This window comes from Pseudoduganella sp. R-31, from assembly GCF_049913235.1.
In the GTDB taxonomy this organism is placed as follows: domain Bacteria; phylum Pseudomonadota; class Gammaproteobacteria; order Burkholderiales; family Burkholderiaceae_D; genus Rugamonas.
Window position 1 is genome coordinate 396156 of sequence record NZ_CP183986.1, and the last position, 227897, is coordinate 624052.

The window sequence follows — 227897 nt, forward strand, 5'->3', positions numbered from 1 at the left end:
TTTCGCTGCCGGACAACGAGGTAGTCTTGATTGTTGAATTCGAACTCCAATGCACCAATGGCATCAGGGTCCCACATTGGTGCCATGTGCTTCTCAGGTGAACAACCAAGAGTCCAAAAAAGGTTCTTAGTGATGCGAGATTTACCGGTTCCGTTCGTCCCGAATAGAATCGTTTTCGGGTTCGGGAACGTCTGCTTCTTTGCCTTTTGTTCGCTCTCTGATACGAGCCAGAGCGTCTTGAATGTCACGTTGCGGGTCATTTTGCAGCCTCAGATTGCGAATTAGCCGCAGTAGTGAATAGGTTGATGTCGATTCCATTTCGAATAACCATTAAGGTAAGTGCGCGCAAAAGTGATTTAGATATTAAAGGAAATGCTTCTGGATTCGAAGTCACGGCATCATTGGCAACGCGTTCAATGTAACTTCTTAGCTTCTTTTTGTCAGGGCTATTAGAAGCTTTGACGACCTTGTAGCAATCGAGCAGGGTTATCAACTGGTTCCTCGTGAGCGCATCAGTTCTATCGGTCAGAGCCAACAAGACTGCTGCACGTTCGTCTTGCAATTCCTCAACTTCACCGTAGTCGTGTTCAGGGTCTCTACGAAGGAGCTCTATTCCTTCATCGAAAATTTCCGCTATAGATTTCGATGGGTTTGAGAGAAGTGAAAGGGTCGTGATGGCATCACTTCGGGCGATGAGCCGTTTGGAACGTAGTTCTTCAAAGGTCGCAGCGAAGCTGGTATTTGAACCCTTGCTCCTAACATCAGACGCAAGCATTAAGGCCGCAACCACTGGCTGCGGGACTTGAAAAGGTATAAGTTGTCGATGCGCCAAATCACTCAGCTTGCCGCTGATAAATAAATGCTGTTGGCCCAAAGAGAGGTCTGAACGGTGCAAACGGACATCTTGGAGATTAATATCTCCCTCAGTTAACGCGAGTTGGTTTGCCAGTGCCTTAGCAACTATTTTCTTTCCAGCGTCCGATAAGCTCGCCAATTGGTAGTCATGCGAGTTCAGTACCTCGCTTTCCCCATCCTTAATTTTAAAGCTTGAATTTGAAACGAATCTGAGTTTTGTTGGATACCCGTCAAATTCGCGTCTGCGCTTGTACAGTTTCCCCAAGATAGATGGCTGAAAAGTTCCATCCTTAAGTTTCTTACCACGCTTATGCAGCTCGGAAAGCGTCCAAGCCACAGCTTGTTCGTTCGTCTTGACTTGACAAAACTCGACTTTGGTTGGGGTGGAAGGTGAGTCTAGGACAGAAATGTCTTCTTTCACCTCAATCCCCAAAGCAAAATCGGCCGGCTCCTCCAATAACTCCGTTATTAATAGAACGGCGTACCATTCCTGGAATGTGAATCCTTGCGAGGCAATTTGCCCAGAGTTGTCATCATTGACGGTATCTGCAAGCAATGCAGTCAGAGACTTTTGCATTGTTCGCCTCGCATAAAGCCGCGATTTTTGTAGTACAGCGTTGCAGGACTCACTGTCATAGCCGGCTCTTCAAAGATAATTTCTTAATGAAATTGTAAAGGAAGAAATCAATGTTGTGCTGGAAACATTGAGGGGAGGTGGACACAAGTCAGGGATAGGCGTAAGCGAAGGACAAGTGCTCGAGCCTTTCAGTGACAGCTTTTCCCCGTTGTTCAGTGGAATCGCCAAACTATGAGGCGTACATGTCAGTTTCAATTCGGAGATTCATATGCAAGAGACAGCCCAACCTGTTGACCGTGAAACTCTTTATAACGAAGTGTGGCTCGAGCCAGTTACCGTCGTCGCAGAACGCTACGGTCTGTCCGATGTTGGCCTCGCGAAGATTTGTCGTGCTTGGGCCATTCCACTTCCAAGCAGAGGTTACTGGGCGAAAGTCAACGCCGGCCGCATCATGAGGCAAGTTCCTCTCCCGCCTCTTGAACAGCCAATTCGACGCTTTGCCAACTTGGTCAAAATCCATCCAGAGCAGCTCGCCGCTCGAAAGGCCGCGAAAGAAGAACATGCGCGCATTCGCGAAGAGGTGCTCGCAATACCTCTCGAAGAGGCGGCTGCATCACCGGAGCATCCGCTGGTTCGTGCTGCATCCAAACGACTGCGTAAAAGAGATGGCTGGCCAGCCGACACTTTGATTCGCTCGGCACCAAAAGAAGTCCTTAATATCGCTGTTACTCGGTCAGCCCTCGACAGAGCCCTACTGTTCATTGATTCGCTTTTGAAGGCAATGGCCAAGCAGGGATTCGAAGTGGAAATCGACGAAGAGCGGGGCGCATCAATCGTTCGCAGAGTTAAGACTGACACCAAACTGGACTTCACGTTGGTCGAGCATATTCGTCGAACAAGGCATGAAGCAACGCCCGCTGAGGAGCGAGCACAAAAACGCTATTGGGAGCGTTCACGATGGGACGGGAACTCAACCTTCCCGCACATTCCAATGTATGACTACGCGCCCACTGGTTTGCTCACTTTCCAAGTCGGGCGCTGGCCTCAGCGCACATGGAACGACACTCCGAACAGAAGTCTCGAACAACGGCTTGGCGAAGTAGTTGCGGGGATTGTGGTGCTTGCCCAGGAGACGTTCGCCAAAGAACAAGAAGAGATTCGTAGACAAGAGGCTCTTCGTCGAGCCCAGGCACGCTACGAGTTCCTAATGAAACGACGAGCAGCTGAAGCGACGCGTTTCAAATCCTTAGAAAGTGATGCGACCAATTGGGAGCGCGCCGTCAAATTGCGTGCTTTCGCCGATGCTCTTGAGCGAAATGCCTTGGCAGCTGGAATCCTGTCCGAAGAGGCAGCGAATTGGCTTGCCTGGACTCGAGCCAAAGCTGATTGGCTTGACCCTTTTATCCTGGTTTCGGACCCCATACTCGACGCTCCCGAACCTAAGCGACCACTGTACTAGCTTAACGCCTCACCGGCCCTGCAATCGCGGGGCCTCTTCTTTTACACTTAACGGAGAAGTAGGTCGTAAACGGCACAACGGTCGCCTGAGCGACCGTCGCGCGCTGGATTCTCTTAGCCACTCCAGGTGGGACCGTGGCAAAAGCACTGCCAGGGTGGCACTACGTTTTGCGCACCCGCTCAATACGTAGCCTTTAAAGTTGTTGGAAACATTAGGATAGCCGCGTCGAGATGTCAACCGCATTTAAATCGGGGAGCCTGAAGCGCCTAAGACTTCGCGCTCGAAACTCGACTCGCAAGATTTGACGAGTCCTGCCTGGCCCTCCTCATTCTCAACGACAGGCCTGCTGAATTGCTCCAGCAGCGTCATACGGACGTCCTTCTCGGAGAGCCGTTCGGCCATTACCGACCTGACTAGATACATGCGGTCAGGAGAACGAACAAAGAGTCACATATGACCTCTTAAATCAAATATTGACTCGTATCTGACCGTTTTCGATGACGCGTTGGTGTTCGCGTTAGGAGTGCACTATAGTGGTCGAATATGACGTTTAACGAGTTAAGGGTTCAGTTATGACCGATAAACAAAAGACGGCGGCGACGCCCAAACCTTCTCGCCGCCTCACCGAAAGTCCAATGCCCTTACCTGTCGAGCGTGCGTTGGTTGCTGCCGGAGATGACCTTGCGCTGGCCCGCCGACGCCGGGGAATTTCTACGTCGTCCATGGCGGAGCGGACGGGCATCTCAAAAAAGACGCTCTACCGACTGGAATACGGAGACCCCGGAGTGTCTTGGGGCGCTGTGGTTCGGGTCCTGAACATCCTGAACCTCCTCCCCGAGCTCAACAAGGCCCTGAACACCACCAATGATGCGCTCGGTCTGGCGCTCATGAACAAGGCGGTGGCCAAACGCATCCGGGTACGCAAAACCAACTCGGACAGTGGAGCTCTGTAATGGATTCGCGGCAAGCGCCGCCCAATTGCGATTTTCAATACTGAACGGAGCGCTAGCCGACTCAGTTTTCCGAGCTTTCCTGCTTTCCTAAACTCTGTCGCCGACAGCACTATAGAGACTGCGGCACGTGAAGAAGTGTCCTCAGGTCGGCCAGTAACGCCCGAAACAGTCGTGCCATCGAATAATCTTGGCAGTTCGCTGCCCCTTGGACTAGGTACCTACAAGCTCACCTTCACCACCTTTGACGAAGTTTCTAATGTTCAATGCAATCGAAAAGGCACGGGAACATAAGTTGGCACGTAAGCAATGTGTTTCGGACGAAATGCGTGCTGCGGAAATGCGGATAAGAGAGGCGGAGGCCCAGTTCGTTCGTGCGGCCCCATCTGGTCGAGAGGCGGAATGGCGACAATGGCGACGTTCAAGCCCGTCCTTCTCAACATTGCTTTCACGAAGCCAAATGTTCCGGAAGCGAAAGCATCAGATGTCGCGTTGAATTTGCAGGTTTTCAGACATCTCAGCCACGAATCACACAATTTTCAGACATCGTGCCCGCGTTACGGCCGACAATCGGCCGTTTTTCAGTCGTGCGCCGGCCGATACAGTCATGAATTGTTAAGCGTCAAACTGGCAGGCCGGGGAGCCAGGATTGTCTGCCGCCCGCCATGCGATACCAACCAATGCTTACCACTCCGCCGAGCTGTTTGCCGCAGAACTGTCTCTTACGGCCATTTGTAACTCCAGCTGAAGTATCGAGCACCAACTGAGCAGCTGCTTGAAGCTGATTTCTTCGGGGTGATTCTCCAGGTGTGAGATGCGATTTTGGCTCAGCCCGACGCGAATCCCTACTGCAGTTTGAGTTAGCTTGAGCCCTTTACGAGTCGATATGAGCAGTTGGCCAAGCTGTGGAGCGGTAATCAGGATAGGCGTGGATAACCCCGAAATAGCTGAAATTCAGATAAAGGCGCTTGGCGGGCGCCAGGCTGCCACCAAAACCCCTCGATTATGGAGTATTGCAAACGCATCAGAAGTTCTTAGCCACGGCTCAGTTCGATAATTTGGAAGTCGTCTCCCAAAAATGAAAACTTATGGGCGAACAATCCTGCTATTTTCTCATCTGCCGTGGCAAAGAAGAGCTGTCGGTCGGACTTCAATACAACGTTTCGGAGGTAATCAAGAAAGGACAAAGCATTGAGGTCGTCTACGTGTGAAATTGGGTCGTCAAGGAGCATCACCTTGGGCCCATCCTTCACCTGAGCGTTCATTGCCAAAAACATCGACAATGCGTAGGCTGCGCGCTGACCGGTACTTACTTCATTCAGTTGAACAGCCGCACCGGAATCGCGGCGAGTCAATGGAATGTCAGGCGTGGCATTTACACGGTATTCAGCGGGCGTGTGAATGCGGTTGAAAATACTGTCGGCCACAGTGTGAGCTGCCTCCACCACAGCCTCTGTCGCTGAATCTAAAGAATGGTTATCAGCGATGTCTTTGAGCGCCGCAGCGGCATTCTCAAGACGACGGATAGATTCATCGCATTCTTTAATTCGGCTATCGAGGTGAGCCATCTTCTTGCTAATGGCATTCTTTTCCGTGTCTGCCTTAGCCTCTTGTTCCATCAATGAGATTACGTTCTTCGCGCTTAGAACCGAGGCTTCGATTAGGCCACAAAGCCCAGTCAAGCTTGTTGTAGAATCAAGCGCGAGATGAAAACGCAGTTCATTACACATTGCAGCTGCACGTTTTAGTTGTTCATACCGAGTTTCAACCATTTCTACTGCGACAGAATGCGACGGCTGCTCATTCAGCGACAAGATTGCAAGCAGTCGAATTACCTCTGCGTTATGAAGAGATAATTTGTTCTCAGTTTCAGATTTCCTATTCTTCAACTCCTGCAAGTAAGTGTCGACACTTCGCTTAGCCGCTTCAATATCTAGAAAGCTTGAGTCGTTTAGTTGAACGCCATCCAGTGGCAAGAATAGTTTCTCGACCTCCTGGAGCGTCAGTCCTGCCAGGGCATATTCGTTCAGTCGAGTCTGATTTTGTTTTGTGAGAGCAAACAGGTCGTAAGAGCGAACGTATGCGCTTACAGCTTGCGATTGGGCCTCCAGAACAACTAGCGATGTCCCCCCTGGGACGGTCTCTGCAAACTTGAACAGCGAGCTTAACCATTTTCTTACGCTGATGATATCTAATGATTCGCGAGTCAATCTGTCAATTTCGTGTTTAAGGTCCGTCGATGCCAGCTCGGTCGGAATGCTTACATGCTCGCTCATTCGGCGAAGTAACTCGCCAGGCGCAAACTCAGTATTGCAGACTGGGCAGCTTTCATCAGAATGACGATGCTCTACCACTGCCCGGGCCCAGTCGTGGACTTGAGTAATCGCATTTTGCAACTTCGTTTGCATTGATGTTAGGTCTGCATACCCCTTCTTTTTGTTCGATAACTCTTCGTTAATCTTTGCCTCGAGGGCTAAGCATTGCCTGTATGCGTCGTTGACTGATTGTTGTCCATATCTATTTTTCCAGCCTTCTGGTGGCACATCGACAAACACGGCAGTGAATGTCTTCGCGTTCAACGAAAGCTCATCCTTCGCTTCTTGCAAGCTTTTTGTCAGCTTGACAAGGTCCTCCACAGCATCGGGCTGAATTTTTGAAAGTGCTTCTTTTCTCGCAGTTGCAGTGCGATGTTTATGTGCTAAAGATTTCGCAGCTATTTCACTCATTTGAATCTGGGAAATCTCTTCTTTAAGCGCTGGCATTACCATGGCAAAGTCAGCCATCATTTCGCCAATTAGCTTCTCATGAATATCGTTCCCCAGCCACCCCATCTGACGCACAACGGTCAGGTAGGAAGCGAGTTCCGCGAGCCTATCTGCCAGGCCGCCAGCCAACATCTGCGCTTCCTTTGGAATTTCATACCAAGCAATTCCCTCAAGATTCTTCACGAATATCGAGAATGAGGCTGCCGCCTCCCCAGGCGAACTCTCAAGCCTTCTCAAGATTTCCGCATTTGCTTCCTTCTCAATTTTTGCCTTATCCCTGTCGGAACGCCTGTCACGCTCTTCCCCTGCAATTGCCTTCTGCAGTGACTGAATTCGTTTCCACACTTCCGTTGCCTCATGACCGCTGAGTAAGTCGGCCAGCGTCTCTGAGTTATTCTTCTGACCTGGTTTCGAATCACCCTTTATGAGAGAGAGCTCCGCTGCCGCGTCTGTGTTCAAGAAATTGAACCTAGAGAATTGATTTGGCAAATTATTGTTGCGACTCAGGTCATCGCTCCCATACCACATCCTTTGGCGCGTCTTGAAATCAGAAAGGAGTTGAGCTTGAGAAGTCGTAACAACTTCACCCGACTGAAGGCGCCCGGTTACGCTAGCGATGGCCGATGCGCTTGAGCGACGATTTGCACCGCAATACAAGAATTCGAGCCCTTCCATGAACGACGTCTTTCCGGCTCCATTCGGTCCGAAAATTAAGTTGGCCTTCCCTAGTTTTGTAACCTCACCTTGCTTAGGATAGGGTCGAAATTTTCCCAAATTAACGCTTTCAAGTCTGCTCGAAACTAATTGATTGCTCTCCTGTATCCCGGAGGCTCTTCTTGTCCGTACAGTGTTCCTTGCGGAGCCGGTCGAAACTTCGCGCACAATATCGCTTACCGCTCGATTCTCATCCAAGACATCGTCCAGGCCATTGGGGCTGAGTTTTTCACTCCAGACCTGAAGGACATCTGTTGTCTGAACCTCTTCGTTCACTACTGCAACTGCGTCGAGTTCATCCAATACCTGCTCGAGGTCATCTTTAAGTATCACGTACTTTCGCGCGTAACTTCTATCAGCCTCGAGTGCCTTCTTGATTGCGTTAAAACCAGGGGTGCGTGCTTCGTCATCGTTGACGACGAAATAGAGATAGTTGTTCCAACGGAGGTCAGCAGCAGCAGTCTCAGAAAAATACGACTGCCCAAGTACGTCATCGAGGTAGCTGCTCAAATGACCTACTGTCCGCGGCAATCTACTATTTAAGTCAAAGACGTACGCCGCGAAATCCTTTCCGTCTTGCCTCCGGACTCCGCGGTAAATACCGGCGGCGATTTCCGAGACATCTGAAAGCTTATTAGTGATTTTTTCACGCACGGCCTGCATAGTTACGCTTTCCTTTTAGTCGTCCTGGTTTTTGTGGTGAAACGACGGGACCGTGAAGTCAACTGCTGACTGGACTGCAGGAGCTGTAATAGATAGCGCCCGTTCACTTCCAAAATTCTTTGGCCCATTGGCGGTGCTGTAAATGATACAAAGGCGTTGGGCCTTCGATGCCAAATGCTGCTTCAGTCGGTCTTTCTCATCATTTTCCGACAAGGCTTTGTCTGGCTCGGGAGGCGGTCCTGCGAGCGTCTTTCGTGCTCGTTGGTCAATTACATCAAGGACCCTTAGGTCTCCCGGCATGCCTGCATGAATAACCGTAGCGTAAGTCCCGTCTGCAGCTACGACATTCCTGTTCGGTATGTTGCCCGACCAATGAAAGCTGAACCCCTGCCGAAGAAACTCAACTGGTGCTGGCCACTGATACCCCGATGCGCGCAACTCCGCGATAAATTTTACGGCGCCGAGCCTGGTAGACCTGAAGGTCACGGCCTCTTGTGCCGTGTCTTGGGTGATTGTGATTCGCCTCACAATCTCCTGTTCGCAAAGCCTCATCGAGTCAATGTTCGATGGGCGATGCCACTTCGGTTCCGGCCCAAACTCTCCTGCCGACACTGCCATTGCTCTCTCAGCCGTCGCCGGCCCATTTGCGTACAAGGAGAGAACATCCCTCAGGTCCGTTGGCGCCGCAACCGAGTCACCTAACAGTTTTTCAAAGCCATCGTCTGGGAAGTCCTCCGGCTTTGCGGCCTCAAGCCAGTTGGAGGTTGCGGCCGTCCAAACAAAAGTCTTAAGTGCCCTTGGTCCGGTGCGCGTTGACCGTGGCTTCGGAATCCCGTGATGTATGACTTTTGTGGACTGAAGAAGGAAGGCGCGCGGGCGGTAATGGAACTGCAAAGCATGTGCCCGAATCGGATAATGGTTTGTGTAGTACACGCCATGACGATGATTTTCCTTGATACCTTCATCGGACACGTCCATTTCTGGCGGGCGCAAGTACCATGCGGAGCCACCGATATTCTTCCAGTTCATCCCCTCAGTTTCATCACCTTGAAATGAGATTATGTTGTCTGCCCAGTTAAGACATAACACTTCTGTGTCGCCGGCAAACTCAAATAACTCCTGCCTGTACCGCTTGTAAGTAATGTGTCGTGGGCTATTGTTTAACTGAATGTGAAGAAGTAAAAGCCCTTGATAGTATTGTGTAATCAATTCGCGGCTAAACGAAAAGACGTCCGAGCAAATCAACGTCATTAGACGTACCTCATGCGGCGACCTCCCGAATAGATATACATATCTACCGGGAAGCATTCCTGTCGCTTCCGTATTCGCCGGGTCCCCAGACGGGGCAGTCTTATACTGAACCAAGAGTACTAGACGCTCGCCCGTTCCGTCCTCTAACTGCGTCTTGAAAACATAAGTCAATGGGTTCCGGTATTGCTGGGTTGTACGTTCTCTGGTTGAGACGTCATCGTCTAGGACGCTTGCAACAGGGGATAATCGCTCACGATATTCTTGTAGTTTCGTAAGCGACAGACTTTCACAACCCAGAACCCAAAGCTTTCCGGTCTCGGGAACAACACCCGCCTCAATTGACTCAACCAACGCGTCCCAAGGGACACTGTACTCAGGACAAACAACGAGGTCAGGTTGCATTTCGAGGACTCGTTGCAGGAGCAATGAAATCCGCTGCTTTGCTTCATCGGCATTTGAATTGCCAATAAAGCTGTCGGTGACGCGTATTTTCCCCTCAGGTTGCAACGCGAATACCCTGTAAAGCGTATCGTCAGCTTGCAGGGCATTTAGAGCAGGGTGACACAACCCCGCTTTGCGTAGCCTTTCTTCAACTGGAACTACCTCCACCGCGCACCTCCAAAATCAGACTTGCCCTCGTAATGGGAAAATATTAGAAAGCATTCCTAGTGTAACTGGTAGTTGGTGACTTAAAAGCAGTAGCAATGCGGCCCACGCATCACCTTCCATGATTCACGCCTTGCAGCGGGGCTTTCCATTAGGATTTTGCTGGTCAAATTTGAGTCACTACTGCTTAGTCACTCATTTACTATCAAGATGTTCATTCGTTCAACTCGATTCGCAAGTAGGCTATGTTTAGGTTGAACTCACGGTGCAGCCTCTTGATAAATTCATCGGTCACTTCGTCCAATTCTGGCTCACCTACCGCAATGAGCTTGACAGGATTTAAGCCACCTTTTCGATAGCCATACTCGAGTAGCTGCCCCATGGCTTGACGCACTATCTCTGCAGCCGTACCACCCACCTTGATTTCGTACAAGTGAAATTCACCCTCAGAAAGCTTGACGACGGCATCTGCATAGCCTCCCGTTCCAGTCGCACACTCAGTTCCTACATTATCTTTGCCATGCTCTTGTACCAACCGACTATATAAGATGTCCTGTAAGCGATTATGTCTAAGGTCCATCTCTCGTCGAGTCGCGGAGACTTCAGCTGCTGCAGTTGGGGGACGCGTCCTATGGCCTGGTTGAAAGGCCCCGGACGGAATCTGCGCGTCGACTTGCTCTGCAACAAACCAGGGAAACATGTTGCGAATATGTATATCGCTGTCAATTTCCTCAATTCGAGTCATGTGAGCTACCAACGCTTGCGCTCGTTCCGCCCAGTTAGCTGACTTATGAGGGGGCACAAATCCAGTGTGTTCAGCAAACCATTGAATGACCTTGTTTTGGCTGGGCACGTCCACCGTCGTATGATAGAGATTGGGATGTAGCCCAGCAAAAACTCTTGCAATAAGCAGGCGAGGGATAGCCGAGATGTGACCTCCATTTCGCAAAGATTCAAAACGGTCCACGATGCGCTGGAAATTTTCCGCACTGCCATCTTCGTAAACGTCTCTGATAACCTGTACCAAGTCTCCGCGCATCTCGTCAGCGATTTCGAACTTGAGCTGGCCTGACCCCGCATCGGCAATTGCGTTATCTCGAGTTCTCCAGAACGTTTTGAATAGCTCGTCCGAGTCCCCAGCTAACAGCGCCTGTTTGATAAGTTCAGCAGACTCTCGATATCTGGGTAACCAGCCCTCCATAAACTTATTTGACGCTTTGAACCCGCGCCAAAACATCTTGGCTTCTCCATCGAACTTAGGTGGGGTAAGAGCGGCATCGCCAGGACCTGTGGGAATCGACACTCGCGTCGACTGTCTATTTCGGGAGCGGGGATGCACTTCACCATTTAGCCTCGCACGAGCAGCGTGTAGGGCGTCTTCCGAAAATTCATCGGGATATTTAACGATGATTGCTTCGATGGTCATGTCCTGCTGGCCTTCTCCTTCAAGCATATCGAAGCCCGCTGAACGTATGGGGTTTAACGCCAACTGTTCGGCAGTTTGAAGAGGACCATACTTCTTCAGCATCCCGCGAAGGCGCTTGGCTCTATAGTTAGTTCCATCCTTCAAGCGGCTCTGCACTTCCTCGTAGGTGTAAAGAACATCGGCAATCGCTAACTCCGCTGGCGTCGTATACCCCTCTTCTTGGGCTTGCAACTTCTTTGCATATTCCAAGGCTTGAGCTTCTATATCCAATCTTCCAACAACGTGCGCATTCTTAGCTAGTTGGCGAGCCTCCTGCGATGTCTTCACTCGAGTCACTCGTTCGTCCATATTACTTTTCATTCTCCTATCTTTTTTCAATTGCTACGTGACGGAACGACGATGTCAGGGCCAATAGATTGTTATCCGTAGCCCACAATACCGCATACATGCAAGGATATCAATTGACCAGAAATAATACATCTAACCAAAATGCTAATTTTCAGGACCTGGTTATTCACAGAGTTGGAGCAATGTAAGCTCCATTTAAGCGGTTAGATTTTGCCCTTTACAAGCAGTTTCCGGTCATAATAGGCAAAAATCAACCCTTTACTGCTGGCGCAATTTTTTTACAAATAATCCGAATGACACAGTTCAGAACTCCAGAAGAAATTGAAGTCGACTTGGGCAATCACCTGAAGCGGCTCCGAATTCGTAAGAACCTCGAGCAAAAGGCGCTGGCCGCCCAGGCCGGCGTTAGCCTGCGCTCGGTGCGAAATCTCGAACTGGGAAATGGCTCATCGTTGCGCACCTTGGTGCTTATAGTCAAAGCGCTAGGAAGGCAGTCCTGGTTTGACACAATTGCGCCCCTGGCGACTGTCGACCCATTGATGCTGACGCGACAAGCGCAGCCTCGGCAAAGGGCAAGTAAGCCACGGAAGAAAGTGGAGAACCCGACTCTCCCCACTAACGAATAGAAATTCTGATTTGTCCTCACTTTAGTGGCAAATGGGTTAGAGTTGATGGTCCGCCTTCACGCCCCAGAAGGATTCGACGATACCCTCGGCGCTCAACCTCTGCCTCTACGCCTTGAACCTCGTTATGAAATAGGCACTTCTTGCGCTTCTTCTTAATCGATGAGTAAATCCTGGTCATCGTCAATCCAACTTAGCCCGTTATCGATGCCGACGTCGTCGTGTTGGAGAGGTTCAACAGGCTCTTCTTGAGCTTTAACAATCTCGGAAAGCATCGGAGCCGCTTCGATGTCATCGACAAACTGACGCCTACCTATTCCCGAGAATTCCTCTGAAGTCGTCCGGGGCGACGTTGGTGCTGCGTTACGCTCAACATCATTAATCTTCGCTTGTTTCGCCTTTGATACCAATGTAGTTGAGGCACCGCCAGAAGAGCCGTCGGTTAGTCGAATGGGTTTGCGTGAATTACTTTTCGCGCGCGCCAATAGATGATTACGAATTTTATTATCATCCTCAGACGAATCATTGATATCGTCATAGTACTTCTGTGTGAACTCTGTCTGACGCAGCACTCCTAGTTCATTACCGGGAAGCTCCCAGAACAGAACATTTTTTGCACGCGGGACACCGTACGTCGTAATTTCGACCGAAGCACCATTGTTCATTTTTGCGTGTTGACGCGCGAGTCGTTGCAGTTCTGAAGAAGTATATTCACGTTGGTCTATCGTCACGATACCTTCTGGTGCTTTCTTTGTACGTTTAACGCATAGCTTCCTTATGGTGTCCTCGGGCGGCCAATCCCATGCGGCATCACCGCGCCGTCTGCTCTTGTAGTAGCGATAAATCTCCGCTGGGCAGGCAGGAATTTTCTGCTTCAACATGTCTTGTGTTAAGAGGTGCTTAACGTCGAGTGTTTCGTTTCGTGTACTTATCGCTATGAGAAGCTCCTGCATAAACCTTTTGTGGGTTACCGCGCCCGTTTTTGCAAGCTGTCGTCTTTTTCTGTCCTCTTCTATATCTCCAGTGGGAAACGTAGACCCAGGAAGGTAGGCTAATGCCTTTTGAATCGAGCCCATTACGCCTTCTCCATGGCCTTTGGCTTGGCCAGAACCTGGTTCAGCAATCATCGTGGCGTTACGACAGCGCTCTACAATCGCGCTTTGCGCCTTTTTCCCGATACCGGGACCGCGGTCGATAAATATTCTGCTCGCACAGCCGAAGACCATGCCACGCAGATGTGGCACCCCCCAGCGGTGGAGCTCGCGAGTTTTATCTGTACACGCCGAGAAGTAGCAATTGAGATATGCATCGCCATTTTCTGGAACGAAGCTCACATCCCATCCAACAATAGCGCAACTGGCTCTATCAACCGCCAGTACCACCGTCGGCTTTCTCCCTTTAACATCCTTTCCATACAGAACATAGTTGTCTGCCGGCGTGCCATCCATATCCATGACGGGCAACTGGTCGTGCACGATGTCTTGGGCACTGCCCCCCTTACTGCCTGGCCGAAGCCTCTCGTCCCTGTCTCGTAACTCACGATACTTTTTGAGCAGAACACGACCAACTCTCTTCATATGGTCATCGGTGGGGTAGTTCTTACGGTCGAGTTTATAGACTGCGATATTCCCATCCTTATCCCGATTAAACGCGAATCGACTCTCTTGCCAGCGACTAAAGACTTCGGGAAACGCGACATTGTTATCGTAGGCCTCTTTCCTGATAAAGTTCGAGTACTCCGCAAGAAGCTGTTTAGTCAATCTCCTCCGTGGATGCCCTTCCTTTCCGAATAGCTTCTCACTGTCGGTGCGTCTCCCCAGCGTCGCAGGCTTTCCATTTTTGTCTCGCAGATTTCTTCGGCCTACCCCGGGCGCGCCCTTTCTCCAGTCTTGGTCAATCAGCGCGTTCTCATGCCGACCGTAAAACACAAACATCTCAAACCATTTCCTGGCTGCTTTCTCGCAGACGTTGTAGAAGGCTGCCGCATTTTGGATTGAACGGGCATAAATTTTCCGGTCTTCGAAAACCGCGTCACCCCCATGCGTCTCAATGTGCGTAACAACTTGTTTTCGAATGGTCAGCCTTGGAGACTCCGCGGCGGTGCTACTGGTGTCGGCCATTTGCGCCGGTATTCCGTGCTCGGCGACGTGCCTCATCCGCCCTTCGTTAAACGATGCATTCACGAACTCCCTAGGCCACATCAACCTTCTGTTTCCTGTCTTGGGCGGCGGATTGGCCGTGAAAATCTTGGCTTCAAGAGCACCGGTCTTCTCGCGCCGTACAGTGCCGAGCTCTACAACGTGAATGAAAGAGTCACTGATGGCCAGCACTCGGTAAATTAGCTCTCTCCCACGCCCATGAGTTAGAGAAAGATTACTCCACCGGATGATTACCGTATTCTCAGAATCATTCATATTTCGCGCCCTGAACCTCTCGCGCCATCCATTTCCCAATGATGAGCGGCTTATCCAGCAAGAGTTCAAACTCGTGATTCAAAGAGAGATATCCGAGAAAGTTCGCGATGGCGAAAATCCTATAACCTTCGTTCAAGGTCCAGCCGAAACGCTTAGAGGCTCGTCCAATCTTCTGGTCGCAAGTGCCGGTGGTTGGGTCGCTGAGCAGCGCGGTCGCCATATCTATAGCCACCGAGCGATAACTAGCAATGTCATCGACTTCGCGCATGTACTCAAACAACCTGCAATTGTTGATTGCTTCCATGTCCGTAACCGAATGCTGTGTCATCACTTCGTGGGTGCAGCCCCAAAGAGTCACCGAGGCGACTTCACGTTTGTGCCTCTTCTGTACTGCTGGATTTTGAAGAAACTCGTGCGGCTTCGTTGAAACTGCGTGGTAATGAAGACTCGCACGGCCCGGAATCTTCAACGTAAGCAAAAAATCGATTGTCATCAGGGCTCGCTTCGGCATTCGCATGCCCATCTTCCTATATTCCCAATAAAGGCTGCTGTTCCATTCTGGATATTGAGTTCGAATTTCGACGACAAACGGATTCATCTCAAAATGGCTTAGATGGCGGTGTTCCAACGCGGAGTGACAAGGAATCAAACCGCCTCCTTTGAAGCTGAAGTAATTGCCAGGTATCCCTACCTTGCTGTCCTGCGCCTTTTTCCAATGAATAAATGAACCCGCCGCTGGATGCCCGCGGGGGTCAAATTTCGGCAGCTCTGGTGGCCATGAAAGTATCGGGCACCCCGATAAATCAGCCAGATAGAACCCCGTTTCGTTTTCTGGCCGGGGAACGAACTCGACGTATTCCAACTTGCCAGTCCGCCGAATCCGCTCGGCATCTTCGGGTGTGTAGGGAAGAGGTACGGAATAGGGGACTATTTTGCGTTTTGTGCTAACCATTTTTTTGCTCGTGAAAGGCGTGAAGCGAAGCAGTTATCGTTCAAGTCAATGTAGGTCGATTCCGCCCCCAACGGATGGTCCGGTGCCCGCGTTCTCACTTCTTGACAGACCATAGCCATAACGCGCCTCCGACGCTGAGCAGGTGTTTCTGAATACATCTCGAGCATCGTTTGGATTTCTTCACTTTCAAGTGCACGGTTACCTCGTGACTCACATCCGGCGTGCGATATGAGGTAGGTCTTAGTAACCCGTTCCATCGGTTGGGTCTTTATGGAGAGCTCATAGCGCTCAAATATGTGATTCTTGAGTCGAACTACTTCTTGAACGTGTTGGCGTTCGCGGGCAACGCGAATCCGCCGCGCATCCAATGGCGGCAAGATGCTGTCAAACCAGGCTTTATCAGCAAGTCTCAAATAGCGCAACGGGCCATCGCTGCCAGGCAAGTCATACAGTTCTGACCGTTGAAGAGCCGGCGACTCATGTAAGCGCTCGAGGAGCCAGGTTCGAGACTCCATTCTGAGCGAAGAATTCTGCGTAGGCGTTAGCTTTTTAACCCAAGCCTTGTATTCAGCAGGCTCGCGCTTACGTCGCTTTTTGGGCCTAAGTCCAACGTCAATGACGCCGTCAGTTTCGGCAGTCTCCTGATTCGTTTGTAAGGCAGCTTCGAAACCGTCGAAGTCGCCAAAAACCGCGTAAATCGCGGCCAGGTATTGAATCGGATTGCGGATGAGTCCTCCTGACTTAAGCGCGCCCACCATCCGCTTCAAAGTGGTTGTTCCGATGCCTACATGCGTGGCGAATTTGGCGCCTACAGTCTCGTGAAGAAGCTCTTCAAAAAGTGCATATGGACGCCGACCATTCTTGGCTTTTGGCTTGGCGAAGAGCCGTTCCAATAGCGCTGAGACTGTAGCGGACGAAACTTTGGTGGAAACAGTTCCCTGCAAAACCTGCTCAGCCAAAGTTGCAACTCCAACGGCGGCTTCATGCTCCTTGTCTTTCAACTCCGCTATCACCTTCAAGCTGCCGCCACATAAGCAGCGATTAGGCGGAAGCCAGTTTGTTCGGTTACGCCGATGAGCTGCCTCACATGCGTCGCAGAACGTCAGCAACGGACGCTTGTGGGTCGCACATGCAGTGATACCTGGTGTCAGGTGAAGTCGCCGCCAGAATGCATAGCCATTGTCTCTGATGTCGGTCTGTATGCATTCTGGACAAACTGCCATTCTGCTTCTGAACGCACGGCTGGACATACCGACGTGAGCGGCCACGCCCTTCATGGCGGTTCCCACGTAATGCTTTCGCAGCGCTTGGGCATCCTCATCGGAGAGAAACCGCGAGTACAGTGGAAAGCGGGTATGTTTGGATATCACGCCATCGGTATCCGGCAACGCGATTTGGATTTCATTTGTGAGAGAGCTGAGCCCGGACGGAAATGCCCATCCAGGTCTTTCTGTCGACTCCGCCAAGTTTTCAGGTTTCATGAGCGCTCGCACCTGGTTCCGTTCAAATGACTGTCTTACTATGAATCCGGTGATGTCTTCTTCGGGCAGGATGTTCATGATGAACAGCTGCTGGTTCATTCGTGTTGCTGACAACGGCTTCCTCTCTATCGAAAATTCAGGTCCGCTCTTTCTTCAAGGCCTTACGAACTGTCTCAGTGCGCAGGCCCGCTTCTTTTGCAATCAATGAAAACCTTTGAACAGGGCGGCCAATTGACTTCGTGAGCCTGGCTAGCCGCCCGTCCACAAACGCTTCGCGAGACTCTTCGCGCCTTTCGACACTTCCAGTCTCCTCGCAGCGTTTCAACGCATAGAGCGAGACACCGGTGAGGTCTTGCAAGCGGTAGCGAGACATATGCATTCGAATGTGGTCCGCCGCGCTGCAGGCTTTCGTAGCATCAGCCAAAGCCAGATTTAGCTTGCTACTCAACTGAACGGACGGACGGGCTCTAACGCCGGAGCCAGCAGGTAGCGGGGCAGGCAGGTTTTCCTCGAGCCAGTCTTCAGCATTCCTGTTCAAACGCATCCAAAGGTCTGGCTGTAATCGTCTCAATGCGTTTCGGGACGCATTGGGGTGCTCTAAGACCAACAGCCGCCACTTCGTCTTGTCTTCTTCGATGCGCAAAGTTTTGGCCTCGACAGTTGGAAGTGGCATACCCGATTCCACAAGAAGGCGATAGGCCGAAGATGGTGAGATGTTGAACTCTTCTGCGGCCTCATTAGGGTGCATGCCCGCCCTAAGTGCATCTACTATCTCGGACGAAATCTGTGCCGTAATCTTCTTTGGGCGCCAGCTAACCTTGACGCCATAGCGTTTGCAGTACGTACTGAGCAACGGAACGCTTAGCCCCATCGTTTTCGCGGTTGCACGCAAAGTTCGATGCCGGGCCATTGCAGCTTCGATTTCTGCACGTAACGGCACAGTCGTCGAATGTGCGCGCTTCTTAGGATGCGAGGCGCCAAGTGCGGCAGAGACCCCACAAGATGGCGTGGAGCGCGTCTGAACTTCCACAAACCAACGAAACAGAACACACCATTCCGGATGGAGGGCCCTGTCGTCGCGCGTTAGTGAGCGTATGGCGGACTCGACGTGTTTCTTCGACAGACACATCAGACTCAGGCGCTCATCCGCAAATGCCCCATCGAAGAACTTCGTGAACGCATCGACGAACTCACTCAAGTGGAATCGCTCATCGCATCCAATCCAGTCCGCGTCCTTCAACAGCAAGAGTAGGTCGTCTTTGTGATATCCCGATTCAGTAACTGGCGTCTCCATACAATGTTCAATGCGTTTTCCGAGTTCCATGGTCATAATCCGTTGGTAGTTTGAGAGTGTTGATTTGCAGTGCCTGTCGAAGAGAAGCAGGCGACCGCTCTTGCACTGTATTTCGAGCCCGTGATGCGGGCATACGTTAACGAACGGCGCACCAGTTCGCCTATGGATGAAGGTAAAACCGAACTCCTTTTCCTGTTGTTCCGCACACTCTGCACATTGGAGATAACGCGCTTCACTCTCGCTATAGAGCAGAGGTAGTCGGGCGAGTCGCACTGGCCCACGATGCATCTGAATTAAACGTGCTCGCTGCGCTTCAAATCGCGAACGGGGCAATCCGCAGCAGAAGAAGTTGTATTCGGTATGCTTGTCGATGATTGTGTCGATGTCGCCATAGACATGACCGACTTCTTCGTGAAATCTGCCGAGGAAGCTGGGCATTCCATCCAAGCCTGGTTTTCGATGTAGGAGCTGGCGACATGCCATAGCTAATGATTGTGAGCCGCTATAGCTCGACATGCGAATCAAGAATGCATTCACAATTTCACCATCAGGAAATTGGGGAGCCACCAGGAGGTTGTTGTTCACCGGTTCCATGCTCGACGCAGCATTGCCTCGTCCAGCCACTCATGAACTTGTGGCTCGTCAAAATCATGAGTCGACAGGTGGTCGAGATTCTTAATAAACGAGGCTCGTCCTTTCGCAGATGGCGGGACTGTTCGAGCCACAGCTCGGCGGGCACTATTGTGCAGTTGGAGTTTCATATCGAAGATGGCCAGCACTCGCTTTTCTGTGAGCGCTCCCGTATTCAACAGCTCTGGTTTCGTAATCAGCGCAAGATGTAATGCTTCGAATCCTTGGACTAGCCATCCAGGCCGACCATATGCGGCCTGATAGGTCCATGATGGCAATTCATCAGGCATCTGACTCGAATGGGGGTGAAGGCCTTGCCGCCACAACCACGCATTCATTTGCTGCCATACCCCATTCTTAGCCTTGGAGTTTTCAACTCCGTCACGTGGCGGCGACGGTGGCCTAAACGGGTTCATTTGAAGACTCGGCCCATTGAATAGGTTCGAGTTCAGGTTACCCATGTAGCTAGACGAATACATGAATGCACTTGTACCTGAAATGACTACTGGGATGCCGGCAAACTCTCGCAACTTCAGCAAGAATCGAAATATGCGTTCTGTCTTACCATTGACGTCGGAAAAGCCGCCTCCATCAAGCACGAACACGCCAACGTTCATAAGCGTGCATAAGGCAATCGCGACGTTCTCGCCATTGATACCTTCCAGTTCTGCCAGCGCATTGACATTCATGTCGTGCCGACCTACCTCCGCCAATATGCGGTCGCGCATGTCTCGAAGTAGTCCTTCTAACGTACCGCACGTTGGATAGCCCAAGTAGAGAATAGGAACCACCCACATCACTCGCGGAGCAGGGTGGTCACCTTCGACCCGGAAGGGCTTACCCAATAGCTCTACGACTCTCTTTAACATCGCTGTTCTACCCATGAGCGATGGACCGGTCAGCGTAAAGCCAGTCGCTGAAATGGCAGAAAGGCAAGCAGGCAATGGGCGTAGTTTCCCGCCTCTCATGACTCCCGCAGCTGCGTGAAAGTACGTGCGAAACTCTTCTCCGCCAAACTGCTTTGCGCAATACACTTCGCGGACTTTCGCCAACAGCGTCGCGACGAACGTAATCACTTCGAACGTCGGCAGATACGCTCGACCGAAGTTGGCAAGCGCATCGATTTTGGTCTCTAGGTTCGCGTCGCGAAGCGCTGCGTTGTTTGGAACGCCCATCACTTTCAATTTTTCGCGCAGCTCTTCTATCGTCGGAACGCGCATAACTTCGACCATACGAGTACTTCTTAGGTCGCTAACTGCTACCCTATCTTCAAATGGGACGATAGCTTCTCTCGGTGCACCAGAATCGATGGCGTCTAATGTTTGCAGCTCGCTAGGCATGGCCATGTCCCCAGCCAGGTGAGACGTGGCACTCCGCACCCTTGCCGCAGCGTGAGGTGGGCTGGGGAGATTGGTAAGCAGGATATTTGAAATCCACCGTGTTCAAAGAACCGGCGTTTGGGGAAGGCCAGGCATAGGCCCTACGACACCTATAGGCGCAAATAGTAATTTCCATGGTGTTAATCCTAGGATTCCTCGCCCCGCCTAAACCTTTCGGGCAGGGGTTGACATTGCACACCATGCATGAGACCATCCGCGCGTACGTGTTTGGACAGCCATTTCTAATGGCGTGCAACAAATTCGATGGGGAAGTCTCGTTGGCGCGGGACTTCTCCATTTTCATTTTCTGGGCCCGCAAACTGCAGGTATCAGGTTCATTGGCTCTACATTCTCATTCTCCGATGTACTCAATTGAGAAGCGGTGTGACGCTGGGCTTGACAAATGAGCGATTTCAGCTATACCATGCCAATGTGGGCACAGTTTAGTCTACAATTTTATTGCGTAAGTTGCGGAGTGTAACTTGCGACCTTTCTTTTGGCAATACTGCCCAGTTAGCCCGCGCCCTTCACCTCAGCTAATAGCCGTTCACTTCTTGTCGCCGATGCTTCAACTAACAGCGCTGCATCCGCATTGGCAGGGTCCGTACTTCTCAATACAATGAGCCCACGGCCAATTGTCGACTAGCATAAATTTCTTGATGTTCTAGGTCTGTATTGGCCTTTAAATTGTTAGTATTTACTGTGGTTTACAGTAGACGTCTATTCACAAAAATCAAGGAAATTCGTGAGCGAAAACAATGCTCCGTGGGTTGGCTTGGCTGCCCGCGTTGTTCGTGTCGCACTTATGCGAAAGGATGTGGGCTATGCTGAGCTCGCCAAGCGTTTGGCCGCTTTCGGGATTCGTGACGATGAGAAGGGCTTAGCAGCCCGAGTGGCTGTCGGCCGGGTGAGGCTGGAACTATTCCTTCAGATACTTGAAGCCGTAGACTCAGAACTACCGACGATATGGTGCTCTGCCATGGAAAGCGCCCAGCCTTGGGAAACGCGTGCTAAGGAGGTAATCAGGTGCGAACTCAATCAAATACCACCATTTAGTGTAGACGAGCTTGCGAGTCGTTTGGCACAGCTAGGTGCCGGCTTCACGCATAAGACCTTGGTAGCGCACATTTCGTCGGGAAATCTCTCCCTGCCTGATTTCTTGAAATGCTTGGTCATTCTGCGCAGCAGAAGTCTGGATGCGTTTGTTGAGTACAGAGATTTGGTGTCTGCGGCGCATCTGCAGATTGTAACCGTCGACAACGCTGACGGCTGCCGTGCTTAGCATAAAATTTCAGTATCCACTATCGTTTTTGTGGGTTCTTGTTCGGCCTGCGACCAGGCCACACAAATTCGGATATCCGGACTTCAGCGTCATCAAAGCGGAAGAACTCTGGGGGTTGTTTGGCCCCAAATTACGAAGAATTCTGTCACGGTAAATAAATGCGTTCCCACCCTAGCCGCGCTTGGGTTTCTTGAGCTTAGCGCTCTCGAAACCCATGCATTTAAGTAGAGCGAAAGGAACGCTTCTATTTACCGCCCGCACGGCGAGCTGAATATGTCGTGGCGATTATTCGACAGTCACAGATTTCGCCAGATTACGTGGCTTGTCAACGTCGGTACCGCGTGCGAGGGCTGTGTGATAGGCCAGCAGCTGCAGCGCAACCACGTGCAGGATCGGCGACAACTGGCCGTAGTGTTCCGGCAGGCGGATCACGTGCAGGCCGTCGCCTGAGGTGATGCGCGAATCGACGTCGGCGAAGACGTAGAGCTGGCCGCCGCGGGCGCGCACTTCCTGCATGTTCGATTTCAGTTTTTCCAGCAGCGCGTCGTTCGGGGCGATGGTCACCACCGGCATTTCGTCGGTCACCAGCGCCAGCGGGCCGTGTTTCAGTTCACCGGCTGGATAAGCTTCCGCGTGGATGTACGAAATCTCTTTCAGCTTCAGCGCGCCTTCCAGGGCGATCGGGTAGTGCATGCCGCGGCCCAAGAACAGGGCGTTTTCCTTGCGCGCGAATTCTTCGGCCCAGGCGATGATCTGCGGTTCCAGCGCCAGCACGGCGGCAATGGCGGAAGGCAGGTGGCGCATGGCTTTCAGGTGTGCAGATTCCTGTTCTTCGGTCAGCAGGCCATTCACTTGTGCCAGGCTGAGGGTCAGCAGGAACAGGGCGGCGAGCTGGGTGGTGAAGGCTTTGGTCGATGCCACGCCTACTTCAACACCGGCACGGGTGATGTAGGCCAGTTTGCACTCGCGCACCATGGCGCTGGTGGCCACGTTGCAGATGGTCAGGGTGTGCTCCATGCCCAGGCTGCGCGCGTGCTTCAGCGCGGCGATGGTGTCGGCGGTTTCGCCGGACTGGGAGATGGTCACCACCAGGGTCTTAGGATTTGGCACGCTGTCGCGGTAACGGTATTCGGAGGCGATCTCCACGCTGACCGGTACTTTGGCGATCGATTCGATCCAGTACTTGGCGGTCGATCCGGCATAGTAGCTGGTGCCGCAGGCGAGGATCAGCACGCGGTCGATTTCCTTGAAGACCTTGTAGGCGCCGTCGCCGAACAGTTCCGGCATGATGCCGGTCACGCCTTCCAGCGTGTCGCCGACCACGCGTGGCTGCTCGAAGATTTCCTTCTGCATGAAGTGGCGGTATGGACCCAGTTCCGCCGCGCCGGTGTGGGCGTGCACAGTCTTTACTTCGCGCTGCACCTGTTTGCCGTCGACGTCGACGATCCAGACGCGGCCCAGTTGCAGGTCGACCACGTCGCCTTCTTCCAGGTAAATGATCTGGTCGGTGGTGCCGGCCAGCGCCATGGCGTCGGAGGCGACGAAGTTTTCACCCTGGCCGATGCCGACGATCAGCGGCGAGCCCTGGCGCGCGGCGACCACGCGGTGCGGCTCTTCGCGGCAGAACACGGCGATGGCGTAGGCGCCGTGCAGGCGCTTGACGGCGTGCTGCACGGTGTCGAACAGGTCGCCGTTGTACATGTGGTCGACCAGGTGGGCGATCACTTCGGTGTCGGTCTGGCTGGTGAAGACGTAACCCAGGGCGGTCAGTTCGGCGCGCAGTTCGTCGTGGTTTTCAATGATGCCGTTGTGGACCAGGGCGATGCGGGCGGCCGACTCGCTTGGCGAGAAGTGCGGGTGGGCGTTGTGCGAGGCTGGGGCGCCGTGGGTGGCCCAACGCGTGTGGGCAATGCCGGTGAAGCCGTTCAGGCCACCTTCGTCGATCTGCTTTTCGAGGTCGGCCACGCGGGAGGTGCTGCGGGAGCGCTGCAGTTTGCCGTCCAGGTGCAGGGCGACGCCGCACGAGTCGTAGCCGCGGTATTCCAGGCGCTTCAGGCCTTCAACCAGGATGGGGGTGATATTGCGCTGGGCTACAGCGCCGACGATACCGCACATACGCGACCTCATTCTTTAAAAGTTAATGGATGCATGCTAGAGCAGGCACGAAGAAATTTGCTTTCTCATTTCTCTGTACTGTGAAAGAATATTTCTCAGTGCAAGCATGTAGAAATATTCTTTCAAATTATGGACTTTGATGAAATTGATCGTCGCATCCTCAACGCTTTGCAGAAGGATGCCTCCCAAACCAACGCTGAACTGGCTGCCGCGGTGCACGTGTCTGCGCCAACCTGCTTGCGCCGGGTCAAGCATTTGCGTGATTCCGGGGTCATAGAACGGGAGGTTGCCCTGGTTGCCGCGGATAAGGTCGGGGCGCACCTGACGGCGGTTGTGGAAATCTCCCTGGATATCCAGGCCGCTGAGCGGATGACGGAATTCGAGGCGCTGGTGGCGCCGGAACCGGCCATACTCCAGTGCTATCGCGTCTCTCCCGGGCCGGATTTCGTGCTCATCGTGCAGGTGTCGGACATGCCGGCCTACCATGCATTGGCCCACCGTTTGTTCGCCGGGCAGGCCAATGTGCGCAATGTCAAAGCCTACTTTTCCACTTTCCGGAGCAAGTTCGAGACCAGCATTCCGGTCTGAGCCAGTTATCCCGGTTTATACCGGGCTAAGCACAGGCTTATACACATCTTTTTCCACACCACCGCGCCGCTCCGGCGCGGTTATCCAGCGATACGCACCGCATATCCTCGCGTTTTCCGCAGGGTTTCCCACATCCTTATCCACAGTTTTAAGTTATCCGTGGTTGTTAGCCGGTATTCCCCAGGCTTTTCCACAGACGCAGTGCAACCGCGCGCTGTGTGGATAATTTGCGCGTGTCAGCCGCCTCTTATCCAAGGCCTGTCCCATGGTTTTCAGGCGGAATTGCACCGGCTTTTACACATCTTTATCCACAGCGCTAGAATGGGGCATGAACTACCTCGCACATATCTACCTGGCACGCCATAGCGAGGCGGCCATGGTCGGCGCTATGCTGGGCGATTTCGTCAAAGCGAACGGCGGGGATCACTACGCGCCGGAGATCGCGAATGAGATCGCGCTGCACCGATTTATCGACTCTTTCACGGATAGCCACCCGGTAGTGACCGAGGCCAAAAGCTTGTTCACGGAAGGCCGGCGGCGTTATGCGGGCATCGTGCTGGACGTGTTCTACGACCATATCCTGAGCCAGCGCTGGGACGAATACTGCGAGGAGCCGCGCCAGGAACTGATCGAGCGCTTCTACGGCGCCCTGGCGGCGCATGAAGGGCAGTTGCCGGAGCGGCTGCGCGAAATCCTACCCAAGCTGATCAAGCAGGACTGGCTGGGTGCTTATGGGGAGTTCAGCGGGGTCGAGCTGGCGCTGACCCGCATGTCGGACAGGTTAAGCCGGAACGGCCACCTGCTGCGCGAGGGCATCGGGGAAGTGCAGCAGCACTACGAAGCGATCGCCGATGGTTTCGATCGCTTCTTCCCCGAGCTGGTGAAATTTACTTACCAGCGCCGCCGCCAGTTCTCGGTTGCTTAGGTCTTCTTTACCTTCACTGGGCGCTTCCAGCCTTCAACCGTCAACTGTTTAGGGCGCGAGATGGTCAGCTTGCCGGCTGGTGCGTCCTTGGTCAGCGTCGTGCCGGCGCCGATGGTCGCGCCTGCGCCCACGGTTACAGGCGCCACGAGCTGGCTGTCGCTGCCGATGAAGGCGTCGTCTTCGATCACGGTGCGGAACTTGTTCGCGCCATCGTAGTTGCAGGTGATGGTGCCGGCGCCGATGTTCACGCGCGAACCGACGGTAGCATCGCCCACGTAAGCCAGGTGGTTTGCCTTGCTGTGCGCGGCGACCTGGCTGTTCTTGATTTCGACGAAGTTACCCACATGGACGTCTTCACCCAGTTCGGTGCCAGGGCGCAGGCGGGCATAAGGTCCGATCTGGCCCTTGTCGCCGACCACCGCTTCTTCGATATGGGTAAAAGCCTTGATATTGGCGCCGGCGCCGATCTTCGCGTTAATCAGCACGCAGTTCGGACCGATGGTTGCGCCCTCGCCGATTTCGACCTTGCCTTCGAAGACGCAGCCAACGTCGATTGTCACATCGCGGCCACAAGTCAGCTCGCCACGCACGTCGATACGCGCAGGGTCGGCCAGGGTCACGCCTTTGTCCAGCAGGCAGTTGGCGACATTGCGCTGGTAGATGCGTTCCAGTTCGGCCAGTTGGGCCTTGCTGTTCACGCCCAGCACTTCCCACGCTGCGGCAGGGTGGGCCGAGACGACTTGCACGCCTTCTTCCACCGCCATGGCGACGATATCGGTCAGGTAGTACTCGCCTTGCGCGTTTTCGTTTTTCAGCTTGCCCAGCCACTGCTTCAGCTTGGCGGTCGGGATCACCATGATGCCGGAATTGATTTCCTTGATCAGGCGCTCGGCTTCTGTGGCATCCTTCTCTTCAACGATGCGCTGGATCGCTCCGCCCACGCGAACGATGCGGCCCAGGCCGAACGGGTTGTCCTGCACCACGGTCAGGATGCCCAGCTTGTCCTTGCCGGCGGCTTCGGCCAGGCGTTTCAGGGAAGCGGCGGAAGTCAGCGGCACGTCGCCATACAGCACCAGGGTTGGCTGGTCGTCGTCGAGGTGCTCCAGGCCTTGCTGGACAGCGTGGCCGGTGCCGAGTTGCGGTTCCTGCAGGGCGGCCGAGATTTCGGTGCCGGGAACGGCCTTGTGCTTGTCCAGCGAAGCCAGCACCGCTGCGCCGCCGTGCCCGTAAATGACGCACAATTTAGCCGGAGACAGGCTGCGCGCGGTGTCGATGACGTGGGACAACAGAGGCTTGCCGGCTACGGGATGCAAAACTTTTGGCAGCGCCGACTGCATGCGCTTACCCATGCCGGCGGCGAGAATGACGACGTTCATAGACCGTAGTTTTCTTGTGTGAGTTAAAAGATGAAAAAGTTTAACACGTGCATCGTGCTGGCTTTTGCCCTTCTGCTCGCAGCATGCAGCTCCCTGCGGCTGGCTTATAACAACGGCGATACCTTGCTGTACTGGTGGCTCGACGCCTACGTCGATTTCGACAGCGAACAGAAGGCGGAGGTCAAGCAGGATATCGACGAATTTTTCCGCTGGCACCGCAAGACCCAGCTTCAGGACTATGTTCAGTTCCTGCAAAAGGCCCAACGCCAGTTGCGCGGCAACCCGACGCAGGCCGACCTGATGGCCGACTATGTGGATATCCGCGACCGTACCGAGGCGCTGCTGCTGCGCTCTGCCCCCGATATCGCGGAGCTGGCGCTGTCGCTCAAGCCCGAGCAACTCGCCGGCATGGAGAAGAAGTTCACCAAGAACAATGTCAAATTCCACAAGGAGAACATGAAGGGCGATGCCCAGGACCAGAACAAGTTCCGCTTCAAGAAGTCGATGGAACAGTTCGAACTATGGTTCGGTGGTTTCAGCGATGAGCAGGAAGCCATCATCCGCAAGACCTCCGACGCGCGGCCGCTGGATAATGCGCTGTGGCTCGACGAGCGTATCCGGCGCCAGCAGAAGATCATGAACCTGGCGCGCAAGATCATGACCGAGCGGCCGAGCAAGCAAGTGGCCACGCAGTGGGTCGAAGAATTGATCCGCTCGGGCTTTGACCGCTTGGACGCATCTGAACGCAAAGCCTTCTTCGAGAACTATACCCAGTCGACCGTGGAACTTGTCCACACCGTCGTGCGCATCACTACGCCAGAGCAGAAAGCCCACGCGCAAAAGCGCATGGAAGGCTGGATCAAGGACCTGAATACCCTTGCGGCGCAAGTGCATTAAGCCTTGGCGCCCAGACGGCATGAGATAATGCCGGCCATGCAAAAAAAGAAAGTCCCCAACCAGGTCCGCATCATTGGCGGCGACTGGAAGCGCACGCCATTGCCGGTGCTGGAAGCACTAGGCCTCCGCCCAACGCCAGACCGCGTGCGCGAAACCGTCTTCAACTGGATCAACCACCTGCACGATGCCGCCTGGAGCGACACCCAGGTGCTGGACCTGTTTGCCGGCAGCGGCGCCCTCGGTTTCGAGGCCGCCAGCCGCGGCGCGGCCAAGGTCACCATGGTTGACGCCAACAGCGCCGTCGTGCGCCAGCTGGAAGCCAACCGCGAAAAGCTGAAAGCCACCAATATCGCCATTCAGCGCGGCGACGCCTTGGCGACGGCGCAATCGCTGGCCGGCCGCGGCGCCAGATTCGACCTGATTTTCCTCGACCCGCCTTACCAGCAAGGCCTGCTGGAGCGCGCGCTGCCGCTGTGCCGCGCGCTGCTCAAGGACGGCGGCCTGGTTTATGCCGAGGCGGAAGCACCGCTGGCCTTCGACGGCTGGGAAGTGGTGCGTGCCGACAAGGCGGGCATGGTGTACTACCACCTGCTTCAGGCATTGCCTGAAAATGAGGCATAATTCTTCTTTGTCCTAAGCCAAACGCATGGAGTTGCAATGGTTGTAGCAGTTTATCCGGGTACTTTCGACCCGCTGACCCGGGGTCACGAAGACCTGGTGCGCCGCGCATCGGGCCTGTTCGACACACTGATCGTCGGCGTGGCCGATAGCCAGAACAAGCATCCGTTCTTCACGCTTGAAGAACGGCTGGAAATTGCCAACGAAGTGCTGGGCCATTATCCAAACGTCAAAGTCGAGAGCTTTTCCGGCCTGTTGAAAGACTTCGTGCGCGAGCACGATGCACGCGTGATTGTGCGCGGCCTGCGCGCCGTGTCCGACTTCGAGTTTGAATTCCAGATGGCGGGCATGAACCGCTACATGCTGCCGGATGTGGAAACGCTGTTCCTGACCCCATCCGACCAGTACCAGTTCATCTCGGGCACCATCGTGCGCGAGATCGCAGAGCTTGGCGGCGACGTATCCAAGTTTGTTTTCCCGTCCGTCGACCGCTGGCTGCGTAAAAAGATCGCAGCGCGCAAGGGCGAATAAGAGAGTAATGCCATGGCTTTAATGATTACCGACGACTGCATCAATTGCGACGTGTGCGAGCCCGAGTGCCCGAACGACGCGATCTACATGGGTCCGGAGATCTACGAAATTGATCCCAACAAGTGCACCGAATGCGTCGGTCACTTCGATGAACCGCAGTGCCAGCAGGTCTGCCCGGTCTCTTGCATTCCATTTAATCCAGATTGGCGGGAAAGCAAGGAGCAACTGTTGGCAAAATTCGAGAAATTGCAGGCAGATAAGACCTGATGCCTCCCAAAAAGGGTAGCTCTGCGGTATATTGCTACTTGATACAAACGGAGACAAAATGAGTATTACTCGCCGTAAACTTTTACAAACTGCTGCCGCCGCCGCTTTCTTGGCCGCCAGCAGCCTGCCCGCATTTGCCGCCGAAGTAGCGGGTGTCAAATTCCCCGAAACGGTCAGCGTAGCCGGCCATGACCTCAAGCTGAACGGCGCCGGCGTGCGCACCAAGCTGGTGTTCAAGGTCTACGCGGTAGGCTTTTACCTGCAAGAAAAGAAAACCACCGTGCAGGACGTGCTGAGCGTTGGCGGGCCGCGCCGCATTCGCATCGTCGCCATGCGTGACCTGAGCTCGGACGACTTCGGCATGGCCTTCATGAAGGGCCTGAACGACAACGTCAGCCCGGAAGAACGCACCAAGCTGCTGCCTCAGACCAAGGCTTTCGGGGAGATTTTTGCCCAGTTCCCTGGACTGAAGAAGGGCGACGAGCTGATCGTGGACTGGAACCCTTCGACCGGCTCCCAGCCGTTCCTGAACGGGAAGAAGGTCGGGGAAACGCTGCCGGACCAGGCGTTCTTCAACGCCATCATGCGCATCTGGATCGGCAACAAGCCGGTTGATTCTTCGCTGAAACCGAAACTGTTGTCAGGCGCGGAAAAACCAGCCCCAGCACCGGAAACGAACTGATTGCTGCGCTGCGGAAGGCTTACGCGCGGCAGGCCATTGCTCGCAGTTCTGCGACGTGGCTAGGCGAGCCTTCCATCGAATTCAGCATACGCTTGAACATCATGGTGTCGCGCATCAGGCGACGTTGCAAGCGTTCCTCTTTGCTCAACTTTGGCTTAACGACAAGCACGGCAGCGCGGGCGATACCACGCAGCAGCGGCTTGAACACGAATGCCAGCGCCAGCGCCAGGATCACCAGCGGCAGGTACTGTGCAAATTCGATGATGTTAATGTAAGTAGACATGGCTGTTTCTATACCTTTAGAATCTATTGGTACTATAGTGCGCCGCAACATATAACGCCAATTCCGTTTCTCCATAACAATCATTATTGGTGTGAATGACCGATGAGCTTTCTGACCCTGGACCTGAATCTGCTGCGCGTTTTCGACGCGGTAATGACTGAGCAGAACCTGACGCGCGCTGCCGGCCACCTGGCCATGACGCAGCCGGCGGTGTCGAACGCCATCAAGCGCCTGCGCGAAAGCCTGGGCGACGACTTACTGATCCGCACGGCCTATGGCGTAAAGCCGACGCCCAGGGCGGAAGCGCTGTGGCCCCAAGTCCGCAGCGCACTGGCCTCGCTGGAAGCTGCGGTGACGCCGGGCACGTTTGACGTGTCCAAGACCCATGCCACGTTCCGCATGGCGATGGCCGATGCAACGGCCGCGTTCTGGCTGCCTTCCCTGATGCGCTCGATTGAACGCGAAGCGCCAGGCGTGAACATCCGCATGGTACCTTTGACAACGCGGGAGCCGCGGCCGATGCTGCTGCGCGGGGATATCGACCTGGCGGTCGGCTTCTTCCCTGGCGTCGCAGCGCAGTTGATGAGCGAACCGAGCTCACCGATTCGCCATGAACGCCTGTATTCCGGGATTTACGTGGCCGTGATGCGGCGCGGGCACCCGCTGGCCAAGCAAGACCTGACGCTGGATAACTACTGCGGGGCCAACCACCTGCTGGTCAGCTTTTCCGGCCGTGCGCATGGCCTGGTCGACGAAGCGCTGGCGCAGATTCAGCGCGAACGCCGCATCCTGCTGACGGTGAACCAGTTCTTCACCGCTGGCCGCGTGGTGGCCAATAGCGACCTGATCACCGTGTTGCCGAAGCACCTGATCGCCTCCACTGGCATGACAGATGCGCTGATCTACAAAGAGCTGCCATTCCAGCTCCCAGCCGTACACCTGGACATGCTCTGGCACGAACGCGACGCCCGCAGCCCAGCCCACAAATGGCTGCGCAGCCACCTCGAGAGCATGAACTCGGTCGCCCAGAAGACCGCCCCCGGCACCAATCCCAAAAACGACACCTACTAAGCCTACAGCCGGGCTCGTGTCACACCATGGGGTCACACCCCAAGTGTGACACGGCCTCATCGGCTGTTTGGCAGAAAACGGTCGATTGCCCTCGCGACTGTCCGTATTGATACTCCGAAGTGGTTTGCGATTTGCTCGCGCGTGTAGGCGCTGGTTTGAAACGCACGCGCCATGGCTTCGTCGCGGTCTTGGTAAATCGAAGCGAAGGCGATTAAGGATTGAGCATCTTCCGATTGCGGATTGGGACGTTCTTTATGAAAGCGCAGTGGATCGGGTAGATCGATCCCGTTCGCGACGAATTCCTGGTAGGCGGCGACTCTTTGGCTCCGGTCGCCTGATCCAAATTGCGAGAGCAGCCAGCTGGTTTCGAGCCAACCTGGCGCATCGTCAAGGGCGAGATAGTACCGATGACTGCTCCACGGCCAATCGGCGGCATCATGTACGAGTTTTGCCCGTACGGGATTGAGACTGATATAGCGGGCCACTGCGAGCATTTGCTCACTTCTTGCCACGTTGACCGCGTGGAAGCGGCCTTGGATAACGTGGCCGGTTAATCCGTGCCGATGGTTGAAGTGCTGGCAGTATGAGGAATTCAGCTGAAGCATAGCGGCCGACAAATTGGCTTGAACCGTTTCTATCAACAAATGATAGTGGTTCGGCATCAGGCAAAAGGCATATACCTTAAGCTCGTGCTTGTCCACGGTTTCAGACAATGTGTCGAGCCAAATCAGGTGATCGCGCCGGTCATGATAAATGGCAGCACGACGATTCCCACGCGAAGTTACGTGGTAGATCGCTCCAGGAAATACGATGCGTGGGGCGCGGCTCATAACTGCAACGCTAGCATCTGAACATGCCGTGCATGCTGACGAAAATCAAACAGTTGAGCCCGTGTCACACTTGGGGTGTGACCCCAAGGTGTGACACGAAGTGAGCCGTAGTTAGGCGTCGAGGGTCATCAGGCTGGCGTTGCCGCCGGCGGCGGTGGTGTTGACGCATAGGGCGCGTTCGGCAATCAGGCGCCACAGCGGGATGTCGCCTTCTTCCGTCGTGTCGATGACCGATACGATCGCTCCGTCGCGTGCGGCCAGTTCTGGGCGCAACTTGGCGCCGAGGCTGGATTCCACCAGGGCGATCTGGAAGTCGGCTTTTGACATGTCGGCGGCGGCTACTGTCTGGATCACGGCTTTTACGTCTCCTGGCAGGTCTGCCGGCAACGAACCATCTACTATCAGGGCGCGATTGCCGGTCGACAGGGCGGCTGCAATCTGGTTCAGCAGCACGTCGGTGTGCGAGGCGAAGCAGGCGATATTGCCGCGTGGGACGTAGGCCAGCGTATTGCGCTCACCGGTCGGTCCTGGCAGGACCGTCAGGCTGCCCACTGGCGTGGTGCGTGCGTAGCTTTCGATATGCGCTGCGAGGCGGCTCTTGCCTTGTGCCTTGGCCCATGCTGCCAGCGAGTCGATTGCAGGCAGCCCCTGGCGCTCATGGCGCTCTAGCGTGACGGCGCCGCGCAGCAGGCGCTTCAGGTACAGCGGGCCGCCGGCTTTCGGGCCAGTGCCGGATTTGCCTTCGCCGCCGAATGGCTGCACACCCACCACCGCGCCGACGATGTTGCGGTTGACGTAGATGTTGCCTACGTGTGCGCTGGAGGTGATGTAGTCGATCGTTTCGTCGATGCGCGAGTGCACGCCGAGGGTCAGGCCAAAGCCGCTGCCGTTGATTTGCTCGATCACTTTCGGGAGTTCGGAACGCTTGTAGCGGATCACGTGCATCACCGGGCCAAACACTTCCTTGGTCAGCTCGGGCAGGGAGCTGATCTCCAGCACCGTCGGCGGCACGAACGTTCCGGCGTCGGCGCCTGGTACTTCCAGGGAGAAGCTGGCCTTGGCGTGGGCGCGTACTTTTTCGATGTGCGATAGCAGGTTTTGTTGCGCTTCCTTGTCGATCACTGGGCCGATGTCGGTCACCAGGCGGTCTGGCGAGCCGATTCGCAGCTCTTTCATCGCGCCTTTCAGCATCTTGATTGTCTTGTCGGCGATGTCTTCTTGCAGGAACAGCACGCGCAACGCGGAGCAGCGCTGGCCAGCGCTGTCGAAGGCTGACGAAATCGCGTCGCCGACCACTTGTTCCGGCAGCGAGGAGGAGTCGACGATCATCGCATTCTGGCCGCCGGTTTCTGCGATCAGCGGGATGTCCACATTTTCAGCAACCGAGCGCTTGGCCAGGGTACGGTTGATCAGCTGCGCCACTTCGGTGGAGCCGGTGAAGATCACGCCTTTTACGCGGGTGTCGTTGCACAGGCCTGCGCCAACCACTTCGCCGCGGCCTGGCAGGAATTGCAGCGCTGCGCGCGGTACGCCGGCTTCGTGCAGCAGTTCTACTGCGCGTTGCGCGATCAGCGGCGTTTGTTCGGCTGGTTTTGCCAGCACCACATTGCCCGCTGCCAGTGCTGCGGCGGCCTGGCCCGTGAAGATCGCCAGCGGGAAGTTCCATGGGCTGATGCAGGTCACAGGGCCCAGCGCCAGCGTGTTGGTGCTGCCGCGCACTTGCACTGCGTAGTAGCGCAGGAAGTCGACTGCTTCACGCACTTCGGCAATTGCGTTCGGCAGCGATTTGCCGGCTTCGCGCACGGCCAGCGCCATCAGCTCCAGTTTGTGGGTTTCGAACAGGTCGGCGGCACGATCCAGGCAGGCGGCGCGTTGCGATGGTTCGGTGGTTTGCCAATCCATGGCGAATTGGCTGGCTGCGTTCAGGGCGTTGTTGACGTCATCTGCAGTGGCTTCGGTCACCGAACCTACGACGTCGTCCTTGCGGGCTGGGTTGATGACAGGTTGCGCAACCTGGCCAGCAATGGCGTCAACTGCGAGCAGCGGGCCGGCGGTCCAGCTGCGCGGTTGTGCCAGCGCCAGCGAAACTTCGCGCAGCACGTCCTCGTTCGACAGGTCGATACCGGCGGAGTTCTTGCGTTCTGCGCCGAACATGTCCAGCGGGAGTGCGATGCCGTTGTGCGGTACGCCATTCAGTTTGCGTGCGGCTTCGATCGGATTGGTGATCAGGGAGTCAACCGGAATGCTTTCGTCGACGATCTGGTTCACGAACGAGGAGTTGGCGCCGTTTTCCAGTAGGCGGCGTACCAGGTAGGCGAGCAAGGTTTCATGCGAGCCGACCGGTGCGTAAATGCGGCAAGCCTTGTCGAGGTTTTCTGCGCCGACCACCTGGTCGTACAGGGTCTCGCCCATGCCGTGCAGGCATTGGAATTCGTAGCCGTTGATGCCGTCGCGCTTGGCCCAGGTGTAGATCGTGGACAGCGTTTGGGCATTGTGGGTGGCGAATTGCGGGTAGATCACGTCGCTTGCTGCCAGCAGTCGCTGTGCGCAAGCCAGGTACGATACGTCGGTGTAAACCTTGCGCGTATAGACCGGGTAGCCAGGCATGCCATCGACCTGGGCGCGCTTGATCTCAGCATCCCAGTAGGCGCCTTTCACCAGGCGCACCATGAATTTGCGGCCGCTGCGCTTTGCCAGGTCGACCAGGTAGTCGATCACGAATGGGCAGCGCTTCTGGTAGGCCTGCACCACGAAGCCGATGCCGTCGAAGCCTTCCAGTTCAGGATTGAAGGCCATTGCTTCCATCAGGTCCAGGGACAGCTCCAGGCGATCGGCCTCTTCGGCGTCGATATTCAGGCCGATGTTGTAGCCCTTGGCCAGTTTGACCAGGGCGGTGAGGCGCGGCAGCAGTTCGGTCATCACGCGTTCGCGCTGGGCGCGGCTGTAGCGCGGGTGCAGTGCGGACAGCTTGACGGAAATGCCTGGACCATTGCGGATGCCGCGGCCATTCGATGCCTTGCCGATGGCGTGGATCGCCTTTTCGTAAGCGGCGTAGTAATTGGCTGCATCGGCTTCGGTCAGCGCTGCTTCGCCCAGCATGTCGTAAGAATAACGATAGCCGCGGGCTTCGTTGTCCTTGCCGTTCTTGATTGCTTCATCGATCGTCTGGCCGGTGACGAACTGGTTGCCCAGCATGCGCATCGCCAGGTCGACGCCTTTGCGGATCAACGGTTCGCCACCTTTGGCGATCAGGCTGGTGATCGCCGAGCCGAGCCCTTCTTCGCTGGAGGAGCTGACCAGTTTGCCAGTAATCAGCAAGCCCCAGGTCGCTGCATTCACGAACAGGGAAGGCGATTCGCCCAGGTGCTTGCGCCAGTCGCCTTTGGAAATCTTGTCGGCGATCAGGCGGTCTGCAGTTGCGGAGTCAGGAATGCGTAACAGTGCTTCGGCCAGGCACATCAAGGCGATGCCTTCTTCGGACGAGAGCGAGAATTGATGCATCAGCGCATCCACACCGGAGGAACGGGTGCGCTTTTCACGAACAGCGGTTACCAGGCGCTTGGCCAGGGACTGTGCATCTTGTGTAGTTTCCGGGGAACCGACGTTAATTTGCGACAGAAGCCATTGCACGGCAGTTTGCTCGTCGCGGCGGTACGCAGCGGTGATGGCGCTGCGCAGCGGGGTGGGATCGCGCAGGATTTCTGCTTGAAGTGCGGCGAACGGAGTGGTGTTCAGATGCATGAATGTCTCTATTGGCTAGTATGTAAGAAAGCTGGGCGTTGACACAAAAACACGCCCGGCAAACCCTGTTTGCGCGGGCGTGTTGTGCAGTGCAACTAATGATTCGATTGTACGGCGGAATCGCTCGGATTAATTCTGGTAATACTTATTACTAGCAATAGATAGTTTTTGGTGAGAGAATTTGACCGAATAAAATTAATAGTGGGGATGTAATGCTGGACAAGATCAGTAAGAAGATTCTGGCCGAGTTGCAGAACGATGGCCGGATCAGCAATGTGGAACTGGCTGCGCGAGTGAACCTGTCACCTGCCGCTTGCCTTGAGCGGGTGCGAAAGCTGCACGAGGCCGGCTACATCATGGGGTATACGGCGCAGCTGAACCCGCAGTTACTCGATGTTTCGCTGCTGGTGTTCATTGAAGTCGTGCTGGATCGTACTACGCCCGAGGTGTTTGATGCCTTCAAACACAGTGTCCAGCTCATTCCCGAAGTCCTGGAATGCCATATGGTTGCCGGCGGTTTTGACTACCTGGTCAAGGCGCGTGTGAAAGACATGGCGGCTTACCGCGAGTTCCTTGGGAAAACTTTGCTGCAGAAGGGGGTGCGCGAGACCCACACTTATGCGGTGATGGAAGAAGTGAAAAACACTACCAAACTGCCGATCAAGTAAGCGATTTGCAGAAATTCTGGATGACGCCATAGGCGTAGCGAGCGGCGACGGTTTGCACGAAGTGCATGAAATCCGTCGCCGCTTCTTCGTTGGCGTTGTCGGAAATCGTCCTCATGATGGCAAACGGTATTCCCAGTTCGTGGCAAACCTGGGCAACTGCTGCGCCTTCCATTTCCACTGCCAATAGATCAGGCAGTGCGTCTTTCAAGGCTCCCAGATGGGCCCTGTCCTTGATGAATTGATCTCCACTACCGATCAGGCCGCGGTGCACTTGTGCGTTGTTTTGCAGGAATTCGCGTGTAGCCAGGCTGAGTTTCAGGCTCAATTCGCGATCTGTAGGCATGCGTGAAAGCCCGGTCAGCGGTATTTCGAAGCGTGGAAACAGCGGGCTGGCATCAAAGTCATGTTGTGCCAGGGAATCCGCGACGACAACATCTCCAACTTGAACCCCCAGGTCTGCAGAACCGGCAACGCCGGTAAAGATGATGTGGGTAACGTTGAACTTCTCCACAAGTGTTGCAGCAGTCACAGCAGCAGCGACCTTGCCAATTCGCGATAAAACAGCCACAGAATCGATTTTCCAGAGTTTTCCGGCCGTGTACTCACGCTTACCGTGAATGAGCTTGTAGGGGCTCTCCATGGCTTCCAGTAGACCTTGTTGTTCTTCTGCCAAGGCGGAGATGATCCCGAGACGCATGCGCGAGTTTTCCTCTATTTATTTAAAGTTGTATACGAAAGGATAGTAGTAGATAGTAAACGCGACCCTGTCTGTGGATAAAGCTGTTAACATCCACAGAATCAGAAGTTTACGAATTGTAGAACTGGCTGGACAAGAACTGCATGTAAACCGGACGAGTTCTGAACAAATTTTGTGCGTGAACTCAAAAACGGTGTTTACACACATTCGATCCTGTGGATATTCATTGACTTATCAACAGGTGGTGTAGTTTTTCAGCAGAAATTGGCACTCCGAACAGGTATCCCTGGCCGAAATCGCATCCTGCAGCGATCAAAATTTCCAGTTGGGCCTCGTTTTCGACCTTTTCCGCGATGACTTTGATGTCGAGTCTATGGGCCATGGCGACAATTGCCTCGCACAGGAGTTGGTTGTCGCTGAAGCTGGTGTCCAGCTTGAGGAAATCGATCTTGAAACGCTTCAGGAAGTTGAGGGACGAGTAGCCATAGCCAAAATCGTCCAGGGATATCTGGAGATGGGCGTCCCTGAGCGACTCCATGCGATGCACGACTTCGCGGTTCGCTTCCAGTAGCAAGCCTTCGGTTATTTCAATCACCATCGAGCGGGGTGAAAGTGCCTGCTCGCGCAGCAATTCCAACCAATGTTCGACGCCTACTGCTTCGTGGCGGAACTGCCAGGCTGATTTGTTCACGCAAACCTTGAAGTCATTGCCGAAGCTCGCTGCCAGGGCTGCTGCTTCCTGGAAGACCCATTCTCCGATGGCCGCGATGATGCCGGTATTTTCGGCAACGCCGATGAACTCGGCTGGTTTAAGCAAACCGCGCTGGGGATGTTCCCAACGAATGAGCGCTTCCGCCATTTCGATTTTGTTTGTGGCGAGGTGGCGGATTGGCTGGAACAGAAGCCGTAATTCCTTGTTTTTTAAAGCGCTATGCAACTCCTTGGCCAGTTCGATACGCATCTGGCTGGCTTCCTGCATGAAGGGCGCGAAGTAGTTGAAGCGGTTCCGGCCCTGCTGTTTCGCGAGATACATCGCCTGGTCTGCATTTTTGATGAGCACTTCAGCATCGTCGCCATCGTCCGGAAACAGGGATATGCCTACGCTGCCTGAAATATGGGCGATTTCGTGCTTGAGCTGGAAGGACCTGGACAGGCTATGCAGGATTTCCTGCACGATCCTGACTACATCGCCGGGCTCTTTGAGCTCGCTGAGTATGACGGTGAATTCATCTCCTCCAAGGCGGGCTACGGTATCGGTATTGCGTACGCACTCGTGCAGGCGTTCCGCCACTTGTTTGAGCAGGATGTCGCCAAAGTCGTGGCCAAGCGTATCGTTGACGGCTTTGAATCCATCCAGGTCGATGAAGATCAGCGCCATCGGCAGTTGGTCGCGCGCTGCTTTTTTGATCTCCTGGCGCAGGCGGTCATTGAACATACGCCGGTTGGGTAGTCCTGTCAGGTTATCGAAGTTAGCCTGTTTCCAGATCGCTTCCTCGGTGGCCTTTTTCTTCGTAATATCAGTGAACAAGGCGACGTGTCGCAGCGGGTTACCTTTGTCATCGAACACAGTGTTGAAACGCAGCGAAACCAAATAATGGTCGCCATTCTTGTGCTGGTGCCAGATTTCCCCTTCCCAGTAGCCGGTGTGGGTGATGGTTTGCCGCATGCGGCTGTAGAACTTGATGTTCTGGTGGCTGGAAGTCAGTTCGTAAGCAAGATGGCCAATGACTTCTTCGGAGGCGTAGCCGCTGATCTGGGAGAAGGCCGGATTTACGGAAAGAATTCGGCCTTCGGCATCGGTCACCATCATGCCTTCGGAGGCATTTTCGTACATTAGGGTGGCCAGTTTGCTGGATTCTTCGTGACGCTTTCGCTCGCTGATGTCCTCCGCCATGACGAAGAGGCCAATGACATTTCCGTATTCGTCACGATCGGGCACGTAGGTGATGGCGTCGCAGCGCTCCTGGTCTTTACGCTGCATACCGCGTTCGAAATGGACAGTTTCGCCGGCAAAGGCGCGTTCGAGATGTGGTTTGGTTTCGGCGTACAACTCTGGCGGCAAGACTTGCTGCAGTTCTTCACCATTGCCGTAAATTTCAGCAAAGCGCCGGTTCTTGAAGGAGTAATGTTCGTCGCGGTCCATGTACGCGATCACGATTGGCAGATTGTCGGCTATCAGGCGTAAGCGCTGTTCGCTGCTGGCCAGTTTTTTTTCGGTTTCGGTCGATGTTGCGTAGAGGATCCGGTAGCGGCGTTCGCGTTCTTCGGCTGCAGCAAAGGATCGCAAGGCATAGACGATGGCGGCCAGGATCAGCGTGAAGATGAGGAATAGTGCGACGCCGGCAATCAGGAATTGGCGTTGTGAAATCAGAGCAAGGCCGACATTGGAATTTCCGACAGTGACTACCAGGGGAAGGTTCGGCAATTTGCGGTAGCTGGCGATGCGGGATTTTTTGTCGATAGGGCTGACGGTGTTAATTGTGCCAGTTGGATTGCTGCCGAAGGCGCGATAGACATTTGAGTCTCGGATATCTCGGTTAAAGGTTTGGTCAAAAAGTGGTGCGCGAGCCACGATATGTCCATTGGTGTGGAACAGAGTGATTGTCACGTCTTCGCTCAGGCGTGAGTTTTCGAAAGTCTCGGCAAGATTGCTGGCATCCACCGGGGCGACAATCACTCCCAGGAACTTGCCATCAGCGTCTTCAACCCTGCGGCTCAGGAAGAACAGGCGCGACTTTGAGACTTTGCCTATGGTTGGTTCTCCAATAAACAGCCCGTTTCCTGGCTTGAGCTGGGCTTGGAAGTAGTCCCGATCAGCATAGTTCACGCCTTTGACGGCGATATCGCGCGAGCTGGCTGCTGCATAGCCATTCGGATCCAGGAAAGTGATCCAAAAATTGCTTCCGAAGAATGCACCGCGCGAGGAGAGCAAGCTATCGATTGTCTGTGGCGTATACGGGGCGACCTTAATTGCATTCGAAAAGCCTAGCAGGGCAATGTCGGATAGCTGGATTGTGCTGAGTACGTGCGCTTCGATAGCTCGTGCGTAGTGCTGGGTTTGCTTACGGATAGCTTGTTCGCGATCGCTTGCAGAAGATGCGAGTTGCCAGGCGACGACTGCCGTGGCGAGCAGGGCGAGCATCGTCATGGTGACGAGCAATCGCCTGCGAAAGCGTCGATAGGCTTCGGTGGTCGACAAGAGCCCCTCCAGGCGAATTGCATGGAACAACTTGCTTGTTCAGTATAGGTGGAGAGTTTTGTTTACGTTAGATTAGTGTGTATACAAAGTAGTAATGGTTGTTAACAACCCCGACTTTCTGTGGATAAGTGCACCTTGCGGAGAAAAATCAGGGGTTTACGGGCTGTATAAGCAGGCGCGTAAACCTTGCGTGAGTTGCGGACTGTTTTTGGACAATTTTGGGCGGTTTTCGGGAAGTCATGTTTACTCACAAACGATGCCTGTGGATATTCATAGCGTTATCCACAGCTTCGGACCAGGAGAAAGCTTGGAATCTGCGGGCCAGTTTGACTACATCATCGTGGGCGGAGGGACGGCGGGCTGTGTTCTCGCGAATCGCCTCACGCAAAATCCAAAAAACCAGGTGCTATTGATCGAAGCGGGAGGAAAGGACGATTACGTCTGGATTCACATCCCGGTCGGTTACCTTCACTGCATCAATAATCCGCGTACGGACTGGCTGTTTCGCACCGAACCGGATGTGGGCCTGGGCGGCCGCAGCTTGATTTACCCGCGCGGAAAGGTTCTTGGCGGGAGTTCTTCGATCAACGGCATGATCTATATGCGCGGCCAGGCTAACGATTACGACCAGTGGGCCGAGCTATGCGGCGATCCACGCTGGCGCTGGTCGGAAGTTTTGCCTCTATTCCGCAAGAGCGAAGACCATCACGGCGGCGTTTCGGATTTCCACGGCGCCGGCGGCGAATGGCGCGTTGAAAAGCAGCGCTTGCGCTGGGACATTCTCGACGCGTTCCGCGATGCTGCAGAACAGACAGGCATCCCGAAGATAGACGATTTCAACCGCGGTGATAATTTCGGCTGTTCATATTTCGAGGTGAACCAGAAGCGCGGGATTCGCTGGAATACTGCGAAAGCTTTTTTGCGAGCCGCGACCGGACGCCCCAACCTGACGTTGATGACGGGCTGCCACGTTGAAAAACTGGTGCTGGAGGAGGGTGTCTGCAAAGGCGTCATATTCACCGGCGGTGGTACTCGCTGGAACGCGGAGGCGCGTGAAACCCTGCTGGCGGCTGGAGCGATCGGCACGCCGCAGATTCTTCAGCTGTCCGGCATCGGCCCTGCAGACATGCTGGCGCAGGCAGGCGTGCAGCCGGTGCATGATTTGCCCGGCGTCGGAGCCAACCTGCAGGATCACCTGCAGCTGCGCATGGTATTCAAAGTCCAGGGCGCGCGGACATTGAACACCCTGGCTTCAAGCTGGTTGGGCAAGGCACGCATTGGGCTTGAATATGCGCTGTTCCAGAGCGGGCCGATGTCGATGGCGCCTTCGCAGATGGGCGCTTTTGCACGGTCGGGTCCTGAGCAAGCCACGCCTAACCTGGAGTATCACGTGCAGCCGCTCTCGCTGGAGCGCTTTGGCGAACCGCTGCACGACTTCCCTGCTTTCACCGCGAGCGTTTGCAACCTGCGCCCAACCTCGCGCGGCCATGTGCGCATCGCTTCGGCCGACTCATACGCGCCGCCGAAAATTACGCCGATGTACTTGAGTACTGACGAAGACCGGCGCGTGGCCGCGGCTGCGCTGAACCTGACGCGCAAGATCGTTTCCGCGCCTGCGCTGGCGAAATACAGGCCGGAAGAATGCAAACCCGGTGTGCATTTTCGCACCGACGAGGAGTTGGCCGAGGCTGCGGGGTCCATCGGGACCACGATTTTCCACCCGGTCGGCACCTGCAAAATGGGTCGCGCTGACGACGTTTCGGCCGTGGTTGACAGCGAATTGCGGGTTCTCGGCGTGCGCGGCTTGCGCATCGCCGACGCCTCGGTGATGCCCACCATTACTTCCGGTAACACGAATTCCCCGGTAATCATGATTGCGGAAAAGGCAGCGCTTTTGTGTATGATCTAGCAAAACCGGGGAGACGCAATGTCCGACTTCATCTTGGAAACAAAGAGTTTGACCAAGGAGTTCAAGGGATTCACCGCTGTCGCCAACGTGGACCTGCAAGTCCAGCGAGGGCATATCCACGCCTTGATCGGTCCGAACGGCGCCGGCAAGACGACATGCTTCAACCTGCTGACCAAGTTCCTGGTGCCCACCTCGGGCCAGATTCTCTTTAACGGCAAGGACATCACCTCGCACAAGCCGGCGCAGATTGCGCGCATGGGCGTGATTCGTTCCTTCCAGATTTCCGCAGTTTTCCCTCACCTGACCGTGCTCGAGAATGTGCGCATCGGCTTGCAGCGCAAGCTGGGTACGACCTTCCATTTCTGGCGCAGCGAACGCACGCTGGAGCGCTTGAATGGCCGCGCGATGGAATTGCTGGCCGAGGTCGACCTGGCTTCGTTCGCCGATACGCTGACGGTCGACATGCCTTATGGCCGCAAGCGCGCCTTGGAGATCGCCACGACGCTGGCCATGGAGCCCGAACTGATGCTGCTCGACGAACCAACCCAGGGCATGGGCCACGAGGACGTGCACCGCGTTACCGAGTTGATCAAGAAGGTTTCCACCGGGCGCACGATCCTGATGGTTGAACACAATATGAGCGTGGTCTCAGGCATCTGCGACCGCATCTCCGTACTGCAGCGCGGGGCGGTGCTGGCGGAAGGACCGTATGAAGAAGTGTCGAAGAACCCGCAAGTGATGGAAGCCTATATGGGAACCGAAGCATGACGGCCGCGCTGGAGATCAGCCAGCTCCAGGCCTGGTATGGCGAGTCGCACATCCTGCATGACGTGAACCTGAACGTGAACCACGGCGAAGTGGTGACGCTGCTTGGCCGTAACGGCGCCGGCCGCACCACGACGCTGCGGGCCATCATGGGCTTGACCGGGACGCGCAAGGGTTCGATCCGCATCAATGGCCAGGAAGCGATCGGTTTGTCGACGCACAAGATTGCCCACTTGGGAGTCGGCTATTGTCCTGAAGAGCGTGGCATTTTTTCTTCGCTTACCACCGAGGAAAACTTGCTGCTTCCGCCGGCGTTGAAGACCGGGCAGGGCATGCCGGTCGAAGAAATCTACGAGATGTTCCCGAACCTGAAGGAGCGCCGAACGAGCCAGGGCACGCGCTTGTCCGGCGGCGAGCAGCAGATGTTGGCGGTGGCGCGCATCCTGCGCACCGGTGCGCGCCTGCTGCTGCTGGATGAAATCTCGGAAGGGCTGGCGCCCGTTATCGTGCAAGGGCTGGCGCGCATGATCCGCACGCTGAAGGCCAAGGGTTACACGATTGTGATGGTCGAACAGAATTTCCGGTTCGCGGCACCGCTGGCGGATCGGTTTTATGTCATGGAACACGGTCGGATTGTTGAGAGTTTTGCGTCATCGGAATTGGACGCCCGCATGCCGGTATTGACCGAGCTGCTGGGCGTTTGAATATCAAAACTGAAAACGGAGACACTATGAAACGCAACGCCATTGCCTTTGCAGCAGCCCTTTGCGCCTTTGGTAGCGCGCACGCCCAGATTTCCGGCGACACCATCAAGATCGGTTTCATTACCGATATGTCAGGCGTCTACTCAGACATCGACGGGCAGGGCGGCGCCGAAGCGATCAAGATGGCGATTGCCGATGCCGGAGGTGCGATCAACGGCAAGAAGATCGAATTTGTTTTTGCCGACCACCAGAACAAGGCCGATATCGCCGCCTCCAAGGCGCGCGAGTGGTTCGACCAGCAGGGCGTGGACATGCTGGTTGGCGGCACAAATTCCGGCGCCAACCTGGCAATGGCAAAAGTGGCCGCAGACAAGAAGAAGGTCTTCATGGTGGTTGGTGCCGGCTCCTCGCGCCTGACCAATGAAGAATGCACGCCCTACACCGTGCACTACGCCTACGACACGGTGGCGCTGGCGCGTGGTACCGGCAGCACCATGGTCAAGCAGGGCGGCAAGAACTGGTACTTCCTGACCGCCGATTACGCCTTCGGCCACTCGCTGGAGAAGGATACGAGCGAGGTGGTCAACAAGTCGGGCGGCAAAGTGATCGGCAATGTGCGCCACCCCTTCCCTGGGACCGATTTTTCGTCCTTCCTGATGCAGGCTTCGTCCTCGGGAGCCCAGGTGCTTGGCCTGGCGAATGCCGGCGGCGACTTTATCAATTCGGTGAAGGCAGCCAATGAATTCGGCGTGTCGAAGAAGATGAAGATGGCGGGCCTGCTGGTGTTCATCAACGACATCCACTCGCTTGGCCTGAATGCCACCGCCGGCATGTACCTGACCGACGGCTGGTATTGGGACATGAACGACACCACGCGCGCCTGGTCAAAACGCTACTTCGCGAAGATGAAGAAGGAACCGTCGATGCTGCAGGCGGGCGATTATTCTGCCGCATCGCAATACCTGGCTGCGGTGAAGGCCGTGGGCACCGACGATTCGGACAAGGTCATGGCGAAACTAAAATCCACCACCATCAAGGATGTCTTCACCACCCATGGCGTGGTCCGGCCGGACGGCCGCATGGTGCACGATATGTACCTGATGGAAGTGAAGAAGCAGTCGGAGTCCAAGTATCCTTGGGATTATTACAAGGTCGCTGCGACGATTCCTGGCGACCAGGCCTATATGTCGAAGGCCGAATCCAAGTGTGCCCTTTGGAAGTAAGCTAGATGGAGATCTTCGGCCGCCCGCTTCCGATGATGATGTCCCAGCTTTTGCTGGGGCTCGTCAACGGTTCTTTTTACGCCATGCTGTCCCTCGGCCTTGCCGTGATTTTCGGTCTGCTGAATGTGATCAATTTCGCGCACGGCGCCATGTACATGATGGGCGCCTTCCTCGCGTGGATCGGCATGACCTACTTCGGCATGAGCTATTGGAGCGTGCTCGTGTTGGCGCCGTTGATTGTGGGTGTGTTGGGCGTGGTGATCGAAAGGACCATGCTGCGCCGACTGTACAAGCTTGATCACCTTTATGGACTGCTGCTTACGTTCGGCCTCACCCTGCTGATCGAAGGCGGTTTCCGCTCGTTTTACGGGGTCTCAGGGCAGCCGTTCGAAACTCCCGAGGCCCTGCAAGGGGCAACGGACCTCGGCTTCATGGTGATGCCGAATTATCGCGCCTGGGTGGTGCTGGCATCGTTGGTGGTTTGTCTGGCCACCTGGTTCGTGATCGAGAAGACCAAACTGGGTGCCTACCTGCGTGCCGGCACCGAGAACCCGAAGCTGGTGGAAGCGTTCGGGATCAACGTCCCGCTGATGGTGACCCTGACCTACGGCTTTGGGGTCGCTTTGGCGGGCTTTGCAGGCGTTCTGGCGGCTCCAATCCAACAAGTGACACCCTTGATGGGGGCGAACCTGATAATCGTCGTATTCGCCGTTGTAGTGATCGGGGGCATGGGCTCGATTCTTGGCTCCATTGTGACCGGCCTTGGGCTCGGCGTGATCGAAGGACTGACGAAAGTGTTTTATCCCGAATTCGCCAACACGGTCGTATTTTTGGTGATGGTCATCATTTTATTGCTGCGCCCCGCTGGCCTGTTTGGCAAGGACCGTTAAATGAACAAGAAGCTGGGCTATTCCATCGCATTCGTGCTGGCGCTGGGCGCGCCGTTTGTCGGCTATCCCGTGCTGCTGATGAAGCTCTTGTGCTTCGCATTGTTTGCCTGCGCGTTCAATCTGCTGATCGGCTTTACGGGGTTGCTGTCGTTTGGCCATGCAGCCTTCTTCGGGGCGGCGGGTTACTTTGCGGGCAACGCTCTGAAGAATTGGGGGATGTCGTTTGAACTGAGCTTGCTGGTTGGCGTGGTGGCCGGTGCGGTGATCGGGTTGGTCATGGGCGGCCTGGCGATTCGGCGCCAGGGGATTTACTTCTCGATGATTACGTTGGCGTTGGCGCAGATGGTGTATTTCGCGGCGCTGCGCTTTACCGATTTCACTGGTGGTGAAGACGGCCTGCAGGGTATCCCGCGCGGCAAGCTGCTCGGGGTGCTGGACCTGGGCAGCGACCTGACGATGTATTACGTGGTCCTGGGGATTTTCATCGCGGGCTTTGCCCTGATCATGCGGACGGTGCATTCGCCTTTCGGACAGGTGCTGAAGGCGATCAAGGAGAACGAGCCGCGAGCGATCTCACTGGGCTATGACGTGGACAGGTACAAGCTCGTGGCGTTCGTGCTTTCCGGTTCGCTGGCCGCGCTGGCCGGTGCGACCAAGTCGATTGTGTTGGGCTTTGAAACGCTGACCGATGTGCACTGGGCGATGTCAGGCCTGGTGATTTTGATGACCCTTGTCGGCGGCATGGGCACGCTGGTCGGGCCGATCATCGGCGCGATTCTGATCATCGCTTTGGAGAACAAGCTCGGCGACTTCGGCACCATGATGTCCGGAGCCACCGGTATCGAGTGGTTCTCCACCCTTGGCGAAGCGGTCAGCCTGGTGGTCGGCTTTATCTTCGTTGCCTGCGTCCTGTTGTTCCGCAAAGGGATCGTTGGCGAGATCCTTTACCTGCAAGCGAAGAAGCGCAAGGTTTAGTTGGCGGGCTTGAGGCGGGAGCTATCGACCCAGCCGACGGCGACTCTCGCAGCTTTCGGATGCTGGTAGAAAACCAAGGTATAGCGGCCGTGAACGCGGGATGCTTCGAGCCGGTCGCCCGGCACCACGAAAGTGCCGGCGATTTCGCAGCGCTCGTCCGGCGCCGAATGGAATTGCAGTCTTCCGTCGCTTGCCGCGATAAGGGCTGCAAGCAGCCGGCTGCTCTTTTCGTTCGCTTGTTCGTGCTTCGCGAAACACGCTTGGCTTACCGCTGCCAGCTCGTAGATCTTCCCATCCTTCCACGTGACTTGCTTAATTTTCCCCCCGCCGGGTTGGCGCAAATGGACGACAGGATATTGGCCAGCGAAGCTGATTCCTGCGATTTCGGTGCAGGCGCCGAAAGGGGGAGAGACCTGGAGCGGCGCCTTGGATTGAATGCTGAGTAAGCGAAAAGCGGCTGGACATTCGAGGGCTGGCTGCCAGGAGCGGACGAGGGCGAAGTCCTTCGTGGCTTCTGGAATAAGCCGGAGGATTGCTGCCTCATCGGCATCGTCGATGGCGAATGCCTTCTGTCCGTTGTGGAAAACCGCCGGCTTGGTGGCGATATAGCGAACTTCAGTGCGGCCAAAGCGCCCGTCAATTCCATCGCCTGCGGTGGCGGTCCCGGCCATTAGCGAAATTAGAAGTGGAAGGAATGACCGACTGGCCATGTGAAGTGTCTGCGCGTTAAGGAGCGCGGATTATATCGTTGAGGGCCGTGATGTTTCAGAGCGCCAATTTGTATAGTGCGTGGGCGTCGTCGCGTGTGACCGGACGTGGATTGTTGCCGAGCAGGCGGGTTTGCTTCAAGGCCTCGTCGGCCAGCAGGTCGAGGTCGCTGGAGGTGATGCCGACTTGCTGCAGCGTGCGAGGCAGCCCCGTGATGATGGCGAATTGTTGCATTGCAACAGCGAGTGCCTCGGCGCGCGCTGCGGGGCTGCCTTCGGTGTGGGGAACGACAATTGTTGCCAGCTCGGCATATTGCTCGGCGCATGCCTCTGCGTTGAATCGCAGCACATGGGGCAAAACCAGCGAGTTCGATAGCCCATGCGGGACATGGAAGACGCCGCCGATCGGATAGGCTAGGGCGTGGACTGCCGCGACGGGCGCGTTGGCGAAGGCTTGACCAGCCAACATCGCGCCGAGCAGCATGGCCTGGCGGGCGACTAGGTCGTGGCCGTTCTCGCAGGCGCGGATCAGGTGGCGCGACAGCAGGTTCAAGGCCTGGAGGGCCAAGCCATCGGAGAGGGGATTCTTCTTGTGTTTGCTGGTGTAGGCTTCAATGGCGTGAACCATTGCGTCGATACCGGTTGCTGCGGTTACTGCAGAGGGCAAGCCAATGGTGAGCTCGGCATCAAGTATCGCCATATCGGCGAAGAGTTGAGGAGCGACGATGCCCATCTTGCTGGTGGCGTCTGTTGTCACGATGGAGATGTTGGTGACTTCGGAGCCGGTACCGGCAGTCGTCGGGATTTGGACCAAGGGTAGGCGCGTTCCGCGGACATTGCCAATGCCGTAGATTTCTGCGAGTGATTGAGGGCTGTCGGCGAGCACGGCGACCAGCTTGGCGACATCCATTGAGCTCCCTCCGCCGAGACCAATGACGAGTTCGGTCTCGTTCTGACGGGCGAGTTCGAGTGCCTCTTCGATCACGTGTTCGGGTGGATCAGCTACCACGTCCGCAAATTGTTCCACGTGAAACATTGCCGAGCGCAAGCTTGCGATCGGTGCCTCGGCCAGGCCCGTGCGCAGGAAGCCTTGGTCGGTAACGAGCAGCACGCGGCGGAGGTCTGGGAACCGTGCGCGAAGTTCCTTGCCCAAGTCCTTTGTCGCGCCGGGAGCAGACAGGAATACAGGAACGGTCGCGAAGCTGAAAGAGGTGATCAGGTTCATCAAGGAAGCTTACACCAGCCTCGGGCGCCCTGCTGTGTTCCGGCTTACAATATTACGTTTCCGAATCAGTTGGGGCGGGTGATGGTCGAGTATGGTTTGTTGGCTGGGGCTGCGTTCGCGGCAGGTTTTGTGGATGCGGTTGTTGGAGGCGGTGGACTGATCCAGATTCCGGCTCTCTTCTCGGCCATGAGCGGTACTCCGCCAGCAACGCTGTTGGGAACCAATAAGGTTGCCAGCGTATTCGGGACCAGCGCAGCGGCAGTGAACTATGCGCGCCGCACGCAAATCGCCTGGACGACCGTGGCGCCGGCGGCGATCGCGGCTTTCCTGTTTGCCTTCCTCGGAGCCTATACCGTCACCAGGATTCCGCCTGACTTCTTGCGAGGACTGCTGCCATTTGTGCTGTTGGCGGTGGCCGTTTATACCTTCTATCGCAAGGACCTGGGCAGTGTTCACGCTCCGCTGCACACCGGTACCAAGGAGAGGGTGCTGGCGGTGTTGGTCGGTGCGGGGATTGGTTTCTATGACGGCTTCTTTGGCCCAGGCACCGGGAGCTTCCTGGTCTTCCTGTTCGTGCGCAGCTTTGGCTTCGACTTTCTCGGCGCCTCGGCGGCTGCCAAGGTGGTGAACGTGGCGTGTAATGTGGCGGCAATCCTGTTGTTCGGATTCACTGGCCACATCATCTGGCAGCTCGGCTTGATGATGGCGGTGTCCCAGGTGGTTGGCTCTGTGCTGGGTACCAAACTGGCGCTGAAGCATGGGAGTGAGTTTGTGCGCCGTCTGTTCCTGGTTGTAGTGGTGATGTTGATCGTCAAAACCGGCTATGACGCATGGATTAAGTGATAGTGTTTCACGTGAAACAATGTTGAAGAGGGTGCCAAACGGCGCCCTTTTTTGTTTCACGTGAAACATTTCGATCAAAAAAATCCTGCCCAAAAAATTCGCACGGTCGAAAAAACTTTATAATTCAGTTCGATCCCCAGCTTTCCCCCATTTTTACCATGTTATTTCCTACTGAATTCGACGTTATCGTTGTCGGCGGTGGTCACGCCGGTACCGAGGCGGCCCTCGCTTCCGCCCGCATGGGCCAGAAGACTCTCCTGTTGACACACAACATTGAGACGCTGGGTCAGATGTCGTGCAACCCATCCATTGGCGGCATTGGCAAAGGCCACCTCGTCAAAGAGGTCGACGCAATGGGTGGCGCCATGGCCATCGCAACCGATGAGTCGGGCATCCAGTTCCGTATCCTGAATTCATCCAAAGGCCCTGCCGTGCGCGCGACTCGCGCCCAGGCCGACCGTATCCTGTACAAGGCCGCTATCCGCCACCGTCTGGAAAACCAGCCCAACTTGTGGCTGTTCCAGCAGGCGGTAGACGACCTGATGGTGGAGGGGGACCGCGTCGTTGGCGCCGTCACCCAGATTGGCTTGAAGTTCCTGGGCCGTGCTGTCGTGCTGACCGCTGGCACATTCCTGGACGGTAAGATCCACGTCGGCCTGCAGAATTTCTCGGCTGGCCGTGCCGGTGATCCGCCAGCGCTTTCGCTGTCGGCACGCCTGAAAGAATTGAAGCTGCCACAGGGCCGCCTGAAGACCGGTACGCCGCCACGCATCGATGGCCGCAGCATCGACTTTTCGCAAATGACCGAACAGCCGGGCGACCTGGACCCAGTGCCAGTGTTTTCGGTGATGGGCAATGCCTCCATGCACCCGCAACAGTTGCCGTGCTGGGTTACCCATACCAACCAGAAAACCCACGACATTATTCGTGGCGGCCTCGACCGTAGTCCGATGTACACCGGCGTGATCGAGGGCGTTGGCCCGCGTTACTGCCCGTCGATTGAAGACAAGATTCACCGCTTCTCAGCCAAGGAATCGCATCAGATCTTCCTGGAACCGGAAGGCCTGACGACCCACGAGTTCTACCCGAACGGTATCTCGACCAGCCTGCCATTCGATGTGCAAATCGAGCTGGTGCGTTCGATGAAGGGCCTGGAGAACGCGCATATCCTGCGTCCTGGCTATGCCATCGAGTATGACTATTTCGACCCGCGCGGCCTGAAAGCTTCGCTGGAAACCAAGGCGATCAACGGCCTGTTCTTCGCGGGACAGATCAACGGTACCACCGGTTACGAAGAAGCTGCGGCGCAGGGCATGCTGGCCGGGATTAACGCGGCACTGCAAACCAAGGGCGAAGAATCCTGGACTCCAGCCCGTTCGGAAGCCTACCTCGGCGTGCTGGTCGATGACCTGGTGACCCAGGGTGTGCAAGAGCCATACCGCATGTTCACCAGCCGTGCTGAATACCGCCTGAGCCTGCGTGAAGACAACGCTGACATGCGCCTGACAGAAATCGGGCGTAAGCTCGGCGTGGTTGGCGACGCGCAATGGGAAGCATTCGATCGCAAACGCGAGGCCGTTGCGCAGGAACTGGAGCGCCTGAAATCGACCTGGGTCAACCCGCGCATTCTGGCGGCAGCCGAGTCGGAACGCGTGATTGGCCAGGCCATCGAACGCGAATACTCGCTGGCAGACCTGCTGCGCCGTCCGGGTGTCGGCTATGAAAAGCTGATGACCATGACCGGCAATGAAGGCCAGCCGCTGGCTGGTCCCGGCGTCACCGATGAGGCAGTGATGGAGCAGATCGAGATTACCCTGAAGTACTCGGGCTATATCGATCGCCAGTTGCGTGAAGTCGAGCGTCACGAGCACTACGAAAACCTGAAGTTGCCGGAAGGCTTCAACTACGCCGAGATCACGGCGCTGTCGATGGAAGTGCGGCAAAAACTGCAGAAGCATCGTCCGGAAACCCTGGGCCAGGCTTCGCGTATTTCGGGCGTGACTCCGGCGGCGATTTCGCTGCTTCTGGTGCACCTGAAGAAAGCCGGTTACGGCGGCTTTGTCACACTGAAAGACGAGGCGGCTTGATGGCGGTATTTGATCGCGCCGCGTTGGCGCACGTGTTGAAGAATGGCGTCGAAAAGCTGGACCTGGGCCTGAGCGAAGCACAACAGGAAAAACTGCTGGACTACCTGGCCCTGCTGAACAAGTGGAACAAGGTGTACAACCTGACGGCCGTTCGCGACCCGATGGAAATGATGACCCTGCACGTCCTGGATTCGCTGGCAGCAGTGCCGGCATTCACGGATGCGCAGAATGTGCTGGATGTCGGGGCAGGGGGCGGATTGCCGGGCGTAGTGCTGGCGATTGCCAGGCCGGAGATGAAAGTGTCGATGATCGACATCGTCCACAAAAAGACGGCCTTCCTGAATCAGGTCAAAGCAGAGCTGGAGCTTGGCAACGTAACGGTGTACACAAAGAAGGTGCAGGAACTGCAGGTCAAGACGCCCTACGACGTCATCACCTCGCGGGCCTTTGCGGACCTCAGCGATTTTGTGAACTGGTCCGGGCACCTGCTGGCAGAGGGCGGTCGATTCATAGCCCTGAAAGGCACGGCGCCGGCAGAGGAGCGAGAGCGACTGCCAGATCCATGGAAAGTGAACGAGCTACAGCCTTTGCAAGTACCAGGACTGGATGCACAGCGCCACCTGGTTTTCATCGGCAGGGCGTAACTGGCTAAACAGTATAAATAATTTTAATCGTTTATACGAAATAAATAGTATAAACGGTTTATACCGAATAAACGATTTAGACCATATAAGAAAACTCGATGGCCAAAATTTTCTGTGTAGCAAATCAAAAGGGCGGCGTAGGTAAGACTACCACGACTGTGAACCTGGCCGCCGGCCTGGCCAAACTAAATCAACGAGTGTTGCTTGTTGACCTCGACCCTCAGGGTAACGCGACAATGGGCGCGGGGATCAACAAGGCGACGCTCCAAGCTTCCACTTATGAAGTCTTGCTCGGCACGGCCGACGTGGCGACTGCACGCGTGCGTTCGGAAGCGGGCGGCTTTGATGTGTTGCCTGCAAATCGTGAACTGGCCGGCGCCGAAGTCGAGATGGTGCAGCTCGAGAATCGCGAGCGCCGCCTGCGCGACGCACTGGGCCTGGCTGCCAAAGACTATGACTTCATGCTGATCGATTGCCCTCCTGCGCTGTCGATGCTGACTCTGAATGGTTTGTGCGCGGCGCATGGCGTGATCATTCCTATGCAGTGCGAGTACTACGCGCTGGAAGGTTTGTCCGACCTGGTCAACACCATCAAGAAGGTGCACGCCAACCTGAACCCGGACCTGAAGATCATCGGCCTGCTGCGCGTGATGTTTGATCCGCGCATGACGCTGTCGCAGCAAGTCTCGGCCCAGCTCGAGCAGCACTTCGGCGACAAAGTATTCAAGACCATCATTCCGCGCAATGTGCGATTGGCCGAGGCGCCGTCCTACGGCATGCCGGGCGTGACCTTCGACCCGACCTCGAAAGGAGCGCAGGCCTACATCGCCTTCGGCGCAGAGATGGTTAAACGTATCAAGAAAATGTAATCAACGATGGCAACTAAAAAAATGAAAGGCCTCGGCCGCGGCCTCGACGCGCTGCTCGGTGGCGACGAAGATCCGTCCAATCCAACTTCCCATCCGACTCCGTCGGAAATGGCGGTGCAATTCCTGCAAGCCGGTAAATACCAGCCGCGTACACAGATGGACGAGGGCGGCCTGGCGGAACTCGCTTCGTCGATCAAGACCCAGGGCATCATCCAGCCACTATTGGTTCGACCGGTCGGTATCGACAAGGGGACTGGCCATGTCAAATATGAAATCATCGCGGGCGAGCGACGTTTCCGTGCGGCACAACTTGCCGGATTAGAAACTGTGCCGGTCCTGGTGAAGGACGTGGACGACACGACTGCGGCCGCGATGGCCCTGATCGAGAACATCCAGCGCGAAGACCTGAACCCGCTGGAAGAGGCGCAGGGTATCCATCGCCTGATCACCGATTTCAGCTTCACCCATGAACAGGCGGCCCAGGCAGTCGGCCGCTCGCGTTCGGCGGTGTCGAACCTGCTGCGCCTGCTGAACCTGGCGGAACCGGTGCAAACCATGCTGATGGCAGGTGATATCGACATGGGCCATGCCCGTGCGCTGTTGGCTGTCGATGCGGCATCACAAATTGCCCTGGCGAATGTTGTTGTAGCGAAACGACTGTCGGTGCGCGAAACGGAGAAACTTGTCCACAACCACATGGAAGAGGCGAAGTCCAAACCGGCACCGCGTGCGAAGGAAAAGTCGGGCGACATCAAGCGGCTGGAAGAGGAGCTGTCCGATACCCTGGCTACCTCGGTCGTGTTCAAGATGGGCGCCAAGGGGCGTGGCCAGATGATTATCGATTTCGCGGATCTCGATATTCTGGATGGGGTGATTGCCCGTCTGCGCGGCTAAAACCGGCAAACCGGTGTCTGACCCACAGGGTCAGACACCCGACCCGCGACGGCAGCAAACCAGTGTCTGACCCTGTGGGTCAGACACTGTCGTACCGGTTTTGAAAGAGCGCCATGCACCAGAGCTGACAGTTCCCTGTCAGCCTGCTGCGCTATTCTGGCGCGCTATTACCCTGTGAGTAATCGGCATTTGCACGCTTTTTGGGCAGAATTTCTTGTTGTTTGAGTGCCTTTTTGCGATGCACCACGTTTGACCTTGGCAACGTAAACAAACTATAATCCCGTGTCTTTGGGTCTAAAGGAATGGTGGCAAGTGAGTGATTCTTCAAGAAGTATCGCCTGGCCAGTTTTCCGAGTAGTTGCCCTGCAGTTCACCATCGCCGTCCTCTTTTCCGCTACCGTGGCGCTTTTCGCCGGGGTGGAAAAAGGCTGGTCCGCAGCCGTGGGCGGCGGTATGGCAGTGATCGGGAGCCTGATTTACGCGCTGATGGTAGCGCGCGGCACCGATGATGCAAAGAAAGCATTTCGGACGCACTTCCGCGCCGAGATGCTGAAGGTATTTGTAACGGCAGTGCTGTTTATTTGCGCACTGGTGCTGTTTAAGTCAGCCGCCTGGTTATGGCTGATCCTGGGATTCGTAGTGGCAACCCTGGCTTACTGGCTGTCGCTGCTCAAGATTTAATCATTAAAAATTCGGACCTATGACTACTGAACACGCTACGGGCGGTCACGCCGGCCCGGCTAACGCCACCGAGTACATCCAGCACCACCTTTCGCACCTGAATTCCGCTGGTGATGTTGTCTCCCCTAATTCCATCAACCTGGACACCTTCTGGATCTCCCTGATCCTTGGCTTCGTGTTCCTGGGCATGTTCTACATGGCTTCCCGCCGCGCCACCGCTGGCGTGCCAGGCAAGTTGCAGAACCTCGTTGAGTGGGTCATGGAGATGGTCAACGAGACCGTCAACTCCGCATTCCACGCCAAATCCAAAGTTATCGCTCCACTGGCCATTACCATCTTCGTATGGGTCTGGCTGATGAACGCCATGGACTTCCTGCCTGTCGACCTGCTGCCTAAAGTGCTGAGCTGGTTCGGTGTGCACAAGCTGCGCGTTGTGCCTACCGCCGACGTGAACCACACCTTCGGCATGTCGATCGGCGTTCTGCTGTGCATCATCGGCTTCTCGATCAAGGCAAAAGGCGCTGGCGGCTGGACCAAAGAACTGTTCACCGCACCGTTCCACGCTCACGGCACCGTCGGCACCATCATCCTGGCACCGATCAACTTCATCTTCCAGATGCTGGAGCTGTTCGCCAAACCAATTTCCCTGTCGCTGCGACTGTTCGGCAATATGTACGCCGGCGAGCTGATCTTCATCCTGATCGCACTGCTGCCATGGTGGGCACAGTGGCTGCTGGGCGGCCCATGGGCAATCTTCCACATTCTGATTGTTACCCTGCAAGCGTTTGTGTTTATGGCGTTGACGGTTGTGTACCTGGCCCTCGCGGTTGAAAAGCACTAATCAGCAACTTATTCGTAGTATTTGGTTTTAGTTTTTTGGTATTTTCGTTTTTTTTAAATTAGGAGAAATCTAATGCAAGCTCTGATCGCACAAGTACAAAGCATGACCGTTCTGGCCGTAGCAATCATCGTTGGCCTGGGCGCCATCGGCACCGCACTCGGCTTCGCTATCCTGGGCGGCAAGTTCCTGGAAGCTTCGGCACGTCAGCCTGAACTGATGCCACAACTGCAAACCAAACTGTTCGTTATCGCTGGTCTGCTGGACGCGATCTCCATGATCGGCGTTGGTGTTGCTCTGCTGTTCACCTTCAACAACCCATTCCTGACCGCCCTGACCGCCGCTGTTCAGTAATTAACGCTCCAACCGGGGAAACTCTTTCTAGGAGCAAGGTATGAACATCAATATGTCTCTCATCGGTCAGATGATCACCTTCGCGGTGCTCGTCTGGTTCTCGATGAAGTTCGTATTCCCAGCGCTGAACAATGCGCTGGATGAGCGTGCCAAGCGTATTGCAGACGGTCTGGCTGCGGCTGACCAGGGTAAAACTGCCGGCGAGCAGGCACAAAAAGATGCCGCCGCAGTTCTGGCGTCGGCTAAAGCCGATGCTGCCCAGGTAGTCGCAGACGCCGACAAGCGCGCACAACTGGTCGCTGAAGAAATCAAAGCAAACGCACAAGCCGAAGCCGCCCGCATCGTGGCGCAAGCCAAGGCTGAAGCCGAGCAGCAAGTAACCCAGGCCCGCGAAGCGCTGCGTGGTCAAGTGGCTGACCTGGCTGTGAAGGGCGCCGAGCAAATCCTGAAGCGCGAAGTCAACGCGTCGGCTCACGCTGACCTGCTGTCTCGCCTGGCTACCGAGCTCTGATTATGGCAGAGCTCGCAACCGTCGCCCGTCCTTACGCGGAAGCCCTCTTCCGCGTAGCCCAGGCTGGCAACCTCGCGCAGTGGTCCGATCTGGTGTCCGAACTGGCCCAGATCGGTTCGCATGAAGAGGTGCTGGCATATGCCCGCAATCCAAAAGTTCTGGATAGCGATGTCATCGCAGCCATCAAGGCCTTGCTGAAATCGCCGCTCAACGCGGAAGCGAACAACTTCCTCTCGATGCTGATCGAAAACGGTCGTATCGCATTGCTGCCGGAAATCGGCGCCCAGTTCGCGCTGCTGAAGAACGCAGCCGAAGGTGCGGCAGACGCCGAAATCACGAGCGCATTCGACATGAGCGAAGCCCAAGTGGCCGAGCTGATCAAGACGCTGGAAAAGAAATTCAGCCGCAAGCTCAAACCAGTCGTGAAGACCGATCCTTCGTTGATCGGTGGCGTTCGCGTCGTGGTTGGCGACGAAGTGCTGGACACTTCGGTTAACGCCAAGCTGCAGCAGCTGCGTTCCGCGCTGGTCGCCTAACCGGGCCGCCTTTCGCGACAGCTAGAGAGAAAACATTTAGGAGTTAGTATGCAACTCAACCCATCCGAAATCAGCGAGCTGATCAAGAGCCGGATCCAAGGCATTGATGGCGGCGCTGAAGTGCGCAATCAAGGCACCGTAATTTCCGTAGCAGACGGTATCTGCCGCATCCACGGCCTGTCGGACGTGATGCAAGGTGAGATGCTGGAATTCCCAGGCAACACCTTCGGCCTGGCAATGAACCTGGAGCGTGACTCCGTTGGTGCCGTTATTCTGGGCGCCTACGAGCACATCTCCGAAGGCGACACCGTCAAGTGCACCGGCCGTATCCTGGAAGTTCCAATCGGTCCTGAACTGCGTGGCCGCGTTGTTAACGCCCTGGGCCAGCCGATCGACGGCAAAGGTCCTGTTAACACCACCCTGACCTCCCCAATCGAAAAGATCGCTCCAGGCGTTATCGCCCGTGAGTCCGTCGGCCAGCCTATGCAGACCGGCCTGAAGTCGATCGACGCGATGGTGCCAATCGGCCGTGGCCAGCGTGAGCTGATCATTGGCGACCGTCAGACCGGTAAGTCCGCCGTTGCAGTTGATGCCATCATCAACCAAAAAGGCCAAGGCGTTACCTGTATCTACGTTGCTATCGGCCAGAAAGCATCGACCATCAAGAACATCGTGCGTTCCCTGGAACAGCACGGCGCGATGGAGTACACCATTGTTGTGGCCGCTTCCGCTTCGGAATCGGCAGCAATGCAGTACATCTCGGCTTACTCCGGTTGCACCATGGGCGAATACTTCCGCGACCGCGGTGAAGACGCCCTGATCGTGTACGACGACCTGTCCAAGCAAGCAGTTGCTTACCGTCAGATCTCCCTGCTGCTGCGCCGCCCACCTGGCCGCGAAGCATACCCAGGCGACGTGTTCTACCTGCACTCCCGTCTGCTGGAACGCGCTGCTCGCGTGAACGCCGACTACGTCGAAGCCTTCACCAAAGGCGCTGTCAAAGGCAAGACCGGTTCCCTGACCGCACTGCCGATCATCGAAACCCAGGCTGGCGACGTTTCCGCGTTCGTTCCAACCAACGTGATTTCGATTACCGACGGCCAGATCTTCCTGGAAACCTCGCTGTTCAACTCCGGTATCCGTCCTGCGATTAACGCAGGTATCTCGGTGTCCCGCGTTGGTGGCGCTGCCCAGACCAAGGTCATCAAGAACCTGTCCGGCGGTATCCGTACCGACCTGGCACAGTACCGTGAACTGGCTGCGTTCGCGCAGTTCGCTTCCGACCTGGACGAATCGACCCGTAAGCAGCTGGACCGCGGTGCCCGCGTGACCGAACTGCTGAAGCAGGCTCAGTACTCGCCACTGTCGATTTCCCTGATGGGCGCTTCGCTGTTCGCAGTGAACAAGGGCTTCCTGGACGACGTCGCTGTCAAGCGCGTGCTGGCTTTCGAAGCCGAACTGCACTCGTTCCTGAAGACCAAGCACTCCGCTCTGCTGGCCAAGATCGAAGAAACCAAGCAACTGGACAAAGACGGCGAAGCTGCGCTGTCGGCCGCCATTGCCGAGTTCAAGAAATCCTTCGCAAACTAATATTCGGGGGCCCGGCGACGGGCCTCCACGCAAAGGAGAAGGATCATGGCAGTAGGTAAAGAGATACGTGGCAAGATCAAGAGCGTAGAGAATACGAAGAAGATCACCAAGGCGATGGAAATGGTCGCTGCATCGAAAATGCGCAAAGCGCAGGACCGTATGCGCGCCGCCCGTCCCTACAGTGACAAGATTCGTAATATCGCTGCGAACTTGGCTAACGCCAATCCAGAGTACACGCACCCGTTCCTGGCTGAAGCCGGTACGGAAGCCAAGGCTGTGGGCTTTATCATCGTGACGACCGACAAGGGTCTGTGCGGTGGTATGAACACCAACGTTCTGCGTATGGTGACCAACAAGACCCGCGAGCTGGAAGCTGCAGGCAACAAGATTGAAGCAGTCGCAATTGGTAACAAAGGTTTGGGCTTCCTGAACCGCATCGGTGTACCAGTGGTCGCACAAGCTACCCAGATCGGCGATACGCCGCACCTGGAAAAGCTGATCGGCCCAGTGCAAGTGATGCTGGAGAAATTCCAGGAAGGCAAACTGGACGCCGTTTACCTGTGCTACACCAAGTTCATCAACACGATGAAGCAAGAGCCGATGGTCGAGCAGCTGCTGCCGCTGACCGCGGACAAGATGAAGGCCGATGAGCACTCCCACAACTGGGACTACATCTACGAGCCGGACGCTGCTTCCGTGATCGACGAACTGCTCGAGCGCTACATTGAAGCGCTGGTGTACCAGGCCGTTGCAGAAAACCTGGCGTCCGAGCAATCGGCGCGTATGGTGGCGATGAAGTCCGCGTCGGACAACGCCGGCAACGTGATCGGTGAGTTGAAGCTGGTCTACAACAAGACCCGCCAGGCTGCAATTACCAAAGAACTGTCTGAAATCGTCGCCGGTGCGGCAGCGGTTTAAACGAATTTAACTATATTTGAAGGAACGAACATGGCTGATGGCAAAATCGTTCAGTGTATCGGCGCTGTGGTGGACGTTGAGTTCCCACGCAACGCGATGCCTAAGGTTTTTGACGCGCTGAAGATGGAAGGCTCCGAGCTGACCCTGGAAGTGCAACAGCAGTTGGGTGACGGCATTGTCCGTACCATTGCTCTGGGCTCTTCCGACGGTCTGCGTCGCGGCATGACCATCCAGAACACCGGCAAACCAATCATGGTTCCAGTGGGTAAAGCTACCCTGGGCCGTATTATGGACGTGCTGGGCAACCCGATCGACGAATGCGGCCCTGTCTCCCACGAGCAGACTGCTTCGATCCACCGCGTGGCTCCTGCTTACGACGAACTGTCCCCATCCCAAGACCTGCTGGAAACCGGCATCAAGGTGATTGACCTGGTCTGCCCATTCGCTAAGGGTGGTAAGGTTGGTCTGTTCGGCGGTGCAGGTGTGGGCAAGACCGTGAACATGATGGAACTGATCAACAACATCGCTAAAGCGCACTCGGGTCTGTCCGTGTTCGCCGGTGTTGGTGAGCGTACCCGTGAAGGTAACGACTTCTACCACGAAATGGCTGACGCCAAAGTGGTTGACCTGGAAAACCCAGCCAACTCCAAAGTGGCCATGGTTTACGGTCAGATGAACGAACCACCTGGCAACCGTCTGCGCGTGGCGCTGACCGGCCTGACCATCGCTGAATCCTTCCGTGACGAAGGCCGTGACGTTCTGTTCTTCGTGGACAACATCTACCGCTTCACCCTGGCCGGTACCGAAGTTTCCGCACTGCTGGGCCGTATGCCTTCCGCAGTGGGTTACCAGCCTACCCTGGCCGAAGAGATGGGCCGTCTGCAGGAGCGTATTACCTCCACCAAGACCGGTTCGATCACCTCGATCCAGGCCGTCTACGTTCCAGCGGACGACTTGACCGACCCGTCCCCAGCAACCACCTTCGGCCACCTGGACTCGACCGTCGTTCTGTCCCGTGACATCGCTGCACTCGGTATCTACCCTGCAGTTGACCCACTGGATTCGACCTCCCGTCAGCTGGACCCGCTGGTTGTGGGCGAAGAGCACTACAACACCGCACGTGCCGTACAGGGCACCCTGCAGCGCTACAAAGAACTGCGCGACATTATCGCGATTCTGGGTATGGACGAACTGGCTCCAGAAGACAAGCTGGTCGTTGCTCGCGCACGTAAGATGCAGCGTTTCCTGTCCCAGCCGTTCCACGTTGCTGAAGTGTTTACCGGTTCCCCAGGTAAGTACGTTTCGCTGAAAGACACGATCAAGGGCTTCAAGATGATCGCTTCCGGCGAACTGGACCACCTGCCAGAACAGGCCTTCTACATGGTTGGTACCATCGAAGAAGCCATCGAAAAAGCCAAGAAACTGGGCTAATTCGATTGTCGTAGCGGCCTCCTCACCGGGGCCGCTATAGCTACAGAGGATAAACATGGCAAACACTATTCACGTTGATGTGGTTTCGGCCGAAGAGCAGATCTTCTCGGGCGAAGCGACTTTCGTGGCGTTGCCGGGCGAGCAGGGCGAGCTGGGTATCTACCCGAAGCACACCCCGCTGATCACCCGTATCCGTCCAGGCGCGGTGCGCATCCAGGTTCCAGGCCAGGCTGAAGAAGAGTTCGTCTTCGTCGCCGGCGGCCTGCTGGAAGTGCAGCCAAACGCCGTGACGGTCCTGGCTGACACCGCGATCCGTGGTCACGACCTGGATGAAGCCAAAGCTGAAGCTGCCAAGAAACTGGCGGAAGAAAGCCTGGCGAACAAGCAGACCGGCATCGACTACGCGAAAGCACAAGCGGAACTGGCAGCGGCTATCGGCCAGCTGGCAGCAATCGCAAAACTGCGCAAGATCAAGGGCTGATCCCTTCTTCTCGTCGCAATGGAAAGGCAGCCTCGGCTGCCTTTTTGTCTTTCTACAGGCTGCCGGGAATCGGCCAGCCAGAACGGCTCCGCGCGCCATGGCCCTGATTATCAGGTTCGCTGCATCGGACTCTGTATAATCCCTGTCTTAAGCAAAGCCTAACACTGGCGCCTTTTGTAGACGCCCCAATACCGTAAATGATTAGTACAAAGATTAGTACAAAGACATCCCAGCTGCACCGTCTTCTCAGCGTACTCCTAGTGTCTTTCCCCAGCGTGTTGTTGATCTTGCCCGTCGGCCGGCGTTTCAACTTTTACGTGTTGCTATTGTGTGCTGTTGGTGGCCTTGCGCTTGGAGTGAAGCCGGGCGGGAAGTCATTTCGTGACATCTTAAAGAAATATTGGGGTATTCATCTTGCAATGGCGGGCATGCTCATCGCAGTCCTCCTTAATCAAGCTGCACATGGCGCATTCGTGTTCAAGCCTTTTGAAAAAGGGCTGCAACTTGCCGTGTTTCCGCTTTTGCTTTGGGTGTTCCTACTACTATCGAGCGATAAGCTCCGTATTCTTCAGTGGTCTTGGGTAATTGGGGCCCTGCTTTGCTCCATCGCGTTGATCTGGACGACATATGGAGTGAATGGACGCCCTGGCGGCATCATTTCGAACCCGTTCATTCTGTTCTCGAATCTGACGCTGCTGATGGGATGCATGGCTTTGCTTTCCATCGGATGGAATACGCGGGATGAAGTCGCACCGATGGCGATCAAAGTAGTGGCGTGCGTCTTGAGTCTGGTTGCCTCGTATATGTCGGGCACCCGTGGTAGCTGGATCGCAGTTCCCGTCTTCATTCTGATTGCCGTGTCGCTTAAGCAGAGCATGCACGATCGCCGCAAGATCGCTATATCGGTTGTTTCAATGCTGTTGCTTGCCGCGGCGATGGCTTCTTTGCCATACACGAAAACGCGGATCGAACTCGCCTATTCCGAAACCGTGCATTATGCCGAACAGCCGAAAGCCGAAACGTCGATCGGCATCCGCTTGCAACTCTGGCAAGCTTCCTGGAACATGTTCCGGGAGAATCCAGTTTTCGGCGTTGGCACTGCTCCATATGAGGAAACGCTGAGAAAATTGGCAAGGGACAGGGTAATTACGCCGCTAGCGGGAATGCAACTCCACTCTCACAATGACCTTCTGCACTTCATGGCGACGCTGGGAACACCTGGTGCCATTGCCATGCTTGCACTCTATCTTGTACCTGGCCTGTGGTTCAAGAAGTTCTTGCGGAGCGCAGACTCGCAGCAACGCGTAGCGGCCGGCATGGGGCTGGCCACAAGCCTGGCGTTCCTGGCCTTTGGCCTGAGCGAGACCATGTTCTATTCAAACCTGTGCAGCGACTTCTACATCATCAGCGTGGCGGCCCTGTCGGCATTCGTCATCAACAGGCAAGAGGAACTGGAGAAAGCTGTCGCGTCTCCGCTGCCTTCGGAGTTAATTTATGAAAAATGAAGTTGGATGTTTCGTTGTCAATCTTGAGAAAGATGTTGAGAGGCGGGAGAACATCTCACGACAACTCGAAAAAGCCGGCATCCCTTATACGATTTTCAGTGCGGTCTACGGCAAATTTCTAACGCCTGAAGAACTGGCGCAGCACTACGATAAGCGCCGTGCCATTGAGCTGTCGCATGACCTGACGCCTTCCGAGATTGGCTGCGCGCTTAGCCATGTGTTCACTTATCGGAAAATGCTTGAAGAAGGCATGCAGTATGCGCTGGTGCTGGAAGATGACGCGCAACTAAGCGAGGATTTGCCCGCTGTTTTAACAGGGCTGCAACGCGAGTATGCCAGCAGCGAACCGGTCGTTTTCTTGTTGAATCATGTGCGGAAATACAAGAATAGAAAGACCCGGCGCCTCGATGAAAAATACATGGTAGCCGACATTTACGGCACACCGATTCGCGCAAATGGCTATTTCGTTACACGCGCCGCCGCGAAGCAGCTGCTCGACAATCTCTACCCAGTATGGGCAGTGGCCGATGACTGGGCCGTATTCAACCGGGACTTTGTGACAGTCAAAGCGGTTGTGCCTTATTGCGTCGGCCTCTCCGAGCACGCGCAGTTCTCCAATCTCGAGTCCGAAAGACAAGGTGTACAGTTGAAACGGAGCATCGGCTACCACTTACATCAACTCTTCTACCACAAATTTATCAATCAGCTCCTTATCAGACCTTTCCAGCGTGTATCCAAACAGGATGAAACCTGGTGATTATTAAGGCAGCCTCGGCTGCCTTTTGTCTCTTTCAGGCCAGGTTGAACGCCCACTTTAGACACGTGCGCGCGCCTGCGTACGCAACATAGAGGAAATGCCATGACCACGATCTTCATCACCGGCGCAGCTGGCGCCCTCGGCAGCGCAGTTGCGCGGGCATTCGATGCTGCAGGAGCCAACACTGTCCTGATCGGCCGCGAAACAGCGCGCCTGGAAAGCGCTTGTGGTCCTGCCAGCGGACGGCGCATGCTGGCGGTCGCCGACCTGCGCGATGCTGCGTCGGCCGTTGCCGCCGCAAACGCCGCTGTCCAACGCTTCGGCCGTATCGATGTGCTGTGCAATATTGCGGGCGGGTTTGCGATGGGGACGCCCGTGCATGCGACGACGGATGCGCAATGGGACGAGCTGTTCGATCTCAATGTGCGCAGCCTGCGCAATGCGGTCGCGGCGGTGGTGCCCGGCATGCTGGACGGGCTGGGCGGCAAGGTTGTGAACATCGCTTCCGGCTCTGCGCGGCAGGGCATGGCGAATATGGGGGCTTACTGTGCCAGCAAGGACGTTGTAATTCGCCTGACCGAGTCAATGTCGGCCGAGTTGCGTGGTCACGGCATCAACGTCAATTGCGTCCTGCCCGGCACCATCGATACCCCGGACAACCGTGCCGCCATGCCGAATGCCGACCGCAGCAAATGGGTTCCGCCGGAAGCACTGGCCGACGTGATCCTGTACCTGTGCAGCCCGGCTGCGCGCGCTATCCACGGCGTTGCGATTCCATGTACCTGAACCCGGTTTAGCCACAGAACGCATTGGTGTCACGAGATTGAAATCGGGTGCGCGCAGACGGGGTCAATGGCACATGCCGTAGGCTTGCTTGTCCTCGAACCAGCGGTAGGTGAAGGTGCGGGACACGTAGCGCTTGCCGCCAATGAGGACGTCCGGCGGGGTCAGGTCGAAGCGCTTTGGCATCTTGCCCTTGATGATCAGCCGGTAGCGGAACTGGGTATCGTCGCTGGTGCCGACGGCGAACAGCACCAGCGGCACGCCGTTGACGATTTCCACCATCTCGGGTTTGCCGTTGGTCGGGCGCTGGTAGACGCTCAGCACGGTCGCGTTTTCAATCAGCGGACCCTTCGGCTGGCTGACCTGGAAGTGGGCCGTGGCAAAGTGCACCTGGGTCGTGCGCGGCAGCATGTAGTTGACCCCGATTTCCATACCGCCTTCGGCAGCTTGCGGCAGGACGGTGGTGGCCGCCACCGTGATACCACGCGGCAGTTCAAAGGTATCGGCGTCAACCGGCGTGCTGCAATCAGGAGACGTGGCCTGGTACAGCGACGCGGGCGTATAGGTATCGCCGCAGCCGGCGAGGACGAGTAGCAGGGCGAGTGGCGCGGCTTTGCGCATGGTGTGAAACCTCTTGTTTTTAGTCATGACAGTTTACCCGACCGGCTGGCTGAGTGGTGCGCCACCCGCCCAGTCGCGGTGTTAGTCTTGAACTAAAAGTAGCGATGGGAGGCAGCCATGATCCACCATCTCGGTATCGTCGTTTCGGATTTCGTACGCAGCGCGGCGCTCTATGACGCTTGCCTGGCGCCCCTCGGGATTCGGCGTGCGGTGACCGACCTGGACTGGGCCATTTATGCTTCTGCTACCGGCCATCCATTCTTGTGGGTAGGCGCGGAGATTCCCAGCTATTGGAAGAATGGGCATGAACCTTCGCGTAGTCCCATCCATTTGGCGTTTTCCGCGCCGAACCAGGATGCCGTGAACGCCTTCTACCATGCGGCGATAGACCTGGGAGCCGAAGATAACGGCCCACCAGGTCCACGGGTCAGCGATGCAAATTTCTACAGCGCCTTCATTATTGACCTCGACGGCAACAATATCGAGGCCACCGTACAGCTAAGCTAGCTGCGCTTTTGCCGGCTGCGTGCAGCGGCCGACTTCATCAGTGATTTCCATTTCTGCCGTTCAGCAATCCGTTCCAGCGCTGTTTGCTGGTTGCGGCGCACCTCGCGTTGCAGCTTGTGGAAGTTGTGCAGGCGGTCGGGGTCCACATGGCCCAGCACTGCACAGCCGGGTTCGCCCTCGTGCCGGCAATCGCGGAACTGGCAGCCTGCGGCCAGCGATTCAATATCGTCGAAAGCTGACGACAAGGATTCCGGGCTCAGGCTGCGCAAGCCTGGCGTATCGATGATGCAGGCGCCGGAAGGGCAGAAATGCATGGACCGGGCGGTTGTCGTATGCCGGCCGCGATGGTCCGTGCGCCGAACGCCGCCGGTTTCCTGGGTTGCTCCAGCCAGGGCATTGGTCAAGGTTGACTTGCCGGCGCCGGAAGAACCAAGCAGGCAGATGGTTTGTCCGGGGCCTAGCCAGGGATCCAGCTGCGTTATGGATTCCGCGCTGGTGCCGTTCACCAGCAGGAACTGCGTGCGCGGCGGCAGCCGTTCCGTCAGCGCGGCCACCCGGCCATCAATGTCCGCGCAGAGATCCGGTTTGCTGAGGACGATCAGGGGCGTGACTTCGGCGGCCGCGGCGAGCGCCAGATAGCGTTCAATGCGGCGCAAATTGAAGTCGCCGTCCAGGCCCATGACCAGCAAGGCGGTATCGATATTGCTCGCGATGGGAGGTGAATCGGCGCGGGCGAATTGGTTCATTGGGGATAAACGGTGGTTTATCCACACCTCGTTCAAGGAATTGGCCTGCGCGATCACCCAGTCGCCGGCGCAGAGCGCCGTCCCGGCGAGCAGGCGGGGAAGGGCGCGAGCGTGAATTTCGGCCACGCCGTCGTGCAGGCTGATGCGGTCGCGTTGATATTCTGTGATGCGGTACAGGCGGCCGGCAGGTGCCTCGGCCAGGCGCGAAATGATGGTGTTGTTAAGTCCGATGCTGCGTAAAGCTTCGTAGTCGAAGTCGATCATGATGAGCGTTTTCCATGGGTGAACACGGCCAGCCACGCGCGGCGTGGCAAGCAGGATTAGTCTGGAAATGTCGGCGCCCGGCCGGGCGCTCTAGCTCAAACGCTGAAGGTCAGGCAGCCGACAGGAGGGCAAGATCAAACGAACGCATGGCAAAACTCCTGTCAGGTTGGTGGGAAAGCCGCCAGTGTCGCACCGGCGGCGGGGCAAGTCAATGCGGTGGCTCGCGGTCGACGGTGCGGACTTCGGAACACTCGGGCTGCAGTGCTTCCTCGATTACTTCCAGCGCCAGGTGGGGCTGGGCGGCGCCGCACATGAAGATGTCGGCGGCTGCGAAGCCGTTTTCGGGCCAGGTGTGGATCGAAATATGTGACTCCGCCAGCAACACGACGCCGGTTATTCCCAATCCGGTGCCAAAGCTGTGGAAGTGGCTGTGCAGCACCTGTGCGCCGGCTGCGGCTGCGGCGCCGCGCAGCAATTGCTCAATCCTTGTGCAGTCCGCAAGCAGGCCCGGCTCAATGCCGGACATGTCGGCCAGCAGGTGCGTGCCGCTGGGTTGGTGAATGCTCACTTATGGCCTCCGCCGCCGCCACCGCTGCCCCAGCTGCCGGAGCTGGAGGACCAGCTGCTGCCGTGGTAGCCGCCGCCGCTACTCGACGATGGGCCGCTGACAAACTTGATCCAGCTGGTGCCGACACTGAACATGCTCACCACCAGAGCGTAGCCGAAGAATTTATTCATTTTTTCGTTTGATCGTCGATTGCGTCCAGCACCAGGGCCGGCAGGTAGAGCGCAAGGCAGGCAAGGATCGTGACGCCGATGGTGCCGCCGAAATTGAACAGCAGCGGAATGGCGTTCAACGCCAGAATGCCGATGATCCAGTTCTTGGCCGAGCGCGCATATCGGCCTTTGCTGAAATCCTGTGCAACCTCGCCGCTGGCCTTGTCCTCGCCTTTGACGGCATCGCCGAACCAGGCTTTGAGCTGGTCCCAGGCGACCGGGGTTGATCGCGACCAGCCAAGTTCTGTGGGCGTTAGTTCGGCCGCGAGCGTCACCTGCTGGCGCTTGTATTCGTAGACGTGAGTATGGTCGCCTACCGCCACACGCCAGTTGAAGGCGCCGGCCGCGTAAGTCACGACGGAGTTGTAGTCATACAGTTTGCTGTAGCCGGCCTTGTCGAAGTTGACCGTCTGGGCGTCGAGCACGTTTGCTTCTGGCCACTGGTCCATCACATTGGCGCGCGACCAGCCATCGGCAGTTTCGACCAGCCAGGTAAAGCCATTCCGGCTGCCGTACAGCAGGTATTCGGTCCAGCCGCTGCCCTCGTCGTCGGCCCGGCGCATCACGCCGATGACGGTGAAATCCTGGTTGCCCAATTTGCCGGAGGCGCCCAGCGGCAGCGTGAAGTATTCTTTCTCTTGCCGCCGGCCGACGGCGATGACCTCGGCTTTCGGGCTGGCGGCGTCGATCTCGGTCTGGCAGGACTGGCAAACCAGGTTTGCTGTCAGCCCGGGCAGGTATTTGATCTGGCTGCCGCAGTTGGGGCAGTCCAGCGCATCGAGCTTGCCCCGGTAGCGGCCGGCGGTGCGCTTGATTTCGTCTGCATCGCGCAGTAATTGGGCTTGCATGGCTTCCAGCGTGACCGAGACGCCGGTGTACATCAGCGGCGGGCCTTCGTCGGAATAGTCGAGGGTAATGAAATGGCTGCCGCGCCGGAAGTCGGCGACTTTCGCCTGCCAGCCATCGCCCACCTTGAACGGCAGTTCGCCCTGGCCGCCGATGCACTGCGCGGTCCTGACGTCAGCCGACATATAGCGAGCGCCCACCAACTGGTAGGGTTTGCCAGGCTGGATGTCCTCAAAGGCCGGTAGCTGCGCATCGGGTTTGCGCAGGGTGGTCACCGTGTACTGGCCGGACGCGTCGCCCAGCCAGCCGCTGGTGGCGTCGTCGAAAACGATGAACCACTCGTTCCACATGCCCGCGTCGTAACGCAGCTGGATGCGGCCCACGACATTGAAGTTGCGGCCGCCCAGTACGCCGCTGGTGCCGACCTGGATCGGGGAATAGTCCTCCAGCACGGAGGAAATCTTGCCCAGGTCTTTGACCGCGCCGGCTTCCTTCAGTACACGCGTGTTGCAGTACTCGCACACCGCCATGACGGAGGCGTGTGAGCGGAAATTGACCTCTGCGCCGCAGCTAGGGCAGGAAACTGTTTGCATGCGGCCTGGCTTATCCGATCAGTTTCTTGAGCAGTTCAGCCTTGGTGGCGTCGTAGTCGGCTGGCGAGATCAGACCCTTGTCCAGCAGGGCTTTCAGCTTGCCGAGGCGGTCTTCGATCGATTCCTGCGCTGGCGCGGCGGGTGCCGCTGGTGCTGCCGGGGCTTGAACTGGCGCCGCGCCCGGATTCAGCGCCTGGCCCATAGTCTGGCCCATCACCTGGCCGACGGTCAGCCCAGCACCCAGGCCGGCGCCGATGCCTGCCAGGCCGCCTTCGTTGCCGGCAGCCAGCGGGATCGATTGCGCCACCTGGTATTTGGTGAAGCCGGCCATCTTGGCGTCGCTCATGCCGCCCTTCATGCCGGCGGAGATACGCTCGTCCAGCGCGGCTTGCAGTTCTTCCGGCAGGCTGACGCTGGCGACGTTGAATTCATCCAGGCCGATGCCGTAGCGTGCAAACGCGTCGGCCAGGCCGCCTTTGACTTCCTGCGCCATCAGGGCCTGGTTGGCCGCCATGTCGAGGAAGGCGATCTGCGAGGCGCCCAGCGAATTGGCCATGGAGGCCAGCAGGATGCCGCGCAGCTGGTCTTCCACGTCGTCGCGGGTGTAGATGTTGCGGGTGCCGCTCAATTCAGTGAAGAATTTGCGCGGATCGGCCACGCGGTAGGAATACATGCCGAAGGCGCGCACGCGGATCATGTCGAAATCCTTGTCGCGGATCGTGATCGGCTGCGGGGTGCCCCACTTGCGGCCGGTCTGCACGCGGGTGCTGAAGAAATACACATCCGACTTGAACGGGGAGTCGAACAGCTTGTCCCAGTTCTTCAGGTTGGTCAGCAGCGGCAGGTTTTGCGTGGTGAGCTTGTGGGTGCCGGGGCCGAACACGTCGGCAATCTGGCCTTCGTTGACGAATACCGCGACCTGCGATTCACGCACGATCAGCACGCCGCCGTTCTGGATCTCGAAGTCCTGCATCGGGTAGCGCCAGGACAATACGCCTTCCGCGTCCTCGTTCCACTGCAGTACGTCGATAAACTGCTTCTTGATAAAGCTGCCGATACCCATGATGTAACCTCTCAGGAAATGCAGGCGGCATTGATGCCGCCAATGGAAAGCGAAATAGTGCCGAGCAGGCCGCCGAAGGCGCTGTTGTCGGCCTCAATTTGGTCCTGCGCCATTTTCAGGCAGCGTGTCGTGATGGCGTAGCCGAGCGCTTGCACGATCATCGCGCCAAAGGCCCAGGCCAGGAACTGCTGCCAATTGTAGGTATGCAGGATGCTCGATGCGATGGTCATCGAAAAACCCAGCATGGCGCCGCCCAGCGACAGCGCCGCGGCATGGTTGCCCTGCCGGATCAATTTGACTTCGTCATACGGCGTCATCCATGTATAGGCTTTGAAGAAGACTACCAACAACAAGGCGGCCAGCGCCAGGTGGACCAGATAATTTAGGATGGCGTTCACGTCGATCCCCGGTTAAAGTGACATGCTTGTAGCAAAAGAAACATATTAGAACAAAAGCATCCAAATGACCAAAAAGATTCTCATTGTTTCAGTCTTCGTCGTCGCGTCCTGCGGACTTGCCTATGAATTGATCGCTGGCGCACTTTCCAGCTACCTGCTGGGTGATTCGGTGCTGCAGTTCTCCACCATTATCGGCTGTTACCTGTTCGCGATGGGTGTGGGGGCGCATTTTTCCAAGTATGTGAAAGACGAAGACGTGCTGGCCCGCTTCGTCGACATTGAACTGGCGGTGGGCCTGATCGGCGGCTTGTCCGCTGCCGTGCTGTTCATGACGTTTGCCTGGGCGTCGGCGCCGTTCCGCACCTTGTTGTACACCATGGTATTCCTGGTGGGAGCCATGGTGGGCATGGAGATTCCGCTGGTGATGCGCGCCCTGAACTCGCGCCAGACCGAGTTCAGTGAACTGGTGAGCCGCGTGCTGACTTTCGATTACCTCGGCGCGCTGGTGGTGTCGCTGCTGTTTCCGCTGGTGCTGGCGCCGCAGCTTGGGCTGGTGCGCACCGGTTTCCTGTTCGGGATGCTGAACATCGCGGTGGCCCTGTGGACAATTTATGTTTTCCGCACAGAGCTGGCGAACGTGGCCGGCCGTTTGCTGCGCGCCAGTGCCGTGATGCTGGCGCTGGTGATCGGTTTCAGCGGCGCGGACCGGCTGACCGGTTGGGGCGAACATGGGCTGTTTGGCGATGAAATCGTGTATTCGACCAGCACGCCGTACCAGCGCCTGGTAATCACCAAGTGGAAGGATGACCTGCGCCTGTATATCAACGGCAACCTGCAGTTTTCCTCGCGCGACGAGTATCGGTACCACGAAGCGCTTGTGCATCCGGTGATGGGGGCGCTGCCTTGGGCCAAGCGCGTGCTGATCCTGGGCGGCGGCGACGGGCTGGCGCTGCGCGAAGTCCTGCGTTATCCACAGGTCGAACACGTCACCTTGGTGGACCTGGACCCGGCGATGACGGCGGCCTTCACCCAGCGCGATGAACTGGTGGCGCTGAACAAGGGATCTTTCCGCGATAAGCGCGTGACGGTGGTGAATGCCGACGCGGCGATCTGGCTGCAGCAGAACCAGGACATGTTCGATGCAGCGATTGTCGATTTTCCCGATCCTTCCAGTTTCGCGCTGGGCAAGTTGTATTCAGTGCCGTTCTACGGCGTGCTGAAGAAGCATATTGCCGTCAATGGCCTGGTGGTGGTGCAGGCGACCTCGCCGTTCTTCGCGCCGCATGCCTATTGGACGGTGGATGCGACGTTGCGCGACGTGGGCATGCGTACCTGGCCGTATCACCTGTATGTGCCATCTTTTGGCGAATGGGGCTTCATCATGGCTTCGCCGCAGCTTGATTACCGGCCGCCCGAGGCGTACAGCCTGCCGATGCGTTTCCTGAATGCAGAGACCACGAAGGCAATGTTTGCCTTCCCTCCGGACATGAAACCGCTGCCGATGGCGCCGAACCGTCTCAACACACAATCGCTGGTGCATGAATTCGAGCAGGACTGGCGCAGGGTGATTCGCTGATGCTGCGTCGTTCTTTCCTGGCCTGGGCTGCTGCCGGCGGCGTTACCGCTGCGGCCAGCGTGGCTGGATACCTGCGATGGCAGGAGATTACGCCGGTCGTGAATGCGCCTGGGCGCGATGAAGGGCATTTCCTGCGCGACCGCAAGCCTTTGCCTGCACCGTCGCAGTCATTGTCGGCTGATGTGCTGATCCTCGGTTCCGGTGCTGCGGCGTTGACTGCTGCCTGGCAGTTGCGAAAGCAGGGGCATGATGACTTCCTGATGCTGGACGGACCCGAGCCATATGGGAATGCTGCTGGCGGGCGATTCGGCGCGTTGGGGTACCCGACGGGCGCGCATTACCTGCCGCTGCCGACCGAGGAATGCGCCCATGTGCGCGAACTGCTGGCGGACCTGGGCGTGATCCAGCGCGGGGCAACGTCGCGCAAACCTTATTACGACGAGCGCTTTGTGCTGCATGCGCCGGAAGACCGGTTGCTGTTCAATGGCGCCTGGCAGGAGGGCGTCTTGCCGCATGAAGGGGTGCCGGATGCCGAATTGGCCGAGCACAAGCGCTTCTTTGCGCAAGTGGATGCGTTGCGCAGTGCGGTCGGCGAGGATGGAAGACGCAGGTTCACTTTCCCCAGCGAGCATTCGTCGGCGGATGCGGAGGCGGCGCAGCTCGATGCCATGAGCTTTGGCGCCTGGCTTGCCCAGCAAGGCTATCGCGCGCCTTCTTTGCTGTGGTACATGGACTATTGCTGCCGCGATGATTACGGCGCGGGACTTGATGCGGTCTCCGCCTGGGCGGGGCTGCATTATTTCTGCGGCCGCGGCGGCGAAGCGGAGAACGCGGAGCAGGGCGCCTGGCTGACCTGGCCGGAGGGACTACAGGCGCTGGCCAGTGGAATGGAGCGGCTCGCGCGGCCCAAGCGGCTCGCGGGTAGCGCGGTGCGTGTGCGGGTGGACAACGCCAGCGGCGGCACGGGCCAGGGGCGGGGCGTGGAAGTGCTTTGCTTTGCGCTCGAACGCGGTGTGCCGCGCACGTTCACGATCCGCGCGCGCCGCGTCATTTCCGCGATGCCGCTGCATGTCACGGCAAGGGTTGTGGAAAACATGCCGGATGTCCACAAGCAAATTCACGCGCCATGGATGGTGGCGAATTTCCTGATGAAGCGTTTTCCACAGGAGCTGCCGGCGGTACCGCTGTCCTGGGATAACGTGGTGCATGGGACCAAGGGCCTGGGCTACGTGGTCTCGACGCACCAGGACATCCGCGTGGCGCCGCCGGAGAAGACGGTCTTTACCAGCTACGTGGCGCTGGCCGACCGCGATCCGCGCGAGGCACGCAAATGGATGACGGCGGCGAGCGGCGAAGAGTTGCTGGCGCTGGCGAGCGTCGACCTGAGGGCGGCTTACGGCGCACAATTCGAACGTTGCGTGGAGCGCGTGGATATCACTTTGCGCGGCCATGCGATGGCGGTTCCGGTGCCGGGATTCCGCAGCGATGCGGGCCTGAAGGCCTTGCGCGAAATGGATGGCCCGGTATTGTTTGCGCATTCCGACTTGAGCGGCTTCTCCGTGTTCGAAGAAGCGTCCTGGTGGGGCTACCGCGCAGCCCAAAAGGCACTGCGCGGCTAACTGCTGGCTCAGGCGGCCGGGGGCAAGGTGTTGGAGTAGACCGAGACGCCGTCAAGGTCTCGGAGGTCGATTGTGAATGCTTTCGTCTGCGGGTCAATGTTCACTTCACCGAAGAACTGGAAGCCGGCGAAAGGTGAGAGATTGGCTTGCCCGGTGGGCGGCGCTTTCTGGAATTTGACCTGCGGCCCGAAGGTTGCGTCCAGGAGATTGGGGCCGAAAGTACCGGCGTTCAGTGGGCCAGCAACGAATTCCCAGAATGGCGAAAAGTCGGTGAACTGGGCCAGCGCTGGATCGTAGTAGTGGGCGGCGCAGTAATGGACGTCGGCAGTTATCCACACCACGTTCTTGATCGACTTGATGTCGCGCAGCAGGCTGGCCATTTCGATCTCGCGCCCTAGCGGCACGCCATCGTTTCCGTTGGCGATTGCTTCCCAGCGCGCGGTGCCGCTGGCGTCCTTGCCGTCGGGGACTTGCAGGCCGATCGGCATGTCCGCGGCAATCACTTTCCACGTTGCGGTTGATTGTGCGAGCGAATCCTTGAGCCATTTCACCTGGGCCGAGCCAAGGAAGGCGCTTGCATCGCTTTCGACCTCCTGCAGGTTGGTGCTGTTCGGGCCGCGATATGAACGCATGTCGAGGACGAACACGTCGAGCAGCGGGCCGTAGGGGATGCGGCGATAGACGCGTTGCGATTCAGGCTGGTCGCCCCAGCGCATTGGGGCGTATTCCAGAAAGGCCTGCCTGCCTCGGGCGATCAGCGTCTGGATGTTCTTTCCCGTGTAGCGGGTATCGGCGCTCAAGTCTTTCGATGCCGACCAGTTGTTGGTGACTTCGTGGTCATCCCATTGCCAGATCTGCGGGACTTCGGCGTTGAAGCGGCGCATATTCTCGTCCATCATGTTATAGCGATAGCGGCCGCGAAACTCATTGAGCGTTTCGGCGACTTTCGAGACCTCCGGAATCACGAGGTTCTTCCAGGTCCGCCCGTTCTCGGCCTTTACTTCAGCGCTGATTGGCCCGTCGGCGTAGATGTTGTCGCCGCTGTGCACGAAGAAGTCCGGCTGGCGCTTGCGCATGGCTTCGTAGATTTTCATGCCGCCGAATTCGGGATTGATGCCCCAGCCCTGGCCTGCGGTATCACCGCTCCATACGAAACGCACGGGGCGCTTGCCGTCCGGCGCTGGCAGCGTGCGGAAGCTGCCGGTCGCCAGTTCGCTTCCGATTTTCAGGTCGGTGGCGCTGTCGTAGGAGACGCGCAAGAAGATCCTTTCGCCGGAGGGCAGGCCTGTCAACTCAATACGGCTGGTGAAATCGCTCGCTTCCGTGGCCGTCGGGCCAAGGATCTGGCGGGGATTGAGGAAGCCTTCAGTGGTGTCGAACTCTACCCGCATGCGGGCAAGGCGGTCCGAACGCGACCACACGACTGCCCGGCCATCGGCGATGTCGCCAATCTGAAAACCGTACGGCAGCTTGGGTCGCTCGGATTCGGCAGCAATAATGTTCGGTGCTGCAGGAGAGCTGCCGGAGCCGCAACCGGAAAGCCCAAATGCTGCCGTGCCTACCGTGAAAGCTCCCGTGTGGGTCAGGAAGCGCCGGCGGGTATAACCAGGATTCGTCATATTGAAGCCTCATTGATGTTAAACGGTACATCAATGTATTTTCGAAATATGACGGGCAATTGACGAAAGGCCTCTTCGTGATCGAAGAGGCCTTTCGGGAGGAAGCGGGATTACTTGGCGGCGGCTGGAGCTGCAGCCGGTGCAGGCGCCGCGGCCGTGGCCGGGGCCGGGCTCGCCTTCACTTCGGACTTGGTTTCAGCAGGCTTCTCGGCCTTCTTGTGGGTACCCTTGTGCGCAGTCTTCTTTTCGACTTTCGCGTCGGTCTTGGCTTCCACTTTCGCTTCTACCTTGGCTTCTGCTGCTGGAGCAGCTGCCGGTGCCGGAGCGGCCGGAGCAACCGGGGTGGTCGCGAATGCAGCGGTAGCGAACAGGCCGGCGATCAGGGTAGCGATGGTCTTTTTCATGGTGCGAGTCCTTTAAGTCGAATTTGGGGGCTGAGTACTTGGCGGAGATTACTTGGCTGCTGGAGCTGCGGCAGGAGCAGGTGCAGCAGCCGGTGCAGGCGCCGCGGCCGTGGTCGCAGCCGGGCTCGCCTTCACTTCAGACTTGGTTTCAACAGGCTTCTCTGCCTTCTTGTGTGCGGTTTTGTGCACGGATTTCTTTTCGACCTTTGCATCGGTCTTGGCTTCCGCTTTCGCTTCTACCTTGGCTTCAGCTGCAGGCGCCGCTGCTGGCGCTGGAGTGGTTGGAGCAACCGGGGTGGTAGCAAAAGCAGCGGTAGCGAACAGGCCGGCGATCAGGGTAGCGATGGTCTTTTTCATGGTGTGTGTCCTTTTAATGATTAGTGTTTAAGTTCGGTAGCGAGGATTACTTGGCTGCTGGCGCTGCGGCAGGCGCTGGCGCCACGGCGGTGGTCTTGTGCGTGCCTTTATGTTCGGTCTTCTTCTCGACTTTCGCGTCGGTCTTGGCTTCTACCTTGGCCTCAGCCTTGGCGCTGGTGGCTGCGACGGCTGCCGCAGGAGTCGCTGCTGGCGCTGGCGTGGTCGGAGCGGCTGGGGTGGTAGCGAAAGCAGCGGTAGCGAACAGGCCGGCGATCAGGGTAGCAATGGTCTTTTCATGGTGCGTGTCCTTTGAAAGAAATTATGTAAATCGTTTAGCTAGTTAGTTGATTACTTCTTTTCATCGGCAGGTTTCTGAACTTCCTGCTTCACTTCCTGTTTGACTTCGGCTTTGACTTCAGCCTTCACTTCAGCCTTTACTTCCGGGACCGCTGGGGTAGCTGGGGCAGGAGTTTGTTGTGCGAATGCGGCGCTTGCGAACAGACCGGCGATCATGGTGGCGATGACTTTTTTCATTTTTAAATCCTCACTATTAGTTGATCTTGTGTAGCGCACTGTTTCCTGTGTCACTGAGCTGAAAACGGGCTCACTCAGCAGTATGTTGACGGTCATTACAAACCCTTACATTTGTCGCAGATTTACAAAACTTTACGCAGGACTCATAGAGGCGACATGCGTGCTCCCTAAAGTGGCCATACCCACTAACCCTTATTAGGAGATGTCATGAACAAGAAGTACTGGATCGCAATCGCCGCAGTTGTCGCCGCCCTGGGCGGTACCGCCGCCTATGCCGGCGCAGACCATGGAAGCGGCCATGGCCACGGTCGCGGACACAGTCCATGGACGATGGATGCCGCCCAGGCGGATAAGCACATCGAAACCATGGTGGCGCACATCCTGCCCGACGCTACCGAGGCCCAGAAATCACGCCTGACCGAAATTGCCAAGGCCTGCTTCAATGACGTCAAGCCGATCCACCAGCAGTTGCAGGAGGGGCATGAGGCGATGCACAAGCAGTTGGCGCAGCCAGCCATCGACCGCGCTGCGCTGGAAACCCTGCGCGCTGACCACATGAAAAAAATGGACCTGATGTCGCGCCGCGTGCTGGCTGCTGCGATGGATGCTGCCGAAGTCCTCACGCCCGAACAGCGCGCGAAGTTCAACGGCGCCCTGCACATGATGGCGATGAGCCACATGGGGAGCCATTAAGCTATAGTCTCAACCATGTCCCAACCCCTTGTCCTCATCATCGACGACGACCAGCGCCTGGCGGCGATGGTTGAAACTTACCTGGCCCAGAATGGCCTGCGCGTGGAGCATGCCGAAACCGCGCAGGCCGGCCTGGACCGGCTGGCGCAGGCCGATGCAGGCAGCTTTTCCGCCCTGATCCTGGACCTGATGCTGCCCGACGTCGATGGGCTGGAAGTTTGCCGCCGCCTGCGCAACATGCCGCAGCCGATGCGCAGCCTTCCGGTGCTGATGCTGACGGCCAAGGGGGACCCCCTCGATCGCGTCATCGGCCTGGAACTTGGCGCAGACGACTACTTGCCCAAGCCTTTCGAGCCGCGCGAGTTGCTGGCCCGACTGCGGGCGCTGTTGCGCCGCCCGGCGCTGGCTGATGTCGGCGGTGCAGCGGGGCCGGCAGCAGCCGGGCAGCCGGCCGCCGAACCGCCGTTGCGCTTTGGCCGGCTCGAGATCGACCCCGGCGCGCGCATCGTGCGTGTCGACGGCGCCGAGCGGCCGCTTACGGCCTATCAGTTCGACCTCCTGATGGCCTTTGCCCAGCGTGCCGGCCGGGTGCTGTCGCGCGAACAGTTGATCGACGCGCTGAAGGGGGGCGCGCTGGAGCCTTTCGACCGTTCCATTGATGTGCACGTGGGCCGGGTGCGCGCCGCTATTGAGGATGATCCGAAGGCGCCGCGCCGCATCATTACCGTGCGTGGCGCGGGATATGTCTTCGCCAAGGTGCAGGATGCGTAACTTCGGCTCGCGCATGTATGTGCGCATTTATGCGACGCTGCTGGCCTGCATTGTGCTGGCCGTGCTGATGTTCGGCTACATCCACTTCTGGTTCGCGCCGCCGCGCCATATGCCGCGCAATGCCACGATGGCGGTGACGATGCTGCTGTTGATGATCGCGATTGTGATTGCAGCGGGCGCCTATCCCGTCGTGCGCCGCATTACGCGCCGGCTGGAGCAGCTGCAGGGCAGCGTGCAGGCCTGGGGCAGGGGCGACCTGGGCGCGCGCGTGGATGTGCATGGGGCGGACGAGGTAGCCCAGTTGGCCGCCAGTTTCAACGATTCGGCGGCGCGCATCGAGGCACTGGTGGGGGCGCAGAAGTCCCTGTTGGCCAATGCATCTCACGAGCTGCGGTCGCCGCTGGCGCGCATTCGCATGGCGGTGGAGTTGCTGCAGGATTCCGCCAGTCCGGCGATACGCCAGGAGTTGGCGCGCAATATCTCCGAGCTGGACCAACTGATCGACGAGGTCTTGCTCGCGAGCCGGCTGGATGCGGTTCCGCAGGAGCATGCAGCGATCGAAGAAGTGGAGCTTACCGGCATCGTCGCGGAAGAATGCGCACGGGTAGGGGCAGTACTGGATGGCGTAGCCGGAGCAGTGCAGGGCGATGCGACGCTGCTGCGTCGCATGGTGCGCAACCTTCTGGAGAACGCGCGCCGGCATGGCGGCGAGGCTGAGGTGAGCGTGATGCTGGCCAGCGCTGGCGGCGGCACCATGCTTGAAATATGCGACCGCGGGCCGGGCGTGCCGGCGGCTGAGCGCGAGCGGATTTTCGAGCCCTTCTACCGGCTGCCGGGCGCTTCTGAGAAGGCGGGCAGCGTCGGCCTTGGCCTGGCGCTGGTGCGCCAGATCGCCCGCTGCCATGGCGGCGAGGTCGAATGCCTGCCGAACGGCGAGCATGGCGCCTGCTTCCGGGTCACGCTCCCGTCAGACGGTCAGCCATCCGCTTGATGGCGCGCAACTGGCGGCCGCCCTGCACCGAATAGTCCGGATCGTCGTAGCCCCACCAGTCCCAGCATGCTTTCGGATTCGGCATCGGCGTGATTGCCGCCGCTTGCGGGTAGAGCACCACAATGCGGTTGGTGTCGGCCCAGGCGTTGTAGCCCGCGTGGCGCGCGTAAGTATCCTTGAGGGTGCCGATGTCCTGCAAGCAGCCGTGCAGGGCGATGTGCAGCTTGCAGCCGGTGCCACCGGCTTCGCAGCCTGGTGGAATGTAGACATAGCCGGTGTTGGCCATGCCGTGCGTGGTCGGCGCCGGGAGGAATTCGGACTGGTCGAACTCCTGCAGCTTGCCTGCCGGGGCGGCATTGTCGCCGCGTGCTTTCAGCGGGCCGTAGATCCATTGCAGCAGGTTGCCGGCCGCGTCGAAACCGCAGTTGCTGATAAATGGCGCGGCCAGGGCGTCACACCTGTTGCCATAACTGTCGGTCGGCATGGCGTGGCCGGCGGCCAGGTCGCTCTTGAACTGAACCTGTGCGGCGGGGATAAAGGCTGCGTAATATTTGGCCAGGTCGGCCATTGAGGCTGCAGGCACCAGCTTGTCGAGGGTGCCGGAGAACATCCACACGCGGTGCGTGGCCAGCTTCGCAACCGGATCTACCAGGCCCGCTTCGGCGCGCTTGCGGGTCACGGCTGCCAGTTCGGCCACATCGGCGCCTTTGCAGCTGCCGATGGCGTTCATCATGCTGCCTTGCGCGCAGTAGTAGCTGCCACCGGCGATGATGCCCGCGCCAACCACGCTGCCGGAGTAGGCGACCTGGTATTGCACCGCCATGAAGGCGCCCGACGAGAGGCCGGAAATCGACACCTGCTGTGTCTTCATGGCTGGCAGCGGCGCCGGCGCTGCGGTGGCTGCCAGCGCCAACGTGCAGCCGGCAATTGTCATACAATCGGAAATTCGAACGAACCGGAAGAGACTACCCATGCCATCTATCCTCACCAAGTTTGCAGCGCTGTCCGCGCTGAGCCTGAGCGCCGCTGCCGCCTTCGCACAGGCGCCTGCCGCGCAATCTGCAGCCGCAGCAGCCGCCAATGCGCCGGCCGCGAGCTGCCCCGCTATCCTGAAACAGTCCTTCAACCGCCTGCAGGACGATGCGCCGCAGGACCTGTGCCAGTACGCCGGCAAGGTGATCCTGGTCGTCAACACGGCCAGCTATTGCGGCTATACCCCGCAGTACAAAGGACTGGAAGAAGTGTATGCGAAATACGCGGGGAAAGGTCTGGTCGTGCTGGGCTTCCCATCGAATGATTTCGGCAAGCAGGAGCCGGGCAGCAGCAAGGAAATCGCTGACCTCTGCTACAACACCTATGGCGTGAAATTCCCGATGTTCGCCAAGTCGGTGGTGTCGGGCGACGCGCCGAACCCGTTCTACGCGAAGCTGATCAAGGCGACCGGCAAGGCGCCGGCCTGGAACTTCCATAAATACCTGATCGACCGCAAAGGCAATGTGGTCGAGAGCTTCCCGAGCAAGGTCAAGCCGGACGATAAAGCCCTGGTTGAAGCGCTCGAGAAAGCCCTCGCAGGCTGATTACGCGGCGGCGGCTACCGGGGAAGTGGCGAGGGTGAAGCCCTCATCCAGCCAGCCGGTGATCCCGCCCGTCATGATTTTCACCGGGCGGCCCAGCTTGGCCAGCCGGATCGCCGCGCGCGCTGCGCCGTTGCAGTGCGGGCCGGCGCAGTAGGTCACGAAAACGGTCTCCGGCGGGTACTCGGCCAGCTTGGAGCCGATGATCTTGCGGTGCGCCAGGTCCACCGCGCCGGGCACATGGCCGGCAGCATATTTTTCCGTTCCCCGTACGTCGAGCAGCACGAAATCCTGTTGCGCCGTTCCCATTACGCTGTGGACATCCCAGCAATCCGTTTCAAAACGCAGCGAATCTTCAAAGTGGGCGAGGGCCTCGGCGCAAGGGGCGGCGGCGACTTCGGTGACGATGGATGGCATCTTGTCTCTCCTGTGGCGTTGAAAGTGACTCCATTCTCGGCCGCAGCGGCTTAGCGCGGCAGTGGCGCGAATGCCATATTGCGTTAAGATTGCGCCATGAGCGTGAAAAGACACTTGGTCGTGGCGCTGGCCTACGATGGCCTGTGCACCTTTGAATTCGGCTGCACGGTCGAATTGTTTGCCCTGGACCGTCCGGAGCTGGGCGTGGATTGGTACGACTTTGCCGTCTGCTCGGTCGAGCCGGGCCCGATCCGCGCAGCGGGCGGCATCGTGGTGCAGGCGCCTTACGATCCATCGCTGCTGGAACGGGCCGATACCATCGTGATCCCCGGCTGGCGCGACGCCGATGAAGCGCCGCCGGAAGCCCTGCTGGCACAAATCCGTGCCGCCCATGCGCGCGGCGCCCGCCTGTGCACCATCTGCTCGGGCGTATTCATCCTCGCCGCAGCGGGCTTGCTGGACGGCCGCCGCGCTACGACGCATTGGCGCTACGTCGAGCGGCTGGGGCGCCGCTATCCTCGCGTGCACGTGCTGGCGGATGACTTGTATGTCGACGAGGGGCAAATCATTACCTCTGCCGGGTCGGCGGCGGGACTGGACATGCTGCTGCATCTGGTGCGGCGCGATTACGGCGCGCGGGTCGGCAATATGGTGGCGCAGCGTCTGGTGGTGGCGCCGCATCGCGAGGGCGGGCAGGCGCAGTTCCTGCCGCGTCCCATGGCGCACGATGAGCAAGGCAGGTTGTCGCGCCTGATGGACTGGCTGCGCAGCCATCCCGCCGAGCCGCACACGGTGGCCAGCATGGCCGAGCGCGCGGCCATGAGCCCGCGCACCTTGCAGCGCCAGTTCCAGGACGCTACTGGCATGGGGCCGGTCGAATGGCTGGCCCGCGAGCGGGTAGCGATTGCGAAGGATTTGCTGGAGTCGCCGGACATCGCCTTGGCACAGGTAGCCGAGCGGGCAGGTTTCGGCTCGGAAGAGTCGCTGCGCCACCATTTCCGCCGCATCGCCTCAACCACGCCCGGCGCATACCGGCGTGCTTTCCTTGTCACGGCCAATCGTGCGGCATAAGCTGAGGGCTCACTTCACAAGGAGATTCAAATGGCTTATGTCGATGGATTCATTGTGCCGGTTCCCAGCAAGAACATGGATGCGTACCTGGAGATGTCGCGCCAGTGCGCCAAGGTGTGGCGCGAATATGGCGCGATCGAGTATCGCGAGACCGTCGCCGACGATGTGAAAGTAGGCGTTCACACTTCCTTCCCGCAGGCGGTCAAGCTGGAGGACGGCGAAGTAGTGGTGTTCTCGTGGATTATCTATCCCTCGCGCGAAGTGCGCGACTCCTGCAACGAGAAAGTCATGTCGGACCCGCGCATGAAGGACATGATGGATCCCGCCAGGATGCCGTTTGACGGCAAACGGCTGATCTATGGCGGCTTCGAAATGCTAATCGACCTGTAGGCTCGCGCGCATCGCGCCGCGCAGGGAATTGCACACCACGATTTCCTCCGCGGCGAGCAGCATGTCGCGCGTGACGATGCGCTCCTGTGCGCCCCTGGCATCGATGATCACGGCACGCATCACGCCCGGCAGCGTGCCACTGGATAAAGGCGGCGTTATCCACAGGCCATCCATGCGGAGGAATACGTTGCTGCGTCCTCCTTCCGTCAACTCCCCGCGCTCATTGAAGAACAGCTTGTCGAAGGCGCCTTGGGCATCGGCGGCTTTCCACGCCGCGTCATAGTGCTCGCGGATGGTGGACTTATGGCGCAGGAACAGGTCGCCGCTGTCGGTGGCTTCATCAGCCAGCAACACGCTCACGGGCTCCTGCAGCGGCGACAGGGCGCCGGTCTGCACGGCGAAGGCGCCGGCGCTGTTCATTGCGAGCCGCAGCCGGTGCGGCTGGCCGGCGGGCAGGGCCTGGCAGGCCAGCGTGAGGTAGGCTCGGGCGGCAGCTTCATCCCAGGCGAAGCCGAAATAGCGTGCCGATGCCGCAAGGCGTTGCAGGTGGCGCTCCAGATGGCGGGGGCCGGCTTCGCGCGTGGCATGCATGGTTTCGAATAGTTCGAAATCATTTGACAGGCCGGTCAGGAAGCGGGCCTTCAACTGGCATTCGGCGAATTCGTCGTGCGGCTCGCTGTCGTAGACGATGCCGGCGCCGACGCCCATCACGCCTTTGCGGATGCCGTGTTGCTCCGCCTGGAGCGTCAGCGTGCGGATCGGGACGTTCAGGCAGAAATCGCCACCCGGGGCGAACCAGCCGACGGCGCCGGTGTAAATGCCGCGTGGTTCGGGTTCCAGCTCGGCGATGATCTCCATGGTGCGCTTCTTGGGTGCTCCGGTGATGGAGCCGCAAGGATAAAGCGCGCTGAAGATCTCTCCCAGCGTGGCGCCTTCGCGCAGGCGGGCCTGCACGGTGGAGGTCATCTGCAGCACGCTGCTGAAACGCGTGACTTCGAACAGTTTCGGGACCTCGACGCTGCCGGTAGCGGCCACCCGGCCGATATCATTGCGCAGCAGGTCGACGATCATCAGGTTTTCAGCGCGGTTCTTCGGGTCGGCCGCGAGGGCAGCAGCTCGGCGAGCATTTTCCGCTTCGTCGGCAGCAGCGGGGGCGGTGCCCTTCATCGGGCGCGCGGTCAGTGTTTCGCCTTCCTTGCGCACGAAAAGTTCCGGCGACAGCGACAGGACGGCGCGGCCATCGTCAAAGCCGATCAGCGCGCCGTACGGCACCGGCTGGCGGGCACGCAGGCGCTGATACAGCGCAAACAGCGAACCGAAGGCGTCGAAATGCAGGCGATAGGTGTAGTTGACCTGGTAGGTGTCGCCGGCGGCGATGTAAGCGCGGATGCGCTGGATGGCGTCGACAAACTGCGCTTCGCTCACATTGGCGCGGATGCTGGCCACGCCGGCCGGTGTGGTATCGGCTGCGGCCTGGGCGGCCAGCCAGTCTGCGACCTCCGCCTGCGACAGCTCGTCGCAGCGCTCGAACAGCAGTACCTGCGCCAGTGGCGGCGCGTCGTGTGCGGCAGCGCGCGGCTCGACGCCGACGATATGGTGTCCCAACTCGTAGCTGAGCACGGGCACCGCGTGCAAGCCGCGTGCGAGAGCCTGCTCCATGCCGGCCAGCACGCCTGGCCAGCCGGAGAAGTCGCTGCAGGCGAGGGTAGCGTGATGTCCGGTGTAGAGGCGGGATAACCGGCCAGCGCCGGTGGCTGGATCGACGCTAGCGTCGTCCAGCAAAGCAAAGGACAAGCAGTTCAATTCAGCAGCAATGCAATCTGTACGGCGGCGTCTTGCGAAGGATTCGACTTGAAGCCGCTCTTGGCGTATCGGTGCCAACGGCCCAGCACAAAGCTGACCAGCAGCCCGGCGCGGGCGGTGACGTCAGCCTCATGGGCCTGGCCTTCGGCCGCTGCAGCACGCAGCGCCTGTTTCAGTGCCAGTTCCACGCGGTCGTAGAACTGGTTCATACGCTGCTGCAGGCGCTCGTCTTCGTTGACCAGCGCGTCGCCGATCAGCACCCGGGTCATGCCAGGGTTGCTGCTGGCGAAATGCAGCAGCATGCCCAGGATGTCGCGCGCCTGGGCCAGGCCGTCCGCTTGCTTGTCGGCGATCTGGTTGATCAGGCCGAACACGGTGGACTCGATGAATTCGATCAGGCCCTCGAACATCTGGGCCTTGCTGGCGAAATGGCGGTACAGTGCCGCCTCGGAGACATCCAGCTTGCGCGCCAGCGCAGCAGTAGTGATCTTTTCTCCTTTTGGATGCTCCAGCATTTCAGCCAGTGCCTGGAGGATTTGCAGCTTGCGCTGTCCGGGCTGTGTACTTGCCATAGGTTTTGGACCAGTTATTTTAAGTTTCTGACAGATTTTACTTTGACATCAAGCCATGCCGGTTTTTTCCCCGGTTTCAGCAGGTATTGCGTCACCCACACCGTGCGCATGCCCAGCGCATGCGCCGAACGCAGGTTATCCAGCGTGTCTTCGACAAGGATACACCGGCGCGGGTTCAGGCCCTTCCGGCGCATCAGCCGCCGCAGCATGACGCGCGATGGCTTGGGGCGCAACTGGCGATGCACATGCATTGATTCGATGGTGATCTGGTCGCTGAAATGCCGGCCGATGCCCATATGCCCGACCACCTTGCGCGCGTAATCGCGTGGCGCATTGGTCAGCAGGATCTTGCGGCCGGGCAGGCGGCGCAGGAGCTGGCCCAGGCCGCGCTCATAGCGGATCATCGACTCGATTTCCGGCAGGTCGTGCGTCTCGCGCAGGAAGTGGGCCGCGTCCACGCCATGGTGGCGCACCAGTCCAAGCAGGGTGGCGCCGTAGCGCTGCCAGTAAAGGGCGCGGGTGGCGCTGATTTCCTCTGCGCTGGCCGGCGTGTCGCCGTCGCCCAGCACGCGCGCCATGTACGCGTTCATCTTCTCCACCATGGCGGGGAAGATGGCATGCGATGCATTGTGCAGCGTGTTGTCCAGGTCGAACAACCAGACCGGTGCCAAAGGTTTAATATTCACGTTCTACTTGGAGAGACTATGCGACGCACGATTATAGTGATGTTTTGCCTGCTGCTTGGATTGAGCTTTTCGGCCACTGCCGCCCCGCCGGCGCGCGGCGCGCTCTACAAGCTGGAATACGCTGGCCATACATCGTGGCTGTTCGGCACCATCCACGTTGGCCTGCCCGACTTCTACCCGCTGGAGCCGCGCGTCACGCAGGCCATGGAACGCGCCACGGCGGTGGGGCTGGAAGTCGATCCCGCCGCCGATCCGGCCAAGTCGATGGCGGTAATGCGTGAGTACGGCCTGTATGCGCCCGGCACTGGCAGCGCCATGACCGACATCCGCCCCGAATACCGCCCGCGCCTGGAAAGCATGTTGAAGAAGCACGGCATCGCGCCGGAAATGGTGGCGTCGATGAAACCATGGCTGATCGTCATGATGATCACCATCGGCGAATACCGTGCGCTGGGCTACCGTCCGGAGCTGGGCGTCGACCTGCAGCTGGCGCGCACCGCCCACGGCCGCAACCAGCGCGTGGTGGAACTGGAATCGGTCGGCGGCCAGGCCGCGCTGTTCGGCCGCCTGACGCCGCAGGAACAGGCGCGCTTCCTGGAAGACAGCCTGGATACCTTTGAAGACAGCAAGCAGGGCGTGCAGCCGCGCGACCTGGTCGACGCCTGGGCTTCCGCTGATGCCGCCAAATTCGACGCCCTGGCGCGGGAGGTGGAAGAGGACAAGACCTTCTCCGGCAAATTCATGAAAAAGGTGTTGCTGGAAGAGCGCAATCCCGTGCTGGCCGACGGCATCGTGGAAATGATGAAAAAAGAACAGCACAGCTTTGCCGCTATCGGCACTCTGCATCTGGTCGGATCGGGAAACGTTGCGGAACTGCTGCGCCAGCGTGGCGTGAAAGTAGAGCGGATCTACTGAGGAGAATGGTGCCCTTGACGTGGATTGAACACGTGGCCTCTCCCTTACCAAGGGAGTGCTCTACCACTGAGCTACAAGGGCATTCACGTTTTTGGCGGTTGTAGAAAACCGCCAAAAATTTTAGTGAGACCGGATCATAGTGCCAAAAGCCTGTTCGGTCAAGACTTCCAGCAGCAGGCTGTGTTCAATTCGCCCGTCGATGATGTGCACGGTGTTCACGCCGGACTTGGCAGCGTCCAGTGCGGAAGAGATTTTTGGCAGCATGCCGCCCGAAATCGTACCGTCGGCGAACATTTCGTCGATTTCGCGCGCCGACAGGTCGGTCACCAGGTTGCCGTTCTTGTCCTGCACGCCGGCGATGTTGGTCATCATGATCAGCTTTTCAGCTTTCAGGATCTCGGCGATCTTGCCGGCGACAACGTCAGCGTTGATGTTGTAAGCCTGGCCATCTTTACCGAAGCCGATCGGGGAAATAATTGGAATAAAGGCATCATCCTGCAGGGCTTTCACCACGGCCGGGTTGATCGCCTCGATCTCGCCGACGAAGCCGATGTCCAGGAATTCGCCTGGTTTTTCCTTGTCCGGCATGGCCATCTTGCGGGCGCGGATCAGGCCACCGTCCTTGCCGGTCAGGCCCACTGCCTGGCCGCCGTAGTGGTTGATCAGCATGACGATGTCCTGCTGCACTTCGCCGCCCAGCACCCACTCCACCACTTCCATGGTTTCTTCGTCGGTAATACGCATGCCCTGCACGAAGGTGCCTTGCTTGCCGATCTTCTTCAGCGCATTGTCGATCTGCGGACCGCCGCCGTGCACCACCACCGGGTTCATGCCCACCAGTTTCAGCAGGATCAGGTCGCGCGCGAAGCCGTGCTTCAGGCGCTCTTCGGTCATGGCATTGCCACCGTATTTGATAACGATGGTTTTGCCGTGGTAATTACGGATGTACGGCAGCGCCTCGGCCAGGATCTGAGCCTTGACTTGGGGCGTAACGCCGCTCAGGTCAGTGGACATATCCGGGTCGCGGGCAGGCAGGTTGGTCATGGCGGGGGTTCCAGAAAATTAGATTTAAGGTCAATGGTGCGCATTATAGGGCCAATTGAGTTGTAATTTACGGTTTGATCCGCTAGTCTGGCCATCTCCCTTACGCATGATTGCATTGATGATATGAGCACCTGTGAGCGTTGCGGCGTCGAGTTCCACTGCGCCATGGCCGATGCGCCAGCCGGGCAGAAGCCGACTGGCGCGCCGGGCGAGACGCCGTGCTGGTGCACTTTCCTGCCGCTTGCGATTCCGGTTCCCGGGGCCGATGCCGTCGGCTGCTGGTGTCCTGCCTGCCTGCGTGCCCATATCGCCTCCCTGGAAAAACCGACCTGATGTTGCTTCAACCTGACCTGCTCGGCTTTATCGCAGCCTTCTGCACCACTTTCGCTTTTGTACCCCAAGTCCTGCTGGTTTGGCGCCAGCGTCATGCCGACGGCATCTCCACCGGCATGTACCTGATCTTCAGCTTTGGCGTGCTGCTCTGGCTGATTTATGGCCTGCAAACCAATGCCTGGCCAGTGATTATCGCCAACGGCATCACCCTGGTGCTGGCCCTGTGCGTGTTGGCGATGAAACTGCACTTTTCGCGGCGCTGAAGAAGCGCATCATCTCCCGGCTGGCATCCGGCCCGCGCGGGTCGGTGTAGCTGCCTTCCGCGCTACCGCCGGACCAGGCATGGCCGGCGCCGTGGATCACCCAGTGCTCTCCGAGAGGCGAGCCGTCTTCCAGCCAGTGCGCCTTCAGCGTGAAGGCGTGGCCGTCGGGTACCTGGCCTGCCAGCGTGGCCGGACTGGCCTGCTCGCCCAGCGGATGGCTGCGCAAGCCCTGCGCCAGCACTTCCTCGCCATTGGCGGGGTGCACGGTGCGGTCCTGGTCCCCGTGGAACACGATCACCGGCTGGCCCGCCGTCAGGGCCGCCTGCGCGCGGGCCGCGCCGCGCCGCATTGCCAGCAAGGCTGATGGCAGGTCGCGCGCTGCGGCGAAGGGCAGGCCCGAATGCACGCCCACGGCGGCAAACAGGTCCGGATACAGGGTGCCGGCGATGACCGCCATGGCGCCGCCAGCGGACAGGCCGGCGATGTAAACCTCGCTTTGCAGTACCGGATAGCGCGTCATGACGTCGCGCGTCATGGCGGCGATGATGGCGGGTTCGCCCTGGCCACGCTCCTGGTCCAGGGCGCTGAACCAGTTCCAACATCGGGTGTGGTTGGCGTCCGGCGTTTGCGCCGGGTATAGCACCAGGCAGCCGCGTTCTTCGGCCACCGCATTCATTTGCGTGCCGGCGGCAAAATCGTCGGGATCCTGCAAGCAGCCGTGCAGCATCACCAGCAACGGCATGGGCTGGCCTTCGTAACAGGATGGTACGTACAGCTTGTAACTGCGGTTGCCGGCGCGGCAATGGAAATCGCCGCCGATGAATTGCGGCTGGCCGGGGGCGGCACGCCCGAGGCGGTGGCGCGCGAACTGGCCCAGCGCGCGGGAAAACCAATGGCGATCGAGCTTCATATGCACCTCGGAGGCTGGTTGGTCGGTTTGTCTCCTCGCCACTCCTTATTGTTCTGGTGCCCCATCAGTATATGGCCATTCCAGGCACTTTTGCCGCACTGCGGTAAAATGTCGGCCATGAGTACTGAACTGCCGCCAGGCGCGCCGGAACTGGCCACGCCCGTGCCATCACCCTGCATCAGCCTGTGCAAGATGAACCAGGACACTGGTTTTTGCGAAGGTTGCCTGCGCACCATTGACGAGATCGTCGCCTGGTCGCGTGCCGACGACGCATACAAGCGCGCCGTGTGGGCTGAGCTGCGCCGCCGTGAGCAACTGATCGACTTTGACTGACGCAATGAAGCTACACCCATCCATCCACGTTTTCGAACGCGGCTGGCTCTCGTCCAATAATGTCCTGCTGTTGGGCCGCCACGACGCTGCCATGATCGACAGCGGCTATGTCGCGCACAAACAGCAGACGCTCGACCTGGTGCGGCACGCCTTGCACGGCCGCCGCCTGGACCGGCTGTACACGACGCACCTGCATTCCGACCACTGCGGCGGCAATGCTGCGCTGCAGGCGCATTTCGGCTGCGACACCTATATCCCCGAGCCGGAAGCTGAAAAAGTACGTCACTGGGATGAAGACGCGCTCAGTTTCAAGGCAACCGGCCAGCAGTGCGAACGATTTTCCATCGACGGCGTGATTACCGCCGGCGAAACGCTGACGCTAGGCGACCTGGAATGGCAGGTGCTGGGTGCACCGGGACACCACGCCCACTCGGTGATCTTCTATTGCCCGTCCGAGAAGGTGCTGGTATCGGCCGACGCGCTGTGGCAAAACGGTTTCGGCGTGATCTTCCCCGAGCTCGAAGGCGAAGAAGGATTTGCGGAAGCCGCGGCCACGCTGGACGTGATCGCCGGACTGGATGTGAAAGCGGTTATCCCGGGCCACGGTGCGGTGTTCGAGGACGTGGAAGCCGCGCTGGCGCGCGCCCGCCGCCGCCTGGACTTCCTGTCGGCCGACCCCAAGCGTAATGCAGAATACGCGGTCAAGGTTCTGCTCAAATTCCTGTTGCTGGAGCGCCAAAGCATGCCAGTGGCCGACGTGGTGCCGCTGTTCGCCTCGATCCCGTTGATGCAGGCGATCGCCAGCCGCCACCTTGGTATGAGCACCGAACAATTGGCCGCGTGGGCCGTCAAACAACTGGTGCGCGCCTGCAGCGCACGCGTCGAGAACGACATCCTCCTCAACGACGGCTGACTTCGTGTCACACCATGGGGTCACACCCCGAGAGTGACACGGACTCTGCTAAGCAATAGTCGCGTTCGTGTCACACTTAGGGTGTGACCCCAAGGTGTGACACGGGCTCGGCTATACTGGTTGCATGAGCGACCAATCCCCGCGTGTCCAGCATGTCAGGCAGGTTCTGTTATGGCCGTTGCGGCTGATGCCGCCAGATGGGGCCGAGCGCGCGCATGCGCGGCCCTGGGAATTTCTTGGGGCTGACTCGCCGTGGCGCGAGGTCACTTCTGCGCAGGACGCCAGTGCGGCCTTCCAGGAGCGCTACTACACAGAATTCGTCAGCTTCCTGCCCTATGTGCAGCGTTTCCTGTTTGGCGCTGGCCAGCGCCGCATCTTCCGCCGCAAGGATATCGCCAAGGTACGCGTGACCACGCAGGCCGGCGTCGAGCCTCGCGTGCTGGATGTGCACAATCTCTGCCTGCATTTTTTCTTCGACGTCGACATCGTGCTGCTGGTGATGGAGGTCGGCGCCAACGACCTGCCTTTCGACGATGCACAGGATTTGCTGTACCGCTTCGGCCGCGCCTACCCTGCCGGCTGGGATGACGCCGGTAACGCGCTGCATTGCATGCATGGCGTCGAATGGCTCGATGCCCACGGCCGCCTGCTGGTGCGATCCGATGCGCAGGAGCGGCAAGCCTTCATCGACCAGGTAGTGCGCCACCAGGCGCCGCGTATTGCTTCACACTGGCGCTACTTGCTGGAACCGATGGAGCCCGATGCGCCCGGAGCTACGGCGGCGTTGCGCTACCGCCAGGTGGAGTACTACCGCATGCCGATGATGGCCTACCTTGCCGTCGACCGGCCGAGCGAGCTTTCGCCGTCGGACTTTGCGGCCCTGGGCACGATGGCCGGTACTTCGTCCGCTCCTGCCGATGCTCAGCGCACGCAGTCGGACGGTGTCGACCGCCGCTATTTCTATGACCGTTTCTGGTGCAATGGCGGTGCCGCGCCTTACACGCGGTATATCTGCAGCGGTTATGCCCTGGTCGTGGTGGGCGACGCGGCTTCGCAATTCTTCTGCTGCAAGGAGCGCGGCGTGCTGTCGCAGTTCCGGCACCAGCACTTCCTGCTGTTCATGATCGCCCACCTGCAGAAGGCATCCCTGCTGATGTTTTCCGACCGCCTGGCGGAGGCGCTGACGCAATTGCAGGTGACGGATGCCGACAGTGTGCGTTCTTTCAAGCGTCGCATCCGTTACGCCTTCGAGAGCTTCCTGCGATTCACGCACCGCTACTGGTTCACCGAAATCTCGGACCAGCAGCAGATCCGCGCGCTGTTCCGCATGTGCGGCCAGCACCTCGACATCGAGCGTGCTTACGTGGAAGTCAAAACCCGTGTGGCCGACATGAACGGCTACCTGGAAGCGGACAGCCTGCGGCGCCAGGCCAATACCGTTGTGCGCCTGACGGTCGTCACCATCTTCGGCATGATCGGCACCATCACTACCGGCTTCCTTGGCATGAATCTTCTGGCGGAAGCCGATGCGCCAATGTCGCGCCGCGTATGGATTTTCGGCTCGGTGTTCGTCATCACTACCGCGCTCACCGTGTACACGATGGCGAAGTCCAAGCGCCTGTCCGACTTCCTCGATGCGCTGTCCGACGAACGCCTGTCGGTGTGGACCAAGGTAAAGGCCTTGCTCGGGGTGTGGCGTTCTTAAATTGACAATATTTCATGCGCGCTGCAAGATCAGGTTTTACATCGCCTGTGAGCCTTCATGAAGCCAAGCCGTATCGCCACCGCTGTAGCCCTTTGTTTCTCCCTGTCGGGATTTGCCTGCGCCAGCAACGCGCCGATTACGCGCGTGACCCTGTATTCCGGGACCGCCACCGTGGAGCGCCAAGCCCAGGTTGCCCCTGGCATGAAGGAATTGGAGATCACCGGTTTGCCGGCCAATTTCGATGCGCAGACGCTGCGCATCCAGGCTTCCCCGGGCGTGCAGGTCGGCCAGATCGTGACGCGCGACGTGGGACAGGCGGAAGCAGTCAGCCCGCGCGAAGCGGAGCTGGAAGCGAAATTGCAGGCGCTGGAAGACAGCCGTGACCTGCTGAACGTGGAGATTGAGTCGTCCGTGCTGGTGAAAAACTACCTGTCCAAGCTGAATGGTGGCGAGAATACCTCGACCCCGGTCGACGGCAAGTCTCTCGGTGCCGCGGTTGACACGATCAAGCGCGGCGGCCGTGAAGCCTTGGCGCAGATCCAGCGCAGCCAGATCCAGCTGCGCGAGATCGACAAGAAAATAAAGACGGTACAGCGCGAACTGGAGAAGGTGCGTAGCGGGGCGCGCGACCAGCGCAGCATTACCATTGCCGTCGCGGCGCAGCAAGCTGGCAGTGTCCAGCTTTCCTATCAGGTCAATCGTGCGGGCTGGAAGCCGGCTTACCGTGCCTCTCTGAACTCCACGACGTCCACCATCGAACTGGAACGCATGGCGGTAGTTGCGCAGAAGTCCGGCGAGGACTGGAGCAGCGTCGAAATGCGCCTGTCGACCGGCCAGCCGCGTCTTTCGCCGCAGGCGCCCGAGCCTGTGCCGCAGCGCCTGACCTACTATCCGCCAAGGCCGCCGCAGCAGCACAACTATGGTGCTGCGCCGGAAGCTCCGATTGCAGCGGCCCCGGCTCCCGTGATGGTCACTGGCAGCCGCATAGCCCAGGATACTTTCATCCCACCTGTGCTGGAAACGCAGGGCACGTTCGATACGGAATTCGCTGTTCCCAACCGCGTCACCCTGGCATCCGACGGCCGCGAAATCACGCTGGCCCTGTCGACCCTGAAGGTCGCCGCCAAGCAGCGCGTGCGTGTGGTTCCCCGCCAGGAGAAATTCGCCGTGATAACGGCGGAAGCCGAGCGTCCTTCCGGCGTCTGGCTGAACGGGAATATCCAGTTATTCCGCGATGGCGGTTATGTCGGCGCTACCCATTGGAACACCCAAGCGTCGGACAAGCTGGCGCTGTCCTTCGGCCGCGATGACCTGGTGCGCGTCACGGTGGATCGCGCCGACCAGCAGTCGGGCAGCCGCGGATTCCTGTCGCAGCGCGGCGAACAGCAGGTGGCGGACGTGTTCACGATCAGCAGCTTCCACAAGACGCCGGTCGACTTGCTGGTGCTGGAATCGACGCCTGTCAGCGCGTCGGAAGAGATCAAGGTGAAACAGGTGTTCTCGCCGCAGCCTGGGATTGCGGCGTGGGAGCAGCGCCAGGGCGTGGTGGGTTGGGAAAAAACCATGGCGCCAAATGAGACCATGAAGATCAACGTCGGCTACAGCATCACGTATCCGAAAGAGGGTACAGTAGGCGGCATGCAAAATTTCTGAGGCCAACGCCATGACACTACCAGCCGCATTGCAGCACCTGGCCCTGCCAGTCATCGCTTCCCCCATGTTCATCGCCAGTGGCCCTGCGCTGGTGGCAGCCCAGTGCAAGGCGGGTATCGTCGGCTCCTTCCCTGCACTGAATGCGCGGCCGAAGGAATTGCTTGATACCTGGCTGACGGACCTGCAAAAGGAACTGGCCGACTACCAGGCCGCCAACCCCGGCGTGCGCGTGGGCCCGATCGCGGTCAACCAGATCGTCCACCATTCCAACGAACGCCTGGAGCACGATGTGGAAGTATGCGTGCGCCACAAGGTGCCGATCATCATTTCCTCGCTGCGCGCGCCGCCTGTGGAAATGTTGGATGCTATCCACAGCTACGGCGGCATCGTGCTGCATGACGTGATCAATATCCGCCACGCGCAGAAGGCCTTGGAGGCGGGTGTGGATGGCCTGATCCTGGTCGCCAGCGGCGCGGGCGGCCATGCCGGGACGCTGTCGCCGTTTGCGCTGGTGGGCGAAGTGCGGCGCTTCTTCGACGGTCCGCTGGCGCTGTCCGGATCGATCGCGACCGGCGACGCGGTGCTGGCCGCGCAGGCGATGGGGGCGGACTTCGCCTACGTCGGTTCGCGTTTCCTGGCCACGCAGGAGTCGAACGTTACCGAGGACTATCGCGAAGCCATTATCGAATCGTCGGCGGCGGACGTGGTTTACACCAACCTGTTCACAGGCGTGCATGGCAACTACCTGAAAAAGTCCATCGTTGCGGCGGGGCTTGATCCGGAAAACCTGCCGGAATCGGACAAGTCGAAAATGAGCTTCAACAGCGGCACAGCCAAGGCATGGCGCGATATCTGGGGCGCTGGCCAGGGTGTCGGCTTGATGCACGATGTGCCGACTACCGCCGAACTGGTGGAGCGAATGACGGCAGAATACAACGCTGCGCGCGCTCGCCTGCAACTCCGCACGTAATAAATGCGCGCGTTTCGTAATGTTTTGTAAGCGCCCATGACAAGGCGTGAACGCAATCACCGGGCTGCGGCCGCTGTTCTGTAAAGTTTTGTAAGCACTGCCGCAGTTCTTCTGCAAAATCCTCATAAAAATCAATGGTTTGTGAATGGCGTCCGTACGCGAGGGCGTCGCTGGTGTCACATTTTTCACGGTGTTAGCATGAATTTACTGATCGACAGCACCCCGTGGAGAAGCCGCCGTGCCAACCAGCCGTATCCTGCGAGCCGCACTAGTCCTAGCGCTGATTTGCACCAGCGCCGCACGCGCCGGCACCCTGGTACTGGAGAGCTGGCGGGTTGACGACAAGGCCCTGTGGGAAACCGTGCTGCTTCCCGCGTTCGAACGCAAGCACCCGGGTATTTCGGTAAAGTTCTCGCCCACCGCTCCCACCGAGTACGACACCAGCCTGGCCGCCCGCTTAGGCAACGGCACCGCAGGCGATATGCTGGCCTGCCGTCCCTTCGACACCTCGTTGCTGCTGTATCGCCGTGGCTATCTGGAAAAGCTGAACGGCAAGGCAGGGATGGAGAACTTCGCATCTGGTTCGCTGGTCGCCTGGCAGACGGACGATGGCAAGGATACTTTCTGTATGCCGGTCGCCTCCGTGATCCACGGCTTCCTGTACAACAAGAAGATCTTCAGGAAGCTGGGCCTGCAGCCGCCCGCGACGGAAGCGGAATTCTTCAACGTGCTGGATGCCGTTCGCAAGAGCCAGTACGCGCCGCTGGCGCTGGGCACAGCCGACGAATGGTTGTCCAGCCAGACCGTGTTCACCAATATCGGCCCGAATTACTGGGGCGGCGAGCAAGGCAGGCGTGCGCTGATCGCTGGCAAGGCCAAATTCACCGACGCGCCCTTCGTTGCGGCCTTCGAGTTCGAGGCGCGCCTGGCAGCCTACATGCCCAAATCGGCGCCGGTGCAGACTTACCGCGATGCCCAACTGCTGTTCGCCCAGGGCGGCGCCGCAATATATCCGGCCGGCTCGTGGGACATCTCCTATTTCAACCAGTTTCCCGACCTTGAGCTGGGCGTATTCGCGCCACCGGTGCAGCAGGCGGGCGACCGCTGCCAGATTTCCGACCACATGGACATCGGCATCGGCATCAATCGCAAGTCGCGCAACAAGGCTGACGCCTACAAGTTCCTGGCCTGGCTCGGCTCCCAGGAATTTGCGGACCTGTACACCAACCGCGTGATCGGCTTTTTCACGCTATCGAATCACCTGATCGCAGTCCGCGACCCGCTGGCCAAGCAGATGGCCGCCTGGCGCACGACATGCGATTCGAACTTCCGCCTGAACGCGCTGATCATGAACCGCGGCTTGCCGAATATGGAAAGCGAGCTTTGGTCGGTAAACGCGCAGGTCCTGAACGGAAAGCTGGGCGCGCGCGAAGCGGCGGCGCGCATCCAGAACGGTTTTGCGAAGTGGTATCTGCCACAGCAGGAATGATCACACTCCCCCAAGCAGTGTGTTGGCCCCGGCATGGGGAGTATGCCGGGGAATTTTTTGCAGCGCTTTAGAGACGATAAGGAAAAAGAAATGAACGGAGCACCGCTAGGAAGGAAGAAACTACCGCAGTTGATCGCGCTGATGTTCGGCACGCTGGCACTGCATAACGTGCAGGCACAGTCTGCGGAGGGCACCGACACCCTGCAGTCTGTGGAAGTTCGCGGCATTCGCGAAACGCTGAAGCGCAACCTGGCCGAGAAGCGCGATGCGCTGAATGTGGTGGATTCCGTCACGGCGGAGGACCTGGGCAAGTTCCCCGACAAAAACGTGGCCGACTCCCTGCAGCGTATCCCTGGCATCTCGGTCGACCGTACCTGGGGCGAAGGCCGCGATATCTTTGTGCGCGGTACCGACAAGAACCTGAACATGACGCAGTTGAACGGCCAATCGGTGGCATCGGCCTACTGGTGGAAAAACGATGCGCAAAGCCGCGGTTTCAACTACGACATCCTGCCGTCCGAACTGGTGGGCAGCCTCGATGTCTTCAAGAGCCCTTCGGCCGATCTTGATGAAGGCAGCATTGGCGGCCTGGTGATCGTCCGCACGCGCAAGCCGTTGCAATTCAAGAAGCCCTTCACCGCGCAAGCCTCGGCGGAAGCGACCTACAGTGAGCTGCCGAAGAAAACCGACCCGCAGTTTTCCGGCTTGGTGAACTGGGTTAACGAAGCCAAGACCTTCGGCGTGCTGGTTGCCCTGAGCCGCCAGGAGCGCACGATGCGCCGCGACGGCCTGGAAAACTTCACCGACGCGACCAAGTACAACATCGTCGACCAGAATGGCGTGGTTACCCCGAACGCATACGCCTCCTGGGGCGGCGGCACGCCGATCTTCCGCCAGGATCGCGAGCGCACCACCGGCAATATCACCCTGCAACTGCGCCCGACCCCGCAATCCGACATATCGCTGAATTACCTTAATTCCGATATGAAGATGGATAACAGCAACCAGAACTACCTGTGGCAGATCGGCGGCCTGGCTGACGCGAACAACAATATTCGTGTGGATAACCCGCGTTTTATCAACAACTCGGACGGCGGCAAGTCCGTGGTGGGAGGCACCGTGGGCCCGGTGAATGGCGTGTCGTTCGAGCCGATCTACCGCGAAGCTTATGTGAAGTCCAAGGTTCTGGACCTGGAAGGCAGCTACGACGGAGACAACTGGAGGCTCCATGCGCAGACCGGCACGACTTCCGGTTCCGGCGGCAGCAAGCATGACCGCAACTTCTGGTTCACCGGGAACACCCGCGCTACGATCAATATCGCGCCGGACACCTACGAGGTGAAATACCTCGACATGAGCCCACTCGACCCCACCAAGCTGACGCTGCAGAGCGCGCGCGACTGGATTCGCCGCATGGAGAGCAAGGAGAACTACGGTCAGGCCGACCTGACCTTCGACCTGGAAAATCCTTACATCAAGTCGGTGAAGGTAGGCCTGAAGTACCGCGACAACAAGGTGCAGAACCGCCGCACCATCGGTACCGTCGGCCCGGGCAGCGTGGGCTGGATTCCTTACACCCTGGCCGACCTCTCCACCGGCGCGTCGCCGATGATCAGCCAGGAGGCCGCAACGGCGGGCTCACTGACCCAGTTCGCCTGGGTGGACGATGCCCTGGCCGCAAGCAAAGGCTTCGCCATGTACGACAAAGGCATGGTCTACAAGGAGGCGAAGGGCGAGTACTACCGTATCCAGGAGAAGATTTCGGCCGCATACGTGCGCGCCGACTACGCCTTCGATAAATGGCGCGGCGACTTCGGCGTACGACTGGTGCGCACGAAACAGACCTCGGATGCCTACCAGGACCTGGACGGCACCGGCAACTATGTGCTGGGCAGCGTAGGCCGCAGCTACACTGACGCACTGCCGAACATCAACGTGGTGTACGATTTCCGCAAGGACCTGCTGCTACGCGCCGCCGCTTCGCGCGTGATGGCCCGCAACACCTTCAGCGACCTGAGTGCCAGCACGGAGGTCAGTGGCACCACCAATGCCGCCACCGCAGGCAATCCGCTGCTCAAGCCTTACCACGCCAACCAATTCGAGATTGGCGCGGAGTGGTATTTCGCCGATGCGTCGCTGCTGTCGGCAACCGCCTTCGCCAAGCAACTCGATACCTTCATTTACACCTCGACGGCGATGGAGAACGTGGCAGGCGTGCAGCGTCCGGTAACCCGCCCGCACAATGCCGACAATGGCGCAAAGGTCAACGGCCTGGAAATCCAGTGGCAGCAGGCGTTTGGCAGCAGCGGCTTCGGCACTGTGGTCAACTTCACCTACACCGACGCCAAGACCGGCGCGGTGGCGGGCGGGCGCAAGCTGAATGTCATCGGCAATTCGAAGAACCAGATGAATGCCAGCGTGTTCTACGAGAAGAACAGCTACAGCGTGCGCCTGTCGTACAACTACCGCTCCAAGTCCTACGGTGGCCTGGACCAAGGCGGCCAGGACGTGACCAGCGCCTACGGCCAATGGGATGCCACCGCCAACTGGGATATCACCCCTCAGTTGAGCATCTTCGCCAGCGCCGTGAATATCGGCAATGAGCTGATCCGCACCAACACCACCGACGGCTTGCCGGTCGGCGTGTACGAAAACGGCGCGCGCTATAGCGTCGGCCTGCGCGGCAAGTTCTGATCTGCCGCAACGCCCCCTCCTGCCCGGGAGGGGGCTTCTTCATCCTCGCCCTTCGGATTCACATGCACAAAGAACAGACCCTCGAGATGGCCGGCGCACAAGCCGTCCCTGGCGCCGGCAGCGTGGCGGTAGCCATGACTTTCATTGGCCTGATGTTTTTCATCCTTGGCTGCGCGACATGGCTGAACGGATCGCTGATCCCCTTTCTCAAGATCGCCTGCGACCTGAACAACTTCCAGTCGTTATGGGTCACGTTTGCGTTCTACATTGCCTACACCTTAATGGCGCTACCTTCTGCCGTGGTGTTGCGCCGTACTGGCTACCGCACCGGCATGTCGATCGGCCTCGCGGTCATGGCCTTCGGCGCGGTGTTGTTCATCCCGGCCGCGCGCGCGGCCTCTTATCCGCTGTTTCTGCTGGCGCTGTTTACCCTGGCCAGCGGCATGACACTGATGCAGACGGCGATCAACCCTTACATCGTCTGTATCGGCGCACGCGAGAGTGCTGCGACCCGCATCAGCATCATGGGCCTGTTCAACAAGACGGCGGGCGTGCTGGTACCGCTGGCATTCAGCGGAATGATGCTGTCCGACTTCGGCAGCTACTCGGACGCGACGCTGGCCGCCATGAGCGCGCCGGATGCGGCGCTGCTGCGCAGCCAGCTCGCGCAACGGCTGGTGCTGCCGTACGGCTTGATGGCTGTGGGTCTGCTGGCGATGGCTGTTATCGTGCGCCTTGCGCCACTGCGTGAAATTCCTGGGCAGCAGGCCAGTGGCGATGAAGGCACTTCCCGCTGGGGGGTGCTGCAGTTCCCGCAACTGGTTCTGGGTGCGCTGGCGCTGTTCGTCTATGTCGGTGTGGAAGTGATTGCGGGCGATACCATTGGCCTGTACGGACATAGCCTGCATGTGGAGAAATTCGGCATTCTCACTTCCTACACCATGGGCTTCATGGTGGCCGGCTATATCGTCGGCATTGTGGCGATTCCCCGCTGGCTGTCGCAGAAACAGGCGCTTTTGCTGTCCGCGGTGAGCGGGATCGCGTTTTCCTTCTGCGTTATCCAGGGTTCGGCCACTGGCAGCGGCTTGTCGCAAGCCTTGTTGGGCGTATTCGGTGTGCCGGCGGTACCGGACACGGTGATGTTCCTCGCCATGCTGGGCTTCGCCAACGCGCTGGTATGGCCGGCAATCTGGCCGCTGGCGCTGGAAGGCCTGGGGCGCTATACCGCCAGCGGCTCGGCCCTGCTGATCATGGGGATCGCGGGCGGCGCTCTGTTGCCGATGCTGTATGGGCACCTTTCCGACCTCTCAGGTTCGCAGGCTGCATACTGGCTGCTGCTGCCATGCTACGCCCTGATCCTGTTCTATGCCGTAAAAGGACACAAAATGACTTCATGGAGATAGAATTGCCGGATCGTTATCTGCTGGAGTAGTAGGTGCACAAGTCCCACCGGCGTTTGCAGATCGCGCGCCTGGCGCGCCTGCTATCACTTCCCCTGATGCTGATGTCATTGGCCGCCGAGGCGGCGGCGCCTTCCTTGCAGGTGCTGCATTGGTGGACTTCGGCCGGGGAGCGCCACGCCGCCAATGTATTGGCGGCGCGCCTGGGGGATGAAGGCGTCGCCTGGCAGGATGCGGCAATTCCCGGCGGCGCGGGCCTTGGGGCAGGCAAGGTCCTGCGCAGCAGGGTCCTGGCTGGCAATGCACCGGATGCGACGCAGATCATCGGCGTCTCGATCGGCGAGTGGGCGGAACTGGGCCTGCTGCTTGAGCTGGATAGCGTCGCCAACTCCGGCAACTGGAACAAGGCGCTTTTCCCCACTGTGCGCGAGCTGGTTCGTCATCGCGGCCATGTAGTCGCGGCGCCGCTCGGCATTCATCGCATCAATACACTTTTCTACAATCGCAGGCTGCTCGAGCGCCTCAACTTGGCGCCGCCAACGACCTGGCCTGAACTCGAGAAGGCGGTGCACCGGCTGCGTGCCGCCGGCATTGCCCCGCTGGTGCAGAGCAGCGAGCCGTGGCAGGTGGCGACCCTGTTCGAAAACCTGTTGCTATTGACCGGCGGTCCTGAGTATTACCGCGAACTGTTCGTGCGCCAAAGTCCGCAGGCGGCCGTCGACCCGCGCCTGGCGCAGTCTTTGCAGCGACTGCGCAGCATGAAGAGCTGGATGCTCAGTCCGGCCGAAGAGCAGCCGTGGACCGAGGCTGTCAAGCGTTTCTCGCGTGGCGAGGCAGCAATGTTCGTGATGGGTGACTGGGCCAAGGCCGAACTGACTGAGCTGGGCCAGGAGATCGACACCGATTTTTCCTGCATCCCGCTGCCCGGCACGGACAACTATCACCTCTACAGCGTGGACACGCTGGCCATGTTCGTCAACGATTACACCCATCAAGCGGCGCAGGAAAAGCTGGCGAAGGCCGTGATGTCGCCGCTCGCACAACAGCAATACAGCGCTGCCAAGGGTTCGGTGCCGGTACGGCGCGACGCCAACCCGGCTGCGATGGACAGCTGCGCGCGCGCGTCGTGGCGCAGTTTCGCGCGAGGCACGGCTGCACAGGCGCCAAGCCTGGTGCACCGCATGGCGGCCGACGAGGAAAGCCGCGACGCCATCATCGCCGAGGTACATCGCTTCTACATGGATGATGCCGTGGCGCCGGCGGAAACGCAGCGCCGTCTGGCCGGTCTCCTGCGGACTTTGAATTTCCGCTCCCACAAACAGCAAGGAAGCCAACATGCCACGCAAGATACTGATCGTCGATGACGACCAAAAAACCCGGCTGCTGCTCAAGACCTACCTGGAGAAAAACCAGTATGAGGTGATCCTTGCCCACAACGGCGAGAGCTTCCTGGCCGAACTGCATGCACACGCCGAGCAATTGTCGCTGGTGATCCTCGATGTGATGCTGCCCGATACCGATGGCTTCGCGCTGTGCCGCATCGTGCGCCAGCGGTCCAACCTGCCGATCATCATGCTGACCGCCAGTTCCGACGAAACCGACCGCGTGGTAGGACTCGAGCTCGGAGCCGACGATTACATCGCCAAGCCATACAGCCCGCGCGAGCTGCTGGCGCGCATCAAGGCGATCCTGCGCAGGGCTGGCGCCGACCCGGCGCCTACCGTGCGTGCATACCACTTCAACGGCTTTACGCTGGACCTGGCGGAACGCACGGTGGTCGATAGCCAAGGCGTGCCGCTGGCGCTGACGGGACTCGACTTCCAGCTCCTCAAGTATTTCGTAGAACACCCCGGCACGGTGCTGGACCGCAGCGTGCTGTGCGAGGAAACGCGCGGGCGAGATGCCGGGCCGCTCGATCGTTCGCTGGACGTGCAGATCAGCCGCCTGCGCCTGCGCCTCAACGACGATGGCAAGCAACCGATGCTGATCAAGACGGTGCGCGGCGCAGGCTACGTGTTTTCCGCCACGGTGGCCGTAACCCATGCGTAGGCTGTGGCCGCAGTCGCTGCTGGCGCGGCTGTCGCTGGTGATGGTGGCAGGCTTGTTGTTGACGCAAGTGGCAGTGAGCTCGCTGTGGACCATGCAGCTGCGCGACAAGACGCGAGCGGACGTGAAATCGGCCGCGCAATACCTGGGGCAGGGCGCGGCCAGCTCAATCCGCTTTTTCCGCAGCTTGCCGCCAAGCTACCGCAACCTGCTGATCCAGCAATTCCGCGAAATGGGCGGCACGCGCTTCTACGTCGCACTGAACCGCGACGAGGTCGAGGTGCAGCCCATCGCGCCGAATGCGTTGGCGCAGGCGGCGCTCAGCACGCTGGAAACCACGCTGCGCAAGGACCTGGCCGGGGAAAACCCCCTGCGGCTCGACTTCGCCTGGCCCGAGCAGTTGACCGTGTCGCCCGACGGCGTGCGCGTCGGCGAGCTGCCGGAAGCGTGGGTGCGCCACATCCTGCTGCTCAAGCCCGATCCCGCGCCAATCCTGGTCATCCAGACGGAGCTTGAGCCGGGCAACTGGCTGTACCTCGCCACGTTGATGCCCAATCCCTATTTCCTGAACAATAATGATCCCCTGTCCTTGGACAAGCTGGTAGTGCAGGGCGTGTCGCTCGCGGTGCTGCTGCTGCTGTCCTTCCTTGTCGTTCGCTCGATCACGCGCCCGCTGGCTGCGCTGTCCGATGCAGCCGAAGCATTCGGCAAGGACGAACATGCCCCAGCCCTGCCGGAATCCGGCAGCCGGGAATTCGTCAACACAGCGCGTGCTTTCGGCGCCATGCGCGAGCGCATTGCCAAATACATCAGGGACCGCGAACGCCTGTTCATCTCCATCTCGCACGACTTGCGCACGCCAATCACGCGCTTGAAGCTGCGCGCCGAGCTGCTCGATGACGATGCCCTGCGCAACGAATTCGAAGAAGACCTGGATGAACTGGACATGATGGTCAAAGGCGCGCTGCAATGCGTAAAAGACAGCGATATCCACGAAAACCCGACCGAAGTGAAGCTGGACCCCCTGATCCGCCGCCTGGTGCGCAGCGCGCAACTTGCCGGTCACGATGTGGCATACGACGAGAGCGGCATCGCGGTGCGCGGCAAGCCGCTGGCGCTCAAGCGCGCGATTGGCAACCTGCTCGATAACGCCTTGTTTTACGGCGAGCGCGCGCAAATCAGCGTGCGTTCATTGGAAGGCTGGACGGAAATTGCGGTGCGCGACCACGGTCCCGGCGTGCCGGAAGAAGCGATACCCAGCTTGCTGGAGCCTTATGTGCGCCTGTCCCACGGCCGCGAACGCAATGATACGGGCATGGGACTGGGCCTCGGCATCGCCAAGGGAATAGTGGATGGCCATGGCGGCCAGCTAGTGCTGGCCAATCACCCGGACGGCGGCCTGAATGCGGTCATCCGGCTGCCGGCCTGAATTCAGCCTTTGCTCAGGTCTGCCGGATTGAGCGCCCACAGCCCCGGCAAGTTGCGCCAGTAGCCATAGGCATCCATGCCGAAGCCGACCACGAAGCGGTTCGGGATCGTGATGCCGATCAGGTCAGCCTTCACTGGCTTGGACTTGCCGATATCCTTGTCGCAGAAGACGGCGATGATGACTTCCTTGGCGCCCATTTCCAGCAAGCGTTCCTTGACGTGCGCCAGGGTCTCGCCTTCGTCGAGGATATCGTCCAGCACGATCACCGTGCGGCCGGAGACGGTCGGGCGAGGGACTACTTTCCACACCACTTTGCCGCCCTGGTCCTCGTCGCCGTAACGGCTGACGTGGATGTAGTCGAATTCGAGCGGAAAAGTCAGCTGCGGCAGGATGTTGCCGGTGAAGACAACAGCACCGCCCATCACCCCCAGTACCAGGGGAAACTGCTGCTTGGACGGATCGCCGAAACGGTCGTTCAGCGAGTCGGCCATGCGGCTGACTGCCGCCTGTACCGATTCCTTGTCGAAGAGTTCTTCGGCGTTCTTGAGGAGGGCGCGTGCGCGGTCGTGGTGAAAGTCTTGCATGATGTTTCTGAGGCAGGTCAAGAATGGCTCAATTATCCCGCCATTCCGCCGCCTGCCCTAGGAACAGTTGGATTTACGCCACACGCTGCGGCATCTCAACTGTAATCGCGCACATCGTCGATGATCTTGCCGTCATTCGGCAAACTGCCGCGCGGCGCGAAGCGTACTTCGCCGCGCAGTTTGGTGATGTCGCGGATCGTGGCGACGATGTCGCAGGCCTGGGCTTCCAGCGCCGGATCGTCGGTCTCGCAATGCAGCGTCATGACTTCGTCGGCGATCTTTCCCGAAACGACCAGGCGTGCCTTGCCCATGCCGGGATGGCGGCGTGCGATCTCGTGCACTTGCGACGGGTGGACAAACATGGCGCGCACCTTGGTCGTCTGGTCGGCGCGGCCCAGCCAGCCTTTGATGCGGGTGTTGGTACGGCCGCAAGGCGATGGTGCGCTATCCACCAGCACGGCCGACAAGTCGCCGGTGGCGAAGCGGATCAGCGGGTAGTCGGGGTTGAACAAGGTGACGACCACCTCGCCTACTTCGCCCGGCGCTACCGGCTCGCCGGAGCCCGGACGGACGATTTCCAGCAGCACATCCTCGTCCAGCACCATGCCAGGATTGAGCTTGCCGTTGCTGCGCGTTTCGTAAGCGATGCTGCCGATGTCGGCGGAGGCATAGGTGGAAATCACTTCGGGCACGCCATGTTCGGCGAACCACTGGCGCAGCGATTCAGGCAGTGCTTCCGCGCCCATCATCGCGCGCTTCACGCTGCTGATGTCTGCGCCCATTTCGGCGGCCTTCTCGATGATGATCTTCAGGAAGGAGGGGGTGCCGATATAGGTATCCGGCTGCAGTTCCGCCATGGCCTGGACCTGCAACTCAGTCTGGCCCGCGCCGGCGGGGATCACCGTGCAGCCGATGCGCGCGGCGCCGCCTTCCACCATGAAGGCGGCGGGGGTGAAATGATAGGAGAAGCAATTCTGCACCAGGCAGCCGGGACGCACGCCGGTGGCGAACATGGGACGCGAGAAGCGCCACCAGTCGATCGAGCGGCCTTCGGGATCGAAGATGGGGCCGGGGGACATGAAGATGCGTCCCAGCTTACCGGCCGGGGTGCTGTTCAGGCCCCCGAAGGGGCGTTCCTGCGCCTGCAGCCCCTTGAGGTCGGACTTGCGCGTCACAGGCAGTTGCGCCAGCGCTTCGCGGCTGTTGATGCGCGACGCATCGACGCCGGAAAGGATGCGCGCCCAGCCAGGCGCCGACTGTGCTTGCGCTACCAGCAGCGGCAGGCGCTCCATCAAATCGCGTTCGCGCTCGGCGTGCGGGCGCGTCTCGAGGCTGTCCAGGGTTTCGGCCATCATGCCGCTCCTTCAATCTCGCGTTGCAGTTTCTTGGTCAATTTTGCGAATACCAGCTCGTGCGAGCGCTTGAGCAGCGCTTTCGCTTCCGCGTCCGGTAGCTTGGAAAGGTCCTGCACCATCACCCATTTGGCGCGCGCCAGGTATGGTGCAGGAATGATGCCTTCGCGGTCCGTCAGTTCCAGGAAGCGGTCTTCATCCACCTTGAAGCTGATTGCTTTCGCTTTGTCTTTTGCGTCCATTGCAGCAAACATCTTTTCGCCCACCGAGAACACCAGGTTGCATTCCCATTTGATGTCTTCGGTGGCGCCAGGCAGGGTGCGGCAGAACTCTTTTGCTTTGGTTATGTTCATTTTAGTCAGCGGGCGCCAGGTGCCAACACGCTACGCGTGTCAGCAGCTGGCACCCGTCAATTAGGCTAACCAGCGTTTGCGCCGGCGGTAAAATTTCATGTCGCGGAAGCTCTTGCGGCCGGCGCCGGACATGCCGAGGTAGAACTCCTTGACGTCTTCGTTGTTGGCCAGTTCGCTGGCCTCGCCTTCCATCACCACCCGGCCGTTCTCGAGGATGTAGCCAAAGTCGGCATAGCGCAGGGCCACATTGGTGTTCTGCTCCGCCAGCAGGAAGGACACATTCTCTTTCGCGTTCAGGTCTTTCACGATGCCGAAGATCTCTTCCACGATCTGCGGCGCGATGCCCATCGACGGTTCGTCCAGCAAAATCATGGAAGGCTTGGCCATCAGCGCGCGGCCAATGGCGCACATCTGCTGCTCGCCGCCGGAGGTATAGCCGGCCTGGCTGTTGCGGCGTTCGCGCAGGCGCGGGAAGTAGTGGTAGACCTTTTCCAGCGACTCCTTCATTTCGCCGCGCGATGCGCTGCGCGTATAAGCTCCCGTCAGCAAATTCTCCTCGATGGTCAGGTGGCCGAAGCAATGACGGCCTTCCATCACCTGCGACAGTCCGCGCTTGACCAGCTCATTGGGCGTGAGCTGGTCGATGCGTTCACCCTTGAATTGCACTTCGCCCTTGGTCACGTCGCCGCGCTCGCCGCGAAGCAGGGTCGAGATGGTCTTCAGCGTGGTGGACTTGCCGGCGCCGTTGGCGCCCAGCAGGGCAACGATCTTGCCCTGCGGGACCTGCAGCGACACGCCTTTCAGCACCAGGATCACGTGGTCGTAAATGACCTCGATGTTATTTACCGACAGGTAGCTCATAAGCCTCTCACTTCATGCAGGCAGGCGTGATTTTCTTTTCAGCGGCGTACTTGCCGGACGATTCGTCCACCAGTTTTCGCAGCAGGACTTTGTCGCCCACCACCCAGTTCGGCGTCACAGCCTTCCAGGCTTTTCCGTCCCATTGCTGGACCTTCACAGCACCCGAGCCCTCGTGGTCATCGCAGGAAGTCTTCACAGTCGGGAACATATTGAAGACGCCCAACGCCTTCTGGCGGGCTTCGTCGATGTTCAGGTTTTCGAAGCCCCAGCGCAGTTGTTCGCCAGTGACAGCCTTGCCCTTGCCGAACTTCTCCTGGGCCGCACGCATCGCTTCCACATACATCACGCCGGCCGTCAGGCCGCGCATGTGGTAAACCGAACCGATGCGGCCCTGGTCGGCCAGATTGCCCTTGCCGCTGGCATAGACTTTCTTGCGCAGTTCATCCAGCAGAGGGTAGTTGCCGGGGGTGTTGAAGGTCATAGAGGTATAGCCCTTCGCCGCATCGCCCGATGGCACAGTATCTTCTTCAGAGCCGGCCCACCACACGCCCAGCATCTTCTCGCGCGGGAAACCGTTGCGTTGTGCGGTCTTGATGGCAACGGAATTCATCACACCCCAGCCCCACAGGATCACGTAATCCGGCTTGGCCTGGCGGATCTGCAGCCATTGCGACTGCTGCTCGCTGCCTGGCGGCGCGACCGGAATCTTGATCAGTTCAAAGCCGTATTGTGCGGACATCGCTTCCAGCACCGGCAACGGTTCCTTGCCGAAGGCGGAGTCATGGTACAGGTGGACGATTTTCTTGCCTTTCAGCTTGTCCATGCCGCCGCTCTTGTCGCCCAGGTACTTCACCATGGCGGCAGCCTGGCTCCAGTAGTTGGAGATCAATGGGAAGACATACGGGAAGACCTTGCCGTTGGCCGCGTCGGAGCGGCCATAGCCCAGGGTCGTCATCGGGATCTTGTCCTGCGGGATACGGTCCAGGATGCCGTAGGCAATGCCGGTGGATAGCGGTTCCACGACGGTGGCGCCGCCATTCTTGGTTTTCAGGCGCTCATAGCATTCCACCCCGCGCGAGGGGTTGTATTCGGTCTCGCATTCCTCCCAGCTGATTTTCACGCCATTGACGCCGCCGTTGGCATTGACCAGGTTGAAATAGTCGATGATGCCGCCATAAAAGCCGGAGCCGCCTGCCGCATAAGGACCGACGCGGTAGGAGGGCAGGGCGACGAATTGCTCGGCTGGTTGCGCCCATGCGCTGCTGGCGACGATGCTGCTTGCTACGGCAATGCCAAGTACGAACGATTTCATGTGTTGTCTCCAGTTTTATAGTTGCCGCTCAGTGCGGGAAAGGCCACAGGCGGAGTTTCTCTTTACCGATTTGCCACAAACGCGCCAGACCGTGGGGTTCCACGATCAGGAAGAAAATGATCAGGGCGCCGAACACCATCAATTCCAGGTTCGATGCCACGGTAGTAGGCAGCGCCAGGCCGTGCGCCACAATGTTCAGGAATACCGGCAGCAGGACGATGAAGGCGGAGCCAAGGAAGGATCCGAGCACGGAACCGACGCCGCCGATGATGATCATGAACAGGATGCGGAAGGACAGGTCCAGGTTGTAGGCTTCCGGCTCCACGGTTCCGAGGTAGGCAAACGCGTAAAGTGCGCCAGCGACGCCGCAGTAGAACGAGCTGACCGCGAATGCCAGAAGCTTGGTGCGCATCAGGCGAATGCCAATCACCTCTGCTGCCACGTCCATGTCGCGCACTGCCATCCAGGAGCGGCCTACGTTGGAGCGGATCATGTTCTTCGCCAGCAGCGCCATGATCGCCACCACCGCCAGCACAAGCAGGTACTTGCGTTCCGGTGTGTCGAAGGCATAGCCGAAGATCTCCATTTTCTGAGCGGTGATCACGCCGGAGGAGCTGTAATTCGTCAGCCAGCCGATCTTGGTCAGGCACCACACCACGAAGAACTGTGTCGCCAGCGTGGAAGCAGCCAGGTAAAAGCCACGGATGCGCAGCGAAGGCAGGCCGAAGGCCATGCCGACCATTGCCGCACACAGGCCGCCCAGAACGAAGGCCAGCAGCACCGGGATGCCTGGAACGCGCAGCATGAAGTTATAGGCGGCGAACGCGCCCACGGCCATGAAAGCTGCAGTACCGAGCGAGAGCTGGCCTGCATAGCCAGTCAGGATGTTAAGCCCGAGCGCGGCCAGCGCGAATATCAGGAAGGGGATGAAAATGGCCGACAGCATGTAGGGTGACGACACCAGCGGCAGCACCAGCAGCGCCACGGCCAAGGTAGTGAACAGCGCGATACGGTCCTGGCGGATCGGCAGGATCTGGCCATCCGCTTCGTAGCTGGTCTTGAATTGTCCTGCTTCGCGGTAGAACATCGCTCAAATCCTCCGGATGATTTTTTCGCCGAACAGCCCTTCCGGGCGCACCAGCAGGAACAACAGGGCCAGCACATAGGGGAACCACCCTTCGATGCCGCCGCCAACGTGCGGGCCGATATACACTTCGGCCAGCTTTTCGGAAGCACCAATAATCAGGCCGCCGACGATTGCGCCTGGCACCGAGGTGAAGCCGCCCAGGATCAGCACCGGCAGCGCCTTCAGCGCGATGAAGGTCAGCGCGAACTGCACGCCATTGCGCGCGCCCCACAGCATCCCCGCGACCAGGGCAACCATGCCCGCTACCGCCCACAGGATACCCCAGATGCGCTGCAGCGGGATGCCGACTGCCTGTGCGGCCTGGTGATCGTCGGCCACAGCGCGCAGCGCGCGACCAACCTTGGTTTTGGCGAACATGAGCGCCAGCGCCGCAACCATCACGCCGCAAATGGCGGCAGCGGTCAGGTCGAACTTGGAGACGATGATATTGAATTTTTCCATCAGGATTTCACTAGGCACGTCCTCGATCGGGATGTCCAGCTTGTGCACCTGGGAGCCCCAGATCAATTGCGCCAGTCCTTCGATGAAGAAGGCCAGGCCGATGGTGGCCATGAACAGCGTAATCTCCGGCTGGTTCACCAGGGGCCGCAGAACCACTCTTTCAATCGCCAGGCCGAGGATGATCATCGCCAGCACAGTCGCGGGAATGGCGAGCCACAGCGACAGCCCGAACTTGTCCATGAAGCCGACGCAGGTCAGCGCCGCGAAGAACACCATGGCGCCCTGGGCAAAATTGAACACGCCGGAGGCTTTGTAGATCAGCACAAAGCCGATGGCTACCAGCGCGTACATGACGCCCGACAGCAGGCCGCCGATCAGCACTTCGGCAAAGAAGTTGATATCCATTTAGTGGGCCACTCCGAGGTAAGCATCGATCACGTCCTGGTTGGTGCGGACTTCGTCCGGCGTGCCATCGCCGATCTTCTTCCCGTAGTCCAGCACCACCACGCGGTCTGAGATATCCATCACCACGCCCATATCGTGTTCGATCAGCACGATAGTGGTGCCGAACTGCTCGTTCACGTCGAGGATGAAGCGGCACATGTCCTGCTTTTCTTCCACGTTCATGCCGGCCATCGGCTCGTCCAGGAGCAGGATCTGCGGCTCGGCGGCCAGTGCACGGCCAAGCTCAACACGCTTTTGCAGCCCGTAGGGCAGGCGTCCGACCGGCGTCTTGCGGATATGCTGGATTTCGAGGAAGTCGATCACCTCCTCACATTTGCGGCGATGCTCAATCTCCTCGCGGCGCGCCGGCCCCCAATACAGGGCTTGCAGCAGGAAGTTCGACTTCATCTTCAGGTTGCGGCCGGTCATGATGTTGTCCAGCACAGTCATGCCCTTGAACAGCGCAATGTTCTGGAAGGTGCGCGCGATGCCCGACTTGGCGGCCGCGTAGCAATCCATATTCTTGCGATGCTGGCCGCGGTAGATGATCTCGCCTTGCTGCGGGCGGTATACGCCGTTGATCACGTTCAGCATCGAGCTTTTGCCTGCGCCGTTGGGGCCGATGATGGCGCGGATTTCATGCTCGCGCACATCAAAGGAGATATTGGTCAGCGCCTTCACCCCGCCGAACGACAGCGAGATATTGCGCAGGTCCAGGATCACGTCGCCGATCTTGCGGCCAGCCGTGATGGCTTCCGGTTCGTTCATTTGCATGGTGGCTTCCCCGCTTATGCTGCCTTGAGGTCCATGATCCGAAGGTCGGCTGCCACCATGCCGGTGCGCCCGTCTTCGAATTTGACCTGGGTTTCGATGTATTGCGAAGCTTTGCCGCCGTACAGTGCCTCGATCAGCACCGCATATTTCTCGGCGATGAACTTGCGGCGCACTTTGCGGGTACGAGTCAATTCATCATCGTCAGGGTCGAGCTCCTTGTGCAGCACCAGGAACCGGTGGACCTGGGTGTCCGCCATCAATGCCTCCTGTGCCAGGTCGGCATTTACCTTTTCCACGCATTCCTTGACCAGCGCGTAAGTCTGTTCATGGGCGGCCAGGTCGGTATAGCCCGAGTATGCGATGCCGCGCCGCTCGGCCCAGTTGCCAACAGCCTCCATGTCGATGTTGATGAAGGCGGTGACCTTGTCGCGCTCATGGCCGAAAGCCACGGCTTCCTTGATGAAGGGGAAGAACTTCAGTTTGTTTTCGATGTAGTTGGGCGCGAAGATGGCGCCGTTGTTCATCTTGCCCACGTCCGCTGCGCGGTCGATGATGCGCAGGTGGCCGTCGTTGTCGAATATGCCGGCGTCGCCAGTGTGGAAATAGCCTTCGCCGTCGATGGCCTCGGCCGTCGCATCAGGGCGCTTGTAATAGCAATGCATCAAGGTCGGCGACTTGACCAGCACTTCGCCGTTCGGCGCCAGCTTCACTTCCACGCCAGGCGCCGGCTTTCCGACGGAATCGAACTTGATCTCGCCATCCGGCTGCAGGCAGATGTAGGCGCAGGTCTCGGTGGAACCGTAGAACTGCTTCAGGTTGACGCCAATCGAGCGATAAAAGCGGAACAGGTCCGGACCGATTGCAGCACCAGCTGTATAGGCGACACGGATACGCGACATGCCCAGTACATTGCGCAGCGGCCCATACACCAGCACATTTCCGATGGCATAGCTGATGCGCTCGCCCAGCGGCACCTGTTTGCCGTCCAGGATGTCTGACCCCACCCGGCGTGCGACGTCCATGAAGTGATGGAACATCTTGCGCTTGACGGCGCCCGCATCTTCCATGCGAATCATCACTTGCGTCAGCATGTTCTCGAAAATACGCGGAGGTGCAAAATAGTAGGACGGACCGATTTCGCGCAAGTCGGTGGTCACGGTGTCCGACGATTCTGGGCAATTGACGGTAAAGCCGGCGGTCAGTGCCTGTGCGAACGAGAACAGGCAGTCGCCCACCCAGGCCATCGGCAGGTAGGACAACACGTTCTCTTCGTCGGTCAGCTTGTCGAAGCTGATGCCCCCAACGGCAGCCGACAGCAGGGCCTTGTGGGTCTGGCACACGCCCTTCGGCTTGCCCGTGGTGCCGGAGGTGTACAGGATGATGGCGTTATCGCTTTCCTTGCTTTCAGCGATCGACGCTTCATAAAAGCCGGGATGCGCCTTGTCGTACTCGCGCCCCAGTTCTTGCAGGCGGGCATAGGACATCAGCTGCTGGTGCGTGTAATTGCGCATGCCTCGCTCATCTTCGTAGGCAATGTGCTTGATGTTCGGGCACTGGTCGCACAGGTCGAGCAGCTTGTCGACCTGCTCCTGGTCTTCCACGATGGCGTACGCGATTTCGGCGTTCTCCAGCACGAAGGACATGTCGGCTGCCGGCGCGTCCTGGTACATAGGCACCGGCACGCCGCCCAGGCACTGCGCCGCCAGCATCGACCAGTACAGGCGCGGCCTGTTGTCGCCGATGATGGCCAGGTTCATGCCGCGCTGGAATCCAATCGCGGCCAACCCGCAAGCCAGTGCCCGCACTTCCGCATTCACTTGCTGCCAGTCCCAGGTCTGCCAGATGCCCAGGTCCTTTTCGCGGAACGCAGGCTTGTGCGGCCGCTCCTTGCCATGCTGAAGCAGCCTGCGAGGGAAGGTCGTCAGATTATCCTGCACGGTGTCTCCTTGGGTTTTTAGGTGCGCATTTTTAGTTGTGATGCGCTTTTTGTGTGATGATATTAGCGTGAGCTATGTCGCAAAGTTGTCATTTCAAAGACAATTCGACGACTTTTGATGGTGCGACGCAACAACATGAAAACAGAACCGAGCCTGATCGAAGCCATACGCAGTTCCACCTGGGCGCCCGTGCTCACAGAGGAGCAACTGGCGCGCGTAGAGGCTACCTGCTACGAGGAGTTTATTCCCAAAGGCGGCTTCGTTTGCCATAAAGGCGAGATTGTCGATAATTGGATCGGCATTATTTCGGGCATGGTGAAAATGAATAACTTCTCGCCAAACGGAAAAAGCGTCACATTTACTGGCGTGCCGCCTGGCGGCTGGTTTGGCGAAGGTTCATTACTCAAAGATGAACGCCGCCGATATGACGCCATGACACTGCGTGACAGCCGCATCGCACGCATGCCGGCCGCCACCTTTCACTACCTGCTCGAGAATAGCCTACCCTTCACCCGGTTCCTCTTGATGCAGCTCAACGAACGTTTGGGTCAGTTCATCGGCATGGTGGAAAACGAACGCCTCCTGGACCCGGACACACGCGTTGCACGCTGCCTTGCGTCACTATTTAATTCCCACCTGTATCCCGGCATCGAGCGGCTGGTGCAGATTTCCCAGGAAGAAGTCGGGCTCCTGTCGGGCTCCTCGCGCCAACGTGCCAACCAAGCCTTGCAAGTGCTCGAAAAGCAGGGCTTGTTGCGCGTGGACTACGGCGGAATCCGCATCCTCGACCTGGATGGATTGCGTCGCTTCGAGGCATGAATAATGTGCAGCATGCGCCTTCACTGATGAGTAGAATGAATTTTCATATTCATCACTTCAGTGGAGTTTGCCATGCGTTCCCTGCCTGCCCTCTTGCTGTTGGTATTGTCCCTGTGCGTCTCGGCTTCAGCGCAATCTGCAAAGCAATATGAGTTCTATGTGGTGGGCGATCCCACCAACGTGACAAGGCCTCAGCCAGCCCAGCCTTCGTTGGTATTGATGGGAGGGGGAACGGACGTGGACGACGCATTCCGTTGGATGATCCAGAAGTCAGGCGGCGGTAATTTCGTCGTCATCCGCGCTACGGGAACGGATGCCTATAACCCCTACATCTACGCTTTTGGTGGCGGCGTCACTTCGGTTGAAACGCTGATCATCCCTAACCGCGCGGCGGCAAATGATCCGTTTGTGCTGGAGCGCGTGCGTAATGCCGAAGCCTTGTGGATCGCCGGCGGCGACCAGGCCAATTACTGGGAGGACTGGAAGGGCACGCCGCTGCAGGCCGCCATCCAGGGGCTGGCCAACAAGAATGTCCCCATCGGCGGCACCAGTGCCGGCTTGGCTGTGATGAGCCAGTATGTGTTCAACGCCTTGAATGGCTCGATCACCTCGCCTCAGGCGCTATCCAATCCCTATGACAAATCGGTCTCGCTCGGACGTGACTTCCTGGCTTTGCCCGGCATGGGCAATATGATCTCCGACATGCACCTCGATTCGCGTGACCGCATGGGGCGCCTGGTGACCTTCATGGCGCGCATCGTGAACGATGGCTGGACGCCTATGACGCACGGCATTGGCGTCGATGTGGAAACTGCGCTGCTGGTGGAAAATGGAATCGCCACGCGCGTGGGCAATGGCTCAGCGTATTTCCTGAACACCGTCGGGATTCCCGAAGTCTGCAAACCCAAAACGCCGCTCACATACCGCAATGTCGGTGTGCAGCGCCTGTCCGGCAGCGGCAGCTTCAGCCTGGCGAATTGGGCCAGCTACGGCAACTCTACCTTGAACTACAACATCTCAGCCATCAAAGGCGTGTTGAGCTCAACCCAGCCGGGAGGTTCCGTTTACTAAGTAACGAGTGTTCCCGAACAGACCAGCCGATATTGCCGGGCGCATGCTGGGCGCACCTGATCTGTATCGGAGGACATCATGAAGTTTCCAATCAGAACTGCGCTGGCGACGCTAATCACCCTCGTCAGCGCGCACGCCTTGGCACAAATCACGCTTTATCCGCGCGAAGGCTGGCGCGGCCGCCCGATTAACGTCACACGTTCCATCAGCGATCTGCGCAGCGCAGGTTTCGATAACCGCGCCTCGTCGGTCGTGGTTGAGCGCGGCCGCTGGGAAGTGTGCCCGTTACCTAACTTCGAGGGCGAGTGCAGGATCTTGCGGCGCGGCAGCTATGAATCGCTGGAGGGTATGGGCCTTAACGACAATATCTCGTCGATCCGCGCCGTGCCCCCGCGCCGGCGTGTTGATGAAATGGCTTACGCACCAGAGCCGGTGGCCCAGCCAAATTATGAATACCGCATGCGACCGAGCGAGCGTGTGTATGAAGCCCCAATTACTTCTGCTCGCGCCGTGGTGGGCCCGCCCGAGCAACGCTGCTGGGTTGAGCGGCAGCAGGTTGAAGCCTCGGGCGGCAGCGGCACGGCAGGCGCCATCGCCGGCGCCCTGATTGGCGGCGTGCTGGGTCACCAGGTGGGCGGCGGCTCCGGCCGAGACATCGCCACGGTCGGCGGCGCGATTGCCGGTGCGGCGGTCGGCTCCAATGTTGGCCGCAACGCCGGCAACCAGTACGCCCAGAACGTTCAGCGCTGCGAAGCTATTCCCAGCCGCACGCCGCAATACTGGGACGTGACCTACGAGTTCCGCGGCACCGAACACCGCGCCCAGCTCTCGTCCGAACCTGGCCGCACCATCACGGTCAATCGGGATGGCGTGCCGCGCATGTAGGCCGGTGAGCGCCCGTCGGCCGGGATGCCTTACCCCCGCTCCAGGTTCGGCAACGAGGAAATCAGCTCGGCGCCACAACTGGTGACGTGGGATTCCAGGGCCACTGCGCGGCCTTCGATCACCCAGTCCGGGTCGCCCTCGGCGATGGTGCAGCCGCTGTGACCCGGACGTGGGCACGAAACAGTGTCGCCCACGCGCGCAACGGCAATGCCCATGATGGAGAAGTTTTCTGCCGCACTGGTGACCGAACCGCCATGGCTGGTGGAATCACCTAATCGAATGACACGTTTCATGGCTAGCTCAGGTGAGGCGTTGCAAATGCGATCGCGATGCCATTTGGCTCGGCAAACTCCGCGCACAAGACAGGGCCCTGCTTGCCTTGCGCCTGTACCAAAGCAACGGCCAGCAGGCCTATGGGGCTGGCCTGTCCAAGGTGCCCGACATGCCGGACCATATCAGTTGCCATCTCGATGGGTTTAAGGTCGATCTTTCGATGCATTAGTGCACCGGCAATCGAGGCCAGGCGGCCACCGGCATGCTTGGACTCGCCAGTATTGTGCACAAGCCATTCGCAGCGCGATTCGGCAGCCTGTCCGGGCGCACTTGCATGAAGTTGCGCCTGTTCGAGAAGCGACGTCAGCACTAGCTGGCCGCTTTTATCGTCGATCTTCCCGGTGGCGGCGCGGTAGATGCGCGCTACTGAACCCAGCGCGCGCAATTCATCTCGCAGTAGTCGCGGCAAACTCGCAAGCAAAGGCAAAGCGCCGCCCGAATAATAGCCACGGGACGAATCATCATCGGTGGCCGCCGCATCAAGCATGGCAGGTAAATCGGCAGCGGTCACCAGCAGGGCGAACACGCCATGGCCAGGCTTTGTAACCGGCAGCGATAGCTGCGACATCGATGAATCAAACGCCAGCACCACCGCAGCCGGAAGCTCGGGAATGCTCTCGAATAGCCCAAGCACGCTATTCGAAGCGCTGCCCCGCGACGGCATGGCCATTACCAGCGGCGCATCAGCCTTCAACTTCACCGGCAGCTTCATGTCGGAGATGAGCCTCGCCGCGATCATGCTTACGTGTTCAATTACATCCTTGGCCGCAATGTCGGCAGGTGCCACCAGATAGATGGGCAAGGCGGCTGCTGCGCCGCACTCGGCATAAATATAGCCAAGCGCTTCGGCGATACCGGCATCCAGCGCTCGGCGAGTGTCTTGCGAAGCAAGTTCCTGACTCTTCTCGTCTGCCTTCACCATCGAGATTGCCACACTGGGGCTCTCGGTCAATTCCAGCATTTCGTGGACTGCCAGGTCGTTGATCGTCAACAAGCGGCAGTCACAATACTGGCGGCGCTGCTCGACTCGGGCATGCACCGGATCCTGCACGGTTTGCATCGCAGCTTCCGTTTGGTTGTGCTGCGCCTCCGGAGCGCTTTGCTTGTGGTCACTTACGTACCAGCGACCAAACCACCATGCCAGGCACATGCCGATTGGTGGCAGAAAGTGCAGCGTCACCAATTTGTAATTGGCCCACTTGCTATAGTCAGGCCGGACTCCGAGCGCGAGGAAGGCGATCCAGCAAGCGAGAGCGCCCAGCAAAATCAAAAATCTAGATAACAGCCATCGCATTCGTCATTTCCTTTGTCATTTCGGTTCCGCATGAAAACGCGTCACACTTCCTCGTAGCCTGATTCGCGCACATAGGGATCGTGTTTCGTAATCATGCATTCCCGCTCTACCCAGTCAGGCCATCGTGGGATTTTGCTGGTGCGCATAGCGAATACGCGGGCAAAGCTGGCCAAGAAACAGATCGGAACGGTGAACCAGTCCTTTGGTAGTCGTGCATAGCCTTCTTGCCAGGTTTCGTAACGTTTCGCGATTGGCAAGCATTCCTTCAGCATTCTGTGGGGTTGCTTGGGGCCATCTTCCATATAGCGACGAAGGTACTCCCAGCAATTGCGCACTTCATTGATATCTTTCGACGCGTAACCAAGTCTGAAAATACCGGTTGCCGTCCGGTGCTTGCCCTTACCTTCCATCAGAAAGCAACTGATATGGAATGCCACGTTGGTATCCCATCGATACTCGCTAATGCAAAAAAACGCCTTATCCCACTCTGTAGTTAATACCGTCCCGTCCCTTTTCCAGATGTAGATCTTTCGATTTTTCCGATTGAGCCGGATCGGAAGATGGGTGTAGTTGAAGGACTCCTTCAGCAATTCGTAGATGGAAACCATGAAGAGAAGCTGCACCAAGATTGGCAACAGCAAACCACTCCATCCTACGAAGTCAATAAAATGATGAAAGTGAGTAAGTGCATCAGTCTCGCCAGAATTGATAAGCAAACAAAGTATCAATATCACCAGTATAGTGAGCAGGTAACCGAGCGTTCCGAGCCCTCGCGAAAGGTACCTGGTATCCGTCACTTCGATAAAGGTGCTGTTAAACTGGATGACAAACGGGTCGTCATGCGACCAATTCTCGTCAAATCCTTCCAGCTTCTCCTTTATCTTCAGTTCGTTTTCTTTCTTATCATTATTCGGTAGACCATTCCACTCGAATTTCTTTGACTGGCTATAGTCGCTATACATTCTTCATCTTGTCTGAGCGGAAAACAGATTACGCCGCTTGTGAGGTTTCTCGCGGTGCTTCGTACCCCGATTCGCGAACATACGGATCATCTTCGGCAATAGCGCATTCCTGCTCGACCCAGTCAGGCCAGCGCGGTATTTTGCTGGTATGCATGGCGAATACTCGGCCTAAGCTGGCGGGCAGATTGAATGGCGTGGCCATTATTTGCATAATGACGCTGCCATGCAGTAGAAGCGACAGGCGCATAAACCCTTCCCACCAGGTCTCTCGGCGTTTGGCTATCGGCAGACAAATCTTAAGCATTCGATATGGCTGGGCGGGCCCATCTTCCATGAAGCGACGGAAATATTCCCAATGGAACCGCAAGTCGGTTGCGTCACTTGAGGTGTAGCTGCTCAGAGTGAAGGAATCTTTTACGGTCTGGCGATCTTCGGATAAGACATGGCCGACAATATCCCACATCTGGACAGCGCCCTTACTGTAGCAACGCACATAAAAGAAGGTTTTATCCCAAGGCGCGCTGAATACCTCTCCATTTCTGCGCCAAATATAGATTTTTCGGTTCTTTCGATTAAGTCTTAAAGGAAAATGAGTGTAGCTGAATGATTCACGAAAAAGTCCATACGCAGAAAAGGCGATAAACAGGAACACCATCAAGGCAGCAAAGAACAATGTGTTTCTCATCCCTTCCCTGTTGTATTCTTCAATAGCGTCCCACCGGCTAACTGTATCAAACGTAATTGCTGCCAAAAACCAGGAAAGTCCTACAATAATCAGCAATGCCAGTGTTGTGAATACACCCCGGATAGGGTAGTCCCTATCTACTATTTCTGCGAAAGTACTATTTTGTTGAATGATTGACAGCTGATAATGCGGCAGATTTTCGTCAAATTCGGCAATTTTTTCATTTTTCTTCAGCTCGTTGAGTCTTTCTTCTTGCTGCAAAGGGCGATTGACCTTAAATCCCTTGGGCTTCAAAAATTCTGGAGAGTACATTACTATTTCCTTAAGTAAGAGCTTTGCCTAGTTCTTTCATCTCAAGCTCTGCGCTATCGTAGCTGTTTGCGATTCCAAAAATGCAGTTCTCGATCCAGCTGTGTATCGCTTGATCTTTTACCTGCTCAAGCCAATAGACAACTATCAAATACCCTATGACGAATACTAAAGTCACGAGATAGAACCCAAAACATAAAGCAATGGCGATACCTAAGCCGATGAGGCCTGATGCTATGTAGAGACGTCCTGTGGTTATGTTGTTCTTTTGCAATTCCTCTCTAGCTTTCATGAGATCCCAGACGGCCATGATTCCTGCACCAACTAATCCCAGAGCTTGCCCTACAAGCTTTATTCTGGCGGCCCATCTAACCGCCGTTAGCCCCTGTGCCCATCTAAATCCGGCTTGGCCCATGTGTTCAATTGCGGCACCTATGGTTTCGCATAAAGTACCCGTGACTCCAATTATGCCTGCGGCAAGACGTGACCTTGCTTCAGCCAAATCCCCCTCCAATGATTTCGCATGATCGGCAACGGTTTTTGTCAGACATATATACTGAAGAACGCCGATACACATGCCTAAGCGAACATTTGAATTGATAACTTGCTTAAACTTGTCGAATCGAATGTCGTTCAAAGTGCGGGGAGTCTTTAGAGTTGAAGCTCCCAATTGACGCATGGCAACCCATTTGAAGGTCCTCCGGCCCTCTAGTCTTTCCCCGTGAATTGCAGCGAGTTGGATTTCCCGGTCGACCGCAATCTTGATTTGCGCTTTGGTGAGGCCTGTATCGCTGCTTTCAATAATCTGACGTACCAAAAACGCACGGAATTGCTTACGGCTGCCTTCAAACGACAGCCGTTCCCATCCCAGTCCGCTATGCATACCTAATATGGTAAAGGCCAATTTAGCTGCACCATCCACGAAATGGCCGCCCGCGTAGGCCAAAGGGCCCATCATTCGTGCCAACAGTGTGGCACCTAGCGTCGCTTGATTTTCACTGATGAGTTCGACGGACTTCTTATAGCTAGCTGCCAAGGCATCCCATGGGATGGCGCGCGAATCGAATGCAGTAGCGTCCGCTACTTTTTTGGCTAATGCATCATTGTTATACACCATTGCGCGCAGCAAGATATTCTCTGAATCGAAAACATCTTCATTTAGCCATTTTTCGTATTGGTTAAAGCATGGCTTAATGCCTTCTGTCCCTTGAGTGAGATTTAGAATCGCTTGGACATAGGCGGCGCCCGATTTTATGTCGGTGGTATCGAAACTGCAGCTCATGTAATTGGCCAAGCGCTTGCTAGTGGTCCAGGCGACATGCGCTTCACCAAGCGGGTTGATTTGTGTTTCGGTAACAGTCTCTACTTCCTGCTGATAACTCTTGTAGAACGTTTCAACCATGGCCTCATTGAAACGAGCGCGCCCACTCTCGCGGTGCGTAAACCGTCGCCAAGCTTTGGCTTGTTCCTTTTGGATCTCCACCTGATTCGGCATGCCCTTGTAAAAACCACTTAAACTATAAGCCCCCATGCCCATGCTTAACGTTTGATTTTCTAGCTCCTTGGCATCGTCAATCGCAGAGGCTCGGGCGTTCTCCATGATCGCGCTTCGCAACTGCAGGATGGCGCTCGATACAACGATTTTTCGGGACTTGGTTTTGTCCCGCTGATCAAGTTCAAGCTTGTTTGTCAGCAAGTGGTTTGCCTGTACCGCTATTTCAATGCCCATTGCCAGGGGATCGTGCAAGCTGACGATGACTCCCTGGCCCTTGCGCAGTGCATCAGCGGTCTCGAGTGTTTGCTCCAACTGGAGCCTGCGTGGCGTAAACTGGTACGGAGCGTGGTAAAACGCGTTAGGCGCTGTTGCCTTGAGCGGATCACAAGCAAACTCCGCGACCTTGCTGCCAAGGAGTTTGATTGGATGGACGTTTTCTTGCTTGCCACCCGCGAGGGCGACTTTGACGTCCAACATTAGCATGTGCTTTTTGCGGTAGGCGGTATCCTCGTGCTGTTTAAGCACCGCTTCAGTCCACTCCACATCGGAAAAGCCAAACCAGACTCGCGTGGCCTTGTTTGGGTCGGGAATGGTCACCATGCCGGCCACCTGCTGATGGCCAGTTTGCGTACAAGGTTGTTTGTTGGCGGTAAAGGAACTTGGCACTGGCTTGCCCACTTCGAAGCGCATGAGGTACGCGTCTTCAGTAACGAAGTACCCTTCCCAGCGCTTACGTGCTTCGTCGTGAACGTAAAGGTAGCCGCAACGCAATAGGCGGCGAGTGTAGTGGGCCGAGTCACCCAGGCCCACGAATTCAGTCTTGCCGTCGGCATGGAGCGCTCGGGTTTTTGGGGCGCCCGCAGTGACGGGCGCCAGCGCGTAGCGAGCTACGAGTACAGGCAATCCACGCTTGTCGCAAAATTCGCAACCGGGTACGGTATTCAATGTCATGGTGCTTTGTCCATCAGGTATTGGGTGTGTTGTTGCGCGTTGAGGTCGGTGGCAATGCGTTGCCAGTCTGCGGGCTGCAATTCGGCAATGGCGTCCAGGTACGTCTGCTCGTTCCTGTCTATGCCGGCCAGCAGCGCGCGCACGCGGGGGTGCGTATCAAAATGCGGATGAACGGTCATGCCGTGTAATGCGAACTGGACTTGCTCGTCCTCCCTTGCCAGGGCATGGTTCGCTGCGCGGAGCAGCAGCGAGTCTATTTTTTCGCTGACGCTGAAGTATCCCTTGGCATCGGATGCGTAAGCCGGCCTTAGTTCGTCCGGCAACTGTGCCAAGGTGCGGTTGATTGCCTGTATGCGGTGCATCTGCTCGCCCTGAGGGCGGCTGAAGAACTGCGCCAGCACTGGCTCGCAAGCCGGGGCCTGCAAGCGATGCCATTCGTGGTCGCAGTAAATGCTCCATTCGCTAATGCAGCCAAACAGCGCTTTCAATTGCGGCGGGCTGTAGATGCGTAGTATCTGCGTCATGACGCGCGGTGCATAGCTGCGCAGGTGGAACTTGCCGCCGCCAGGCAGTCGCGCTATCAGCTGCTTTTTCCAGTGTGCCTGCAGGTGCTTTGCGTCGGCGCTGGTCTTGAACAGTGACAGGATGGGCGGCGTTACCTTGTGCGCGCGGGCGTGCTCCAGCTGTTCGCACAGTGCGAAGAATTCTTCATCCGGTAGCGATGCCAATGGCAGCAAGGCAGGAAATTTGGCGGCATCGGCTTCCAGGCCGTCGGGCACTAGCGGCAGCAGCTTCCACGTCGGCGGCAGTTCGTCGCCCAGCATATAGCAGTCGACCATTGCGTAGCCGTGTGCTTCAAGTAATTCTTGTGCAAACATGCGCTTCGATATCAGTTGATTGGAACTAGAGCGCCATCGTTGGCGACAGCGCTCGCCGACTGCATAGCGCACATCTTTTCGTTGCCTTTCGGTGGCTCTGCTATGTCTGCCGACTTGCTGGCTGCGCCGGTCATAGCGTACTTCGCGGCCTTGAGCAGCATGTTTTGCGGGCTTCCTGCCTCGAGATCCTTGCCGATCCGGATATAAGATCCCCCCGCCATCAGCAGGATTTCCTCCGGCGCCTGGATCACCACGCGGCCATCGACGCTGGTGATGGTGAGGTCCTTTTGCGCCGTAGCATTGATTTCTCCGTCCTGGGCCTGCAACTTCACGTTCCCTTTGGCGGCGATGATCTTGAAGGTATCCTTCAGCTTCGCCTTTGTGCCGGATACGAACAGGCTGATCGACTCTGCAGCGTTATGAATCCAGCGCCGGCCGGTCGTCTGGTTCATATCGCGTTGCGCGACCTGGTCAAGGTTGGTGTTGGCGGCCACGGTGATGCTTTGCTGGCTGGTCAATGCGGTACCGGCAGTTGAGCCAAGCATGAGGATGCCTTGCTTGCCGTGTTGGTCCCCTTCACCGCTTTTGCCGTCGGGGTCGGTGTTGAAGCCGCGCTCCAGGTTGTCGACTGCCTCTTTTAGCTGGGTTTGGTGCCCAGCGTGTGCCTGTGCGCCAGGCTTGCTGTCATCGTCGACCTGCTTGTTGTCATGTCCCGTTTCCGGCAGGTTGGCCTCGACCTCCGCCGCGTATTCTCCCTGGCGCTGAACTTGCTCGAGGGCGGCACTCAGCACCTGAATGATGGCGTCGCGCATCAACTGCGTGCCGCCGGCACTCTTCTGCTGTTCCGTGGTCAGCAGCAATGAGCACGCGCGCAGGGCGCCAGCTGCTTCGCTAGCCAGTTCATAGCCTTCACCGCGCGGCTCACCTTTGCCATCGCTCCGCGGTTGCGTCAAATAGCCAAGGTTTACTTCGCTGTGCCAATGTTCGCTTGCCAGTTGGGCGCTGATCTGGCCCCGCGTATCGTCCAGGCGCAACTGGTTGTAGCGGCTCCCGCCGAATTCCTTGCTTTTGATGCCGGACAGGGCGAAGTTGCCGGGCAGGCTGCCTACATGGCTGAAGGTTGGTGGTGGGGCGTTGCCGTTGTGGGCGCGATTGGTAATGACGGGCCGGTCGCAGTTCCCGTCCAGGAATTGGAGTATGACTTCATCGCCGGCGCGGCATAAGGCGATCATGCCGTAGCCATTGCTGGCCCAGCCGCTAAGGTTGCGTATCCAGGCTGAGTCGCGCGCTGTGCCGGACGCGCCTGCGCCGTGTTCATGGTCTTCGATTGTGCAGCCGAGAATCCTGACCTTGGTGCAGCCCAGTTCATTGCAACTGATTTCCTCGCCCTCATCGGCAACGACGATGGCGCTCATCGGATGGGTCGGCGGCAGGTCTACCCTTGGATCGTAGGCCGGTACGATCGGAATCCCGCGACGAACGCAGGTGAAGCGATTGCTGTAGCGGGCGACCCGTTCGTCGCTGGCTTGCGCCAAGGTGGATGGGTCAAAGCTGGCGGACGTCGATGCGTGCCAGCCGTTGACCGCAAACAAGCGTTGCACCTTGTCGCCGAGGGTCTTGGGCAGGTTGTTTTCTGCAACGACATGCAGTTCGGTGATGACGAATTCGCGTTCTTCCGGGGCGTGGCTGTCGATCTCGGAATGCCCGCTCATGCTGAACGTGACGCCGACGCAGGCGCTGCGCTGGTCCGATTCGGCATAAAAGCGTTTGCTCTTGTACTCGTGGTGTTGGGTGCGCAGTCGGGTCAGGAAGGCGAAGTCCTCGCCGTCCTTGCCCATATGCGGCGGGTCAATCCAGCTGTCGGTGACCGCTTCCGCGAATTGGTTGCCCAGCGTGCCTTGGTCAAGCAGGGTGTCGGCTTGGTGGCTTGCCATACGCGCGGCCTTGTAATCCCAGCTATGCCGGGTGCTGGCACCGGGGGCGAGCGTGCGTTCCGCACTCCAGGCGTTGATGGCGTCGGCCTTTTCTGTGCCGTCTGCCCGGTGATAGCGCCATGGTATGGTACCTGGTTCTGGCAGCTGCCATACATTGTCGAACAAGACGAGGGTATGGTTTGGCATGTCGTCGCTGCCGGTTTCGCTGGATTGACCGGGGCGAATGAACCAGGCGATTCCGCGTCGTTTCATCAGCCTTTTCAGGAATTGCGAGTCTGATTCCTGGAACTGCATGGTGAAGGCGCGCGAAGGGTGGTTGCCAACCACACCGGACAGGTCGATGTCGAAAGAGCGTGCCAGCACAGGGTTGCGGTGGCGCCACTCGCTGACCAGTCTCTGGATGATGTCGGTTTCACTCATGTCGAGGAAGACGCGCGTATTGGTGCGCAGCTCCATCATGGCGAGCGCATCGCGTACCACCAGTTGGTAGGTCGCGAAGCCGCCATCGCTTTGCCCTTCGGAAGCGCTTTGCACCAGGCCGCATACCGAGCGCAGCGTGCCGTCGGCGGTGACGAACTGTACTTCGACGGGTAATGCGATGAATTGCTTGATGGGCAGTCCAGCTTGGGTCGAAACGCAAAGGAGGCGGTACTCGATGCCGTCGCCGCACATCGTTTCAACACCGGTTACGCGCTGGACCATGAGGGCGTCGTCCAGGACTTCATTCTCTGATCCCAGGCGCAGGCGGATCGGGCGGTTGGCTTCACTGAAAGCGGCGGATAAGCCGGCGAGGTCGAGCAGATTCATAAAAAAAAGCCCGCAATGGGCCGCTATTTAGTTGTCATTGGGCAATAATTTATTGGCGAAAGGATGCTAGCACAAAGTAGTAAAAAGCTAACTTTTGGAATTCCAATCGTGCGGAGATTCTTGCTTGTTGCAAGTTGCTGGTGATTGGTTGAGCGGCAGGCGGGTGGTGGCCTGCCGCCCGGGGGCAGGCTTTAGCGCTGTTCGGCGAGGACGGCGTGGAATAGCTGGTTCAGTTCTGCATTGACGTCGCTGCTTCGGAAGCGGACGACATCCGGTCGTTCAAGGCGGACGAGTTCCGCTTCGATGAACCGGTTAAGGCACGGCACCGGCTCGGACAGTCCCATTTCCGGCGCACCCTTCTTTTTCTCCAGTAGCGCCGCGATTGCCTCCAGAAGTTCCGTCTCGCCTTCCAGCAAATGCAGCAGCTTGTCGAATTCAATAGGCGCTGGAGTGCCATAACGTTCGAGCCAACGCACGGACAGCAAGGGACGCAGCACGTAGAAATACTTCTTCAAAGGAACCATATCGGCACGCAGATAGCCGCGATAGTTGGTCTTTGCCATGCTCTGGTAGTGGTAAATGCCGTTCTCGCCGGAATACACGCTCGGCAGCAACGCACGAGCACCGTCGGCGAAACCGCCGTGGGAACGGTACAGGATTGGCGATTGGATCCATTCCACAAATGCTGGATTCGAACGGCGGAACAGGCGTAAAGCCTTGCGAATATCCCAGCCATTGATATCGATCTCATCGACGATCTTGTATTCAATGACATCGCGTTTCTCTTCCAAGTCGACTGCGACATACCAGTCGCGCGGGTGCGCGTAAATAAAGCGCACGTCGTAATCGCTATTCGGTGAGGCAAAGCCCCAGGCACGGCTGCCGGACTCTACTGCCAGCAGGATACGCACATCATGTTCGGCTTCGGCAGCCGCAAGCCGGCGCATAATCTCTGCGCGTACATCTTCAGGAATCAATTCTCTCTCTCCATTGCCGCCTGAAAGCAGCGGCCGCCGGGCATTATGGCTCAATCGGGGTATGATTGCGCTATGAAAGAATCAATCCGCACCAGACTTGAATCCATGCGCGCGGCAATGCGCCGCCATCAGGTTGATGCTTGCATGGTCCCATCCTCCGATCCCCATTTGTCCGAGTATTTGCCGGCGCGCTGGCAAGGGCGGGAATGGCTGTCGGGATTTACCGGCTCGGTCGGCACCTTCATCGTCACCCAGGATTTCGCGGGCGTCTGGACAGATGGCCGTTATTGGACGCAGGCGGAAGCGGAGCTGGCCGGAACTGGTGTCAAACTGATGAAAATTTCATCGGGCGCCAGCGTGCAGTACGTTGACTGGTTGGCCGAGACCTTGAAGCCCGGCCAAGTGCTGGCGGTCGATGGCGCAGTTCTTGGCCTCTCGATCGCTCGCCTGCTGCAGGCGCGCGGCATTGCCTTCCGCACCGACCTCGATTTGCTGGATGAAGTGTGGACCGATCGTCCCGGCTTGCCTGACGCTCCGGTCTACGAGCACCAGCGGCCATTTGCCGACAAGACGCGCGCGGCCAAGCTGGCGGCGTTGCGGGCGGAGATGACGCGCCAGGGCGCGGCCCATCACATCATCTCGACGCTGGACGATATCGCCTACCTGTTCAACCTACGCGGCTCGGACGTCAATTACAACCCGATCTTCCTGTCGCACGCGCTGGTCGACCAGGATCGCGCCATGCTCTTCGTCGGCGCCGGCAAGATTGAGCCGGGCCTGGCGGGCCTGCTGGCGGCCGACAACGTCTTCGTAGAGCCATACGAGGAGGCAGCTCAGGCTCTGGCTACGCTGCCAGCCGGCAGCACGCTGCTGCTGGACCCGCGCCGCATCACGTTCGGCACTCGCCAGGCGGTACCGGACAGTGTGAGAATTATTGAAGCGGTCAATCCAACCACCTTCGCAAAATCCCGCAAGACCGAACATGAAGCGGAACATGTGCGCGCGACGATGGAGCAGGATGGCGCTGCCTTGTGCGAATTCTTCAGCTGGCTCGAACAAACCCTGGCCGATCCGAAGCGCGAACCGCTGACCGAGTACGCCATCGGCCAGCACTTGCTGGAAGCTCGCCGCCGCCGTCCTGGATTCGTCAGCCCAAGCTTCGGCACCATCGCAGGCTTCAATGCCAACGGCGCGATCATGCATTACCGCGCGCCGGCACAAGGCAGTGCCGTGGTTGAAGGCAATGGCTTGCTGCTGCTCGATTCCGGCGGCCAGTACACTGGCGGCACCACTGACATTACCCGCGTGGTGCCGGTCGGCGTCATCACGCAGCAGCACAGGCGCGACTTCACCCTGGTCCTGAAAGGCATGATGGCGTTGTCCGTTGCCCGGTTCCCGCGCGGCGTGAAATCGCCGATGCTGGATGCGATTGCTCGTGCGCCGCTGTGGGCTGCCGGCATCGATTTCGGCCACGGTACCGGCCATGGTGTCGGCTATTTCCTCAATGTCCACGAAGGCCCGCAGTCGATTTCGCCCTCGACGCCGCCGGATGCGCATACGGCCATGGAGCCAGGCATGATCACCTCCAACGAGCCGGGCATCTACCGTCCTGGCAAGTGGGGTATCCGCATTGAAAACCTGGTGCTGAACGTACCGGCGGCAGAATCGGAATTTGGCGAATTCCTGGGATTTGAGACCCTGACCCTGTGCCCGATCGACACGCGCTGCATCGACAAATCCCTGCTGCGCGAGGATGAAGTGCGCTGGCTGAACGAATACCACGCCACCGTGCGCCAACGACTGTCCCGGCATGTCAGCGGCGATTCGTTGCGCTGGCTGAATGAAAGGACGGAGGCAATATGAGCCGATCCACCAAGGCATCCAACGCGCTGGCGCGCCTGAAAGAGCGCTCCGGCAACCAGTCCTATTCGCTGACCATGACCGGCAGCGGCCATTTCTTCCTGACGGAAGGGCCGGGCCAGCCGCCGCTTTGCGCTCCGATGGAGCTGGATGATTTTGTGGCCTTCGTCAATGCGCAGGGCCCGCAAAAAGTAAAACGCGTCAGCAAACTCGATGTAGCATTCGAAAAGCAGCTCGCAGCCAAGAAAACACCAAAACCATAAGTGAGGCAGCTATGCCCAGCATAGATTTCCTGCGTGCTTACTGGTCGTCCGGCGAACTGGCGACCAATCTCGTGATCCTGATGAACCTGATCGGCGCGTTGCTGCTTGGCCTGCTGGTCGGCTATGAGCGCTCCTACCACGGGCGAGCGGCGGGCATGCGCACCTATGGGCTGGTATGCATGGCGTCGGCGGCGCTGACCGTGGTGTGCGGCTACCCCTCGCTCTGGTTTGGCGGCCATATGTCCGAGCTGGTCGGCACTGACCCGACCCGTGTGGTGCAGGGCATCGTGACTGGCATCGGCTTCCTTGGCGCGGGTGTCATCATGCGCGAAGGCTTCAATATTTCCGGCCTGACGACGGCGGCGTCGATCTGGGCCTCGTCGGTGATAGGCGTGGCAGTCGGACTGGGGTTCTACCTGGGAGCCATGGGCCTGGCCTTCCTGTGCGCGATGTCCATGATCTTCCTGTCCAAGGTTGAAGCGTGGCTGCCGTCGCGCCATGCAATCGCGATCACCATGCGCTTCAAGCCAGGCTTCGAGCCGAAGGAAGACCAGCTGCGCGCCATGGCGCTGGAACGCGGCTACCAGATCGCCGGCGGTTCTCTGACCATCGGCATGGACCAGGGCAAGCTGGAATGGCGCTTCGTCGCGCTGGCACTGAGCAAGCGCAGCGGATCGCCGCTGTCGCGCATCGCGGAAGAGATGACCCATTACGAAGGCATCGACAGCTTCCAGGTTACCCACGCACGCAACTAGGAGGCAGGTTTGGTCATCCATTCACAAGACGTTCTCGATTTCTGGTTCCTCCCCATCGGCGCCAGGGGCCACAATATGCAGCGCCCCGAGTGGTGGCGCAAGGACGATGCATTCGACCGCGCGATCTTCCAGCAGTTCGGCGACGTGATAGAGCAGGGGCTGCTGGGCGGCCTGCGGCAGTGGGACGACGAGGGCACGCAAGGTACCCTGGCGCGCATCATCGTGCTGGACCAGTTCACGCGCAACGTCTATCGCGGCACGCCGAAGGCCTTTGCCGGTGATGAGCTGGCGCTGGAGGCGGCCAAGGTGCTGGACGATTCGGGCGCCAACCAGACCTTGCCGCCGGCGCAGCGCGCGTTCTCGTATATGCCGCTCGAGCATTCGGAGAACCTGTCGATGCAAATGCGCTGCGTGGACCTGTTTGAAATGCTGGCTGCGGATGCGCCGGGCTACGCAGGCATGCTGGATTACGCCAAGAAGCACTACGAGGTGATACGCCGCTTCGGACGCTTCCCGCATCGCAACGCCATCCTGGGCCGCGAATCGACGCCGGAAGAAGTGGAGTTCCTCAAGCAGCCAGGGTCGAGTTTCTGATGCGTGGATTGACCGTCATTGGCGGCGGCCACGTCGGCAGCGTCCTGGGTCGCCTGTTTTCGGCGGCCGGCGCGTTCACGGTGCAGGATGTGCTGTCCCGCTCGGCCGATAGCGCGGCGCGGGCGGCCGCTTTCATCGGCAGCGGACATGGCGGGGCCTCATATGCCGGGCTGCGGCCGGCCGACGTGTTCATGCTGTCCGTGACTGACGACCAGATCGTTCCTGCCTGCGAAGCATTGGCGGCTGCCGTGCCGCTGCAGGGAGCCGTGGTATTTCATTGCAGCGGTGCGCTGGCATCCGACCGCCTGCACGCGGCGCGCGCAGCAGGCGCCTATGTCGCCAGCGTGCATCCGATCCGCAGCTTTGCCGATGCCGATGCGGTGGCAGCGGGTTTCGCTGGCACCTTCTGCGGCGTCGAAGGCGACCAGCAGGCGCTTGATGTTTTGCTGCCTGCACTGGCCGCGATCGGCGCCAGGGCGGTGCAAATCGATCCGGCAGCGAAGACCGTGTACCACGCAGCTGCCGTTTTTGCGAGCAATTACCTGGTCACTGTGATTGACGCGGCCCTGCGCGCCTACCAGGCGGCTGGCATTCCGGAGTCCGTGGCGCGCGAACTGGCGCGGCCGCTGGCGCTGGAGTCGATGGAGAATGCTTTCCGCCTCGGCGCAGCGCCGGCGCTCACCGGACCGGTAGCGCGCGGCGACATGGCGACCGTACTGCGCCAGCAGGATGCCGTGATGGCATGGGACGCAGAGACGGGCCAGCTATACCGTGCGCTGGTGCCCCCAACCAGCGCACTGGCCGAGCGCAAACGGGCCGGCAAGCCCTGAGCTGGCGAAGCGTTCCGGCGCGCCGGCGGCGGACCGGGGCCGCGCCTGACCCGTCTACCCGGCTCGCGCGCAGCCGTTGGCATCGCAGGCCGCGCCGTCGCCGTGCTGCGCACCATCTTTCGCCAAACTCCCTGGCTGTTCGGCCAGCAGGCGTCCGATCACCCCTCCCAGCACCATGTCGTCGATCCTGCCGAAATGGTTCAGCCGCAAGCGTCCTTCGCGGTCGAACAGCAGCAGGCTGGGCGTGCCGCGCAGCGCGTAGTGCTGCATGGTGGCCGGCACGGGCGAGCCGGGAACCGGCTTGTCGACCGCCACCGGAAACGGCAAGCGGTATTCATGGATGAACACTTCCAGCGCCTGCGGGGTCATCACGTCGTGATGTTCGAAGACGCTGTGCAGGCCAATCACCACCAGTTCAGGGAACACCTGCTGCATCTTCATGGCTTGTGGAACGCCGTGCGCCACGCAGCCCGGGCACAGCATCTGGAAGGCATGCACCGCGACCACCTTGCCGTCGGTGGCAGGCGCAGCCCCGTTGAGCCACGCCGAGGCATCTAGCCGCATCATTTTGCGCGCAGCTTCACGCCGGGGAAATCGACCGGCACCTTGAACGCGACGTTCACATAATTGGTGAACAGGTTCAGCGCCACATGGGCCATGATCTCCACGATTTCCTCATCGCTGAAGCCGACCGCCCGCAGCTCTTCCACCTGTTCATCATCGACCCTGGCCCGGTTGCTGACCACTGCTATCGCGAAGCGCAATGCGGCGCCAGTCTTTGGATCGCTCGACTGGCCAGCTTGTGCCGCGCTCATTTCGTCGGCGGAGGCTCCGGCTTTGCGGCCCAGTGCCGTATGCGCCGCCAGGCAGTATTCGCAATCGTTGCGGTCGGCGATCGCCACGGCAATCTGCTCGCCCAGTTTGGCGTCGAGCTTGCCGCTGCCAAGGGCACCGAAGCTACCCCACATACTCTTCAGGGCAGCCGGTGAGTTGGACACCGCCTTGAACATATTGGGCGTGGCGCCAAAAGCCTGGTGGATCTGGGCCAGCAGGCCGGTGGAGTCATTGGTGTTCAGTGGAATGCGCGACATGGTGAAGCTCCTTTCATTAAAATAGGAGTCCTAATTAAATAGGACAAAAAAAAAGGCCGGCCTCAAGCCAGGGCCTGCCAATTCTTCAGCTGCTGCGCCGGATCGGCCGGTTGGTGGTCCGGGCAATCAATGCGCAGCATCGCCACCGACAATGGAGCGTCGACCAGCCCGCAATGGTGCGGGGCGGCGTCATCCTGGTGCCGGTCAGGCTGGAAATATTTACAAGAGAGGCAAGCGCGCAGTTCCGGAAAGCGTTCCGTCTTCTGCAACTGTCCAATCAGCTGCAGCAAGCCGCCCAGCAATTGTTCTTGCGCCTGCGGCGACAACTTGCCGACTGCCTCGTCGGCAAATGCGGTGGCACCCGCAATGCGTTGCGCCATTTGCCGGCCATCCTCGGTAAGATGCAGGTCGGTGGCACGGCCATCGTCCTGCGCGCGGGCTTTGCGGACCAGCCCTTTCGCCACCAGGGCCGCAACCGAATCGCTGGCGCTGGCTGCCGAAATCGAGAGTTGCCGCGCAACCCAGGACAAGCGCACGCCCTGTGTCCGGCTATGCAGCAATTGCAGGATCTCAGCCTGCGCCGGGTTCAGGTTTTCGCTGGTCGCAAATTCCCACATGCCCGAGCGCAGCACGCTGCCGATGCGGGAAATGGCGGAAATGATGCGGGTCGAAGTCGTGTCCATGCGCCAAGTATATGGGCAAAACGCAATATGTCAAGGACTCCTAACTAATCTTCCGGCTTGTAAATCAGCAGTGCAAAAGTATAGTTGAAGAGCAGGTAATGCTTTTTGCTCCAGCTTCTGTTGTGGTCGAGCAAAAAGATAGTTCCAGCGAGTGACAAAATTGGTCGTTAGCAATAAGCTTGTCCACCTAAGCCACACACAGTTCTAGGGGAACGCTATGTTATTTTTGAAATCCACGTCTGTCACCAAGGCGCCTGGCATTTACGAAGTCGATATTGCCGCCAAACCGCCTGGCAAGACCTTCGGCGTGTACATGGCAACCGACCCGGATAACCCGCCGACTTCCGTGCTCGAGGCACTGGCTGCAGGCGGCTTCAAGCAGGTGCACAGCTCGGGCTACACCCACAAGGACCGCGGCAAGGTGCTGGACCTGCACTTCCAGAAAGATGGCACCGACCTGTTCAACGGCTGGAAGGCGGAAGAAGCCGAAGCCAATATGGCCATCATCAACAAGATTTTTGGCGATATCGGGGTGGCGATCACCCCGCGCGTGATGTCGCTGGCCGAAGCTTACGCCTGAACCTCGATGTGATACAGAGCCCAGGGGCAGGTAGTAAAGCGTTCGCCCACGGGCCTGCTCGCCATTTCCGGCACCCGGTCCGCATCGTAAATCGCCCATAGCGGGCCGAGGCCGCCCAGCGCCATCGGGGCGCTATCCAGATGGGTGGCAACGATGAAGCGCTGCGTCCGGGCGCGCGCCACGGACACCGCCACCGCATAGCCATCGACCGCACGCAGGATCAGCGTGCTGTTGTCGCTGGCTTGCGCACCGGCAGCTTTCAACACATCGACCAGCAGCGGGCCGGACAGGGTATGCGGCTTGTTGTCGTATTCCAGCGTCGGCTTGATCGCGACGGCGGGCAGCGCATCCAGTGCGGCAAAATCGAAAGCGAAGGCTTTGTCGAATGCCAGGTGCTGGCGGTGCATCATCTGGTCGGCGACACGGTCGAAGCTGCCGCGATTCGGCTTGGCAATTGCACCGGTTACGGTCAGCAGCGCCGGGCCGCGCTCAGCTTTGGGAGCAGCGGCGCCTAATGAGGGGAGGGCGCCGGCCGCTGCCACGGCACCGAGGAATTGACGTTTGTTCATCGTTATATGATAACGCCTATGGACCTGTTTTCTGCTGAAGCCGAATTATTGCCCATCCCGATCGAGGACGGCGAGCTGTATTTCATGCGGCAGCTTCCGCTTGCTGTGGATAACGCAGAAGTGATGCAAAGGCTGCTCGATGAAACGGCATGGAAGGCAGAAACCATTTTCCTGTTCGGTCGCGAAGTGGCGCAGCCCAGGCTCAGCGCCTGGTATGGCGAGCAGCGCTATACCTATTCTGGCCGCACCTTTGAGCCGCTGCCCTTCACGCCCCTGCAGCTTGAAATCAAGCGCGCCATTGAAGCCGCCAGCGGCAAGCGCTTCAACAGCGTTCTGCTCAACTATTACCGAAACGAGCAGGACAGCATGGGCTTTCACAGTGACGATGAGCCGGAACTTGGCCCCCAGCCTGCGATCGCCTCGGTCAGCTTCGGCGCCACCCGCACCTTTATCCTGAAGCACAAGAAGCAGCCCAAAACCGTCAAGATCGACCTGACCGACGGCAGCCTGTTGCTCATGGCGGGAAAACTCCAGCATTGCTGGCGGCATGGCATCAATAAGGCGCGAACACCCTGTGGCCCGCGTATCAATCTGACATTTCGGCTTATCTGAAGCCAAGTTCGCTCATTTTGAGCTGAACATTGGTATTTCAAGGCTGCTTACAAAATCACACAATTCTTACCAGTTCGTCTCCCCCTTGAACTTTTGGCAGTGTTATCGTGCTTTCCATCGCACTTCCACAGACGAAGCGCGATCCCAAGCAAGTCCGACTTACTTTTGCTGAAAGATCACGAACATGAAAAAAATCGCATTCGCACTCATCACTTCCGCCGTTGCCCTCGGCGCGGCCTCCGTCCAGGCGCAAGAGCTGAAGCCGTACATCGGTGCAGGCGTCGTGGCCAACTCGAACAAGTACACCTTGCCGAATGACACCAGTGACGGCAATAAGAAATCCACGGAGTACGGTGGCAAGATCTTTGGCGGCGTGCAGATCGACAAGACCTGGGGCGTGGAAGCCGGCTATGTAGACTTCGGCAAGCAGTCGTACAACTACACCACCGGCGCAGGCACCGGCAGCATCGAAGGCAAGGCCAAGTCCTTCTACCTGGCTGGCAAGGGCACTTTCCCGATCAACCAGCAGGTGGCGCTGACCGGCAAGCTGGGTATCGCCCACAACAAGAATGACGTAAATGCCACCGGCCTGGCTTCCGCGTACAACGGCGATAGCAGCCGTAACGCGCTGTACGCTTCGGTTGGCGCTGAATACGCCTTCACCGAGAAAGTCTCGGGCGTGCTGGAGTACGAGCACTTCGGCAAGAACGATATCGACCAGGGCCGCCGCAAAGGCGCGGTCAACCTGGGCGTGAAGGCTAGCTTCTGAGTCGAGGGGGAGGGCAGTTCAGCTGCTTCCCCCCGCAAAGTCCCGATCGAGGCCGGGTGCGACAACGGCAGCCTTGCGCTGCCAATGTCCTTGTGCCCGCCTCACCCTCCATTCGGACACTGCGTCCGCTGCATAGGGTAATCAAAGGCTTTTTCCTTGCCTTTCGAGACACCTTCGATGCGCGCCTTGATGCCATCGGCGCCATCGCGCTTGTAAATGATCCGCTGCGGGAAGTCATGCTGCGGGTTTTCAAAGATCACCTCGCCATCGCCGATCGACTTGATCGGGAAGGCCGCTTCGAGTTGACGGCTTGGCTTGGCCACATAGGCCCAGATGCCCGGCTCGGTTTCGCGGATCATGGTGTGTTCCCACTCGACTGTCTTGCCGTTTTTTACCGTGCGGGCCACGCCCAGCATGGTGCCGCCAGCTGGCAGGGTCCACATTTCAACGGAGCCTTTTTCGGCGCCGGTGTGCGACCAGCAGCCGGCTAGCCAGGACAGCTTGTCGATGGGGGCCTCGTGCGCAATGGCGCCGGCACTGGCCAGGACCAGTCCACAAAGGAATTGTTTGCGCATCGTCGACTCCTCTAAAACCGGTAAACCGGGGTCTGACCCGCTGGGTCAGACCCCTGAATGATCTTGCGGCTAATGGGGTTGGTTCGAGGTCTTTGATGTTCGACGAAGATCAAAGGCGCACAACCCAATCCGTGGCGTCGGAATTGACTGGGTCTGACCCTGTGGGTCAGACCCAGGTTTACCGGTTTTAGCCGTGCAGCGGCTTATAACGAATACGCTTCGGCTTCGCGCCTTCCTCGCCCAAACGCTTCTTCTTGTCGGCTTCGTATTCCTGGTAGTTACCCGCAAAGAAGGTCACCTGGGAATCGCCTTCAAAGGCCAGGATGTGGGTCGCAATACGGTCCAGGAACCAGCGATCGTGCGAAATCACCATCACGGAACCGGCGAACTCCAGCAGCGCATCTTCCAGCGCACGCAGGGTTTCCACGTCCAGGTCGTTGGACGGTTCGTCCAGCAGCAGCACGTTGCCGCCCATCAGCAGGGTCTTGGCCAAGTGCAGACGGCCGCGCTCACCGCCGGACAGGTTGCCGACGATCTTCTGCTGGTCCGAGCCCTTGAAGTTGAAGCGGCCCACATACGCGCGCGACGGCATTTCGAAACGGCCCACGCTGAGGATGTCGGCGCCGCCGGACACTGCCTCGAACACGGTCTTGTCGTTGTCCAGCTTGTCGCGGCTCTGGTCCACCAGCGAAATCTTGGCGGTCTTGCCGATCGCCACTTCGCCGCTGTCCGGTTGCTCGATGCCAGCGATCATCTTGAACAGGGTCGACTTACCGGCGCCGTTCGGGCCGATGATGCCGACGATCGCGCCCGGTGGGATGATGAAGGACAGGTTGTCGATCAGCAGGCGGTCGCCAAACGATTTGCTGACATTCTTGAATTCGATCACATCGTTGCCCAGGCGTTCGGCCACAGGAATGAAGATCTCCTGGGTCTCATTACGCTTCTGGTACTCGAATTCGCTCAGTTCATTGAAGCGCGCCATGCGGGCCTTGGACTTGGCCTGGCGTGCCTTCGGGTTCTGGCGCGACCATTCCAGTTCTTTCTGCAGCGCCTTCTGGCGCGCGGATTCGGTGGCTTCTTCCTGCTTCAGGCGGGCCTGTTTCTGGTCCAGCCAGGAAGAGTAGTTGCCCTTCCAAGGGATGCCGTGGCCACGGTCCAGTTCCAGGATCCATTCGGCAGCATTGTCCAGGAAGTAGCGATCGTGGGTGATGCCAACCACGGTGCCAGGGAAGCGCACCAGGAATTGCTCCAGCCATTCCACGGATTCGGCATCCAGGTGGTTGGTCGGCTCGTCGAGCAGCAGCATGTCCGGCTTGGACAGCAGCAGCTTGCACAGCGCCACGCGGCGCTTTTCACCGCCGGACAGCACGCCGATCTTCTGGTCCCATGGCGGCAGGCGCAGCGCGTCAGCGGCCATTTCCAGTTGCAGGTTCAGGTTGCCGCCGTCGGCAGCAGCGATGATCGATTCCAGGCGTTCCTGTTCCTTGGCCAGCGCGTCGAAGTCCGCATCCGGTTCGGCATACGCGGCGTACACGGCTTCCAGCAGTGCTTGCGCGTTGAAGGCTTCACCCAGGCCGGATTCCACTTCCTGGCGCACGGTTTTTTCAGGATCGAGTTGCGGTTCCTGTGGCAGGTAGCCGATGTTCAGGCCAGGCATCGGGCGCGCTTCGCCCTGGATGTCGGTGTCGATGCCTGCCATGATTTTCAGCAGGGACGATTTGCCGGAGCCGTTCAGGCCCAGCACGCCAATCTTGGCGCCTGGGAAGAAGGACAGCGAAATGTCCTTCAGAATCTGACGTTTCGGTGGGACGATTTTGCCCACGCGGTTCATGGTATAGACGTAATTGGCCACGGTATGAGTTCTTGTCGGTTCGTAAAGGCGCTAGTTTAGCGCATTGTGATGGCGCATAAAAAAAGACCCGGCAAGTGCCGGGTCCTTTTGGGGCAGCTGCTTGCTTATGCTTTGCGCCGGCGTACCGTTGCCAGCGCGGCCAGGCCCAGGCCAGTCAGCAGCAGGCTGGTTGGCACAGGCACTTGCGCAGGCGGCACAGCGTCCTGCGCTACGAAGTCCAGGCGCACGTCGGTCAGGTTGAATTGTCCCAGCATGGAATTCACGGAAAAGTTGAGGATGCCGTCTGCCGCCAGGTCGTTCAAGGCCAGGGAGTCCAGGCTCAGTTGCACCACCAGGTCGCCGCCCAGCGAATCGTAATGACTGATGAACTGGTTGTACCAGCGGTTGTAGCCGCCATTTTCGCTGCCCGTCTGCTTTTTGATGTCTTCGATCTTGCCGCTGTCGGTGTCGAAAGCACTTTGATCGTTGGCCGAGCCGGTCGCGGAGGCGCCACCGGTCGTGACCTTCATCTCGTCGGCGATGGCGTCGCTATAGTTGGTGTTGAATTGCTTGATGTGGAAGTTGTCGGTGACGACCTTGCATTTGCCCTTGTTGCAGTCCGTCGTTTCGCGATTCTCCGAGTAATTCAGGTTCGTCACGGACGAACCGACGATGTCGAAGTCGGCGGAGGAGAAACCGGACACGGTCAGCACGCCGGAGCTGATCGAAGCGCTGGACAGGCTCTTGCCAGCCAACAGGCTATTTACGTCGATCTTCAGGTTCTGGCTCTGGCCAGTCGTCAGGTACTGATTAAACGAAAATGCGGACGACAACGGCATTGTTTCAGCTTGCACAGATGCTGCACAGAACAGGGCTGCGATGCCCGCCAGAAACTTTTTGCTAACCATTATTGCTCTCCCGAAGTGTTACTGGGAATTAAGCAATTGTCGTGCCCGCGTGCAACGGACTTTCCCTAGGTCATTGATTCGATTACGGAAAAGTCAATTGAGTGACAGTAATTATGATTTCCGCAGAACCAACGCTGTAAAATTTTCCGACACTCAATTCGCCTTTCTGTTGATCAACCAGCTCTCCAGCATATAGATCGCCAGCGCACTCCAGATGAACAGGAAACCGACCAGCCTGGTCGAGGAAAACGCTTCGTGGAAGACCCAGACGCCCAGCAGCATTTGCAGCGATGGCGACATATATTGGAGCATGCCGAGCACCGACATCGGAATGCGCCGCGCACCGGCGGCGAACAGCAGCAGCGGGATCGCCGTTGTCGGGCCTGCGGCTGCCAGCAGCCAGCGTGTGCTGTCCGATTCGGCATTCAGGAAGACGCTCTGGCCGTGGTACACCAGCCAACCGAGGTAAGCCACTGCCAGCGGGAACAGGATCAGGGTTTCGAAAGACAGTCCTTCCAGCGCCGCCAGCGCCGCAGTCTTGCGCAGCAACCCATAAGCGCCAAAGCTCAGGGCCAGCACCAGCGCGATATATGGCACCTGGCCAGCCTGCCAGGTCAGCCAGGCCACCCCGGTGGCGGCAACACCGATGGCAATCCACTGGCCACGACGCAGTTTTTCCTTCAGCACCAGCATGCCCAGCAGCACATTCACCAGCGGGTTGATGAAGTAGCCCAGGCTGGCATCGACCACATGGCCATTGTTCACTGCCCAGATATACACGAACCAGTTTGCGCTCAGCAGGAAAGCGCTGGCCAGGAAACTGCCCACGACTTTGGGCTGGCGCAGCACTTGCGGCAGCCATTTCCATTGCCGCCGTACCGCCAGTACGAGCATCAGGAACAGCAGCGACCAGGCCATGCGATGCGCCAGGATTTCGGACGCCGGCACATTCTTAATTGCGTGAAAATATAGCGGGAACAGGCCCCAGGACAGGAAAGCGCCTGCGGCGTACAGCATGCCGGTATTCATGAGAGCGATGATTTTCTATGCGTAAAGATGGAAAATAGCATATCCGTCAGGTTTTCACCGGCGGCGTAAAAAACTTGCAAAAGGCCCATAACTGGCCTATTGTGCGATGCACCAAAACCAATTTTGGGTGAAATCTTGTCACAACATAAGAAAAGCAGCGTAGCTGCATTGACATTGGCCGCCATTGGCATTGTCTACGGCGATATCGGTACCAGCCCCCTCTATACTCTCAAAACCATTTTCGACCCCACCCACGGGCTTCCCCTGAACCAGGAGAATCTGCTGGGCATCGTCTCGCTCATCTTCTGGGGCCTGACGATGATTGTCTCCCTCAAATATGTCAGCCTGATGTTGCGCGCGGATAACCGTGGCGAGGGCGGCATCATGGCCTTGATGGCCCTGGCCCTGAATTCGGTGCACAAGGCTGCGCCCAAATGGCACTTCCCCCTGCTGCTGATCGGCACCTTTGGCGCCACCATGTTCTATGGCGATAGCGTGATTACGCCTGCGATCTCGGTGCTGTCGGCCATCGAAGGCCTGGAGGTGGCAGCGCCCGGGCTGGAAAAATACGTGGTCCCGCTGACCATCGTCGTATTGGTAAGCCTGTACGCGGTGCAGCGCCACGGCACGGCCGGTATCGGACGCTTCTTCGGTCCGATCATGGCACTCTGGTTTGCGGCGCTGGCGGCGATGGGCGTCATCAATATCATCAAGGAGCCGGCGATCCTGGGGGCATTGAACCCTGTGCATGCCTTCACCTTCCTGTTCTCGCATGGCATGGTGGCGTTCGTTGCCTTGGGCGCCGTAGTGCTGGCGTTCACTGGCGCGGAAGCGCTGTACGCCGACATGGGGCACTTCGGCAAGAAGCCGATCCGCCTGGCCTGGTTCCTGATCTGCTTCCCGGCACTGGCGCTGAACTACCTTGGCCAGGGTGCGCTGCTGATCAAGGATCCGTCTGCGATTACCAATCCATTCTTCAACCAGCTCGGTAGCTGGAGCGTGATTCCGCTGGTGATCCTGTCGACGGCGGCCACCGTGATCGCGTCGCAGGCGACCATTTCCGGCACCTTCTCGATGACCAAACAGGCCATTGCGCTGGGCATGCTGCCGCGCATGCGCATCCAGCACACCTCGGAAAGCGAGATGGGCCAGATCTACATCCCAGTGGTGAACTGGCTGCAGTTGATTGTCGTGCTGATTGCCGTGATTGGCTTCCAGTCTTCGGATGCACTCGCTGGCGCCTACGGCATTGCGGTGACCGCAACCATGCTGGCGACCACGATCCTGACCTTCTTCGTCACCCGCTACCGCTGGCACCTGCCGCTGCTGCTGTGCTTCGCTGCGACCGGCTTCTTCATCGTGATCGACATCACGCTGTTCTCGGCTACCTCGCTGAAGCTGTTCCACGGCGGCTGGTTCCCGCTGCTGCTCGGTACCGCGCTGTTCACCACCATGCTGACCTGGCGCACCGGCCGCGAGCTGGTGTTCAAGAACCTGGAAAAGCACGCGATCCCGCTGGAAGACTTCCTGAACTCCCTGTTCATGGCGCCGCCGACCCGCGTGCCGGGTACCGCGGTGTTCCTGCGCGGCGAGAGCGATGGCGTGCCGCATGCGCTGCTGCACAACCTGTCGCACAACAAGGTGCTGCACGAGCGCGTGGTGTTCTTCACCGTGCATATTGTGGAGGAGCCTTATGTGCCGCCTTCGGAGCAGGTCCGCGTGACAGTCCTGGGCCATGAGTGCTACCAGCTGAATATCAATTACGGCTTCAAGGACGAGCCGGACGTGCCGGCCATCATGGCCCTGTGCGAAGAGAAAGGCCTGAAGTTCGAAATGATGGAGACTTCCTTCTTCATCGCGCGCCAGACCGTGATTTCTTCGCCGGGCGACGGCATGGCGCCATGGCGCGAGCACCTGTTCGTGGCGATGTCGCGCAACGCGCGCGCTGCGGCCGACTATTACCAGATCCCGCCGAACCGCGTCATCGAACTTGGCACACAAGTGGAGATTTAATTTGTAACGGATCTTGCCTCTTGTAGAGGGGGGATTAACGGTCTGCTAAACTGCTGCTCCGTTACCCTCCTTTAACGAATAGGCAAGATTGAAATGAAGAACTCGATGTTCAAGGCAATCGCCACCCTGGCTTGCGCTGCGGCCCTGACAGCATGCGGTGGTGGTGCCAAAAATAACGACACCACTCCGCTGCCGCCGCAGCCTGCTTATGCGGTAGTTGTGGACAACGAGCCAGGCGGCAGTGCTCCGGTAGTGGCCTCTGGCGACCTGGTCACCTTCAGCTACACCGGCTGGCTTTACAACGAAGCCAAGACCGACAAAAAAGGGGATCAGTTCGAGAGTTCCGTTACCAACAGTGTCGATAAGCCGATGACCATGACGGTCGGCGTCGGCGCCCGCATTGCGGGCTTGGACAAGGCCTTGATTGGAATGCAAGCGGGCGGCTCGCGGCTTGTGATCATCCCGTCGAATATGGCGTTTGGCCCGGTGGATGTCAAAGACTCGACTGGCAAGGTGATCGTCCCTGCCAATACCTCGGTCGTGTATCAACTGAACGTGCACAGCTTCAGCACGCTGCCATCGCCGATTCCGCCGCAGCCGGTATTTACAAAGCAAGAGCTTCAAGTCGGCTCGGGCGCAGCGGCCGCTGCCAAGAACCTGGTGACCATCCAGTACCGCGGCTGGCTGTACGACAACACCAAGCCAGACAACAAGGGTACGGAATTCTTGGACAAATACAGTGGCCAGCCTTTCAGCTTCCTGCTGGGCGTGGACAGCCGCATTGCAGGCTGGGACCAGGGCATCGTGGGCATGCAAGTGGGGGGCAAGCGCAGGCTGCTGATCCCGGCCAGCATGGCATGGGCCCAGTATGGCCGCAAGGACGATGCCGGTAACTACATCGTGCCGCCAGGCACCGCCGTCGTGTACGAAATCGAGATGACCGCCCTCAACGCGACGCCTCCGGCGCAAACCGCGCAGCCTGCTTTCGACAAGATCATCATCGCAGAAGGCGCAGGAGATGCATCAGTCACAGGCAACACGCTGACCGTAAGCTACTCCGGCTACTTGTACGACGACAGTGTCACCGACAAACGCGGCCTGCGTTTCGACACTTCCCTGACCAAAGGGGTTCCAATGACCGTCAAGTTGGGCGCTAACGCAGTCATCAAAGGCTGGGAAGATGGCCTGCTCGGCATGAAGGCTGGGGGCAAGCGTACCCTGATCATCCCGGCAAGCATGGGCTACGGCACGACCGGCCAGGGCAGCATTCCTGCGAACGCGCCGCTGATCTTCGATGTTGAAGTGACTTCCGTTACCAAGTAATTGGCGAAAGTCCAGAAAGAAACGGCCTTCGGGCCGTTTTTTTTGCCTAACGCAGCATCTCCAGGTGTGGAATGCCATCCTCGTCATATGGCTCGCCGACAGCCTTGAAGCCGAAGCTGCCATAGAATTTTTCCAGGTGGGCCTGGGCGCCGATGCGGATGCGGTGGCCTGGATGCAGCGCCTCCGCGTTGCAGATGCCCTCCGCGATCAACTGCCGGCCAGCACCGCTGCCACGTGCCGCCTGCGTCGTCAGCACGCGGCCCAGCGACATTTCAGGATACTTGATGCCCGGCGCGATGCAGCGCAGGTAAGCGGCCAGGGTTCGCTTGCCCTCTATCGTTTGCCAGCCGAGTAGGTGGTGGGCGGCTTCATCGTAGCCGTCCATATCGGAGTAAAAACACTGCTGTTCGATTACGAAGACCTCTTGCCGCTGCCGCAGCATTTCATACAGGTCTGCGTTGGGAATGCTGTTGAAGTCCAGCCACTGCCATTCAATCATTGGTCGCCCCGCTTGATAGGAGGCGACCATTTTATGCCAGCTTAATAGTCGACGCGAAGCTCGCCGTTACGGATCGCAGAGGCCAGTTCTGCCTTCACTTCGGCGCGGGTCTTGCCGCGGGTGGGGGAGGCAAAGTCCAGCGGATACAGTTCGCCGTTCAGGATTTCGCCACGGCGCAGGGCGGCGATGGTCTCAGCCTTTACTTCCGCGCGCGTTTTGGTCGATACGAACGAGTTGTCGGCCTGGTAGCCTTCGCCGCTGTTGGTGTCGGGCGGCGCTGCCTGGGCGGCAGTGGAGAGGGCCAGGGCGGCGGAAGCGATGATGGTTGCAAATGCTTTCATGATATTTCTCCTCTTGGGTGGGCTCGGCCGCCTTTGCTGCCGGGCCCTTGCTTGCTTATACGATGGTCAGGGTGACGTCGATGTTGCCGCGAGTCGCGTTCGAGTACGGGCAGACGATGTGCGCGGCGTTCACCAGTTTTTCTGCGGTGGCGCGATCCACGCCTGGCAGGGAGATCTTCAACTCCACTTCGATGCCGAAGCCGGTTTCGATCGGGCCGATGCCGACAGTGGCGTTGATGGAAGCGTCAGCCGGTACGGCGATCTTGTCGCGGCCCCCAACGAACTTCAGGGCGCCAATGAAGCAGGCCGAGTAGCCGGCTGCGAACAGTTGCTCCGGATTGGTGCCGAACGCGCCATTGCCGCCCAGTTCTTTTGGAGTGGTCAGCTTGACGTCCAATGCGCCGTCGCTGGAGGCGGATTTGCCTTCGCGGCCGCCGGTGGAAGTTGCGTTTGCGCGGTACAGGATGTTGGAGATCTTTGCCATGGTATGTTTTCCTTTTCGTGAGTAGTGAGCGATTAGCTAGCGTGCTATTTGTTTCCGGTTTCCGGGGCCTTGTTTGCTGCCCATGTGCACACTATAGATAGTGTGCGATTTAATTGCAAGCTATTTTTGAAGAATTTTTCGCTCATCATGAACTCACTCGGTTTGAGCCAGCAGTTGCTGGATCCGCGCTTCGGTTTGCTCGTACTGGCCTTCACCGAAGTGGGTGTACACCACCTGGCCTTTTTTGTTGACTAAATAGAAAGCTGGCCAGTAGCGGTTGTTGTACGCGTTCCAGGTGGCGTAGCGGTTGTCCTGCGCGACTGGATAACGTATGTCGAAGCGCTTTAAGGCGGTGCGCACGTTCTCGGTCTTGCGCTCGAAAGCGTACTCCGGCGTATGCACGCCGATCACGACCAAGCCCTTGTCTTTGTACTTGTCGTGCCACTGCACGACGTGCGACAGGGTGTGGATACAGTTTATGCAGTCATAGGTCCAGAAATCAACCAGTATCACCTTGCCACGCAGTTGTTTCATCGTCAGCGGTTCGCTGTTCAGCCATTGGGTAATGCCGCTGAATTCGGGCGCTTCGAACGGGGCCGTTGCTGCACTGGCGCCGGCGCTGGCGCTGGCGCCCACCAGGGTTGCGGCGGCAGCCAGGAATTTCAGGGTGGTCTTCATATTCACAGTCCTTTCAGGGTTGGGAGGTGTTGCGCGGCCCAGGAGTAGGCCAGGGTGTCGTATTGCAGGTAGATCGCGATGGCGGTGGCGACCACCAGCACGCCGAACACTTGCTGCAGGCGCTCGGCGTGGCGGGCCACAGAACGCACGCGCTGGGTGGCGTACTGGCCGCCGTAAATAATCCCGAGCATGGGAAAGGCCGCGCCGACGGCGTACAGGGTCAGCAGCAGGGCCGACCAGGCCGGATCTTGCGCCTTCACCACCAGCACCAGGATCGAAGCCAGAACCGGGCCGGCGCAAGGCGTCCAGACCGCACCCAGCGATATGCCGAGCAGGAAGGCGCCGCCATTGCTGCCGTCGTCTTCGCGCGGCGCGGCGTCGGCGCTGCGGCCCGGCAGGCGCGCGACCAGCCATTCATAAGGGGCCGGCCACAGGCGGAACAGGCCGGACAGGGCCAGCAGGGCAAGGGCGGTATTGCGCAGCACGTCCTGGGCCACTTCGATCGTGGCGGAGACCACGCCCAGCAGCATGGCGAAGCTTGCAAAGCTCAGGATGAAGCCGGCCACGATGAACAGCGGACGGCGGCGGTTGCGCTGGTTGACGCCGGAGCCCAGCAGGATGGGCAGCATCGGCAGCACGCAGGGTGAAGCGATGGTGAGCAGGCCGGCCAGGAAGGCCAGTGGAGTGTCGAGCGGGTTGGTCATGGTCAGCTCCGTGTCTTGGAATGACTCCATTGAACCGCCCCCAGGTATCCGGCATATTTCGCCGCACCCCCTTGCGTGCAATGTTTTGTGTACCTGGGCAGGCTGTACACACTGGGATACAAATCCCTGTCCCGCATTGGGTATCATGGCTTCATGGAAAACCCAGACCACATCCTGATCGTTGACGATGACCGTGATATCCGCGAGTTGATCGGCGCCTATCTGCAGAAAAACGGCTTGCGCACATCGCTGGCAGCCAACGGTCGCCAGATGCGCGCCGTGATCGAGGAAGACACGCCCGACCTCATCGTGCTGGACCTGATGCTGCCCGGCGAAGACGGCCTGGCCTTGTGCCGCGACCTGCGTGCCGGCAAGCACAAGGCCATCCCGGTGCTGATGCTGACCGCGCGCAACGACGAAACCGACCGCATCATCGGCCTGGAAATGGGCGCCGATGATTACCTGCCCAAGCCTTTCGCCGTGCGCGAACTGCTGGCGCGCATCAACGCCGTGCTGCGCCGCACGCGCATGCTGCCGCCGAACATGCAGGTCAACGAATCGGTGCCGATGCTGGCCTTCGGCGACTGGCGTCTCGACACGGTGGCGCGCCACCTGCTTGACGCCGACGGCACGCAGGTGGCGTTGAGCGGCGCTGAATACCGTCTCCTGCGCGTCTTCCTCGACCACCCGCAGCGCGTGCTGACGCGCGACCAGCTGCTGAACCTGACCCAGGGCCGCAACGCCGACCAGTTCGACCGTTCGATTGACTTGCTGGTGAGCCGGGTGCGCCAGCGCCTGCGCGACACGGCGCGTGAGCCGCGCTACATCAAGACACTGCGCAGTGAAGGCTATGTGTTTTCGGCCGCCGTCACGCTGGCGGCAGGCGAGCCATGATGCGCTTGCATTGGCCGCGCTCCCTGTTCGCCCGCCTGGCCCTGCTGCTGTGCCTTGGCGTGGCGGTGGCGCAGGGCTTGTCGTTCTGGCTCACCATGCGCGAGCGGAATGAGGCGACTACCAATATGATGATGGGCTACATCGAGCGCGAGGTCACCACCTCGGTGGCCCTGCTCGACGCCTTGCCTGCGGCGCAACGCGCGGACTGGTTGCCGCGGCTGGCGCGCCGCAGCTACGAATTCAGGCTGGAGGAATGCGACGAATCGCTGCCGCACCTGGACGTCCTGGAGGCTAATGCCGTGCGCTCGTTCGAGGAAGGCGTCGGCAAGCAATACAAGCTGACCGTGCACCAGATTATCGGCGAACACGAACGCTATCAGGTGCATCTGCGCTTGAGCGATGGCATGCCGCTGACGATCGACTTCCGTCCCATGCGCAGCGTGCCGATGTCGCCCTGGTTTGGCGCCCTGATGGTAGCGCAGCTTGCGGTATTTGCCCTGTGCTGCTGGCTGGCCGTGCGCCTGGCGACGCGGCCGCTGGAGCAGCTTGCGCTGGCGGCCGACGCGCTTGGCCCCGACATGCAGGGCGCTCACCTGCCGGAGAGTGGGCCGTCGGAAGTGGCGCGTGCCGCGCGCGCCTTCAACGCCATGCAGCAGCGTATTGCCGGCTACATGGCCGAGCGCATCCAGATCCTGGCCTCGATCTCGCATGACTTGCAGACGCCGATTACCCGCATGCGCTTGCGCGTCGACATGATGGACGACGAGGCGCAGCAGTCCAAACTGCGGCAGGACTTGCAGGCGATGGAGCAGCTGGTAAAGGAGGGCGTAGCCTACGCGCGCACCCTGCACGGCACCTCGGAAGCGGCGATGCGCATCGATCCGGACGCGCTGCTCGACAGCATGGTGCATGACTACACCGACGCAGGGCAGGACGTCACGCTTCATGGCGCAGTTGGCCACGCGATGGAGCTGCGCCCGCAAGCACTGCGGCGCGTGCTGGGCAACCTGATCGACAATGCGCTGAAGTTTGGCGGAAGCGCAGAAGTATGCGTGAAGCCGGACGCGTCACATGCTGGCGGCATCGTGATCCAGGTGATGGACCGCGGCCCGGGCATCCCGGCGGAATCGCTGCAAGCGGTCTTCGAGCCGTTCGTGCGGCTGGAGTCCTCACGCAGCCGCGAGACCGGCGGCACCGGCCTTGGCCTGGCGATTGCGCGCCAGCTGGCCACTGCGATGGGCGGTGCTCTGACACTGCACCAGCGCGACGGGGGCGGACTGGAAGCGCGGCTGGCGCTGCCAGGCTAAGCTCAGACCATGGCGCAGTCGAAGCCTTCCAGCACGTTGACGATATTGATGCCCAGCTCGCGCCGGATCGTCCCGCCCTCCAGCTGGAAGCTGGTGGGAAAGCCAAGCCAGGCCAGGCGCTCGCCAAGGCGCAGGAAATCGGCAGACGTGAGCCCGAAGCCGCCGTGCTCTTCGCCTTGGAAGATGTTTCCGCCCAGGGCCACGATCAGCGCCTCCGGCCGGTACATCGACAGGCGCACGCAAGCCGTTTCCAGCGCAGCGAACCAGGCCTGCGAATTGGAGCCCGGGGCCAGCGGGATGTTGACGTTGTAGCCAAGCCCGGCGCCCGCGCCTGTTTCGTCGGCATGGCCGCAAAAGTAGGGAAAGGCATGGCGCGGGTCGGCGTGGATCGACAGGCAAAGCACGTCGGAACGCTCGTAGAAGATGCCTTGTGCCCCATTGCCGTGCTGGTAATCGAGGTCGAGGATGGCAACCTTGGCCATCCCGTCATCCAGCAAGTGCTGGGCGGCCAAGGCCGCATTATTCAGGTAGCTGTAGCCGCCGCAGAAATCGGCGCCTGCGTGGTGGCCTTGCGGCTGCGTCAGCACAAAGGTACCGCGCTCACCGACGCGCAGGGCATGCGCCGCATTGACCGCGCAGTCGGCGCCACCTTTGGCCGCGCTCCAGGTGCCGGCGCCGATCCCGGTGAAGGTATCCATCGAATACAGGCCGAGACGGGCCCGGAAATCTTCCGGCTCGATATCGGTGCGCATGGTGCGTATTGCATGCTGGTTGGCTGTGACAACCGGCCAGCCCGCAAAACTTGGATGCGATAGGGATTCGCTCCACGCGTTGCGCAGAAAAGAGAGGTAGCGCGGGCTGTGGGTGCGTTCAAGCGCGGTCAGCGGCACGCTTTGCGGGGTCACGATCTGGCCCAGCCCGCGCCGCTCCAGTTCTGCCTGTACGGACCTGACCAGATGGTCCGTGCCGCCGAACTGTTGCGCGTGCTGTTCGTTAAAGAAGGTGAGCAAGGGTCAGGTGCAGTGGTTCGGACACAGGTTGCTGGCCCGGTAGGCCTTGACGTAATCGTCGAAACTGCCGGTCTGGGTACGTTCCAGTTGTTCCTGCTCCGCGATGGAGACGCGCGCCATTTCGCTGAAGCGCGCCACGTCCTCTGCGCTTGGCGGATGGCTGCGGAAGTAAGCCGCATGCTTTTCGCTCTGGTGCAGGCCGAAGGCCGTGAACGACTTGCCGTTCGCGCGCAGCGACTGCAGCACGCGCGCCGAAGGGGTGAGTTCGGGATCGTGCAGCTTGGCCGCCTGTGCTTCCAGCGCCGCCATGTGTTCGCGGCCGCCGTGCTCGCGGTCCAGCAACTCCGCCACGGGCTTGAAGCGCTCCAGCATGTCCAGGCCCCACTGCTTGAGCGTAACCTCTTCGCCATCGCGGGTCAGGGTCAGGCCCGGACGGCGGCCTTCCTTCACCGTGCGCGCGAAATTACGCGCCAGCAGTTCGCCATGCTCCGGCGTGATCAGCGGGCTTTCTTCCAGCGCGGCGAACAGCAGGAACACGTCGAGGAAACGGCCCGTCTGCACGTTGATGCCGACCGGTTCAAAGGGGTCAACATCCATGCAGCGCACTTCGATGTACTGCACGCCGCGGTTGCACAGCGCCTGGATCGGACGCTCGCCGGTGTTGATCACGCGCTTCGGACGGATGGTCGAGTAGTACTCGTTCTCGATCTGGATCACGTTGGTCGACAGCTGGACCCATTCGCCGTCCACCTTGGTGCCGATCTTCGCATACGGCTCGTAAGGCTGGTTGACCGCCTTGGTCAGCGTGGCTACATAGGAATCGAGGCTGTTCTCGTGAGGGTGCAGGCCCGATTGCGCCTCGTTCTGGTAACCCAGGTCGCTCATGCGCAGGCTGGTCGCATACGGCAGGTACAGCGTGTCGCCGGACAGCTTTTCCAGCTTGTGCGGGCGGCCGCGCAGGAAGCCCTCGGCCAACGCCGGCGAAGCGCCGAACAGGTACATCAGCAGCCAGCTGTAGCGGCGGAAGTTGCGAATGGTCGCCAGGTAGGCTTCCGACTGGTAAGCCTTGGGCGTCACGTTGGTCGCGCCCTCGTTCTCGGCCAGGATGCGCCACAGGCGCTCGTCCAGCGAGTAGTTGTAGTGGATGCCGGCGATGCACTGCATTGCCTTGCCATAGCGCAGGGCCAGGCCGCGCCGGTACACGTGCTTCAGCATGCCCAGGTTGGATTTGCCGTACCAGGCAATCTCGATGTCTTCCTCGGCCGGCAGCTCGCAGGGCATCGACTGGCTCCAGATCAGTTCATCGCCCAACTTGGTGTAGCTGAAACGGTGGATCGCATCCAGTCTTTCCAGCGTGGTCGCGATGTCATGCTCCGCCGGGGTGATGAACTCCAGCAGTGTCTCCGCGTAGTCGGTGGTGATGTGCGGGTGCGTCAGGGCCGAGCCCAGGGGCAGGGGATGGGGCGTACGCGCCAGGTGGCCGTCCGGTTGGACCCGCAAGGTTTCTCGCTCAATGCCGCGCAGGCCGCCGCCCAGCACTGCACGGTGCTGATCGTCGGCCAACAAGGCCAGGCGGCGAGTCAATAGATTGGACAATTTGCTTCCTTTCCGATGCAGCAAATCAAATTGGTGCGAGATTAACCGAAAACCGAAAAGCGCGTACGATGGCCCCCAAAAACGGCCCGGAAGCCGCATGTTGCCGTATTTTACCCGGGGCGGCGGCCGCCGCTGACCCGTTCGATGCCGGCCAGGTCTTGCCAGCTTTGCACATCAGTGTAACCGGATGACAACAGAAGCGCGCGCACGGCGGCGGCCTGGTCGTAGCCATGTTCCATCAGCAGCCAGCTGCCCGGCGCCAGCCTGGCCGGAGCGCCGGAAATGATGGTGCGCAGTGCGCTCAGGCCATCGGCAAAGTCGGTCAGCGCGCCGCTGGGTTCGAAACGCAGGTCGCCTTCGGACAGGTGGCGGTCGCCATCCGCGATATAGGGCGGATTGGAGACGATCAGGTCGAACTGTTCGCCCTGCACCGCGTCATACCAGTCGCTGTGCAGGAAACGCACCGCAGCGTTATTGCGCTGGGCATTGCGCGCAGCCACGGCCAAGGCCTCCTGGCTGACGTCCAGTGCTGTAACGCTGGCATCCGGCCGGCTATGGGCGACAGCGACGGCGATGGCGCCGCTGCCGGTGCCCATGTCCAGCACCTTGCCGCGCGGCGGCAGGCGCACCAGCGCCAGTTCCACCAGCAATTCCGTGTCGGGACGCGGGATCAATACCGCCGGCGTGGTCTCGAAATCAAGGCCGAAGAACTCACGCTGGCCGATGATATAGGCCACGGGCTCGCCATCATGGCGGCGCTGCAGCAGGGTGGCCACGCGCCCCGCCTCCTCCACGTTCAGCACGCGATCGGATTGCGTAATCAGTGCCGTGCGGCTGATGCCCAGCGCATGGCAAACGAGGATGCGCTGGTCGACCGGATCGAGCAAAGGCTTGCGCTGCAAGGCGCCAAGCGTGATACCGGCCGTGACCTGGTCTTTCATGCGCGCTTGCGCAGCAGCAGCCACGCAGTGACGACGGCCAGGATGCCGAACCAGATGCAAGACCACATCGGGATCACCAGGCCAAAGAATTTCTCGTTCGCGTCCTGGCACAGTCCTTCAGCGTAAAACAGCCAAGGCAGGTATTCCGAGGTAGGGATTTTGTTCAGCATCGTTTCCATAGGATCGATGCCGCAGGACAGGCCAGGATGGGCCAGGATCCACAGCTGCTTGATCGCCACGCCCATGCCGCCCAAAGCGCCCAGCAGGCCAACACCCGCCGCAATTTTCGGCTTGGAAGTAAAGGCCCCGATCAAAGCCGCGAAGCCGATCGCGATGAACAGGTAGCGCTGGATCACGCACAGCGGGCAAGGCATCAGGTACATCACATGCTGCAGATACATTGCCGCGCCAATCATGCCAAAGCTCACAAAGGCGATCGCCAGCAGAACGTTACGGTTGCTCATCGTCATCAAGTTATCAGGGTTGAAAGTCCGCCCAATTCTCGCACAAAGCGCTGAAGCCTTCCTTAAACTAAGTCGGGGTCAGGTCTGGCACAGCTTAATGAGAAGCCAGACCTGACCCCGACTTTCAAATCAGTCGCCGAGGGCGGCCAGTTGCTCGGCCTGGTGCTCGGTGGTCAGGGCTGTCGTCAGTTCGTTCAAGTCGCCGTCCATGATCATGTCCAGCTTGTACAGCGTGAGGTTGATGCGGTGGTCGGTCATGCGGCCTTGCGGGAAGTTGTAGGTGCGGATGCGCTCGCTGCGGTCGCCCGAGCCGATCAGGCTCTTGCGGGTGGCGGCTTCCTTCGATTGCTGTTCGCGCAGCTGCACGTCCTTGATGCGCGCTGCCAGCACCTTCATCGCGGAGGCTTTGTTCTTGTGCTGCGAGCGGTCGTCCTGGCATTCCACCACGATGCCCGATGGGAGGTGGGTGATGCGCACCGCGGAATCGGTCTTGTTGATGTGCTGCCCGCCGGCGCCGGAGGCGCGGAAGGTGTCGATGCGCAGGTCGGCCGGGTTGATGTGGACGTCTTCTACTTCATCCGCTTCCGGCATCACGGCTACGGTGCAGGCGGAAGTGTGGATGCGGCCCTGGGTCTCGGTGGCCGGCACGCGCTGCACGCGGTGGCCGCCAGACTCGAACTTCAGCTTCGAATAGGCGCCATTGCCGATGATGCGCGCGATGACCTCGCGGTAGCCGCCCAGGTCGCTTTCGGATGCGGACACAATCTCCACCTGCCAGCGTGAGCGCTCGGCAAAGCGGGTGTACATGCGCAGCAGGTCGCCGGCAAACAATGCCGACTCGTCGCCTCCGGTGCCGGCGCGGATCTCAAGGAAGATATTGCGCTCGTCGTTTTCATCCTTCGGCAGCAGCATCTTCTGCAGGTCCAGCTCCAGCCCGCCCAGGCGCGCCTTGCCAGCTTCGATTTCTTCCTGCGCGAATTCCTTCATGTCCGGATCGGACAACATCGCTTGCGCATCGTCGATATCGCCCAGCACCTGCAGGTAATCCTTGTACAGCGCCACCAGCGGTTGCAGCTCGCTGTGCTCGCGCGTCATCTTGCGGTAGCTGTCCATATTCGACGTTGCGCCTTCGGACATCAGCAGTTCGTCCAGTTCGACCAGGCGGTTTGCCAGTTGGTCCAGCTTGGCCAGCATTGATGGTTTCATTCGGGTCCTATGCGGAAGGAAGCGCCAGGCGGCGCGGAAAAACGGGAGGGGTGCCGCTTGTGCGGCAGGCTGCGGGGAGGCGCCGCTAACGGCGGCCGCGGAACAATTGTGGCAGCAGTTCGGCCAGTTGGGCGCGCTCGTCGCCCTGGGCCCGGTGCAGCGCCTGCTGCGGGCCGTGCATGAATTTGGCGGTCAGGCCCTTGGACAGCGCTTCCAGCACTGCATCGACCGGTTCACCCTTGGCCAGCAGCTTGCGTGCGCGTTCCAGTTCCAGCAGGCGAATCACTTCGCCATTTTCCTGCAGTCCCTGGATCACCGGCACCACGGCGCGGTCGTCGATCCAGTGCATGAACGATTGCACGCGGGTTTCGATAATTGCCTCGGCCTGCGCAACCGCGGCCTGGCGGTTCTCCATGCCGGTCTGCACCACCTTGCCCAGGTCGTCCACGGTGTACAGGAAGACGTCGTTCAGGCGGCCCACTTCGGGCTCGATATCGCGCGGCACGGCCAGGTCGACCATGAACATCGGCTTGTGGCGGCGGGCCTTGATGGCGCGTTCCACCATGCCCAGCCCGATCAGCGGCAGCGAAGACGCGGTGCAGGAAATGACGATATCGTACTGGTGCAGCTGGTTGCCCAATTCGGCCAGGCGCATGGCCTTGCCGTTGAAGCGATGCGCCAGTGCTTCGCCGCGCTCCATCGTGCGGTTGGCAACAGTGATCGACTTCGGATTCTGCGCCGCGAAGTGCGTGGCGCACAGCTCGATCATTTCACCGGCGCCGATGAACAGCACGTTCTGCTCGGAGATCTTGTCGAAGATGCGCTGCGACAGGCGCACCGCCGCCGCCGCCATCGACACGCTGTGCGCGCCGATCTCGGTGGTGCTGCGCACTTCCTTGGCCACCGAGAAGCTGCGCTGGAACAGTTGGTGCAGGTAGGTGCCCAGTCCGCCCGCTTCATCGGCGGTACGGATCGCATCCTTGATCTGGCCCAGGATCTGGGTCTCGCCCAGCACCATCGAGTCCAGGCCGGATGCGACGCGGAAGGTATGGCGCACGGCATCGTGCTGCGGCAGCATGTACAGGTGCGGGCGCAGCTCGGAGTAATTCAGCTTGTGGAAATCGGCCAGGAACTGGGCGCCGGCGTCGAGCGGGTTGGCGGCATTGCTGGCAGCGTACAGCTCAGTGCGATTACAGGTGGACAGGATGGCTGCTTCGTCGCCGCCTTTCGAATCCGCGCAGGCAAACCAGTTGCGCGCGGCCGCCACAGCCGTCCCCAGCTGCTCAGGCGCGAACGCCAGCCGTTCGCGCAGCGCGACAGGTGCAGTGGTGTGGTTGAGGCCGACGGCGAGCAGTTGCATCTTGGTCCAGACGGAAGATTCCAGCCGCCATTATACCTTGAGCGAGTTTCCCTCTCAGGAACCCAGCTTTTCCAGCCGGTAGCCGTAGCTGTACACCGGCACCAGGCGGAAGCCGTTTTCAGGCTTCAACTGCAATTTATTGCGGACGCGGGAAACGTGGGTATCCATCGTGCGCGACGGGACTTCGGTTTCGCGGATCCAGACCGCTTCGTGGATATAGGCGCGCGACAGCGGACGGCCAATGTTGCGGAAAAACAGCAAAGCCAGGTAGAACTCTTTGTGGGTCACGTCCAGTACTTGCCCGTCCATCAACAAGCGGCCAGGACGCGTCTCGAAGACATATTGGCCGAACTGCAACTGTTCAGCGCCGTTCTGGCTCGGGTAGGCCAAGCGCAGTTGAGCCTGAACGCGCGCCACCAATTCGGCACGGCGCAGCGGTTTGACCAGGAAGTCTTCGGCCCCGGCCGACAGGCCGGCAACAATATCGTCTTCGCCGGAACTGGTGGTCAGGAACATCACAGGGCCGTTTTCAGGCAATTTTTCGCGGGCCTTGTGAATGACCTCGGCAGGATCCATATCGGACACCTGCCAGTCGAGAATCAGCATGTCGACGCTGTCCTTGCGCATATTGGCCAGCAAGTCCTTCCCGGTCTGGTACCCATGGCAGGCATGACCAGCAGAAGTCAGGACCTGGCAGATCAGGTCCGCCTGGCTTCGGTCAGCATCAAGGACAACGATTCTCATGTTCTTTACAGCAATAATGTTAAGAAGCAGTCACACGAATATAACAGAGATTTACAAGAAATAGTTACCAATTTGATCAAAGATTGCTATAAAGCACTATTCTATTGAGTGCCGTGTGAGGCAGTTCTTCATCACACGGTACACTGCTTGGGCTGCCAGCACAATGGAGAGGGTGCGCTTTTGCAAGTCGATTGGAGGTGAAACATGAAAAATGACTGGACTGTGTTGCCTTCCAGCGAAGCGGATATCGATGCGGTGCGCGAGCGTTGCAGGCGCCTAGTGCGGCGCCGCGCAGCAGTTTCGGCCGGCGTGGCGGCAGTACCAATCCCGGGGATCGACGTGGTGTCGGATCTGCGCCTGTTCACCCAGTTGATCGACGATGTCAACCACGAATTTGGCCTGTCGCCGGCCCAGATCGACCGCATGCAGCCGAAATTGAAGCTGATCGCTTACGAGGCTGTCATCAGCCTGGGCGGGATGCTGGTGGGGAAAGTTGTCACGCGCGAGCTGGTTGCGACGGTGTTGAAGCGCAGCGCGGGCAAGATTGCGGCCAAACAGGCGGGCAAACTGGTGCCTATTGCTGGTCAAATTGCGTCAGCTACTATTGGTTTCTTTGCCTTCCGGCAGATTGGCTACCAGCATGTGGATGCTTGCGCCAGGGTGGCCAGGCTGGTGCTGGCAGGGGCGGAAAACCGATAAACCGGCCGTCGCGGGCAAGTGTCAGACCCTGCGGGTCTGACACTGGTTTACCGGTTTAGGCGTCCGGCAGCACCACATTCACATCAAGCACTTCCAGGTTGCCCTGGCGATCCAGCGAGATCTTGATATCGTCCGCCGACACTTTGGTGTACTTCGAAATCACATCAACCAGCTCTTTGTGCAGTGCCGGCATGAAATCCGGCCCGGCGCGGCCATTACGCTCGCGAGCAATAATGATCTGCAAGCGCTCCTTTGCCGCAACCGCAGTCTTGGGCTTGTTCTGGAACAGGAAAGAAAGCAGGGCCATTATTTAGCTCCAAAGATACGCTTCAGGAAACCAGGCTTTTCATAGTCGGTAAACTTCAGCTCAACTTCTTCGCCCAGGAAGCGCGACACCACGTCGGTGTAGGCTTCGGCCACATCGGTTCCCTTGAAGTGGATTGCCGGGTTACCCTGGTTGGAAGCATGCAGCACTTGCTCCGACTCAGGGATGATGCCGATCAAAGGAATGCGCAGGATCTCTTGCACGTCTTCAAACGACAGCATCTCGCCCGCTTCTACGCGCTTCGGCGAGTAACGGGTGATCAGCAGGTGTTCCTTGACCGGTTCGCCGCCGGACAGCGCGCGGCGCGACTTGGCCTGGATGATGCCCAGGATGCGGTCGGAGTCACGCACCGACGACACTTCCGGGTTGGTCACGATCAGGGCCTCGTCGGCGAAGGTCAGCGCCATCAGGGCGCCGTGTTCGATACCGGCTGGCGAGTCGCAGACGATGAACTCGAAGTCCATCTTGATCAGCTCGGCCAGCACGGCTTCCACGCCGTCTTCGGTCAGGGCATCCTTGTCGCGGGTCTGGGACGCCGGCAGGATGTACAGGTTTTCGCAGTGCTTGTCCTTGATCAGAGCCTGGTTCAGGGTGGCTTCCTTGTGCACCACGTTGATCAGGTCATACACAACGCGTCGTTCGCAACCCATGATCAGGTCCAGGTTGCGCAGGCCGACGTCAAAGTCGATGACGACGGTTTTGTGGCCACGCATGGCGAGGCCGGTGGAGAAGCTGGCGCTGGAAGTCGTTTTGCCGACACCGCCCTTGCCGGACGTAACTACAATAATTCGTGCCACAAAGAATCCTTTACTGTTCTGTTATTTTGCGGAATTGACAGATTGTATATCCAGACTCTCGCCCTTTAGCCGGATTTGTACCGGTTTGCGTGCGTTTTCGGTCGGGAAACCATCCTCAAAAGTACGGTAAACACCTGCGATCGAGACCAGTTCCGGGCTCATCGACATAGCGAAAATACGGGCCGAGGCGTCGCCGGAAGCGCCAGCCAGGGCACGGCCGTTCAAAGTGTTGTAAACGTGAATACTGCCATCCGCGATGATCTCGGCGCCGTTGTTGACGACGGCCATCACGATCAGGTCGCCGCCGCGCGCATAAATGCGCTGGCCGGCCCGGACCGGGGTGTCGATGATCATGGTACCGCTGAATGCTGGTGCCGCCGGCGTGGGAGCCGGGGCCGGCGCAGGGGCCGGAGCTGGCGCTGGCTTCGGAGCAGGGACCGGCGCCTCTTCGCGCTTGCCGCTGTCCAGTTGCAGGCCGTGTTGCTGGATTTCTTCCACCATGTCCGGCTTGGCGTTGCGTACGGCAACCGGGTTCAGGCGGTATTTTTTCAGGAGGGCGATCGTTGCCGCCCAGTCAATGCGTTCGCAGCCAGGCGCCAGGTCACCGACGTCGATGACCGCCAGGTCCCCTTCGAAGAAATCGGAAACGCCGCCAGTCATCTCATGCATGGCGGCGTCGAGGGCGACGAGGTCGCTCGTGTACATAATGGCGGACACGGCGACAACGGTGGAAATCTTGATTTCGATAGGCTTTTGAAGCTTGCTTTTCGGCATAACAATCGCAGAGTAACGGGCATGGCCCAGGCTGGGTGCATTGTACTTTGCTTAAGCTTGCTTGGGGAGGGGAGCCCAGTGTTTATGCGGGCTGCAGGCCTAGATGAACGACGAACGGGTCGAAATCCCTGTCACTGTAGAGCAGTGCATGGCGCGATTCGATGCAACGCGTCGCGATCAAGGTGTCCACAGTTTTCCGGATGGTGACTCCAAGGGATTGCAATTGCCTGAAGTTCCTGGCTGCCTGGATTGCAATCTCGACACCACCGATGTCGATCGTCTCTAGTGTCAAAAGCAACTTTCTGGCCTGATTGAAGTCGCGCTGGCGACGGAAGCCCTGCAGCACTTCCGTCAAGATCAAGTCGCCGATAGCAATGGGCTCGTTGCCCAGCAATCGATCAAGCCGTTCGACTTGAGGCGTCGCATTGCCACGGAAATAGTCGATCCAGACGCTGGAATCGACCAGGATCATTTATCGACCCTCATTGCGTCCAGATCGCCTTCCCACTGCAATTTACCCTTGAAGCGCCGGATTTCCTCCTGTTGCTTTAGCCGCAACAACGTCCGAAGTCCCATTTCGACCGCTTCACGCTTGGTAGCGGCCCCGGTTAGTCGCAACGCGTCGTCCATCAATTTGTCGTCTATCTCGATATTGGTGCGCATGATGTGTACTCGCGGAGGTTCTTATACACATACTATGACGGCCTTGGCTTCGGCGCAAACGAGAAATTTGCGTGTACAAAGTTATGAAAGCTGGATTTCCGCGCGGAGTTGCTGGGCAGCGACAACCATATTTTGCAGGGCGGCGGACGTCTCTGGCCAGGCGCGGGTCTTGAGGCCGCAGTCCGGGTTGACCCAGAGCTGGGCTGGCGGGACGACTTTCGCAGCCTTGCGCAACAGCTCGGCCATTTCTTCACTGCCGGGAACGCGCGGCGAATGGATGTCGTACACGCCGGGGCCGATCTCGTTTGGATAGCGGAAGCTGGCAAAGCCGCCCAGCAGTTCCATCGCGGAACGGCTCGACTCGATCGTGATCACGTCCGCATCCAGCGCGGCAATCGCTGGCAGGATGTCGTTGAACTCGGCGTAGCACATATGGGTGTGGATTTGCGTCGCGTCGGCAGCCACCGCGGCGCTGATGCGGAAAGCTTTCGTGGCCCAGGCGAGGTAAGCATCCCAGCGGTTGCGGCGCAGCGGCAGGCCTTCGCGCAAGGCTGGCTCGTCGATCTGGATGATGGCGATGCCGGCGTTTTCCAGGTCGCGCACTTCGTCCCGGATGGCGGCAGCGATTTGCAGCGCGGTATCGGCGCGCGGCTGGTCGTCGCGCACGAAAGACCACTGCAGGATTGTTACCGGCCCGGTGAGCATGCCTTTCATCGGCTTGCGGGTCAGGCTTTGCGCGTATTCCGTCCAGCCAACCGTCATCGCTTGCGGGCGCTGCACAGCGCCGTAAATGACTGGCGGCTTCACGCAGCGCGAGCCGTAGGATTGCACCCAGCCGTTCGCGGTGAACGCAAATCCGTCGAGCTGTTCGCCGAAGTATTCGACCATGTCGTTGCGCTCGGCCTCGCCATGCACCAGCACGTCGAGGCCAAGTTCTTCCTGCGTGCGGACGGCATGCGCGATCTCGGCGCGCATCGCCTGTTGGTAGTCCGGCGCGGACAATTCGCCGCGCTTGAAGGCGGCGCGGGCAATGCGGATTTCCGGTGTCTGCGGAAAGGAACCGATGGTCGTGGTCGGGAATGCCGGCAACTGCAGGCGCTCGCGTTGCAAATGCTGGCGCTGCGCGAATGGCGAGTTGCGGCGCGCAGCGGCATGGTCCGACGCCAGGCCTGCCATGCGTGCTGACACATCGGCGTTGTGCACACGGGTGCTGGCGCGGCGGCCTTCCAGTGCTGCGCGCGCTTCGGCGAATCCTCGGGCAACCTGCCCCGACACTCGCTCATCGGCAGACAATGCCGCTTTAAGCAGCGCAAGCTCCGCCAGCTTTTCTTCGGCGAAGGCCAGCCACGAGCGCAACTCGTCGTCCAGCGCAGGTTCCGCCGCCAGGCTGTACGGCACATGCAGCAGCGAGCACGAGGTCGACAGCCACACCGGGCCACTGCGCTTGGATAGGACCGGCATCAGCGTGGCCATGGTTGCATCGAGATCGGTGCGCCAGATGTTGCGGCCATCGATCACGCCGATCGACAGCACCTTGTGCGCCGGCAGCCAGTCGGCCACGCTGGTCAGCTCGCTGGCGGCGCGTACCGCATCCACATGCAGGCCTGCGACGGGCAGGCGGCAGGCCAGGCTGACGTTTTCCTCCAGCGGCGAGAAATAGGTAGCGACAATCAGTTCGGCGCCCGCCTGGTTGAGCAGCCAGTACGCTGGTTCGAAGGCATTACGCCAAGCGTTGGGCAGGTCGAGGCCGAGGATCGGCTCATCGAGTTGCACCCAGTCGGCGCCGGCAACGCGCAACTGCATCAGCAAGCGGCTGTATTGTGGCAGCAGGCGATCGAGCAGGTCGAGGCGGCTGAAGCCTGGCGCTGCGTCGCGTTCCTTGCCAAGCCAGAGGAGGGTCAGTGGGCCGAGCAGGACGGCCTTGACGCGATGCCCGGCGACGCGGGCTTCGCTTACTTCGTCCAGCAGGCGCTTGCTGTACAGGTCGAAGGAAGTGGATTCGCTGAATTCCGGCACCAGATAGTGGTAGTTGGTGTCGAACCACTTGGTCATCTCCAGCGCTGCACCATTGTGGCCGCAGCCGCACGATGCGTGTGCACTGTCGCCGCGCGCCATGGCGAAATAGCGCGCCAGTGGCGTCTCTTCGCCAGTGAAACCGAAGCGCGCCGGTTCGCAGCCGAACAGCTGGATATGGTTGGCTACGTGGTCGTACAAGGCAAAGTCGCCTACCGTCACGAAGTCCAGGCCATGCTGGTGCTGGGTTTCCCAGTGCCGGGCACGGAGATTGCTCGCAGTTTGCTGCAGCGCGGCCTCGGACGATTCACCGCGCCAGAAGCGCTCCAGCGCGAATTTCAGTTCGCGCGCTGCGCCGATGCGTGGAAAGCCAGGAATATGTGTTTGAACGAGTTTCATTTTTGTCATGCTTAAGAAATATTGGTGAAGTACAGTTTGCGGCATGACGGCATATAATAAAAACGAAACTTTTTATGCATCCACTTGAAAACTTTTCATACATGCTTGAGATTCGTCACCTGCGCACGCTGTCTGCGCTTCGTTCCTCCGGTAGCCTGGTCAAGGCGGCACAACTGCTCAACCTGACGCAGTCGGCTTTGTCGCACCAGATCAAGTTGCTGGAAGATCGCTACGGTACGCCGCTATTTGAGCGTAAATCGATACCGATCGGCTTCACCGCGACCGGCGAACGTCTGCTGAAACTGGCCGATACCCTGCTGCCGGAAGTCGAGCGCGCCGAGCGCGACGTGCTGCGCCTGTCGCAGGGCGACACCGGCCAGTTGCGGGTCGCACTTGAATGCCATACCTGTTTCGACTGGCTGATGCCGGTGATGGATGCTTTCCGTACCCGCTGGCCGGAGGTTGAAATCGACCTGGTGTCCGGCTTCCACAGCGAACCCGCCGACCTGCTGCGCAGCGGTGCAGCTGACCTCGTGATCGGATCGGACTACAGCGCCGAGTACTCAACCTTTCCGCTGTTCCGCTTCGAAATCCTGACCGTCATGGCGCAGAAGCATCGGCTCGCCACGCAGCGCCGCCTGTCGGCCCAGGACTTCGCGGGCGAAACCCTGATCACCTACCCGGTACCGGAAACACGCATCGACCTGATCCGCGAAGTGCTGCGTCCAGCCGGCATTGAGTTCCAGCGCCGCACCGCCGAACTCACGGTCATGATTCTGCAACTGGTTGCAAGCCGGCGCGGCGTGGCCGCATTGCCGAACTGGGCGATCAAGAATTACGTCGACTACGACTACGTCAGCGCCCGTCCGATCGGCGAGACCGGCTTGTGGAGCGACCTGTTCGTCTCGGTGCCGCCAGCCTTGCAGCACAAGGCTTATGTGTCCGACTTCGTCAACGTGATACGTGAGCAGTGCGCCGCCACGCTGGACGGTATCAAGTTATTGTCGTGACATCGTGTAGGGATTTATGCAAAATGAAAGCAGCCTTGATGTTTATCAAACGTTTGTCAGGAATCGCGCACTAACATGAGAAGTCTTGCGGTATCTCAGCCACCGAACAACTGAAGGAGCATGGGCATGTACGCGTTCAATGATGAATTTTCCCGCGCCGCACAAGCGGCTTTTGACGCGCAACTCGCCAGCTTCGCCAGCATCTGTGACTGGCATCGTGATACCACATTGGCTTCTCTTGCTGCCATGACCGCAGCCTCCAACGAATTCCTGGCCATCCAGCATCCACAAGACCTGCTGCAAATGGCAACCGACCAGGGCAAGCACGCCATCGACCGTGCGCAGGCTTATGGACGCGAGGCAACAGAAGTGGCTTTGAATAAGCCCCTGTTCCGGTAGGCCATAGCTGGCCGCACGCATGGCACTTAGCTAGAATGCATTGAATGATTTTCATACCACTCCCGGAGAAGCAGAATGGATGATGTAGTAATTGTTGCAGCAGGCCGTACCGCCGTTGGCAAGTTCGGCGGTTCCCTGGCCAAGACCCCGGCAGCAGAGCTGGGCGCCCATGTCATCAAGGGCCTGTTGGCCCAGACCGGCATCGACCCTAACCTGGTCAGCGAAGTGATCATGGGCCAGGTGCTGACCGCTGGCGTTGGCCAGAATCCTGCGCGCCAGGCCGTAATCAAGTCCGGCCTGCCAAGCGCCATTCCGGGCTATACCATCAATAAGGTGTGCGGCAGCGGACTGAAGGCCTCCCACCTGGCAGCGCAAGCTATCAAGTGCGGCGACGCCAACATCATCATCGCCGGCGGCCAGGAAAACATGAGCGCCTCGCCGCACGTGCTGAACGGCTCGCGCGACGGCTTCCGCATGGGCGACGCCAAGATGGTCGACACCATGATCGTCGATGGCCTGTGGGACGTGTACAACCAGTACCACATGGGCATCACCGCCGAGAACGTCGCCAAGAAATACGATATCTCGCGCAGCCAGCAAGATGAATTCGCGCTGCAGTCACAGCTGAAAGCGGAAGCCGCGCAAAAGGCCGGCAAGTTCAAGGACGAGATCCTGCCGCTGGAAATCGTGCAGAAGAAAGGCAGCATCTTCTTCGATCAGGACGAATACGTGAAGCCAGGTTCGACCCTGGAAGCGCTGTCCGGCCTGCGCCCAGCCTTCGACAAGGCAGGCTCCGTCACCGCCGGCAATGCTTCCGGCATCAACGACGGCGCCGCAGCGGTGATGATGATGTCCGCCAGGCAGGCCAAGGAACTGGGCCTGACTCCGCTGGCCCGCATCAAGGCTTACGCCTCGTCCGGCCTCGACCCGGCTTATATGGGCATGGGCCCGGTCACCGCTTCGCAACTGTGCCTGAAGAAGGCCGGCTGGTCGCCACAGGACCTGGACCTGATGGAGATCAACGAAGCGTTCGCCGCGCAAGCCTGCGCCGTGAACAAGGAAATGGGCTGGGACACCAGCAAGATCAACGTCAACGGCGGCGCGATTGCGATCGGCCACCCGATCGGCGCATCCGGCGCCCGCATCCTGGTGACCCTGCTGCATGAAATGGTTCGCCGTGACGCCAAGAAGGGCCTGGCCTCGCTATGCATCGGCGGCGGCATGGGCGTAGCACTGGCAGTTGAGAGGGAATGAGCTTTCGTTTAAATAAATAGGGGAACATTAAATGGCACGAGTTGCATTGGTAACAGGCGGCATGGGTGGTCTGGGCGAAGCGATCTGCATCAAGATGGTCGCACTGGGCTACAAAGTGGTAACCACGTATTCCCCGAGCAATAAGACGCACGAGTCGTGGCTGGCCACGATGAAGGACCAGGGCTATAACTTCACGGCCTATCCTTGCGATGTGTCGGACTACGATTCGGCGCAAACCTGCATCGCAGCAGTCGAACGCGACATCGGCCCGGTTGACGTGCTGGTGAATAACGCCGGTATCACCCGCGACATGACCTTCAAGAAGATGGACAAGGTCAATTGGGACGCCGTGATGAAGACCAACCTGGACTCCGTGTTCAACATGACCAAGCCGGTAGCGGATGGCATGGTGGACCGTGGCTGGGGCCGCATCATCAACATCTCCTCGGTGAACGGCCAGAAGGGTGCATTCGGCCAGACCAACTACTCGGCGGCCAAGGCTGGCGTGCATGGCTTCACCAAGGCGCTGGCGCTGGAAGTGGCACGCAAGGGCGTGACCGTCAACACCATCTCGCCAGGCTATATCGGCACCAAGATGGTGATGGAGATCCCGAAAGACGTGCTGGATTCGAAGATCATCCCGCAGATCCCGATGGCGCGCCTGGGCAAGCCGGAAGAAGTAGCCGGCCTGGTGGCCTACCTGGCATCGGAAGAAGCGGCCTTCGTCACCGGCGCTAATATCGCGATCAACGGCGGCCAGCACATGTCCTGATCGAAGCAAAGAGCAACGCAACACCCAAACGCCGTCCGGCCTCCGCGCCGGTCGGCGTTTGTTCTTTTGGAGGCGCCATGAAAAAAATGCTGCCCGTGCTGCTGCTTGTGGCCTGCAACCGCGACATCCCGCAAGACAAGCTGCTCGACATCCTGAACCAGCGCGCGCCGCTGGTAGCGCACATCGGTCCCATCATCAAGGTCGACGTGCTGAGCACCGCCAAGGCCGCCGCCACCGGCCGCAGTTGTGAAGTCCGCCTGATGCACGTCACCGGCAAGAAGGGCTCCACCTACGTCAGCTTCCTGCGCCGCGAAGAACCCGGCGGCACCGAATCCGCCCTGACCTGGGCCGATGACCGCCAGGCAGCCAGCGGCAAGATGGGAGAAATGCTTTCGGCGCATTGCAACAACAAGTGATTGACGCACGCGGCCCGGCTCACATATCGTTCATTCTCAACAATAATTTGCTGGGGGACAACGATGCATATGATGGGCATGAATATTTTCGCCGCGCTGCTGGCCGCGGTATCGAGTTTCATGTTGGGCGGCCTGTGGTACTCGCCGGCTGTGTTCGGCAAGATGTGGAATGACGAGAACGGCGGCGTCAAACCGGACGGCCATCCGGCACGCGTATTCGGCGTGGCATTTGTCTTTTCCCTTCTCGCGGCGTTCGCGTTTGCACGCTGGGTCGGCCCGGCGCCAACGCTCGACTATGCCATCAAGCACGCCTTGCTGGCTGGCTTCGGCATGGTGGCAGCCAGCTTCGGCATCAACTACCAGTTCGCCAACCGCAGCGTCAAGCTGCTACTGATCGACGGTGGTTACCACACTGCGCAGTTCCTCGTTTTCGGACTGATCCTCGGTTTATGGCATTGAGCATTGTCGTGATGTGGACAGTTGCCGCGATTATCGCGTTGAATTGGCTGTCCCTCATTGCATATATCGTCACAAGGCACGAAGGTAACTTCTCCTTTGCCCCGCCATTTCTGTGTGGCATTGCCGGCGCTATCGCAAGTGCCATGTCGAATGAGCCGTATGGCTTCGCGATCTCTGCAGCATTCTTGCTGCTTGACCCCAGCATAGGACTGGCGCTGGGGACTATCGCCTTTAAGAAATGTCGGGGGGGCTCAACGCAATGAGAATACTGAAAAAGCTGATTGAAGTCTTCGATCGCAGAAAGAGCCGGGAAGGCCCTGTGGCCTCGGCTGCGGCGCCGTTTGAAACGCCAAGTTCGTCAGGGAATACGAAAGTTAGGCCGACCGCTAGAAGTATCATTGAAGCACTTCGCAGCGATGAGATGATTATAGCCAAGCGTCAGCTACGGGAGTGGTGGATCGGCTTGCATAAAGAGTGGCTTCCTTCCGGCGAATGCTGGGTCATTGGAGGATACTTCTTCTTCTTTGATTTCCAATGGCCACTAGTCGAGGCTATTGGCAATGCTTTCGAAAGCGCATCAAGCCCGAGAATTTTCGTCGGCCGAGCCGCATACTGGCGAGTCGCATCCATCGAACTGTGGGAGGCCGGAAAAATCGAAGTACTTCGCAGGAGACTTCCGGGAGCACTAAGGATCTACGATCCCCAGGTCTACTTGATCTGGGCGAGGGTATTGGTTCTCGATGGTAAGTCGCTGGAAGCTGGAAAGTATTTCCTCTTCTCTGGTCTGTATGATGATTCCGAGAGTGAGTTTGTATCGCACTTCAAACGGACTCTCGCTCGGGCACATCCGAACGAAATCACTGGAAGAATGCCTGGGCCTTGCACAACAAGAAGGGCAAGGCGAGGATTCCCACCTAAGGTTTATGAGGACTTGGCAACCGTGCCCAGTCCGGAATGGTTGAGGCGACGTCCCGCTCAGTTGATGTGGGCGACATATTAGCCTCATGACCACAACATTGCGCATAGAATGGGTTATGCATTGAGCAGGGTGAACGTTGCGCGTATTGAGAAAAAGCTTTTCGTTGTTAGCGACGTGGTGGGCGTATCCGCATACGACTTCAACTTCGACTTGCACTTTGCATGCGATCATCCATATCGGGTCGAGGGCGAGTCGCTGTGCATCCTGAGGATCGGCCCTATCGACGATTACGCAGCCGAATTCAGGGAGAAGCTGGACATGGGGCTACGCCTCGTGAACTCCCCGGACGAGCACTCCCGCGCCAGTGAACTTGAACACTGGTATCCCTACCTGGAAGGGCTCACGCCGCGAACCCAGGTCTTTGATGCATTGCCGCACGTGGAAGAAATCGAACAAGATTTCCAGTGGCCAGTCTTCATGAAGGGCTCCAGGCAAACGAGCAAGCATAATCCTGATCTGTCTGTCATTCAAAGCCGTGAGCACTATGCATTGGTTTCGGAGAAGTATCGTAACGATCCGATCCTGCACTGGCAGAAGCCGGTAATTCGAGAGTTTGTCCCACTTATGCCGGTGGAGGGCAGTGTCCCAGGTAAGGTTAAGCCGTCGATGGAGTATCGATCATTCTGGTGGCATGGCAAGTGTGTCGGTTGGGGGCGGTACTGGTACCAGGTCGCTCCGTATCATTGCGCCGATGTTGATGCCGGGCTAGAGGTCGCCAGGCAAGCCGCCGCGCGCCTTGATGTGCCATTCCTCGTAGTAGATTTCGCAAAAACCGCAAATGGGCGTTGGATCGTGATCGAGTGTAATGATGCGCAGGAGTCCGGCTATGCAGGCATTCCTCCGCAGGTGCTCTGGCAAAACGTTCTCGCGCAATTTCTCAGCCCTTGTCAAAGATGACAAGGCCGTACGAATGGAGACCGATCCCGCACCATCTGGATATTGTTTGTCCAGCGTGCAAGCAGCGCGCAGAATTCGAGTTTGCCGAAGTTGTTTGCATCAAGCTGAAATCGGATGTGGAATTTTTTCAGAAGAGCAGCTTGTTCGAGTACCAGCAGTTCCAGGACTCATGCGGCCATAAGTGGCATGCGGCACTCTATTACCAGGGACTTCATGGTCGTCCCGAGAAGGCACTTCACGAACTCCCTGATGGCTATTCCGCGGACGACTGGGAGCATTCGCGGTTTCTCAAAAATCGTAGCGGCTGGCCGGTTGGCTCGATTCGATGTGGTTCCTGCCATCTGCGGCGCAAGCATGTGTTGAGCTGGCCCACAGACGCCTATTTTTCGATCACCTACCGCAACCATGTGCTCTGGGCGTTTCACCGCGAATCCGCCAGCGAAGTGTTGCAGTACTTGCTGTCCAAGGACAGGAATCGGTCGCGGTATCGTTGGGGTTGCTTCATGCTGTACATTCCAACCATATTCAAAACAGGTAAGGCCAGGGAGTCCGTTGCAAAGCAACTGAAAAACCTGCTCCTCCTGCCATAACTGGAAAGCCCCGAATGTATTTGTTATACCCTTCTGATCCATTCAATAAATCAGCCGTGGACGAAGAGTACGCGGAAGAGTTTGCTGCCGTCATTAAGGCGGGCCTTGCTTACTCCCTGTTCTCGTTTGAAGACTTTGAGAGCGATCGGTTCCGCGCCAGGCCGGTGCTCCCGGCTGGCGTGAAGGTCGTTTATCGAGGATGGATGATGACGCCCGAGTCGTATGCTCGACTGGCTGAAGGCGTTGCCGCGAGTGGGGCGCAAATGAAGACCAGTGCCGAGGAATACCGCCGGTGTCATTATTTGCCAGAGTGGTATCCCGTTTGTGAAGCGTGGACGCCCGAAACCATCGTGGCGGAAAGAAGCGCCGACTTTGTGAGTCTTGTCAGTGGCAAGAATTGGCCAGCTTATTTCGTCAAGGATTACGTCAAGTCACTCACCACGCAGCGTGGGTCGGTCGCACAAACGCCTGAAGGGATCGCGGAAGTGGTTTCCCTGATTGCGCAATACAGGGGCTCGGTGGAGGGCGGGATATGTATTCGCAAGTTTGAGGAGCTCCGTCCCGAAACCGAAGAACGATACTTCGTACTCAACCGGAAAGCGTTCTCAAGGGACGGAAATGTTCCTGCACTCGTTGCGGAAGTGGCCGAACGTGTTTCGAGCCCCTTCTTTTCCGTTGATACTGTCCTTGATGCGTCTGGCCAATTGAGGTTGATAGAACTGGGTGACGGACAGGTATCAGATAGGAAAAAGTGGACGCCTGCCCAGTTTGCTGCAATGCTTCAGAACCAGCCGTAAGATCAACGGCTTATGTCGATTTCACCGCTGGTGATTCGTCGTCATTCCTGAAAGGGCATTTTCGCCTCGATTACCAGGAGACTCCGATGAACAAAACCATTACTGCATTCGAACGTTCGCCCGATGGCGGCATGGGCCTGGCACGCGATACGCGCGTCCGCTGGGCGCTCGAAGAAACAGGCCAGGCTTACGAGGTACGGCCGGTTTCCTTCGCCGCGATGAAGGAGCCTAAGCACCTTGCCCTGCATCCGTTCGGCCAGATTCCGACCTATGAGGAAGGCGACCTGACGTTGTTCGAGTCGGGCGCGATCATTTTCCATATCGCTTCGCACTATCCGGGCCTGTTGCCGGAGGATGCCAATGCCCGGGCGCGTGCGATCACATGGATGTTTGCGGCACTCAACACGGTTGAGCCGCCGATCCTGGAAATCGTTATCGCCAAATTCCAGGAGGGTGACAAGCCGTGGAGCAAAGAGCGCCTGCCCCTGATCATGGATCGTATCCGCGTTCGGCTTGGCCAGCTCTCCGCGCGCCTGGGTGATGCACAATGGCTGGATGGCGATTTCAGCGCGGGCGACCTGGTCATGGTGTCGGTGCTGCTCAGGCTCAAGCCATCGGGTATCCTCAGTGAATTCCCCCGACTGGCCGCATATGTGGCCCGTGGCGAAGCGCGCCCCGCCTACAAGCGAGCCTTTGCCGCACAGTTGGCGTTTAATACTGCCGAGCCAGCGGCCGGCTGACGATGATTGGATGACTTATGTACGCGCTGCCCGAACTCGATGAACAAATCCTGCAGCCTGGCGTGAAAGGCCTGCCTATCGTGGAGCCGCTGCGTCAGCACATGATCGGCGCCCAGCATTGGAACGTGCTGGCGGCGGACACGAGCCTGCCGGTGGCGGTACTGAAGGCTTCTGCACTGCAGCACAACCTGGCCTGGATGCGCGGCTTCTGCGAGCGCCATGGGGTGCTGTTGGCGCCGCACGGCAAGACCACCATGAGCCCGCATCTGTTCGCGGCGCAAATCGAGAACGGCGCCTGGGGAATCACGCTGGCCACTATCCCGCAGGTGCAGATCGCGGCGCGTTTTGGCGTGCGGCGCGTGATCCTCGCCAATGAACTGGTGGCGCCGGCCGATATCCGCGCGGTACTGCACCTGATGCAGGAGGACCATTCCTTCGAGTTCTTCGCACTGGTCGATTCGCAGCAAGGCGTCGAGCGCCTGGCGCGTGCCGTGCAGGCCTTAGGGCTCGCGCGGCCCTTGCCGTTGCTGGTTGAACTGGGCATGAAGGGCAGGCGCGCCGGATGCCGCGATCCGGAGGAAGTGATGGCGGTAGCGCGTGCCATCGCCGCTGCACCCGGACTGCAACTGGCCGGCATCGAGGGCTATGAAGGCCTGGTCGTGACCGACAACCGCGATGCCGATGTGGAGCTGGTCAACGGCTTCCTGCAGCGCATGGCGGAAATGCTGAGGGCCGCGGCGGCGGAAGGCCTGTTCGGCGGCGAGCAGGTGATTATCTCTGCCGGCGGCTCGGCCTATTTCGACCGCGTGGCGCGCGAGTTTGCCGGGCTGGCCGTGCAAGGCAAGAAAGTCCTGCCGATCCTGCGCAGCGGATGCTACCTGACCAATGACCACGGCTACTACGGTGGTTTGACCAGTGAACTGGCCAGCCGCGAGGGCAAGGCGGCAGGGGAGGGCCTGCGGCCGGCGCTGGAAGTCTGGACCACGGTACTGTCGCTCCCCGAGCCGAACCTGGCCATCCTGTCCATGGGCAAGCGCGATGCCTCGCACGACCTGGGCCTGCCGCGGCCAATCGCCGCGCATCGGCCGGGCGCGGGCGCGCTGGCGCTGCCGGAGGGCGCCGTGATCGACAAGATGAACGACCAGCACGCCTACCTGCGCTGGCCGGAGGGCGTCGAAGGGGGCCTGCAGGTGGGCGACCTGGTGGGCTGCGGCATCTCCCACCCCTGCACCACCTTCGACAAATGGCCGCTGATGCTGCTTGTGGATGACACGTACAACGTTCTTCAAGCCATCAATACCTTCTTCTGAGCGGTTACAATCTTGGCTTCACGCACAGAGGATAGACATGCCCGACGCCTTGCCACACCTGTTCCCGCCAATCCAGCCCCGCAATAGCGGCATGCTGGCTGTCGATGACATCCATACAATTTATTGGGAAGAGGTGGGCAACCCGAACGGCATTCCGGTCGTCTTCTTCCACGGCGGCCCTGGCGCAGGCATGTCGCCGCAGCACCGCCGCTTCTTCAACCCGGACCACTACCGGGTCATCCTGTTTGACCAGCGCGGCGCCGGCAAATCGACCCCGTTGGGCGAGGTGCGCAACAACACCACCCAGCTCCTGATTGAGGACATCGAGCGCCTGCGCGCCCTGTTCGGCATCGATAAATGGCTGGTATTCGGCGGCTCCTGGGGCTCGACGCTGGCGCTGGCTTACGGCCAAGCCCACCCGGAGCGTTGCCTGGGCTTCGTCCTGCGCGGCATCTTCCTCTGCACCCAGAAGGAAATCGACTGGTTCCTGCAAGGCTCGGAATGGTTCCATCCGGAGGTGTACGACGAATTCGTCGCCACCATCCCGGCCGGTGAGCGCGGCAACCTGCTGCAAGCCTACGTCAAGCGCATCATGGACCCGAACCCGGACGTGCACTGGCCCGCCGTGCGCGCCTGGAGCAAGTTCGAAGGCCGCCGCGTCTTCCTGCTGCCGCAGCCGGAGGAACCGCCATCGGACACCCTCGACCTGGGCGTCGGCCGCATGGAATCGCACTACATGGCCAACCTGGGCTTCTTCTCCGACGGCCAGTTGCTGGCCAATGTGCCGCTTATCGCCCACCTGCCGGCGGTGATCGTCCAGGGCCGCTATGACGTGATCTGCCCGCCGGTATCGGCCTTGCGCCTGCAGCAGGCCTGGGGCGCCAATGCCGTGATGAAGATGATTCCGGACGCCGGCCACGGCGCCATGGAGCAGGGCATCAGCCGCGCCCTGGTCAACGCTACCGAACAATTCCGTCAGCAAGGACGCTTCGCATAATGAATCTGCAGCTTGGCGACATCGCCCACATCATCCAGCTTGCGATTGCCCCGGTTTTCATGCTGTCCACAGTCTGCACCAATCTCCTGGTGCTGCTGAACCGCCTGGCGCGCATCATCGACCGCTCGCGCGTGCTGGAAGAGCGCCTCGACGTGGCCTATAACGACACGTATATCAACGAGCTCGATATCCTGTACCGCCGCTCTCACCTGATCAATGTTGCGATTGCGCTGTGCACGGCCTGCGGCCTGTTCGTCTGCCTGGTGGTGGCTCTGCTGTTCGTTGGCGACGCTACCAACGTCGCGCTGGACAAGTACATTGCCGGCCTGTTCATCGCCGCGATGATTTGCCTGATCGGCAACTTCGGCTACCTGCTGCGCGAAATCTTCATCGCCTCGACATTCATGCGTGCCCACCGCCACGTGCGGCACATCGAAAGAAATCCAAACTAAGAGTCATCATGCACGATTACAAACGCCCACCTACGCTGCACCGCTACGGCCCGCGCAGCGAACTCGAACAAGCCCTGAAGGATGGCCAGTTCGTGCTGCGCCCTGTGGGCAGCTTCCTGACCCTGAGCTTTTCGCAAGCCTGGAACCGCGACCTGTTCGACCATTTCGGCGCCGACAGCTGCCTGGTGATCCACAACACCGAGGAATTCGGTGAGCGCATTCATCGCGCCGTGCAGCGCACCTTGCCGAATTGGGCCGGCATCGATGGCGCCATCGAATACGGTGGCCGCGCCGCGCTGGGCGCTGCCTTCACCAAGACGCGTGAAGATGCGGTCGAGAAAGAATGGCAGTTTGCCTGGCGCTCCATGCAGACCGCATCCACCATGAACCCGGTGGTGATCCGCATCGGCAGCCTTGAGAATTTTGCGGAAGTGCGCGACCGCGACCACTACACGGCCTAAGCCGCCGCTTTAAGGAACGCTGGGCACTCCGCCCAGGCCGCGTGCCAGTTCGGACTGTTTCGGCAGCGCCGGTTGGCGTTCCAGGTGGGCCAGCACCGCATTCATCATGCGTTCGATATCGCCGCGGATGATGTTGGTGCCCAGCAGGCCCGGCACGTAGAAGTTCGGCATCAGGCGCCCGCTATACACCACGCGGGTGCCGCCGGTTTCCGGAATGGGAATCAGTTCCCAGCGCGCCTCGTAGTGTTTCATGTCCCCCGAAACCAGGGCGATGTCGATCGACGACATCGGCTGCTCCGTTGCACGCACGACAAGATGGATGGAGCGCGACATGAACAGGAAGCGCGCCGTGCCAAATTGCTCAATGATGACTTCGTTACCATTCCGGGAAAGCACCCGGCACGACGCCATGTCGGGCACGAATTCTTCCATGCGGTCGTAGGTCGTGAGGGTGCGCCAGACTGTTGGCAGGGATGCATGAACGGTGCCGCTGGCGTTCACTTCATAGAGCTGTTGCGCGTCTGCCTTCACCCGGTTGACGGACACTTCCAGCTTGGGAATCTCCAACCGGGCCGCCTGGCCCGCGCCGAACGCGGGCGCGGTAAAACCGAGGAACAGTACTAATAACAGTCGCTTCATGCTACCAGCGTAAGGGAACTGGTGGCAGAATACAAGCGCCGCGCGCTTCCATCGTTAGACAGCGCACTGAACTCCCGCCTTACCCCTATGACCACGAATTTCCCGCATCTCCTCTCGCCCCTCGACCTGGGTTTTACCACCTTGCGCAACCGCGTCATCATGGGTTCCATGCACACGGGGCTGGAGGATCGCTTCTTCAATTATGACAAGCTGGCCGCCTTCTACCGCGAGCGCGCCAGGGGCGGGGTAGGGATGATCGTGACCGGCGGCATCTCGCCGAACCGCCAGGGCTGGCTGCTGCCCTTTGGCGGCACCATGAACTTCATCGGCGACGTGTTCAACCACCGCAAGCTGACCCGTGCCGTGCACGAAGAGGGCGGCAAGATCCTGATGCAGATCCTGCACGCAGGGCGCTATGGCTACCAGCCGTTTGCCGTGTCCGCCTCCGACAAGAAATCGCCGATCTCGCCCTTCAAGCCGAAGGCGCTGACCGAAAGCGGCATCGAATCGACCATCAAGGCCTACGTGCGCGCCGCCAGGCTGGCGCAGAAGGCCGGCTATGACGGCGTCGAGGTGATGGGCAGCGAAGGCTACCTGCTGAACCAGTTCCTCTGTGCCCGCACCAACCTGCGCACCGACCGCTGGGGCGGCAGCATCGAGAACCGCATGCGCCTGCCGGTGGAAATCGTGCGCCGCATGCGCGATGCAGTCGGCCGCGACTTCATCATCATGTACCGGCACTCGCTGCTGGACCTGGTGGACGGCGGCAATACCTGGGAAGAGGTGGTGACTGTCGCCAAGGCCTTGCAGCAGGCCGGCGCCACCATCCTCAACACCGGCATCGGCTGGCATGAGGCGCGCGTGCCGACCATCGTCACCTCGGTGCCGCGCGCCGCCTTCGCCGAAGTGGCGGGCCGCCTGCGCAAGGAGGTGACCATTCCCGTGGTCGCCTCGAACCGTATCAACATGCCGGCGGAGGCCGAGGACATCATCCGCCGCGGCGATGCAGACATGGTGTCGATGGCGCGCCCCTTCCTGGCTGATGCTGAGTTCGTTAACAAGGCCGCTGCCGGCCGCGCCGACGAAATCAATACTTGCATTGGATGCAACCAGGCCTGCCTTGACCACACTTTCCAGAACAAGCGCGCCAGCTGCCTGGTGAACCCGCGCGCCTGCCATGAGACGGAGCTGGTGTACAAGCCCGCTGCGGCTCGCCGCAAGGTAGCGGTGGTCGGCGCCGGTCCTGCCGGCTTGTCGGCTGCGACGGTGGCGGCGGAATGCGGCCACGACGTCACCTTGTTCGACTCGGGCGACCGCATTGGCGGCCAGTTCAATATCGCCCGGCAGATCCCGGGCAAGGAAGAATTCAACGAAACCCTGCGCTACTTCGGCCGCAAGATCGAGCTGACCGGCGTCAAGCTGCAGCTCAATCACCGCGTCACGCGCGAAGAACTGCTGGCGGGCGGCTATGACGACGTGATCGTCGCCACCGGCATCCGTGTGCGCAAGCCGAAGATCGACGGCATCGACCATCCGAAAGTGCTGTCCTATCTCGACGTACTGCGCGACAAAAAGCCGGTCGGCAAGCGCGTGGCCATCATTGGCGCGGGCGGCATCGGCTTCGACGTCGGCGAATACCTGTTGCATAACCCTGAGCATGCGCTGCCCCTGGCAAAGGAGCATTGGACTGCCGAATGGGGCGTCGACCTGCACGCCAAGACGGGAGGCGGCCTGGTGCCGGCAAAGGCGGCGGAGCCGGTGCGCCAGCTCTACCTGCTGCAGCGCAAGACCAGCAAGCTCGGCGCCGGCCTTGGCAAGACGTCGGGCTGGGTGCACCGCGCGGTACTGGCGCGCAATGGCGTGGTGATGATCCCCGGCGTGCAGTACAAGCGGATCGACGACCATGGCCTGCACATCCAGGTTGGCGAAGAAGAACGCTTGCTGGCAGTGGATAACGTGGTGATCTGCGCCGGCCAGGAAAGCCTGACTGAACTGATGCCGCCGGAAGGCGAGGCAGCTGCGGCAGGCGCCCCGCGCTTCCACAAGATCGGCGGCGCCGCCCTGGCAGCAGAACTCGACGCCAAGCGCGCCATCAAGGAAGGCGCGGAGTTGGCAGCGCGGCTGTAGGCGCGCTAGGCGTGCGTCCTGCCGATTTCGCCGGCGACGTGCGCCGCCATCGACTTGGCCAGCTCCTGCTCGCCGATGAAGATGACGCCGGCGCGCTCGCTGCGCAGCAGGGCAGCCTCCTCTTCGCTGTGCGTGCGCACCGCGATCTTGATATCCGGATTCAGCGCGCGCGCCGTTTCGATCATGGCGCGCACGTGGAAGGTATCCGGCGTCGCCACCACCAGCATGCGCGCCTTGTGGATATGGGCCTGGATCAATACCGCAGGTTCGCCAGCATTACCCGCCACGGCGGCGATGCCTTGCTGGCGCAGCTGGTCGACCAGCTCGCGATTCTGCTCCGCCACCACGTAATGGATGCCCTGAGCCGCCAGCTCTTCAGCAATATTCCTGCCCACGCGGCCATAACCGACCAGCACCACCTGGCCTTCCAGCTTGGATTGCGCGGTCGTCATCGGCAACTCTGCCAGCGGATCGGCGGTGCGCGCATATTGCGCCGCCAGTACCTTGTTCTTGCCCAGCATGCGCTCCAGCGGGCCAGCGAGCAGGAACATCAGGGGGTTCAAGGCGATCGACAGGATAGCGCCGGCCAAGATCAGGCTTTGGCCTTCATGCGGCAGCAGCCCAAGCGAGATGCCCAGCGCCGCCAGGATGAAGGAAAACTCGCCGATCTGCGCCAGGCTGGCCGACACCATCAGCGCCGTGCTGGCTGGATAGCGCAGCAGCACCACGAGCGCGAAGGCCGCAATCGACTTGCCGAACAGGATAATGCCCACCACAGCAAGAACGCGCAGCGGCTGTTCAACCAGGATCAACGGCTCGAACAGCATGCCGACCGAAACGAAGAACAGCACCGCGAACGCATCGCGCAATGGCAGCGATTCATGCGCGGCGCGATGGCTCAGCTCGGATTCGCGCAGCACCATGCCGGCGAAGAACGCGCCCAGCGCGAAGGAGATGCCGAATAGTACGGTAGCCGCATAAGCGATGCCCACTGCCGCAGCGATCACGCACAGGGTGAACAGCTCGCGCGAATTGGTGCGCGCCACCTGCCACAAGATCCACGGGAACAGCTTGCGGCCCACCAGCAGCATGAAGCCGACGAACAGCGCCACCTGGCCCAGCGTGACAGCCAGCGCCTTGAGCACGCCGCCCTCGGCCGCGCCATGGCCATGGCCGGCAGCATCGCCGGCATTGCCGCCCAAGGCGCCTGCCAGCGCGGGCAGCAGGACCAGCACGAGGACCGTCACCAGGTCCTCAACCACCAGCCAGCCGACAGCAATGCGGCCGTTGAACGAATCCAGCGTGCCGCGCTCCTCCAGCGCCCGCAGCAGCACCACCGTGCTGGCCACCGACAGCGCCAGACCGAACACCAAGCCACCGCCCAGGCTCCAGCCCCAGAAATGCGCCAGTGCCATGCCCATGCCGGTCGCCGCCGCGATCTGCAGGATCGCACCGGGCAGCGCCACCTTGCGCACCTCCCACAAATCATCGAGCGAGAAATGCAGGCCGACGCCGAACATCATCAGCATCACACCGATTTCAGCCAGCTGGCCAGCGAGCGCGCTGTCAGCGGCAAAGCCAGGGGTAGCAGGACCGATCAGGATGCCGGCTGCGAGATAGCCGACCAGGGCGGGAAGTTTGAGGCGGGTGGCGATAAAGCCGAAGACGAGACCGAAGCCAAGGGCGGCGGCGATAGTAGTAATCAGGCTGATGTCATGCGGCATGCAGGGCCTCCTTTCGCAAGGAGTATAACTGCATGAAAGTCGGGGTCAGGTCTGGCAATCCACCACTTTTTTCGCATCGCGAAAAAAGTGGTGGATTGCCAGACCTGACCCCGACTTTTATCTTAGGCTTTACGTACGACGACGGAGCCGATGGAGTAGCCGGCGCCGAAGCTGCAGATCACGCCGTAGGAGCCGGACGGCAGGTCGTCCTGGTGCTTGTGGAAGGCGATGATGGAGCCGGCCGACGAGGTGTTGGCGTAGGTGTCCAGGATCACCGGCGCTTCCAGCGGCTCGGCGTCGCGGCCGAGGATGGTGCGGGAGATCAGCTGGTTCATGCTCAGGTTGGCCTGGTGCAGCCAGAAGCGGCTCATCTGCTCAACCTTCAGGCCGGCGCGGTCGATCGATTCCTTGATCATTTGCGCTGCCATCGGGCACACGTCCTTGAATACCTTGCGGCCTTGCTGCTTGAACAGCTTGTCCGGCGCGCCGATGCCGCTTTCGTCGAAGCGGTTCATGAAGCCGAAGTTGTTGCGGATGTTGTTGGAGAAGCTGGTCTTCAGCTTGGTGTCCAAGATGTCCCACTGGTGTTTGGATACGGCGCCTTCCTTGGCTTCCACGATGATCGCAGTGCAGGCGTCGCCGAAAATAAAGTGGCTGTCGCGGTCGCGGTAGTCCAGGTGACCGGAGGTGATTTCCGGATTCAGGATCAGTACCGCGCGCGCCTGGCCACTCTGCACCGCGCCAACCGCAGTCTGGATGCCGAAGGTGGCCGAGGAGCAAGCCACGTTCATGTCGAAGCCGAAGCCGTCGATGCCCAGCGCCTGCTGCACTTCCACCGCCATCGCCGGGTAGGCGCGCTGCATGTTCGAGCAAGCCACCAGCACCATGTCAATGTCCGCCGGGCTGCGGCCGGCGCGGTCCAGCGCCTGGCGTGCGGCTGCCACGCAGATCTCGGCCTGCAGCGACAGTTCGTCGTTGCTGCGCTCGGGAATGCGCGGGGTCATGCGTTTCGGGTCCAGGATGCCGGTCTTTTCCATCACGTAGCGCGACTTGATGCCGGACGCCTTTTCAATGAAGGCTGCGCTGGATGGCTCCAGGGCAGTCACGGTGCCGGCTGCGATGGCAGCGGCGTTTTCCGCGTTGAACAGTTCGGCGTAGGCGTTGAAGGCGGTGACCAGCTCTTCATTGCTGATCGAGTTCGCTGGAGTAAAGAGGCCGGTTCCGCTGATGACGGCTTGTTTCATGGTCAATATTTCTTTCTTGGAATGGGTCAGGCGACCGGTAAGATGGCCGATTTTACCGCATCGGCAACGAAAAACGGCGCCCCAGGGGGCGCCGCCTTAACCTTTGCCAGCTTTATTTCTTCGGTGGCGGATCCAGCTTGACCAGCTTGGATTCGGCCTTGGCCAGTTGCACCGGAACGCCTTGCAGGTGGTTGAGCGCCTGCTTGAGCTGGAAATCGTCGCCGCTGCCGTATTCCAGCGGCTTGCGCTTCTTCTCGGCAGCCAGGATGCGCATCTGTTCTTCCAGCTCGTCGCGCGGGGCCTTGCCGGCTTCCTGCTCGCGGTCGTTGCTCAGGTGTTTGGCGAGGTCGGCTTCGCGCATGCGCAGGCTGTTCAGGCCGTCGCCATCCTCGTTCTCGTCCACCGCCAGGTCAGGCGAGATGCCTTTGGCCTGGATCGAGCGGCCGTGCGGCGTGTAGTAGCGCGCGGTGGTCAGCTTGACGGCGGTATCGGCGGTCAGCTGGCGAATGGTTTGCACTGAGCCTTTGCCGAAGGTCTGCGAACCGATGATGGTGGCGCGCTTGTAATCCTGCAGGGCGCCGGCCACGATTTCGGAGGCCGAGGCGGAGCCGGTATTCACCAGCACGGCCATTGGGATGTGCTTGACCGCTTCCGGCAGCTTGGCCAGCGGATCGCCATCACCGCGCAGCGAGTAGTATTCGGCGCGGCCGTAGAAGATCTGTTTCGAGTCCGGCAACTGGCCGTTGGTCGAGACGATCGGGGTGTCCTTCGGCAGGAAGGCTGCCGCGACGCCGATCGCGCCTTGCAGCACGCCGCCCGGGTCGTTGCGCAAGTCCAGGACCAGGCCCTTCAGGTGCGGGTCCTGGCGGTACAGTTCGGTGATCTTGGCCGCGAGGTCGTCCACGGTGGGTTCCTGGAATTGCGAAATGCGCACCCAGGCATAACCCGGCGAGACGATCTTGGCCTTCACGCTCTTCTGGTGGATTTCTTCGCGGTTCAGCGTGAATTCCAGCGGCTGCGGCTCATCCTTGCGCATGATCGTCAGCATTACCTTGGAACCCGGCTCGCCGCGCATCTTTTTGACCGACTCATCCAGGCTCAGGCCTTTCAGCGAGGTGGTATCCAGGCGGGTGATCATGTCGCCCGGCTTGATGCCGGCGCGGTAGGCCGGCGAATCCTCAATCGGAGCCACGATCTTGATATAGCCTTCGTCGCCCTGGGCGATTTCAATGCCGAGGCCGACGAACTTGCCCTGCGAACCTTCACGCAGTTCGGCATAGGCTTTCTTGTCGAGGTAGGCGGAGTGCGGGTCGAGCGAGGCGACCATGCCGGAGATGGCTTCGGTCAGCAGTTTCTTGTCTTCCACCGCTTCCACATAATCGGATTTGATCAGGCCGTACACATCGGCAAGCTGCTTGAGTTCTTCCAGCGGCAAGACAGGGTCAGCCTGCTTTTGTGCCATCGCCGAAAACTGCAGGGATACCGCTACCCCCGCGACCACGCCAAGGCCGATCAGCCCAGCGTTCTTGAGTTTCTTGCCCATGTGTCACCTGTTCCGAATACAGCGGTTAACTCGTCCGCCATTGGAATTCAGTATAAACCTGATTTTCAGCAATCGTAGCTGCCAGCATGGAATAAATCCTTTTAAAAGCCACGATAAATTCATAACTTTGTAGGTGTTTGCCAATGTGTTTACCAGAGTAAGTATTTGTAAGAAAGCCAGACCGACTGCGCTGCCAGGCCTACACTGGGTTCGCTATTTCTCTCTACCCTAAAAGTGGTTTATGCCTGCGGCACCCCCGCGGGCATCTTTTTTTCCGGAGCAATAATATGAAACTGATACGCACTGCCCGTGCCGCCTGGCTGGTATTGGCCATGGCTGTCGCGCCTGCTTTTGCCGTGCCGGTCATGGACATGCGCGCCGAAGACCTGGTGCCCATGGCTTCCGAATTTCGCAAGTCCCTGAACCTGAACGCGAACCAGCAGACCCTGTGGGCCAAGGTGGAGAGCCAGAGCAAGGCATTGCTGCGTGAGCGTAAGGCGCGCCGCGAACGCCTGCAGGAAGCGACCAAGCTGGGTTTGCAGGCCCAGAATGTCGAATTGCGCGACCTGCAGGCGGGCCTTGAAGCCGAGCAGGCTGCGACCGCGGCCGAGGACCGCCAACTGCGCGAATGGTGGCTGGGCATCAATGACGCGCTGGACGATGGCCAGCGCCAGGCGGCGGCAAAGTTTCTCGTAGACCAACTGATCCGCATGGAGGAAGGCCTTGGCGGAAGCCGTGGGGAACGGCCATCGGGCGAGGAGGGCGGCCATCGCGGCGGCCACGGCGGACGCGGTGGCATGGGCGGTCCGGGTGGCGGCGCCGGCGTCAGCATTGGCGGCGGCTCTGGCCGCGGCATGTAGCAAGTATCGTAAAGTAACAACGGCGGCGGCCCTGTGCCAGCCGCCGGGGTGGGGATTACAATGCCTGCGCGGCGCCAACCGGCCTGCCGCGTGCAACGTTGCCCACTCATGAAGAAGTTGATCCCTTTCGCCCTGGTGACCCTGGGAGCGGCCAGCGGTGCCGCAGCCCAGCAGGAAGCCATCAAAGCTGCTGATAACGTCGTCCCCCAGGTCACCATCAGCGGCGGCCGCCAGGACGATATGACGGAGCGCCGCAACTCCACGGCGGCCAAGCAAGTGTTCGGCCGCGAAGAACTGGACCGCAACGGCGACAGCAATATCGGCGACGTCTTGAAACGCCTGCCGGGCATCACGCTCGGTGGCCGCGCCGGCCGCGGCGGCGAGGTACGCATGCGCGGCCTGGGCAGCGGCTATACCCAGGTGCTGGTCAATGGCGAACGCCCGCCAGCCGGCTTCTCAATGGAATCGCTGTCCCCTGACCAGGTCGAACGCATCGAAGTCATGCGCGGCCCGGTGGCCGAGCACAGCACCCGCGCCATCGCCGGCATCATCAATATCGTGCTGCGCGACGGCTACCAGATGCGCGACATGCAGGTAAAGGCATCCGACCGCCTGGAGCAGGGCCGCCATTCGCCGGAGCTGTCGGTCACAGCGCCGGGAAAGTCGGGCGCCCTGAATTACACCTTGTCGGCCTCGGTCAACGTCAACCGCCAGCATGACAGCACCCGCACCCACAACACGGAAGTTGAAGCCGATGGCGACCTGGCCAAGGAGCAGTTCCTTGAAAGCGAAAGCGCCGGCAGCACCAAGGGCCTGCACCTGACGCCGCGCTTCTCGTACAAGTTCGAGAACGGCGACACGCTGAACTTCCAGACCTTCCTGATGCACCAGAAGTCGCATAGCGCGGCGCAGACCAACCTGTCGCAGCCGGTCGGCAGCCAGCCGCCGGAGTACAACCTGGCGCAGCAGACCAGCGACGGCGACGTCACTTTCCTGCGAGGCTTCGGCAATTGGGTGCACCGCCTGCAGGGCGCCAGCAAGCTCGATGTGAAGTTCGGCTTCGGCCTGGGCAAGCGTGACAGCGATTCGCTGCGCTACCAGTACGACACGCAAGGCACGCTGCTGGACCGCTTTACCGATACCGACAACACCAGGGACAAGAGCCTCAACACCGGCGGTAAATACACCGCCCCAATCGGCGCCGGCCATTTGCTGGCCGCCGGCTGGGACCTGGAAGCCAGCCACCGCGAGCAGGTGCGCGTATCGCTGGACAGGAGCGGCAACGCGCAATTCGCCGATTCCGGCGACAACCTGGCCGCAGACACCCGCCGCGCCGCCTTGTTCGCGCAGGACGAATGGGACATCACGCCGCAATGGTCGGCCTATGTCGGCGCGCGCTGGGAAGGCATCCGCACCACGTCCGACCGCAGCAGCGGCACCATCAGCAACACCAGCAAGGTCTTCAGCCCGCTGCTGCACGCAGTCTGGAAAATCCCGGGCCACGAAAAAGACCAGGTGCGCGCCAGCCTGACCAAGAGCTACAAGTCGCCCAATGTGCAGGACCTGATCGCCGCGCCGTTCCTGTCGCGCCTGAACAGCGCCACCAGCCCTGACCGTACCGGCAACCCGAACCTGAAGCCGGAACTGGCCACGGGCCTCGATCTCGCGTATGAACACTACCTTGGCCGCACCGGCATCGTCAGCGTCAGTGGTTTCGTGCGCAATATCGACAACTTGATTCGCCGCGAACTCACGCTGCAGCAAACCGAGCTTGGCCAGCGCTGGGTTTCTTCGCCGGCCAACATCGGCCATGCCCGCACCAGCGGCATCGAACTAGAAGCCAAGTTCGCGCTGTCCGAGCTGATGGACAATGCGCCGCAGATCGACTTCCGCAGCAACTACAGCCATTTCTGGTCGAAAGTCGACGGCATCCCAGGCCCTGACAACCGCCTTGACCAGCAAGCAAAACAGACGGCCAACGTGGGCATGGACTACCGCCTGAAAGACATCCCGCTCACGCTTGGCACAAGCTACAACTGGACGCCGGCCATCCGCACCCAGGTGAGCGACAAGCAAGTAGTGGAAGCCAGCCGCAAACGCGTGCTGGACATGTATGCGCTGTGGCGTTTCGACAGCCGCACGCAGATCCGAATCAGCGCCAACAACCTGTTGGCGGATGATGCAACCGGGTACAACCTGGTCAATGCAAATGGGCTCGCCGTACAAGGAGCCACACTGAACCCCACCTATACCCAGTGGAGCGTTCGACTTGAAACCAAATTCTAAAGGGACAAAGAGAGTGAAACGACACATCCTGAGCACCATTACCCTGAGCCTGATGGCGGCATTCGCCCACGCAGGCGGCCACGAAGGCCACGAGCACACTTCGGCCCCGACTTCCGGCATCGACACGCAGTACATCGACAAGAACGTGCGTGCCCAGGACGACTTCTTCGAGCACCTGAACGGCGGATGGCTGAAGACCACTGAGATCCCGGCCGACAAGTCGAGCTGGGGCTCCTTCGCCAAGCTGCGCGACGACACCCTGTTCCAGCTGCGCGACTTGATCCAGGGCCTGCAGGGCCAGAAAGGCCTGAAAGGCGACGACGCCAAGATCGCCGCGCTGTACGCTTCCTACATGGACGAAGCCAAGCTGGAAAAGCTGGGCGCCAAGCCGCTGGCCGGCGAGCTGTCCAGGATCCGCGGCCTGAAAGACAAGAAGGGCATTCCTGCGCTGATCGCCCACTTCAACAAGAGCGGCGTGCCGGCGCCATACGGCGTGTTCGTCAGCCAGGACGCGCGCAACTCGACCCAGTACGCCGCCCACATGGGCCAGTCCGGCCTGGGCCTGCCCGACCGCGAGTACTACCTGAAGAAAGACGACGCCAAGATGGCGGACGCGCTGGCCAAGTACGAGCTGCACGTGGCCAAGATCCTCGGCCTGGCCGGCAACAAGGATGGTGCCGAAAAAGCCAAGGCCATCGTGGCACTGGAAACCGAACTGGCGAAGGCGCAATGGTCGCGCGTCGACAACCGCGACCCGGTCAAGCGTTACAACAAGATGGAAATCACCAAGCTGGCTGAGATCGCGCCAGGCTACGACTGGAAGGCATCCCTGGGTGCCACCGGCATCGCCGCCAAGACCGATACCGTGATCGTGGCACAGCCAAGCTACATGACCGAGTTCGCCAAGCTGGTTGAAAGCACCCCGCTGGAAACCTGGAAGGCCTACTTTGAATGGCAACTGCTGCGCGATGCTTCGCCATACCTGTCGAAGGATTTCGACCAGGCTAACTTCGACTTCTACGGCACCGTGCTGACCGGCGTGACCGAACAGCAGCCACGCTGGAAGCGCGGCATTGGCGTGGTGGAAGCCTCGATCGGCGAAGGCATGGGCAAGCTGTACGTGGCCAAGTACTTCCCGGCCGAGCGCAAGGCGCGCATGGAAGAACTGGTGAAGAACCTGCTGGCGGCCTACAAGCAGAGCATCGACAGCATCGACTGGATGGGCGCTGAGACCAAGAAGCAGGCGCAGGACAAGCTGGCCAAGTTCACCCCGAAGATCGGCTACCCGAACAAATGGCGCGACTACAGCAAGCTGCAGTTCAAGGAGGGTGACCTGATCGGCAACCTGGGCCGCGCCGCCGATTTCACCTACAACCGCAACCTGGAGAAGTTGGGCAAGCCGATCGACAAGGAAGAGTGGGGCATGACGCCGCAGACCATCAATGCCTACTATCGCGCGACCGCCAATGAAATCGTGTTCCCTGCCGCGATTCTGCAGCCGCCGTTCTTTGACATGAAGGCTGACGATGCCGTCAACTACGGCGCGATCGGCGCTGTGATCGGCCACGAAATCTCGCACGGCTTCGACGATTCGGGCTCGCAGTACGACGGCGACGGCAACTTGCGCGACTGGTGGACTGCCGCCGACCGCGCCGCCTTCAAGGTCAAGGCGGACGCCATGGTCAAGCAGTACAGCTCCTACGAGCCGGTGCCTGGCTATAACATCAACGGCAAGCTGACCCTGGGCGAGAACATCGCCGACAATTCGGGCCTGGCCATTGCGTACAAGGCGTACAAGATCTCCCTGGGCGGCAAGCCTTCGCCGGTGATCGATGGCCTGAGCGGCGAACAGCGCGTGTTCATGGGCTTCGGTCAGGTGTGGCGTACCAAGATGCGCGAGCAGCAGGCGATTGTGCAGATCAAGACCGACCCGCACTCCGCCGGCCGCTTCCGCGCCAACGGCACGGTGGTCAACCAGCCAGCCTTCTACGAAGCCTTCGGCGTGAAGGAAGGCGACAAGATGTACGTGAAGCCGGAAGACCGCATCATCATCTGGTAATCATTGTTTTGCTAAAAAGCCACGCAGCCGCGTGGCTTTTCTTTCAACGTTTCACCCCGGCGTGCTAGAGTCGCGCGATACCGTCACATCTACCTAGGAGGGTAACCTTGAAACGCAAGATCCTGAGCGCCGTCATCATCGGCCTCTTCGCTGCAAACGCTGCTATCGCGGCCGGCAAGCCTGCACAGAAATCCGGCATCGAAGCCGCCAACATGGACAAGGCAGTTCGTGCCCAGGACGACTTCTACCAGCACCAGAACGGCACCTGGCTGAAGAACACCGAAATCCCGGCCGAGCGCTCCACCTGGGGCACCTTCGTCCAGCTGTCCGATACCGTCCAGGCGCAACTGCGCACCCTGATCGAAGAAGCCGCTGCCAAGGGCGGTAACGCCGACGCCAAGCGCGTAGGCGACATGTACGCCGCCATGATGGACGAAGCCCGCGCCGAGCAACTGGGCCTGACCCCGCTGGCCGGCGAACGCGCCCGCATCGCAGCCCTGAACGACAAGAAGCAGCTGGCAGCCCAGTTCGCGCACTTCTCGCGCATGGGCGTCAGCAGCCCGTTCGACGTCGGCATCCACCAGGACAATAAGGACTCGACCCGCTACGTGGCCGACCTGTCCCAATCCGGCCTGTCGATGCCAGACCGCGACTACTACCTGAAAAAAGACGACGCCAAGCTGGCCGATACCCTGGCCAAGTTCGAAACCCACGTTGCCAAGATGATGGCGCTGGCAGGCGACAAGAACGCCGCCGCTACTGCCAAGGCCGTGGTCAACGTCGAAACCCGCATCGCCCAGATCCAGTGGACCAAGGTCGAACTGCGCGATCCGGTCAAGGCATACAACAAATACGAAATCGCCAAGCTCAAAGAGCTGATGCCAGGCTTCGACTTCGACACATGGTTCGAAGGCGTGCATATCAACGGCAAGGTGAAGGACGTGATCGTCAGCCAGCCAACCTACCTGCAGGCGCTGGATAAAGTCATCGCCGAAGTGCCGATGGAAGACTGGAAGGCCTATATGGACTACCGCCTGCTGGCGACTTTGTCGCCAGAGCTGTCCAAAGCCTTCGTTGACGAAAACTTCTCCTTCTACGGCACCACCCTGAGCGGCGCCACCGAACTGCGCCCACGCTGGAAGCGCGCCGTATCCCTGACTGAAGGCTCGATGGGCGAAGCGGTCGGCAAGCTGTACGTTGCCAAGCACTTCCCGCCGGAAGCCAAGGCCCGCATGGAACAGCTGGTGAAGAACCTGCTGCTGGCCTTCAAGCAAAGCATCGACACCCTGGAGTGGATGAGCCCTGAGACCCGCAAGGAAGCCCACGCCAAGCTGGCCAAGTTCACCACCAAGATCGGCTATCCGAACAAGTGGCGTGACTACAGCGCGCTGGAAATCAAGCGCGACGACCTGGTAGGCAACGTGATCCGTTCCAGCCAGTTCGAACACGAACGCAATGTGAACAAGCTGGGCAAGCCGATCGACCGCGACGAATGGCTGATGCCACCGCAGCAGATCAACGCCTACTACAACCCTGAGATGAACGAGATCGTGTTCCCGGCCGCCATCCTGCAGCCGCCATTCTTCGACATGAAGGCTGACGACGCGGTCAACTACGGCGGCATTGGCGCCGTGATCGGCCACGAAATCTCGCACGGCTTCGACGACCAGGGTTCGCAGTTCGACGGCGACGGCAACCTGCGCAACTGGTGGACCGAAGAAGACGGCAAGCGCTTCAAGGAGCGCACCGGCATCCTGGTCAAGCAGTACGGCGAATTCGAAGCCCTGCCAGGCTACAAGGTCAATGGCGAACTGACGCTGGGCGAAAACATCGGCGACAACTCCGGCCTGGCCGTGGCCTACAAGGCCTACAAGCTCTCGCTGAAAGGCAAGAAAGCGCCTGTGATCGACGGCTTCAGCGGCGACCAGCGCTTCTACATGGGCTGGGCGCAGGTGTGGCGCACCAAGTACCGCGACGCAGCGCTGATCTCCCGCATCAAGGCCGACCCGCACTCGCCAGGCCCGTTCCGCACCAACGGCACGCTGCGCAACCAGCCAGGCTTCTACGAAGCCTTCGGCCTGAAGGACGGCGACAAGCTGTACCTCGCACCAAAAGACCGCGCGATCATCTGGTAAAAACCGGTACTGCAGTGTCTGACCCGCAGGGTCAGACACTGGCCCCGCGACTGCCATGTTTCGGGTGTCAGACCCTGAGGGTCTGACACCGGTTTACCGGTTCTAAAGGACCCCATGAAAAAACACCTCCTCGCCGCCGCCGCTGCAGCGCTGTTGGCAACAATGGCCAGCGCCGCCGACAAATCCGGCATCGAACTCCAATACGTCGACCCCGCCATCCGCGCCCAGGACGACTTCTTCAAGCACCTGAACGGCAAATGGCTGGCCACCGCCGAAATCCCCGCCGAAATGTCCAGCTGGGGCGTCTTCGAAAAACTGTTCGAAGACATCCAGCCGCAACTGCGCAAGATCATTGAAGACAGCGCCCAAAGCGCCGACACCGCCGACAAGAAACGCATCGGCGACTTCTACGCCGCCTTCATGGACGAAGCCCGCCTGGAACAACTGGGCGTAGCCCCCATCCAGCCCGAACTGGCCCGCATCGCTGCCCTGAGCGACAAGAAGGAACTGCCAGCCCTGTTCGCGTACCACAACCGCCGCAACTTCGCGGCGCCAATGGACATCGGCATCCACCAGGACAACAAGGACTCCACCAAATACGTGGTGGACTTCGTGCAATCCGGCCTGGGCATGCCAGACCGCGACTACTACCTGAAAAAAGACGACGCCAAGATGGCTGAAACGCTGGCCAAATACCGGGCCACCGTCGAAAAAATGCTGGCGCTGGCCGGCGACACCAACGCCGCCGCCAACGCCAAAGCCATCGTCGCCTTCGAAACCAGGATCGCACAACTGCACTGGACCAAGGTCGAGCTGCGCGACCCGGTCAAGGCCTACAACAAGGTGCCGGTCGCCAAGCTGGGCGAACTGATGCCGCACTATGACTGGAACGCCTACCTGACCGGCCTGGGCATCGCCGGCAAGGTCGAATACGTGATCGTCAGCCAGCCAAGCTACCTGAAAGCGCTGGACAAGCTGCTGGCCGAAACCGCGCTCGACACCCTCAAGCCCTACTTCGCCTGGAACGTCATCCGCGCCAACGCACCGTTCCTGTCCAACGACTTCGTCGAAACCAACTTCGAGTTCTACGGCAAGCAACTGGGCGGCGCCACCGAGAATCGCCCACGCTGGAAGCGCGGCGTCACCGCCACCGAAAACGCGCTTGGCGAAAGCATCGGCAAGGTCTACGTCGAGCAGCACTTCCCGGCCGCCAACAAGGCGCGTATGGAAGAACTGGTGAAGAACCTGCTGGCGGCCTACAAGGACAGCATCGACAAGCTGCCCTGGATGAGCGCCAAGACCAAGAACGAAGCGCAGGCCAAGCTCGCCAAGTTCACGCCGAAAATCGGCTACCCGAACAAATGGCGCGACTATAGCGCGCTGACCATCGACCGCAACGACCTGGTTGGCAACGTGAATCGCGCCACCGAGTTCGCAGTGCAGAAGGAACTGGACAAGCTAGGCAAGCCAATCGACCGCGACGAATGGGGCATGACGCCGCAAACCGTCAACGCCTACTACAACCCTGAACTGAACGAGATCGTATTCCCTGCCGCCATCCTGCAGCCGCCGTTCTTCGACGCCAACGCCGACGACGCAGTGAACTACGGCGCCATCGGCGCCGTGATCGGCCACGAGATTTCGCATGGTTTCGACGACCAGGGCGCGCAATACGACGGCGACGGCAACCTGCGCGACTGGTGGACCAAGCGCGATCACGCCAACTTCAAGGCCAAGACGCAGATGCTGGTCAAGCAGTATGGCGCCTTCAGCCCGGTCAAAGGCTACAAAGTGAACGGCGAGCTGACGCTGGGCGAGAACATCGCCGACAACTCCGGCCTGGCGATTGCGTACAAGGCCTACAAGCTGTCGCTGGGCGGCAAGCCAGCGCCGCTGATCGACGGCTTTACTGGCGAACAGCGCTTCTACCAAGGCTGGGCGCAGGCATGGCGCGCCAAGTCGCGTGACGCGGCGCTGATCCGCCAGGTCACCACCGACCCGCACTCGCCCGAAGAATTCCGCGCCAACGGCAGCCTGCGCAACCAGCCGGGCTTCTACGACGCGTTCGGAGTGAAGAAAGGCGACAAGATGTACCTCGCACCGAAAGAGCGCGTAATTATCTGGTAAACCGATAGAGCGGGTCAGGTTATGCGCTTTTGACTTTCGCAACAAGTCAAAAGCCTTAAACCAACACCATCAGCCACAGCACAGACGGGGTCTGACCCTGTGGGTCAGACCCAGGTTTACCGGTTCAAAAAGGCAAAAAAAAACCGCTCCAATCGAGCGGTTTTTTTAAACGCGGGAGAAAGAGCTCAGCCCTTGCCAGGCTCCGCAGCCGGCGCCTCAGCAGCCGGAGCAGCCTGCTTCACCTCAGGCTCCTTGAACTTGCCACCAGACTTATTCGCCATGAACACAACAGCGCGCGCCACTTCCACATCATCCAGGTCCGGGTTGCCGCCCTTGGCAGGCATCGCACGCAGGCCTTCCAGAGCGTGCTTCACAACAGTGTCATAACCCTGAGCAATACGAGCACCCCAAGCGCCGTTATCGCCGACCTTAGGTGCACCAGCAGCGCCCGAAGCGTGGCAAGCTGCGCAAGTCGCAGTGTAAACAGCCTCGCCGGTCTGCAGCACTTTAGGCGCGTTGACATCCTTCAGGGTAAAGCCGTTATCCGCAACAGGCTTCAGGCGAGCAGCAACAGCTTCCGCGCTCTGGCTTTCCGAACCCGCGCCAGTCAGTTTTTCCTGGGTCACAAACTGCACCAGCAAAACGATGCCAATGATGGTAACAGCGAAGAAACCTACAACGGCAGCGACCAGCTGCTTTGGCGTTCTGATAGCGGATTCGTGGCTCATGATTTCCTTAGGACAGTTTTCGAAAGCTGCTGGAGGGTTATCTTTTTGGCATTTTTAACGCCGCGCCCTCGTCAAACCTGCGATTATAGACGGAAACCCCTAGCTATGGAATGGATTTCCGGCTATCCTTCGTGTCTCTTCAGCATCAGCAAGCGGCTGTAGCTCAGTGGATAGAGTATCGGCCTCCGAAGCCGAGGGTCGTGGGTTCGATCCCCGCCAGCCGCGCCAATTTCCCCGCATTTTTCATGCCCATTTGTGATGGGAACCATAACTTCGCCGTTTGGCAAAGTTATGCGTCCAATCGCCGGCTGCCCGCAAGTACCAGCGCGCCGCTTCCTCCTCGTTTTTCGCGACACTGTCTCCCCGTTCAAACCAATTCGCGATCATCAATGGCGCCATCGCATCATTCAGCTGATATGCAAGGGTTGCATACTCAATAGCACTTGCCATATCGATTGATCCGAACTGGCCAGTTTGATACATCACGGCGAGTTGAGTTGCAGCGAAACCAAAGCCGAGTTTGGCTGAACTCAGGTAGTGCGCCCGCGCTTGATCAAGGTGCACAGGTAGGCCTATCCCTCGCTGGTAAAAGGCCCCCATTTCAAAGTGTCCAAGGGCACTTTCGCAAGCCACCGCCATGGCTGCCCACTCAAGCGCCTTTTCAGCCGACCTTGATTGGCCGAGACCTGCCAAACTAAAGCGGGAACATATGCACATTGCAAACGGAGAACCCGCTTCGGCTCCCTTGCGGAATATTTCATAGTTGTTCTGCGCTGTAGCGCGATCCCATTTCGTTTTGTCTTGCAAACAAATATCGATCCACAAGGGGTCGAGCAACTCGCTTTGCACGGCGAAGCCAAGTGTAGGGTCGACGTTTCGCAGTACTGATTGCAGGGTCGCGTAATCCATAAATTTCGTGAATATCGGCCGGCGGTGGAGCCAAGGCCAACGTGGCAACGCTATGCGCTCAACCTGGTTGTCTCGGCAACCAGTGTATGCAGTGGACCCAAAGAGGGGGGCCGAGCTACTGATTCCTCGTCCAACCTGGTCAGATAACTGCGTAACAGCGCGGCGCGGTGTGGACGGAAGCTGATACCTGCAGTAGCCACCGTCGTAATCCTGTCCACGCGAAAAATGCGAAAGTCATCCCGCAGGCAGCAGCGCGCCAGCACCACAAGCATCCGATCCAAATACACGATCGCCAATGGCCAGATGGTGCGATGGGTCGCAATGCCATTGCCTGCGACGTAAGCGATCTCCAACGCCTCCTCGCGCCAGCATGCTTTGCGTATCAGGTCCATGTCAATGTTATCCGGATCAACCAGCTTTGCCTGGTCATCGAAGCGGTGCGCGCGCGATACCGCATGCAGCACATGCTGTTGCCCTGCCGATGGCAGCGTTGCCGCTACCTTGCTCAGCACCGCATCAGCTGCCGCGGCAAGTGCCGGGTCGCCCATCTGCCGGACTTGCGCCAGCCCCAACGTCAGGGCCTCGATCTCGATGCGGGAGAAGGTGCGCGGCCGCAGGCTGCCATCGTCGACCAGGGTATAGCCGAACCCCGGCTCGCCTTCGATGTCGGCTCCGCCTGCGCGCAAGGTCTCGATATCGCGGTAGACCGAACGCACCGATACCCCGGTTTCGCGTGCCAATTGTTCGCCCGTGACGGGCGTGGACAGCGTGCGCAATGCTTGTAATAGAAGGAAAAGTCGTTCGGATCGGGACATTTGCCACTGACAGAAATTGGCAGGAGGGGTGCTTATAGTATCACCGTAGCAAACCAACCCTTAAACCGATTGAAAGAGTCCCGTATGTCCATCCGTACCGTAATTCACTTGAATTTCCAGGGCAAAGCTCGCGCCGCGCTGCAGTTCTACGCCGATGTATTCAAAGGTGAGCAGACGTTTGTCACCTATTCCCAAGCCGGCCGGGCCCAGGATGCCGCCGATCCAGAGCACATCGTGTGGGGCCAGGTCACAGGTGAAGACGGCATCGCGCTGATGGCTTACGACGTGCAGGCTGGTCTCGACTGGCATCCCGGCGACAAGGCCTTTTTTGTTTCGCTGCGCGGCGACAAGCCCGACGCCATCCGCAGCCTGTGGGAAGGCTTGGCCGCGGACGCCGAAGTCATGCACGCGCTGGCTCCAAGCCAATGGTCGCCGCTGTACGGCATGCTGCGCGACCGATTTGGTGTGACCTGGGTTGTGGACGTGTCTGTCCCATGGCCTTCGGCGTAACTGAGGCCGTAGCGCCGGCGCCTGCAAGCCTGGCGGACCGGGACATGCTGAAACTGTGCGTAAGCATTCTGGTGACATTACAGTTGCGTCCTGCCGATAACGCCTCCATTGCAAGAAATAATTGATGTTCGCTACAAGCCTGGGTTGCGCCGCCCTTGGTCAATCGTTAATATTGTGTAAATTTTGTTAACCAGAAGCTGGCGCGCGCATGCTGGATGTATTGATTACTGTCGATGTGGAGATCTGGTGCGATGGCTGGCAAGACATCGATGCCCGCTTTCCGGACGCCTTCCGTCGCTACATCCATGGCCCCACGGCAGGCGGTGACTACGGCTTGCCTTACCAGCTTAAAGTGCTGTCCGACCATGGCCTGAAGGGCGTGTTCTTTGTCGAACCGCTGTTCGCCGCCCGCTTCGGCCTCCAGCCGCTGGCGGAAATCGCCGGTATGATCGAGGCGGCCGGCCACGAAGTGCAGTTGCACCTGCATACCGAATGGGTGGACGAGGCGCGTGAGCCGCTGCTGCCATCGGTGGCCGGCAAACGCCAGCACCTGCGCTACTTCTCCCTCGACGAACAGACCATCCTGATCCGCAAGGGCAAGGCCATGCTGGAGCAGGCCGGGGCTACGAACGTGAACGCTTTCCGCGCCGGCAGCTTCGGCTTCAACCGCGACAGCCTGCGTGCGCTGGCCGCCAATGGCCTGCCGTTTGACAGCAGTTACAACGCCACCTTGATGGGGCCGGACAGCGGCGTCATGCCTGGCACCCTGATGACCGATCCGGCCAGCTGCGACGGCGTAACGGAATATCCGATGACGGTGTACCGTGATGGCCGCGGCTTGCGCCACGCGCAACTGACCTCCTGCTCGTCGGCGGAGCTGGAAGGCTTGCTGTGGCAAGCGCTGGAGCAGGGCCGCCAAGCGTTCGTCCTCCTTTCGCACGGCTTCGAGCTGCTGAATACGGCCAAGACCCGCAGCGACCCCGTGGTGGTGCAGCGCTTCCGCCGCCTCTGCCAATTCCTGGAGCAGCACAGTGACAGTTTCCGCACCGCCGGCTTTGCCGGCCGCCAGCAAGCCGTGCCAGGCATCCAGCATGGCCCGCTGACTTCCCCATTTCACCGCACTGGCATGCGCATGGTGGAACAGGCTTACCGCCGGAGGTATGGATGAGCCGCTGGGAATTGCGCCAGGTCCCGTTCAGGTTCCAGCTCAGCGACCTGACCCTGGCCAGCTATGCGCTTCCGCTGCAGGTGCGTCCGGAAAAGCTGGGCGCCCCGCTGCGGCAATCGCAATCGCTGCACGCCCCCGTGCAGGAGTTGCTGCCCGGTAGCCAGGGCTTCGTTGAACGCGGCGTTCCGCTTGACGAGCAGGCGCCGCCGTTCCGCAAGGCCGGCGACTACCTGTGCTACGTGCCGCAGCATTACCGCCATTGCTTCATCGACCTTGGGATGGGCTTTGCAGCCTATCAGGCCAAGTTCTCCTCCAAGACCCGCGCCACCATTGTGCGCAAGGTGCGCAAGTTCGCCGAACAGACGGGCGGTGAACTGCGCTGGAAGAGCTACCGAACGCCGGAAGAAATCGACGCTTTCCTGCAACTGGCCTTGCCGCTGTCGCGCCGTACCTACCAGGATCGCCTGCTCGATGCCGGCCTGCCGGCCAGCGAATCGTTCCGCCAGCAGGCGCGCGCCTGGGCTGCCGATGACCAGGCGCGCGCCTACCTGCTGTTCGATGGAGAACGTGCCGTGTCCTACTTGTTCTGCCCGGCCAGCGATGGTGTGCTGAGCTACTCCTACCAGGGTTACGACCCCGAGTACATGAAGATGTCCGTCGGCACCGTGCTGCAATGGCTGGCGCTGGAAGATTTGTTTAACGAAGGCAAGTTCCGCTACTTCGACTTCACCGAGGGCGAAACCGAGCACAAGCGCCTGTTTGCGACTGAGCAGCGCTTGTGCGCGAATATCTTCCTGGTGCGCCGCAGCCTGGCCAACAGCCTGCTGCTGCGCGCGCATTTCGCGATGAACCTGCTGTCGGGGTGGCTGGGCCGCATGGTTGAGCGCTTCGGGCTGAAGGCGCGCTTGAAGCGCATGCTGCGTTTTGGCCGGGTTGCGGCCGTATGAAAGCGCTGCTCAAGCAACTGGCCCGGGCGGTGCTGGGTGATTATTCCATCTACCGCGTGCTGCAACGTCGTGCCAGCGCAGGGCCGGCGCCGATGCCGCCGCAGGCAGCGGGTTTTGTGATCGGCCCGGTGCAGCGTGCCGAAATCGAGGCGTCGCCCGATCCGGTCATGCGCGAACAAGCCTTTTACGCAGGCGAGGGCGCACGTGCCTACGCCTGCCGCGATGGCGGCCAGATCGTCGGCCTGTGCTTCTACTGGTATGGTGAGCGCTACCTTCCGCGCGGCTTCTGGCCCTTGCAGGACAAGCAGGCCAAGCTGGTACAGATCATTACCGCGCCCGCCATGCGCGGGCGCAAGGTGGCGCCGGCATTGATCGCCGCCTCGGGCGCCGATATGGCGGCGCAAGGTTTTGACTGCCTGTTTGCGCGGGTGTGGCATAACAACCACCCATCCTTGCGCGCCTTTGCCGCGGCCGGCTGGACCCGCTGCGCCCTGGTAGTGGAACTCAATCCCTTGCGCCGGGCCCGGCCTTGGCGCCTGCGCTTCCCTTAAGATGGCCCAGCGTGTGAATTTCATGCAAGAATACGAACTCGACCATCGGGGTGCAGCGACATGATGAACAAACCGAACCTTGACCTGCTGCGTGCGGTCGCCGTGCTGTTCGTGCTGTTCTCGCATGTCTTCCGCACCGCATACGGCCAGGCTACGCCAGCTTCGTACGCGATGGGGCAGCTGGGCGTGATGATTTTCTTCGTGCATACCAGCCTGGTGCTGATGCAGTCGCTGGAGCGCCAGGATGCAAGCGGCACGGCCTTGTTCAAGCGCTTCTATATCCAGCGCATCTGCCGTATTTATCCCTTGTCGATGACCCTGGTGCTCGGCGTCTATTTCCTGATGGACCAGCACTGGACGTATTACGAATTGTTCACCAACCTGGCGCTGGTGCAGAACCTGACGTACACGCGGCTGATGAGCGACCCGCTGTGGTCGCTGCCGCTGGAAGTCCAGATGTATTTCATGCTGCCTTTCCTGTTCGTCTTCTTCCGCAACAGGCCGATCAAATGGCTGTTTGCATTCTGGCTGCTTTCGTTGCCGGTGGGGCTGCTGCCGCCCATCGTATCGCCGCGCTTTAATGTGTTGTCCTACGTCCCTTGCTTCCTGGGTGGGGTGATCGCCTGGCGCCTGGGCGACAGGGAGCGGCTGCCGGCCTGGCTATGGCCGCTGGCTTTGGGCCTTGCCAGCCTGGCCTACATCCTGTTTGCCGAGACGCGCACGCATTACTATTCGCGTTGGGCAGTCTGCCTGGCGCTGGGTCTCACGATCCCCTGGGTGCGCCAGCTGGGCACGCCTGTCCTGAATGGCGTCAGCAAAACCATCGCCAAGTACAGCTATGGCATCTACCTGTTCCATTATCCGATGCTGGCCCTGTGTTTCGATACGCTGGCCGGTTGGCATCCGGTGCTGCAGTGGAGCCTGTTCTGGGCCATGATGGTGGTCTTGCCTTACCTTGGCTACCATTTGATCGAACACCCGATGATCAAGCTGGGCGCGGCCTGGCGCGAACGCAAGGAACTCGGCGCGCGCCAGCTTACCGGCGCATGACCTAGCGCAAACCCCGGGCTCCGATCGTGGTGCAGACTGAAGTTCCTGCACCACGCGTCCGGAGCCATGATGTTCAAGCCGAACCTTGATTTCCTGCGTGCGCTTGCCGTGCTGCTGGTCTTGACGGCGCATATCGCCGGCTACACCATCCGCACCAATCCTGTTTCGTTCGCCCTGGGCCAGCTGGGCGTCATGCTGTTCTTTGTGCACACCAGCCTGGTGCTCATGCAGTCGCTGGAGCGCCAGCAACTGGACGGGGCGGCCCTGTTGCGGGCCTTCTACCTGCAGCGCGCCTGTCGCATCTATCCACTGGCAGCCGTCCTGCTGCTGGGCATCTACTTCTTCATGGATGCGCAATGGACGCCGTTTGAGCTGGCGGCCAACCTGCTGCTGGTCCAGAACCTAGTGTATGCGCGCTATATGTCGGTCGTGTTATGGACGCTGTGCCTGGAAGTGCAGATGTACCTGCTGCTGCCGCTCCTGTTCCTGCTGTTCCGGCGGCGGCCGCTGCGCTGGCTGGTGGCGCTGTGGCTGGTGTCGATTCCGCTGGCCCTGCTGCAGCCGCTGGTGACCGCGCGCCTCAGCCTGTTCGAGTTTGCGCCCTGTTTCCTGGCCGGGGTACTGGCCTGGCGCATGCAGGGCAGGGAGCGCTTGCCGGGCTGGCTGTGGCCGCCGTTGCTGGCGCTGGCATGCGCGGCGTTTGTCGCCTATGCGGAGCCGCGCGCCAACAACTACGGGCGCTGGCTGGTGTGCCTGGCGGTGGGGCTGGCGATCCCCTGGCTGCGCGAGATGTCGGCGCCGCGCCTGAACCGTGCCAGCAAGTTCATCGCCAAGTACAGTTATGGCATCTACCTGTTCCACCCGCCGCTGATGGGACTGGCGTTTCGCACGCTCGATGCGCTCCATCCCTTCTGGCAATGGAGCCTTTTCCTGTCCTTGCTGGTGCTGTTCACCGGCTTGGGCTATCACCTGGTCGAACTGCCGATGATCAGGCTCGGCGCGCGCTGGAGTGCACGCCGGGCTGGCGCCGCGATGGCGGCCCCGGCAGCCTAGGCCAGCGGCCGCGCTGCCAGTTGTTCCGGCGTGGAGTAGATGGTCAGGTTCTCGCCGGCGAGCCGCTGCAGGTGGTCGAAGAAGCCGCGCGCAGGAATCCACCACGATGGCGCTTCGCCGACCTGGCCGGCATGCAGCAGGCCGGCGCGCTTGAATTCGGCCATGAAATACTGGCGCAAGTCCTCGCGCGAGCGATGGTCGATGCGGCGTTGCGCCAGCTCGGGGTCGAAGGGGCGCAGGGGCACGTCGCTACGCTGCCCGGCCTGGTCGATGCATGGCAGGCGGAAAGTCTCCGCGCCCCATACCGGCACCGGGAAGGCGTCGCCCATGGCATCTTCCAGCACGTGGTAGAAGGTGACCGGGCCCATCGAAATGCCGAGGCCCAGCACCTTGGCATTATCGAGGCCGACAAAGCGCTGCCACGGCGAGCCTTCGCCGAACACCGATGGCGCGCGGTGGTGGGCTTCGGTCAGGTAGGCCGCATGGCGGCCCCAGGCGGAAACCGAATGCGTCGGGTGCACGCTGCGCGCGATGCCCGCGCTGGCCAGGAAGGCTTCCGGCAGGCGGCCCATATTGGTGCCGTGCTTGCGCACGTCGAACACATAATCCTTCATTTCGCAGGTGCCGCGGATCGAGCCGCCCGGCATGTAATAGGTCGGCAGCACCAGCGTGCCGTCCGGGCCGACCGCTTCCTGCAGTGCTTGCACCACGGTGGCGGCGCCGCCTTCCACATAGCCCAGGCTTTTCAGCGAGGAGTGGATGAAGACGGCGTCGCCCTTGGCAATGCCGAGCCTTGCCAGCCCTGCCACCAGCTCGTCGCGGCTGACGTGGCGCTGGCTCTGCTTGACTTCGCGGGCGCTGCTGCGCCGGCGCAGCTTTTCCAGCACGGCCTTGGCCAGGCGCTTGGCCTGCTTAAGCATTGCGGGCTTTCAGCAAGTCCTGTTCCAGCAGGTTGGCGTCGATGCAGAACTTGGCGGCCCAGTTCAGGAATTCGTATTCGCCGTAGGCGCCGTCGACCGGGAACGCGCCCTTGACCGCGCCGCGCGTCTCCTTCGGGCCGTCGACCTTGATGGTGCGGCGCACATAGTGGGTCAGCCGGCGGCCGGCGTCGAAATAGCGCTCCTCGCCAGTGAGCTGGTATAGCAGGAACAGGCAATGCGCATTCTGCACCGAGCCGGTCAGGCAGGCCCAGGTGGCGGCAGGGCGCCATTGGCTGTCCAGGCGGCCCGGCAGGAAGCCGTCGGGCCCGACGACTTCGAGCAAGGCGCTGCCGGTGCGCACGGCGGCTTGCAGCAGTTCGGGGCGTTTCGACAGCAGGTAGCCTTCCAGCACCCCGCGCAGCACATAGCCGATGGTGTGGCTCAGCGGATGGACCGGGTCGTTCAGGCAATTCGAGGCAAACCAGCCGTTGGGCTGCTGCTTGCCCAGCGCCCATGCCACCTGGCGCAGGCCGGCCTCGCCATAGCCGTGGCCCGGCGCCACGCGCTCGGCTTCGAACAGGCCCCAGGCGACATGGGTCTCATAAGCTTTTTCGCCCGGCTTGGCGAACGGCGTTGCATGCTTGCGCCAGCAGCCGTCTTCATCCAGCGAATCGCGCAGCCAGGCGGCGGCGCGATGCATGGCGTCCAGGTAGCTGGCATCGCCATATTCCCTGGCGCCGGCCGCCAGCCCGAGCAGGATCTGGCCGGTATTGAAGGTGACCGGCACGCGCGGGTTGGAATCGATGCGCCCGCCCTGGAAGCCGCCTTCGGCAAACTGGATCGCGACGAACCAGTCCAGCATGCGGCGCGCGCGCTGGTGCAATTCGGCGCTGCCCTGGCGGCGCGCCAGTTCGATCACGGTCGGCACGATGTAGCCGGTGGTTTCGGGGTAGGAAGTGGCCCAGCCCTTGACCAGGCTGAAGTCGCGCGCCACGCCGCCGTCGGCGGAGGCGGAATGGTCCTGGGCCGCGCCCAGCCAGTCGGTACAGGCGGCGATGACCGCCTCGATGCCCGGATCATGGGCCGGCAAGCCGCGCCGGTCGGCCTCGCGCTCGGCCACGGCGCCCAGCGGCAGCGGCGCCTCGGGGGTGAATTTGTTCTTGATCGAGCGCAGGAGCTGGAGCATTTGATTCCCGTTAAATGTTGTCAATTGACCATCATGATCATGCCAGCCGAGGGGGCGACTGTCAATTTCACGATTGCCGCGATCATATCATTAAGATAATATGCTGGACGTTTTGGCAATCCCGCACCGGACAGCCGCGCTTGCGGCACCGGGTTCGCTCCCTTATCCTGATTGCAATTCCTTTCCCTGCCTCGCCATGATTGCCTCGACTACCGATGAAATTCCAAACTGAGCTGGCGCGTGGCGTGAAGTGGGTGGCAGGGGCCAAGCTGGGCTCGCAACTGATTACCTGGGGCGTGACGATCTTCGTCATGCGCCTGCTGGCGCCTTCCGATTACGGCTTGCTGGCCATGTGCACCGTCGTGCTGGGCCTGCTTGGCATGTTTGCCGAGGTGGGCCTGGGCCCGGCCCTGATCCAGCGCAAGGAGATCAGCGAACAGGACCTGCGGCAAGCCATGGGCGTGGTCTGGCTGGTCAACCTCGTGCTTTTCCTGCTGACCAATGCATTGGCGCCGCTGGTGGCCGCCTTCTACGGTGAAGTGCGGCTGCAGCCGCTATTGCATGTGCTGTCCGTGCAATTCCTGCTGCTGCCGCTGGCGATTATTCCCGATGTGCGCTTGCAGCGCCGCCTGGAGTACAAGCAGCGTTCGCTGGTCGAACTGAGTGCCGCCCTGGTCGGCTCGCAAGCGACGCTGTTCATGGCACTGTCTGGCGCCGGCGTGTGGTCGCTGGTGGCCGGCATGCTGGCCACCCAGACCTGGCGCATGGGGGCGCTGAACTGGTGCGCGCCCGGCCAGCCGCGGCCGGACTGGTCCCTGGCAGGGATGGGCAAATTGCTCGGCTTTGGCGGCAGCCTGACCGCCACCCGCCTGTTGTGGTACAGCTTCATGCAGGCCGACGTGGCCATCGTCGGCCGCGTGCTGGGCGACCAAGCGCTGGGCTGGTACTCGGTCTCGATGCACCTGGCTTCGCTGCCGGTGCAGCGCATGGCAGGCATCCTGAACCAGGTGCTGTTCCCCATCCTGTCGCGCACCCAGCACGACTTGCCGGCCATCCGCGCCGGCGTGCTGCAGCTGCTGGGCTATATCAGCCTGCTGTCCTTTCCCATCCTGTGGGGCATGGCCAGCGTGGCGCCGGAACTGGTGAGCGTGGTGCTCGGCAAGGGCTGGGAAGGCGCCGTGCTGCCGCTGCAGGTGCTGTGCCTGATCATGCCCTTCCGCACCCTGGCCCAGATGCTGCCGACCGTCACCGATGCGCTCGGCCAGCCGGGCATCAATTTCCGCAATGTGCTGCTGTCCTGCATCGTGATGCCGCCCGCCTTCTACCTCGGCACGCGTTGGGGCATCCAGGGCGTGGCCTATGCCTGGCTGCTGGCCTACCCGGTGGTGCTCTTCATCAATATGCGCAGCATGCTGGCCGCCATCGGCGTCGGGGCGGAGGCGGTGGCGCGCCGCACCGGGCCGGCGCTGTTGTGCGCTGCCCTGATGTTCGGCGCCGTCACCCTGTTGCGTACACCGCTGGCGGCACAGGCGCGCGCCTGGGCCCTGGTGGCCGAAGTACTGGGCGGCATGCTGGCCTATGGCCTGGCCAGCCTGCTCTTCAACCGCAGCATGGTGGCCGAGGTACGCGGCGTGCTGCGCCGTCGCAGCCCGGCGTGATGGCAAATACGCCACAGCAGCTCATTGAATTTTCCTATTACAATTTTTGGTGAGTTTCCGCAGCGCATCATCTTCCTATACTTGACTGCATGATATGGCCAGGGACGCCCGCTTGCGTCCCGCCAGGCCATGCGGACCCCCGCTCCCGGTTCGTGCCAATTCTCCCCTGTAGATTGCCGAACAAGGAGCACTGCCATGCGCCTCAACACCCCTGTCACCAGCCAGGAGTTCATCCTGGACGACGGCAAGACCATCGTCTCGACCACGGACCTGAAGGGCAAGATCACCTACGCCAATCCCTACTTCATCGAAGTCAGCGGCTTTACTGAAGAGGAGCTGATCGGCGCGCCGCAGAATGTCCTGCGCCATCCGGACATGCCGGCCGAGGCGTTTGCCGACCTGTGGGCCACCATCAGGGCCGGCATGCCGTGGAGCGGCATGGTCAAGAACCGCTGCAAGAACGGCGACTTCTACTGGGTGTACGCCAACGTGACGCCGGTGATCGAGGCCGGCCGCCCGGTCGGCTATATGTCGGTGCGCAGCAAGCCCAGCCGCGAACAGGTGGCGCAGGCCGACCATCTTTACCGCGAACTGCGCGAAGGCAATCCGCGCCGCCTGCGCCTGGAACGCGGCCGCCTGCGCCGGCCGGGCTGGCGCCACTGGGCCGGCCGCTTGCGCGAGCTCTCGCTGGCCAGGCTGATCGGCATCGGCATGGGTGCGCTGAGCGGCTTCCTGGCCCTGCTCGCCGTGTCCGGCGCGGTGCAGGGCGCTCCGCTGTGGATGACGCTCGCCAATGCCGCCTTCAGCGTCTTCACGCTGGCCTTCTGGTATGCGCTGCAGCGCGCCATCGTGCAGCCGCTGCGCCAGGCGACGGGCTTTGCGCGCAAGATGGCCGGCGGCGACCTGACCGGTGTCCTCGAGATCGGCGCCGACAATGAAATGGGGCAGTTGCTGGCAGCGCTGCGCCAGACCAATGTCAACCTGCACAGCATCATCGGCGATGTGCGCAGCAACTTCGACGAGATCCAGACAGCCACCAGCGAAATCGCCAGCGGCAACCTCGACCTGTCCGGCCGTACCGAATCGCAGGCTTCGAGCTTGCAACAGACGGCGGCCAGCATGGAGCAGCTGACCAGCAATGTGCAGCAGAGCGCGGCCAGCGTGCACAGCGCCAATGAACTGGCCGGCCAGGCTTCCAGCGTGGCTGCAGCCGGCGGCTCCATCGTCTCGCAAGTGGTGCAGACGATGGACGACATCAGCCAGTCGTCGCGCAGGATCCTCGACATTATCGGCATGATCGACAGCATTGCCTTCCAGACCAATATCCTGGCCCTGAATGCCGCCGTGGAAGCGGCCCGCGCCGGCGAGCATGGCAAGGGCTTTGCCGTGGTCGCCACCGAAGTGCGCAGCCTGGCCCAGCGTTCGGCCACGGCCGCCAAGGAGGTCAAGCAGCTGATCGACAGTTCGATCGCGAAAGTCGACGCCGGCGCCAGGCTGACCAGCAACGCCGGCGCCACCATGAGCGAAGTGATCGAGTCGGTCGGCCGCGTTACCCGCGTCATGGACGAAATCCACCATGCCACCCAGGAGCAGAGCCGCGGCATCGGCCAGGTCAACCAGGCCGTGGTGCATATCGACGGCATCACGCAGCAGAATGCCGCCCTGGTCGAGCAAGCGGCAGCGGCTGCCAGCAGCCTGGCGCGCCAGGCCGAATGGGTGGCACAAGCCATTGCCGTGTTCAAGCTGAAACAGATCGCGGCGCGCAGCGCGTCCACGCCGCACGCGACCCTCATCCTGCAATAGTAAAAAGAAAACTATGTTTCCTCTTTGATATTGACGTTTATTGTGGGTAATATATGATAACTGCCGGTAATCACAACATTTGCCTGCTCCGAAGCTGGGCGTGTCCTTGCGAAAGAGTTGACTATGTGTGGACTGGTAGCAGTGCTCAACACCAACGGCCGTCCTGCCGAGCTGGCTCTGCTGAAGCGGATGAGCGACCTGATCTGGCATCGCGGGCCGGATGACGAAGGCCATTACCTGGCCGGGCCGCTTGGCTTTGGTTTCCGGCGCCTGGCCATCCTGGACCTGTCCCTGGCCGGCCACCAGCCGATGAGCTTGCCCGATGCCAGCCTGACCATCGTCTTCAACGGCGAAATCTACAACTACCTCGAATTGCGGCGCGAGCTGGAGGGCCTGGGCCACCAGTTCCGCTCCCGCAGCGATACCGAAGTCCTGCTGCACGCCTACCAGCAGTGGGGCCAGCAATGCCTGTCGCGCCTGAACGGCATGTGGGCCTTCCTGATCCATGACCGGCGCCGCAACCATGTGTTCGGCGCCCGCGACCGCTTCGGCATCAAGCCCCTGTACCGCTACCAGGACAGCTCGCAGGTGATGTTCGCCTCGGAAATCAAGGCCATTCGCGACTCGGGCCGCGTCAGCGTGGAGACCAACTGGCAGGTGGCGGCCGATTTCCTGGTGCATGGGGCGCAGGCGCTGGACTCCGGCCAGGCGTCGTTCTACCAGCAGATTCTCCCGGTCGGGGCCGGCTGTGCCTTCGAACTGGGCCTGGACGGCAGCTACCGCGAGTGGAGCTACTGGAGCGTGGCGCAGATCGCGCCGCGCCATGTGGCCGACCCGGCCGGCGAGTACGCAGCCCTGTTCGAAGATGCCATGCGCCTGCATATGCGCAGCGACGTGCCGGTTGCCGTGCACCTGTCGGGCGGCCTCGATTCCAGCGCCATCCTGTGCGAGGCGGCGCGCATCCGTGCCGCCGACGGCGCCAGCGACCCGCTGCGCACCTTCAGCTTCATGGACGAGGACTTTGACGAGCGCCGCTACATCGACGCCACGCTGGCCGAGACCGGCGCCCTCATGGAACCGCTGCATGCGAACGCGCGCCAGATCTGGGACGATTTGCCGCAACTGCTCTGGCACCAGGACGAACCGGTGCATTCGATGGCGGCGGCGGTCAGCTTCCAGCTCATGAAGCAGACCGCCGCGCGCGGCGTCAAGGTCGTGCTGAACGGGCAGGGCGCCGACGAGACGGCAGCCGGTTACCCGGCATTTTTCCGCCATTACTGGCACAGCCTGATGCGCGCCGGCCGGCCACTCCAGGCCTGGAACGAGATGGCTGCCTTTGTGCGCCACCACGGCGGCGCCACCGGCCGGCATTTCCGCGCCCAGCTCGAATTGGGCCTGCGCAACGCGCTCTCTGCGCTGCCGCCCTACCGCGCACTGGCGCTGCGGCGTGCCGGTGCTGCCGCCGGCGCCAGTCCGTGGCTGCAGCCGGAGCTGTGCCGCCATGCCCTGCCGCAGCCGGCGGCGCGCGACCAGCGCCTGCCGGCCACGCTCAGCAACGCGGTCACGGTGGCGCCCCTGCCGCTGTTCCTGCGGGTGGAAGACCGCAACGCCAGCGCCCATTCGATCGAAGGACGGGTGCCCTTCCTCGACTACCGCCTAGTGGAATTGCTGTTCCAGTTGCCGGACGAGTGGCATATGCGCGGCCACTGGAACAAGTACGTGCAGCGCGAGGCCCTGCGCGGCCGGATTCCCGAGCTGGTGCGCACGCGCGTCGACAAGATGGGCTTCCCGGTGCCATCGCGCCGCTGGCTGTGCGGCGCCATGTATGAAATGGCGCGCGACCTGCTCGCCAGCCGGGCCGCGCGCGAACGCGGCATCTACAACGTGCCGGCCTTGCTGCAAAAACTCGACCGCATGAAGGCCGACGAGGCCGAGCCTGCCATCCCGCTGTTCGATATCGTCGAGTTCGAACTGTGGTGCCGCATGGAAGCGCCCCAGTCCAGGCTGCAGTCCCGGATCGCGGCCTGAGCGCAGCCTGGGCTGTCGCGGAAAAGCCTTTGCCGAGGGGTAACTCGCATAAAGGCTGTGACAGGCGGGCCATCGTGGTGTAAAATTGACAATGAATGCCACAATTGCAATAAAGTTGACGGCCAAGTCAATGCTGACCGTGGCGCCGATCCAACTGTTCCACAAAGAAATGTTAAATGCGCGCAGAGCGAAAGCGACTGCATGCGGCCGGTTTTCCCCTGGAAATCGGGCGTTCATTGTGAACCCAGCATTGTAGTTGGCAGGCAGCTGTTATATGGTTAGCATAAGTGTAATAAGTAATTCTGATCAGGAACTAAACATGGATGACACAAAGGTAGTTGCTGTAGTTGGCCTCGGCTATGTCGGCCTGCCGCTGGCTGTTGAGTTCGGCAAGAAACGCAAGACTATCGGTTTTGACCTGTCGCAGTCCAAGATCGAGAATTACCGCCAGTTCTGCGATCCGACCGGCGAAGTGTCGGAAGCGGAATTGCGCGAAGCGACCCGGTTGCACGTGACCTACGATCCGGCCGCCCTGGCCGAAGCCGATTACATCGTGGTGGCCGTGCCGACCCCGGTCGACAATGCCCATTCGCCCGATTTCAGCCCGCTGGTCGGCGCCTCGACCACGGTCGGCAAGTACATGAAGAAGGGCGCCATCGTCGTGTACGAATCGACGGTCTACCCGGGCGCCACCGAAGAAGTCTGCATCCCCGTGCTGGAAAAGCATTCCGGCCTGAAATGGCCGCAAGATTTCAATGTCGGCTACTCCCCTGAACGTATCAATCCAGGCGACAAGCAGCACCGCCTGACCACCATCCTGAAGGTGGTTTCGGGAGATAATCCTGCAACGCTCGAAGAGGTTGCTAAACTATATGAATCGATAGTGACGGCTGGGGTATACCGGGCTTCCAGCGTGAAAGTTGCGGAAGCGGCCAAGGTGATCGAAAATACACAGCGCGACCTGAATATCGCGCTGATGAACGAGCTGGCAATCATCTTCGACAAGATCGGCATCGATACGCTGGAAGTGCTGCAGGCGGCTGGCACCAAGTGGAATTTCCTGCCTTTCCGTCCCGGCCTGGTTGGCGGCCACTGCATCGGCGTCGATCCTTACTACCTGACCCACAAGGCCGACATGATCGGCTACCACCCGCAGGTGATCCTGGCGGGGCGCCGCATCAACGACGGCATGGCCAAGTTCGTGGCCGAGAAGACCGTCAAGCAGATGATCGCGGCGGGCTGCCACATCAAGGGCGCGAAAGTGAACGTGCTGGGCCTGACCTTCAAGGAAAACTGCCCGGACTTGCGCAATTCGAAGGTGGCGGACGTGGTGTTTGAACTGAAGTCGTATGGCCTGGACGTGCATGTGCACGACCCGGTAGCCGATTCGGAAGAATCGGTGCACGAATATGGTATTCGCCTGGAAAGCTGGGACAGCCTGCCGCAAGCCGATGCGGTGGTGGCGGCAGTGTCGCACAAGGAATTGCTGGCGCTGTCGCTGGCCGACCTGTCGGCCAAGCTGAACCCGGGCGGCGTCTTCATCGACGTGAAATCGGCATTCAATATGGCAGGCCTGGAAGAAGCTGGATACAGCGTCTGGCGCCTGTAAGAAAAATATCAGGGAAGCCTGGGAGGGCTGTAGTGGGCAAGTTTGACGACGTGCGGCTGCACTTGCGTGGCCAGCGATACCATTGGCTGGTGACGGGTGCCGCCGGATTCATCGGCTCCAACCTGGTGGAGGCGCTGCTCAAGCTCGGCCAGCAGGTCACGGGCCTGGACAACTTCGCCACCGGCCACCAGCACAACCTGGACCAGGTGCGCGAAGCGGTCGGTTCCGCGGCCTGGGCTTCGTTTACCTTTATCGAAGGCGATATCCGCGACCTGGCGACCTGCCAGCAAGCCTGCGCCGGCAAAGCGGGTTTGCCGATTAATTTCGTCCTGCACCAGGCCGCACTGGGGTCGGTCAGCCGCTCGATCGACGATCCGCTGCTGACCCACGGCACCAATGTGACCGGTTTCCTGAACATGCTGGTGGCGGCGCGCGACGCGAAAGTGAAGCGCTTCGTCTACGCCGCGTCCAGTTCCACTTACGGCGACCATCCCGCGCTGCCGAAAGTGGAAGACACCATCGGCCGGCCGCTGTCGCCCTATGCCGTCACCAAGTATGCCAATGAACTGTACGCCGATGTCTTCGCGCGCACCTATGGCATGGAAACCATCGGCCTGCGCTACTTCAATGTGTTCGGGCCGCGCCAGGATCCGGAAGGCGCCTATGCGGCAGTGATACCGCAGTGGGTGTCGGCCCTGATCCGCAACCGTCCCCTGTTCATCAACGGCGACGGCGAAACCAGCCGCGATTTCTGCTTCATCGACAACGTGGTGCAAGCGAACCTGCTGGCAGCCATGGCCGACAAGCCGGGCGCTGCCAACCAGGTGTACAACGTCGCGCTCAATGAGCGCACCAGCCTCAACCAACTGTACCTGATGATGCGCGAGCTGCTGCAGGAGCGTTTCCCGCACCTGCTCCAGCACCAGGCGCAATACCAGGAATTCCGGGCCGGCGACGTGCGCCATTCGCAGGCCGATATCACCAAGGCGCGCGAGCTTTTGGGGTTCGATCCATCGCACCGTATCGGCGAGGGGTTGAAGGAGGCCATGGATTGGTATGTCCGCCACCTGGCCCCGCAAGACAGTTAACGAGACATGGCCGGAAGGCTCCGCGCGCTTTCACGGCCGGCATGCGCAGCAAAGCGGGAGGGAATAAAAATGCTAAGAATTTCCAATCACTACATTTCCAAGGTTGTCTTCAGCCTGCTTTTCCTGGAGGTGTTGATCCTGATTGGCTCGTTCTACGCTGGTGCTGGCCTGCGTTTTTTCGACGGTGACCAGTTCGCCATACCGAAGCTCGACCACTTCTTCATGTCGGCCTGCATTTTTGCGGCCGCCATCGTGTTCAGCATGTCTGCGCTGGGCATGTACCAGATCAATTTCCAGGAAGGCTTGCGCAATCCCTTCTTCCTGCAATTGATGCCTTCCTTCGCCATGGGCTTTTGCATCCTGACCCTGGTGTTCTACCTGGCGCCCGACCTGTATTTCGGGCGCGGCATCCTGGTGCTGGTGTTCATCATTTCCGGCGCCGGCATCCTGCTGGCGCGCGCCATGTTCATGAAGACATCGCGCACGCATTTCCTTGCCACCCGCATCATCTTCCTCGGCGGCGGCGCCCTGGCCAAGGAATGCGGCGAGCTGGCCACGCGCGAGACCAACTACCGCCGCTACGACGTGGCCGGCTATGTCGCGGTGCCCTCGGAAGAAATCTGCGTGGCGCAGAACCAGCTGCTGCGCCTGCCTGAGGGCGGTTCGCTGGTAGCGCTGGCAAACGCCCAGCGCGTATCGGAAATCGTGGTCTCGGTGCAGAACCGCCGCGGCGGCGCCTTCCCGATCAAGGAACTGCTCGAATGCAAGCTGTATGGCATCCAGGTCACCGATGCCGCCACCTTCTTCGAGCGCGAAACCTACCAGATCCGCGTGGAATCGGTGCAGCCTTCCTGGCTGGTGTTCGGCGGCGGCTTCGACCAGAGCTTCATGCGCACCTTCATGAAGCGCGCGGTGGATGTGCTGGCCAGCGTATCGCTGCTGGTGGTGTCCCTGCCGGTCATGATCCTGACCGCGATTGCCATCGTGATCGAGGATGGCGCGCCGATCTTCTATTCGCAGGAAAGGGTGGGCATGGATGGCCGCGTGTTCCGCGTCCTGAAATTCCGCAGCATGTTCAAGAACGCGGAAAAGAACGGCACGCCGCAGTGGGCCGCCAAGAACGACCCGCGCATCACGCGCGTGGGCAATATCATCCGCAAGCTGCGTATTGACGAACTGCCGCAGATCCTCAATGTGCTGAAGGGCGAGATGTCCTTCGTCGGCCCGCGCCCCGAGCGTCCTTACTTCGTCGAGCAACTGACGGAGCGCGTGCCTTATTACAATGTGCGCCACAGCATCAAGCCAGGCATCACCGGCTGGGCCCAGGTGCGCTATGGCTATGGCGATACGGTCGAAGACGCGCTGCAGAAACTGCAGTACGACCTGTACTACGTCAAGAACAACAGCCTGCTGCTCGACGTGCTGGTCCTGATCGATACCATCAAGGTGGTCATGTTCAGGGGAGGCCGTTAAGGACATGGAGGCCTGATGCCGACCAGTATCACCGCCTTCAGTTACGCCAGCGCTGCGCTGGCGTTTCTGTTATTTAGCGTGCTGGTCCTGACCGGCTGGCGCCAGCGCCCGGACCAGCGACCGCACCAGCGCGTGCTGGCCACGGCCTCGCTGCTGACCGTGCTGTGGGGTGCGGTGATGGCCAGCGCCACCGTGGTGCCGTGGGCGCCGTGGGTGCTGCACGGCGCCGAATGGCTGCGCAATGCGGCCTGGACGGCCGTGCTGCTGGCCATGCTGGGCCTGTGGCAGCGCGGTGCGCGCACCTTCCAGGCCAGCCTCGCCGTGTATGGCGCCATGCTGCTGGCCAGCCTGCTGGCGCAGCAACTGCCGGCCGGCCTGGGCTTCCACGTGCTGGCCATCGGCCGCCTTGGCATGGCGGTGCTGGGCATGCTGCTGGTGGAGCAGCTCTACCGCGACCGCAGCGTGCAGGTGCGGTGGGCCATGAAATTCATCTGCCTCGGCCTGGGTGCGCTGTTTGCCTACGATTTCTACCTGTACAGCGATATGCTGCTGCTGCGCGAACTCGATCCCGAGCTGTGGGCGGCGCGCGGCCTGGTCAATGCGCTGATCGTACCGCTGCTGGCGATTTCCCTGTTGCGGCGCGCCTCCTGGCCGGCCCAGCTGGCCGTCTCGCGCCGCGTGGCCTTCCATTCGGCGGCGCTGCTGGGCTCGGCAGTCTACCTGCTGGCGATGAGCATGGCCGCCTACTACCTGCGTTTCGTGGGCGGCTCCTGGGGCGGCCTGATGCAGCTGGCCTTCCTGTTTGGCGCCACCTTCCTGCTGGCGGGCGTGCTGTTTTCGGGGTCCTTCCGCGCCTGGCTGAAAGTGTTCATCAGCAAGCATTTCTACCGCTACAACTACGATTACCGCGAAGAGTGGCTGGCGTTTACCCGCACCCTGTCGGCTACCGGACCCAACCTGGGCGAGCGCACCATTTCCGCCCTGGCCGAGCTGGTGGAGAGCCAGGGCGGCGCCCTGTGGATACGCCGCGAACAGCGCTTCGAACCGCTGGCCTCCTGGCATGTGCAGGCCCAGCAGGCGAGCGAGCCGGCCGATTCGGCGTTCTGCCGATTAATGGAAAGCAAGCAATGGCTGGTGGAAGTCGCCGCCCACGACTTGCACGATCCGGAAGTGCCGTTGCCGGCCTGGCTGCTGGCCTTCCCCAAGGCCTGGCTGGTGGTGCCGCTCCTGCTGCAGGGCCGGCTGGCCGGCTTCGTGGTGTTGATGGCCTCGCGCAGCGAAGTCAAGCTCAACTGGGAAGTGCTGGATCTGCTGAAGATTGCCGGCACCCAGGCCGCCTCCTACCTGGCCCAGCAGGAGGCCGACAATGCCCTGATGCTGGCGCGCCAGTTCGACTCGTTCAACCGCCTGTCCACCTTCGTGGTGCACGACCTGAAGAACCTGGTGGCGCAGCTGTCGCTGCTGACCGCCAATGCGGAAAAACATGCCGACAATCCCGAGTTCCAACGCGATATGATGGAGACCGTGACCCTGTCGGTGCAAAAAATGAAACTGATGCTGCAAAAGCTCAGCCGTACCGCTTCCCCCGAGCGCGCCGTGCCGCAAGACCTCGGCACCTTGCTGGCGCAGGCCGTGGCGCTGAAGGCCGCCTTCGAGCCCAAGCCGTCGCTGCAGCTGGCCGATGCCGGCCTGAAAGTGCTGGCCGAAGGCGAACGCCTGGAAAGGGTGCTGGGCCACCTGATCCAGAACGCCATCGAAGCCACGCCGCGCGACGGCAAGGTGTGCGTGCGCCTGGCGCGCGAGGGCGACAGCGTGCTGGTGGAAGTGGCCGACACCGGCAGCGGCATGAGCGAAGAGTTCATCCGCGAGCGCCTGTTCAAGCCCTTCGATTCGACCAAGTCGGCCGGCATGGGCATCGGCGCCTTCGAAAGCCGGGAATACATCCACCAGCTGGGGGGAACGCTGCAGGTGCGCAGCACGCCGGAACAAGGCACCACATTCACGGTCAGCCTGCCGCTGTACCGCCAGCAAACCATTGAACAAGCCGCCTGAAGGCGCGAGGACCTGTTGTGAGCCAGAGCAAACCCAAGCTGTTGATTATCGAAGACGATCCCGGCCTGCAAAAGCAGCTCAAGTGGAGTTTCGACGACTACGACGTGGTCGTGGCGGGCGACCGCGAAGCGGCGCTGGCCCAGTTGCGCCGCCACGAGCCGGCCGTCTGCACCATGGACCTCGGCCTGCCGCCCGACCCGGACGGCGCCACCGAGGGCCTGGCCACGCTGCAGCAGATCCTGGCGCTGGCGCCGGACACCAAGGTCATCGTCCTGACCGGCAACCAGGACCGCGCGCACGCGGTGCAGGCGATTGCCATGGGCGCCTACGACTTCCACCAGAAGCCCTGCGAACCGGAACTGCTGGCGCTGGTAATCCGGCGCGCCTTCTTCCTGCACGGCCTGCAGCAGGAAAACCGCCGCATGCAGCAAGGCGGCGCCGACACCCCGCTGGCTGGCATCATCTCGCGCGACCCCGGCATGCTGAAGGTGTGCCGCCAGGTGGAAAAAGTGGCGCCCAGCTCGGCCACCACCATGGTGCTGGGCGAATCGGGCACCGGCAAGGAAGTCATCGCGCGCGCCCTGCACCAGGGCAGTCCGCGCGCCAAGGAACGCTTCATGGCCATCAACTGCGCGGCGATTCCCGAAACCCTGCTCGAATCGGAGCTGTTCGGCTACGAGAAGGGCGCCTTCACCGGCGCCGTGAAGCAGACCAAGGGCAAGGTGGAAGCGGCCAACGGCGGCACCTTCTTCCTGGACGAAGTGGGCGACCTGCCGATGCCGCTGCAAGCCAAGCTGCTGCGCTTCCTGCAGGAGCGCGTGATCGAGCGCGTCGGCGGCCACGAGGAAATCCCGGTCGACGTGCGCATCGTCTGCGCCACCCACCAGAACCTGAAAGAGCTGGTGAAGGCCGGCCGCTTCCGGGAAGACCTGTATTACCGCCTGTCGGAAATCGTGCTGACCATCCCGCCGCTGCGCGAGCGCGACGGCGACTCGGTGCTGCTGGCGCAGCACTTCAAGAACCGCTTCTGCGCCCAGGAAGGGCGCGGCAACCTGCACTTTTCCCCCGACGCCCTGGCCCAGATTGCCCACCATGACTGGCCGGGCAATGTGCGCGAAATGGAAAACTGCATCAAGCGCGCCATCATCATGGCCGACGGCCCGGCCATCACGGCCGACGACCTCGGCCTGTCGGGCGCGCCGGTGGAGGAAGAGCCGTTCAACCTGCGCCAGGTGCGCGACGAAGCCGAATACCGCGCCATCGTGCGCGCGCTGGCCCGCGTCGAAGGCAATATCGTCAAGGCTTCCGAACTGCTGGGCGTGTCGCGCCCGACCCTGTACGACTTGCTGGAGCGCCACGCCATCAAGGCCTCCTCCTGAGCGGGCGCGCCCCGCTACTCAGCCAGGGACGGCGTCGGCGCCCTCGTCTTCGGCTTCGGCCCGCTGGCGGCGCACCTTGATGCGCTTGCGCGCCGGCTTCAGGCTGCCCGCCAGGGCCACCAGCAGGAACACGATGGTCAGGCGCGGCACGTCGGTGATGGAATCGAACAGCCCCACCATCATGCAGCCGGTCAGCGCGGCCAAGCTGACCGCGGCATAGCTGTCGCCGGCCAGGCCGCGCGCCATCATCCGTCCGCCCAGTGCCAGCAAGAGGAAGGCGGTGGCCAGCGCGCCCACCCAGCCCAGCTCGAACAGCTGGTTGACCGCGAAATTCTTCACGTGCCAGGGCATGTGGTTGCGGTCGCTGCTGAAGAACCAGAAATCGTTGCCGCCGCTGAAGCTGCCATTACGGATCAGTTCGCGGTCGGTGCCGGCTTCCACCAGGCTCACATTGTCGACTTCCAGCGGCGCCTTGTGCGAATGGTTGTACAGCTCGAGCACCAGCGGCGCGCCCCAGCTGCTGCGTGCGCCGCGCACCGGCAGTTCGCCTTCCACGCTTTGCCAGCCATCGACCAGGGACATGGCCTGGAATTTCACCACGCTGCAATCCTGCGGATAGATCAGCCAGCGCTGGCACACCATCGCCACCGGCAGCGCGTCGGCACTCTTGCGCCGGATGTCCAGCCGCAGGCGGTAATGCTGGCCCGGCTGGACATCGACGTGCTGCAGCATGCGCAGCACCTCGCCCCAGCCGCGCGCATACTGGGCTGCGCCCAGCAGCAGGAAGCGGTTGCCCGCTTCTTCGGCATAGCTGAACGTGCCCGGCACTTCGCCTTGCGTGTTGTGCCACATGTAGGCAGTCGGGAAGCGGCCCAGGCCCTGGCCGAACGCGGTCGTCATGGCCGTGTCGTCCATCATGCCCAGCGCATCGCTCCAGTGCGCCACGCGCACGCCCAGGTCGTTGCCCACGGTGGCAAAGCGGCTGCCGGTGTAATAGCTGCTGGAAATCGGTATCAGGGCCGCAAACACGATGGCGCTGAAGAAGCCCACGGTCAGGGTGCCGCGGTTGAGCTGCCATGGCCGTTGCGGCAGCAGGCGGCCGGCGCCCATGGCCAGGGCCAGCACGATGGCCAGGGCGATGCCGGGCAGGGCTTCGTTGCCGCCATAATGGCGCGCCACCAGGGCCGCCGCCAGCGCCTGCGCCGGCAGGGCGGCCGCCAGCAGCAGCACGCCCCAGGGGCGTTGCGGCGCCGGCCCGGCGGCCAGCAGGGCCGCCCCGCCGCCGGCGCACAGCAGGGCGATGGCGTATGCCAGGTAGGGCCCCTTGGCCAGCGGACTGGCCGAGCCGAGCATGCCGATCAGCCCCACCAGCAAGAGCAGCACCAGGCCCAGGCCGGCTGCCGCCGGCGGCTTGGGCAGGCGCGGCGCGGCGCCTCCCAGCAGCAGGGCGGTGGCCAGCAAGCCCAGCGCAGCGCCCAGGCCGCGGTAGCCGCCGTGGACAAACACCTGGCCCAGTACCCAATAGCTGAGCACCAGCAGCATCAAGGCGGCTGCCATGTTGCGCAGGGACAGGGTGCCGCCGCGCAAATGATGGGCCGAGCCCAGCCCCACGATGACGGCGCCGGCCGCGGCATACGCCAGGTAAATATCGCGCGAGAAGGTGGTCAGCCCGGCAAACAGCCCCAGGCCCAGCGCCGCCAGCCCCAGCGCCAGGCGGCGCGGCGGCGGGTGGTTGACCAGCCAGAGCGTGACGAAGGGGAAGGCCATCGCCAGGTAGGCATCGAGCGCCGCGCCGCCGGTATGCATGGCGGAAAACGGCGCCGTGGGGCGGTAGTCGCTGGAAAAATTGAACAGGCCGGGGAAGGCCATGCGCTCCCAGACCACGGCCAGGCTGCAGGCCACCAGGCCCAGGATCATGCCAGGCACCAGCAGGCGCTGCAGGTTGCTGCCCTGCTCGCCGGCGGTTGCGCGCAGCAGCGGCAGCAAGAGCAGCGGCCACAGCACGCCTTTCAGCACCCGCAAGCCATTATAGGGACTGGTGTAGTTGGCGAAGGCATTGGCATCGAGCGGCGCCAGCGGCATCACGCCGCGCCAGGCCGCCACCAGGTAGCACAGCGCGAACAGGCCCAGCGCGAAGCGCGCCAGGCCGGGCAGCTTGGCGGGCGCGGGCGCGCGTCCCACGGCCCAATAGCCGGCGGCACAGGTGGCCAGCAGCAGCAAGTCCAGTTCTTCCAGGAAGAACCAGCCGGTCCAGGGGGCAAAGTCCAGCACTGGCAGCAGGGCCGGCACGGCCAGCAGCCAGGCTTGCGGACGCCACAGCAGCAGCGCCATGTAGCCGCTGAGCAGCATGGCCAGCGGCAGGCGCGGCGCCGGATACACGCTGGCAGCTGCCATCAGCAGCAGCAGGGCGGCGAACGCCGCGCCGCGCCGCGCCAGCAGCCGCATCATGGCTTGACGGGCGCTGGCGCAGTGGCTGCCGAGGCCGGGGCGGCGGCGGCGCCGGCGGGTTCGCCGGCGCTGTTGCCGGCCTTGTCCTCGCCCTTGGCTTCCGGCTTGCTTTCCCCTTCAGGCGCTACCTCGGCCTTTTCTTCGGGCGGCGCTGGCGGCGGTTCCACCCATTTGCCGGCCTTGACCAGGGTCTGCTTCAGTGCCGGCAGCGGGAACTGCAGGGCGTAAGCCTTCTGGGCATAAGGCAGGGCCTGCTCGAACTTCTTCTGCTTGGCATAGATCAGGCCGATGTTGTAGTTGATGGCCGGGTCTTCCGGCGACAGCTCGAGTGCCTTTTGCAGCATTTCCATCGCCTGGCCCTGGCGCTCCTTGGCATAGGCAAAGCGCGCATACATCAGCCAGGCGTTGCTGTCGTCGGGGAAGAAGCGTACCGCACGCTCGAAATAGCATTCGATCGGCAGCTTGGCGCCCTCGATGATGCCGCTGCGGTTGCGCGGCGCCAGGCGCAAGGCGGTGTTCAGCGCCCGCGGATGGTTGGGGATGTGCAGCAGCGTGTATTCGAGGTCGGCGCCGAGCACGCTCGATTCGCCGCGGATGCCCTGCTCGATATCGTCGGTAAAGTGGCGCGCATGCACCAGCTTGATAAAGTAATCCGGCACGGTGCGGAAGTCGTGCTGGCCATTGGTGGCTTCGCCGCAGACCATGCGGGCGCTGCCGGGTACGGCAATGGCGTATAGGATGGCGGCCAGCGCCAGGAAACGGGTTTTCATACTTCCTCCGTGGAGCCGGCCGGGGCCGGCAGGGCCTGCGATTGGGGCAGCACGCTGTCGAGCATGCGTGCCAGTTCAACGGTGCGCGCCTGGCGCGATGCCGCGGCCACGGCGGCCGGCGCCGGCAGGGGCGCCTGGCCGGCGCGTGCCCGCTGCAGGAAGTGTAGCAGGCCGCGCTTGATGCCTTCGCTGTCGTCCAGCGGGGCGATGGTATCGACCCCGGCCGCGCGCAAGGTGGCGGCGGTATCGCCGACGGCATCGGTCAGGGCCAGGATCGGACGGCCGGCGCGCAGGTATTCATACAGCTTGGCCGGGATCTGGTGGTTGCAATTGCTGGCCTGCAGCACCAGCAAGCCGTCGGCCGCCAGCATTTCCGCCAGCGCCGCCTGGTAGGGCACGTGCGGCGCCAGGCTGACCAGGTCGCTGATCCCGTGCTCGGCCAGCAGGGCGCTGACGTAGTCGTCGTGGGCGGTGGCGCGCAGCACGATGTGCAGCTGGCTGGCATCGATGGCGCCGGCCGCCTTCAGTTCGGACAGGGCGCGCACCAGCGGCACCGGGTCGCGTTCCGAGGGGTAGATGATGCCGCTGTGCACCAGGGTGAAGGGCTGGCCGGCCGGGCGCGCGTGGCCGGCAGCCTGGGCGCCGGCGCTGCGGAAGTTTTCCTCGTCGTAGCCGTTCTCCAGCATGGTGAAGCGGCTGCGCGGCAGTTCCGGATAGCGCGTGGTATAGGTCACCACCGCGCTCGGTGTATTGCAGACCACCAGCGCCGCGTTGTGCACCGCCTTGCGTTCGATCCAGCGCCAGATGGCGCGCACGCGTGCGTCGCGCGGGTAGTTGGTGTCGGTCATCGGGTCGCGGAAATCGACCACCCACGGCAGGCGGGTCAGCTTGTGGAGCACCAGGCCGATCAGGATGGCGCTGGCGATCGGGTGGGTGCTCCACAGCACTTGCGGACGGTATTGCCGCACCAGCGACAGCCCGGCCGGAATGGCGCCCAGGCACCAGCCGACAAAGCGGTCGGGCCAGGCCGTAAAGCCCAGGTAGCGGCCGCGCCAGGCCAGGTGGCGCCCGGAATCGAGGGCGAAGGCGCGCTTGACCACCACTTGCGGCGGGATTTCCGCCAGCTGGTCCGGGCCCTGGTTGACGTAGGCGCGCGGGTGCGCCGACAGCACCAGCGGCTGCCAGCCCAGGGCCGGCAGGTATTGGGCGAACTTGAGCGTGCGCTGGATGCCGCTGCTGCCGCGCAGCGGCGGGAAGTGGAACGCCACCATCAGCACGCGCTTTACCACGCCTGCACCCATTGCGCAGTCCAGTCGGCCACCTGGTCGCGCCAGGCGCGGGTGGAGAAGGTGTGGTCGGCGCCGGCCAGCGTATGCTGCTGCACGGCGGGGCCCGCCAGCAATTGCTGCCAGCGGCGCGAAGCCTTGGTCATGTCGAGGAACTCCTGCGCCGTCAGGTCGGCGCCACTGAAAATGAACAGGACGCGGCCGCGGAAGCGCTGCATGGCCTCCAGCAGGCGCGCCGGCAAGTCGGCACTGAGCGGCGGCGCGCTGCCGTCGCGCGGGATGGCCGGCGCCGCCTGCGCGGGGGCGGCGGCCGGCGCCGGCTGGCGTGCCGCGCCCAGCATCCCGAGCAGGGAGCGCAAGGCGGCTCCGGCGGCAAAGCGGCCGCTGGCCACCTTGCGCCACAAGGCCGGATCGCACAGGCGCTGCCAGTAATAATGCTTGAGGGTGCTGCGCGCCAGGCCGGCGGCCGTGCGGGCCCAGGGATTGAGCAGCACCAGGCCGCGCACGCGCGCGTCGCGATGGCCGTAGAACAGGGCGGCAGCGGCGCCGTCGCACAAGCCCCACAGCACCACTTCGCGCAGGCCGGGCACGGCAGCCTGGAAAGCGTCGATGGCGGCAGCGACATCGGCATCGACCTGCTCGAAGCCGCGCGCGGCGCCGTCGCTGTCGCCCATGCCGCGATAATCGAAGCGCAAGACCGGGATGCCGCGCGCGGCCAGCTGGCGCGCCAGCAGGGTGAACTGGCGGTGGCTGCCGGCGCGGTACTGCGGCCCGCCGACAATCACCAGCACGCCGCGCGTGGCCGGGCCGGGCGCCGGGCTGAGGATGCCGACCAGGGTGTCGCCGCCGCAGGCAAAGCTGAGGGCCTGGTCGTCACGCATGGCAAGCCTCGTCCAGCAGCGCGCAGGTGGCAGCCAGCAGGGCCGGCGCTTCGGCGATCTCCTGGGTGGCCCAGAACTGGGGGCCGGGTGCCAGGCGGGTGGCGGCAACGACGCCGGCCTCCTGCCAGGCCTTCAGCACGCGTGCCGCCGCCGGCGGCAGCGGGCGGCCCGCGTCCGCGACCACTTCGCACCAGTGCACCGGGCAGGGCGGCGGCAGGCGGCTGGCATCCAGGCCGTCGAAGCCCAGGGCCAGCGCCGGCGCCAGCGTATAGCCGGCAATTTCCAGCGCTTCGCCGCGCGCCAGGGCGGCGCGCAAGGCGGCCGTGCCGCCTTCGCCAGCCTGCTCGCCCAGCATCCGGGCGGCGACTTTCAGGCGCAGGAACTGGGTCAGGTGGGCGCTGCCCTGCAGCACCGGTTGCCACAGCAGCAGCGCCGAAGGCGGGACGGCGGCGCGGCTGGCATGGTCGAGCGCCAGCAGGGCGCCCAGGCGCAGGCCCCACAGGCCGGGCGGCTGCGCCAGCGCCGGCCCCAGGGTGGCCGCCAGCCATTGCAAGCCGGCAGCGACATCGGCCAGCCAGCTGTCCCAGCTGGCGTCGCCGAAATCGCCGGCGCTGTCGCCGCAACCGTGCAGGTCGAGCTGCAGCACGGCATACCCCTGGCGCGCCAGGGCAGCCGCCTGCAGCGCCGCCATGCGGCGCGCCTTGTTCATTTCTTCGCCCAGCGGCGGCAGGTACAGCCAGGCGCCGCGGCAGGGGGCTTGCGGGGCATGGTACAGCCCGAAGCGGGCCGCGCCGCCCTGGCCGAGGAACAGGGGCTGTACCGGCGCCGCCATTACGCCGTCAGCTTGTGCTGCACGAAGGCGGCCAGGCTGCCCAGGGTGGCAAAGGTGGCCGCGTCGATTTCATCATCGTCGATGCTGAAGCCGAACTGTTCTTCCAGGGCGCCGATCAGTTGTACCACGGCCATCGAATCGAGCTCGGGCAGGCTGCCCAGCAGGGCCGAGTGTTCGGTCAGGCTGCGTCCGGCGGGACCGAGGGCCAGCACATCGGTCAGGATGGTCTTTACTTCTTCCAAATACATGCGTTACTCCGTAGCAGCAATAAAAGTGACATGGTACATGGTCCGGGCAGCCGGCGGCCATCTGTCGCCACTTGCATATTGTGCATCATTGTTATCGATTATGGAACAGCGCCGCCCTGCCCTTGGCAGGTGGCCCGCTCAGCCCGGCGCCACGGCCAGTCCGCTGCCGTGGCCGGCGCGGCGCTGGCGCAACAGGCCGCGCACGGCAAGGTACAGGCGCAGCGCGGGCGCCAGCACATGGCGCCGGTTCAGCACTTCCAGCGTAAAGCAGGGATTTTCCTGCTCCATCCAGAGGCCCTTGTAGGGATCGGCGCCCAGCATGAAATCGATGCGCTCGACCTGGTCGTGCCGGTAGACGTATTCGATCAGGTGCCCGGTCAGCAGGCTGCCGGGCGAGAAGCGGTCGGCGTTGCAATCCTGGGCCAGCTTGAAGATATGGGCCACGCCCTCGTTGACCAGCCACAGCTGGCTGGCCACCACCTGCTGGTCCAGGTACAGCAGGCCCAGGCGCAGGTAGCCGCGCGCGGCGCTCCAGTGCATCAGCCAGTCAATGAAGGAGCGCGACGGCTCTCGCCCCTTCCAGCTATGGCTGTAGGTCGACCAGTAATGTTCCACCTGTTGCGCGGTGGGCGCGGTCACCACTTCGAAGCGGTGCGCTTCGCGGGCCAGCGCCTTGCCCTTGCGCTTGAGGGTGTTCAGCAGTTGCGAGGGGCGCTTGGCCCAGTAGCTGTCCAGGTCGGGCGCATAGGCCGAATAATTGGCCGACAGCGGCACGCGCTGCACGGCATGGCCCTGGGCGGCCAGGCCTTCGCTGGCCTGGTCGGCCTGCTGCAGGCTGGCCGGCGCCGCGCTCAGCTTGAGCCAGCCCTTGTCGAGCTGGTCCAGCGCCTGCAGCAGCAATTGCCAGCTCTGCTGCGGCGACAGCAGCGCGCGGTCGATGAACAGGCCGACGCAGGGCGAGTAGAAATTGCTCAGCAGGCGAACTTCCATGCTGCGCAGCAGGCCCGGCAGCCGTTCCACCGGCACCGCCAGGCAGGGCTGCTCGCCGCGCCAGGCAAACACCCAGCTGAAGCGGCGGCCGCTGTCCGGGTGGACTTCGCGCTCGAATTTCACCAGCGCTTCATACCAGTCCAGGGTGCAGAACAGCGGGTCTGGCTGGTGCGCGCGCAGCCATCCGGCCAGCTCGGGCGGCAAGGGCTGGTCCATCGGCAGCTCACGCACGCGCAGGGCGTTGCCGCGCTGTTCGCGCGCCTTGCCTTGCAGGCGCTGCAGGCGTGCCCGCAGGCGCCATGCCAGGCCGACCCGGCAGGCCTGCAGGAAGGGCCGCGGGTCGCTGGCGCGCCAGTAGGTGAAGGCCGGCCGCTTGCCGCCGTAGGGCCGCAGCGTGCGCTGGGCGCGCACGGCGCGCCAGTAGGACAGGGTGTCGTTCTCGGCGTCAAACCAGGTGACCGGGCCGCGCAGCGTGCCCGGCCGGGCACGCTGGCCGAGGGCAAGCTGGAATTCCTGGTAGACCTGGTTGAAGCCGGCCGCCACGCACAGCTCGAGCCAGAAGTCGGTGCGCCCGACCGTCGGCTCGATGACCCAGAAGCTGCCGTCCGGAGCGCGCTTGAGTTCAAGCGAGACCGGGCCCGACATGTCGAGGCCGGCGAAGAACTGGCGCGTCAGGGCCAGCACTTGCGGCTCGTCGACGCTTTCCGCCACCGTGGTCTGGCCGCGCGCCGGCGGGAAGGAGGCGATCTTGCGGCCGACCATTTCCTGCACCACTGCGCCGCGGTCGAGCACGAGGGCGCCGAAATACAGGCTCTGGTCGTCGCCGGCAATGTACTCCTGGGCCAGGATCGGCAAGTCGCCCTGGTATTGCTGCAGCAGGGCAAGCAGTTCGGGCAGGGCCTGCGCCAGCGCCGTCTTGAACGAGGACAGCGGGCGCGCCGGTTTCAGGATCACAGGGTAGCGGAAGCCGGCCACCGCGGCCTCGGCCTCCTCGACGCTGAGCAGGGTGGCCGAGCGCGGATAGTTCAAGCCCTGGCTGCGGGCCGCCTGCTCCAGTTCGTTCTTGCGCTGCAGCCGCAGCACATGCTGCGCGCAAGCGGCCCAGCTCAGCAGATAGTGCGGACGCAACTGTTCCAGGCCCTCGCCCATCTGGCGCACATGGGTATCGTTGCTGGGAAAGAGCACCACCTGGCGGTCTTGCGGCAGGCGCGCGCGCAGGCTGGCCAGGGTTGGCACCAGGTCGCTCATCTCGGCTTCGCTGCACAGGAATGTGTGCTCGATGGCATTGCTGCGTACGCCCGGCCGCCACGCATCCTTCTCCAGCGCGTACACTTCCACTCCCGCCTCGTGCAGGCCGCGCACCACGGACAAGCCGTGGCTGCACAGGCCGACCACCAGGGCGATTGCCGGCTTTTGCGGCGACGACGAGCTAACAGGATTTTTCACAACGCAGTTTGATTTTGCACAGAAAACCATATATTAAATGCAATACTCTTGCTTGTGCGAGGATTGTTGCAACAATCCTGCACCTGCCGCCGTTTGCAGGGTGATGTACGGCAAGGATCCTATATTTTTGCAATATAATTAATGCAATCCCTATTGACGAAGTAATATGAGCGACCTGATCCATCAATTTATTTTTGCTTCGGCGCAACGCACACCCCAGGCCGAAGCCCTGGTCTACGGTGAGCGCCGCCTCGACTATGCCGCCCTGGCAGCCGCCGTGCAGGGCGCTGCCGATGGCCTGCTGGCGCGCGGCCTGCAGCGCAGCGAACGGGTCGCCGTCTACCTGGAAAAGACTATCGAGAACGTGGCCGCCATGTTTGGCGCGGCCCGCGCCGGCGGCGTCTTCGTGCCGGTCAATCCCCTGCTCAAGCCGGAGCAGGTCGGCTACATCCTGGGCGACTGCAATGTGCGGGTGCTGGTCACCTCGGCCGACCGCCTGCGCCTGCTGGCCGACATCCTGCCCTCCTGCCCCGACCTGCATACGGTGATCGTGACCGGCAAGGCGCAAGAGCTGCCCAGCTTCCCGCACCTGCACGTGCTGCCCTGGGCCGCTGCCATGCAGGACGCGCCGCCGGCCGCCGCCCACCGCTGCATCGACACCGACATGGCCGCCATCCTGTACACCTCGGGCAGCACCGGCCGCCCGAAAGGCGTGGTGCTGTCGCACCGTAATATGGTGGCCGGCGCCGTCAGCGTCTCCACCTACCTGGAGAACACGCCGGCCGACCGCCTGCTGGCCGTGCTGCCGCTGTCCTTCGACTACGGCCTGTCGCAGCTGACCACGGCCTTCCGCGTCGGCGCCACGGCGGTGCTGATCAACCACCTGTTCGCCAAGGATGTGCTGAACGCCGTGGTGGCGGAGAAAATCACCGGCCTGGCCGCCGTGCCGCCGCTGTGGATCCAGCTGGCGCCGCTGGCCTGGCCGGCCGACTGCACGCTGCGCTACCTGACCAATTCCGGCGGCGCCATGCAGCGCGCCACCCTCGACGCCCTGCGCGCCGCCCTGCCCAATGCCCAGCCTTTCCTGATGTATGGCCTGACCGAGGCCTTCCGCTCGACCTACCTGCCGCCGTCCGAACTGGCGCGCCGCCCCGACTCGATGGGCAAGGCCATCCCGAACGCGGAAGTGATGGTGCTGCGCCCGGACGGCAGCGAATGCGCGCCCAATGAGCCGGGCGAACTGGTGCACCGCGGCGCCCTGGTGTCGCTGGGCTACTGGAACGACCCGGCCAAGACGGCCGAGCGCTTCAAGCCCTACGCCTCGCCGCAATACGGCTTGCCGCTGGTGGAGATGGCGGTGTGGTCGGGCGACATCGTGCGCCGCGACGAAGAAGGCTTCCTGTATTTCATCAGCCGCAACGATGAAATGATCAAGACTTCCGGCTACCGCGTCAGCCCGACCGAGGTGGAAGAGGTGGTGTATGCGCGCGACAAGGTCGGCGAGGCGGCGGCGCTGGGCGTCAAGCACCCGGGCCTGGGCCAGGCCATCGTGCTGCTGGCCTACCCGCGCGCCGGCGAGAGCTTCACCGAGGCCGAGCTGCTGGCCGCCATCAAGCCGCACCTGCCGGCCTATATGCATCCGCAGAAGGTGGTGGTGTCGGCCACGCCGCTGCCGCGCAATCCGAACGGCAAGATCGACCGCAAGCTGCTGTCGACCCAGTACGAGCATATCTTCGCGGAGGGCGCATGAGCATGGACACCCCGCGGGTGCGCCCGCAGCACGCCCCGCTGCTGCAGTTCGCCGTCGACAATGATTGCCTGCTGATCGGCGGCATCCCGCTGCCGCGCCTGGCGGCCCGCGTCGGCCAGACCCCGTTCTACGCCTATTCGCGCGCCGCCATGACGCAGCGCGTGGCCGAACTGCGCGCGACCCTGCCGCACGACGTGCAGCTGCATTACGCCATGAAGGCCAACCCGATGCCGGCCGTGGTGCAGCACATGGCCACCCTGGTCGACGGCATCGACGTCGCTTCCGGCGGCGAGCTGCGGGTGGCGCTCGACACCGTGATGGCGCCGGCCAAGATCAGCTTTGCCGGCCCGGGCAAGGGCGAGGCCGAGCTGTCCTGCGCCATTGCCGCCGGCATCGTGCTGAACCTGGAATCGGAGGGCGAGATGGAGCGCGCCGCCGTGCTCGGCCAGCGCCTGGGCATCGTGCCGAAAGTGAACGTGCGGGTGAACCCGGACTTCGAGCTGAAATCGTCCGGTATGAAGATGGGCGGCGGCCCCAAGCAGTTCGGGGTCGACGCCGAGCGCGTGCCGGCCATGCTGGCGCGGATCGGCGCGCTGGGCCTGGATTTCCATGGCTTCCACATCTTCAGCGGCTCGCAGAACCTGAAGGCGGCCGCGCTGCAGGAGGCGCATGAAAAGACCTTTGCGCTGGCGCTGCGCCTGGCCGAGGCGGCGCCGCGCGCGCCGCGCATCCTGAACATCGGCGGCGGCTTCGGCATTCCCTATTTCCCGGGCGAAGAGCGGCTCGACCTGCCAGCGGTGGGCCGGAACCTGGCGCGCATCATGGATCAAGTGCGGCCGCGCCTGCAGGGCGCCGAAGTGGTGATCGAGCTGGGCCGCTACCTGGTGGGCGAAGCCGGCGCCTATGTCTGCCGCGTGGTCGACCGCAAGGAATCGCGCGGCCAGGTCTTCCTGGTGACCGATGGCGGCCTGCACCACCACCTGTCGGCCTCCGGCAATTTCGGCCAGGTGATCCGCAAGAATTATCCGGTGCTGATCGGCAACAGGGTGGCCGGCGGGCCGCGCGAGCTGGCCTCGGTGGTCGGCCCGCTGTGCACCCCGCTTGACTTGCTGGCCGACCAGATGGAACTGGGCCAGGCGCAGGCAGGCGACCTGGTGGTGGTATTGCAATCGGGCGCCTATGGCGCCACGGCCAGCCCGGCGGCTTTCCTGAGCCACCCGGCGGCGGTCGAAGTCTTCGTGTAAGCGGAAGGGAAGCGTATGAGCGGGATCTGTGGATGGATAGGGCTGGCCGCTGCGCCGGAATTGCTGCAGCAGATGGCGGCGCCGCTGCTGCGCTTCGACCAGGGCACGCTGCATGCCCGGTCCGGCCTGCGCAGCGGCGTGGCCGTGGCCGCGCTGGACGGCAGCGCCGACGTGTTCCAGCGCGACGGCCTGCTGGTGGCCCTGTGGGGCCAGCCGCGCCTGGTCGACCCGGGGCTGGCGGCCCAGGCTGCCGGCCAGGGCGTGGCTGCCACTGTCGCCACGCTGTGGGCGCAGGGCGCGCAGCGCACCTGCGCCCAGCTGCATGGCTGCTTCACCCTGGCCATCCTCGATGAACGCAGCGGCGAAGCCTTGCTGGCCACCGACCGCATGGGCATCCAGCCGCTGAGCTGGCAACTGGCCGGCGAAACCCTGGTCTTCGCCAGCTCGGCCGATGCGCTGGTGCGCCACCCGCTGACGCCCGGCGTGCTCGACCACCAGGGCTTGTACAACTACGTGTATTTCCACATGGTGCCTTCGCCCGGCACCGTCTACCAGGGCCAGCAGCGTTTGCTGCCCGGCCGCTACCTGCATTACCGGCAGGGCCGCGTCGAAGAGCACACCTACTGGCGCATGCAATTCGAGGAAGAGGGCAAGCGCACGTTCGGTGAGCTGCAGGAGGAATTCCTGGCAGTGCTGCGCCACAGCGTCAAGGACGCGGTGGGCGACCGCAAGGTCGGCGCCTTCCTGTCGGGCGGCACCGACAGCTCGACCATCGCCGGCTTGCTGACCCAGGTGGGTGGCGTGGCGGCCGATACCTACTCAATCGGTTTCGAAGCCCAGGGCTACGACGAGATGGAATACGCGCGCATCGCCTCGCGTCATTTCGGCACCCGGCACCATGAATACTATGTGACGCCGGACGACGTGGCGAACGCCATCCCGCAGGTGGCGGCCGTGTTCGACCAGCCCTTCGGCAACGCCTCGGCGGTGCCGGCTTTCTACTGCGCGCGCATGGCCAAGGCCGACGGCGTGCAGCGCATGTTCGGCGGCGATGGCGGCGACGAACTGTTCGGCGGCAACGAGCGCTATGCCAAGCAGCATGTGTTCGAGCTGTACGAGCGGGTGCCGCGCCTGGTGCGCAAGGCCCTGCTGGAACCGGCCGTGTTCAACTTCCCCGGCGGCGAGCGGGTGCGCCTGCTGCGCAAGGCGCGCAGCTATATCGAGCAAGCCTCGGTCGGCATGCCGGCGCGCCTGGAAACGTATAACCTGCTGGGCCGCTATGGCCCGCAGCAAGTGTTCACCGACGACTTCCTGGCCGCCGCCGACATCGGCAACCCGATTGCTACCCTGGAACGCAACTATGGCCGCAGCGAAGCGCGCTCCCTGATCAACCGCATGCTGGCGCTGGACTTGCAGATCACCCTGGCCGACAACGACTTGCCGAAAGTGATGAAGGCTTGCGAGCTGGCCGGCGTGGAAGCGGCCTTCCCCTTCCTGCACGACGCGGTTGTGGCTTTTTCGGCCGGCCTGACCCCGCAGCAGAAGCTGAACGGCACCCAGTTGCGCTGGTTCTTCAAGGAAGCATTGCGCGGTTTCTTGCCTGATGCCATCATCACCAAGCAGAAGCACGGTTTCGGCCTGCCGTTCGGCGTCTGGCTGCAGCAGCACCAGGCCTTGCAGCAGCTGGCCGCGGACAGCCTGAGCGACCTCAAGGCGCGCAAGGTGGTGCGCGGCGACTTCATCGAACAGCTGGTCGGCACCCACCTGAAAGAGCATGCCGGCTACCATGGCACCATGGTCTGGGTGCTGATGATGCTGGAGCAATGGTTCCGTGCCCACCGCAACGCATCATAACGAGATTACCAAACTGAGGGAGAACATGGCACATCGCGTAACCCGGCTGGCCGTCGCCGCCACCCTGGCCGCCAGCGCATTGCTGGCCGGCTGCAAATCGGACACCCCGGAAAGTCTGCTGGCCGACGCCAGGCAGCTGCAGCAGAAAGGCGACCGCAAGGGCGCCCAGATCCAGCTCAAGAATGCGCTGGCCAAGGACCCCAATAACGGCGAGGCGCGCTACCAGCTCGGCAAGCTGTCGCTGCAGATGGGCGACCCGGCCTCGGCGGAAAAGGAAGCGCGCCGCGCCCTCGAACTGAAATACCAGCCGGCCGAGAGCGAACTGCTGCTGGCCGAGGCGCTGCTGCGCCTGGGCGACTTGCAGAAGATGCTCGATGAAACGGAAAAGTTCCAGCAAAGCCCGGCCCTGCTGGCCTTGCGCGGCGAAGCCCTGATCGGCCTGCGCAAGCTCGACGAGGCGAAAAAGCAATTCCAGTCGGCCCTGGAAGCCGAGCCCAATAGTGCCGACGCGCTGACCGGCATGGCGCGCCTGGCGGCCATCGGCAACGACCTGGAGGGCGCGCGTGCGCTGACCGAGCAGGCCATTGCCAAGGATGGCGCCAACATCAATGCGCTGACCTTCAAGGGCGAGTTGCTGCGGGCCCAGTCCAAGCCGGAAGAAGCGCGCGCCGCGTTTGCCGAAGTGATCAAGCTGGACCCGACCAATAGCGGCGCCAACCTGGAACAGGCTTATCTCGACATCGTGGCCGGCAAGTTCGATGCCGCCCAGGCTGCCATCAACGCGGCCAAGAAGACGGCGCCGCGCAGCCTGAGCACCTTGTACACCCAGGCCCTGCTCGACTATTCGCGCGGCAATTACAAGGCGGCGCGCGACAACCTGCAGGCGCTGGCCAAGAGCGCGCCGAACCATCCGCCCAGCCTGCTGCTCTCGGGCGCGGTGGATTTCCAGCTGGGCAACCTGAAGCAGGGCGAAGCCAAGCTGCGCACCTATACGGAAATGGACCCGGGCAATGCCTTCGCCCGCAAGCTGCTGGCGGCGACCCTGCTGCGCGGCAGCAACCCGGCCGAAGCCCAGAAAGTGCTGGAGCCGGCCCTGAAGGGCCCGGTCAGCGATGTCAGCCTGCTGGAACTGGCGGCCCAGGCCCACCTGCTGCAGCGCGAACCGGCCAAGGCGGTCTCCCTGCTGGAACAGGCCGTCGAGCTGAATCCGAAACGCGCCGCCAGCTACATCGCGCTGGGCGGCGCCCGCGTGGCGCTGGGCGAGCGCGACAAGGGCATCGCCATGCTGAACAAGGCGCTCGAGCTGGAGCCCGGCTCCCTGCCGGCCGCCACGGCGCTGGCGCGCACCCAGCTTGCCATGGGCAACTACGACCAGGCCCTGGCCGTGCTGGCCAAGCAGGAAGCCGCGCACGGCAAGGAGCCGGAGTTGTACGTGCTGCGCGGCCACGTGCTGCTGGCCAAGCAGGACAAGGCAGGCGCCCGCGCTGCCTTCAGCAAGGCGGTGGAACTGGCGCCGGCCAGCTATGCCGCGGTGGTCACCCTGGCCCAGCTCGAGCTCATGGAGCAAAAGCCGGAGGCGGCGCGCCAGCACATGCTGAAGCTGCTGGACAAGGATAAGGACAATGTCGCTGCCATGACCGCCCTGGCCCAGATGGCCGAGCGCGCCAGGAAGCGCGACGAAGCGGCGCAGTGGCTGGAAAAAGCCGCCACGGTCGATCCCGATGCGCTGGTGCCGGCCGTGCGCCTGGGCGCCCATTATCTGCTGAACAGCCAGGGGGCCAAGGCCGCCGAGCATATGCGCAAGGTGCTGCTGGTGCACCCGGCCGCGCCGCTGGCGCTGGAAGTCATGGGCCGTGCCCAGCAGATGTCCGGCGACCTGGACGGCGCCTATGAAACCTATAGCAAGCTGGCTGGCGCAGCGCCCAGGGCGGCGCAGGCCCAGCTGTACCTGGCCAGCGTCCAGGTGCAGAAAAAGGATTTGCCGGGCGCCCAGGCCAGCGTGAAGAAGGCGCTCGGGCTGGACCCGGATTCGGTGCCGGGCCATATGATGCAGGCCGACCTGGCCGTGCTGCAGGGCAAGCCGGACGAGGCCCTGGCCATCGCGCGCAAGCTGCAAAAATCCCAGCCCAAGCTGCCCAGCGGCTTCCTGCTGGAGGGCGACCTGCAGCTGAGGGCCGGCAAGCCGGCGCTTGCCGTGGCGCCTTACCAGCAAGCGTACGCCTTGGCGGCGCGGCCGGAATTGCTGCTCAAGCTCACCTCGGCCCTGCGCGCCGCCAACCGCGCCGCCGACGCCGATGCCCAGGTGGCCGCCTGGCGCAAGACGCATCCGGACGAACCGTTCGGCCTCATGTATGCAGCCGAGCAAAACATCGCGGCCAAGCAATACAAGGCTGCCATCGGCCAACTGGAAACCGTGCTGGCCAAGCAGCCCGAGAACGTGCTGGCGCTGAACAACCTGGCCTGGTCCTACCAGCAGGACAAGGACAAGCGCGCCCTGGCCACGGCCGAGAAGGCGCAGCAGCTGGCCGGCGACAACCCGACCATCATGGATACCCTGGGCTGGATCCTGGCCGAGCAGAACCAGCTCGACCGCGCCCTGGCGATCCTGAAGAAGGCCAGTGAGCTGGCGCCGAAAGCTGCCGATATCCGCGGCCACTATGCGGCCACGCTGTGGAAAAAGGGCGACAAGGCTGGCGCGCGCAAGGAATTGCAGGCCGCCATGGCCGACGCCCGCTTCGCCCAGACCGACGAAGCACGTGACTTGCAAAAGCAATTTGAATAAGTAACAACTTCTGCACCCTGCAACCCGCATGCGCTTGGCCGCATGCGGGCACTCTTCCTCTCAGTCTATTGTGCAGTTGAAAACAATAGAGTCTTTTTCACAACA

General features: G+C 60.3%; 210 protein-coding genes and 2 tRNA genes (1 of these 212 only partly in view). 115 read left to right on the forward strand and 97 right to left on the reverse strand.

Going from position 1 to position 227897, the window contains the following annotated elements; translation table 11 throughout:
• Both ACN9MY_RS01790 and ACN9MY_RS01795 read right to left on the reverse strand, forming a co-directional pair.
• A protein-coding gene (locus ACN9MY_RS01790; protein ID WP_426336767.1) for a hypothetical protein crosses the window boundary here: on the reverse strand, positions 1–260 show its start. It extends 1489 nt beyond the left edge of the window; only the first 260 of its 1749 coding nucleotides appear in the window; the start codon lies at positions 258–260; its stop codon lies beyond the left edge, outside the window.
• Positions 257–1432 (reverse strand): dsDNA nuclease domain-containing protein, encoded by a 1176-nt coding sequence (locus ACN9MY_RS01795; protein ID WP_426336768.1) that lies wholly within the window; start codon positions 1430–1432, stop codon positions 257–259. The genes ACN9MY_RS01790 and ACN9MY_RS01795 overlap by 4 nt, the downstream gene beginning before the upstream one ends.
• A 268-nt stretch (positions 1433–1700) precedes the next feature.
• On the opposite strand from ACN9MY_RS01795, the gene ACN9MY_RS01800 reads away from it, so the two are divergent.
• On the forward strand, positions 1701–2891 hold the full coding sequence (locus ACN9MY_RS01800) for a hypothetical protein (RefSeq protein ID WP_426336769.1): 1191 nt from the start codon (positions 1701–1703) through the stop codon (positions 2889–2891).
• A gap of 572 nt (positions 2892–3463) precedes the next feature.
• Positions 3464–3844, forward strand: a complete 381-nt coding sequence (locus tag ACN9MY_RS01805; RefSeq protein WP_426336770.1) for a helix-turn-helix domain-containing protein — start codon at positions 3464–3466, stop codon at positions 3842–3844.
• Positions 3845–4875: 1031 nt separating this feature from the next.
• Here ACN9MY_RS01805 and ACN9MY_RS01810 read toward each other — a convergent pair.
• The 3 genes from ACN9MY_RS01810 to ACN9MY_RS01820 all read right to left on the reverse strand — a co-directional run bounded on the left by ACN9MY_RS01810 (position 4876) and on the right by ACN9MY_RS01820 (position 11626).
• Complete coding sequence (locus ACN9MY_RS01810; protein WP_426336771.1) at positions 4876–7983, reverse strand: hypothetical protein; 3108 nt, start codon at positions 7981–7983, stop codon at positions 4876–4878.
• Between the two features lie 15 nt (positions 7984–7998).
• Positions 7999–9843, reverse strand: coding sequence for a hypothetical protein (locus tag ACN9MY_RS01815; protein WP_426336772.1), 1845 nt, complete (start codon positions 9841–9843; stop codon positions 7999–8001).
• A gap of 211 nt (positions 9844–10054) precedes the next feature.
• The gene (locus ACN9MY_RS01820) at positions 10055–11626 is read right to left on the reverse strand and encodes a hypothetical protein (protein ID WP_426336773.1); all 1572 of its coding nucleotides are present in this window, start codon (positions 11624–11626) and stop codon (positions 10055–10057) included.
• A 281-nt stretch (positions 11627–11907) separates the two neighbouring features.
• Here ACN9MY_RS01820 and ACN9MY_RS01825 point away from each other — a divergent pair, with 281 nt between their 5' ends.
• Entirely contained in the window at positions 11908–12240 is a 333-nt protein-coding gene (locus ACN9MY_RS01825) for a helix-turn-helix transcriptional regulator (protein ID WP_426336774.1), read from the forward strand.
• Positions 12241–12392: 152 nt separating this feature from the next.
• Here ACN9MY_RS01825 and ACN9MY_RS01830 read toward each other — a convergent pair whose 3' ends face one another.
• The 5 genes from ACN9MY_RS01830 to ACN9MY_RS01850 form a co-directional block, all read right to left on the reverse strand.
• Positions 12393–14651, reverse strand: coding sequence for a hypothetical protein (locus ACN9MY_RS01830; protein ID WP_426336775.1), 2259 nt, complete (start codon positions 14649–14651; stop codon positions 12393–12395).
• Complete coding sequence (locus ACN9MY_RS01835; protein WP_426336776.1) at positions 14644–15513, reverse strand: hypothetical protein; 870 nt, start codon at positions 15511–15513, stop codon at positions 14644–14646. The genes ACN9MY_RS01830 and ACN9MY_RS01835 overlap by 8 nt, the downstream gene beginning before the upstream one ends.
• Positions 15514–15578: 65 nt before the next feature.
• Positions 15579–17183 (reverse strand): TniQ family protein, encoded by a 1605-nt coding sequence (locus tag ACN9MY_RS01840; protein WP_426336777.1) that lies wholly within the window; start codon positions 17181–17183, stop codon positions 15579–15581.
• 37 nt (positions 17184–17220) lie between these two features.
• A complete protein-coding gene (locus tag ACN9MY_RS01845) occupies positions 17221–18963 on the reverse strand; it encodes a TnsD family Tn7-like transposition protein (protein ID WP_426336778.1) in 1743 nt (580 codons plus the stop codon).
• Positions 18960–20240 carry a hypothetical protein gene (locus tag ACN9MY_RS01850; protein ID WP_426336779.1) on the reverse strand — a complete coding sequence of 427 codons (1281 nt, stop codon included), beginning with the start codon at positions 20238–20240 and terminating at the stop codon, positions 18960–18962. Before ACN9MY_RS01850 ends, ACN9MY_RS01845 begins: the two co-directional genes overlap by 4 nt.
• 892 nt (positions 20241–21132) lie before the next feature.
• Here ACN9MY_RS01850 and ACN9MY_RS01855 point away from each other — a divergent pair.
• Entirely contained in the window at positions 21133–21669 is a 537-nt protein-coding gene (locus tag ACN9MY_RS01855) for a DUF6471 domain-containing protein (RefSeq protein ID WP_426336780.1), read from the forward strand.
• Positions 21670–21954: 285 nt separating this feature from the next.
• Here ACN9MY_RS01855 and glmS read toward each other — a convergent pair whose 3' ends face one another.
• Complete coding sequence (gene glmS / locus ACN9MY_RS01860; RefSeq protein WP_426320127.1) at positions 21955–23784, reverse strand: glutamine--fructose-6-phosphate transaminase (isomerizing); 1830 nt, start codon at positions 23782–23784, stop codon at positions 21955–21957.
• A 129-nt stretch (positions 23785–23913) separates the two neighbouring features.
• Here glmS and ACN9MY_RS01865 point away from each other — a divergent pair, with 129 nt between their 5' ends.
• Both ACN9MY_RS01865 and ACN9MY_RS01870 read left to right on the forward strand, forming a co-directional pair.
• Positions 23914–24372, forward strand: a complete 459-nt coding sequence (locus tag ACN9MY_RS01865; RefSeq protein ID WP_426320129.1) for an Lrp/AsnC family transcriptional regulator — start codon at positions 23914–23916, stop codon at positions 24370–24372.
• A 328-nt stretch (positions 24373–24700) separates the two neighbouring features.
• Positions 24701–25297, forward strand: coding sequence for an ACP phosphodiesterase (locus ACN9MY_RS01870; RefSeq protein WP_426320131.1), 597 nt, complete (start codon positions 24701–24703; stop codon positions 25295–25297).
• On the opposite strand, the gene glmU is transcribed toward ACN9MY_RS01870, so the two are convergent.
• Complete coding sequence (gene glmU / locus ACN9MY_RS01875) at positions 25294–26673, reverse strand: bifunctional UDP-N-acetylglucosamine diphosphorylase/glucosamine-1-phosphate N-acetyltransferase GlmU (protein WP_426166939.1); 1380 nt, start codon at positions 26671–26673, stop codon at positions 25294–25296. The two genes, ACN9MY_RS01870 and glmU, sit on opposite strands and share 4 nt — an antisense overlap.
• 30 nt (positions 26674–26703) lie before the next feature.
• On the opposite strand from glmU, the gene ACN9MY_RS01880 reads away from it, so the two are divergent.
• The 5 genes from ACN9MY_RS01880 to ACN9MY_RS01900 are packed head-to-tail and all read left to right on the forward strand — an operon-like array spanning position 26704 to position 29668.
• Positions 26704–27570 (forward strand): DUF6279 family lipoprotein, encoded by an 867-nt coding sequence (locus tag ACN9MY_RS01880; protein WP_426166941.1) that lies wholly within the window; start codon positions 26704–26706, stop codon positions 27568–27570.
• Positions 27571–27606: 36 nt separating this feature from the next.
• Positions 27607–28191 carry a 16S rRNA (guanine(966)-N(2))-methyltransferase RsmD gene (gene rsmD / locus ACN9MY_RS01885; protein ID WP_426166943.1) on the forward strand — a complete coding sequence of 195 codons (585 nt, stop codon included), beginning with the start codon at positions 27607–27609 and terminating at the stop codon, positions 28189–28191.
• Positions 28192–28227: 36 nt separating this feature from the next.
• Positions 28228–28719 (forward strand): pantetheine-phosphate adenylyltransferase, encoded by a 492-nt coding sequence (coaD, locus tag ACN9MY_RS01890; RefSeq protein ID WP_057262219.1) that lies wholly within the window; start codon positions 28228–28230, stop codon positions 28717–28719.
• Between the two features lie 12 nt (positions 28720–28731).
• The gene (locus ACN9MY_RS01895) at positions 28732–28986 is read left to right on the forward strand and encodes a YfhL family 4Fe-4S dicluster ferredoxin (protein WP_426166945.1); all 255 of its coding nucleotides are present in this window, start codon (positions 28732–28734) and stop codon (positions 28984–28986) included.
• A 58-nt stretch (positions 28987–29044) separates the two neighbouring features.
• The gene (locus tag ACN9MY_RS01900) at positions 29045–29668 is read left to right on the forward strand and encodes a chalcone isomerase family protein (protein ID WP_426320137.1); all 624 of its coding nucleotides are present in this window, start codon (positions 29045–29047) and stop codon (positions 29666–29668) included.
• Positions 29669–29687: 19 nt separating this feature from the next.
• Here ACN9MY_RS01900 and ACN9MY_RS01905 read toward each other — a convergent pair whose 3' ends face one another.
• Positions 29688–29951 (reverse strand): hypothetical protein, encoded by a 264-nt coding sequence (locus ACN9MY_RS01905; RefSeq protein ID WP_426166949.1) that lies wholly within the window; start codon positions 29949–29951, stop codon positions 29688–29690.
• A gap of 102 nt (positions 29952–30053) precedes the next feature.
• On the opposite strand from ACN9MY_RS01905, the gene ACN9MY_RS01910 reads away from it, so the two are divergent.
• Positions 30054–31022, forward strand: a complete 969-nt coding sequence (locus ACN9MY_RS01910) for a LysR family transcriptional regulator (protein ID WP_426166951.1) — start codon at positions 30054–30056, stop codon at positions 31020–31022.
• A 56-nt stretch (positions 31023–31078) separates the two neighbouring features.
• Here the strand turns inward: ACN9MY_RS01910 and ACN9MY_RS01915 are convergent, their stop codons facing one another.
• Positions 31079–31852 carry an REP-associated tyrosine transposase gene (locus ACN9MY_RS01915; protein ID WP_426320139.1) on the reverse strand — a complete coding sequence of 258 codons (774 nt, stop codon included), beginning with the start codon at positions 31850–31852 and terminating at the stop codon, positions 31079–31081.
• A gap of 111 nt (positions 31853–31963) precedes the next feature.
• Positions 31964–35593 (reverse strand): trifunctional transcriptional regulator/proline dehydrogenase/L-glutamate gamma-semialdehyde dehydrogenase, encoded by a 3630-nt coding sequence (gene putA / locus ACN9MY_RS01920; protein WP_426320141.1) that lies wholly within the window; start codon positions 35591–35593, stop codon positions 31964–31966.
• 212 nt (positions 35594–35805) lie between these two features.
• Here putA and ACN9MY_RS01925 point away from each other — a divergent pair, with 212 nt between their 5' ends.
• The gene (locus tag ACN9MY_RS01925) at positions 35806–36261 is read left to right on the forward strand and encodes an Lrp/AsnC ligand binding domain-containing protein (protein WP_028103394.1); all 456 of its coding nucleotides are present in this window, start codon (positions 35806–35808) and stop codon (positions 36259–36261) included.
• On the opposite strand, the gene ACN9MY_RS01930 is transcribed toward ACN9MY_RS01925, so the two are convergent.
• Together ACN9MY_RS01930 and ACN9MY_RS01935 are read right to left on the reverse strand one after the other, a co-directional pair.
• A complete protein-coding gene (locus tag ACN9MY_RS01930; protein ID WP_426320144.1) occupies positions 36254–36958 on the reverse strand; it encodes a 5'-methylthioadenosine/adenosylhomocysteine nucleosidase in 705 nt (234 codons plus the stop codon). The two genes, ACN9MY_RS01925 and ACN9MY_RS01930, sit on opposite strands and share 8 nt — an antisense overlap.
• 223 nt (positions 36959–37181) lie before the next feature.
• Complete coding sequence (locus ACN9MY_RS01935; protein ID WP_426336781.1) at positions 37182–40157, reverse strand: bifunctional diguanylate cyclase/phosphodiesterase; 2976 nt, start codon at positions 40155–40157, stop codon at positions 37182–37184.
• A gap of 307 nt (positions 40158–40464) precedes the next feature.
• Between ACN9MY_RS01935 and ACN9MY_RS01940 the strand changes: the two genes are divergently transcribed.
• Genes ACN9MY_RS01940 through ACN9MY_RS01965 form a run of 6 tightly spaced genes read left to right on the forward strand, consistent with a single transcriptional unit; the run spans position 40465 to position 46623 of the window.
• Positions 40465–42066: a GMC family oxidoreductase gene (locus tag ACN9MY_RS01940; RefSeq protein WP_426336782.1), complete on the forward strand. Its 1602-nt coding sequence runs from the start codon at positions 40465–40467 to the stop codon at positions 42064–42066.
• A gap of 18 nt (positions 42067–42084) precedes the next feature.
• Positions 42085–42834 (forward strand): ABC transporter ATP-binding protein, encoded by a 750-nt coding sequence (locus ACN9MY_RS01945; protein ID WP_426166963.1) that lies wholly within the window; start codon positions 42085–42087, stop codon positions 42832–42834.
• Positions 42831–43535 (forward strand): ABC transporter ATP-binding protein, encoded by a 705-nt coding sequence (locus ACN9MY_RS01950; RefSeq protein WP_426166965.1) that lies wholly within the window; start codon positions 42831–42833, stop codon positions 43533–43535. The genes ACN9MY_RS01945 and ACN9MY_RS01950 overlap by 4 nt, the downstream gene beginning before the upstream one ends.
• Positions 43536–43561: 26 nt before the next feature.
• Positions 43562–44758, forward strand: coding sequence for an ABC transporter substrate-binding protein (locus ACN9MY_RS01955; RefSeq protein ID WP_426336783.1), 1197 nt, complete (start codon positions 43562–43564; stop codon positions 44756–44758).
• Between the two features lie 5 nt (positions 44759–44763).
• Positions 44764–45648, forward strand: a complete 885-nt coding sequence (locus tag ACN9MY_RS01960; protein ID WP_426336784.1) for a branched-chain amino acid ABC transporter permease — start codon at positions 44764–44766, stop codon at positions 45646–45648.
• Entirely contained in the window at positions 45649–46623 is a 975-nt protein-coding gene (locus tag ACN9MY_RS01965; protein ID WP_426320157.1) for a branched-chain amino acid ABC transporter permease, read from the forward strand.
• On the opposite strand, the gene ACN9MY_RS01970 is transcribed toward ACN9MY_RS01965, so the two are convergent.
• Complete coding sequence (locus tag ACN9MY_RS01970; RefSeq protein WP_426320159.1) at positions 46620–47294, reverse strand: hypothetical protein; 675 nt, start codon at positions 47292–47294, stop codon at positions 46620–46622. The two genes, ACN9MY_RS01965 and ACN9MY_RS01970, sit on opposite strands and share 4 nt — an antisense overlap.
• Before the next feature lie 94 nt (positions 47295–47388).
• On the reverse strand, positions 47389–48546 hold the full coding sequence (locus ACN9MY_RS01975) for an iron-containing alcohol dehydrogenase (RefSeq protein WP_426323659.1): 1158 nt from the start codon (positions 48544–48546) through the stop codon (positions 47389–47391).
• A 90-nt stretch (positions 48547–48636) separates the two neighbouring features.
• On the opposite strand from ACN9MY_RS01975, the gene ACN9MY_RS01980 reads away from it, so the two are divergent.
• The 17 genes from ACN9MY_RS01980 (at position 48637) to ACN9MY_RS02060 (ending at position 64280) form a co-directional block, all read left to right on the forward strand.
• Positions 48637–49398 carry a TSUP family transporter gene (locus ACN9MY_RS01980; protein ID WP_426336785.1) on the forward strand — a complete coding sequence of 254 codons (762 nt, stop codon included), beginning with the start codon at positions 48637–48639 and terminating at the stop codon, positions 49396–49398.
• A gap of 158 nt (positions 49399–49556) precedes the next feature.
• Positions 49557–51485: a tRNA uridine-5-carboxymethylaminomethyl(34) synthesis enzyme MnmG gene (gene mnmG / locus ACN9MY_RS01985; protein ID WP_426320163.1), complete on the forward strand. Its 1929-nt coding sequence runs from the start codon at positions 49557–49559 to the stop codon at positions 51483–51485.
• Positions 51485–52129 carry a 16S rRNA (guanine(527)-N(7))-methyltransferase RsmG gene (gene rsmG, locus ACN9MY_RS01990; protein WP_426166979.1) on the forward strand — a complete coding sequence of 215 codons (645 nt, stop codon included), beginning with the start codon at positions 51485–51487 and terminating at the stop codon, positions 52127–52129. The genes mnmG and rsmG overlap by 1 nt, the downstream gene beginning before the upstream one ends.
• A gap of 98 nt (positions 52130–52227) precedes the next feature.
• The gene (locus ACN9MY_RS01995) at positions 52228–52998 is read left to right on the forward strand and encodes a ParA family protein (RefSeq protein ID WP_055939498.1); all 771 of its coding nucleotides are present in this window, start codon (positions 52228–52230) and stop codon (positions 52996–52998) included.
• 6 nt (positions 52999–53004) lie between these two features.
• Positions 53005–53892 carry a ParB/RepB/Spo0J family partition protein gene (locus ACN9MY_RS02000; RefSeq protein ID WP_426166982.1) on the forward strand — a complete coding sequence of 296 codons (888 nt, stop codon included), beginning with the start codon at positions 53005–53007 and terminating at the stop codon, positions 53890–53892.
• Positions 53893–54204: 312 nt separating this feature from the next.
• Complete coding sequence (locus ACN9MY_RS02005) at positions 54205–54573, forward strand: ATP synthase subunit I (protein WP_090435673.1); 369 nt, start codon at positions 54205–54207, stop codon at positions 54571–54573.
• A 19-nt stretch (positions 54574–54592) separates the two neighbouring features.
• Complete coding sequence (gene atpB / locus ACN9MY_RS02010; RefSeq protein WP_426320176.1) at positions 54593–55414, forward strand: F0F1 ATP synthase subunit A; 822 nt, start codon at positions 54593–54595, stop codon at positions 55412–55414.
• Between the two features lie 72 nt (positions 55415–55486).
• The gene (gene atpE, locus ACN9MY_RS02015) at positions 55487–55765 is read left to right on the forward strand and encodes a F0F1 ATP synthase subunit C (protein WP_055939510.1); all 279 of its coding nucleotides are present in this window, start codon (positions 55487–55489) and stop codon (positions 55763–55765) included.
• 40 nt (positions 55766–55805) lie between these two features.
• Positions 55806–56276, forward strand: a complete 471-nt coding sequence (locus ACN9MY_RS02020; RefSeq protein ID WP_426320178.1) for a F0F1 ATP synthase subunit B — start codon at positions 55806–55808, stop codon at positions 56274–56276.
• Between the two features lie 2 nt (positions 56277–56278).
• A complete protein-coding gene (locus ACN9MY_RS02025; RefSeq protein ID WP_426166989.1) occupies positions 56279–56812 on the forward strand; it encodes a F0F1 ATP synthase subunit delta in 534 nt (177 codons plus the stop codon).
• Positions 56813–56860: 48 nt separating this feature from the next.
• Positions 56861–58402, forward strand: coding sequence for a F0F1 ATP synthase subunit alpha (atpA, locus tag ACN9MY_RS02030; RefSeq protein ID WP_342115707.1), 1542 nt, complete (start codon positions 56861–56863; stop codon positions 58400–58402).
• A 45-nt stretch (positions 58403–58447) separates the two neighbouring features.
• Positions 58448–59320, forward strand: a complete 873-nt coding sequence (gene atpG, locus ACN9MY_RS02035; protein ID WP_426166991.1) for a F0F1 ATP synthase subunit gamma — start codon at positions 58448–58450, stop codon at positions 59318–59320.
• A gap of 30 nt (positions 59321–59350) precedes the next feature.
• On the forward strand, positions 59351–60751 hold the full coding sequence (atpD, locus tag ACN9MY_RS02040) for a F0F1 ATP synthase subunit beta (protein ID WP_155454856.1): 1401 nt from the start codon (positions 59351–59353) through the stop codon (positions 60749–60751).
• 55 nt (positions 60752–60806) lie between these two features.
• The gene (locus tag ACN9MY_RS02045; RefSeq protein WP_155454855.1) at positions 60807–61232 is read left to right on the forward strand and encodes a F0F1 ATP synthase subunit epsilon; all 426 of its coding nucleotides are present in this window, start codon (positions 60807–60809) and stop codon (positions 61230–61232) included.
• A 260-nt stretch (positions 61233–61492) separates the two neighbouring features.
• Positions 61493–62737: an O-antigen ligase family protein gene (locus ACN9MY_RS02050; protein WP_426336786.1), complete on the forward strand. Its 1245-nt coding sequence runs from the start codon at positions 61493–61495 to the stop codon at positions 62735–62737.
• The gene (locus ACN9MY_RS02055; protein WP_426166996.1) at positions 62727–63494 is read left to right on the forward strand and encodes a glycosyltransferase family 25 protein; all 768 of its coding nucleotides are present in this window, start codon (positions 62727–62729) and stop codon (positions 63492–63494) included. Before ACN9MY_RS02050 ends, ACN9MY_RS02055 begins: the two co-directional genes overlap by 11 nt.
• Before the next feature lie 102 nt (positions 63495–63596).
• Positions 63597–64280 carry an SDR family NAD(P)-dependent oxidoreductase gene (locus ACN9MY_RS02060; protein ID WP_426336787.1) on the forward strand — a complete coding sequence of 228 codons (684 nt, stop codon included), beginning with the start codon at positions 63597–63599 and terminating at the stop codon, positions 64278–64280.
• A 63-nt stretch (positions 64281–64343) separates the two neighbouring features.
• On the opposite strand, the gene ACN9MY_RS02065 is transcribed toward ACN9MY_RS02060, so the two are convergent.
• A complete protein-coding gene (locus ACN9MY_RS02065; protein ID WP_426336788.1) occupies positions 64344–64898 on the reverse strand; it encodes a hypothetical protein in 555 nt (184 codons plus the stop codon).
• 117 nt (positions 64899–65015) lie between these two features.
• Between ACN9MY_RS02065 and ACN9MY_RS02070 the strand changes: the two genes are divergently transcribed.
• Positions 65016–65405, forward strand: a complete 390-nt coding sequence (locus ACN9MY_RS02070) for a VOC family protein (protein WP_426167002.1) — start codon at positions 65016–65018, stop codon at positions 65403–65405.
• On the opposite strand, the gene rsgA is transcribed toward ACN9MY_RS02070, so the two are convergent.
• The 6 genes from rsgA to ACN9MY_RS02100 form a co-directional block, all read right to left on the reverse strand.
• On the reverse strand, positions 65402–66415 hold the full coding sequence (gene rsgA / locus ACN9MY_RS02075) for a ribosome small subunit-dependent GTPase A (RefSeq protein WP_426320186.1): 1014 nt from the start codon (positions 66413–66415) through the stop codon (positions 65402–65404). The two genes, ACN9MY_RS02070 and rsgA, sit on opposite strands and share 4 nt — an antisense overlap.
• Positions 66416–66623: 208 nt before the next feature.
• Positions 66624–66983, reverse strand: a complete 360-nt coding sequence (gene speD / locus ACN9MY_RS02080; protein ID WP_426167006.1) for an adenosylmethionine decarboxylase — start codon at positions 66981–66983, stop codon at positions 66624–66626.
• Positions 66980–67153 (reverse strand): hypothetical protein, encoded by a 174-nt coding sequence (locus tag ACN9MY_RS02085; RefSeq protein WP_426167008.1) that lies wholly within the window; start codon positions 67151–67153, stop codon positions 66980–66982. Before ACN9MY_RS02085 ends, speD begins: the two co-directional genes overlap by 4 nt.
• The gene (locus ACN9MY_RS02090; RefSeq protein ID WP_426320190.1) at positions 67150–68631 is read right to left on the reverse strand and encodes a DUF4178 domain-containing protein; all 1482 of its coding nucleotides are present in this window, start codon (positions 68629–68631) and stop codon (positions 67150–67152) included. Before ACN9MY_RS02090 ends, ACN9MY_RS02085 begins: the two co-directional genes overlap by 4 nt.
• A 10-nt stretch (positions 68632–68641) precedes the next feature.
• Complete coding sequence (locus tag ACN9MY_RS02095) at positions 68642–69694, reverse strand: SPFH domain-containing protein (RefSeq protein ID WP_426336789.1); 1053 nt, start codon at positions 69692–69694, stop codon at positions 68642–68644.
• Positions 69695–69705: 11 nt separating this feature from the next.
• Positions 69706–70092 carry a DUF350 domain-containing protein gene (locus ACN9MY_RS02100; protein ID WP_426167014.1) on the reverse strand — a complete coding sequence of 129 codons (387 nt, stop codon included), beginning with the start codon at positions 70090–70092 and terminating at the stop codon, positions 69706–69708.
• 64 nt (positions 70093–70156) lie between these two features.
• Between ACN9MY_RS02100 and ACN9MY_RS02105 the strand changes: the two genes are divergently transcribed.
• Together ACN9MY_RS02105 and ACN9MY_RS02110 are read left to right on the forward strand one after the other, a co-directional pair.
• Positions 70157–71668 (forward strand): polyamine aminopropyltransferase, encoded by a 1512-nt coding sequence (locus ACN9MY_RS02105; RefSeq protein ID WP_426336790.1) that lies wholly within the window; start codon positions 70157–70159, stop codon positions 71666–71668.
• The gene (locus ACN9MY_RS02110; RefSeq protein WP_426336791.1) at positions 71668–73287 is read left to right on the forward strand and encodes an NAD(P)-binding protein; all 1620 of its coding nucleotides are present in this window, start codon (positions 71668–71670) and stop codon (positions 73285–73287) included. The genes ACN9MY_RS02105 and ACN9MY_RS02110 overlap by 1 nt, the downstream gene beginning before the upstream one ends.
• An 8-nt stretch (positions 73288–73295) precedes the next feature.
• Here the strand turns inward: ACN9MY_RS02110 and ACN9MY_RS02115 are convergent, their stop codons facing one another.
• From ACN9MY_RS02115 to ACN9MY_RS02130, 4 genes are all read right to left on the reverse strand, one after another.
• A complete protein-coding gene (locus tag ACN9MY_RS02115; protein ID WP_426336792.1) occupies positions 73296–74906 on the reverse strand; it encodes an alkaline phosphatase D family protein in 1611 nt (536 codons plus the stop codon).
• A gap of 110 nt (positions 74907–75016) precedes the next feature.
• The gene (locus ACN9MY_RS02120; RefSeq protein WP_426336793.1) at positions 75017–75310 is read right to left on the reverse strand and encodes a hypothetical protein; all 294 of its coding nucleotides are present in this window, start codon (positions 75308–75310) and stop codon (positions 75017–75019) included.
• 48 nt (positions 75311–75358) lie between these two features.
• A complete protein-coding gene (locus ACN9MY_RS02125) occupies positions 75359–75667 on the reverse strand; it encodes a hypothetical protein (RefSeq protein WP_426320202.1) in 309 nt (102 codons plus the stop codon).
• A 348-nt stretch (positions 75668–76015) separates the two neighbouring features.
• Positions 76016–76201 carry a hypothetical protein gene (locus ACN9MY_RS02130; protein ID WP_426336794.1) on the reverse strand — a complete coding sequence of 62 codons (186 nt, stop codon included), beginning with the start codon at positions 76199–76201 and terminating at the stop codon, positions 76016–76018.
• A 207-nt stretch (positions 76202–76408) separates the two neighbouring features.
• Here ACN9MY_RS02130 and ACN9MY_RS02135 point away from each other — a divergent pair, with 207 nt between their 5' ends.
• From ACN9MY_RS02135 to ACN9MY_RS02145, 3 genes are read left to right on the forward strand one after another with little or no spacing between them, the layout of a single operon-like run.
• Complete coding sequence (locus ACN9MY_RS02135; protein ID WP_426320208.1) at positions 76409–76894, forward strand: Spy/CpxP family protein refolding chaperone; 486 nt, start codon at positions 76409–76411, stop codon at positions 76892–76894.
• Between the two features lie 15 nt (positions 76895–76909).
• Positions 76910–77665 carry a response regulator gene (locus tag ACN9MY_RS02140; RefSeq protein WP_426167032.1) on the forward strand — a complete coding sequence of 252 codons (756 nt, stop codon included), beginning with the start codon at positions 76910–76912 and terminating at the stop codon, positions 77663–77665.
• The gene (locus tag ACN9MY_RS02145) at positions 77658–78656 is read left to right on the forward strand and encodes a HAMP domain-containing sensor histidine kinase (RefSeq protein ID WP_426167034.1); all 999 of its coding nucleotides are present in this window, start codon (positions 77658–77660) and stop codon (positions 78654–78656) included. The genes ACN9MY_RS02140 and ACN9MY_RS02145 overlap by 8 nt, the downstream gene beginning before the upstream one ends.
• Here ACN9MY_RS02145 and ACN9MY_RS02150 read toward each other — a convergent pair.
• On the reverse strand, positions 78622–79590 hold the full coding sequence (locus ACN9MY_RS02150) for an extracellular catalytic domain type 2 short-chain-length polyhydroxyalkanoate depolymerase (RefSeq protein ID WP_426167036.1): 969 nt from the start codon (positions 79588–79590) through the stop codon (positions 78622–78624). The genes ACN9MY_RS02145 and ACN9MY_RS02150 overlap by 35 nt on opposite strands.
• 37 nt (positions 79591–79627) lie before the next feature.
• Here ACN9MY_RS02150 and ACN9MY_RS02155 point away from each other — a divergent pair, with 37 nt between their 5' ends.
• On the forward strand, positions 79628–80233 hold the full coding sequence (locus ACN9MY_RS02155) for a glutathione peroxidase (protein WP_426167038.1): 606 nt from the start codon (positions 79628–79630) through the stop codon (positions 80231–80233).
• On the opposite strand, the gene ACN9MY_RS02160 is transcribed toward ACN9MY_RS02155, so the two are convergent.
• Entirely contained in the window at positions 80234–80647 is a 414-nt protein-coding gene (locus ACN9MY_RS02160; RefSeq protein ID WP_426167040.1) for a rhodanese-like domain-containing protein, read from the reverse strand.
• A 102-nt stretch (positions 80648–80749) separates the two neighbouring features.
• On the opposite strand from ACN9MY_RS02160, the gene ftrA reads away from it, so the two are divergent.
• Positions 80750–81718, forward strand: a complete 969-nt coding sequence (gene ftrA, locus ACN9MY_RS02165; protein WP_426337620.1) for a transcriptional regulator FtrA — start codon at positions 80750–80752, stop codon at positions 81716–81718.
• Between the two features lie 30 nt (positions 81719–81748).
• Positions 81749–82108, forward strand: coding sequence for a DUF1428 domain-containing protein (locus ACN9MY_RS02170; RefSeq protein WP_426320221.1), 360 nt, complete (start codon positions 81749–81751; stop codon positions 82106–82108).
• On the opposite strand, the gene pabB is transcribed toward ACN9MY_RS02170, so the two are convergent.
• The 3 genes from pabB to ACN9MY_RS02185 are packed head-to-tail and all read right to left on the reverse strand — an operon-like array spanning position 82094 to position 85169.
• Positions 82094–83911, reverse strand: a complete 1818-nt coding sequence (pabB, locus tag ACN9MY_RS02175) for an aminodeoxychorismate synthase component I (protein ID WP_426336795.1) — start codon at positions 83909–83911, stop codon at positions 82094–82096. The genes ACN9MY_RS02170 and pabB overlap by 15 nt on opposite strands.
• Positions 83908–84483 (reverse strand): nucleoid occlusion factor SlmA, encoded by a 576-nt coding sequence (gene slmA, locus ACN9MY_RS02180; protein ID WP_057262191.1) that lies wholly within the window; start codon positions 84481–84483, stop codon positions 83908–83910. Before slmA ends, pabB begins: the two co-directional genes overlap by 4 nt.
• A gap of 14 nt (positions 84484–84497) precedes the next feature.
• Positions 84498–85169 (reverse strand): pyrimidine 5'-nucleotidase, encoded by a 672-nt coding sequence (locus tag ACN9MY_RS02185; protein ID WP_426167046.1) that lies wholly within the window; start codon positions 85167–85169, stop codon positions 84498–84500.
• Between the two features lie 18 nt (positions 85170–85187).
• On the opposite strand from ACN9MY_RS02185, the gene ACN9MY_RS02190 reads away from it, so the two are divergent.
• Complete coding sequence (locus tag ACN9MY_RS02190) at positions 85188–86084, forward strand: TraB/GumN family protein (RefSeq protein WP_426320226.1); 897 nt, start codon at positions 85188–85190, stop codon at positions 86082–86084.
• Between the two features lie 6 nt (positions 86085–86090).
• Here ACN9MY_RS02190 and ACN9MY_RS02195 read toward each other — a convergent pair.
• Together ACN9MY_RS02195 and argB are read right to left on the reverse strand one after the other, a co-directional pair.
• Positions 86091–86165: transfer RNA gene (locus tag ACN9MY_RS02195), tRNA-Thr, on the reverse strand.
• A 39-nt stretch (positions 86166–86204) separates the two neighbouring features.
• Positions 86205–87098 carry an acetylglutamate kinase gene (argB, locus tag ACN9MY_RS02200; RefSeq protein ID WP_090435962.1) on the reverse strand — a complete coding sequence of 298 codons (894 nt, stop codon included), beginning with the start codon at positions 87096–87098 and terminating at the stop codon, positions 86205–86207.
• Between the two features lie 153 nt (positions 87099–87251).
• Between argB and ACN9MY_RS02205 the strand changes: the two genes are divergently transcribed.
• Together ACN9MY_RS02205 and ACN9MY_RS02210 are read left to right on the forward strand one after the other, a co-directional pair.
• A complete protein-coding gene (locus ACN9MY_RS02205) occupies positions 87252–87461 on the forward strand; it encodes a cysteine-rich CWC family protein (protein WP_426336796.1) in 210 nt (69 codons plus the stop codon).
• On the forward strand, positions 87461–87724 hold the full coding sequence (locus ACN9MY_RS02210) for a SemiSWEET transporter (RefSeq protein WP_426167052.1): 264 nt from the start codon (positions 87461–87463) through the stop codon (positions 87722–87724). The genes ACN9MY_RS02205 and ACN9MY_RS02210 overlap by 1 nt, the downstream gene beginning before the upstream one ends.
• Here the strand turns inward: ACN9MY_RS02210 and ACN9MY_RS02215 are convergent.
• On the reverse strand, positions 87666–88634 hold the full coding sequence (locus ACN9MY_RS02215) for an extracellular catalytic domain type 1 short-chain-length polyhydroxyalkanoate depolymerase (RefSeq protein ID WP_426336797.1): 969 nt from the start codon (positions 88632–88634) through the stop codon (positions 87666–87668). The two genes, ACN9MY_RS02210 and ACN9MY_RS02215, sit on opposite strands and share 59 nt — an antisense overlap.
• 108 nt (positions 88635–88742) lie before the next feature.
• On the opposite strand from ACN9MY_RS02215, the gene ACN9MY_RS02220 reads away from it, so the two are divergent.
• The 11 genes from ACN9MY_RS02220 to ACN9MY_RS02270 all read left to right on the forward strand — a co-directional run bounded on the left by ACN9MY_RS02220 (position 88743) and on the right by ACN9MY_RS02270 (position 103266).
• The gene (locus ACN9MY_RS02220) at positions 88743–88967 is read left to right on the forward strand and encodes a DUF1289 domain-containing protein (protein ID WP_055927230.1); all 225 of its coding nucleotides are present in this window, start codon (positions 88743–88745) and stop codon (positions 88965–88967) included.
• 4 nt (positions 88968–88971) lie between these two features.
• On the forward strand, positions 88972–89880 hold the full coding sequence (locus tag ACN9MY_RS02225; protein WP_426167056.1) for an MBL fold metallo-hydrolase: 909 nt from the start codon (positions 88972–88974) through the stop codon (positions 89878–89880).
• Positions 89881–90004: 124 nt separating this feature from the next.
• Positions 90005–91585, forward strand: coding sequence for a hypothetical protein (locus tag ACN9MY_RS02230; RefSeq protein ID WP_426167058.1), 1581 nt, complete (start codon positions 90005–90007; stop codon positions 91583–91585).
• 57 nt (positions 91586–91642) lie between these two features.
• Complete coding sequence (locus tag ACN9MY_RS02235; protein WP_426336798.1) at positions 91643–93238, forward strand: DUF4139 domain-containing protein; 1596 nt, start codon at positions 91643–91645, stop codon at positions 93236–93238.
• Between the two features lie 10 nt (positions 93239–93248).
• Entirely contained in the window at positions 93249–94208 is a 960-nt protein-coding gene (locus tag ACN9MY_RS02240; protein ID WP_426167062.1) for an NAD(P)H-dependent flavin oxidoreductase, read from the forward strand.
• A gap of 238 nt (positions 94209–94446) precedes the next feature.
• On the forward strand, positions 94447–95697 hold the full coding sequence (locus ACN9MY_RS02245) for an ABC transporter substrate-binding protein (protein ID WP_426320233.1): 1251 nt from the start codon (positions 94447–94449) through the stop codon (positions 95695–95697).
• Between the two features lie 90 nt (positions 95698–95787).
• Positions 95788–98391, forward strand: a complete 2604-nt coding sequence (locus ACN9MY_RS02250; RefSeq protein WP_426320235.1) for a TonB-dependent receptor — start codon at positions 95788–95790, stop codon at positions 98389–98391.
• A 62-nt stretch (positions 98392–98453) separates the two neighbouring features.
• A complete protein-coding gene (gluP, locus tag ACN9MY_RS02255; RefSeq protein WP_426320237.1) occupies positions 98454–99794 on the forward strand; it encodes a glucose/galactose MFS transporter in 1341 nt (446 codons plus the stop codon).
• A 32-nt stretch (positions 99795–99826) separates the two neighbouring features.
• Positions 99827–101155: an ABC transporter substrate-binding protein gene (locus tag ACN9MY_RS02260; protein ID WP_426320239.1), complete on the forward strand. Its 1329-nt coding sequence runs from the start codon at positions 99827–99829 to the stop codon at positions 101153–101155.
• Positions 101127–101840, forward strand: coding sequence for a response regulator (locus tag ACN9MY_RS02265; RefSeq protein WP_426167072.1), 714 nt, complete (start codon positions 101127–101129; stop codon positions 101838–101840). The genes ACN9MY_RS02260 and ACN9MY_RS02265 overlap by 29 nt, the downstream gene beginning before the upstream one ends.
• Complete coding sequence (locus ACN9MY_RS02270) at positions 101833–103266, forward strand: ATP-binding protein (RefSeq protein WP_426336799.1); 1434 nt, start codon at positions 101833–101835, stop codon at positions 103264–103266. The genes ACN9MY_RS02265 and ACN9MY_RS02270 overlap by 8 nt, the downstream gene beginning before the upstream one ends.
• A gap of 2 nt (positions 103267–103268) precedes the next feature.
• On the opposite strand, the gene ACN9MY_RS02275 is transcribed toward ACN9MY_RS02270, so the two are convergent.
• From ACN9MY_RS02275 to ACN9MY_RS02315, 9 genes are all read right to left on the reverse strand, one after another.
• Positions 103269–103850, reverse strand: coding sequence for a hypoxanthine-guanine phosphoribosyltransferase (locus ACN9MY_RS02275; protein ID WP_426336800.1), 582 nt, complete (start codon positions 103848–103850; stop codon positions 103269–103271).
• Positions 103851–103945: 95 nt separating this feature from the next.
• On the reverse strand, positions 103946–105202 hold the full coding sequence (locus ACN9MY_RS02280) for a phenylacetate--CoA ligase family protein (protein WP_426337621.1): 1257 nt from the start codon (positions 105200–105202) through the stop codon (positions 103946–103948).
• Positions 105202–105555 (reverse strand): MmcQ/YjbR family DNA-binding protein, encoded by a 354-nt coding sequence (locus ACN9MY_RS02285; protein ID WP_426167078.1) that lies wholly within the window; start codon positions 105553–105555, stop codon positions 105202–105204. The genes ACN9MY_RS02280 and ACN9MY_RS02285 overlap by 1 nt, the downstream gene beginning before the upstream one ends.
• Positions 105556–105615: 60 nt before the next feature.
• Positions 105616–106416, reverse strand: a complete 801-nt coding sequence (locus tag ACN9MY_RS02290) for an ABC transporter ATP-binding protein (protein ID WP_028103337.1) — start codon at positions 106414–106416, stop codon at positions 105616–105618.
• A gap of 7 nt (positions 106417–106423) precedes the next feature.
• Positions 106424–107728, reverse strand: a complete 1305-nt coding sequence (locus ACN9MY_RS02295; protein WP_426167080.1) for an ABC transporter substrate-binding protein — start codon at positions 107726–107728, stop codon at positions 106424–106426.
• Positions 107729–107756: 28 nt separating this feature from the next.
• Positions 107757–108815: a branched-chain amino acid ABC transporter permease gene (locus tag ACN9MY_RS02300; protein ID WP_426336801.1), complete on the reverse strand. Its 1059-nt coding sequence runs from the start codon at positions 108813–108815 to the stop codon at positions 107757–107759.
• A 3-nt stretch (positions 108816–108818) separates the two neighbouring features.
• Positions 108819–109715: a branched-chain amino acid ABC transporter permease gene (locus ACN9MY_RS02305; protein WP_426337622.1), complete on the reverse strand. Its 897-nt coding sequence runs from the start codon at positions 109713–109715 to the stop codon at positions 108819–108821.
• A gap of 6 nt (positions 109716–109721) precedes the next feature.
• Positions 109722–110534, reverse strand: a complete 813-nt coding sequence (locus ACN9MY_RS02310; RefSeq protein ID WP_426167084.1) for an ABC transporter ATP-binding protein — start codon at positions 110532–110534, stop codon at positions 109722–109724.
• Between the two features lie 14 nt (positions 110535–110548).
• A complete protein-coding gene (locus tag ACN9MY_RS02315; RefSeq protein ID WP_426336802.1) occupies positions 110549–112471 on the reverse strand; it encodes an AMP-dependent synthetase/ligase in 1923 nt (640 codons plus the stop codon).
• Positions 112472–112606: 135 nt separating this feature from the next.
• Between ACN9MY_RS02315 and ACN9MY_RS02320 the strand changes: the two genes are divergently transcribed.
• The 3 genes from ACN9MY_RS02320 to ACN9MY_RS02330 all read left to right on the forward strand — a co-directional run bounded on the left by ACN9MY_RS02320 (position 112607) and on the right by ACN9MY_RS02330 (position 115246).
• Complete coding sequence (locus ACN9MY_RS02320; RefSeq protein WP_130316223.1) at positions 112607–113290, forward strand: Crp/Fnr family transcriptional regulator; 684 nt, start codon at positions 112607–112609, stop codon at positions 113288–113290.
• A 72-nt stretch (positions 113291–113362) separates the two neighbouring features.
• Positions 113363–114361, forward strand: coding sequence for a cyanophycinase (locus ACN9MY_RS02325; protein WP_426167090.1), 999 nt, complete (start codon positions 113363–113365; stop codon positions 114359–114361).
• A gap of 78 nt (positions 114362–114439) precedes the next feature.
• A complete protein-coding gene (locus ACN9MY_RS02330; protein WP_426167092.1) occupies positions 114440–115246 on the forward strand; it encodes a beta/gamma crystallin-related protein in 807 nt (268 codons plus the stop codon).
• A gap of 29 nt (positions 115247–115275) precedes the next feature.
• On the opposite strand, the gene ACN9MY_RS02335 is transcribed toward ACN9MY_RS02330, so the two are convergent.
• The 8 genes from ACN9MY_RS02335 to ACN9MY_RS02370 all read right to left on the reverse strand — a co-directional run bounded on the left by ACN9MY_RS02335 (position 115276) and on the right by ACN9MY_RS02370 (position 125925).
• The gene (locus ACN9MY_RS02335) at positions 115276–115539 is read right to left on the reverse strand and encodes a PAAR domain-containing protein (RefSeq protein WP_426167094.1); all 264 of its coding nucleotides are present in this window, start codon (positions 115537–115539) and stop codon (positions 115276–115278) included.
• Between the two features lie 2 nt (positions 115540–115541).
• The gene (locus ACN9MY_RS02340) at positions 115542–116873 is read right to left on the reverse strand and encodes a hypothetical protein (RefSeq protein ID WP_426320253.1); all 1332 of its coding nucleotides are present in this window, start codon (positions 116871–116873) and stop codon (positions 115542–115544) included.
• Between the two features lie 41 nt (positions 116874–116914).
• The gene (locus ACN9MY_RS02345; protein WP_426320255.1) at positions 116915–117835 is read right to left on the reverse strand and encodes a DUF6708 domain-containing protein; all 921 of its coding nucleotides are present in this window, start codon (positions 117833–117835) and stop codon (positions 116915–116917) included.
• Between the two features lie 28 nt (positions 117836–117863).
• Positions 117864–118832: a DUF6708 domain-containing protein gene (locus ACN9MY_RS02350; RefSeq protein ID WP_426320257.1), complete on the reverse strand. Its 969-nt coding sequence runs from the start codon at positions 118830–118832 to the stop codon at positions 117864–117866.
• Positions 118833–118842: 10 nt separating this feature from the next.
• Positions 118843–121275, reverse strand: a complete 2433-nt coding sequence (locus ACN9MY_RS02355; protein ID WP_426336803.1) for a T6SS effector BTH_I2691 family protein — start codon at positions 121273–121275, stop codon at positions 118843–118845.
• Positions 121272–122153 carry a DUF4123 domain-containing protein gene (locus ACN9MY_RS02360; RefSeq protein WP_426320261.1) on the reverse strand — a complete coding sequence of 294 codons (882 nt, stop codon included), beginning with the start codon at positions 122151–122153 and terminating at the stop codon, positions 121272–121274. Before ACN9MY_RS02360 ends, ACN9MY_RS02355 begins: the two co-directional genes overlap by 4 nt.
• 11 nt (positions 122154–122164) lie before the next feature.
• Positions 122165–124894 carry a type VI secretion system Vgr family protein gene (locus ACN9MY_RS02365; RefSeq protein ID WP_426336804.1) on the reverse strand — a complete coding sequence of 910 codons (2730 nt, stop codon included), beginning with the start codon at positions 124892–124894 and terminating at the stop codon, positions 122165–122167.
• Between the two features lie 191 nt (positions 124895–125085).
• Positions 125086–125925, reverse strand: coding sequence for a nucleotidyltransferase domain-containing protein (locus tag ACN9MY_RS02370; RefSeq protein ID WP_426320265.1), 840 nt, complete (start codon positions 125923–125925; stop codon positions 125086–125088).
• A gap of 18 nt (positions 125926–125943) precedes the next feature.
• Between ACN9MY_RS02370 and ACN9MY_RS02375 the strand changes: the two genes are divergently transcribed.
• Genes ACN9MY_RS02375 through ACN9MY_RS02395 form a run of 5 tightly spaced genes read left to right on the forward strand, consistent with a single transcriptional unit; the run spans position 125944 to position 130173 of the window.
• Complete coding sequence (locus ACN9MY_RS02375) at positions 125944–127734, forward strand: aminopeptidase P family protein (RefSeq protein ID WP_426336805.1); 1791 nt, start codon at positions 125944–125946, stop codon at positions 127732–127734.
• Positions 127731–127994: a hypothetical protein gene (locus ACN9MY_RS02380; RefSeq protein WP_426320269.1), complete on the forward strand. Its 264-nt coding sequence runs from the start codon at positions 127731–127733 to the stop codon at positions 127992–127994. Before ACN9MY_RS02375 ends, ACN9MY_RS02380 begins: the two co-directional genes overlap by 4 nt.
• Before the next feature lie 11 nt (positions 127995–128005).
• Complete coding sequence (locus ACN9MY_RS02385) at positions 128006–128749, forward strand: MgtC/SapB family protein (protein WP_426167116.1); 744 nt, start codon at positions 128006–128008, stop codon at positions 128747–128749.
• 9 nt (positions 128750–128758) lie between these two features.
• Positions 128759–129343, forward strand: a complete 585-nt coding sequence (locus ACN9MY_RS02390) for a DUF924 family protein (protein ID WP_426320271.1) — start codon at positions 128759–128761, stop codon at positions 129341–129343.
• Positions 129343–130173 carry a Rossmann-like and DUF2520 domain-containing protein gene (locus ACN9MY_RS02395; RefSeq protein WP_426320273.1) on the forward strand — a complete coding sequence of 277 codons (831 nt, stop codon included), beginning with the start codon at positions 129343–129345 and terminating at the stop codon, positions 130171–130173. The genes ACN9MY_RS02390 and ACN9MY_RS02395 overlap by 1 nt, the downstream gene beginning before the upstream one ends.
• A 54-nt stretch (positions 130174–130227) precedes the next feature.
• On the opposite strand, the gene ACN9MY_RS02400 is transcribed toward ACN9MY_RS02395, so the two are convergent.
• The 3 genes from ACN9MY_RS02400 to ACN9MY_RS02410 form a co-directional block, all read right to left on the reverse strand.
• Positions 130228–130740, reverse strand: a complete 513-nt coding sequence (locus ACN9MY_RS02400) for a peroxiredoxin family protein (RefSeq protein WP_426320275.1) — start codon at positions 130738–130740, stop codon at positions 130228–130230.
• Positions 130737–131264 (reverse strand): carboxymuconolactone decarboxylase family protein, encoded by a 528-nt coding sequence (locus ACN9MY_RS02405; protein WP_426320277.1) that lies wholly within the window; start codon positions 131262–131264, stop codon positions 130737–130739. The genes ACN9MY_RS02400 and ACN9MY_RS02405 overlap by 4 nt, the downstream gene beginning before the upstream one ends.
• A gap of 62 nt (positions 131265–131326) precedes the next feature.
• Entirely contained in the window at positions 131327–131947 is a 621-nt protein-coding gene (locus ACN9MY_RS02410; RefSeq protein ID WP_426320279.1) for a MarR family winged helix-turn-helix transcriptional regulator, read from the reverse strand.
• Between the two features lie 217 nt (positions 131948–132164).
• On the opposite strand from ACN9MY_RS02410, the gene ACN9MY_RS02415 reads away from it, so the two are divergent.
• Positions 132165–132527 (forward strand): hypothetical protein, encoded by a 363-nt coding sequence (locus ACN9MY_RS02415; protein WP_426167128.1) that lies wholly within the window; start codon positions 132165–132167, stop codon positions 132525–132527.
• On the opposite strand, the gene ACN9MY_RS02420 is transcribed toward ACN9MY_RS02415, so the two are convergent.
• Positions 132518–133096: a molybdopterin-dependent oxidoreductase gene (locus ACN9MY_RS02420; RefSeq protein ID WP_426320281.1), complete on the reverse strand. Its 579-nt coding sequence runs from the start codon at positions 133094–133096 to the stop codon at positions 132518–132520. The two genes, ACN9MY_RS02415 and ACN9MY_RS02420, sit on opposite strands and share 10 nt — an antisense overlap.
• Positions 133097–133114: 18 nt before the next feature.
• Here ACN9MY_RS02420 and ACN9MY_RS02425 point away from each other — a divergent pair, with 18 nt between their 5' ends.
• Together ACN9MY_RS02425 and ACN9MY_RS02430 are read left to right on the forward strand one after the other, a co-directional pair.
• Positions 133115–133708 (forward strand): alpha-ketoglutarate-dependent dioxygenase AlkB family protein, encoded by a 594-nt coding sequence (locus ACN9MY_RS02425; protein ID WP_426320283.1) that lies wholly within the window; start codon positions 133115–133117, stop codon positions 133706–133708.
• 184 nt (positions 133709–133892) lie between these two features.
• The gene (locus ACN9MY_RS02430) at positions 133893–134477 is read left to right on the forward strand and encodes a porin family protein (protein WP_426336806.1); all 585 of its coding nucleotides are present in this window, start codon (positions 133893–133895) and stop codon (positions 134475–134477) included.
• A 101-nt stretch (positions 134478–134578) separates the two neighbouring features.
• On the opposite strand, the gene ACN9MY_RS02435 is transcribed toward ACN9MY_RS02430, so the two are convergent.
• From ACN9MY_RS02435 to rarD, 4 genes are all read right to left on the reverse strand, one after another.
• On the reverse strand, positions 134579–135052 hold the full coding sequence (locus ACN9MY_RS02435) for a DUF6265 family protein (RefSeq protein WP_426167136.1): 474 nt from the start codon (positions 135050–135052) through the stop codon (positions 134579–134581).
• Positions 135053–135239: 187 nt separating this feature from the next.
• A complete protein-coding gene (gene ettA / locus ACN9MY_RS02440) occupies positions 135240–136907 on the reverse strand; it encodes an energy-dependent translational throttle protein EttA (RefSeq protein WP_426167138.1) in 1668 nt (555 codons plus the stop codon).
• Positions 136908–137011: 104 nt separating this feature from the next.
• A complete protein-coding gene (locus ACN9MY_RS02445) occupies positions 137012–137794 on the reverse strand; it encodes a PEP-CTERM sorting domain-containing protein (protein ID WP_426167140.1) in 783 nt (260 codons plus the stop codon).
• Between the two features lie 153 nt (positions 137795–137947).
• Positions 137948–138823 carry an EamA family transporter RarD gene (gene rarD, locus ACN9MY_RS02450; RefSeq protein ID WP_426167142.1) on the reverse strand — a complete coding sequence of 292 codons (876 nt, stop codon included), beginning with the start codon at positions 138821–138823 and terminating at the stop codon, positions 137948–137950.
• A gap of 132 nt (positions 138824–138955) precedes the next feature.
• Between rarD and ACN9MY_RS02455 the strand changes: the two genes are divergently transcribed.
• Complete coding sequence (locus ACN9MY_RS02455) at positions 138956–140836, forward strand: potassium transporter Kup (protein ID WP_426172098.1); 1881 nt, start codon at positions 138956–138958, stop codon at positions 140834–140836.
• A 93-nt stretch (positions 140837–140929) separates the two neighbouring features.
• Entirely contained in the window at positions 140930–142159 is a 1230-nt protein-coding gene (locus ACN9MY_RS02460; RefSeq protein ID WP_426320290.1) for an FKBP-type peptidyl-prolyl cis-trans isomerase, read from the forward strand.
• Positions 142160–142205: 46 nt separating this feature from the next.
• On the opposite strand, the gene ACN9MY_RS02465 is transcribed toward ACN9MY_RS02460, so the two are convergent.
• The 5 genes from ACN9MY_RS02465 to ACN9MY_RS02485 all read right to left on the reverse strand — a co-directional run bounded on the left by ACN9MY_RS02465 (position 142206) and on the right by ACN9MY_RS02485 (position 144865).
• Entirely contained in the window at positions 142206–142658 is a 453-nt protein-coding gene (locus ACN9MY_RS02465; RefSeq protein WP_426336807.1) for a GNAT family N-acetyltransferase, read from the reverse strand.
• A 41-nt stretch (positions 142659–142699) separates the two neighbouring features.
• Positions 142700–142999, reverse strand: a complete 300-nt coding sequence (locus ACN9MY_RS02470) for a DUF4148 domain-containing protein (RefSeq protein ID WP_426320294.1) — start codon at positions 142997–142999, stop codon at positions 142700–142702.
• Between the two features lie 55 nt (positions 143000–143054).
• Positions 143055–143483, reverse strand: coding sequence for an organic hydroperoxide resistance protein (locus ACN9MY_RS02475; RefSeq protein ID WP_057262147.1), 429 nt, complete (start codon positions 143481–143483; stop codon positions 143055–143057).
• A 153-nt stretch (positions 143484–143636) separates the two neighbouring features.
• A complete protein-coding gene (locus ACN9MY_RS02480) occupies positions 143637–144161 on the reverse strand; it encodes a thioredoxin family protein (protein WP_426336808.1) in 525 nt (174 codons plus the stop codon).
• Between the two features lie 2 nt (positions 144162–144163).
• Positions 144164–144865: a cytochrome c biogenesis CcdA family protein gene (locus ACN9MY_RS02485; RefSeq protein WP_426323666.1), complete on the reverse strand. Its 702-nt coding sequence runs from the start codon at positions 144863–144865 to the stop codon at positions 144164–144166.
• A gap of 153 nt (positions 144866–145018) precedes the next feature.
• On the opposite strand from ACN9MY_RS02485, the gene ACN9MY_RS02490 reads away from it, so the two are divergent.
• Positions 145019–145759, forward strand: coding sequence for a response regulator (locus tag ACN9MY_RS02490; protein ID WP_426167152.1), 741 nt, complete (start codon positions 145019–145021; stop codon positions 145757–145759).
• A complete protein-coding gene (locus tag ACN9MY_RS02495) occupies positions 145756–147066 on the forward strand; it encodes an ATP-binding protein (protein WP_426336809.1) in 1311 nt (436 codons plus the stop codon). Before ACN9MY_RS02490 ends, ACN9MY_RS02495 begins: the two co-directional genes overlap by 4 nt.
• Positions 147067–147068: 2 nt before the next feature.
• Here ACN9MY_RS02495 and ACN9MY_RS02500 read toward each other — a convergent pair whose 3' ends face one another.
• From ACN9MY_RS02500 to ACN9MY_RS02530, 7 genes are all read right to left on the reverse strand, one after another.
• The gene (locus ACN9MY_RS02500) at positions 147069–148076 is read right to left on the reverse strand and encodes a histone deacetylase family protein (RefSeq protein ID WP_426336810.1); all 1008 of its coding nucleotides are present in this window, start codon (positions 148074–148076) and stop codon (positions 147069–147071) included.
• A gap of 3 nt (positions 148077–148079) precedes the next feature.
• Positions 148080–149672, reverse strand: coding sequence for a glutamate--cysteine ligase (gene gshA, locus ACN9MY_RS02505; RefSeq protein ID WP_426320303.1), 1593 nt, complete (start codon positions 149670–149672; stop codon positions 148080–148082).
• Between the two features lie 110 nt (positions 149673–149782).
• Positions 149783–150613 (reverse strand): peptide chain release factor N(5)-glutamine methyltransferase, encoded by an 831-nt coding sequence (gene prmC, locus ACN9MY_RS02510; protein ID WP_426320305.1) that lies wholly within the window; start codon positions 150611–150613, stop codon positions 149783–149785.
• Complete coding sequence (locus tag ACN9MY_RS02515; RefSeq protein ID WP_426167162.1) at positions 150610–151077, reverse strand: disulfide bond formation protein B; 468 nt, start codon at positions 151075–151077, stop codon at positions 150610–150612. The genes prmC and ACN9MY_RS02515 overlap by 4 nt, the downstream gene beginning before the upstream one ends.
• Before the next feature lie 129 nt (positions 151078–151206).
• Entirely contained in the window at positions 151207–152283 is a 1077-nt protein-coding gene (gene prfA, locus ACN9MY_RS02520; protein WP_342115890.1) for a peptide chain release factor 1, read from the reverse strand.
• 85 nt (positions 152284–152368) lie between these two features.
• The gene (gene hemA / locus ACN9MY_RS02525) at positions 152369–153643 is read right to left on the reverse strand and encodes a glutamyl-tRNA reductase (RefSeq protein WP_426167164.1); all 1275 of its coding nucleotides are present in this window, start codon (positions 153641–153643) and stop codon (positions 152369–152371) included.
• A gap of 54 nt (positions 153644–153697) precedes the next feature.
• Positions 153698–154387, reverse strand: a complete 690-nt coding sequence (locus tag ACN9MY_RS02530) for a response regulator transcription factor (RefSeq protein WP_426320308.1) — start codon at positions 154385–154387, stop codon at positions 153698–153700.
• Between the two features lie 204 nt (positions 154388–154591).
• On the opposite strand from ACN9MY_RS02530, the gene ACN9MY_RS02535 reads away from it, so the two are divergent.
• Positions 154592–155086 (forward strand): hypothetical protein, encoded by a 495-nt coding sequence (locus ACN9MY_RS02535; RefSeq protein WP_426167168.1) that lies wholly within the window; start codon positions 154592–154594, stop codon positions 155084–155086.
• 55 nt (positions 155087–155141) lie between these two features.
• Here ACN9MY_RS02535 and minE read toward each other — a convergent pair whose 3' ends face one another.
• The 6 genes from minE to metE all read right to left on the reverse strand — a co-directional run bounded on the left by minE (position 155142) and on the right by metE (position 160057).
• Positions 155142–155393: a cell division topological specificity factor MinE gene (minE, locus tag ACN9MY_RS02540; protein WP_130316192.1), complete on the reverse strand. Its 252-nt coding sequence runs from the start codon at positions 155391–155393 to the stop codon at positions 155142–155144.
• A complete protein-coding gene (gene minD, locus ACN9MY_RS02545) occupies positions 155393–156208 on the reverse strand; it encodes a septum site-determining protein MinD (protein ID WP_130316191.1) in 816 nt (271 codons plus the stop codon). The genes minE and minD overlap by 1 nt, the downstream gene beginning before the upstream one ends.
• A gap of 21 nt (positions 156209–156229) precedes the next feature.
• Positions 156230–156982, reverse strand: a complete 753-nt coding sequence (gene minC, locus ACN9MY_RS02550) for a septum site-determining protein MinC (protein WP_426167171.1) — start codon at positions 156980–156982, stop codon at positions 156230–156232.
• An 82-nt stretch (positions 156983–157064) separates the two neighbouring features.
• Positions 157065–157454 (reverse strand): type II toxin-antitoxin system VapC family toxin, encoded by a 390-nt coding sequence (gene vapC, locus ACN9MY_RS02555; RefSeq protein WP_426167173.1) that lies wholly within the window; start codon positions 157452–157454, stop codon positions 157065–157067.
• Positions 157451–157645, reverse strand: coding sequence for a type II toxin-antitoxin system VapB family antitoxin (locus ACN9MY_RS02560; RefSeq protein ID WP_426167175.1), 195 nt, complete (start codon positions 157643–157645; stop codon positions 157451–157453). The genes vapC and ACN9MY_RS02560 overlap by 4 nt, the downstream gene beginning before the upstream one ends.
• 81 nt (positions 157646–157726) lie before the next feature.
• The gene (gene metE / locus ACN9MY_RS02565) at positions 157727–160057 is read right to left on the reverse strand and encodes a 5-methyltetrahydropteroyltriglutamate--homocysteine S-methyltransferase (protein WP_426336811.1); all 2331 of its coding nucleotides are present in this window, start codon (positions 160055–160057) and stop codon (positions 157727–157729) included.
• 101 nt (positions 160058–160158) lie between these two features.
• On the opposite strand from metE, the gene ACN9MY_RS02570 reads away from it, so the two are divergent.
• The 15 genes from ACN9MY_RS02570 (at position 160159) to ACN9MY_RS02640 (ending at position 171590) form a co-directional block, all read left to right on the forward strand.
• Positions 160159–161067 (forward strand): LysR substrate-binding domain-containing protein, encoded by a 909-nt coding sequence (locus ACN9MY_RS02570; RefSeq protein ID WP_426336812.1) that lies wholly within the window; start codon positions 160159–160161, stop codon positions 161065–161067.
• 126 nt (positions 161068–161193) lie between these two features.
• Positions 161194–161466, forward strand: a complete 273-nt coding sequence (locus ACN9MY_RS02575; protein ID WP_426167181.1) for a hypothetical protein — start codon at positions 161194–161196, stop codon at positions 161464–161466.
• Positions 161467–161541: 75 nt separating this feature from the next.
• On the forward strand, positions 161542–162720 hold the full coding sequence (locus tag ACN9MY_RS02580; RefSeq protein ID WP_426336813.1) for an acetyl-CoA C-acetyltransferase: 1179 nt from the start codon (positions 161542–161544) through the stop codon (positions 162718–162720).
• Between the two features lie 31 nt (positions 162721–162751).
• Complete coding sequence (gene phbB / locus ACN9MY_RS02585) at positions 162752–163492, forward strand: acetoacetyl-CoA reductase (RefSeq protein ID WP_426167185.1); 741 nt, start codon at positions 162752–162754, stop codon at positions 163490–163492.
• A 77-nt stretch (positions 163493–163569) separates the two neighbouring features.
• The gene (locus tag ACN9MY_RS02590) at positions 163570–163908 is read left to right on the forward strand and encodes a hypothetical protein (RefSeq protein WP_426167187.1); all 339 of its coding nucleotides are present in this window, start codon (positions 163570–163572) and stop codon (positions 163906–163908) included.
• A 78-nt stretch (positions 163909–163986) separates the two neighbouring features.
• Positions 163987–164367 carry a DUF1761 domain-containing protein gene (locus ACN9MY_RS02595; RefSeq protein WP_426336814.1) on the forward strand — a complete coding sequence of 127 codons (381 nt, stop codon included), beginning with the start codon at positions 163987–163989 and terminating at the stop codon, positions 164365–164367.
• 259 nt (positions 164368–164626) lie between these two features.
• Positions 164627–165367, forward strand: a complete 741-nt coding sequence (locus tag ACN9MY_RS02600; RefSeq protein ID WP_426167191.1) for a hypothetical protein — start codon at positions 164627–164629, stop codon at positions 165365–165367.
• Between the two features lie 27 nt (positions 165368–165394).
• Positions 165395–166243: an ATP-grasp domain-containing protein gene (locus ACN9MY_RS02605; RefSeq protein ID WP_426167193.1), complete on the forward strand. Its 849-nt coding sequence runs from the start codon at positions 165395–165397 to the stop codon at positions 166241–166243.
• A gap of 140 nt (positions 166244–166383) precedes the next feature.
• The gene (locus ACN9MY_RS02610; RefSeq protein WP_426167195.1) at positions 166384–166833 is read left to right on the forward strand and encodes a hypothetical protein; all 450 of its coding nucleotides are present in this window, start codon (positions 166384–166386) and stop codon (positions 166831–166833) included.
• A gap of 14 nt (positions 166834–166847) precedes the next feature.
• Positions 166848–167630: an ATP-grasp domain-containing protein gene (locus tag ACN9MY_RS02615; protein WP_426167197.1), complete on the forward strand. Its 783-nt coding sequence runs from the start codon at positions 166848–166850 to the stop codon at positions 167628–167630.
• 86 nt (positions 167631–167716) lie between these two features.
• Positions 167717–168370, forward strand: a complete 654-nt coding sequence (locus ACN9MY_RS02620; protein WP_426167199.1) for a glutathione S-transferase family protein — start codon at positions 167717–167719, stop codon at positions 168368–168370.
• Positions 168371–168387: 17 nt separating this feature from the next.
• Positions 168388–169680 carry an amino acid deaminase gene (locus tag ACN9MY_RS02625; protein WP_426167201.1) on the forward strand — a complete coding sequence of 431 codons (1293 nt, stop codon included), beginning with the start codon at positions 168388–168390 and terminating at the stop codon, positions 169678–169680.
• Positions 169681–169717: 37 nt separating this feature from the next.
• On the forward strand, positions 169718–170677 hold the full coding sequence (gene pip, locus ACN9MY_RS02630) for a prolyl aminopeptidase (protein WP_426320327.1): 960 nt from the start codon (positions 169718–169720) through the stop codon (positions 170675–170677).
• Positions 170677–171129 (forward strand): DUF2721 domain-containing protein, encoded by a 453-nt coding sequence (locus ACN9MY_RS02635; protein ID WP_426167205.1) that lies wholly within the window; start codon positions 170677–170679, stop codon positions 171127–171129. Before pip ends, ACN9MY_RS02635 begins: the two co-directional genes overlap by 1 nt.
• A gap of 8 nt (positions 171130–171137) precedes the next feature.
• Positions 171138–171590, forward strand: coding sequence for a hypothetical protein (locus ACN9MY_RS02640; RefSeq protein ID WP_426167207.1), 453 nt, complete (start codon positions 171138–171140; stop codon positions 171588–171590).
• 9 nt (positions 171591–171599) lie between these two features.
• On the opposite strand, the gene ACN9MY_RS02645 is transcribed toward ACN9MY_RS02640, so the two are convergent.
• Positions 171600–172229 carry an SRPBCC family protein gene (locus ACN9MY_RS02645; protein WP_082507173.1) on the reverse strand — a complete coding sequence of 210 codons (630 nt, stop codon included), beginning with the start codon at positions 172227–172229 and terminating at the stop codon, positions 171600–171602.
• 87 nt (positions 172230–172316) lie between these two features.
• Between ACN9MY_RS02645 and ACN9MY_RS02650 the strand changes: the two genes are divergently transcribed.
• Complete coding sequence (locus ACN9MY_RS02650) at positions 172317–174356, forward strand: FAD-dependent oxidoreductase (protein ID WP_426336815.1); 2040 nt, start codon at positions 172317–172319, stop codon at positions 174354–174356.
• 5 nt (positions 174357–174361) lie between these two features.
• On the opposite strand, the gene ybaL is transcribed toward ACN9MY_RS02650, so the two are convergent.
• The 3 genes from ybaL to ACN9MY_RS02665 all read right to left on the reverse strand — a co-directional run bounded on the left by ybaL (position 174362) and on the right by ACN9MY_RS02665 (position 178867).
• A complete protein-coding gene (ybaL, locus tag ACN9MY_RS02655; RefSeq protein ID WP_426336816.1) occupies positions 174362–176080 on the reverse strand; it encodes a YbaL family putative K(+) efflux transporter in 1719 nt (572 codons plus the stop codon).
• A gap of 122 nt (positions 176081–176202) precedes the next feature.
• Positions 176203–177324 (reverse strand): beta-ketoacyl-ACP synthase III, encoded by a 1122-nt coding sequence (locus ACN9MY_RS02660; RefSeq protein ID WP_426336817.1) that lies wholly within the window; start codon positions 177322–177324, stop codon positions 176203–176205.
• 112 nt (positions 177325–177436) lie between these two features.
• Positions 177437–178867, reverse strand: a complete 1431-nt coding sequence (locus tag ACN9MY_RS02665) for a S41 family peptidase (RefSeq protein WP_426336818.1) — start codon at positions 178865–178867, stop codon at positions 177437–177439.
• A 287-nt stretch (positions 178868–179154) separates the two neighbouring features.
• Here ACN9MY_RS02665 and ACN9MY_RS02670 point away from each other — a divergent pair, with 287 nt between their 5' ends.
• The 5 genes from ACN9MY_RS02670 to ACN9MY_RS02690 all read left to right on the forward strand — a co-directional run bounded on the left by ACN9MY_RS02670 (position 179155) and on the right by ACN9MY_RS02690 (position 188334).
• On the forward strand, positions 179155–179727 hold the full coding sequence (locus ACN9MY_RS02670) for a hypothetical protein (protein WP_426167217.1): 573 nt from the start codon (positions 179155–179157) through the stop codon (positions 179725–179727).
• A 108-nt stretch (positions 179728–179835) separates the two neighbouring features.
• Positions 179836–182013, forward strand: a complete 2178-nt coding sequence (locus ACN9MY_RS02675; RefSeq protein WP_426336819.1) for a TonB-dependent receptor plug domain-containing protein — start codon at positions 179836–179838, stop codon at positions 182011–182013.
• A gap of 52 nt (positions 182014–182065) precedes the next feature.
• Positions 182066–184072, forward strand: coding sequence for a M13 family metallopeptidase (locus ACN9MY_RS02680; protein ID WP_426323668.1), 2007 nt, complete (start codon positions 182066–182068; stop codon positions 184070–184072).
• Between the two features lie 107 nt (positions 184073–184179).
• On the forward strand, positions 184180–186207 hold the full coding sequence (locus ACN9MY_RS02685; RefSeq protein ID WP_426320342.1) for a M13 family metallopeptidase: 2028 nt from the start codon (positions 184180–184182) through the stop codon (positions 186205–186207).
• Between the two features lie 114 nt (positions 186208–186321).
• Positions 186322–188334, forward strand: coding sequence for a M13 family metallopeptidase (locus ACN9MY_RS02690; protein WP_426320344.1), 2013 nt, complete (start codon positions 186322–186324; stop codon positions 188332–188334).
• Between the two features lie 185 nt (positions 188335–188519).
• Here the strand turns inward: ACN9MY_RS02690 and ACN9MY_RS02695 are convergent, their stop codons facing one another.
• Positions 188520–189062 carry a c-type cytochrome gene (locus ACN9MY_RS02695; protein ID WP_426167225.1) on the reverse strand — a complete coding sequence of 181 codons (543 nt, stop codon included), beginning with the start codon at positions 189060–189062 and terminating at the stop codon, positions 188520–188522.
• 152 nt (positions 189063–189214) lie between these two features.
• Here ACN9MY_RS02695 and ACN9MY_RS02700 point away from each other — a divergent pair.
• Positions 189215–189290: transfer RNA gene (locus tag ACN9MY_RS02700), tRNA-Arg, on the forward strand.
• Between the two features lie 15 nt (positions 189291–189305).
• Here ACN9MY_RS02700 and ACN9MY_RS02705 read toward each other — a convergent pair.
• Entirely contained in the window at positions 189306–189971 is a 666-nt protein-coding gene (locus ACN9MY_RS02705) for a tetratricopeptide repeat protein (protein WP_426167227.1), read from the reverse strand.
• Positions 189972–190021: 50 nt separating this feature from the next.
• Positions 190022–190786 (reverse strand): helix-turn-helix transcriptional regulator, encoded by a 765-nt coding sequence (locus ACN9MY_RS02710; protein WP_426167229.1) that lies wholly within the window; start codon positions 190784–190786, stop codon positions 190022–190024.
• A gap of 84 nt (positions 190787–190870) precedes the next feature.
• On the opposite strand from ACN9MY_RS02710, the gene ACN9MY_RS02715 reads away from it, so the two are divergent.
• The 6 genes from ACN9MY_RS02715 (at position 190871) to ACN9MY_RS02740 (ending at position 196065) form a co-directional block, all read left to right on the forward strand.
• Positions 190871–191296, forward strand: a complete 426-nt coding sequence (locus ACN9MY_RS02715) for a VOC family protein (RefSeq protein WP_426167231.1) — start codon at positions 190871–190873, stop codon at positions 191294–191296.
• A gap of 208 nt (positions 191297–191504) precedes the next feature.
• Positions 191505–192464 (forward strand): polysaccharide deacetylase family protein, encoded by a 960-nt coding sequence (locus ACN9MY_RS02720; RefSeq protein ID WP_426320348.1) that lies wholly within the window; start codon positions 191505–191507, stop codon positions 192462–192464.
• On the forward strand, positions 192461–193411 hold the full coding sequence (locus ACN9MY_RS02725) for a GNAT family N-acetyltransferase (protein ID WP_426167235.1): 951 nt from the start codon (positions 192461–192463) through the stop codon (positions 193409–193411). The genes ACN9MY_RS02720 and ACN9MY_RS02725 overlap by 4 nt, the downstream gene beginning before the upstream one ends.
• Positions 193408–193962 carry a GNAT family N-acetyltransferase gene (locus ACN9MY_RS02730; protein ID WP_426320350.1) on the forward strand — a complete coding sequence of 185 codons (555 nt, stop codon included), beginning with the start codon at positions 193408–193410 and terminating at the stop codon, positions 193960–193962. The genes ACN9MY_RS02725 and ACN9MY_RS02730 overlap by 4 nt, the downstream gene beginning before the upstream one ends.
• 60 nt (positions 193963–194022) lie before the next feature.
• Positions 194023–195012, forward strand: a complete 990-nt coding sequence (locus tag ACN9MY_RS02735; RefSeq protein ID WP_426167239.1) for an acyltransferase family protein — start codon at positions 194023–194025, stop codon at positions 195010–195012.
• A gap of 66 nt (positions 195013–195078) precedes the next feature.
• Positions 195079–196065: an acyltransferase family protein gene (locus tag ACN9MY_RS02740; protein WP_426320352.1), complete on the forward strand. Its 987-nt coding sequence runs from the start codon at positions 195079–195081 to the stop codon at positions 196063–196065.
• On the opposite strand, the gene ACN9MY_RS02745 is transcribed toward ACN9MY_RS02740, so the two are convergent.
• Positions 196062–196985 carry an AAC(3) family N-acetyltransferase gene (locus ACN9MY_RS02745; RefSeq protein WP_426167243.1) on the reverse strand — a complete coding sequence of 308 codons (924 nt, stop codon included), beginning with the start codon at positions 196983–196985 and terminating at the stop codon, positions 196062–196064. The genes ACN9MY_RS02740 and ACN9MY_RS02745 overlap by 4 nt on opposite strands.
• On the reverse strand, positions 196978–198171 hold the full coding sequence (locus ACN9MY_RS02750) for a hypothetical protein (RefSeq protein WP_426320354.1): 1194 nt from the start codon (positions 198169–198171) through the stop codon (positions 196978–196980). Before ACN9MY_RS02750 ends, ACN9MY_RS02745 begins: the two co-directional genes overlap by 8 nt.
• Before the next feature lie 215 nt (positions 198172–198386).
• On the opposite strand from ACN9MY_RS02750, the gene ACN9MY_RS02755 reads away from it, so the two are divergent.
• The 8 genes from ACN9MY_RS02755 to prsR all read left to right on the forward strand — a co-directional run bounded on the left by ACN9MY_RS02755 (position 198387) and on the right by prsR (position 211261).
• Positions 198387–199829 (forward strand): lipopolysaccharide biosynthesis protein, encoded by a 1443-nt coding sequence (locus ACN9MY_RS02755; protein WP_426320356.1) that lies wholly within the window; start codon positions 198387–198389, stop codon positions 199827–199829.
• A 195-nt stretch (positions 199830–200024) separates the two neighbouring features.
• The gene (locus ACN9MY_RS02760) at positions 200025–201632 is read left to right on the forward strand and encodes a methyl-accepting chemotaxis protein (RefSeq protein WP_426320358.1); all 1608 of its coding nucleotides are present in this window, start codon (positions 200025–200027) and stop codon (positions 201630–201632) included.
• A gap of 123 nt (positions 201633–201755) precedes the next feature.
• Positions 201756–203660 carry an asparagine synthase (glutamine-hydrolyzing) gene (gene asnB, locus ACN9MY_RS02765; protein ID WP_426167251.1) on the forward strand — a complete coding sequence of 635 codons (1905 nt, stop codon included), beginning with the start codon at positions 201756–201758 and terminating at the stop codon, positions 203658–203660.
• Between the two features lie 319 nt (positions 203661–203979).
• Complete coding sequence (locus ACN9MY_RS02770; RefSeq protein ID WP_426167253.1) at positions 203980–205269, forward strand: nucleotide sugar dehydrogenase; 1290 nt, start codon at positions 203980–203982, stop codon at positions 205267–205269.
• Between the two features lie 32 nt (positions 205270–205301).
• Positions 205302–206357 (forward strand): SDR family oxidoreductase, encoded by a 1056-nt coding sequence (locus ACN9MY_RS02775; protein ID WP_426167255.1) that lies wholly within the window; start codon positions 205302–205304, stop codon positions 206355–206357.
• Between the two features lie 69 nt (positions 206358–206426).
• On the forward strand, positions 206427–207830 hold the full coding sequence (locus tag ACN9MY_RS02780) for a TIGR03013 family XrtA/PEP-CTERM system glycosyltransferase (RefSeq protein ID WP_426167257.1): 1404 nt from the start codon (positions 206427–206429) through the stop codon (positions 207828–207830).
• A 15-nt stretch (positions 207831–207845) separates the two neighbouring features.
• A complete protein-coding gene (gene prsK, locus ACN9MY_RS02785) occupies positions 207846–209882 on the forward strand; it encodes an XrtA/PEP-CTERM system histidine kinase PrsK (protein ID WP_426167259.1) in 2037 nt (678 codons plus the stop codon).
• 17 nt (positions 209883–209899) lie between these two features.
• The gene (gene prsR / locus ACN9MY_RS02790) at positions 209900–211261 is read left to right on the forward strand and encodes a PEP-CTERM-box response regulator transcription factor (protein WP_426167261.1); all 1362 of its coding nucleotides are present in this window, start codon (positions 209900–209902) and stop codon (positions 211259–211261) included.
• An 18-nt stretch (positions 211262–211279) separates the two neighbouring features.
• On the opposite strand, the gene ACN9MY_RS02795 is transcribed toward prsR, so the two are convergent.
• From ACN9MY_RS02795 to ACN9MY_RS02825, 7 genes are all read right to left on the reverse strand, one after another.
• The gene (locus ACN9MY_RS02795; RefSeq protein ID WP_426320362.1) at positions 211280–213709 is read right to left on the reverse strand and encodes a hypothetical protein; all 2430 of its coding nucleotides are present in this window, start codon (positions 213707–213709) and stop codon (positions 211280–211282) included.
• A complete protein-coding gene (locus ACN9MY_RS02800; RefSeq protein WP_426167265.1) occupies positions 213706–214479 on the reverse strand; it encodes a tetratricopeptide repeat protein in 774 nt (257 codons plus the stop codon). The genes ACN9MY_RS02795 and ACN9MY_RS02800 overlap by 4 nt, the downstream gene beginning before the upstream one ends.
• Positions 214476–215780, reverse strand: a complete 1305-nt coding sequence (locus ACN9MY_RS02805; protein ID WP_426320364.1) for a glycosyltransferase — start codon at positions 215778–215780, stop codon at positions 214476–214478. The genes ACN9MY_RS02800 and ACN9MY_RS02805 overlap by 4 nt, the downstream gene beginning before the upstream one ends.
• A complete protein-coding gene (locus ACN9MY_RS02810; protein ID WP_426320366.1) occupies positions 215762–216646 on the reverse strand; it encodes a hydrolase 1, exosortase A system-associated in 885 nt (294 codons plus the stop codon). Before ACN9MY_RS02810 ends, ACN9MY_RS02805 begins: the two co-directional genes overlap by 19 nt.
• Positions 216639–217478 (reverse strand): hydrolase 2, exosortase A system-associated, encoded by an 840-nt coding sequence (locus tag ACN9MY_RS02815; RefSeq protein WP_426320368.1) that lies wholly within the window; start codon positions 217476–217478, stop codon positions 216639–216641. Before ACN9MY_RS02815 ends, ACN9MY_RS02810 begins: the two co-directional genes overlap by 8 nt.
• Positions 217478–217726: an acyl carrier protein gene (locus tag ACN9MY_RS02820; RefSeq protein WP_426167273.1), complete on the reverse strand. Its 249-nt coding sequence runs from the start codon at positions 217724–217726 to the stop codon at positions 217478–217480. The genes ACN9MY_RS02815 and ACN9MY_RS02820 overlap by 1 nt, the downstream gene beginning before the upstream one ends.
• Positions 217727–217864: 138 nt before the next feature.
• Positions 217865–220162, reverse strand: a complete 2298-nt coding sequence (locus ACN9MY_RS02825) for a GNAT family N-acetyltransferase (RefSeq protein ID WP_426167275.1) — start codon at positions 220160–220162, stop codon at positions 217865–217867.
• A gap of 166 nt (positions 220163–220328) precedes the next feature.
• On the opposite strand from ACN9MY_RS02825, the gene ACN9MY_RS02830 reads away from it, so the two are divergent.
• From ACN9MY_RS02830 to prsT, 4 genes are read left to right on the forward strand one after another with little or no spacing between them, the layout of a single operon-like run.
• Positions 220329–221912 (forward strand): acyl-CoA ligase (AMP-forming), exosortase A system-associated, encoded by a 1584-nt coding sequence (locus ACN9MY_RS02830; RefSeq protein ID WP_426320371.1) that lies wholly within the window; start codon positions 220329–220331, stop codon positions 221910–221912.
• A complete protein-coding gene (locus tag ACN9MY_RS02835) occupies positions 221909–223156 on the forward strand; it encodes a pyridoxal-dependent decarboxylase, exosortase A system-associated (protein WP_426320373.1) in 1248 nt (415 codons plus the stop codon). Before ACN9MY_RS02830 ends, ACN9MY_RS02835 begins: the two co-directional genes overlap by 4 nt.
• A gap of 15 nt (positions 223157–223171) precedes the next feature.
• Positions 223172–225010: an asparagine synthetase B family protein gene (locus ACN9MY_RS02840; protein ID WP_426167281.1), complete on the forward strand. Its 1839-nt coding sequence runs from the start codon at positions 223172–223174 to the stop codon at positions 225008–225010.
• Positions 225011–225035: 25 nt separating this feature from the next.
• The gene (gene prsT, locus ACN9MY_RS02845; protein WP_426336820.1) at positions 225036–227792 is read left to right on the forward strand and encodes an XrtA/PEP-CTERM system TPR-repeat protein PrsT; all 2757 of its coding nucleotides are present in this window, start codon (positions 225036–225038) and stop codon (positions 227790–227792) included.
• The last annotated feature ends 105 nt before the right edge of the window (positions 227793–227897 follow it).

Excerpts from the sequence above, each read along its gene's own strand:
- ACN9MY_RS01795 (WP_426336768.1), bottom strand. The coding sequence starts at position 1,432 with ATGCAAAAGTCTCTGACTGCATTGCTTGCAGATACCGTCAATGATGAC.
- ACN9MY_RS01800 (WP_426336769.1), top strand. The coding sequence starts at position 1,701 with ATGCAAGAGACAGCCCAACCTGTTGACCGTGAAACTCTTTATAACGAA.
- ACN9MY_RS01805 (WP_426336770.1), top strand. The coding sequence starts at position 3,464 with ATGACCGATAAACAAAAGACGGCGGCGACGCCCAAACCTTCTCGCCGC.
- ACN9MY_RS01810 (WP_426336771.1), bottom strand. The coding sequence starts at position 7,983 with ATGCAGGCCGTGCGTGAAAAAATCACTAATAAGCTTTCAGATGTCTCG.
- ACN9MY_RS01820 (WP_426336773.1), bottom strand. The coding sequence starts at position 11,626 with ATGAAAAGTAATATGGACGAACGAGTGACTCGAGTGAAGACATCGCAG.
- ACN9MY_RS01825 (WP_426336774.1), top strand. The coding sequence starts at position 11,908 with ATGACACAGTTCAGAACTCCAGAAGAAATTGAAGTCGACTTGGGCAAT.
- ACN9MY_RS01830 (WP_426336775.1), bottom strand. The coding sequence starts at position 14,651 with ATGAATGATTCTGAGAATACGGTAATCATCCGGTGGAGTAATCTTTCT.
- ACN9MY_RS01840 (WP_426336777.1), bottom strand. The coding sequence starts at position 17,183 with ATGAACCAGCAGCTGTTCATCATGAACATCCTGCCCGAAGAAGACATC.
- ACN9MY_RS01850 (WP_426336779.1), bottom strand. The coding sequence starts at position 20,240 with ATGGTCGAAGTTATGCGCGTTCCGACGATAGAAGAGCTGCGCGAAAAA.
- glmS (WP_426320127.1), bottom strand. The coding sequence starts at position 23,784 with ATGTGCGGTATCGTCGGCGCTGTAGCCCAGCGCAATATCACCCCCATC.
- ACN9MY_RS01865 (WP_426320129.1), top strand. The coding sequence starts at position 23,914 with ATGGACTTTGATGAAATTGATCGTCGCATCCTCAACGCTTTGCAGAAG.
- ACN9MY_RS01870 (WP_426320131.1), top strand. The coding sequence starts at position 24,701 with ATGAACTACCTCGCACATATCTACCTGGCACGCCATAGCGAGGCGGCC.
- glmU (WP_426166939.1), bottom strand. The coding sequence starts at position 26,673 with ATGAACGTCGTCATTCTCGCCGCCGGCATGGGTAAGCGCATGCAGTCG.
- ACN9MY_RS01880 (WP_426166941.1), top strand. The coding sequence starts at position 26,704 with ATGAAAAAGTTTAACACGTGCATCGTGCTGGCTTTTGCCCTTCTGCTC.
- rsmD (WP_426166943.1), top strand. The coding sequence starts at position 27,607 with ATGCAAAAAAAGAAAGTCCCCAACCAGGTCCGCATCATTGGCGGCGAC.
- coaD (WP_057262219.1), top strand. The coding sequence starts at position 28,228 with ATGGTTGTAGCAGTTTATCCGGGTACTTTCGACCCGCTGACCCGGGGT.
- ACN9MY_RS01895 (WP_426166945.1), top strand. The coding sequence starts at position 28,732 with ATGGCTTTAATGATTACCGACGACTGCATCAATTGCGACGTGTGCGAG.
- ACN9MY_RS01900 (WP_426320137.1), top strand. The coding sequence starts at position 29,045 with ATGAGTATTACTCGCCGTAAACTTTTACAAACTGCTGCCGCCGCCGCT.
- ACN9MY_RS01905 (WP_426166949.1), bottom strand. The coding sequence starts at position 29,951 with ATGTCTACTTACATTAACATCATCGAATTTGCACAGTACCTGCCGCTG.
- ACN9MY_RS01910 (WP_426166951.1), top strand. The coding sequence starts at position 30,054 with ATGAGCTTTCTGACCCTGGACCTGAATCTGCTGCGCGTTTTCGACGCG.
- ACN9MY_RS01915 (WP_426320139.1), bottom strand. The coding sequence starts at position 31,852 with ATGAGCCGCGCCCCACGCATCGTATTTCCTGGAGCGATCTACCACGTA.
- putA (WP_426320141.1), bottom strand. The coding sequence starts at position 35,593 with ATGCATCTGAACACCACTCCGTTCGCCGCACTTCAAGCAGAAATCCTG.
- ACN9MY_RS01925 (WP_028103394.1), top strand. The coding sequence starts at position 35,806 with ATGCTGGACAAGATCAGTAAGAAGATTCTGGCCGAGTTGCAGAACGAT.
- ACN9MY_RS01930 (WP_426320144.1), bottom strand. The coding sequence starts at position 36,958 with ATGCGTCTCGGGATCATCTCCGCCTTGGCAGAAGAACAACAAGGTCTA.
- ACN9MY_RS01945 (WP_426166963.1), top strand. The coding sequence starts at position 42,085 with ATGTCCGACTTCATCTTGGAAACAAAGAGTTTGACCAAGGAGTTCAAG.
- ACN9MY_RS01950 (WP_426166965.1), top strand. The coding sequence starts at position 42,831 with ATGACGGCCGCGCTGGAGATCAGCCAGCTCCAGGCCTGGTATGGCGAG.
- ACN9MY_RS01955 (WP_426336783.1), top strand. The coding sequence starts at position 43,562 with ATGAAACGCAACGCCATTGCCTTTGCAGCAGCCCTTTGCGCCTTTGGT.
- ACN9MY_RS01960 (WP_426336784.1), top strand. The coding sequence starts at position 44,764 with ATGGAGATCTTCGGCCGCCCGCTTCCGATGATGATGTCCCAGCTTTTG.
- ACN9MY_RS01965 (WP_426320157.1), top strand. The coding sequence starts at position 45,649 with ATGAACAAGAAGCTGGGCTATTCCATCGCATTCGTGCTGGCGCTGGGC.
- ACN9MY_RS01970 (WP_426320159.1), bottom strand. The coding sequence starts at position 47,294 with ATGGCCGGGACCGCCACCGCAGGCGATGGAATTGACGGGCGCTTTGGC.
- ACN9MY_RS01980 (WP_426336785.1), top strand. The coding sequence starts at position 48,637 with ATGGTCGAGTATGGTTTGTTGGCTGGGGCTGCGTTCGCGGCAGGTTTT.
- mnmG (WP_426320163.1), top strand. The coding sequence starts at position 49,557 with ATGTTATTTCCTACTGAATTCGACGTTATCGTTGTCGGCGGTGGTCAC.
- rsmG (WP_426166979.1), top strand. The coding sequence starts at position 51,485 with ATGGCGGTATTTGATCGCGCCGCGTTGGCGCACGTGTTGAAGAATGGC.
- ACN9MY_RS01995 (WP_055939498.1), top strand. The coding sequence starts at position 52,228 with ATGGCCAAAATTTTCTGTGTAGCAAATCAAAAGGGCGGCGTAGGTAAG.
- ACN9MY_RS02000 (WP_426166982.1), top strand. The coding sequence starts at position 53,005 with ATGGCAACTAAAAAAATGAAAGGCCTCGGCCGCGGCCTCGACGCGCTG.
- atpB (WP_426320176.1), top strand. The coding sequence starts at position 54,593 with ATGACTACTGAACACGCTACGGGCGGTCACGCCGGCCCGGCTAACGCC.
- atpE (WP_055939510.1), top strand. The coding sequence starts at position 55,487 with ATGCAAGCTCTGATCGCACAAGTACAAAGCATGACCGTTCTGGCCGTA.
- ACN9MY_RS02020 (WP_426320178.1), top strand. The coding sequence starts at position 55,806 with ATGAACATCAATATGTCTCTCATCGGTCAGATGATCACCTTCGCGGTG.
- ACN9MY_RS02025 (WP_426166989.1), top strand. The coding sequence starts at position 56,279 with ATGGCAGAGCTCGCAACCGTCGCCCGTCCTTACGCGGAAGCCCTCTTC.
- atpA (WP_342115707.1), top strand. The coding sequence starts at position 56,861 with ATGCAACTCAACCCATCCGAAATCAGCGAGCTGATCAAGAGCCGGATC.
- atpG (WP_426166991.1), top strand. The coding sequence starts at position 58,448 with ATGGCAGTAGGTAAAGAGATACGTGGCAAGATCAAGAGCGTAGAGAAT.
- atpD (WP_155454856.1), top strand. The coding sequence starts at position 59,351 with ATGGCTGATGGCAAAATCGTTCAGTGTATCGGCGCTGTGGTGGACGTT.
- ACN9MY_RS02045 (WP_155454855.1), top strand. The coding sequence starts at position 60,807 with ATGGCAAACACTATTCACGTTGATGTGGTTTCGGCCGAAGAGCAGATC.
- ACN9MY_RS02055 (WP_426166996.1), top strand. The coding sequence starts at position 62,727 with ATGAAAAATGAAGTTGGATGTTTCGTTGTCAATCTTGAGAAAGATGTT.
- ACN9MY_RS02060 (WP_426336787.1), top strand. The coding sequence starts at position 63,597 with ATGACCACGATCTTCATCACCGGCGCAGCTGGCGCCCTCGGCAGCGCA.
- ACN9MY_RS02065 (WP_426336788.1), bottom strand. The coding sequence starts at position 64,898 with ATGCGCAAAGCCGCGCCACTCGCCCTGCTACTCGTCCTCGCCGGCTGC.
- ACN9MY_RS02070 (WP_426167002.1), top strand. The coding sequence starts at position 65,016 with ATGATCCACCATCTCGGTATCGTCGTTTCGGATTTCGTACGCAGCGCG.
- rsgA (WP_426320186.1), bottom strand. The coding sequence starts at position 66,415 with ATGATCGACTTCGACTACGAAGCTTTACGCAGCATCGGACTTAACAAC.
- ACN9MY_RS02085 (WP_426167008.1), bottom strand. The coding sequence starts at position 67,153 with ATGAATAAATTCTTCGGCTACGCTCTGGTGGTGAGCATGTTCAGTGTC.
- ACN9MY_RS02090 (WP_426320190.1), bottom strand. The coding sequence starts at position 68,631 with ATGCAAACAGTTTCCTGCCCTAGCTGCGGCGCAGAGGTCAATTTCCGC.
- ACN9MY_RS02095 (WP_426336789.1), bottom strand. The coding sequence starts at position 69,694 with ATGGGTATCGGCAGCTTTATCAAGAAGCAGTTTATCGACGTACTGCAG.
- ACN9MY_RS02105 (WP_426336790.1), top strand. The coding sequence starts at position 70,157 with ATGACCAAAAAGATTCTCATTGTTTCAGTCTTCGTCGTCGCGTCCTGC.
- ACN9MY_RS02110 (WP_426336791.1), top strand. The coding sequence starts at position 71,668 with ATGCTGCGTCGTTCTTTCCTGGCCTGGGCTGCTGCCGGCGGCGTTACC.
- ACN9MY_RS02115 (WP_426336792.1), bottom strand. The coding sequence starts at position 74,906 with ATGACGAATCCTGGTTATACCCGCCGGCGCTTCCTGACCCACACGGGA.
- ACN9MY_RS02120 (WP_426336793.1), bottom strand. The coding sequence starts at position 75,310 with ATGAAAAAGACCATCGCTACCCTGATCGCCGGCCTGTTCGCTACCGCT.
- ACN9MY_RS02125 (WP_426320202.1), bottom strand. The coding sequence starts at position 75,667 with ATGAAAAAGACCATCGCTACCCTGATCGCCGGCCTGTTCGCTACCGCT.
- ACN9MY_RS02130 (WP_426336794.1), bottom strand. The coding sequence starts at position 76,201 with ATGAAAAAAGTCATCGCCACCATGATCGCCGGTCTGTTCGCAAGCGCC.
- ACN9MY_RS02135 (WP_426320208.1), top strand. The coding sequence starts at position 76,409 with ATGAACAAGAAGTACTGGATCGCAATCGCCGCAGTTGTCGCCGCCCTG.
- ACN9MY_RS02140 (WP_426167032.1), top strand. The coding sequence starts at position 76,910 with ATGTCCCAACCCCTTGTCCTCATCATCGACGACGACCAGCGCCTGGCG.
- ACN9MY_RS02145 (WP_426167034.1), top strand. The coding sequence starts at position 77,658 with ATGCGTAACTTCGGCTCGCGCATGTATGTGCGCATTTATGCGACGCTG.
- ACN9MY_RS02150 (WP_426167036.1), bottom strand. The coding sequence starts at position 79,590 with ATGACAATTGCCGGCTGCACGTTGGCGCTGGCAGCCACCGCAGCGCCG.
- ACN9MY_RS02155 (WP_426167038.1), top strand. The coding sequence starts at position 79,628 with ATGCCATCTATCCTCACCAAGTTTGCAGCGCTGTCCGCGCTGAGCCTG.
- ACN9MY_RS02160 (WP_426167040.1), bottom strand. The coding sequence starts at position 80,647 with ATGCCATCCATCGTCACCGAAGTCGCCGCCGCCCCTTGCGCCGAGGCC.
- ACN9MY_RS02170 (WP_426320221.1), top strand. The coding sequence starts at position 81,749 with ATGGCTTATGTCGATGGATTCATTGTGCCGGTTCCCAGCAAGAACATG.
- slmA (WP_057262191.1), bottom strand. The coding sequence starts at position 84,483 with ATGGCAAGTACACAGCCCGGACAGCGCAAGCTGCAAATCCTCCAGGCA.
- ACN9MY_RS02190 (WP_426320226.1), top strand. The coding sequence starts at position 85,188 with ATGCGACGCACGATTATAGTGATGTTTTGCCTGCTGCTTGGATTGAGC.
- argB (WP_090435962.1), bottom strand. The coding sequence starts at position 87,098 with ATGTCCACTGACCTGAGCGGCGTTACGCCCCAAGTCAAGGCTCAGATC.
- ACN9MY_RS02205 (WP_426336796.1), top strand. The coding sequence starts at position 87,252 with ATGAGCACCTGTGAGCGTTGCGGCGTCGAGTTCCACTGCGCCATGGCC.
- ACN9MY_RS02210 (WP_426167052.1), top strand. The coding sequence starts at position 87,461 with ATGTTGCTTCAACCTGACCTGCTCGGCTTTATCGCAGCCTTCTGCACC.
- ACN9MY_RS02215 (WP_426336797.1), bottom strand. The coding sequence starts at position 88,634 with ATGAAGCTCGATCGCCATTGGTTTTCCCGCGCGCTGGGCCAGTTCGCG.
- ACN9MY_RS02220 (WP_055927230.1), top strand. The coding sequence starts at position 88,743 with ATGTCGGCCATGAGTACTGAACTGCCGCCAGGCGCGCCGGAACTGGCC.
- ACN9MY_RS02225 (WP_426167056.1), top strand. The coding sequence starts at position 88,972 with ATGAAGCTACACCCATCCATCCACGTTTTCGAACGCGGCTGGCTCTCG.
- ACN9MY_RS02230 (WP_426167058.1), top strand. The coding sequence starts at position 90,005 with ATGAGCGACCAATCCCCGCGTGTCCAGCATGTCAGGCAGGTTCTGTTA.
- ACN9MY_RS02235 (WP_426336798.1), top strand. The coding sequence starts at position 91,643 with ATGAAGCCAAGCCGTATCGCCACCGCTGTAGCCCTTTGTTTCTCCCTG.
- ACN9MY_RS02240 (WP_426167062.1), top strand. The coding sequence starts at position 93,249 with ATGACACTACCAGCCGCATTGCAGCACCTGGCCCTGCCAGTCATCGCT.
- ACN9MY_RS02250 (WP_426320235.1), top strand. The coding sequence starts at position 95,788 with ATGAACGGAGCACCGCTAGGAAGGAAGAAACTACCGCAGTTGATCGCG.
- gluP (WP_426320237.1), top strand. The coding sequence starts at position 98,454 with ATGCACAAAGAACAGACCCTCGAGATGGCCGGCGCACAAGCCGTCCCT.
- ACN9MY_RS02265 (WP_426167072.1), top strand. The coding sequence starts at position 101,127 with ATGCCACGCAAGATACTGATCGTCGATGACGACCAAAAAACCCGGCTG.
- ACN9MY_RS02270 (WP_426336799.1), top strand. The coding sequence starts at position 101,833 with ATGCGTAGGCTGTGGCCGCAGTCGCTGCTGGCGCGGCTGTCGCTGGTG.
- ACN9MY_RS02275 (WP_426336800.1), bottom strand. The coding sequence starts at position 103,850 with ATGCAAGACTTTCACCACGACCGCGCACGCGCCCTCCTCAAGAACGCC.
- ACN9MY_RS02280 (WP_426337621.1), bottom strand. The coding sequence starts at position 105,202 with ATGGCCGAAACCCTGGACAGCCTCGAGACGCGCCCGCACGCCGAGCGC.
- ACN9MY_RS02285 (WP_426167078.1), bottom strand. The coding sequence starts at position 105,555 with ATGAACATAACCAAAGCAAAAGAGTTCTGCCGCACCCTGCCTGGCGCC.
- ACN9MY_RS02290 (WP_028103337.1), bottom strand. The coding sequence starts at position 106,416 with ATGAGCTACCTGTCGGTAAATAACATCGAGGTCATTTACGACCACGTG.
- ACN9MY_RS02295 (WP_426167080.1), bottom strand. The coding sequence starts at position 107,728 with ATGAAATCGTTCGTACTTGGCATTGCCGTAGCAAGCAGCATCGTCGCC.
- ACN9MY_RS02300 (WP_426336801.1), bottom strand. The coding sequence starts at position 108,815 with ATGTTCTACCGCGAAGCAGGACAATTCAAGACCAGCTACGAAGCGGAT.
- ACN9MY_RS02310 (WP_426167084.1), bottom strand. The coding sequence starts at position 110,534 with ATGCAAATGAACGAACCGGAAGCCATCACGGCTGGCCGCAAGATCGGC.
- ACN9MY_RS02320 (WP_130316223.1), top strand. The coding sequence starts at position 112,607 with ATGAAAACAGAACCGAGCCTGATCGAAGCCATACGCAGTTCCACCTGG.
- ACN9MY_RS02325 (WP_426167090.1), top strand. The coding sequence starts at position 113,363 with ATGCGTTCCCTGCCTGCCCTCTTGCTGTTGGTATTGTCCCTGTGCGTC.
- ACN9MY_RS02330 (WP_426167092.1), top strand. The coding sequence starts at position 114,440 with ATGAAGTTTCCAATCAGAACTGCGCTGGCGACGCTAATCACCCTCGTC.
- ACN9MY_RS02335 (WP_426167094.1), bottom strand. The coding sequence starts at position 115,539 with ATGAAACGTGTCATTCGATTAGGTGATTCCACCAGCCATGGCGGTTCG.
- ACN9MY_RS02340 (WP_426320253.1), bottom strand. The coding sequence starts at position 116,873 with ATGCGATGGCTGTTATCTAGATTTTTGATTTTGCTGGGCGCTCTCGCT.
- ACN9MY_RS02345 (WP_426320255.1), bottom strand. The coding sequence starts at position 117,835 with ATGTATAGCGACTATAGCCAGTCAAAGAAATTCGAGTGGAATGGTCTA.
- ACN9MY_RS02350 (WP_426320257.1), bottom strand. The coding sequence starts at position 118,832 with ATGTACTCTCCAGAATTTTTGAAGCCCAAGGGATTTAAGGTCAATCGC.
- ACN9MY_RS02355 (WP_426336803.1), bottom strand. The coding sequence starts at position 121,275 with ATGACATTGAATACCGTACCCGGTTGCGAATTTTGCGACAAGCGTGGA.
- ACN9MY_RS02360 (WP_426320261.1), bottom strand. The coding sequence starts at position 122,153 with ATGTTTGCACAAGAATTACTTGAAGCACACGGCTACGCAATGGTCGAC.
- ACN9MY_RS02365 (WP_426336804.1), bottom strand. The coding sequence starts at position 124,894 with ATGAATCTGCTCGACCTCGCCGGCTTATCCGCCGCTTTCAGTGAAGCC.
- ACN9MY_RS02375 (WP_426336805.1), top strand. The coding sequence starts at position 125,944 with ATGAAAGAATCAATCCGCACCAGACTTGAATCCATGCGCGCGGCAATG.
- ACN9MY_RS02380 (WP_426320269.1), top strand. The coding sequence starts at position 127,731 with ATGAGCCGATCCACCAAGGCATCCAACGCGCTGGCGCGCCTGAAAGAG.
- ACN9MY_RS02385 (WP_426167116.1), top strand. The coding sequence starts at position 128,006 with ATGCCCAGCATAGATTTCCTGCGTGCTTACTGGTCGTCCGGCGAACTG.
- ACN9MY_RS02395 (WP_426320273.1), top strand. The coding sequence starts at position 129,343 with ATGCGTGGATTGACCGTCATTGGCGGCGGCCACGTCGGCAGCGTCCTG.
- ACN9MY_RS02400 (WP_426320275.1), bottom strand. The coding sequence starts at position 130,740 with ATGATGCGGCTAGATGCCTCGGCGTGGCTCAACGGGGCTGCGCCTGCC.
- ACN9MY_RS02405 (WP_426320277.1), bottom strand. The coding sequence starts at position 131,264 with ATGTCGCGCATTCCACTGAACACCAATGACTCCACCGGCCTGCTGGCC.
- ACN9MY_RS02410 (WP_426320279.1), bottom strand. The coding sequence starts at position 131,947 with ATGGACACGACTTCGACCCGCATCATTTCCGCCATTTCCCGCATCGGC.
- ACN9MY_RS02415 (WP_426167128.1), top strand. The coding sequence starts at position 132,165 with ATGTTATTTTTGAAATCCACGTCTGTCACCAAGGCGCCTGGCATTTAC.
- ACN9MY_RS02420 (WP_426320281.1), bottom strand. The coding sequence starts at position 133,096 with ATGAACAAACGTCAATTCCTCGGTGCCGTGGCAGCGGCCGGCGCCCTC.
- ACN9MY_RS02425 (WP_426320283.1), top strand. The coding sequence starts at position 133,115 with ATGGACCTGTTTTCTGCTGAAGCCGAATTATTGCCCATCCCGATCGAG.
- ACN9MY_RS02430 (WP_426336806.1), top strand. The coding sequence starts at position 133,893 with ATGAAAAAAATCGCATTCGCACTCATCACTTCCGCCGTTGCCCTCGGC.
- ACN9MY_RS02435 (WP_426167136.1), bottom strand. The coding sequence starts at position 135,052 with ATGCGCAAACAATTCCTTTGTGGACTGGTCCTGGCCAGTGCCGGCGCC.
- ACN9MY_RS02445 (WP_426167140.1), bottom strand. The coding sequence starts at position 137,794 with ATGGTTAGCAAAAAGTTTCTGGCGGGCATCGCAGCCCTGTTCTGTGCA.
- rarD (WP_426167142.1), bottom strand. The coding sequence starts at position 138,823 with ATGAATACCGGCATGCTGTACGCCGCAGGCGCTTTCCTGTCCTGGGGC.
- ACN9MY_RS02460 (WP_426320290.1), top strand. The coding sequence starts at position 140,930 with ATGAAGAACTCGATGTTCAAGGCAATCGCCACCCTGGCTTGCGCTGCG.
- ACN9MY_RS02465 (WP_426336807.1), bottom strand. The coding sequence starts at position 142,658 with ATGATTGAATGGCAGTGGCTGGACTTCAACAGCATTCCCAACGCAGAC.
- ACN9MY_RS02470 (WP_426320294.1), bottom strand. The coding sequence starts at position 142,999 with ATGAAAGCATTTGCAACCATCATCGCTTCCGCCGCCCTGGCCCTCTCC.
- ACN9MY_RS02475 (WP_057262147.1), bottom strand. The coding sequence starts at position 143,483 with ATGGCAAAGATCTCCAACATCCTGTACCGCGCAAACGCAACTTCCACC.
- ACN9MY_RS02480 (WP_426336808.1), bottom strand. The coding sequence starts at position 144,161 with ATGAAGACCACCCTGAAATTCCTGGCTGCCGCCGCAACCCTGGTGGGC.
- ACN9MY_RS02485 (WP_426323666.1), bottom strand. The coding sequence starts at position 144,865 with ATGACCAACCCGCTCGACACTCCACTGGCCTTCCTGGCCGGCCTGCTC.
- ACN9MY_RS02490 (WP_426167152.1), top strand. The coding sequence starts at position 145,019 with ATGGAAAACCCAGACCACATCCTGATCGTTGACGATGACCGTGATATC.
- ACN9MY_RS02495 (WP_426336809.1), top strand. The coding sequence starts at position 145,756 with ATGATGCGCTTGCATTGGCCGCGCTCCCTGTTCGCCCGCCTGGCCCTG.
- prmC (WP_426320305.1), bottom strand. The coding sequence starts at position 150,613 with ATGAAAGACCAGGTCACGGCCGGTATCACGCTTGGCGCCTTGCAGCGC.
- ACN9MY_RS02515 (WP_426167162.1), bottom strand. The coding sequence starts at position 151,077 with ATGAGCAACCGTAACGTTCTGCTGGCGATCGCCTTTGTGAGCTTTGGC.
- prfA (WP_342115890.1), bottom strand. The coding sequence starts at position 152,283 with ATGAAACCATCAATGCTGGCCAAGCTGGACCAACTGGCAAACCGCCTG.
- hemA (WP_426167164.1), bottom strand. The coding sequence starts at position 153,643 with ATGCAACTGCTCGCCGTCGGCCTCAACCACACCACTGCACCTGTCGCG.
- ACN9MY_RS02530 (WP_426320308.1), bottom strand. The coding sequence starts at position 154,387 with ATGAGAATCGTTGTCCTTGATGCTGACCGAAGCCAGGCGGACCTGATC.
- ACN9MY_RS02535 (WP_426167168.1), top strand. The coding sequence starts at position 154,592 with ATGAAAAATGACTGGACTGTGTTGCCTTCCAGCGAAGCGGATATCGAT.
- minE (WP_130316192.1), bottom strand. The coding sequence starts at position 155,393 with ATGGCCCTGCTTTCTTTCCTGTTCCAGAACAAGCCCAAGACTGCGGTT.
- minC (WP_426167171.1), bottom strand. The coding sequence starts at position 156,982 with ATGCCGAAAAGCAAGCTTCAAAAGCCTATCGAAATCAAGATTTCCACC.
- vapC (WP_426167173.1), bottom strand. The coding sequence starts at position 157,454 with ATGATCCTGGTCGATTCCAGCGTCTGGATCGACTATTTCCGTGGCAAT.
- ACN9MY_RS02560 (WP_426167175.1), bottom strand. The coding sequence starts at position 157,645 with ATGCGCACCAATATCGAGATAGACGACAAATTGATGGACGACGCGTTG.
- metE (WP_426336811.1), bottom strand. The coding sequence starts at position 160,057 with ATGAAACTCGTTCAAACACATATTCCTGGCTTTCCACGCATCGGCGCA.
- ACN9MY_RS02570 (WP_426336812.1), top strand. The coding sequence starts at position 160,159 with ATGCTTGAGATTCGTCACCTGCGCACGCTGTCTGCGCTTCGTTCCTCC.
- ACN9MY_RS02575 (WP_426167181.1), top strand. The coding sequence starts at position 161,194 with ATGTACGCGTTCAATGATGAATTTTCCCGCGCCGCACAAGCGGCTTTT.
- ACN9MY_RS02580 (WP_426336813.1), top strand. The coding sequence starts at position 161,542 with ATGGATGATGTAGTAATTGTTGCAGCAGGCCGTACCGCCGTTGGCAAG.
- phbB (WP_426167185.1), top strand. The coding sequence starts at position 162,752 with ATGGCACGAGTTGCATTGGTAACAGGCGGCATGGGTGGTCTGGGCGAA.
- ACN9MY_RS02590 (WP_426167187.1), top strand. The coding sequence starts at position 163,570 with ATGAAAAAAATGCTGCCCGTGCTGCTGCTTGTGGCCTGCAACCGCGAC.
- ACN9MY_RS02595 (WP_426336814.1), top strand. The coding sequence starts at position 163,987 with ATGAATATTTTCGCCGCGCTGCTGGCCGCGGTATCGAGTTTCATGTTG.
- ACN9MY_RS02600 (WP_426167191.1), top strand. The coding sequence starts at position 164,627 with ATGAGAATACTGAAAAAGCTGATTGAAGTCTTCGATCGCAGAAAGAGC.
- ACN9MY_RS02605 (WP_426167193.1), top strand. The coding sequence starts at position 165,395 with ATGGGTTATGCATTGAGCAGGGTGAACGTTGCGCGTATTGAGAAAAAG.
- ACN9MY_RS02615 (WP_426167197.1), top strand. The coding sequence starts at position 166,848 with ATGTATTTGTTATACCCTTCTGATCCATTCAATAAATCAGCCGTGGAC.
- ACN9MY_RS02620 (WP_426167199.1), top strand. The coding sequence starts at position 167,717 with ATGAACAAAACCATTACTGCATTCGAACGTTCGCCCGATGGCGGCATG.
- ACN9MY_RS02625 (WP_426167201.1), top strand. The coding sequence starts at position 168,388 with ATGTACGCGCTGCCCGAACTCGATGAACAAATCCTGCAGCCTGGCGTG.
- pip (WP_426320327.1), top strand. The coding sequence starts at position 169,718 with ATGCCCGACGCCTTGCCACACCTGTTCCCGCCAATCCAGCCCCGCAAT.
- ACN9MY_RS02635 (WP_426167205.1), top strand. The coding sequence starts at position 170,677 with ATGAATCTGCAGCTTGGCGACATCGCCCACATCATCCAGCTTGCGATT.
- ACN9MY_RS02640 (WP_426167207.1), top strand. The coding sequence starts at position 171,138 with ATGCACGATTACAAACGCCCACCTACGCTGCACCGCTACGGCCCGCGC.
- ACN9MY_RS02645 (WP_082507173.1), bottom strand. The coding sequence starts at position 172,229 with ATGAAGCGACTGTTATTAGTACTGTTCCTCGGTTTTACCGCGCCCGCG.
- ACN9MY_RS02650 (WP_426336815.1), top strand. The coding sequence starts at position 172,317 with ATGACCACGAATTTCCCGCATCTCCTCTCGCCCCTCGACCTGGGTTTT.
- ybaL (WP_426336816.1), bottom strand. The coding sequence starts at position 176,080 with ATGCCGCATGACATCAGCCTGATTACTACTATCGCCGCCGCCCTTGGC.
- ACN9MY_RS02660 (WP_426336817.1), bottom strand. The coding sequence starts at position 177,324 with ATGAAACAAGCCGTCATCAGCGGAACCGGCCTCTTTACTCCAGCGAAC.
- ACN9MY_RS02665 (WP_426336818.1), bottom strand. The coding sequence starts at position 178,867 with ATGGGCAAGAAACTCAAGAACGCTGGGCTGATCGGCCTTGGCGTGGTC.
- ACN9MY_RS02670 (WP_426167217.1), top strand. The coding sequence starts at position 179,155 with ATGAAACTGATACGCACTGCCCGTGCCGCCTGGCTGGTATTGGCCATG.
- ACN9MY_RS02675 (WP_426336819.1), top strand. The coding sequence starts at position 179,836 with ATGAAGAAGTTGATCCCTTTCGCCCTGGTGACCCTGGGAGCGGCCAGC.
- ACN9MY_RS02680 (WP_426323668.1), top strand. The coding sequence starts at position 182,066 with ATGGCGGCATTCGCCCACGCAGGCGGCCACGAAGGCCACGAGCACACT.
- ACN9MY_RS02690 (WP_426320344.1), top strand. The coding sequence starts at position 186,322 with ATGAAAAAACACCTCCTCGCCGCCGCCGCTGCAGCGCTGTTGGCAACA.
- ACN9MY_RS02695 (WP_426167225.1), bottom strand. The coding sequence starts at position 189,062 with ATGAGCCACGAATCCGCTATCAGAACGCCAAAGCAGCTGGTCGCTGCC.
- ACN9MY_RS02705 (WP_426167227.1), bottom strand. The coding sequence starts at position 189,971 with ATGGATTACGCGACCCTGCAATCAGTACTGCGAAACGTCGACCCTACA.
- ACN9MY_RS02710 (WP_426167229.1), bottom strand. The coding sequence starts at position 190,786 with ATGTCCCGATCCGAACGACTTTTCCTTCTATTACAAGCATTGCGCACG.
- ACN9MY_RS02715 (WP_426167231.1), top strand. The coding sequence starts at position 190,871 with ATGTCCATCCGTACCGTAATTCACTTGAATTTCCAGGGCAAAGCTCGC.
- ACN9MY_RS02720 (WP_426320348.1), top strand. The coding sequence starts at position 191,505 with ATGCTGGATGTATTGATTACTGTCGATGTGGAGATCTGGTGCGATGGC.
- ACN9MY_RS02725 (WP_426167235.1), top strand. The coding sequence starts at position 192,461 with ATGAGCCGCTGGGAATTGCGCCAGGTCCCGTTCAGGTTCCAGCTCAGC.
- ACN9MY_RS02730 (WP_426320350.1), top strand. The coding sequence starts at position 193,408 with ATGAAAGCGCTGCTCAAGCAACTGGCCCGGGCGGTGCTGGGTGATTAT.
- ACN9MY_RS02735 (WP_426167239.1), top strand. The coding sequence starts at position 194,023 with ATGATGAACAAACCGAACCTTGACCTGCTGCGTGCGGTCGCCGTGCTG.
- ACN9MY_RS02740 (WP_426320352.1), top strand. The coding sequence starts at position 195,079 with ATGATGTTCAAGCCGAACCTTGATTTCCTGCGTGCGCTTGCCGTGCTG.
- ACN9MY_RS02745 (WP_426167243.1), bottom strand. The coding sequence starts at position 196,985 with ATGCTTAAGCAGGCCAAGCGCCTGGCCAAGGCCGTGCTGGAAAAGCTG.
- ACN9MY_RS02750 (WP_426320354.1), bottom strand. The coding sequence starts at position 198,171 with ATGCTCCAGCTCCTGCGCTCGATCAAGAACAAATTCACCCCCGAGGCG.
- ACN9MY_RS02755 (WP_426320356.1), top strand. The coding sequence starts at position 198,387 with ATGAAATTCCAAACTGAGCTGGCGCGTGGCGTGAAGTGGGTGGCAGGG.
- ACN9MY_RS02760 (WP_426320358.1), top strand. The coding sequence starts at position 200,025 with ATGCGCCTCAACACCCCTGTCACCAGCCAGGAGTTCATCCTGGACGAC.
- asnB (WP_426167251.1), top strand. The coding sequence starts at position 201,756 with ATGTGTGGACTGGTAGCAGTGCTCAACACCAACGGCCGTCCTGCCGAG.
- ACN9MY_RS02770 (WP_426167253.1), top strand. The coding sequence starts at position 203,980 with ATGGATGACACAAAGGTAGTTGCTGTAGTTGGCCTCGGCTATGTCGGC.
- ACN9MY_RS02780 (WP_426167257.1), top strand. The coding sequence starts at position 206,427 with ATGCTAAGAATTTCCAATCACTACATTTCCAAGGTTGTCTTCAGCCTG.
- prsK (WP_426167259.1), top strand. The coding sequence starts at position 207,846 with ATGCCGACCAGTATCACCGCCTTCAGTTACGCCAGCGCTGCGCTGGCG.
- ACN9MY_RS02795 (WP_426320362.1), bottom strand. The coding sequence starts at position 213,709 with ATGATGCGGCTGCTGGCGCGGCGCGGCGCGGCGTTCGCCGCCCTGCTG.
- ACN9MY_RS02800 (WP_426167265.1), bottom strand. The coding sequence starts at position 214,479 with ATGAAAACCCGTTTCCTGGCGCTGGCCGCCATCCTATACGCCATTGCC.
- ACN9MY_RS02805 (WP_426320364.1), bottom strand. The coding sequence starts at position 215,780 with ATGGGTGCAGGCGTGGTAAAGCGCGTGCTGATGGTGGCGTTCCACTTC.
- ACN9MY_RS02810 (WP_426320366.1), bottom strand. The coding sequence starts at position 216,646 with ATGCGTGACGACCAGGCCCTCAGCTTTGCCTGCGGCGGCGACACCCTG.
- ACN9MY_RS02815 (WP_426320368.1), bottom strand. The coding sequence starts at position 217,478 with ATGGCGGCGCCGGTACAGCCCCTGTTCCTCGGCCAGGGCGGCGCGGCC.
- ACN9MY_RS02820 (WP_426167273.1), bottom strand. The coding sequence starts at position 217,726 with ATGTATTTGGAAGAAGTAAAGACCATCCTGACCGATGTGCTGGCCCTC.
- ACN9MY_RS02830 (WP_426320371.1), top strand. The coding sequence starts at position 220,329 with ATGAGCGACCTGATCCATCAATTTATTTTTGCTTCGGCGCAACGCACA.
- ACN9MY_RS02835 (WP_426320373.1), top strand. The coding sequence starts at position 221,909 with ATGAGCATGGACACCCCGCGGGTGCGCCCGCAGCACGCCCCGCTGCTG.
- ACN9MY_RS02840 (WP_426167281.1), top strand. The coding sequence starts at position 223,172 with ATGAGCGGGATCTGTGGATGGATAGGGCTGGCCGCTGCGCCGGAATTG.
- prsT (WP_426336820.1), top strand. The coding sequence starts at position 225,036 with ATGGCACATCGCGTAACCCGGCTGGCCGTCGCCGCCACCCTGGCCGCC.